Here is a 230,686-nt window from a genome sequence, read left to right as displayed (position 1 = left end):
CCGGGGGCGCGTGACGGCTCGGGCTGCGGGGGCGCGTGACGGAGCTTTGGGCTGCGGGGGCACGTGACGGAGCTTTGGGCTGCGGGGGCGCGTGACGGCTCGGGCTGCTGGGGTGCGCCCGGGTATCCCTTCGCCGTTTTCTGCCTCGGCCACGGGGGGGGGCGCACATCGGGGACCTTCGGCGTTTTCGGCCTCGGCTCCGGCGGGGGGCGCACATCAGTGGCCCTCCGCCGCGTTTTCGCGCTCCCGCGCGCCCCTTCGCTCCGGCCCGGCGGTCGCCGGACGACGTTCCGGGATCCGCGGCGGCCGTTCGCGCGTTGGAGGGGGCGAAGGGGGCGGACGAGCAGGGCCATGGGTCGCGCCCACGCGGTTCGGCTCTATGCAGAAAGCTCGGGGCATAATGGAGTTGTCCAACAGCTTGAAGCTTTCTGTGCATGGCCGATCGGGTTCCGGGTACGTGCACGGTCGAAGGAGCGGCGATGACACCCCCCGTGGACCCCAGTCTGAACCGGCGGAAACTGCGCCTGGCCCTGCGACAGGCGCGTGAGCGGGCCGGTCTGAGCCAGCGTGAGGCGGCCGAGCGGGTCGAGTGGTCGCAGTCGAAGCTGATCCGGGTGGAGACCGGCACGGTCAGCGTGTCCGTCAGCGATCTGCGCGCGCTGCTGGGGCTGTACGAGGTCCGCGACCCCGACCGGGTCCGCGAGCTGGAGGAGGCCGCCCGCGGGAGCAAGGGCCCCAGCTGGTGGTCCAAGTACCACGAGGTGGTCAGCCCGCAGTTCGCGCAGTACCTGGGCTACGAGAGCGCGGCGACGTCCCTGAACACGTACCACCCCATCGTCGTCCCCGGACACCTCCAGACCCGCGGCTACGCCGAGGCGCTCCTCGCCCCGCGCGGTCTGGACCGGGAACGGGCCCGGCGCGTGGTGGACCTGCGGATGGAGCGGCGGGAGCGGATGTTCGACAGCGGGGAGGGGCCCGTCGCCACGCTCGTCCTGGACGAGGCCGCGGTGCGCCGGGAGATCGGCGGGAAGGACGTGCTCGCCGAGCAGTTGGAGCAGCTGCTCGACCTCGGCGCGCGCGACCGGGTGCGGCTCCGCGTCCTGCCCTTCTCGGCCGGCGCGCACTACAGCACACTGGGCAGCTTCGTCCTGCTGGGCTTTCCGGACGACGACGATCTGCTGTACCTGGAGCACGCGGCGGGCAGCATGACCGGCGGCGAGGACATGGAGCTGCTGGCCCGCTATCAGGAGTGCTTCCAAACGATCATGGATCTTGCGCTCGGTGACACCGAGTCCCTCGACCTGATCGGTCGCATCAAGCAGGACCTCGGGACCCGCTAGTACACGCGGAATCCGTGGGCGGCGGAGCCAGGGGGAGGACCGACGTGGTCTTCAGGTCGATATGGCAGGGTCTGCAGAACCTGGGCCTCACCGGTGCACCCGGTGCCGAGGCAGCCGGGATGTCCGATGAGGAGCTCAAGTCTCTGGCCATGCAGAATCCGGAGCACACCCGGAATCTGATAGCGATAGAGAAGGCGCGCCACGCGTGGAAGGTGCAGGTCGCGTTGATCGCGGGCGGGGTGCTCCTCGTGGCCCTGGCGATGACGGCCTGGACGCTCGTGTCGCTGCACGCGGCCGGGCACCTCAAGCTGCCGTGGCCGAAGCCGGCCACCGTGGTGGCAACCCTCATGAGCACCACACTGATCACGGCGGTGACGGCACTGCTGCGCAGGCGGCGCAAGGAGCGCCGGGCCGCCGCTACCGCTCCGGCGAACCAGGCGCAGAACGGTGCGCAAGGCGATCAGAATCAGGTCGGAGCGCCGTAGGGCCGCCCTCCGCCCACCAGATGCCCGCCCCGACGGCCACCGCGACGGCGACGGCGACCCACAGGATCCGCCTCGTCGTCACGCTGTCGACGAGCATCGAGGCGAGTGCCGCGGCCAGCGTGGCCGCCGCGCCCGCACCCACGGAGAGCGCGACCGCACCGGCCACGGCCCGTTTCGGCCTCGGTGCCCCGCCTCCCGCCTGCTGGACCGGAGATGCCTCGGCACGCATAAGTCCCCCTACCTGTTGCCGATGGCTCGATGAGAACGTCACGGGCCGTGCGGATCCTCCTGGACGACGGCACGGAGGAACTCCGTCCAGGCGACAGCGGTGAAGGACAGGGGCGCGTGTCGTGGCTGCTTGGAGTCGCGCGCGAAGACCAGGTGCTCTCGCACGGCGACCTCCAGGCATTCGTTCTCATTGCCACACATGCTGCTCCTGCGCCATAAGGGTTCCCCCCCATGCCCCACCTCAGCCCCTCCTGCTCCCCCGATGTGCCTGGACTGCGGCGCCCGTTCATTTTAGTGGACGGTTGTGCACCGCCGCAGGCGAGTACCCCGAAAAGCGGGACGGATTGCCGGCCGTCCCGCCACCCCGGGCACCCAGAAGACTACTCACCGCTACCGAAACCAAGCGTAGAAGACGGCGGCCCTTCAGTTCCATACCCGAACCGGTCGAAGTGGCCTACGACTTCGGGTGCTCTTCCCTCTCGACGCCGGGAACGCGGAGGGCCGCATCCCCGGCGCCGGGGATGCGGCCCTCGAACGGCCGTGCCGCTGTCGCCTACTTGCGGATCAGGCTGCGCAGCACGTACTGCATGATGCCGCCGTTGCGGTAGTAGTCGGCCTCGCCGGGGGTGTCGATGCGGACGACCGCGTCGAACTCGACACCGGTGTCGGTGGTGACCTTGACCGTGCGCGGGGTGCGGCCCTCGTTCAGCTCGGTGACGCCGGAGATGGAGAAGGTCTCCTCACCGGTCAGGCCGAGGGACTGCGCCGAGGCGCCCTCCGGGAACTGGAGCGGCAGGACGCCCATGCCGATGAGGTTCGAGCGGTGGATGCGCTCGTACGACTCGGCGATGACGGCCTTGACGCCGAGCAGCGCGGTGCCCTTGGCCGCCCAGTCGCGGGAGGAACCGGAGCCGTACTCCTTGCCGGCCAGGACGACCAGCGGGATGCCCTGCTCGATGTAGTTGCGGGAGGCGTCGTAGATGAAGGCGACCGGGCCGCCGTCCTGCGTGAAGTCGCGGGTGTAGCCGCCCTCGGTGCCCGGCGCGATCTGGTTGCGCAGGCGGATGTTGGCGAACGTACCGCGGATCATGACCTCGTGGTTGCCGCGGCGCGAGCCGTAGCTGTTGAAGTCGCGGCGCTCGACGCCGTGCTCCGTGAGGTACTTGCCGGCCGGGGTGTCGGCCTTGATCGCACCGGCCGGGGAGATGTGGTCGGTGGTGACCGAGTCGCCCAGCTTGGCGAGCACGCGGGCGCCGGTGATGTCGGCGACCGGGGCCGGCTCCATCTCCATGCCCTCGAAGTACGGGGGCTTGCGGACGTAGGTCGACTCGGCGTCCCACTCGAAGGTGTTGCCGGTCGGGACCGGGAGCGCCTGCCACTGGGCGTCGCCCGCGAAGACGTCGGAGTAGGACTTGTTGAACATGTCCTCGCCGATGGCGTTGGCCACGACGTCGTTGACCTCGGCCTCGGAGGGCCAGATGTCCTTCAGGTAGACCGGGTTGCCGTCCTGGTCGGTGCCCAGGGCGTCCTTGGTGATGTCCACCTTCATGGAGCCCGCGATGGCGTACGCGACGACCAGCGGCGGGGAGGCCAGGTAGTTCATCTTGACGTCGGGGTTGATCCGGCCCTCGAAGTTCCGGTTGCCGGAGAGGACCGAGGTGACCGCGAGGTCGTGGTCGTTGACGGCCTTGGAGACCTCCTCCGGCAGCGGGCCGGAGTTGCCGATGCAGGTGGTGCAGCCGTAGCCGACGAGGTTGAAGCCGACCTTGTCGAGGTACGGGGTCAGGCCCGCCTTGTCGAAGTAGTCGGTGACGACCTTCGAACCCGGGGCGAGGGTGGTCTTGACCCACGGCTTGCGGGTCAGGCCCTTCTCCACGGCCTTCTTCGCGACGAGCGCCGCGGCGACCATGACGTACGGGTTGGAGGTGTTGGTGCAGGAGGTGATGGCCGCGACCGTCACCGCACCGTGGTCGATCTCGTACGTCGAGCCGTCGGGGGCGGTCACGGTGACCGGGTTGGACGGGACGGCCGCGCCGGTGCCCTCGGCGTGCTGCGGGGCGCCCGCGCCGTTCTCCTGGTGGCCGTAGGCCGGGGCGTCGGAGGCCGGGAAGGACTCGGCGCTCGCCTCGTCCACCGGGGAGGCGGCGGTGCCGGCCTCGGCGGCGGGGACCTCGACGTAGTTGAGGACGTCCTTGGCGAACTGCTCGGCGGCCTCGGCGAGGACGATGCGGTCCTGCGGGCGCTTCGGGCCGGCGATCGACGGGACGACCGTGGACAGGTCCAGCTCGAGCTTCTCGGAGAAGTCCGGCTCGGCCTGCGGGTCCAGCCAGAGGCCCTGCTCCTTGGCGTACGCCTCGACGAGCGCGAGCTGCTGCGCGGAGCGGCCGGTGAGCTTGAGGTAGTTGATCGTCTCGGCGTCGATCGGGAAGATCGCGGCGGTCGAGCCGAACTCCGGCGACATGTTGCCGATGGTGGCGCGGTTGGCGAGCGAGGTGGCGGCCACGCCCTCGCCGTAGAACTCGACGAACTTGCCGACGACACCGTGCTTGCGGAGCATCTCGGTGATGGTCAGCACGAGGTCGGTGGCGGTGGTGCCCGGCTTGAGCTCACCGGTCAGCTTGAAGCCGACGACGCGCGGGATGAGCATGGAGACCGGCTGGCCGAGCATCGCGGCCTCGGCCTCGATGCCGCCGACGCCCCAGCCGAGGACGCCGAGGCCGTTGACCATGGTGGTGTGCGAGTCGGTGCCGACCAGGGTGTCCGGGTAGGCCTGCCCGTTGCGGACCATCACCGTGCGGGCCAGGTGCTCGATGTTCACCTGGTGGACGATGCCGGTGCCGGGCGGGACGACCTTGAACTCGTCGAAGGCGGTCTGGCCCCAGCGCAGGAACTGGTAGCGCTCCTTGTTGCGGCCGTACTCCAGCTCGACGTTCTGCGCGAAGGCGTCGTTGGTGCCGAACTTGTCGGCGATGACGGAGTGGTCGATGACCAGCTCGGCCGGGGCCAGCGGGTTGATCTTGGCGGGGTCGCCGCCCAGCTCCTTCACGGCCTCACGCATCGTGGCGAGGTCCACGACACAGGGAACGCCGGTGAAGTCCTGCATGATCACGCGGGCCGGCGTGAACTGGATCTCCTGGGACGGCTGCGCCTGCGAGTCCCAGTTGCCGAGGGCGCGGATGTGGTCGGCGGTGATGTTCGCGCCGTCCTCCGTGCGGAGCAGGTTCTCCAGCAGGACCTTGAGGCTGTACGGCAGCCGGGCCGAGCCCTCCACCTTGTCCAGCCGGAAGATCTCGTACGACTCGTCGCCCACGCGCAGCGTGCTGCGGGCGTCGAAGCTGTTCGCCGACACGACAGTCTCCTTCATTGATGTGCGCGTACCACCGCATCCTGCCGCCACGCGGGCTTGGCCGATCCGCTAAGGTAAGGCTAAGTTAGGTAACCCTTACCGGAGTGGCCGGCTGCGGTGCGCCTCGGCAGATATCTCGATGTCGAGATAACTCTAGTACATGGGCGGCGACTGGTCATGCCCAACCCGGCCCGACCCGGCCCGGCACGCACTCCAGGACCGGCAGCCGGGCGGGTACCGGTCCAGACCGGCGTCCATCCCGGCGGGCGCCGGCACGGACATGCGGCCGCGGTCGCCGTACACGGCCTTCCGCCGGCGGGCGAGGGCACGGGCGGCGCGGTCGCGCGGTGCGGACCGGCACCCGGCCCCGTGCGCCGCGTACCGCAGGAGACGAGCGCGCAGCAGCCGGCGAGCGGCGCGGCGGCGACATACCGGTACATCTCGCTGTTCTCATGGATCCCCCTTCGGGGACATGGATCCCCCTTCGGGGACTCAGAGGGGTACGCACGCAGCAGGGTTGCCGGGACGACCGAGCGCCGCGCGACATTAGATGATTTGCCCGGTTCTTTCCGGGTATTGTCATACCGTTGGGCCAGGCGCTGTTGACGGACCGTCACCGACACCACCTGAACGGACCCCACAGCGGGCGCCATCTCATATCTGAGATAACCTCAACCTCATGTCAGACGACTACCTCGTACGCATCGGCAAGCTCATTCGTGACGCCCGGCAACACCGGGGCTGGACGCAGGCACAGCTCGCGGAGGCGCTCGGTACCAGCCAGAGCGCGGTCAACCGCATCGAGCGCGGCAACCAGAACATCAGCCTTGAGATGATCGCCCGTATCGGTGAAGCCCTGGACAGCGAGATCGTGTCGCTGGGCTACGCGGGTCCGATGCATCTGCGCGTGGTCGGCGGCCGCCGCCTGTCCGGCGCCATCGACGTGAAGACCAGCAAAAACGCGTGCGTGGCGCTGCTGTGCGCCTCGCTGCTGAACAAGGGGCGCACGGTGCTGCGCCGGGTGGCGCGGATCGAGGAGGTGTACCGCCTGCTGGAGGTGCTCAACTCCATCGGCGTGCGCACCCGCTGGATCAACGACGGCGTCGACCTGGAACTCGTCCCGCCCGCCGAGCTGGAGATGGCCTCGATCGACGCCGAGGCCGCCGTCCGCACCCGCTCCATCATCATGTTCCTCGGCCCGCTGCTGCACCGCGTGGACCACTTCAAGCTGCCGTACGCCGGCGGCTGCGACCTGGGCACGCGGACCATCGAGCCGCACATGATCGCGCTGCGTCGGTTCGGTCTGGACATCGCGGCCACCGAGGGCCAGTACCACGCGCGGGTCGACCGCTCGGTCCGTCCCGACCGGCCCATCGTCCTGACCGAGCGCGGCGACACGGTGACCGAGAACGCGCTGCTGGCCGCCGCCCGGCACGACGGCGTCACGGTCATCCGCAACGCCTCCTCCAACTACATGGTCCAGGACCTGTGCTTCTTCCTGGAGGCGCTGGGCGTCAAGGTGGAGGGCATCGGCACCACCACGCTCACCGTGCACGGTGTGCCGAACATCGACGTCGACGTCGACTACTCCCCCTCCGAGGACCCGGTGGAGGCGATGAGCCTGGTGGCCGCCGCGGTGGTCACCGAGTCCGAGCTGACGGTGCGCCGAGTGCCGATCGAGTTCCTGGAGATCGAGCTGGCGGTCCTGGAGGAGATGGGCCTCGACCACGACCGCAGCCCCGAGTACTTCGCGGACAACGGCCGTACCCGCCTGGTCGACCTGACGGTCCGGCCCTCCAAGCTGGAGGCGCCGATCGACAAGATCCACCCGATGCCGTTCCCCGGCCTGAACATCGACAACGTCCCGTTCTTCGCGGCGATCGCGGCGGCCGCCTCCGGCCAGACCCTCATCCACGACTGGGTCTACGACAACCGGGCGATCTACCTGACCGACCTCAACCGCCTCGGCGGGCGGCTCCAGCTCCTGGACCCGCACCGGGTGCTGGTCGAGGGCCCGACCCGCTGGCGCGCCGCCGAGATGATGTGCCCGCCGGCCCTGCGGCCCGCGGTGGTCGTCCTGCTGGCGATGATGGCGGCCGAGGGCACGTCGGTGCTGCGCAACGTGTACGTCATCAACCGCGGTTACGAGGACCTCGCCGAGCGCCTGAACTCGATCGGGGCGCAGATCGAGATCTTCCGGGACATCTGAGAGCCTTCAGAAAAGGCGCCGACACACCCCTTCCGACGCGCATGAACGTGAGACGAGAAGGGGTGTGGCGGCGCCTCTGGGGCTTCTCTGGGACTTTTAGCCGGGCCGAAGGCTTCCGGTCGCCGCGCGATTCCACGTTACTGGCCGCTTCGAGTGGCTTCGTAAGATCCCGGAGCCTCCCCGGCTTGCTTTTTACCCTCAGCGGATCGGGCCAAGAGCCCTGAGTTGTGACGGCGGCCGGCCGCGAAGCCTGGCCGACCGTACGAGCGGCGGGGCCCCCACTTTCCCAGGACCGCCGTCAGCAGGATGACGGCAGCTCACAGCCCACGCCGACGCGTCCGCCTCGCACATTAGGGAACGGGCGTCATGATCCAATTCGCCGGGCTGCTGGAGAGCAGTGTCGCCGAGATCAGCCCTGTCTACCGTACGTCGACGAAGTCGCCTGGTGCGTTGACGGCCGCGGTGGTGGTGTTGCCTGCGTAGCTGTAGCGCCAGTATCCGTCCCGGCTGGCGGTGACGGTGGTCTTGAGGTAGCCCGTGGAGCTCGACGTTACGGTTTTGACGGTGCTGTAGGCGCCGCTGGGCGTGCGGAACTGCAGGCGTACGGGCTGGTTGGCGTACCCGTGATACCTGGAGTCGGTCCAGTTGACTCGGCTGAGTGCGCCGGTGATGGTGATGGGCTTGCCCTTGACCACGGGCTCGGGCGAGGCGTTGGCCGTCAGCTTCGAGGCGCGCTGGATGTTGACGGACGCTGCGGATTCCTTCCAGTGATAGTCGCCGTCCTTGGCCGTTGCGTTGACGTGGAGCCGCCAGGTTCCGGCATCGGGGTTCTGGAGGAACCCTTCACTTAGCATGAATTGCCAGGTGCAGCGTGTGGTGACGTCGTTGGACACGGTGCATTCCGGTTCACGTACTGCTGCGAGGCCGCCGGTGGGGTCGGTGATGGGCCCCCTGTACAGGAACGAGTCGATGTAGTCGATGCCCTCGGGGTCGCTGGCGGTGACGGTGACGGTGAAGGACGCCCCTGCGGACGTTCCGCTCACGACAGGCTTGCCGCCGTTGATGGAGGCGGAGAGGACCTGCGTGTCCCCCACGCGGGTGTCCGCAGTGGCTGTCGAGGTGCACAGGCATGTGATCGTAAGTGAGGCGACGACAGTCGCGGCGGCACGCTTGGCCATGAAACCCCCAGTGGAACGCCAGTCCCCTGCGCGATCAGGGGTAGTTGAAGCAGCGGGGTGATGCTAATCGCCTCGCATCCGCGCCTCTGTTCTCAGTAGGGCATCTGTCGAGCCTCGCTCCTTGCGTGCTGATGAGTTCGCTCGTTTGCACCGGCTGTAGCCGCCCTGGCTGGAACCGGCTGGCCCTGCTGGCAGGTTGCGGGGACGTTGCGTGGCAGGAGCGGCGAGCAACCACCTGCGAGGCGGTTGGCGAAAGCGCATGCCGTCCACATGTTTGCTGTATGGAAGATTCGCAAAGGTTGTAAGGACGTCATGTGATCGTCTTCACAGTTACTGCATGCATGGTTCGTTGCATCAAGCACCTACTTGGACCGATTTCCGGCACTTGAACGCTTCCTTACGTGATCTTTAATCTGCCGCGACTTGTACTTTTCTGCGGGTAGTTGGGGTTGAGGCATGGGAGTGGGGCATAGTCGGCGTCGATGGCGCCGGCCCGCCGCAAGAGCGGCCGGAGCCGTCGTGTCGGCGGCTGTAATAGCCGGCCTCTTGGGCGGGACTTCCGCCGCAGGCGCGTCCGAGGGGGACGGCGGTGGCGCCGATACGAGCGTTGGTGGGTCTTCCACCGTGCCGGCGAACGACGAGGCGAAGGGCCGCGCGTTCTGGGAGGACGACGGGCTTCCGGCCGAGTCGGCGGAGTTGAAGGCATCCCGCAAGGCCGCGGAGACCGGTCGGCGGGTTCCGGTGCAGGGCTTCACAACGGAGACGAACCAGGTCTTCGCGAACGCGGACGGCACGTTCACTGCGGAGTCCTCCGCGGTGGTGGAGCGTGTCCGAAAAGACGGCGTGTGGACGCCGGTGGACACGACCCTCGTTCAGCAAGCCGACGGCACCCTGGCGCCGAGGGCCGCGCACAACATGACCCTGTCCGGCGGGGGCAGCGAGGAGCCGCTCGTTCGGTTCGAGCGGGATGGCCGCGCGTATGAGGTGTTCTCGCCGTGGTCGCTGCCTGATCCGGTGCTGGACGGCTCGCACGCCGTGTACAAGCAGGTGCGACCGGACGTGGATCTGGTGGTGCAGGTATTGCCGGACGGCTTCACCCAGAATCTCGTGGTGCGCACTCCAGAGGCCGCAGCCTCGCTGGGCAGCATCGACTACCCGGTCCGCACGAAGGGCCTGAAGGTCCGCACTCAGGGCAGCGTGACCGCATTGGTCGACGACGGTGGACGGCCCACTTTCATCAGCGGCTCACCGCTGATGTGGGACGCCGGCACCTCCAGCAAAGAGACCGGTCCCACCACCATGATGGGATCGGCCGAGTCAGCCGGTGACGCCGACGCAGCAGGTGAAGCCGCCGATCCGGTCGATGCAGTCACCCCGGAACCCGACTCCCGCACCGCAGTTGCGGATGCGACGCTGACCACCGACCGGTTGACCGTGGTACCGGACCAGGAGTTCCTCACCGACCCGGACACTTCGTATCCGGTGGTGATCGACCCGCCGACTGTGTCCGCGAAGCTGGTCGGCTGGACATCGTTGTGGTCCAACATGCCCGGTACGTCGTTCTGGAATACCAGTCATGCCCTGGGGGTGGGCTACGACGCGTTCGTGGACAACAAGAAGTCCCGCTCGATCTTCCAGTTCGACACCCGGGCAGTGGCCGGGAAAAAGATCCTGCACGCAGATTTCGCGGGCTACGAGATCTGGTCGGCCAACTGCACGAAGAAGGACATCGAGCTGTGGCGCACGTCCCCGATCAGCTCCGGGAGGACGTGGTCGAGCCCGCCGTCATGGAAGGCCCGGGTGGACACCGTGTCCGCGGCCAAGGGCTTCTCCTCCGATTGTCCGGACGGCTCCGTAGAGTTCGACGCCACCGCCGCCGTGGCCTACACGGCCAAGGCCAAGGACACCACCACCACACTGGGGCTCCGCGCGGACGAGGGCGACCCGCTGGCGTGGAAGCAGTTCATGTCACCCAAGGACGACCGCATCACGGCCGAGCGCAAACCGAAGCTGTCGATTGCCTACGTCAGCGTCCCGAACACCGCACCGTCCTATGTGAAGGTCGCCGATCCGAGCACTGCCTGCTCTGCCTCGACCTCCCCGCCCTACATCCGGGACGAGACTCCGCGGTTCACGGCCACTCCCACATCGGCGGATGGCTCGCAGGCTGTAGTGCGACCGGAGTTCGAGCTGTACACCGGCAGCAGCACGACCCCCACGACCTATCGGCCGTCGGCATGGACGAGCAGCGGCACCGCCGGCACCTGGACACCGACCCTGGACAGCGGCAAGACCTACCACTTCCGCGCCCGGACGCAGTACAAGGCCACTTACGGCGGAGACACCCAATACGTATACGGACCATGGTCTGCATCCTGCTACTTGAAGATCGACGCCGCTGGTCCGCCACAGCCGACGGTGACCTCGGTGAACAACGTCTACCCGGAATGCGCGGGTGAGACTTGTGCTAACTCGCCGGAGACCGGCAGCGTCGGCATGACTGGCCAGTTCAAGATTTCAGCCGGGGCCACAGACGTGCGTCGCTACGTCATCCGGCTGAACGGTGTGATTGTCGAGGACAAGACCTACACCACGAACACGAGCACCCATACAGTCACGATCACACCGAACAAGCGCCTGGTTAACGTGCTCCGAGTCCAGACCTATGACGCGGCTGGCAACCCGGGCACGAGCAAGGACTACTTTTTCAACGTGGCCAAGCCCTCGGCACCGCTAGCCGTGTGGAAGCTGGACGAAAGCACCGGCACCGCCGCCTCCAACGCCCAGGGCACCAGCCACCCGCTCACCCTGGACACCGCGTCGTGGTCACCCAAGGGCCGCAACCAGGCCGCCTGGAAGGGAACGGGCAACAACTACGCGGCCACGAGCAGCAAGGTTGTTGACACCACAGGCAGCTTCTCCGTCTCCGCCTGGGCCAAACTGGCGCGCACCGACACCATCGGAACGGTCGCCAATCAAAACGGCGCCAACATCGGTGCCTTCCAGCTGTACTACTCCGATGCCTACGGCAAGTGGGTCTTCAACCGATACGACCAGGACACCTCGTCCGGGGCCACCGTGGTGCGGGCGATCTCCACGACACCGCCGGTGGCAGGTGCCTGGACCCATCTGCTGGCCGTGTACGACCGGCAGGAACAAGAGCTGAGGCTGTACGTCAACGGCCGCCTCGAGGCAACCACTACCTATACCGCGCCGTGGGCTGCGAACGGACCCTTCGAGATCGGGCGGATGAAGGGATCGGCCGGTCCGTCGTCGTACTTCGATGGTGAGCTGGACCATGTCCAGGCTTACAACCGGGTGGTCTTCCCGGACGAGCTCGCTCCGCTGGTGAACCTGGAAGACCCCGCGACCGGGAATCCTAGAGCCGAACTGCTCGCCCACTGGCAGATGGACGAGACCCTCGGCACCACGGCCTCTGACGCCACAGGCCGCGGCAACACACTCACCCTGCAGCCCGGCGCAAAGTTCGTTACCACCGACGACTACGGGCACGGCAATGCCGTCGAGCTTGACGAGCCGTCCGAGGGACACCTCACCGCACCGGTACGGCTGGACGAGTCCGGCAGCTTCACGGTGGCCGGATGGGTCAACCTTGCAGCCCAAAGCCGCCTGGACGACACCACCCGAGCCCATTCACCCACCGTGTTCGCCCACCCCGGTGACCAGCGAAACTCCTTCCGCCTGTGGTATCGGCAGGAGATCGGCCAGGCGGTTGGCGACTGGAACTTCGGCACCTATGAGTCCGACGTCCTCAACGGCCCTGCTGCCACGACGGCCTCCGACGAGGTCAACCCTCCGGGTAACTGGGTTCACGTCATCGGCGTCTACGACTCGGCGAATCAGTCCGCAAAGCTCTATGTCACCGGTGAGCGACAGGGCGCCGAAGAGGGCGTCCTGGTGGACAAGGTCTTCCAGCCGACCGGACCGCTGATGATGGGCCGCTCCCGACGCCACGACAACGGCACCTGGGGCAATCCGCTCCCGGGCCTTCTTGACGACCTGCGGGTCTACGCCGGCGTGCTGTCTGAACAGGAGATCAGTGAATTGTCGAAGGTCGACGAGCCTCCCGTCGACATCGGCTGAATCTGACAGCGCTGCGCCGACTGAGCCGCAGCCGTGATTTCTGCGGTGTGCCGGGCCGCCCTGACCCGGCACACCGCTTCATTCCGACAGAAGGAACCCACTGTGACAAGGCGCAGATTCGCGCTGTCCTCATGGTCATGGCAGCGGGCGGGAAGGCGCAGGCTGACTGCAATCAGTCTGCCCGTCACCGCCGCTGTGATGGCCACGCTGCTGGGCGCGGCCCCGGCAGAGAAAGCCGGTCGCGACCACACCGCGCTGCCCAAGCCGAAGTACGGCAAGGCCGTCGCCTTCAAGGCCAAGGCGCAAAAGAGGAACGACCCGACTGTCGCGGCCACCGCCAAGGCCCGGAAGCAGGCCGCTACCAAGCCCGTCTGGCCCACACCGGGCTCCGCAGTCGTGGAGCTCCCCACCGGTGCAGGCCATAAGGCTGTCAAGGCGAAGGGGATGCCGGTGACGGTGGCCGCCCCCACCCGCCCCAAGGCCAAGACCAAGGCGAAGGCCGCACAACTGGCGTATGCACCCGGCGGTGCCAAGGTCACCGTTCTGGATCGCAAGCTGGCCAAAAAACTGGGCATCGAGGGCCTGGTGCTGTCTGTACAGCGCACCGACGGCAAGACCAGCGCATCTGGTCTGTCCCTGAGCGTCGATTACAGCGGCTTCGCTCACGCCTATGGCGGTGCCTGGGCCTCCCGCCTGCGCGCCATCGAACTGCCGGCCTGCGCACTGACCACTCCCAACAAGCAGCAGTGCCGCACCACGCACGTACTGCCCACCAGCAACGACGCCGAGCACAGCACCCTCACCACCCAGGTCACCACCCGCCGGGCCACGAGCGCGGCCGGGACAACGATGGTGGTGGCGCTGTCCGCGGCCGCGTCCTCCGACCAGGGCAGTTACCAGGCCACCCCCCTGTCGGTGTCCTCCACCTGGGCAGGCGGCGGCTCCAACGGCGACTTCACCTGGTCCTATCCGATGGATGTGGTACCCGCCCCGGCGGGTACGCCCCCGACGGTGTCGCTGGGCTACTCCGCGCAGAGCATCGACGGACACACCTCCTCCACTTCCGCCCAGCCCTCCTGGGTGGGTGAGGGCTTCGAGGTACCGACGTCCTATATCGAGCGTTCATACGGCTCCTGCGACGACGACGGCCAGGACGGCAAAGCCGACCTGTGCTGGAAAGAAGACAACGCCTCCGTCGTCCTGAACGGGAAGTCCAGCCCACTGATCAAGGACGCCAACGGCTGGCATCTCAAGAGCGACGATGGCGAGAAGGTCACGCGCGGCACCGGCGCCGTCAACGGCGATGACGGCGACGATGGTGACAAGGGCGAGTACTGGACCATCACCGCCACCGACGGCACCCAGTACGTCTTCGGCAAGAACCGTCTGCCCGGCTGGTCCGACAACGGTACCGCCGCCGACGACCCCGTCACCAACTCCACCTGGACCGTGCCCGTCTTCGGCGACGACTCCGGCGAACCCGGCTACTCCGGCGGGACCACCTTCGCGGGTCGGGCCAAGAGCCAGGCATGGCGCTGGAACCTCGACTACGTGGTTGATCCGCACGGCAACGTCACCAGCTACTGGTACTCGAAAGAGACCAACTACTACGCCAAGAACGCCTCCACCGGTAACGGAACCGCCTACAACCGAGGCGGCTATCTGAGCCGTATCGACTACGGTCAGCGCTCGGACACCCTCTTCAGCAAGCCTGCCGCAGCCCGTGTGAAGTTCACGGTCGCCGAGCGGTGCATACCTGTCAGCGGTGGGGAAACCTGCACCTCTCTGACCGCGACGAACAAGGCGGCTTGGCCGGATGTGCCGTTCGACCAGATCTGCGCCGCCAACACCACCTGCACCGATCGCAACGCGCCGTCATTCTTCACCCGCAAGCGGCTCACCGACGTCACCACGCAGGTCTACAAGGGCACCGGCACCGGCGCGGACACCGACTTCCGCGACGTCAACGCCTGGCACATGGAGCACTCCTTCCCCGACCCGGGCGACGGCTCCGCCCCTGGTCTGTGGCTGAAGAGCATCCAGCACACCGGCAAGTCCGGCAGCTCGCCGATCACCTTGCCGGCAGTGACGTTCGAAGGCGTCCAGCTGCACAACCGCGTCGACAAGACCGGTGACGACGTTGTGCCCTACATCAAATGGCGCGTCCGAAGGATCACTTCCGAGACCGGCTCGGTCGTGACCGTCAACTACTCCGACCCCGAGTGCCTGGCGGACGCCAACCTGCCCACGGCACTCGACAAGAACACCAAGCGCTGCTACCCGGTCAAGTGGATCCCGCCCACCAACCCCACCAGTGGGGAGGACCCGCAGCCGCGCACCGACTTCTTCCACAAGTACGTCGTCACCCAGGTCACCGAATCCGACCCGACCGGCGGCGCACCGCTGAAGGAGACCAACTACAGCTACACCGGCGGCGGTGCCTGGGCCTACGACGACGAATCACCCATCTCGCCGGCCAAGTACCGCACCTGGGGCATCTGGCGCGGCTACAACACGGTCACCACCACCGTCGGTGAAGCCTCCGGCACCCGCTCGAAGATCACCGCGCTGTACTACCGCGGCATGGACGGCGACAAACAGACCAGCGGAACCCGCAGTGAGACGATCACCGACTCCCAGGGCGTATCCAAGGCCGACTCCGAGGAGTTCGCCGGCCAGCTCCGCGAGGAGATCACCTACAACGGCACTTCCGGTCAGGAAGTCTCCGCCAAGGTCATCACCCCCTGGTCGCGACAGACTTCGAGCGACGGCCACTCTTACGGCACCGTCCGCGGCTACATGGTCCGCACCGGTACCGAGGTCACCCGCACCCGCCTGAACAGCGGCAGCACGCTCACCTCCACCTCAACCACCACCTACGACCCGACCAGCGGCCTCCCTCTGACCGTGGAGACCGACGCCGGCGGATCGAAGGACTGCACCCGCACCTGGTACGCCACCGACGAAACCAAGTGGATGCTCTCCTACCCCAAGCGGGTGGAGAAGGTCTCCGCCGACTGCTCGGTGACGCCCAACCGCACCAACGATCCCAAGACCACCGACCTGGTCTCCGAGACACGCGTTTCCTACGACAACCAGGCTTACGCAGCCGCCCCGACCAAGGGCGATGCCACCCGCACCGAGCGCCTCGTCGGCTACAACACCGACGGATCCGGCCAATACCAGACCGTCAGCACCGCCGCCTACGACACGCTGGGCCGCCCGACGGACACCTGGAACACCAAGGGCACCCGAACCAAGCACATCGCCTACACCCCGGCCACCGGCGGACCCGTCACCCAGACGGCGACCACCAACGCCGCCGGCCACACAGCAACCGCCGAGCACGCTCCCGACTGGGGAGTGGACCTCTCCCGGACAGACGCCAACGGCAACCGCACCGAACTCGCCTACGACGCTCTCGGCCGCCTCACCGACGTCTGGCTGGCCGACCGCGACCGCGCGGCCGGGCAGACGCCCAGCCAGAAGTACGAGTACAAAGTGCAGTCCGGTGCCGCCTCCTGGGTGGCGACCAAGTCCCTGAACAACGACGGCACCACGTACCTCACCCAGTACGCCATCTACGACGCACTGCTGCGCCCGCGGCAGGTCCAGGTGCCCGCTGCTACCGGCACCGGCCGGGTGATCTCCGAAACCAAGTACGACACCCGCGGTCTCGCAGTCGAAACCGCCGCACAGTACATCGACAGCAAAGCCCCCACCGGCGCCCTCGCCACGCTGATCACTGCTGCACCCGCCGGCACCGAAACCATCTTCGATGGCGCGGGACGCCCCACAGTGCAGAAGAACCTGGTCAACGGGCAGGAGCACTCACGCACCACCACTACCTACGACGGCAACGCGACCACCGTCCTCCCGCCCGACGGCGCCCCGGCCGTCTATGAGGAATACGACGCCCGCGGCCGCCTGGCGGAGAAGCGCGAGTACAACGGCAACACTGTCACCACCGACTACAGCGGTTTCACCTACGCCTACGACCACGCCGACCGCCTGAAGACGGTCAAGGACGACGACGGCAACATCTGGTCCTACGGCTATGACTTCCTCGGCCGGCAGACCAGCGCCTCGGACCCCGACGCCGGCAGTTCCACCACCGAGTACAACGACCTCGACCAGGTCGTCGCCGCGACCGATGCCCGCAACAAAACGATCGGCTACACCTACGACAACCTCGGCCGGCAGACCGCCCGCGTCAACGGCGCCGTGCCCCTCGTCGACGGCGTGCCCACCCCCGACGACGCGAAGATACTGGCTCGCTGGTCCTACGACACCATCGCCAAGGGCCAGCTCACCTCCAGCATCCGCTATGTCGGAGGCAAGACCGGTGACGTCTACGCCATCACCAACGCCTCCTACGACAAGCTCTACCGGGTGCTGAAGGAGCAGTACACGATCAGCACCAAGGAAGGAGCACTCGCCGGCACCGGCGCCTACGCCATCAACAACACCTACAACCTCGACGGCACGCTGCAAAAGCGCACCATCCCCGCCATGGGCGGGCTCGCCGCCGAGACCCTCACCTACGGCTACACCTCCACCCGGCTCCCGGACACCCTCCAGGGCCTGACCGGCATCGTCCAGAACACCGACTACCTCCCGGCCGGCGAACACATACGCACCACCCTGGGCGTCTCCTCCTCCGCCGACTGGACCGACATCAACTACTCCTACGAAGACGGCACCCAGCGCCTGGCCCGCCAGACCGTCGTCTCCGAAACCCACACCGGCACCGACGCCGACGTCTACTACCGCTACGACAAGGCCGGAAACCCCACCGAGATCGACGACCGCTCCACCAGTCCAGGCGACAAGCAGTGCTTCGACTACGACGGCCACCGCCGCCTGAAGACCGCCTGGACCGCCACCACCGACTGCGCCACCACACCCACCGCCAGCACTGTCGGCGGCCGCGCACCGTACTGGCAGAGCTTCACCTACGACTCGACCGGAAACCGCAAGACCGCCACCGACCACCTCGCAACCGGAGGCGCTGCCACCACCACCTACACCTACAAGACCACCGACCAGCCCCGCCCGCACGCCCTGGCCAACACGGTCACCAGCCTGGCCTCCGGCACCCAGACGACGAACAGCTACACCTACTGGGAGAACGGAGCCACCAAGACCCGCAACCTCAACGGCACCACCCAGACCCTCGACTGGGACGTCGAAGGCGAACTGGAAAAGGTCACCGAAGCCAGCGGCGCCACCACCACGTTCCTCAACGACGGCGACGGCAACCGGCTCATCCGCCGCGACGACACCGGCACCACCCTCTACCTGGCCGAGACCGAACTCCGCCTCGACAAAGCAGGCGGAAACGTCACCGCCACCCGCTACTACACGCATGCCGGCAAGACCGTCGCGATGCGCACCCCAAGCAACCTGACCTGGCTGTGCACCGATCACCACGGCACCGCTGCCCTGCAGGTCGACGCCGCCACCCAGGCCCTCACCCGCCGCCCCTCCAAGCCGTTCGGCGAGGACCGCGGCACTGAAAAACCCGCCAACTGGCGCGGCGAAAAGGGATTCGTCGGAGGATCCGAAGACCCGACCGGCCTCACTCACCTCGGATCCCGCGAATACGACACAACAACCGGACGCTTCATCAGCGTCGACCCTGTCGGCGACCTCAAAGATCCCCAACAGATCAACGGCTACGCCTACAGCAACAACAATCCGGTCACCTTCTCCGACCCTGACGGCGAGTTCTTCGACCCGATCTCCGGCGCAATCATGCTGGCAGTCATCGCGGCAGTAGCCGCAGTCGCGGTCGTCTCAAACGGCAGCGGACACGCTGGCGGCGGCGCCTCATCCGGCGGGATACCCATCACGGGCAGCTCAAACTACAGCCAGAGCGGCAGCCCTGGTGCGACGTGCTACAACTTCTCCGGCGGATATACCGTATCCGTTTCGTGCAATGTCGAGCCGTCAGACCCCCAGTCACACGGAGGCTGGAAAGAAGCAGTTGCAGGGGCCGGACACTGGCTAGCAGAGCTCGCCGATATTGGCTCGTCCGCGCTCAGTAAGCCCCTTTGCAAGATCGGGAAATGCAGTGTCGCTGACGCGTACGAAGAATTCGTCGACAGCAAGGGCGTCGACACCGACTCCTCGCTATACCAGGACACACAAACCAGGCTTGACATCTACAGCGTACTCGGCGCTGGCGGAGCCGTCCGGACACTAGGGAAAAAGCTCCTCAAGACCGCTAGCAAGAAGATGGACGTTCCCGTTACCAGTGCGACAGCCGCTGAAGGTTCCGGTGCAGATTTGCCTGGCCGTGCCGGGGTGAAAATACCTGGACGCCTGAGTGGTGACCAAATGGCAGCATTGAGTGAGGAACACGGAGTCGAGTTCGCTCTAATCTACCGAGCTGGAGCTGGACGTAATGGTGGTGGCGGAACCTACTGGCTCTACTCCGGCAAGGCTCGATCTGTGAGCGTCCCTGTCGATGATGATGTGCGCTGGATCGCACACACTCACCCGGGTGGTACCCCATACGCGAGCCGGGGTGACTTGAACGTGTTGGCGGCCCTCCGGAAGGCCGGGTCACCACAGGTATCCAGTCAAGTTGTCCTACCCGATGGTTCCGCCATACGGTATGGAGGACGCTGGATGAGAGATGGGACATTCGCTCCATGAGCTTGAACGACTTTAGTTACCTCTGGGAATCTCCAAAGGGTAGATACATGCTGATCAGTGTCGACGAATCAGCTGACGAGGGCGGACTAGTGATCTACGACCTTTCCAGTCGATCCGTAGAACTTCTCGAGGATGACGACCTCCACGATGAAGTTATTCGACGTATGCGCGCAGCCGGCGTAACCATCATGGATAGTTTCCCGAAGTAAGTGAATGTTAGAAGCCTCCTCCGAAAATGATTGGGAGGAGGCTTCTGCATTTTGATGGAAACGGTGACGGTAACGTCAGCCGACAAGCGCTACACGGGCGGATCATGGGCCTGATCGAAGTGATTGATTGAGTGTCTCAATGACTTGACATGGAAGTGAAGCCGGACTGTTAACGTCGTGATCGCGCCGATGTAGGCGCGGGCGAAGATCTTTCACCTGCTGTTTCCTGCACCCGCTCCGTAGCTAGCGTCGGACTGATCATCAGACCTGTGTTTCTGCAGCCAGGCGCGATATCCCTCTGGCTTGGTTGCCTTCACCAACTTCTGCACTGTTGTGCCCGCGCTGGAGGGCCTCCTACGCAGCCGCCGTCTGCCGTTCTACACGTCGCAGGGCCGATCGGGCGGCGGCCTCGATCGACTCCAGCATTGCGAGCACCCACCGCGCGGCGACATCGCGGCCACCGACGCCCGCCCCCAGCTAACGCACGGTGCGGTCGATCCGCTCGAACAAGGTGGCATCAACGGGGAACTCCCCGGAGGACAGTCGGTGCAAAACAGTGCGGCAGAACGTGACGCCGTCTCGGCCTCCAGGATGAGCTGCAGCTCCGGCGCAGCCGGCGTCGGCAGTCCACCGAACCAGGCATGCCGAACGCCGCGAACGGCGAACCGCCTGGGGGGCGGAGCGGAGGCGAGATGATCAAGCTGCCGGGCCTGCTCCGCGGTCTGTTCCATCAGCCGGCGGACGCTGGCTTCGATCCCCTCCAACTAGGCGTCCGGGATGCGAACCGACTCCAGTTCTCCGTCAGCCGGGGGTTCGATGGATTCGGACATGAGAGAAACGACCTCCTGAGTGCCGCCGAAATGAGGACAGGCAAAGCCCGGTAGCGTACCGGCCGAAGACGGCGGTTACACGAATTCGTGTGTGGCGGGGTGTGGCGTCAGGCGGTGAGGACCACGTTGTCCTGGCCGAGGATCTGACGGATCGTATCCGTCAGCCGGTCGTCGGCGATGGACGCGTAATGTTCGGTCTTCTCCACACCGATGAAGTCCCGGCCTTCGAGCAGGGCGGCCATGCCGGTGGATCCGGAGCCGGCATCCCCAGCTCACATCGCACCTGCACAAGCTGCATAGAGCCGAAAGAGTGGCCGCGGACCGTGGGAGTCCCCTGGGACTTTTCTGGGACTTCCGGCTGCATCAACGGACACGAGCGTGAAACAACCGAAAGACAATTCGTGCAGGTCAGCGACCCGTGACCGTTCATCGATGCTGGTCACGGCGCTGCCTGGTGCCTTCCGGGACATCTGAGGGTTTCCGGGAAAGACGCCGTCATACCCCTTCCGACCTGTGTAAGGGCGAGGCAAGAGGGGGCGTGGCGGCGTCTCCGGAGTCGGGACCGAAGGCGTCGTCTTGCGGGCCGAAGAGAGTCCGAAAAAGGGCCAGATCAGGACCTTCTGTCGGCTCACTGCCCCGCGGGCGGGCACCCAGAGCGTCATGACCGACGGCCCACGCCCGCGCCGGCCTGGAAGCCTGCGGCTGGAAGGTGCACGTGCTGGAGACCGCCCCGCTGTCCGCCCGCTTCACCGCGAAGGACCCGGCCACCGGGCAGGAATGCGAAGTCTGCCCGGGCATACGGCCCGCAGGCGGGTGGCCCAGGCGACCGACTACAGGTGAAGTCCGACGTGGTTCACGATGAAACGCTTCCCATCGGAGTCGAGGGCGAAGTAGATCCGTCCGACCTCGTTGGGCGACACCGCGTCCCGCACCTTGATGTGCGGCAGTCCGTCGCAGCGCTTCCCGTCGAACGTGAAGTAGCGCCTGTCCTTGTCTTTGCTCAGTTTCTCGTCACTGGGCGCGTACTTCAGTCCGTGGTTGTCGTAGAACCACTGGGTCAGCCTGGGTTTACTGCCAGGGTTGGCATAAAGGTCCATCGCGGCCTGCGCAAGGGCGATCAGTTGGTCAGTCATCTCCTGGGGGTACGGATAGCGGGAGTCCTTCCAGGCGCGCCCCGCTCTGGCCGTGAACACGATGTGTGCCTCCGACGCCTTGGTGAGAGCGTTGAAAGTAGGCACGGCGTCCGTGCCCAGGGGCGGGATCTCACTCCAGGCGTCGAGTACGACCGCCTGTCCGCTCCCGCTCTTCGAGAGGTCGAGGTACTGGTTCTTCCAGTAATCCCGGTCCTGGCGCAGCGCCTCGGCGGTGGCGGCGTCGTCTCGCGCCTTGTCGCGTTCCTCCATGCAGCTCTGTGCCATGTCCTCCCAGGACTTGGCATCCTCTTCGAGCTGTCGCACGCGCTTTTGCAGAGCTTCGAGTTCGGCGGTGGTGTCGCCAGCGGCCTGAGCGCGCGACAGATGCTCGGCAGCCCTGCGCGCGCCCGCGCGGTACGACGCCTGCCGTGCCCGCTCCCACGCCGTGTCACTGCCGCGAGCAATGACCGAGAGGTGGGCAAGTGACGGCATCAGCCGCCGTTCCACGAAGAACACCCCGGACACCTCCTCACGCGAGTAGGCGGGATGCTCCAGGCCGAGGTCGGGCCAGACCAGCCGGGCGCCCCCGCTGGGCACGGCCAGCTGCTCGTGAGCCCGGCGGACGGCCTGTGCGGTCACGTAATTCAAAGTCACCACTTGAGCCAGCCCGGCGAGTTGCCCCGAGGCATCGGCCGCCGCACTCCACCCCGCCTGGTCCCTGGGGTGCACCAGGAGAATGGGGAGGCGTGTGCGCAGCGCCAGGGAGTCGAGGAGTACGGCCGCGTGGCTCTCCTCGCGGATCCTCTCGTAGCGCCCCGTGGCGAGCTGGCTCAGCACCCGTACTTCGAGTTTCCGGTCGCCGAGCACCGCCCGCAGGAGGTTGGGACGCTTGAGCGGAGGGTCCTGCACCGGCGCGATCCACCCGTCGGGGATCTCCCGGCCCATGACGATCCTGAGCCCACCACCGCCTTCCTCCGACTGGGAGACGGTGACCCGGGTGACGAACTGGGCCGGACCTGCGGACAATGGCTGGCGGATGGTCATGCGCAGGGCCCGGGTGAGCTCGTCGCCCGCCACCGTCCAGCTCACCGTGCGGTCGCCGTGGCCGGAAATCTTTCCGGCGAGAACTGCATGGCCGTCTTGATCGAATGCGGTCACTGACGGTGCCGGTATCCGTCCGCCGTGGCTGAGCCAGTCTGCGAGATGGTCACGTAGGTGCTTATAGACGTGGCCCTGCTGCTCCTGGGCGGACCGGACGTCGAAACTGACGGCATACAGCGCCTGCACGGCGGCTCCCCTCACCCCAGATGCCCTGCGCAATGGACCGATTGGCCTCGAACGCGGTCAGGGCTCCCCTCGGAGAAACACCGTAATGCCACCGCGCCGAAGTCCGTAATGCCCTGCGCGGGGGCTTGGGCACCACCGTCAGCGCAGCCGAAGGCCGTACGTGCTGGTCCTGAGCAGGCATGTGGCCCGCCTGAGCGGGGCCGTAACCACTTCCTGGAGCGCCCTGTGCTCAGCGTGCCTGTCGACGCTGCGCGTTCCGCGCCACCTGCGGCGCCTCCTCCCCACTCAGCGTGGCGAGCACGAGGCTGCGCTGTCCTCGGAAGCTGCGCATAACCTTCCGGCGGACGAGGTCGGTACCCGTACCGGTGGTGCCGTTCCGGCCCGTCTCCACCAGAGGTGTGAACAGCGTGTTGTCCAGGTAGGCCGGAACGTTCTTGTAGCCGAACCGGACGGCGCCGCCTCGCCCGTCCTTCTATCCGCTGTCGTCACAAAGCGATTCGAACTGCCTACGGGAGAAGTACGTCCCGTGGACCACCTCCGTCGTGTGCGGCAGCACGAAACGCGGATGACGGAGTTTGATCCAGCTCGGACTCGGGTCCATCCGCTGTTCGTCGGCGAGACCGGTGTTTCAGTTCCTTGGCGCGGAAGGTCCGCGGGAACGACACGACGCCGCCCCTCCCGGCTCGCGGAACTCCTGCCGGGAGGGGTGGTGGACCCGCCGTGGGGCGCGGGCGGACGGCCGGTTCGCTCTTTGTCCCTTCGCGTGCGCCCGCGGCGGCTTCGTGGGACTGGCTCGGCGGTGCCGGGTGGCAACCGGTGTGCGGTTGCCGCCTCACGGACAGCCCGCCGGACCGGGCCCCGCGCGGTGTGCGGCGGCTGGGGATCAGGCGAGCTGGTCCTTGTCGGAGGGGAGCCAGACCCGCATCGTCGCCGGGTCGACCGGGATCGAGACGTGTTCGTGTGTGATCGACCACGCGCCGTTCGAACGCCGGAGGCAGACGCTCTCCCGCACCCATATGGACGCCTGGAGCTCTCCCTTGCGCTCTCCGGAGTCGAGGTGGAGCATGTGCGCGAAGGCGGTGTTCTCGCCGGTCGCGAGGGTGAGGTCGTGTGTCTCCAGGCTGATGGGACCGACGTATCCGTCGAACCAGCGCTGGAAGTTCCGGCGGATCTCCTCGGTTCCGGTGAACCGCAGCGGGGGGACGACGTCGTAGTAGACGGCGTCGGCGGCGTAGAAGGACATGAGCCGGTCGATGTCCCTCGACTGCTGGGCGTCTGCGCGGCTCGCCAGAAGCGCCCGGATCTCGGACTCGTGGGTGGTCATCCCTCGCTCCTTCGGTTGTGATGTGGTGTCGCGTTCCGTCGCCGGGTACGACGAGACGGCCCGACGGGATGTGAGGTGGGGTACCGGCCTCACATCCCGGGGCGCTGTCCCGTCGTATGGGCGAGGGATGATCCGACCGAAGGAGCCGCGCGCCATGAAGACCGTTCCGACCACGCCTGAAGACAGCCGGCCGGATGAGGCTTCGCAGGTGGTCGCCGGTGAACGCCGTCGGCTGCTCAACCTCGCCTACCGGATGCTGGGCTCCCTGGCCGAAGCCGAGGACGTCGTACAGGAGACCTATGCCCGCTGGTACGCGATGTCCCGGCGGCAGCGGGAGGCGGTGGCGTCCCCCGGCGGCTGGCTGACCAAGGTCGCCGGCCGTATCTGCCTCGACGTGCTCCGCTCGGCACGGGTCCGGCGGGAGCGTTACGTGGGGGAATGGGTCCCCGAGCCGCTGCCCGCGCGCAGCGAGTGGCCGGCCGGCACGACGGACGACGGTACGGCCGATCCGGCCGACCGCATCACGCTCGACGAGTCGGTCAGCATGGCCTTCCTCGTCGTACTGGAAGCGATGACGCCGGCGGAACGCGTGGCGTTCATCCTCCACGACGTCTTCCGTTACCCCTTCTCCGAAGTGGCCGCCATCGTCGGCCGCACCCCGGCGGCATGCCGCCAGCTGGCGTCCTCGGCCCGCCGCCGCATCGAGACCTCACGGGCTCCCTCGACGCCGACGCCTCAGCGGGCCCGGGTCGTCAGGGAGTTCAAGCAGGCATGGCAGTCTCAGGACATCGACGCCCTCGTCGGCCTTCTCGACCCCGACGCCACCGCCGTCGGTGACGGTGGCGGGCGCGTCACGGCCATGCCTCACCCGGTCGAGGGCGCCGAGCGCATCGCCCGTTTCTTCGTCGACCGCACCCTCCCGGGCCGCCTGACGCTCCGTGAGTACACGGTCAATGGGCAGCCCGGTCTGGTGGCCCGCCTGGACGGGGTCGTGGTGTCGGTGTACGCGTTCGACATCGCCGGCGGCCGGATCCGACGGATCTGGGCCGTGCTCAACCCGGAGAAGCTCCGGCCGTGGAAGACGGGCTGACCGGGAGGTCTTCGGGGAGGAATGCGCCGGCTCACCGAGGCATGCGAGCAGGGTCCCGGCCTCGTCGTGGCCGGGACCCTGTTGGGCGGGGGACGGTGCCGGCCCTCAGGTGGTGCTGAGCATGCCCTCGCGCAGGCGGGCCAGGAGGCGGGTGATCAGGCGGGAGACGTGCATCTGGGAGACGCCGAGGCGTTCTCCGATCTGCGCCTGGGTGAGTTCCTCGACGAAGCGCCAGTGGATGATCTTGCGGTCGCGTTCGTCGAGTTCGGCGATCATCGGGGCGAGGGCGTGGAAGTCCTCGATCAGGCCGAGCGCGGCGTCCTCGTCACCGATGAAGTCCGCCAGCGCGGCCTCGCCGTCCTCGCTGCCGTTGATGGCCGCGTCGAGGGAGGCCGACTTGTAGCCGTTGGAGGCCAGCTGCGCCTCGACGACCTCCTCCGGCGGGAGGCTCATCAGCTCGGAGAGCTCCTCGGTCGTGGGCGCCCGGCCCAGGCGGCTGCGCAGTTCCTCGTTGGCGCGGGCGAGTTGCACGCGGGCCTCCTGGAGGCGGCGCGGAACGTGCACGGCCCAGGAGGTGTCACGGAAGAACCGCTTGATCTCGCCGACGATGTAGGGGACGGCGAAGGAGGTGAACTCCACCTCACGGGTCAGCTCGAACCGGTCGATGGCCTTGATCAGGCCGATCATGCCGACCTGGACGATGTCCTCCATCTCCTCCGGCCCGCGGCTGCGGAACCGGCCGGCCGCGTAGCGGACCAGGGACATGTTCATCTCGATCAGCGTGTTGCGCACGTACTGGTACTCGGGTGTCCCCTCCTCCAGCACCGCGAGCTGGTCGAAGAACGCCTTCGACAACTCCCGCGCGTCCTTGGGCGCGACCTTGGAAGGGTCCGCGATCTCCGGAACGTCCACCGTCTGCGTGGCAGTCTGCTCGGTCGTCGTCGGCATCATGCGCCCCTCCCAGTCGATCGGCCATCTCCTCGCCGGTCCGTGCCCCGGCAGAAGGCGCCTACCCCGCCTTCCGGCCTACATTCTCCCGACATCCACGATGTCGGGATGCGGTGGGGTCCGCCGGACGGCCGAGCCGGTGCCGTGGCCGTCGCTCACCGCCGCTCCTCACCGGTTCGCCGGGGCACCCCGACGACCAGGACCGCGGTGTCGTCGTCCAGGCCGGTGCCGAAGGTGTCGAGCAGCCCGCTCAGCGCCTCGACGGCGGCCGGCGGGGTGGTGGGGGCCAGGGCGCGGGCGAAGTCCAGCAGGGCTTCGTCGCCGTAGCGTTCACCGGGCCGGCCGGTGTGGGCCTCGGTGAGGCCGTCGGTGTACAGCACGAGGGTGTCGCCGGGGGCGAGGTGGACGGTGGCGGTGGCGATGTGGGCGTCGGGCAGGACGCCGATGAGCTGCCCGCCGGGCGTGTGCAGGTAGTCGGCGTCGCCGTCGGCGCGCAGCAGCAGGGCCGGCGGGTGTCCGCCGCCGGCCAGCTCGATCCGGAACCCCTCGGTGCCGCAGGGGGTGAGCAGCCCGAAGAGGACGGTGCAGAAGCGGGGGTCGGTGCCGTTGTACTCGTGGTTGAGGACGGTGTTGAGGTTGGTGAGCACGGCGGCCGGGTCGGGGTCGTACACGGCCGCGGCCCGCAGGGTGTAGCGGACCAGGGAGGTGACGGCCGCCGCGCCGGCCCCCTTGCCGCACACGTCCCCCAGGAACAGTCCCCAGCTGCCCTGGGAGAGCGGGAACAGGTCGTAGAAGTCGCCGCCGACCTCGTCGGCGGAGGCGATGTGGTAGTGCGCGGCCACCTCCAGCCCGGGGACGCTGTCCAGGACGGGCGGCAGCAGAGTCTGCTGCAGCGTGCTCGCCAGGCGCTGGAGGCGTTCACGTTCCCGTTCGGCTTCCTGCCGGGCGCGCAGCAGTTCTCTTTCGTAGGCGCGGCGGTCGCGGGCGTCGAAGACGGTGGTGCGGATCAGCAGCGGCTCGCCCTCGCCGTCGGTCTTGACGGTGGAGGTGACCAGGACCGGCAGCCGGCTGCCGTCCGCCGCCTTCATCTCCAGGGCTATGCCGCTGACTTCGCCCTGCATGCGCAGCAGGGGCGCGTAGTGCGTCTCGTGGTACAGCCTGCCGCCCACGGTGAGCAGATCGGCGAACCGCCGGCGTCCGACCAGGTCGTCACGGCGACGGCCGAGCCAGTTCAGCAGGGTCGCGTTGATCTTGGCGATCCGTCCGTCCATCGAGGTGGAGAGGTAGCCGCAGGGCGCGTTCTCGTAGAGGTCCTCGGCGCTGTCCTCCAGCAGGGCGGAGAGACGGGCCTGCTCGTCGTCCGGCAGGGCGGAGGGACGGGTCCGCTCGTCGTCCGGCTCGCCTCGCGAACCCGGACCCGGATCGTGGCCGTAACCGGTCGCACACATCACCGGCCCGCTTCGGACGCGAACGCGGCGATGGCCGCGGCGGTGGCCTCGGGTGCGCTCAGCTGCGGGCAGTGCCCGGTCGCGGGGAGAGTGACCAGCCGGCTGCCGTGGATGTGCGCGTGGACGTACGCGCCGACCTCCGCGGGGGCGATCGCGTCGCTGGAGCACTGCGCGATCAGGGTCGGTACGGTCACCGAGGCCAGATCGGCGCGGTTGTCGGACAGGAACGTGACGCGGGCGAAGACGCGGGCGATCTCCGGGTCGGTGCGGCAGAAGCTGTTGGTCAGCTCCTGCCCCAGCTCGGGGCGGTCCGGGTTGCCCATGATGACCGGCGCCATCGTCGCCGACCAGCCCAGGTAGTTCGACTCCAGCGAGTCCAGGAGTTCGTCGATGTCCTCCTCGCTGAACCCGCCCCGGTAACCGGCGGCCGGGTCGTCGATGTAGCAGGGCGACGGCGTGAGCAGGACCAGGCCCGCGAAACACTCCGGCTCGGCGGCGGCGGCCAGCACGCCGATCATGGCGCTCACCGAGTGCCCTACGAAGACCACGGGCCCCAGGTCGAGCTCGCGGCAGATCTCCAGTACGTCCTGCACGTAGCCGTCCAGCGTGGCGTACCGTTCCGCGCTCCACGCCGACAGGTCCGACCGGCCGGCGCCGACGTGGTCGAAGAGGACCACCCGGAAGTCCGGCTCCAGTGCCGGGACCACCAGGCGCCACATGTTCTGGTCGCACCCGAACCCGTGCGACAGCACCACCACCGGCCCGTCCTCTCGGCCGGTCACCCGCACGTGGTTCCTGCTTAGCACGTCCATGCGGCCATCCTCGCATCCCTCCTCGCGCGGCTCCTCCCCCAGCGGATCGGTTTCGGTGCGAGCCCGTCCGTGCGCGCCCGCTGCTCAGCGCCGGTCCTCGCCGTCGCGCCCGGCCTCCGTCGCGGGGGCGGTGCGGGTGAGCCGGGTCAGGTCGGCCAGGAGCGCGGCCAGCCAGGAGACGGTCGCGTAGTACGGCAGCGGTGCGCCGGGCGGCTCGGTGGCGAGGCCGGTGAGGGCCGTGAAGGCGCGGGCCGTCACCGGTGCCGCCGCCGGGGTGTCGTCCCCCGGATCCAGTGCCGCGGAGACCAGCAGCATCCGGCCCGCCACCCGTGCCCCGAGCACGTCGACGGACTCGGCCGCGGCCGGGCTCAGCGCGGTGCGCGGCGGCTCCAGCAGCCGGGCGGACCCCCACAGGGTGTGGTGCCCGGCGATCAGGACCGCCTGCCAGTCCACGTCGGGCAGCTCACGCCTGCTCCCCCGGACGGCGAGCGGGGTCGGCTCGCTGAGGAACTGGGCGTACGCCGACTCCGCGAGGACGACGGCGTGCTGGAGCGACCGGTGGCCGGGGCCGGGCACGCCCGGGGTTGCCGCGGCCGCCGCTCCACCGGTCACCGCGGCACTGGTGGCCACCACGATCTCCGCGGCCCGGCGCAGCAGTTCCGCCGCCGCGTGGCGCAGCTCGTCGTGGGCGCCTCGTGGCCAGGCCAGCACCCCGAAGACGGCGCCGATCGCGCTGCCGACGAGCACGTCGAGCATCCGGATCTCCGCCAGCCGCCAGGTCGGGGTCGCCAGCTGGGCGAAGACCAGGGCGACGAGGACGGTGAACAGCCCCTGGGCCCAGCCGACGCCCCGGACCGGGCCCACCGTGAAGCCGAGCAGCATCCATACCGGCAGCACGACGGCGTACACGGTGGTGTCGGCCCCCACGGCGATCAGGAGTGCGGCGGACACCAGGGCCCCGGCGAGGGTGCCGGCGAGCGCCACGCGGATGGTGCGCCAGGTCTGTTCCAGGGTGGTACGGGTCAGGGTGAGCGTCGCCAGCATGGCCCAGAAGCCGTGCGGCAGCGTGTCCACGCCGGCCACCAGCCGTACCGCGGTCAGGGCGAGGGCGATGCGGACCGCGTTCTGGAAGAACACCGAGCGGCGCCCGGCGTGGCCGCGCAGCCGGTGCCACCACAGGAGCGGGGCCGGGACGGTGGCGTACCAGAAGCGGCCGGGCGGCACCCCCGCCGCCACGCGCCGACCACGCACCGCCAGATCCGCCGCCGTGCCCATGGCCAGCGCGGCGTCGGCGATCTCCAGCACGGCGGCATGACGCCGCAGGAGGGCGGGCGGGGGGCAGGGGGCGGGCGCCGGTGCGGGGGCGCTGCCGGGGGTGAGGGTGGGGGCGTCGGGGCTGACGGTGGCGGCGTCGGGGCTGACGGTGGCGGCGTCGGGGTTGAAGGTGAGGGCGTCGGGGGTCTGGGTCCCGTCGGGGGTCAGGGTCCCGTCGGAGGTCGGGGCGGCGCCGTCGAAGGCCAGAGCGGGACCCGCGGAAGGCCGGGCAGGGTCCTCGGGAGGGGCGGGGGTGGGAGCGCTCGCGGAGGTGGCGGACAGGCGGGCGCGGGCCGCGGCCAGCTCCGTCAGGCGGGCCGCGGTGGACGGTCCCGTCCGCAGGCAGGCCGCCGTCGCCGCGGCCAGTCGCGCCACCGCGCGCAGGACGGCGGTCGCCTCCGGGTCCGCGTCCCGCCCCGGCCCGGCCGGCAGCAGGGCCAGCCGGGCCAGCCGGGCGAGCAGGGTCCGCACGGCGAGACCGGTGTGGGTGAGCGCGCGCTCGCGCACCCCCGGCCCCGCCGGGCGTTCCGCCTCCGGCACGGTGAGCGACCGCAGCGCCTGGCCCGCTTCCCGGGCCGCCCGGACGTCCGGGCCGGCCAGGGTGTACGGGGGTGCGGCGAGCCGTGCCGCGCAGCGCTCGGCGGTCAGCGCGCCCCGGGCCGCCCGTTCCCGGTACGGCAGCGGGCGCGGCTCGGCGAACAGGAGCGCCTCGGCGGCGGCCAGCAGGACCGCCCCGCTGGCCGCACCGGTCAGCCGGTCGCCGAGCGAGCCGGGGTCGTACGGCGGGAAGGACGGCAGGATGTACAGGAGCTGCAAGCCCGGTGCCGCCCCCGCGAGGCGCGGTCCGCCCACGGCGGCGAAGGTCAGCGTGAAGCCGACCACCAGCATGCCGGCCACCGCGCTCCACGTCCGCACCGACAGACAGGTCCCCACGGATACGAGCACCCAGCACACCGGCAGCAGGCGCAGCACCATCGCCGAGCGCTGCCGTCCGGTACCGGGGATGTGGGACAGCCCGCCCAGCGCCACGGCGGTGAAGAGCGCGTAGGTCGCCGCCACGGGGCGGTCGAGGCCGTAGCGGAAGAGGTAGAAGCCGGTCGCGGCGGCCAGGGTCACGCGCAGCGCGCGGCGCGCGGAGGCGGCGTAGGCCGCCGGCAGCCGGCCGGCTGGGACACCCCACACGCCTCCAGGATCACCCAGCACCGCACCCCGGGCACGTCCCGCGAGCGGGAGCGGGCCGGCCGGCTGGTGCCGGGGGTCGCCCTCCGGTTCGGCTGGAAGGCGCGCCGACCGACCGGGTCCGGGGAGCCGGACAACCGGTCGGTGGCGGGAAGTGGCGCAGTGGGCCGGAGTCGCCGTCAGCCGACCGCAGCCCGGGGTGCCGGTCAGCCGGCCGGAGCCGCAGTCACCGTCAGCCGGCCGGGGTCGGGGTGTTCGTCAGCCGACCGCAGCCCGGGGTGCCGGTCAGCCGGCCGGAGCCGCAGTCACCGTCAGCCGGCCGGGGTCGGGGCGTTCGTCAGCCAGCCGGGTCGGAGTGTTCGTCAGCCGGTCGGGGTCGGGGTGTCGGGCAGCCGGTCGGGGGCGGGGTGGTGGGGTCGCCAGGGGATGCGGAGGGCGGTCAGGGTGACGATCAGGGCCGAGCCGGCCACCGTGGCCATCCCGGCCGTCAGGTTCGCCGCGCCCGCGACGAAGCCGATCACGGCGGGGCCGCCGAGCAGGCCGGTGGTGCCCATCGCGGCGACCAGCGCCAGCGCGTCCGAGCCGCGTCCGGCCGCCGCCACGTACACGCACGGGGTGACCGCGGCCGCACCGAGGCCGACGCAGGCGAAGCCGAGCAGCGTGGGGATCACCCCGCCGGCGACCAGGGCGAGGGCCAGGCCGCCGGCGGCGACGGCGCTGCCGGTGCGGACCACGCGGCCGTCGCCCCAGCGGGTCCGCCAGCGGTCCGCGCGGAGCCGGGCCAGCAGCATCATCACGGAGACGACGGCTATGCCGAGCGGGGCGACGGTCTCCGACGCCCCGACCACGTCCTCCAGGTACAGCGTGGACCAGTCGTTCATGGCGCCCTCGGTGACCGTGCCGAAGGCCATGGCGCAGCCCATGAGCAGGGTGGTCGCGGTGGGCAGGGCACGGCGGGGGCGCCGCCGCCCGGAACCGTCCGGCGCGCGAGGGCTCGGCTCCCGGTGCGCGAGCAGGCCCGGGCGGGCGCAGCCGAGCAGGAGCAGCAGCAGGGCCCCGGCGAGGGCGAAGTGCGCCGCGACGGATCCGGTCAGGGTGGTGACGCCGGAGGCCAGCAGGGCGGCCGCGAACAGTCCGCCGCTGAAGGCGGCGTGCAGCTGGGACATGACCGTACGCCCGTGGGTGCTCTCCAGGGCGGCGCCCTGCGCGTTCATGGCGACGTTGAGACAGCCGACGGCGACCCCGTCGGCGCACACGACGAGCAGGGCGAGCGGATAGTCCGGTACGGCGGACAGGGCGGCGAGGACCGCGACCAGGCAGCCCGCGGAGACGAGCGCCAGCAGCCGGGAGCCGAGCCGCCGCATCAGCGCGGCGACCAGCGGGAAGGAGGCCGCCGCGCCGGCCCCGCAGGCCATCAGCAGCAGCCCCACCTCGCCGGCGCCCAGGTCCAGCCGGGTCTTCAGCGCGGGCAGACGCGAGACCCAGGTGCCGTACTGGAAGCCGAGGAAGCAGAACAGTGCCGCGATCGACCACTTGGCGCGCCGGAAGGAGGGCCCGGGCATCAGACGGCCTCCCTTCCGTCGCGGAGCCGGGGCGCGGCGGGCACGGAGGGCCCGGGCATCAGACGGCCTCCCTTCCGTCGCGGAGCCGGGGCGCGGCGGGCACCCGGGCCGACATGTAGACCGCGTCGCTGCCGTACTCCGGCGGTACCGGGGCGGCGGGATCGGCCCGGTAGCCGTTGGCCCGCCAGAACGGCTCCTGGCCCGCGACGGCGACCAGCGACATGGTCGTGAAGGCGCGGCCGCGGGCCGCCTCGGTGAGGTGGCGCACCAGCCGGGTGCCGAGGCCCTGGCGCCGCAGGCGCGGGCTGACGACCAGGTCGTGCAGGTGGAGGTTGCCGGTGCGGTGGACGGTCCGCTCCGGGTGGGTCAGGTCGGGGCAGCGGAAGCGTGGGTAGGGCAGGGCGAGGACGTAGCCGGCGAGGCGGCCGTCGAGTTCGAGGACGAAGCAGGTGCCGGCCGAGGTCCGGGCCCGGGAGCGCAGCATCTCCTCGCCCTCGGCGAGGGCGAGGTCCGCGTACACCTCGCTCTCCAGGGCGGCCAGCCGCGGCCAGTCGGCCTCGGTGATCCCCCGTATGCGCATGGGGATGTCCTTTCGGTGTGCAGGGTCGGTGCCGGACCCCGGGGGTCAGTGCACGCACACGTACGGCAGTGGGCGGACTCCGTTGAACCCCTGGGTCGTGTAGCTGGTGGCGTAGGCGCCGGCGGACAGGATCCAGACCGGGTCGCCGGAGGCGACGGACCGGGGCACGGGGACCGGGTACCGGCCGCCGCCGTAGGCGTCGTCGCTGTCGCAGGTGGGACCCGCGACGATGGCGTGGACCTGGTCGGAGGCGTCCGGGTGGCCGGGAAAGACGAGCCGGTGCGTGACCTGGTCCATCTCGTACAGGCCGTTGAACTTGCCGCAGGTCAGGTACAGCCAGTGCGCCTCCCCGCCGTCCGGTTGCCGGCGCCGGGTCAGCCGGGAGACCCGGGCGCGGACGGCGCCGTGGTCGGCGACCAGGTGGCGGCCCGGCTCCATGACGAAGGCGAGCGGGGAGGGGGTGAGGGCGCCGAGGCGTTCCATGCCTTCGCGGATGACGGTGAGGATCTTGTCGAGGGGCGGTTCGAGGGGGTTGCCGTGCCGGTCCAGGTAGCCGAGGGCGGGCAGGCCGCCGCCGAGGTTGACGTGGTCGGGCACGATCTGCCGCCCGGCCAGGGCCGTCAGGGTCCCGGCGAGGGTGTCCAGGGCCTGCCGCCAGCCCTCGGCGGTCATCTGCTGGGAGCCGACGTGCACGGACAGGCCGGCCGGGACCAGGCCGGCCGCGCGGGCGGTGGCCAGGACCCGTACGGCGTCGTCCGGGGTGCAGCCGAACTTGCGGTTCAGGCCCCACAGGGCGCCTTCCCCGCTGGTGGCCAGGCGGCAGAAGACCCGGGCGCCGGGCGCGTGCACGGCGATGGCGGTGACGTCCTCGACGCTGTCGGTGGCGAAGGTGCGGACGCCCAGGCGGTGGGCCGCGGCGATGTCCTGGTCGGACTTGACGGTGTTGCCGTAGTGGATGCGGGCGGGCTCCGCCCCGGCGTGGAGCGCCTGGGTGATCTCGGCGGGGCTCGCCGCGTCGAAGCCGGCGCCGCACTCGGCGAGGCGGTGCAGGACCTCGTCCACCGGGCACGCCTTGAGCGCGAAGCGGACGCGGGTCCCGGGCAGCTCGCCGAGCAGGGCGTCGTACTGGCGCTGGATGCCGGTGAGGTCGTAGACGATGCGGTCGGTGCCGGGTGCGGCGAGTGCGGTGGCGAGGGGTGCGCCGAGGGGGCCGCCGTGTGTACGGCGTGGGCGGTCGCGGCCGCGTGGCGGGCGCGGCGTGCCGGACGGGGCCGTGTGGCCCGCGGGGGCGCTCATGCGCGGGCCGCCTTCACCAGCGCCGGCCAGTTTTCGGTCAGGTGGGCGTGGTCCTCGACGTCCTGTGCGGCCCGGTCGAGCAGTTCGTCGCGCTCCGCGGCGAGCCGGTCCGCGAACGCGGCGTACCGGCCGCCCAGTTTGCGGTAGGCGGTGTCGACCCGGTCCAGGCGCCAGGTGTTCTCGGCGCGGTCGAGGCCGGTGCTCTCGCGCAGCAGGCCGGTGACGGCCTCCGGCCGGATGTGCAGCCGGTCGTCCAGGAGCCGGTCGCCCGCGTCGGCCATCCGGTCGTAGACGTGGTGGAAGTACAGCATCGACAGCAGGAACTTCACGAACCGCCGCTGGTAGGCCGGGAAGCCGGTGTCGGTGCGGCGTTCGGGGGTGTGGAAGTTCTCGATGTGCCGGTTGTGCAGGATGCCGGGCAGGCGCGCGTCGTGGACGAGGTGGAGGAGGAAGTAGTCGCTGCCGATGGTGTCGGTGGCGGGCGGCAGCGGGACGCGCTCGTACACCTCCCGGTCGAAGGCGATGTTGCACATGTCGACGCGCATCGGGTCGACCACGGTGAGCATGGAGTGGTCCCCGGTGAAGGGGGCCGTGCCGGCGCCGGTGAAGGATTCCTCCACCAGTGCGCGTGTGCGGTCCCGCGGCCAGTCGCCGGGTGCCCAGAGGCCGACCACGTCGTGGTAGACGGCCTCGTCCAGCCGTCGTATCTCGCCGATGTCGACGGAGAGTTCACCGATGAAGGAGGCTCCGGCGAGGGAGACCGGGCGGTGGGCCAGGGCGGGGTCGAGGTCGGTGCGGGTGACGGCGGGGGCGGCCTCGGCGGCGGGGTGGCCCAGCCAGGGCAGCTCGTGGTGGACGGGGAAGACCGGCTCGCCGGCGTGGCGCTGGTAGGTGCTGTCGCTGTCCCTGCGGTGCACCGAACGGCAGCCGAGGGCGGCGGCCAGCAGGAAGGCGCGGTTGGTGCAGGCGCCGTAGGAGACGGCGGGCGGGAGCATGAGGCGCAGCGCCCGCTCCGGCTCGGGCAGGCCGGCGCGCGCGATCACGCGGCGCAGCCAGGCGCCTTGCCGTTCCTCGTCGAGATGGTGGACGGTCACGCCCGGCCGCTCGGGCAGGGCGGCGATGGTGCGGGTGTGCGCGGCCCGGGTGCGGTCGTCGGCGGAGTCCAGGACCAGCACGCGGACCTCGGCGCCGAAGCGGTCGGCGGCGTAGCCCGCTTCGGCGTGCAGGGCGGTGATGGTGGCGGAGCAGGCCCGGTTGGTGGGCAGGCAGAGGCAGACGCGGTTCACCGGTCCCCTTCCGCGGCGGTCCAGGAGTCGAGGCCGAGCAGCCTGCGTCCCAGGCCGTTCAGTTCGGCGGGGCCGTAGCGCAGTGCCTCCGGCCGGCGGGCGTCCCCGAGCAGGGTGGCGTTCCAGTCGGGGGTGGCGAGGGTGCGCCAGCTGTGCACGCGGGAGTCGCGCAGCGCCGTGTGCTCTTCGAGTGCGGGCATCATCGACAGGTACTGCACGGCCCGGACAGCGTTGTCAGAGAGGTTCGGTGCCACGCCGTGGGCGAGCAGCCCGTTGAAGATCAGCAGGTCACCGGCCTGGAGGTCGGGGCGGATCACCGGGAATTCGGCGCGGTCGACCGCGGGCCGGAAGGGGTCGCGGCCGGGCGGCCGGGCGACGCGCCACTGCTCGAAGCGGCGGAAGAGTTCCGGCGCGCACTGGAAGCCGCCGAGTTCGGGGCGGGTGTCGGTGAGCGCGACGATGCCCTGGACGCGCTGCGGGAGCACGGCGAGGGTGGTGTCGACGTCCCAGTGCAGTTCGATGTCGAAGCCCTGGTCGGTGGGTGCGATCAGGGAGCGGGAGCGGGTGTGCCGGTTGGGCGGGTTGAGGTTGAGCCGGTCCAGGGTGACCCACAGCTCCGGGCTGTCCCAGACGTCCACGAAGGCGTCGTAGACGCGCTGTGTCTGCCGGGTGTCCCAGAGGAGCTGGTGGTGGTACGCCTCGACGAAGCCGTAGATGTAGAGGTCCCGGTCGAGTTCGGAGCGGAACGCGGGGGCCTCGTACCAGGTGTCGGGGCGGTCGGGGTCGAGTCCCTGGAACCGCCAGGCGAAGTCGAGCAGGTCCTTGGCCTCGCCGGGGGTGATGGCCTCGCGTACGACGACGTAGCCGTAGGTCTGCCAGAAGGCGAAGTCCTCCTCGGAGAGCACGCGCAGCGGCTGGGTCTTGTCGAGGTCGCGCAGGGGGGTCGGGGCGAGGTAGGTCTCGCCGTCGGCGCTGAAGTAGGGGCGGCCGGTCGCCGCTCGGTGGAGGCGGGGAGCGGGCGTGTGCATGCGTTCACTCCGGGGTGGTCGGGAGAGGACACCGTGGGGTCGGACGTGAGACATGTGCCGGTGGCAAGCGCGAGGGCGTGCGGGGCCACCGGGTTCCCTGAGGAGAACCGGGTTTCCTGAGGAGAACCGGGTTCCCTGAGGAGAACCGGGTTCCCTGAGGAGAACCGGGTTCCCTGAGGAGAACCGGGTTCCCTGAGGAGAACCGGGTTTCTGAGGTGAAGAGGGCGGCCGCCCGGGAAGAGGTGTGGGCGGCCTCCCGGGCACAACTGCGGGCGGCCCTGGCGGGACGGGTGCCGGCGGCCTGGTCGGAGAGGTGCGGGCGGCCGCCCGCGGGGAGGTGCGGGCGGCCTGGCGGGGTGGCTCAGCCGGCGAGGACGGCCTCGGCCGCCGCCGTCCCGCAGACGCGGGCGGCGCCGTAGGTGGCGATGTGCAGGGCGCCGCGCGGGGCGGCCTGCGGCAGGCCCATCTCCACGACGACGGTGTCGGGGCGGGCGGCGAGCAGGGTGTCGAGCGCGGAGCGCATCCAGTCGTGCCGGTGGGCGTCGCGGACCACGGCGACGATCCGGCGGTGGCCGGCGGCGGTGAGGGCGGCGGCACCGGCGCCCTCACCGGTGAAGGAGCCGGAGGTGCTGCCGGGCAGCAGCCGTTCCAGCTCGGCGGCGACGCCCCACGGGGTCTGGTCGCCGACGGCGATGTTGGGGGCCGGGTTGAACTGGGCGGTGAACACCGGTCCGCTGACCGGTGCGACGGCACCGGCGCGGGTGACGGTGAGCGCGCGGCGGGCCGCGACCAGGCCGATCTCCGGGTCGGCGGCGGTCTTCTCCGCGTCGCCGCGGGCCGCCCGGGTCCAGGCGGCCAGCGCCCGCACCCGGGCGGCCGCGTCGGCGAGCCGCTCCTCGGGCAGTTCGCCGGAGCGTACGGCGGCCACGAGCGCGTCCCGGAGCCTCAGCACGGTGCCCTCGTCGCACAGTCCGCCGCCCACGCAGATGGCGTCGGCGCCGGCCGCGATCGCGAGGACCACACCGTGTTCCAGGCCGTAGGTGCCGGAGATCGCGCGCATCTCCATGCCGTCGGTGACGATCAGTCCCTGGTAGCCGAGTTCGCCGCGCAGCAGTTCGGTGAGCACGCGCCGGGAGAGGGTGCCGGGGCGGTCGGGGTCCAGGGCCGGGACGAGGATGTGCGCGCTCATGATCGCCCGGGTGCCGGCGGCGATCGCCGCGCGGAACGGGGGCAGTTCGCGCTCGTACAGGGTGTCGGCGTCGACGTCGATGCGGGGTACGGCGTGGTGGGAGTCGACGTTGGTGTCGCCGTGGCCGGGGAAGTGCTTGGTGCAGGCGGCGACGCCGGTGGACTGGAGGCCCTCGACCCAGGCGGCGGTGTGCCGGGCCACCAGGCCGGGGCTGGCGCCGAAGGAGCGGACGCCGATGACGGGGTTGTCGGGGTTGGCGTTGACGTCGGCGGACGGTGCCCAGTCGAAGTTGACGCCGCAGGCGGCCAGGCGCCGGCCCAGTTCACGGGAGACGGCCCGGGTGAGGTCGGGGTCGTCGACGGCGCCGAGGGCGTGGTTGCCGGGGAAGGAGGAGCCGGTGCGTACGTCGAGCCGGGTGACGTCGCCGCTCTCCTCGTCGATGGCGACCAGCAGATCGTCGCGCTCGGCGCGCAACCGGGTGGTCAGGGAGGTGACCTGCTCCTCGCTGACGACGTTGCGGCCGAAGAGGGCGACGGAGGCGAGGCCCTCGCCGAGGCGGCGGCGCACCCAGTCGGGCGCGGTGGTGCCGTCGAAGCCCGGCTGGAGCACCGCGAGCGCGTCCCGGGTGAGGGTGTCGCCCGCGGCGGAGCCGCTGTCGGACGCGGTGGTGGCGGTGGTGGTCATCTCAGGCGTCATCCCTTCACGGCGCCGTCGGTCAGCCCGCTGACAGCCTTGCGTTGCAGGAAGATGAAGAGGATCAGGATGGGCAGCGCGAACAGGGACGAGGCGGCCATGGTGGCGCCCCAGTCGTCGCCGAAGGCGGTCTGGAACTGGGACAGCCACAGCGGCAGGGTCTGCTTCTCGACGTCCTTGTTGAGGATCAGGACGAGCGGGAACTCGTTCCAGGCGGTGATGAATCCGAAGAGCGAGGTCGCCATCAGGCCGGGCGCGAGCAGCGGGAAGATCACCTTGACGAAGGCCTGGGTGCGGGTGCACCCGTCGACCATCGCCGACTCCTCCAGCTCCTTGGGCACCGCGGCGACGTAGCCGCGCAGCGTCAGGATGGTCAGCGGGAGCACCATCATCGTGTAGAAGACGGTGAGCGGCACGAGACTGTCGAGCATGTCGTTGTCGCGGACGATCATGTAGATGGCGATGATCATGACCTCCCAGGGGGCCATCTGCGCCAGCATGAACGTCACGATGAGGCCGCGCCGGCCCCGGAACCGCATCCGGGCGAGCGCGAAGGCCGCGAGCAGGGCGATGACGAGCGAGAACACCACCGACAGGACGGTGACGGTGACGGAGTTGAGGACCAGGGTCCAGAAGTGGTCGGCGTGGACGGCCTTGTCGAAGTGTTCGAGGGTGGCGTCGGTCGGGAACCACACCGGGTCGTCGGAGATGATGTCGCCGGTCGGCTTGAAGGCCGTGGCGAACATCCAGTAGACGGGGAACACGAAGCCGACGAAGAGGACGACGGCGGTCGCGTTGGGCCAGATACGGCCGAAGAGCGAGCGCTTCACAGCTCGTCCTCCTCTTGCTTGAGCACCATGCGCAGGTAGTACGAGGTGATGACGAGCAGGACCAGGATGGTCAGGAAGGAGATCGCCGCGCCGAGGCCGAAGTGCTGGTTGCCGACGCCCTCGACGTAGGCGTAGATCGGCAGGGTCTCGGTGAGGTGGTCGGGGCCGCCCTCGTTCATCGCGAAGATCTGCGCGAACGCCTTGAAGATCCAGATGACCTCCAGGAAGGTCGTGGCGTACAGGAAGGGCCGCAGGAAGGGCAGGGTCACCGAGGTGAAGCTCTTCCAGGCGCCGGCGCCGTCCAGGGAGGCCGCCTCGTACAGCTCCCGGGGGATCGTGGTGGTCGCCGCGTAGAGGTTGATCGCGACGAAGGGTATGGACTGCCAGACGAGGAGCAGGGTGACCACGGCGAAGGTGGAGAACTGGGTCTCCAGCCAGTTGTGCTCGGCCATGGAGTGCCAGCCGAGCTTGTCCAGCACCCAGTTGACGACGCCGAAGCGCTGGGCGAACAGCCACTGGTAGACGGTGGTGGCCGCGATGACCGGCATGGCCCAGGCGAGGACGAGGCCGATCATGAGCAGCAGCCGCATCTTCTTGCCGAGCCGGGCCAGCAGCAGCCCGACCAGGGTGCCGAGCACCATGATCAGCACGACGTTGACCGCGGTGAAGAGGACGGACCGCTCGACGACGCGCCAGAAGTCGCCGCCGGTCAGCACCTCCCGGTAGTTGTCGACGCCGTTCCACTCGGTGAGGTGCTGGATGAGCTGCCGCGGGTTGAGGTTCTGGAACGACAGCATGCCGTTCTTGACCAGGGGCCAGCCGAGGAGGACCACGGTGGCCAGCAGCGCGGGCAGCAGGAGCAGGTAGGGGGCGGTGGCGCCGCGCCGGGACGGGCGGGTGGAGGTGCGGTCGTCACCCGGCGGCCGGACCGGCACCCGGGCCTTGCGGACAGCGGGCTCCCCGGCCGTGTCCGTGCCTTCGGTCTGCACTGACATCAGTTGCCATCTCTTCCGTGGCCGTACGAAACCATGGCCGTGCCTCGGGCACGGCGCGGGTGTGGCGGGGGGCGCCCCCTCGTGGCGCCCCCGGCCGGGTCGTCAGTTCTCCTGGGCCAGGCGCTTGTTGATCTCGTCCTCGACCTGCCCGGCGGCGTCCGCCGGGGACTTACCGTTCAGCACGGCCGTCATGTAGGACTTGATCGGGTTCGGGCTGTTCTCCACGGCGCCCCACTCGGGGATCAGCGGGGTGGTGCCGCCGACGGCCGCACCCGGAGCGGCGGCCTCCGCGACGGCGTTGCCCTCGAGGTTGGTCTCCAGGGACTTCTTGTTCGGGATGACGCCGTTGAGCTTGGCCAGCTCGCCCTCGTACTTGTCGCTCAGGGCGATCTTCAGGAACTCCTTGGCCAGGGCCTGCTTTTCGCTGCCCTGGGCGACGGCGAGGTTGGAGCCGCCGAGGAAGACGCCCTCGGGCTTGTCGGCGGTCTCACCGGGGATGGTGAAGTAGCCGAGGTCCTTCTCGATGGCCTTGTTGGCCTGGACGGCCGTACCGGCTTCCCAGCCCATGCCGATGAAGGCGCCGGTCTTGCCCTTGGCGAAGACCTCGGCCTGCTGCGGGGTGGCCTCGTCCTTGTCCTTGGGGGCCTTGGAGTAGGAGGCGTACTTCTTGTAGATCTCCATGGCCTTGGCGACCTTGGGGTCGGCGAGGTTGGAGACGTACTTGTCGCCGTCCTTCTTCACCAGGTCGGCGCCCTGGCCGATGGTCAGGCCGTCGAAGAAGTACCAGTTCTGGCCGGGCAGGTAGAGCGGCTCGGCGTCGGTCTTCTTGCCGATGGTGTCCAGGTCCTTGAAGAACTCGTCCCGGGTCTTCGGGGTGTCCTTGATGCCGGCCTCGGCCCAGATCTTCTTGTTGTAGATGACCACGCGGTTGGCGAAGTACCAGGGGGCGGCGTACTGCTTGCCCTCGTAGACGGAGGACTGCGAGACCGACGGCGTCCAGTCGGCGCCGATCTCCTTCTTGAGGTCGCCGAGGTCGGCGAGACCGCCGGTGGCCGCGTAGGCCGGGGTCTGGGTGTTGCCGACCTCCAGGACGTCCGGCGGGTTGGACTCGGAGAGGGCGGTGGTGATCTTCTGCTGGATCCCGTCCCACTTCTGCGTCTCGAACTTCAGCTTGGCGCCGGTCTTCTTCTCGAACGCGGCCGTGACGTCCGCGACCCACTGGTCCGGCGTGGAGCCGTCCATCGCCCAGACCGTCAGCGTCTGGCCCTTGAAACCGTCCGGTCCCGCGTTCTTGCCGCTGTCGTCGTCCCCGCCGCACGCCGACACGGAGACCATCATGCCCGCGATCACGATCGCGGCCGCAAGCTTGCGCTTCACGCCACCCTCCTCAGGGATGCCACTAACCCCCCACGCCCTCGGCGGTGACCTGCGTACGACGCTGTTGCACGTAAGGGCTCGGGACCTGGCCACTAATGGTGTAGACCAGTACGGTGGAGCTTGGCCTAGACCTTTTGGAGTGTCAAGGGTGGTTCGGAAAGCCGGTCCCGGCCGTTACGAGAAAGTCACCGGAGTGCGTCCGTCCGGATCCATCCCTTTCGCCCGGGAGCGTTCATTTGGACTAGACCATAGGGCAGTTGATCGCTATAACGGGAGCCCATCGACACAGTCGGGAAGGCAGGCATGACCACCGACGTCAGCAGCGCCCAGCCGCACCGGGGGGCACCCGGCCGCACCGCGCGCGTGCCGAAGTACTACCGGATCAAGCAGCAGCTCCTCGCCATGGCCGAAGCGCTCCAGCCCGGTTCGGCCATGCCCGCGGAACGCCTGCTCGCCGTCCGGTTCGACACCTCCCGCACCACCGTCCGGCAGGCGCTCCAGGAGCTCGTCGGGGAGGGCCGGCTCGACCGGATCCAGGGCAAGGGCACCTTCGTCGCCCAGCCCAAGCTGTACCGCACGCTCCAGCTCACCTCGCACACCGAGGACATGCGCGCCCAGGGCCTGACCCCGGCCTCGCAGACGCTGGACATCGGGGAGGTCCCCGCGGACGAGAAACTGGCGGGCCTGCTCGGCATCGGGATCGGCGAACGGGTGCTGCGCATCGAGCGGCTGCGGCTGGCCAGCGGCGACCCGATGGCGATCGAGACCACCCACCTGTCCGTTCGGCGCTTCCCCGGTCTGCGCCGGTCGTTGGCCGGCTGCCCGTCGCTGTACACGGCGCTCGCCGAGGTGTACGGCGTCCATCTCGCCGAGGCCGACGAGACCATCGAGACCTCGCTGTCGACCCCGCGCGAGGCGCAGCTGCTCGGTACCGACGTGGGGCTGCCGATGCTGCTGCTGTCCCGGCACTCGCGGGACGCGGAGGGCACCCCGGTGGAGTGGGTGCGCTCGGTGTACCGGGGATCCCGCTACAAGTTCGTGGCCGCCCTGCGCCGGCCGGGCCCCCCGGTGGTCCGGCGGAGAACGGCTCCGCCGGACCGGGAAGGGCTCGGCCGCGTCTGAACCAGGGCGTGTCGCGCCGGCGTCCGGGAACGGGCGCCGTCGCCCCGGGTCACTCCCCGGTGAGCGTGACGTCCCGGTTCGTCACCGCGTGGAAGGCCGGTACCAGCAGGATGCCCGAGGGGCGCAGTTCCGTGAGGGTGGCCTCCACCCGCGCCGCCCCCGCCTTCACCTTCTCCGGCGAGACCTTCCCCGAGTTCGTCCAGCGGTGTTCGGCGCCGTCGCACCGGGCGGTGCCGCCGCCGATGCCGTGCTTGAGGCCCTGGTCGCCCTGGCTGAGCGAGGAGCCGACGAGCACCGGTCCGGTGCCGCCGGTGCAGCGGTAGGTGCCGGACAGGGTCACGGTGCCGTCGGACGCGATCCGGCCGACGGGGTCCACGGTGATGCGCTCCGAGGGGTCGGCGCCGGCCGGACCGACGGCGGCGCACAGCAGGGCCGCGGCCCCGAGGGCCGCGGCGAGGACGGGGCGTACGGGCATGGGGTACCTCCCGGTTGCGTGGGGCGAGGGCTTCCACTGGTACCGGGCGGCCGTGCCGGCGGCCGTGACCGTCACCCCATCGGTGGCGCGTCACGGAACCGTCCGGGCCGGTCGCGGCGGTGGCGCCGGGCATCCCCACGGGGTCAGGGCAGTACGGCGAACCCGGGCCGGTCACGGCGGTGGCGCCGCGCGCACCCCCGCGGGGTCAGGGCAGTACGGCGAACCCGGGCCGGTCACGGCGGTGGCGCCGCGCGCACCCCCGCGGGGTCAGGGCAGTACGGCGAACCCGTCCAGCTCCACCAGCGCCCGCTCGTCCCAGAGCCGTACGACCTCCACGACGGCCATCGCGGGATAGTCCCGGCCCGCCGACTCCCGCCAGATGCGGCCGAGCCGGCGCGCGTGCTCCCGGTACGCCGCGACGTCCGTGGCGTAGACGGTGACCCGGGCGAGGTCGGCGGGGGTGCCGCCGGCCGCGCGCAGGGCGGTGAGCAGGTTGCCGAGGGCCTTCTCGAACTGCTCCGGCAGCGTGTCGCCGGTGATCTCGCCGTCCGTGCCCAGGGCGGTCTGGCCCGCGAGGAACACCACGCGGGAGCCGGCCGCGACGACGGCGTGCGAGAAGCCCGTGGGCGGGGACAGCTCGGGCGGGTTGACGCGCTCGGTCGTCACCGGGCCTCCTTCTGCGCCGTGGCGTACAGGTCCTTGGCGATGATGCCCCGCTGGACCTCGCTGGCGCCCTCGTAGATGCGGGGTGCGCGGACCTCGCGGTAGAGGTGTTCCAGGAGGTGGCCGCGGCGCAGGGCGCGGGCGCCGTGCAACTGGACGGCGGCGTCGACGACGTACTGCGCGGTCTCGGTGGCGAGCAGCTTGGCCATCGCGGCGCGCCGCGGCACGTCGGCGGCGCCCGCGTCGTACGCCGAGGCGGCCGCGTACACCATCAGCCGGGCCGCCTCGGTGCGCAGGGCCATCTCGGCGACCTGGTGGGACACGGCCTGAAGGTCCATCAGCCTGCCGTGGAAGGCCTCGCGCCGGCTGGTGTGGCCGACGGTGGCCTCCAGCGCGGCCTGGGCCATGCCGACCGCGAAGGCGCCGACGCTGGGACGGAACAGGTTGAGCGTGCCCATGGCGACGGCGAAGCCGCGGTCGGGCTCGCCGAGCACGTCGGCCGCGGTGACGGGCACGGCGTCGAAGTCGAGGGCGCCGATGGGGTGCGGCGAGATCATCTCCAGCGCGCTGCCGGTGAGTCCGGGCCGGTCGGCGGGGACCAGGAAGGCGGTCACCCCGCGCGCTCCGGCGCCGGGTGTGGTGCGGGCGAAGACGGTGTAGAAGTCGGCCTCGGGGGCGTTGGAGATCCAGCTCTTGGCGCCGGTGAGCCGCCAGCCGTCGCCGTCGGGCTCGGCGGCGAGGGACAGCGCCGCCGCGTCCGATCCGGCTCCCGGCTCGCTCAGCGCGAAGGCGGCGACCGCGCCGCCGTCGGCGACCCGGGGCAGCCAGCGTTCGCGCTGCGCCGGGGTGCCGTGGGCGTGCACCGGGTGGGCGCCCAGGCCCTGGAGGGCGAGCGCGGTCTCGGCCTCGGTGCACGTCTGGGCGAGGGACTCGCGCATCAGGCACAGGTCCAGCGCACCGGAGTCGAACAGCCGCGCCAGCAGGCCCAGCCGGCCGAGTTCGGCGAGGAGCGGCCGGTTGACACGGCCGGGTTCGCCACGGTCGGCGAGCGGGCGCAGCCGCCGGGCGGCCAGCTCGCGCAACTCCGCACTCCAGGCGGTCTGCTCCGGTCCGAGCGAGAATGCGGACACAGCCGGTCCTCCCTCCGGGCGGCCACCAGGGCCGTCCCGTCAGCCCTCCGGGGCGGCCGGGGCCGGCCTCCCCCGTCACCTCGCGCGGCGGGTGCGAGCGCGCCCGCCCTTTCCATCCGTCCCCGCCGACGTTATCGCGCACAGTTGACCGCCGTCACCAACACGATACGCTGGGGTCCCCCTCCGGGGGAGCGCGAGCCCACCAGGAAGCCCGTTCGGGCATCTGTCCCGGACGTCTGTCACGGCAAGGGGGCGGACCGTCATGCATCTCTCGGCCCATGTCGACACCTTCGCGCGCGACCACCTCCCCCCGCCGCACGAGTGGCCCGAACTCCGGTTCGACCTGCCGGAACTGCGCTACCCCGATCGGCTGAACTGCGCGGCGGAACTGCTCGACCACGCCGACCCGTCCCGCCCGGTGTTCCACACCCCGGCCGGCCCCACCTGGACCTACGGCGAGCTGCGCGCGCACGTCGACCGGATGGCGCACGTGCTCACCGACGGCCTGGGCGTGGTGCCGGGCAACCGGGTCCTGCTGCGCGGTCCGACCACGCCTTGGCTCGCCGCCTGCTGGCTTGCGGTGCTGAAGGCCGGCGCGGTCGCCGTGACCGTGCTGGCCCAGCAGCGCCCGCACGAGCTGGCCACCATGTGCGAGATCGCCCGGGTCGGGCACGCGCTGTGCGACGTCCGGGTGGTGGACGACCTGGTGAAGGCCGGCATACCCGGGCTGCGGATCACGACGTACGGCGGTGACACACCCGACGACCTGCTGCACCGCCCGGCGCCCGACACCCCCTACCCGGCGGTGGACACCGCGGCCGACGACGTCGCCCTGATCGCGTTCACCTCGGGCACCACGGGCCGCCCGAAAGGGTGCATGCACTTCCACCGGGACGTGCTGGCGACGGCCGACACGTTCTCCGCGCACGTGCTGCGCCCCCACGAGGACGACGTCTTCACCGGCAGCCCCCCGCTCGGCTTCACCTTCGGCCTCGGCGGGCTGGTGGTCTTCCCGATGCGGGCCGGCGCGAGCGCCCTCCTCCTCGAACAGGCCCGCCCCCGGCAGCTGCTCCCGGCGATCGCCGAACACCGCGTTTCGGTCCTGTTCACCGCGCCGACCGCCTACCGCGCCATGCTGGACCACGTGGACGCCCACGACGTCTCCTCCCTCAGGCGCTGCGTGTCGGCCGGCGAGCACCTGCCCGCTGCCACCTGGCGGGCCTGGCACGAGCGCACCGGCCTGCGCATCATCAACGGCATCGGCGCGACCGAGCTGCTGCACATCTTCATATCCGCCGCCGACGAGCACATCAGACCGGGCAGCACGGGGCTGCCGGTACCGGGCTGGCAGGCGCGCGTCCAGGACGCCGAGGGCAGAGTCGTACCCGACGGCGAGCCGGGCCTGCTGGCCGTGCGCGGGCCGGTCGGCTGCCGTTACCTCTCCGACCCGCGGCAGCGGGAGTACGTCCGGGACGGCTGGAACATCACCGGCGACACCTACGTCCGCGAGGCGGACGGCTACTTCCGCTACGTGGCGCGCGCCGACGACATGATCATCTCGGCCGGGTACAACATCGCGGGCCCGGAGGTGGAGGAGGCGCTGCTGCGCCACCCGGACGTGGTCGAGGCCGCGGTCGTCGGCCGCCCCGACGCGGAGCGCGGACAGGTGGCCGTGGCCTACGCGGTGCTGCGCGAGGGAGCCCGGCGCGACCCCGAGGCGCTGCGCGCCTTCCTCGTCGCGGAGCTCGCTCCCTACAAATGTCCGCGCGTGTTCGTCTTCCTCGACGCCCTGCCCCGCACGGCCACCGGCAAGTTGCAGCGGTTCCGGCTGCGCACCGATGGTGACCAGCAGTGATGCCGACAACCTAAGATGATCAACGTGTCCGAGCAGCACGCCCCCAGGTCCCTCATCGTCACGCTCTACGGCGCGTACGGCCGCTTCATGCCAGGCCCGGTGCCCGTCGCCGAGCTGATCCGGCTCCTGGCCGCGGTCGGCGTGGACGCGCCCTCCGTACGCTCCTCGGTGTCCCGGCTCAAACGGCGCGGCCTGCTGCTGCCGGCCCGCACCGCGTCCGGCGCGGCCGGGTACGAACTCTCCGCCGAGGCCCGCCAGTTGCTGGAGGACGGCGACCGCCGCATCTACGCCGGCGCGCCCGTGGCCGACGAGGGCTGGGTGCTCGCCGTGTTCTCGGTCCCCGAGTCGGAGCGGCAGAAGCGGCACGTGCTGCGCTCCCGGCTGGCCGGCCTGGGCTTCGGCACGGCGGCCCCGGGGGTGTGGATCGCCCCGGCCCGGCTGCACGAGGAGGCGGAGCACACCCTGCGCCGGCTGCACCTGGACCCGTACGTGGACTTCTTCCGCGGCCGGCACCTGGGCTTCGCGCCGACGGCCGAGGCGGTGGCCCGCTGGTGGGACCTGGCCACGATCGCCAAGGAACACGAGCGGTTCCTGGACGCCCACGCGCCCGTGCTCCAGGCCTGGCGGCACCGTGCGGACACCCCGCCCGAGGACGCCTACCGCGACTACCTCCTCGCCCTGGACTCCTGGCGCCACCTGCCCTACACCGACCCCGGCCTGCCGGCCCACCTCCTGCCCGCCGACTGGCCGGGCGCCCGCTCCGCGGAGGTCTTCCGGGCCCTGCACGAGCGACTGCGGGACGCGGGCGCGGACTTCGCGGGGCTCTAGCCGTGCTCTCCGGACAGGTCGGTGACGCGGCCGGCCGGTGTCTGGCCGTCGTTGCCGGTGCGGGGGCGGTGCAGGCGGGGTCCTCGCCTCCGGAAGCGGGCGCGTGGCAGGGCGCCGCGTGCAGAAGAGGAGAGGGCCCTCCACCTGCCCTGCCGTACAGTGGAGGGCATGTCTTCCGCAGCAGTTCTCTCGCCGCCCGTCCTCTGAGGCGGGTCGCCATCGACACCAGCGCGTAGGCCACTGGCCGCGACGCGCCGGCTGGTTGTGCCCGCAGACGCGAGACCACGACCATCTGCTCCGTCTGGAGATCCCTTCCGTGTCGAGAACTGCTGTTGCAATGACCCCTGCCCTGGCGACGGCGCCCCGATCCGTGCGCCGCGGCCTTGCCTGCCTGGCATTCGCCGGCCTCACCTGGGGCACCACCGGGGCCGCCGTGGACATCGTCTACCGGTCCAGCGACTTCGGGCCCATGGCCGTCTCGTTCTGGCGCTTCCTGACCGGCATGGTGCTGCTGCTCGCGGCACGGGCCCTCCGTCCTGCCCGCAGGACGCCGCGGACGCCGCAGCCGTCGGGCCGCCGGGCCCTGCTGTTCGCGGGCACGGGCGCCGGCCTGGCGGTCCTCCAGACCGCCTACTTCGCCGCTGTGCAAGACACCGGCCTGGCGGTGGGCACCATCGTCACGCTGGGGGCCGCCCCGGTGTTCACCGCCGCCGCCGGGCTCCTGTTCCTGGGCGAGCGCATCGGACGCGCCGGGCTGCTCGCGGTCGCCGGCGCGCTGACGGGCCTCGCGATCCTGGTCCTGGGCAACCAGGCCGGTGTCGTCCACCCCGTCGGCGTGGGGATGGCGCTGCTGTCTGCCGCCGGGTACGCCGTCTCCAACATCCTGGGCCGGTGGACCGGCCGGCACGGCGCCGGCGAGGACCCCTACACCCTCACGGTGGGGTCGTTCGCCGTCGGCGCGGCCGTCATGCTGCCCTTCGGCTGGGGCGAGGGGCTCGTGCCGCGCACCGCCCACACGGGCCACGTCGTGCTGCTGATGCTCTACGTCGCCGCCGTCACGACGGCGCTCGCCTACCCGCTGTACTTCGCCGGAGCGGGCGTCGTGCGGGCGGCCACGGCGTCGGTGGTGATGCTCATCGAGCCGGTCAACGCGGCCATACTCGCGGTGCTCTTCCTCGGTGAGCGGCTCACCACGGCCACGGTCATCGGCACGGTGCCGATGCTCGCGGCGATCGCCGGCCTCGCGGTCGCCGAGTCACGCATGGCCGGGACGGGTGACCAGTCATGAGATGACATCTGATTCCACCGGCCGGCCTCGTGCCCGGTCACAGCCGGCGCCCCGGAGCCCCGCACCGCGAGCGGCCGTCAGCCCCTCTTCCGGTGGTCCTCAGCCGCTGAGCGAGAGCCGGGGCTTGGGGGCGTCGGTGCGCCCGGTGCGGGGGCGCCGGCTGCCCGCGCGGTAGGGCGCGGGCCAGAGCGCGCCGGGGCCCGCGTAGTCCTGCTCGGCCGCCGCGTGCAGGGTCCAGTGCGGGTCGTACAGGTGCGGCCGGGCCAGCGCGCACAGGTCCGTACGGCCCGCGAGGATCAGCGAGTTGACGTCGTCCCAGGAGGAGATCGCGCCGACGGCGATCACCGGGATCCGGGCCTCGTTGCGGATCCGGTCGGCGAACGGGGTCTGGTAGGACCGCCCGAACTCGGGTTCCTCCTCGGCCACCACCTGCCCGGTGGAGACGTCGATGGCGTCGGCGCCGTGCGCGGCGAAGGCGCGGGCGATCTCGACGGCGTCCTCGGCGGTCGTCCCGCCCTCCGCCCAGTCGGTGGCCGAGATCCGGACGGTCATCGGCCGCTCGGCGGGCCACACCCCGCGTACGGCGTCGAAGACCTCCAGCGGGAACCGCAGCCGCCGCTCCAGCGAGCCGCCGTAGGCGTCGGTGCGGCGGTTGGTGAGCGGGGAGAGGAAACCGGAGAGCAGGTAACCGTGGGCGCAGTGCAGTTCGAGCAGGTCGAAGCCGGCCCGGGCGGCCCGCCAGCCGGCGGCGGCGAACTGCTCGCGGATGTCGGTGAGCTGCGCGCGGGACAGCTCGCGCGGTATCTGGCCGCCCGGTCTGTACGGCAGCGGGGAGGCGGCCACGACCGGCCAGTTGCCGGCCGGCAACGGCTCGTCCATGCCCTCCCACATCAGCCTCGTGGAGCCCTTGCGGCCGGAGTGCCCGAGCTGCACGCCGATCGCGGTGCCCGGTGCCTGCCGGTGCACGAAGTCGGTGACGCGACGCCACGCCTCGGCCTGCCGGCCGGTGTACAGGCCGGCGCAGCCGGGGGTGATCCGGCCCTCCTCGCTGACGCACACCATCTCGGTCATCACGAGGCCGGCCCCGCCCAGGGCGCGGGCGCCCAGGTGGACGAGGTGGAAGTCGCCGGGGACGCCGTCGGCGGCGGAGTACATGTCCATCGGGGACACGACGACGCGGTTGCGCAGGGTCAGCCCGCGCAGCCGGAAGGGGGTGAACATCGGGGGCGTGCCGGGCGGGCAGCCGAACTCGCGTTCCACGGCCTCGGTGAAGTGCGCGTCGCGCAGCCGGAGGTTGTCGTGGGTGACGCGGCGGCTGCGGGTGAGCAGGTTGAAGGCGAACTGGCGGGGCGGCTGGCGCCGGTACAGCGGCAGGTTCTCGAACCATTCGAGGCTGGCGCGGGCGGCCCGCTGGGTGGAGGCGACGACGGGCTTGCGCTCTTCCTCGTAGGCCGCCAGCGCGCCGCGGACGTCCGGCTGTTCCCGCAGGCAGGCGGCGAGGGCCAGGGCGTCCTCCACGGCGAGTTTGGTGCCGGAGCCGATGGAGAAGTGGGCGGTGTGGGCGGCGTCGCCGAGGAGGACGACGTTGCCGTGCGACCAGCGGTCGTTGACCACCGTGCGGAAGGTGGTCCAGGCGGAGTTGTTGCTGTGCAGCGGGCGTCCGCGCAGCGCGTCGGCGAAGACCTTGGCGCAGCGTTCCAGCGACTCCCGCGCGTCGAGCTCCCCGAATCCGGCCGCGCGCCAGACCTCCTCGCGCATCTCGACGATCACGGTGGAGGCGCCGCCAGGGCTCCGCGGTGCGGAGGGGCCGGTCGCGCGGTGGTGGTCGGGGGCCGGGCGGGCGTAGGGGTAGCCGTGCAGCTGCATCACGCCGTGTTCGGTCTCGGCGATCTCGAAGCGGAAGGCGTCGAAGGCGAAGTCGGCGGCGAGCCAGACATAGCGGCAGCGGTGTGTGGCCACATGGGGGCGGAACACATGGGCGTAGCGGTCGCGGGTGGTGCTGTGCACACCGTCTGCGGCGATGACGAGGTCGTGGTCCGCCGCGAGCCGGCCGGCGTCCGGTGCCTCGGTGGAGAAGCGCAGCTCTACGCCGAGCGCGCGGCAGCGTTCGTGCAGGATGGCCAGGAGCCGGTGCCGGCCCAGCGCGGCGAAACCGTGGCCCCCGGAGCGGTGCCGTACGCCCCGGTGCACGATGTCGATGGCGTCCCAGCGGACGAAGTCGCGCCGCAGGGCCGCGTAGACGACGGGGTCGGCGTGTTCGATGCCGCCGAGGGTCTCGTCGGAGAGGACCACACCGAAGCCGAAGGTCTCGTCGGGGGCGTTGCGCTCCCAGACGGTGATCTCCCGGGTGGGGTCCAGGCGCTTCAGCAGGGCGGCCGCGTAGAGCCCGCCGGGACCGCCGCCTATGATCGCCACGCGCACGAGGACTACCTCCCCCGCCACTTGGGCGGGCGCTTCTCCGTGAAGGCCGCGTGGAACTCCGCGTAGTCCGCGCCGTTCATCAGCAGGGCCTGGGTCGAGGCGTCCAGCTCGACCGACGCCGCCAGCGGCATGTCGAGCTCGGCCGTGAGCAGGGACTTCGTCTGGGCGTGGGCCAGGGCCGGGCCGTCGGCCAGGCGGCGGGCCAGTGCGGCGGCCGCCTCGTCGGCACGGCCCTCCTGCGTCATCTCGCTGATCAGGCCGATGCGTTCGGCCTCGGGGGCCCGCACCTGATCGCCGAGCATGAGCAGCCGGGTGGCGTGGCCGAGGCCGACGACCCGGGGCAGCAGATAGGCCGCGCCCATGTCGCCGCCGGACAGGCCGACCCGGGTGAAGAGGAAGGCGAAGCGGGCCGAGGGGTCGGCGACCCGGAAGTCGGCCGCCAGGGCGAGCACCGCGCCGGCACCGGCCGCCACGCCGTGCAGCGCGGCGATCACCGGGAACGGGCATTCGCGGATCGCCCTCACGACCTGTCCGGTCATCCGGTTGAAGTCGAGCAGCTGGGCGGTGTCCATGGACAGGGTGGCGCCGATGATCTCGTCGACGTCGCCGCCGGAGCAGAAACCGCGCCCCTGGCCGGCCAGCACCAGGGCGCGCACCGAGCGCTCCCGGGACAGTTCGGCGAGCAGGTCGCGCAGGTCGGCGTAGGCACCGAAGGTGAGGGCGTTGAGCTTCTCGGGGCGGGCGAGGGTGACGGTGGCCACCCCGTCGGCGACCCGGACCCGCAGGTGCTCCCAGTCGGCGGTGCGGGCTGCGGAGCCGGTGAAGGGACTCATGACGTGCGGCCTCCTAGGGCGGCGGTGCCGTACGTTGCTCTGTCCCACGAAGTTATCACTTGTTTGTGACTGTCGTCACGGGTACGCGACAGGGTGTCGGCTCCGTCCCTCCGTCCCCCGTCCTCCTGCCGCCGTGACCGGCCCGCTGCGGTCACATCCGTCACCGGTCGGCGACAGCACCGTAACGACGGGCTCGGGACGGCGAGGCGGGCGGCCGGCCTGGGTAGGCCGCCCGTGTACCGGGGCCGCGGGTCCCGGGCGGTGCCCGACGACGGCTCCCGTGGCCGGGCCCCGTACCATTTCTGAGGTTGAAAGCAGGACAGCCTGCTCCATGAACGGACTCGCCTTGCACGAACGCCCCGCCGAATCGGCCTCCTGGCGCATCGCGCTGCCGCACACCACCGCCGCGGTGCCCGTGGCGCGTGCCCTGGTGCGCACGGCGCTCACCGAGGTGCAGCACCCGGCCGATCACGACACGGCGGAGCTGCTCACGGCCGAGCTGGTGGCGAACGCGGTGGAGCACACCGCCGGGCGCGGACCGATCGAGCTGGTGGTGGAGCTGGCGCCGACCGGCTGCCAGGTCGAGGTGCACGACCCCGACCCGGCGCCGCCCGGCCAGCTGACCCGGCCCGTGCTGGAGGAGCCGGACCTGTGGCAGGAGGGCGGGCGCGGCCTGCTGCTGATCCGCGCCCTCAGCTCCTCCTGCGGTCACCGCCCCACCCCGTCGGGCAAGGCGGTGTGGTTCACACTCCCTGCGGTTCCCGCTCAGCGGCGGCCGGCGTGACCTCGGGCCCCGGCTGCGCCAGCGTGGAGTGCCGGCGGCCGTAGGCGCCGTAGACCAGCAGGCCCACCGCGAGGAACACGGCGAACTGGAGCCAGGTCTGCCAGCCGGTCTGGTACATCAGGTACAGGCAGAAGCCGACGCCGAGCAGCGGGGCCACCGGGTAGAGCGGCACCCGGAAGCTGCGGGCGAGGTCCGGTTCGCGGCGGCGCAGGGCGATCACCGCGATGTTGACGACGGCCATGATGGCGAGCGTGCCGATGGTGCACAGGTTCATCACGGAGTCGAGGGAGGCGAAGGCCGCCGGGACCGCGAAGACGACGGCGACGATCAGCGTGCCGGCGACCGGCGTCGACGTCCTCGGGGACACCTTCTCGAAGACGCGCGGGATCAGGCCGTCCCGGGACATCGACATCAGGATGCGGGTCTGGCCGTACATCACGGCGAGGACCACGGAGGCGATGGCGACGACCGCGCCGAAGGCGATGACACCGCCGCCGACGGTGGAGCCGGTGACCTGGTTGACGACGTAGGAGAGGGCGGCGGGACGGCCGGCGACCTGGTCGCCGCCGATGGCGCCGATGGCGGCGAGTGCGACCGCGCAGTAGAGCAGGGTGACCAGGCCCATGCAGACGAGGATCGCCACGGGGACGTCCCGGCGCGGGTTCTTCGCCTCCTCGCCGGCGGTGGTGATGGCGTCGAAGCCGATGTAGGAGAAGAACGCGGCGGTGGTGCCCGCGCCGATGCCGCCGAGGCCGGCCGGGGAGAACGGGGTGAGGTTGCCGTCCTTGAAGGCGCTGTAGCCGATGGCGCAGAAGGCGAGCAGGATCGCGAGCTTGACCGCGGCCATCGCGGCCGTCGCCCGGGCACTCTCCCGCACCCCGCGCACCAGCAGCACGGAGGCCATGGCGATGACGAGCACGGCCGGGAGGTTGACGACGCCGCCGTCGCCGGGGCCCGCGGACAGGGCGGCCGGGAGCTGGACGCCGGTGAGGCTGTGCAGCAGCTCGTTGACGTACTCGCTCCAGCCGACCGCGACGGCCGAGATGGAGATGCCGTACTCCAGCAGCAGGCACCAGCCGACGAGGAAGGCCGTGGACTCGCCGAGGCCGGCGTAGGCGAAGGAGTACGAGGAGCCGGAGACCGGGATGGCGCCGCCCAGCTCCGCGAAGGAGAAGGCGGTGAAGACGCAGGTCAGCGCGGCGAGGATGAAGGAGACGACGACGGCCGGGCCGGCCTGGGCGACGGAGTCGGAGAGACCGACGAAGATGCCGGTGCCGACGATGGCGCCGACGCCGAAGCAGATGAGCTGGAAGAGGCCCATGGTGCGCTTCAGGCCGTGTCCCTCGCGGTCGGCTCCGGATTCGGCGACGAGCAGGTGCGGGGACTTGATGCGGGGAGCGGGCATGCGGGTGGTGCTCGTTTCTGGTGGTGCGGGCGCCTGTCGTAGCGGCGCGGCGACGGCCTCGGAAGGGGTGGCTCCGGGCCGCCGGTCAGGATAAGGCCTGGTGAGGCCGGTCAGGCAAGGGCTACCGGGCGAGTGTGGCGACCAGCACCGCCTTGATGGTGTGGAGGCGGTTCTCGGCCTCGTCGAACACCACCGAGTGGGCGGACTCGAAGACCTCGTCCGTCACCTCCAGCGACGTCAGGCCGTGAGCCTCGTGGATCTGCCGCCCCACCGTGGTGCCGAGGTCGTGGAAGGCCGGCAGGCAGTGCAGGAACTTCACGTCCGGGTTGCCGGTGGCGCGCAGCACGTCCATGGTCACGGCGTACGGCGAGAGGGCCGCGATCCGCTCGTCCCACACCTCCATGGGCTCGCCCATGGAGACCCAGACGTCGGTGGCGACGAAGTCGGCGCCCGCGACACCCTCGGCGACGTCCTCGGTCAGCGTGACGCGCGCACCGCTGGAGGCGGCGAGCGTCTGCGCGCGCTCGACGATCTCCGGGGCCGGCCAGTAGGACTTCGGGGCGACGATCCGTACGTCCATGCCGAGCAGGGCGCCGGTGACCAGGTAGGAGTTGCCCATGTTGAAGCGGGCGTCACCGAGGTAGGCGAAGCCGATCTTCCGCAGCGGCTTGCCGCTGTGCTCGGTCATGGTGAGCACGTCGGCGAGCATCTGGGTGGGGTGCCAGTCGTCGGTGAGCCCGTTGTACACGGGCACGCCGGCGTACGCCGCCAGCTCCTCGACCTTGGCCTGGCTGTCGCCGCGGTACTCGATGCCGTCGTACATCCGGCCCAGCACGCGGGCGGTGTCCTTCACCGACTCCTTGTGTCCGATCTGCGAGCCGGACGGGTCCAGGTAGGTCGTGGAGGCGCCCTGGTCGGCCGCGGCGACCTCGAACGCGCAGCGGGTGCGCGTCGAGGTCTTCTCGAAGACCAGCGCGATGTTGCGCCCCTGGAGGTACCGGGTCTCGGTCCCGGCCTTCTTGGCGGCCTTCAGCTCGGCGGCCAGCTCGACCAGGCCGCGGAACTCCTCCTCGGTGAAGTCCAGCTCCTTGAGGAAGTGGCGGCCGGCGAGGGCGGTCGGGACTGTCGCCATGGGGGCGCTCCAGAGGTATGACTACAGGGACTGCTGGAATTCTATACGAGCATTCACATTTCTATACAGCGTCTCGCTGGACGGGACAGCTCATGCACCGCGGGCCGCCGCGGCCCCGCCCCAGCTCGCTGCCCGGGATCTCGATGACCTCGATGCCCTGCTTGCGCAGATGGGTGTTGGTGGTGACGTTGCGCTCGTAGGCCACGACGACACCGGGCTCGACGGCCAGCACGTTGCAGCCGTCGTCCCACTGCTCGCGCTCGGCCGCGTGGACGTCCTGGGTCGCGGTCAGGACGCGGATCTCGCTCAGCCCGAGCGCGGCGGCGATCGCGCGGTGCATGTGCTCCGGCGGGTGGTCGGTGACCTTCAGCTCCTTGTCGGCGGTGCCCGGCTCGATGGTGTACGAGCGGAGCATGCCAAGGCCCGCGTACTGGGTGAAGACATCGCCGTCGACCATGGTCATCACGGTGTCGAGGTGCATCAGCGCGCGCTTCTTGGGCATGTCGAGCGCGACGATCGTGTGCGCGGACCCGGCGGCGAACAGCTTGTGCGCGAGCATCTCGACGGCCTGCGGGGTGGTGCGTTCGCTCATCCCGATGAGGACCGCGCCGTTGCCGATCACCAGGACGTCGCCGCCCTCGATGGTGGACGGGTAGTCGGCCTGCCCCTCGGACCAGATGTGGAACGCCTCGTCCCGGAAGAGCGGGTGGTGCCGGTAGATCGCCTCGAAGTGCACGGTCTCGCGCTGCCGCGCCGGCCAGCGCATGGCGTTGATGGAGACGCCGTCGTAGATCCAGGCCGAGGTGTCCCGGGTGAAGAGGTGGTTGGGCAGCGGCCGGAGCAGGAAGTCGTCCAGGTCCATGACGTGGAACCGCACGGAGGTCGGCTCCTCGTGCGCCTCCAGGAACTCCCGTTTGGTCATCCCGCCCACGAGGGCCTCGGTCAGCTCGCGCGCGGGCAGGGTCTCGAAGGCGGCCCGGAGGTGGTCGGTGGCCAGCGGGCCGTACTCCTTCTCGTCGAAGACCCGGTCCAGGACCAGCGTCCGCGCGGCGGGCAGCTCCAGCACCTCCGCGAGCAGGTCGCCGAAGAGGTGGACGGCGACCCCCCGATCGCGCAGGACGTCGGCGAACCCGTCGTGCTCGGCGCGCGCCCGGCGCACCCACAGCACGTCGTCGAAGAGCAGCGCGTCCTTGTTGCTGGGGGTGAGCCTTTTGAGCTCGAGGTCGGGCCGGTGCAGGATGACGCGGCGCAGCCGCCCGGCCTCGGAGTCGACGTGGTATGCCATGCCACCATCCTGGCCATTACCGCCCGCCTTCACGCCCTTCTCGGCCGTTTCCGCCCGTTCCTGTTCTCGTTCCTGTTCTCGTTCCTGTTCTCGTCCCGCCGACGAGAAGCGGTGTCGGGCCGACGAGAGCCGTGTCAGATGGCGGTGCACGGCACCGGCCAGCGGCGGATGCGTGGCGGCAGGGTCACCGCCCAGTCCCCGCAGACCAGGGCCAGGCGCTCGGCGACGAGCAGTGCGAGCGCCTCCCGCCCGCCCGCGTCCAGGGCGCCGGCGGGTGTGGGCTCCAGCAGTCGCAGGAAGGCGGCGAGCAGAGCGGGGTGGTCCAGGGTGAGCCGGACGGCCGTGCCGCGTTCCCTGCGGTCCAGGACCGTGACGAAGTCCGGGCCACGCCGGTGGTAGAGGACGCCGTGGGCGTAGGACGCCTGCCAGGCCGCCGACATCCCGTGGTCTTCCAGGGGCTCCGTGGGCGGGGGCAGATGGCTCAGGAGGCGTGGGTCGAAGGAAGGCCGGCCCGTGCCCCGCCAGCCGACGCGCAGGCCGAGCCCCTGGCACTCGCGCAGGAACCGCACGGCCTCCGCCGTCGCACGGCCCGCACCGCTCAGGTCGAGGGGCCCGACGACCTCCACCCGGCGGCCGACGAGCCGGTGCGGCACGGTGCCGGGCAGGCCGCTCGTGCGGGTCCCCTCGGCGGTCCGCCCGGTGTCCGGGTCCGGCACGGTGCCGGGCAGGCCGGTCATGCGGGGCCCTCGGGCAGGCGGACCGGTTCGGCCCAGGTGGGCAGGGACACGTAGGTGGCGCCGTCCCGGAACAGCAGGCCCAGGGCGAGCGCCTGCCGGAGCCAGGCGTCCAGCGCCTCCTCCGGCACCCGGTGGCCGTCGGCGGCCAGCAGGCGGTGCAGCGCCGGGGCCGTCCGGCCGTCCTCCAGGCGGCGCAGGGCCGTGGCGCGCCAGCCGGTGAAACGGTGGGTGGCGGGCGGGCGGCCGTGCCGGCGGTCGTGCACCAGCAGCTCGGGGCCGTCCTCCTCGAACAGCAGCCGGGAGTCGGCGTGGCCGGCCCGCCAGGCGGCCACCGCCTCCGTCAGCCGCCGCTCGACCGGACCGGCGATGCCGGCCGGTTCGGTGTCGAACAGGTAGACCAGGTCGGCGAGTTCGTCCTCGGGCAGGTCGTAGACGTGCTGGTACATCTCGGCCGGGCGGCGCTTGCCGAAGCCGAGGGCCGGGTCGGTGAAGTGCGGGCTGAACCGCTCCAGCTGGATGCGGTGGGCGCCGCTCGGCGGCTGGAGGTGGACCAGCGCGGGGAGCTGCTCGACGACCGGCGTGTAGTCGTCCGCGGTCTCGCCCGGGAACCCGTACAGCAGGTTCCAGGAGCAGGTCAGGTCGTGGTTCTCGCACTCGCGCAGGGTGCGGACGTTGCGGGCGCCGGTGACACCCTTGTCCATGAGGTCCAGGACCCTGCTGCCCAGGCTCTCGATGCCGGGCTGGATGTGCACCGTGCCGGAGGCGCCGAGGAGCCGGAGCTGGGCCGGGGTGAGGTTCGACTTGACCTCGTAGTGCAGCCGCAGGTCCCAGCCGCTCGCGGTCACGCGGGGCAGGAAGTCGCGGAAGTAGGCCATGTCGATGATGTTGTCGACGGTGACCACGTCGAGGATGCGGTGGCGGCGCACCAGCCGTTCGATCTCCGCCCACAGCCGGTCGCCCGGTTTGGCGCGGAAGGCCATCGCGGTGCCGTTCAGCCCGCAGAAAGTGCAGTGGTGCTTCTCGCCCCACCAGCAGCCGCGGGCGCCTTCCACGACCAGCTTCGGGTGGATGTACTCGCGCACCGGGGAGGCGTCGAGTGCGGCCTGCCACTGGTCGTAGTCGGGGGTGGGTATGTCGGCGGGGGCCACGGTCCGCCGGGTTTCGGTGTTGGCCCGGGACACCGCGCCGTCCCACCAGCACAGGCCCGGAACGTCCACGGGCGCGGTGCCCGCGTCCAGGTGGTGCAGCAGGGCCGGGAAGGCGGTCTCCGCCTCGCCGCGGACGACGTGGTCCACGAAGGGGTGGTTGCGGTGCAGGGCGTGGCCCATGGGGCCGTCGCAGTTGCTGCCGCCGAAGACGGTCACCACCGCGGGGCGTCGTCGCTTCAGCTCCCGGGCCAGGGCGAGCGACGGCACGTTCTGCATGAAGGTGGTGGTGAACCCGACCACGTCCGGGTCGGCCGCCAGCACCTCGGTGGCGCAGGCGTCGACGAAGGGGGCCGCGTAGGGGCGCATCGCCAGGGCCGTGTCGATGAAGACGCCCCGGCCGGCCGCGTAGTCGCGCAGCCGGGACGTGCCCCAGCCGGGGTCGTCGTAGAGGGCGCCGGAGAAGACCCAGTCGCCGAGGCCGTGGAAGATCGCGTCGCTGCCGACCTCGACGCAGTCCCCCGGCCGCAGCCGGCCGCCGGAGTGCTCCAGCAGGAACTCGGCCCAGCGCAGCGAGCCGTGGAACTCGGTCACCTCGTCCCCGGGGCGGGCCCGCCGCACGATCCGGTTCAGCAGGCCCAGCTGGAGCGAGGGCAGATCGAGCGGGTGCCACGGCATCGTGACCAGATGGACGCGCATGCTCAGCGGGTCGGCCGCTTCTCCAGGATCGCCGGCCGGCGGACGGTGCTGCGCCGGTCCTCACGGACGACCACCTTTTTGATCTCCACGCCCACCACTCCCCTCACGGCGCGCGAACACCCTTGTGTCGCACGGCTGTTCACCATATGGACAGGTGCGTGTGCGGCACAAGGGCGTGTGGTGGCGGGTGGTTCTACAGGCGCGGGTCCACCGGCTCGGACTCCAGCGCGAGCACTCCGAACACCGCCTCGTGCACCCGCCACAGCGGCTCCCCGTCGGCGAGCCGGTCCAGGGCCTCCAGGCCGAGGGCGTACTCGCGCAGGGCCAGCGACCGCTTGTGGTTCAGGAACCGCTGCCGCAGCCGGGCGAGGTTGTCCGGCCGGGTGTACTCGGGACCGTAGATGATCCGCAGGTACTCGCGGCCCCGGCACTTGATGCCGGGCTGCACCAGGCGGCCCTCCGGGCTCCGGACCAGCGCGCCGAGCGGCTTGACGACCATGCCCTCGCCGCCCCGGCCGGTCATCTCCAGCCACCAGTCGACACCCGCGCGGACCGACTCCGGGTCGCCGGTGTCGACGTGGAGCCGCCGGGTGGTCTGCAGCAGCCCGGTGCCGTCGTGCTCCACCAGCCGGTCGATCAGGGCGAGTTGCTCGTCGTGCGGCAGCGCGGCGAGGCTGCGGCCCTGGGCGGCCAGGAGCTGGAAGGGGGCCAGCCGCACCCCGTCCAGGCCCTCGGTGGTCCAGCAGTAGCGCCGGTAGGCGGTGGTGAACGCGGCAGCGTCGGCGGCGCGTTCACGCTGCCGGGCGAGCAGGCCGGCCACGTCGGCGCCGCGCGCGGCGGCCGCGTCCAGGGCGGCGAGCGCGCCCGGGAACACCGCGCCGGAGGCGGCGCCGACGGCCGCGTACTGTCCGCGCAGCAGTCCGGAGGCCTTCAGCGACCACGGCATCAGCTCGGCGTCCAGCAGCAGCCAGTCCGTGCCGAGTCCGTCCCACAGGCCCGCGTCCCCGATCGCCGAGCGCAGGCGGCCGAGGATCTCCTCGGTCACCGCCCCGTCGTCGAAGAACGGCCGGCCGGTACGGGTGTACAGCGAGCCCGTGGGTCCCTCCACGCCGAAGCGCCGGCGGGCCGCCTCCGCGTCCCGGCACACCAGGGCCACGGCCCGCGAGCCCATGTGCTTCTCCTCGCACACGACCCGCGCGACCCCGTCCCGCGCGTACTGGGCGAACGCCTCCCGCGGGTGCTCCAGGTAGCCCTCCACCGCGGAAGTGGCCGTCGGTGCCATGGTCGGCGGCAGGTACGGCAGCAGGCGCGGGTCGATCGCGAAGCGGCTCATGACCTCCAGGGCCGCCGCAGCGTTCTCCTCGCGGACCGCCACCATGCCGGCGTGCCGCGTCTGGACGGCCCGCCTGCCGTGCACGTCCGCCAGGTCCAGCGGCCGGCCGTCCTGCCCGCCGGGCGCCTCGGTGCGCAGCGGCTTCGCCGGCTCGTACCAGACCCGCTCGGCCGGTACGTCGACCAGCTCGCGCTCCGGCCAGCGCAGCGCGGTCAGCTTGCCGCCGAAGACGGCGCCGGTGTCCAGGCAGATGGTGTTGTTGAGCCAGGTCGCCTCCGGGACCGGGGTGTGGCCGTACACCACGGCCGCCCGTCCCCGGTAGTCCTCCGCCCACGGGTAGCGCACCGGCAGCCCGAACTCGTCGGTCTCGCCGGTGGTGTCGCCGTACAGCGCGTGCGAGCGCACCCGCCCCGACGTACGGCCGTGGTACTTCTCCGGCAGCCCGGCGTGGCAGACCACCAGCCGTCCGCCGTCGAGGACGTAGTGGCTGACGAGTCCGTCGATGAACTCCCGTACCTCCGCGCGGAACTCCTCGCTCTCGGTCTCCATCTGCTCGATGGTCTCGGCGAGTCCGTGCGTGGGCTGGACCTTGCGGCCCTTGAGGTGGCGGCCGTACTTGTTCTCGTGGTTGCCCGGCACGCACAGCGCGTTGCCCGACTTCACCATGGACATCACGCGGCGCAGCACGCCGGGGCTGTCCGGGCCGCGGTCGACGAGGTCGCCGACGAAGACGGCGGTACGGCCGTCCGGGTGCACGCCGTCGACGTACCCCAGCTTGCCGAGCAGCGCCTCCAGTTCGTACGCGCAGCCGTGGACGTCGCCGACGATGTCGAAGGGGCCGGTGAGGTGGGTCAGGTCGTTGAACCGCTTCTCGGTGACGACGGTGGCGTTCTCGGCCTCCTCCGCCCCGCGCAGGACGTGCACCTTGCGGAAGCCCTCGCGCTCCAGGTGGCGCAGCGAACGGCGCAGTTCGCGGATGTGCCGCTGGATGACCCGGCGCGGCATGTCGGCGCGGTCGGTGCGGGCCGCGTTGCGTTCGGCGCAGATCTCCTCGGGCATGTCCAGCACGATGGCGATGGGCAGCACGTCGTGCTTCTTCGCCAGCTCGATCAGCTGACGGCGGGAGTCCTGCTGGACGCTGGTGGCGTCGACGACGGTCCGGCGGCCGGCGGCCAGCCGCTTGCCGGCGATGTAGTGCAGGACGTCGAAGGCGTCCCGGGTCGCGCTCTGGTCGTTCTCGTCGTCGGAGACCAGACCGCGGCAGAAGTCGGAGGAGATCACCTCGGTGGGCTTGAAGTGCCGCCGGGCGAAAGTGGACTTGCCGGAGCCGGAGGCGCCGACGAGGACGACCAGGGAGAGGTCGGTGACGGGGAGGACCCGTGCCTTGTGCGGTGTCTCGGTCATGCTGTCTTCGCCTCCTTCTCGGTGGTGGGTGTGGTGGCCGTGTCCATGTGGAAGACGGCCATCTGGGTGGGTGGCCCGACCTCCGGGTCGTCGGGGCCGACGGGGACGAACTCGACGTCGTACCCGTGCCGTCCGGCCACCGTGGTGGCCCAGGTGCGGAACTCCTCGCGGGTCCACTCGAAGCGGTGGTCGCCGTGCCGGACGTGGCCCGCGGGCAGGCTCTCCCAGCGGACGTTGTACTCGACGTTCGGGGTGGTGACGACGACCGTGCGCGGGCGGGCGTGCCCGAACACGGTGTACTCCAGGGCCGGCAGCCGGGGCAGGTCGAGGTGCTCGATCACCTCGCTGAGCACGGCGGCGTCGTAGCCCTTGAGCCGGTTGTCGGTGTAGGCGAGGGAGCCCTGGACGAGCCTGACGCGGGACGCCTGCCGCTCCCCCATGCGGTCGAGCTTCAGCCGCCGGGCGGCGATGGCCAGCGCCCGTACGGACACGTCGACGCCGACGATGTCGGTGAACCGGGTGTCCTTGAGCAGCGCCTGCACCAACTGGCCCTGGCCGCAGCCGAGGTCGAGGACGCGGGCGGCACCGGACGCGTGCAGTGCGGCCAGGATCGCGGTCCGGCGCTGCTCGGCGAGCGGGGTCGGCTTCTCCTCGTCCTCGGTCTCCTCCGCGACCGCGTTGTCGATCTCCTCCACGGCGCTGTCGTCGGCCTCGGCCAGCCGCACCAGCTCCAGCCGCTCGCGCGCCTGCCGGGTCAGCGACCAGCGCCGGGACAGGTAGCGGCTGGTGATCAGCTGCTGCTCGGGGTGGCCGGCCAGCCAGCCCTCGCCGGCCCGCAGCAGTTTGTCGACCTCGTCGGGGGCGACCCAGTAGTGCTTGGCGTCGTCGAGCACCGGCAGCAGCACGTACAGGTGGCGCAGGGCCTCGGCGAGGGTCAGCCGCTCCGACTCCAGCAGCAGGCGCACGTACCGCGAGTCGCCCCACTCGGGGAACGCGGTGTCGAGCGGTACGGGGTCGGCGGTCACCGTCCAGCCGAGCGGTGCGAACAGCCGCCGTACCAGCTCCGCACCGCCTCGGGCGGGCAGCGCGGGAACCTCGATGCGCAGCGGCAGCGGGGCGGCGGCCCGCTCCGGCCTGGCGTTGCACACCCCGCGCAGGGCACTGGAGAAGACGCCGCTCAGCGCGACGGCGAGCAGTGAGGAGGCCGCGTAGGGGCGGTCGTTGACGTACTGGGCGAGGGCCGCGTCGGGTGCGCCGCCGCGGCCCTTGCCCTTGCCCCGCCGGACCAGGGCGACCGTATCGATCTCCAGCAGCAGGGCGGCCGTGCAACGGTGGGCGTCCGCCTCGGGGTAGAAGACGTGCGCCTTGCCGTACGAGGTGGAGAAGGCCTGCGCCTTGTCGGGGTGCTTGTGCAGCAGGTACCCGAGATCGGTGGCCGGCCCCTCGGCCGTACCGGTGGTGGAGATCGTCACGAACATGCTGTCGAGTCTCCCTTGCCGGCCCCTCCCCGACCACCGCTTTTCCCCCGCCGCCGACCCGGCCGGGGTGCGCCGGGGCGGTCACCGGCCGGTGGGGGTTCGCCGGTACGTCCGTGGGCCGGTTCGGGTGCGCCAGGGCGTCCGCCGACCCGGCCGGGGTGCGCCGGGGCGGCCGTCGCGTTCAGGACTCCGCGTCGACGATCTTCCGGGCGTTCGCCATGGCCCGCCTGTCGGCCGCGAGCCGCTCCTCCAGCTCCTTCTTGTGCCGGGCGATGGCCGACTTCTGCTTGCGGCTCTCGACGGCGTGCACCTTCTGGATGTACTCGGTGTCGAGTTTGCACCGGGCGTCCGCGGCGGCGGTCTTCTTTTCCTTGGCCGACGGCTCGTCGGTGCCGAACCAGTCGGTGTCGATGGACGCCTTGTCCGGGTCCGGGTATCGGAAGCCCTCCTCCTTCATGCACGTCGACCAGGCGCGGTCGGCCTTCTTCCAGGCGGGGTCCTTCCTCGCCTCCTTGTGCGCCTGGTACCAGAGGGTGGCGGCGACCGAGGAGTAGCCGGTGAGCTGCACGCCGCCGATCTTCGTCGGCTTGGGCCGGGGGCCGGCGATCTTCCGGAGCGCCTCGCCCATGCACCCCTTGTCGGGGATGGGGTTGCCGTGCGCCCGGCGGCTCTCGCCGGCCTCGAAGGTGCCGGTCAGGGCGGTGTACTGGTCGGCGGGCCACTCCATGGGCTGGTCGGTGGCCTCGTCCCGCGGCCGGTTGTGGTAGCCGTTCTCGGCCGCCAGGTCGGGGTCGTCCACGCCGTACGGGCTGTCGTCACCGAGCTTGCTGCTGCTCGCGAGGGTGCCCTGCCGTACCGGGTACGTCGAGTCGACCGTCCTGATGTCGAGCGTTTTGAAGCCGGTGAACCCGAGCCGGACCATGCACTTCTTGGCGAGGAGCCACTGCGCCGTGCCGACGGCCTTCCCGTCGGCGGACGCCGGGTCCGCGAGGTAGTCGTTCAGCGGGAGCGCCTTCATCGTGTTGAGGCGGTGTGCCTCGTCGTCGGCGTCGTCGCCGCCGACGAACTGGCATGCCGACACGGCGAGGAGGCCGGTGAGGGCGAGAGGGAGGAGTTTACGCACGCGGTCATACGATCAGCCCGGGATCATGGACGCCGTGATGGAGCCCACAATTCCGGTGCCGGCCGTTCACGGAAACCTCATGTGATCTCCGTTATGGCCGTCCCAGCCCCCGACCTGATGGAGTGAGCCCTCGTCAACTGACCACTGGCAGAAGGGGGAACCATGACGCTCGGCAAGGGTGCCCGGGGACACGGAAGAGCCGCCGTCGTACTGACGGCCGGTGCCGTCCTGGGCGCGGGGGTCCTCGCCTCCGCACCCGCCCAGGCGGCCCCGGTGCCGTCCGCGGCCGGGGCGGCCCGGACCGCCGCGGCGGCACCGCAGGTGCCCGCCCAGGGCGCGTACGCGATGAACGCGGCCACCGGCAAGCAGCTCTACGGCAAGGCCCCGGACGCGCGGCTGCGGACCGGCTCCACCACGAAGATCATGACGGCGCTCGTGGTGCTGTCCCAGAAGAACGTGGACCTGGGGAAGAAGGTGAAGATCAAGAAGGAGTACACCGACTACGTCATCGACCCGCAGACGCACGTCCAGCGCTACTCCAGCGCGAACCTGCTCCTCGGCGACTCGATGTCGGTGGGCGACCTGCTGTACGGCCTGATGCTCCCGTCGGGCTGCGACGCGGCCTACGCGCTCGCGGACACCTACGGCACGGGCTCGACCACGGCCCAGCGCACCAAGTCGTTCATCACCAAGATGAACGGCAAGGCGCGCGAACTCGGCCTGAAGAACACCCACTTCGACTCCTTCGACGGGGTGTCCAACGGCAAGAACTACTCCTCGCCGCGCGACCTGGCCAAGCTGGCGCAGACCGCGTTGAAGAACAAGACGTTCAAGAAGGTCGTCGGCACCCCGGTGTACAAGGACATGAAGTCCTACCGGCCCGGCGGCGGAACGCACGCCATGCAGCCGTGGAACAACTCCAACAAGCTCCTCGGCTCCTACCGGGGCGCGATCGGTGTGAAGACCGGCTCCGGGCCGGAGGCGAAGTTCTGCCTGGTGTTCGCCGCCACCCGCGGCTCCAAGACGGTCGTGGGCACCCTGCTCGCGGACACCTCGCCGGACCAGCGCTTCGCGGACGCCAAGAAGATCCTCGACTACGGCTTCACGCGGTAGCGGCCGAGCACGGCCGGGGGGCACCGGCTCCCCGGCCGCGCGCCGGCCGGACACGGCCCACGGCCGGGAAGGCCGGTGCCTCGCAGCGGGCCGCGCCCCGGGGCTACGACAGCTGCGACTGCACCTGGGCGGAGATCAGCTCCAGGTGGTCCAGGTCGTCGAGATCCAGCAGCTGGAGGTAGATCCGCCGCGAGCCGATCGCGGCGTAGCGGCCGATCTTGTCGACGACCTCGGCCGGGGACCCGGCCAGCCCGTTGGCCTTCAGCTCGTCCACCTCGCGGCCGATCACGGCGGCACGGCGGGCCACCTCCCGGTCGTCCCGGCCGACACAGACCACGAGCGCGTTGGAGTACACCAGCTCGTCGGCACCGCGCCCCGCCTCCGCCGCGGCCGCCCGCACCCGGCCGAACTGCCGCTCGCTGTCCTCGACCGAGGCGAACGGGATGTTGAACTCGTCCGCGTACCGGGCCGCCAGCCGCGGGGTCCGTACCGCGCCGTGACCGCCGATCAGCACGGGAACCTTCCGCTGCGCGGGCTTGGGCAGCGCCGGCGAGTCGGCGAGCTGGTAGTAGGTGCCGTGGAAGTCGAACGTCTTGCCGACCTCGGTCGCCCACAGGCCGGTCACGATCGCGAGCTGCTCCTCCAGCCGCGCGATCCTCTCCTTCGGGAAGGGGATGCCGTACGCCTTGTGCTCCTCCTCGAACCAGCCCGCGCCCAGGCCGAGTTCGACCCGGCCGCCGGACATCTGGTCGACCTGGGCGACCTGGATGGCGAGCACGCCGGGCAGGCGGAAGGTGCCGGCGGTCATCAGGGTGCCGAGCCGGATCCGCTCGGTCTCGCGGGCGAGGCCGGCCAGCGTGATCCAGGCGTCCGTGGGGCCGGGCAGGCCGTCCGCGCCGCCCATGCGCAGGTAGTGGTCGGAGCGGAAGAAGGCGTCGAAGCCGAGGTCCTCGGTGGCTTTCGCCACGGTGAGCAAGGTGTCGTACGTGGCGCCCTGCTGGGGCTCGGTGAAGATTCGAAGGTCCATACACCCATCCTGCACGGCGCCCTCCGCGTCAACCACGACGGTACGGCCCGGCGGGGCCGTCCCCGGTCGGGTGAAAATCGTCCACCTCGTGCGCGGGCGTCGCTCCGGGCCAGTGACCGGCCTCGGCGATGATCGTTGGGCCGTCGGAGCCGGACCGTCCGGCACCCGCGCCGGACGGTGGCCGCCGTCGCGCGTCACCGCGCCGGCCCTGCCGGGCCGGGGGCCGAGGAGGCCGTCATGTCCGAAGAGACCATTCCCCAGCAGACAGGCCCCGGCGATCCGTCCGCCGACGCCACGGGCCGGCCGAAGGGCCTGCTGGAGCAGATGGAGGAACTGATGGCGGCCCTCAACGCGGACCTGTCGGCCCTGGCGGACCTCCAGTCCGGAGGACCCGGACGCGACTCGACGGACGAGCAGGGCTGAACCGGGGGGCGCGGGGCACGTCGGTGCGGCCGCGCTGGTGCACGGGCCGATGCGGGGCTGCGTGGGGTGCGCCGGTGGGAGCCTCGCGCATGAACCGGCCGAGGCGGCGCCTAGGCGGGGGTGTACGGGGAGCGTCGGCGGGGCCGTGCTCTGGTCTGGCGGGGTGATGCGGGGGTGCGCCGGGGTGCGCGGGCGCGTCCAGGCGGCCGCGCTGTCGGACGGCCCTGGCGGGGCCGGTGCGGGTGCGCGGGGGTGTTGCGGGGTGCGTCGACGGGGCGGTGTTTCGTGCTCGGGCCGGGTCGGCGGCCCTCGTTCGCGCCGTGGTCGTTCACACGCCGGACGGGCTGTCCTGGGCGTCCTCGGGTAACACCTCCTCCCGTGCCGCCAGCTTGCGCAGCATCTCCAGGACGCGGTCACGGGACTCGTCGGCCGCGTCGATGGCCTCCATGCACTGCCAGTACGTCGTCTCGTCCGCCGCGGCGCTGGCCATGCCGACCAGGGCTATCCCGACCTCGCCGAGCAGGCCGCCGAGGCACAGCAGGGTCTCGCGGGCGTCGGCCAGTTCGGTGAGCTGGGCCGCGCGCAGCTCGCCTGGGTCCACTTCGGGTGGGTCCAGCACTCCGCAGCCCCGGCCCGCCAGTTCGGTCAGCCCCAGCGCTTCCCCGCGCAGTTCCGGCGGGCCGGAGACCGCGAGGCGGCTCCCGATCGCCTGCGCCAGGGCCTGCGCCTGCCAGACCTCCGCCATCATCTCCACGGCGTCGGCGCCGCCCGCCAGGGCGCGCCTGCTCGTGAGGATGAGCCGTATCGCATCCATACCGTGCCCCCGTCCGTCCGACGTGCGACCTCGCACATCTGCCTGAACTTCCTTGTTCACTACCCAGAGTGAAGGTCCCTGGGACGAAAAGCTAGAGGAAGACGGAAATTAGCGGACAACAATTCGGATTCGACACCTCTGTTGACTCCGGAGCGTAATAACGGAATTTAAGAGTCCGCTTGTTGTCCCTCCCCGCCGGCGTCCTGCCCGCCCTGCGCGCCCGGCACCGGGAAGCGCCGCTCGTTGCGCTCGATCTTCGCGGCCAGGGCCGCCAGCGGGTCGATGCCGAGGACTTCGCAGAGCTGGAGCAGATAGGCCAGGACGTCCGCGACCTCGTCCGTGACGCGGTGGGCCGTGGCGGGGTCGGCCATCACCCGGGCGGACTCCTCCGGGGTCAGCCACTGGAAGATCTCGACCAGTTCGGAGGCCTCCACCGAGAGGGCGGCGACGAGGCTCTTGGGCGTGTGGTAGGGCTGCCAGTTCCGCGCGGCGGCGAACTCGGCCAGCCTGCGCTGGAGTCGGTCCAGGTCGGGGTGTTCCGTCACGGGTCCAGGTGTACCACCGTGACGTCCGGCGTCCCCGCGGCCCACGAGGGGTCGTGCACCGCGGCCACACAGCGGATGTGCCCGCGCTCCCCCATCCGGGACGCCAGCCCCAGCAGTTCCCGGCGCTGGCTCGGATCCAGGCCCCGGTCGAAGCCGTCGGCGAGGACGGTGAGGGTCCGCAGGGCGTCCGGCACCTCACCCGGCGGGTCCATGTCCAGCACCCCCGGCCCGGTCAACAGCACCAGGGTCAGCGCGAGATAGCGCAGCTCGCCGTCGCCGAGCCGGGCGATGTCGGTGCGGCAGCCGTCGCCGCGGTCGAGCAGCGCCCGTACCGTGCCGTCGGCCAGCGGCTCGGCGACCAGGTCGGCCACCCGGCCGGCGCAGCCCGCGTGCAGCGCCTCGACCAGCCGGCCGTGCCGGCGGCCGCACTCCGCGCGGGTGCGCCACAGCACGTCGGCGAGGTTGTCGCAGCCGGGCAGCAGCCGGCCGGAACCGGTGGGGACCGGGGCACGCATGTGCTCGGGGCGGGGGTCGCAGGGGAAGACCGAGCGCAGGGCGACGACCATCTGCTCGGCCGCGGCCAGCACACGGCGCTGTCCGTCCGTTTTGCCGGCCACACGTAGCGGCAGCAGCGCGGTGCCGAGGCGGTCGTCGGGCAGCGGGGCACGGGTCACCGGGGCGGAACCCGCGGTGTGCCAGGCGGCCTGGACGGTCCGGCGCCCGGGGTCGCGCAGGGCGGTCTCCAGCAGGACGACCCCGTGCGCGGTGAGCCGCTCCCCCACGATCCGCAGGTCCGGTTCGGCCTGGACGGCGATGTCGAGCCGGACCGGGCCCTCCGCCCCGTCGGCCGTACACCCGATCCGGAAGCCGCGCCGGCCCTGGGCGTCGGGGCGCGCCCGCTCCGGTACGCGGGCGACCGGGTCCGGGAACGCCTCGGCGAGCGGGGCTCCGCCGCCGAGCCGTGCCAGCGCCTCGTACGCGGCGAGCGCGGTCGTCTTGCCGGCCCCGCTGGGCCCCGCGAACAGGGTGACCGGTCCCAGCGGGAACACGGCCCGCCGGTGACCCGCGAACGCCGACAGCCGCAGCTCGGTGATCCGGGCCCGGACGTCGAGGGCCGCCCGGGACCGCACGGGGCCGGTCCCGGCGGACACGCCGGCCGGCGACGACTCGGCCTGCACGGAGGTCGCGTCGGCCGCCGGTGCCTCGGCGTACACGGGGTTCGCTGACGGCACGGCGGGCACGGCTGACGTGAAGGGCCCACAGGGCGCGGTGGACACAGTGGGCGCGGTGGACGCGGTGGGCGCGGTGGACACGGTGGGCGCGGTGGACACGGAGGGCACGGCCATGGGTGGACCGTAGGGCCCCGTCCACCGACGAAGCGTTTCGCCGTCGGCGCCTTCCTACGATCGGGGGACGCCGCCCACACGACGGGCACCGCCCGGCGCGACGACGCGACGACGCGACGACGCGACGGCCACAGACACAGACACAGCCACAGCCACAGCCACAGCCACAGCCGGACGGAACGCGGCGCCAGGTGCCTCACGTACCCCGCCCGGCTCAGCCCTGCCCGGCGCGGCCGGGCCGGTGGCCCGGTGTCACGTGCCCGACATGCCCGCGCCCTCCATCAGACCGCTGACCTCCGTGCCGGGCGGCGTGAGGAGGAAGACGTTGCGGTCCACCCGGTGCATCCCGCTGCCCAGGCCGAAGACGACGCCGGTGCTGAAGTCGAGGACGCGCTTGGCGACGTCCCCCTCCGCGCCGGACAGGTCGAGCAGGACCGGCACCCCGGCCATCAGGGTCTCGGCGACCTCGCGGGCGTCCGCGAAGACGTTGACGCGCAGGACCACGAACCGGCGCCGTGTCTCGGTCTCGGCGTCGGGCAGCGAGCGGTGGCTCACCGCGGACGGCCAGGCGTCCCGGCCCCGCAGCGGCACGACCTGGGCGAGCCCTTCCCACTGTTCATCGGTGACGTCGTAACGGCTCACCGGCTCCCCCCGACCTGACTCGCACTCATTGCCTGCACCAGCCAATTCTTACGCCAAGTCACCCGTTCGGCCCAACAACGACACGGTCCGCGACCGACCGGGCACGCCCCTCTCGCCACGACCCTCTTGGTATTCACCCATTCGTCCGTATCTTACGCGGCTCACCCCCGACTCCTCACCGGCCTCCGTGCCCCGCTCACCGGGCACCGCTAGCGTCCGGTGCCGTGCACGTGGCAGAGACGAAACAGGTGACGGCCGGCCGGTGGACCCCGTGGGCGGTGTCCGCCGGACCGGGGGCGCCCGAGGCGGCCCCGGACTGTCCGGCGCAGTGGCACCGCGTACTGACCCTGCTCGCCGCCGTGAGCCTGTTCATCGGCACGCGCGCGCTGTGGAAACAGGCGGTCGCCCACCAGCTGGTCCTCGCCGGGGTCGTCTCGGTCTGCTACGCCTCCATCCTGGTGACCGGCGTACTGGTCCTGACGGTCCGCCGGACCCGCTCGCTGGCCCGCCTGGACCTGCTGGCGCTGGCGACCGCGGTGACCCTGGCCCTGTGCGCCTGGACGCTCGGTCACGACGGCGGCGACGAGGCCGTCCTCACCGCCCAGGCCGCGCGGGAGCTCGTCGCCGGGCACGCGGTGTACGGGCAGCCGTGGCCCTGGCTGTTCGAAGGCAAGGGCGTGCCACTGACGGCGACCATGGACGGCGGGTACGACTTCACGTACGGCTACCCCCCGCTGGCCCCGCTGCTCACCGCGCCGCTGCTGTGGGTGGGCCCCGGCGGCGCCCCGGCGACGGCGGCGTCGACGCTGGCGCTGATCGCGGGCGCGATCGGGCTGTGGCGGCTGCTGCCGGTGCCGTGGCGCTCGGCGGCCACGATGGTCTGCCTGGGCTTCGGGTTCCTGCCGATGTACGCCCGTCACGGCTATCCGGCGATCATCGGCCTGGCCCTGCTGGTGCCGGTGGTGGTGCGCTGGCCCCGGCTCGGCGCGCGCGGCCGGCTGGGCGCGGCCGGGATCGCCCGGGCCGCGTGTCTCGGGGCCGCGTGCGCGGCCCAGCAACTGCCCTGGTTCGTCACGCCGTTCCTGCTGGCCGGGATCTACGCCGTGCGCCGCGGCGAGCTGGGCGGGCGGGCGGCGGCGCGGGTGATGCTGCGGATCACGGGGACCGCGGTGCTCACCTGGCTGCTGATCAACGCGTACTTCGTCGTGCGCGAGCCGGTCGGGTGGCTCGGGGGCATCGCCCTGCCGCTGACCCAGGGCGCGGTGCTGCACGGCCAGGGCCTGGTGAGCGTCTCGCTGTACTTCACCGACGGCAGCGACCGGCTCGACTGGTACGGCCGCGCGAGCGTGCTGCTCCTCGCGGCCCTGCTGGCGGTGTTCGTACTGTTCGTGCGGCGGCTGGGGCCGGCCGCGACCGTGCTGCCGTGGTGTGCCTTCTACGTGGCGACCCGCTCCCAGGACGGCTACTACCTGATGATGACCCCGCTGTGGGTGGCCGCGGCGGTCACCGTGCCGCCGGCGGAGTTCGCCCGTGCCTGGCAGCCGCGGCCCCGCCCGCTGACCGGGCCGCACCGCCGGACGGCCCTGGCCTGGGCCGTCGCGGCACTGGTGGCGCCCGCGCTGGTGAGCGCGGCCCTGGCGGCGACGGGGTCCGCACCGCTGCGACTGAAGGTCGCGTCGGCCCGGCACACCTCCGGGGAGACGCTGTCCGGGCTCACCCTGCGGGTCACCAACACCGGCGGCACCCCGCTCACCCCGCACTACATGCTCACCACCGGCCAGGGCATGAGCCGGTACTGGACCCGGGTGGGCGGCCCGGCACGCCTTCCCGCGCACGCCACGGCGACCGTCGAACTCCGGCCGCCGGCGGACGGGTTCCGGGTGCCGTCGAAGCGGGGCACCCGGCTGCGGCTGCGGGTCTTCACGGACGGCCCGCAGACGCTGTCCACGCGGGAGGTGCGGCGGGCCGACCTGGGGCTCGGCCGGCCGCCCGGGTGAAGTGAGCGCGGCCCCGGCCGCGGGCGGACCGCGCGCCCCGCCCAGCCGGTTCCAGCCCGTGCCGGACCCCTCCCGGCCCACGGTGACCGGGCCCCAGGGCAGCCCTGTGCGCGCTCGCACCGGAGCCGGGGGACCAGCCGCGCCGAGCCGCGCGACACACCGCCGCGGGCCGAAGCGGCCCTGGTCACAACCGCAAGGGGAGAAACCTCACAGCCCGCACTTCACCCCGCGTTCGGCGGCCTGCCCTAGCATCCGAGCCATGACGGTCCTGCCTGACGACGGGCTCTCACTGGCCGCCGAGTTCCCCGACGCGACACATGAGCAGTGGCAACGCCTGGTCGAGGGCGTACTGCGCAAGTCGGGCAAGGAGCTTTCCGGCGCGGCAGCAGAGGACGCCCTGTCCACGACGCTGGAGGACGGGCTGCGCACCCGGCCCCTGTACACCGCGCGCGACGGCGCGCCCGACCCCGGCCTGCCGGGCTTCGCCCCCTTCGTGCGGGGCAGCCGCCCGGAGGGCGGCATCACGAACGGCTGGGACGTACGGCAGCGGCACACGGCACTGGCCGACGGCACGGAGAACGCCGTGCTCGCCGACCTGGAGAACGGCGGCACCTCCCTCTGGCTGGTCCTCGGCGAGGGCGGCATCCCGGTCTCCGAGCTGGGCCGCGCCCTCGACGGCGTCTACCTCGACCTGGCGCCGGTCGTCCTGGACGCGGGCCCCGACACCGAGCAGGCCGCCGAGGCCCTGCTACGGCTTTTCGCGGACAAGGGTGTGGACGCAACGGCCGTACGAGGCAATCTGGGCGCCGACCCGCTGGGGTACGAAGCCCGTACCGGCACCGCACTGGACTTCGCGCCGTACGCCGCCCTCGCCGCGCGCTGCGCCGCGCGGTACCCGGGCCTGCGCGCGCTGACCGTGGACGCGCTGCCGTACCACGAGGCGGGCGGCTCGGCCGCACAGGAGCTCGGTGCCTCGCTGGCCACCGGTGTGGCCTACCTGCGGGAGCTGACCGGGGCCGGGCTCGGCGTCGAACAGGCCGCCGCACAGCTGGAGTTCCGCTACGCGGCCACCGCCGACCAGTTCCTGACCATCGCCAAGCTGCGCGCGGCCCGCCGGCTGTGGGCGCGGGTCGCCGAGGTGTGCGGGGCGCCGGACGCGGGCGCGCAGGTGCAGCACGTGGTCACCTCGCCGGTGATGATGAGCCGCCGCGACCCGTGGGTGAACATGCTCCGCACGACGGTCGCGACCCTCGCCGCGGGGGTGGGCGGCGCCGACTCCGTGACCGTCCTGCCGTTCGACCACGCGCTGGGCCTGCCCGACGCGTTCGCCCGGCGGATCGCCCGCAACACCTCCGCCATCCTGATCGAGGAGTCGCACCTGGCCCGGGTCATCGACCCGGCGGGCGGCTCCTGGTACGTCGAGCGGCTGACGGACGAACTCGCCGGGGCCGCCTGGCAGTACTTCCGGACCATCGAGCGCGACGGCGGCCAGGCGGCCGTGCTGCGCTCCGGCCGGCTCCGCACCGACCTGGCCACGACCTGGGCGGAGCGCTCCAAGAAGCTCGCCAAGCGGCGCGAGCCCATCACCGGGGTCAGCGAGTTCCCGCTGCTGTCCGAGAAGCCGGTGGAGCGCACGCCCGCGCCCGAGCCTCCCTCCGGCGGTCTGCCGCGGGTACGCCGCGACGAGGCGTACGAGGAGTTGCGCGCCCGCTCCGACGCCCATCTGGCGGCGACCGGCGCCCGGCCCCGGATCTTCCTCGCCACCATCGGCTCCGCCGCCGAGTACACCGCGCGCTCGACCTTCGCCGCCAACCTCTTCCAGGCGGGCGGCATCGAGCCGGTCGCCGAGGGCCGTTTCGAGGACAGCGGCGCGACGGAGGCCGTGGTGTGCTCCAGCGACGCGCGCTACGCCGAAGAGGCCGAGCGGACGGCCGGGGCGCTGCGCGCGGCCGGGGCCCGGCATGTGTTCCTGGCAGGCCGGGGAGACTACCCCGGCATCGACTCGTACGTCTTCGCGGGCTGCGACGCCGTGGACGTGCTGTCCGCGACCCTCGACCGCATGGGAGTGTCCTGATGGGAATCCCCGACTTCTCCGGCATCGAGCTGGGCACCCCGGTCGCCGACGCCACCGACGGCGAGTGGCGTGCGGCCGTCAAGGCGGCCACCGGGGGCCCCGAGCCGCTCTGGGAGACCCCGGAGGGCATCGGGGTCAAGCCGCTGTACACCGGCCGTGACCTGGAGGGCCTGGACTTCCTGGGCACCTACCCGGGCATCGCGCCGTACCTGCGGGGCCCGTACCCGACGATGTACGTCAACCAGCCCTGGACCATCCGCCAGTACGCGGGCTTCTCCACCGCGGAGGAGTCCAACGCCTTCTACCGGCGCAACCTGGCGGCCGGCCAGAAGGGCCTGTCGGTCGCCTTCGACCTGCCCACGCACCGCGGCTACGACAGCGACCACCCGCGGGTCACCGGTGACGTCGGCATGGCGGGCGTGGCCATCGACTCCATCTACGACATGCGCCAGCTGTTCGACGGCATCCCGCTGGACAAAATGACGGTGTCGATGACGATGAACGGCGCCGTGCTGCCGGTGCTGGCGCTGTACATCGTGGCGGCCGAGGAACAGGGCGTGCCGCCCGAGAAGCTCGCCGGGACCATCCAGAACGACATCCTCAAGGAGTTCATGGTCCGCAACACCTACATCTATCCGCCGAAACCGTCGATGCGGATCATCTCCGACATCTTCGCGTACACCTCGCAGCGGATGCCCCGCTACAACTCCATCTCCATCTCCGGTTACCACATCCAGGAAGCCGGCGCGACGGCCGACCTGGAACTGGCGTACACGCTCGCGGACGGCGTGGAGTACCTCCGCGCGGGCCGGGAGGCGGGCCTGGACGTGGACGCGTTCGCCCCTCGCCTCTCCTTCTTCTGGGCGATCGGCATGAACTTCTTCATGGAGGTCGCGAAGCTGCGGGCCGCGCGGCTGCTGTGGGCCAAGCTGGTCTCGCAGTTCGAGCCCAAGAACACCAAGTCCCTGTCGCTGCGCACCCATTCGCAGACCTCGGGCTGGTCGCTGACCGCGCAGGACGTCTTCAACAACGTCACGCGCACGTGCGTGGAGGCGATGGCGGCGACCCAGGGGCACACCCAGTCGCTGCACACCAACGCCCTGGACGAGGCCCTGGCGCTGCCGACCGACTTCTCGGCGCGCATCGCCCGCAACACCCAGCTGCTCATCCAGCAGGAGTCCGGCACCACGCGGGTCATCGACCCGTGGGGCGGCAGCGCCTACGTCGAGCGGCTGACCTACGACCTCGCGCGCAAGGCCTGGCAGCACATCCAGGAGGTCGAGCGGGCGGGCGGCATGGCGCAGGCCATCGACGCCGGCATCCCGAAGCTGCGCGTGGAGGAGGCGGCCGCGCGGACGCAGGCCCGCATCGACTCCGGGCGGCAGCCGGTGATCGGCGTGAACAAGTACCGGGTGGACAGCGACGAGGCGATCGAGGTCCTCAAGGTCGACAACTCCTCCGTGCGCGCCCAGCAGATCGAGAAGCTGCGGCGGCTGCGCGCGGAACGGGACGAGACCGCGTGCCGGGACGCGCTGGACGCGCTCACCCGGGCGGCCGACGGTGACGGCAACCTGCTGGAGCTGGCCGTGCGGGCGGCCCGCGCCAAGGCGACGGTCGGCGAGATCTCCGACGCACTGGAGAAGGTGTACGGGCGGCACGCGAGCCAGATCCGTACGATTTCCGGCGTGTACCGTAACGAAGCAGGCCAGTCCCCGTCCGTGGACCGCACCCGGGCCCTGGTGGACGCGTTCGAGGAGGCCGAGGGGCGCCGGCCGCGCATCCTGGTCGCCAAGATGGGCCAGGACGGTCACGACCGCGGCCAGAAGGTGATCGCCACCGCCTTCGCCGACCTCGGTTTCGACGTCGACGTCGGCCCGCTGTTCCAGACGCCGGAGGAGGTCGCCCGGCAGGCGGTCGAGGCGGACGTGCACGTGGTCGGCGTGTCCTCGCTGGCCGCCGGCCACCTGACCCTCGTTCCGGCGCTGCGCGAGAAGCTGGCGGAGGAGGGCCGCGAGGACATCATGATCGTGGTCGGCGGGGTGATCCCGCCGCAGGACGTGCCGGCCCTGCTGGAGATGGGCGCCACGGCCGTGTTCCCGCCCGGGACGGTGATCCCGGACGCGGCCCGCGACCTGGTCGAGCAGTTGTCGGCCGACCTCGGCCACGAGCTGTAGCGGCGATGGCAGCGATCGATCTCGACACGTATGTGAAGGGTGTGCTCGACGGCAAGCGGGCCCTGGTGGCCCGCGCCATCACGCTCGTCGAGTCCACCCGGCCACAGCACCGGGCGCTGGCGCAGCAGCTGCTCACCGAGCTGCTGCCGCACAGCGGCCGGGCGCGGCGGATCGGCATCAGCGGAGTGCCGGGTGTCGGCAAGTCGACCTTCATCGACGCGTTCGGCACGATGCTGACCTCGCTGGGCCACCGGGTGGCCGTGCTCGCCGTCGATCCCTCCTCCACCCGCACGGGCGGCTCCATCCTGGGTGACAAGACGCGGATGGAGCGGCTGGCGGTCGACCCGGCGGCCTTCGTCAGGCCCTCCCCCAGCGCGGGCACGCTGGGTGGGGTCGCCAAGGCCACCCGGGAGTCGATGGTGGTCATGGAGGCGGCCGGCTACGACGTGGTCCTCGTGGAGACCGTCGGGGTGGGCCAGTCGGAGACGACGGTCGCGGAGATGGTCGACTCCTTCCTGCTGCTGACCCTGGCCCGCACCGGTGACCAGCTCCAGGGCATCAAGAAGGGCGTCCTGGAGCTGGCCGACGTGATCGCGGTCAACAAGGCGGACGGTCCGCACGAGCGGGACGCGCGGGCCGCGGCACGGGAGTTGTCCGGCGCGCTGCGGCTGATGCACGGCAAGGACGCGTTCTGGACGCCGCCGGTGCTGCACTGCAGCGCCCGGGAGTCCACCGGTCTGGACACGGTGTGGGAACGCCTGGAGCAGCACCGCACCCTGCTGGACTCCACCGGCAGGCTGGCCGCCAAGCGCCGGGACCAGCAGGTCGGCTGGACCTGGGCGATGGTCCGCGACGAACTCCTCGGCCGGCTGCACGCCGACCCGGCGGTACGCGCGACCGCACCGGAGCTGGAAGAGCAGGTCAGGGAGGGCCGCTTGACGGCGACTCTGGCGGCGGAACGCATCCTGGCGGCGTTCGGGACCGGTACGCGACAGCCCTGAGCCGCGGGGCCCGCGTGCGCGGGGACCCGGGCCTGCGGCGGGTGCCTGCCGGCGTCAGGTCATCCCGCCGCGTTCGCAGACGCGGCGGGCCACCTCGCGGAGCTTGACGTTGTGTTCCTGGGAGTAGCGCCGCAGCACGTCGAAGGCCTGGTCCTCGGTGAGGTTGTGGCTGCCCATGAGGATGCCCATGGCCTCGCCGATGACGTGCCGGGTGGCGACGGCCTGCTCCAGCTGGGCGTGCGTACGGGCACTGGCGAAGGCGACGGACGCGTGCGAGGCCAGCAGCCAGCCGGCCGTCTCGCCGGCCTCGGTGAACGCGCCGGGGCTGCGGGAGTAGAGGTTCAGCGCGCCGAGGTCCTCGTCCTCGGTGAAGAGCAGGAAACCCATCATGCTGCCGAGGCCGAGCCGGCGGGCCTCGGCCACATAGGCGGGCCACCGCGGATGCTCGTCCCGGAAGTCGGCGATCCTGAAGACCCGCTCGCCCTTCTGGCTGCGCGCCGCGTCGTAGCAGGGGCCCTCGCGCAGCCGGCCCTGGAGCAGGTCGCTGTCGACCACGAACTCGCTGGTCGGGGCCAGGCTCCGGACGCCCTTCGGATCCACGATGAGGATGCCGGCGGCGTCACAGCCGGGAACGATCGCGGTGGCGGAGGCGGTGATCCGCTCCAGGGTGCCGGGCAGCGTGTCCTGCGCGAGCAGGCCGCGCGCCATGTCCGCGAGCTGCTCGGCGAGATGACGCCAGTCCATACCCCTGCCTCCGTCCGCCGCCCTCCTACCCCACCACCATGGCACCATGCCGACCCCGCGGGCCGCCTGCGCGCGCCCCGGACGGACCGCGCCGGCGGATCCGTACCGCCCGGACGGCCGTCGCAGGGCCCGCGCGGCTCACCCCGGCCGGCCGCGAACCGGCTGCTGCCGAAGCGATCGGTCGCGGCGCTGTCCACCTTCGTCGCCCCGGTGCCCCCGGTGCCCCCGGTGCCCCCTGCGGCTACGCGACCGCCCTCTCGGCCGGCGCAGCCGGCGCGGCGGCCGTCCGGCGCCGACGGCCGGGCAGGCCGAAGGTCGGGTGGGAGACGGCCCACAACGACATCGCGAGGATGCCCGCCTTGACCCGCGCGGCCTTCCGCCCGCCCAGGTACGCCGGCTTCGCCCGCGCCGCGTCGTCGACCGCCTGCAGGATGCCGTCCCGCCGCCCGAGGCTGATGTGGTTGCCCAGGTAGACCTGCTTGATGTGCGCGGCTCCCCGGCCGGTGAGGTGTCCGACGATCGCGTCCGCGGCCTGCCGGCCGGTGGAGCCCGCCGTGGCGCAGGACATCGGCAGCGGCCGGCCGTTGTCGCCGATGGCGTGGGCGCTGTCACCGGCGGCGTAGACGTCGGTGTGGGAGACCGACCGCATGGTGCGGTCGACGACGATCCGGCCGTCCTCGGTGACCTCCAGCCCGCCGGCGGCGGCGATGGGGGCGACCGCGAACCCGGCCGTCCACACGGTCGCGTCGGACGCCAGGGCGGTGCCGTCGGCGCACAGCACCCGCGTCGCGTCGACGGCTGCGACGGTGCCGTGTTCCAGGACGGTGATGCCCAGCCGGTCGCAGGCCCGGCGCAGGTGGCCGCGGGCTCCGGCGGAGAGCCGGGCGCCCAGCTCGCCGCGCGCGATCAGCGCCACCGACAGGCCGGGCCGGGATTCGGCGATCTCGGTGGCGGTCTCGATCCCGGTCAGCCCGTCGCCGACCACCACCACCCTGCCGCCCCCACCCCGCCGGCCCAGGCCGTCCAGGCGCTCGCGCAGGCGCAGCGCCGCGGGCCGGCCGGTGACGTCGTAGGCGTGCTCGGCCACTCCGGGGACGCCGTGGTCGGCGACGTGGCTGCCGAGCGCGTACAGGAGCGTGTCGTAGCCGAGTTCGCCGCCGCCGCCGTCGGCGTCGGCCACGGCGACGACCCGGCGCTCGGGGTCGACGGCGGTGACCCGGGCCAGGCGCAGCCGTATCCCCGTGCCCGCGAAGACGTCGGCGAGCCCGGGGGACTCGATCTCCTGGCCGGCCGCGAACTGGTGGAGCCGTAGGCGCTGGACGAAGTCCGGCTCGGCGTTGACCACGGTGATCTCGGTGTCCGCCGGGGACAGGCGGCGGGCCAGGTTCCCGGCCGCGAAGGCCCCGGCGTAGCCGGCGCCGAGGACGACGATGCGGTGCTTCATGTGGTGCTCCTCTCGGTTCGCTCGCTCCGGTGACTTGAGCGGAACAGCGCCCCGATTCCTGACGGATACCGCGTGTGGCGTGCGTCACGTGGCACCGGGGGTGGCGTCCGGACACCGCCGGCCCGGCCGTGGACGACAATGAGTTCCGCAAGAGGGCGGGTGAGCGGGCGGGGCGGCCGGACGGGAGCCGCCGGACGCCTCCGTCGGCGACGCCGTGGTGGTGACCGCTGCCGCCCATCGAGAGTCCCCCGGCGCTTGCCGCGCCGTGGAGTTCGGAGTGTCGGCCGTGCTTTTCGACGTCACCCGCGGCGACATCGCCGGCGTCTTCGGCGAGGACCGGATCGCGACCCTGCCCGCGTCCGCCTTCCCGCCCTCCGTCGCGGACACCGGGGGCGCCCGCCTCCTGCGGACCGTCGGTGCCCCCACCGGAACGCTCTGGCTGCGTGAGCCCGACGAGGACTCCGGCACGCTGCCCCTCGTCCGGGACGTCGTCCACACCGAGGACTTCGAGGACGCTTCGGAGGACGCGGGCGCGTGGCCCGTCATCGGCTGGCTGCTCAACGCCCACCTCGCCCTCGACCCGGTGTCCGGTGCGGTGCACGCCTTCGACGCCGACGAGACGACCGTGCGGGAACTCCACACCGACGTCTCCTCCCTCCTCCACGTCACCCTCCGGTTCCAGCGCCTGCTGGAGGAGTTCACCTTCGGCGGCGACGAGGAAGCGGACTTCGCCCGCCTGGATCGCGAGGTCGAGCGGATCCGTCAGGAGACGAGCGGCGTCGATCCCCTGCCCTTCCAGGACGAGGAGACCGTCTGGTCGGTGGTCGGCGACGAGATCGCCGCGGGCCAGCGGTTCCGGGGCGACAGCCCGGGAGCCCGCTCGCTGTACGGGTGAGTGCCGGTCCGGCCGCGGACCGATCGGGGGCTCGGGGTCCCCGCCGTACGGGCGTTCGTCCTCCGGGCACCTCCGCCAGGAGAGCTGTGGTGCCCCGGACGCGGGGAGGCGGGCCGGGGCTCGCCGTCGAGGCTATGCCCGTAGGCGTCCCGGTCGCGGCCCCTCCTGACGGAACGCTGACGGCGACCGGGGCGGCATTGACGGAACGCTGACGGCGACCGGGGCGGCATCGACGGGATGCCGGCGTGCCGGGGGCGGTGGCGGCAGGGCCGCCGCAGGAGCACCGCGGACGGGCCCGCGGCAGCCCGAGCGTTCAGGTGGCCGTCGCCGCCAGGTCCGGCTGCTCGTCGCTCCGCCGCGGTGCCGTCCGGAGGGCGAGCACCATGGTCAGGCCGCCGCCGGGGGTGTCCTCGGCGTCGAGCGTGCCGCCGATGGCCTCGGCGAAACCGCGTGCGACCGCCAGACCGAGGCCGACGCCGGCACCGCGGGGGGCGTCGCCGTACCGCTGGAACGGCTCGAAGATCCGGCTCTTGGCCTCGTCCGGGACGCCGGGGCCGCGGTCCACGACCCGGACCTCGACCCGGTCGGCCATGGCACTCGCGGAGACCAGGACGCGCTCCCCCGGCGGGCTGTACTTCACCGCGTTCTCCACGACGTTGGCGACCGACCGTTCCAGCAGGCCACGGTCGACGTCCACCATGGGCAGGGTCTCGGGGACGTCCAGGTCCACGCTGTCCTCGGGGACGCCGCCCAGCGCCATCGGGATGACCTCGTCCAGGTCGGTCTCGCGGATGATCGGGGTGACCGTGCCGGTCTGGAGGCGGGACATGTCGAGGAGGTTGCCGACGAGGTGGTCGAGGCGGTCGGCGCCGTCCTCGATGGCCTCCAGCAGCTCCGCCCGGTCCTCCTCGGACCACTCGACGTCGTCGGAGCGCAGGGAGGTGACCGCCGCCTTGATCCCGGCGAGCGGGGTGCGCAGGTCGTGGCTGACGGCGGCGAGCAGGGCGGTGCGGATGCGGTTGCTCTCGGCGAGCTCCTTCGCCTGGTCCGCCTCCTGCCGGAGGCGGCGGCGGTCCACGACCACCGCCGCCTGGGCGGCGAAGGCGGCCAGCACCCGGCGGTCCTCGGCCGGCAGGACCCGGCCGGACAGGGCCAGCGCCATGTGGTCACCGACCGGGACGTCGACGTCCGCCTCGTCGGGTGCCGCGCAGGGACGCGGGCCGACGCTGCCGGCACAGGTCCAGGGCGCCACGTCGCTCTCCCGCTCCAGCAGCGCCACCGACTCCATCCCGAAGGTCTCACGGACCCGCTCCAGGAGGGCGTCCAGGCTCGTCTCGCCGCGCAGGACGTTGCCGGCCAGGAAGGAGAGGATCTCCGACTCGGCCCGCAGCCGCGCCGCCTGCTGGGTGCGGCGGGCCGCGACGTCCACCACCGAGGCGACGGCCACGCCGACCCCGACGAAGATCGCGATGGCGACGATGTTCTCCGGGTCGGCGATGGTCAGTGTGTGGACGGGAGCGCTGAAGAACCAGTTGAGCAGCAGCGATCCCACCACCGCTGAGGCCAGCGCCGGGAAGAGCCCGCCCAGCATGGCCGCCGCCACCGTCAGCGTCAGGAACAGCAGCATGTCGTTGGCCAGACCGACGTCCGGGACGACGCTCGTCAGCAGCCAGGTGAACAGGGCGGGGCCCAGCACACCCACGAGCCAGCCCCCGGCGACCCGGGACCGTCCGAGGCGTGCCCCGCGCGCCACCGGCAGTCCGCGGCCCTTGCCCACCTGGCCGTGCGTGATGAGGTGGACGTCGAGGTCGGGCCCGGAATCGCGAGCCACCGTGGCGCCGACGCCGGGTCCGAGGACGTACTGCCAGCTCCTGCGGCGGGAGACGCCCAGCACGATCTGTGTGGCGTTCACCCCGCGGGCGAAGTCGAGCAGGGCCGCCGGTATGTCGTCGCCGACGACGTGGTGGAAGGTCCCGCCGAGGTCCTCGACCAGGGTGCGCTGGACCGCGAGTTCCTTCGGGGAGGCCGACGTCAGCCCGTCGCTGCGGGATATGTACACGGCCAGCACCTCGCCGCCGGCGCCCTTCTCCGCGAGCCGGGCGGCGCGCCGGATGAGCGTGCGCCCCTCCGGGCCGCCGGTCAGCCCGACCACGATCCGCTCCCGCGAACCCCATATCGTCGACACCCGGTGCTCGCTGCGGTACTCGTTCAGGTACGCGTCGACCCGGTCGGCCACCCACAGCAGCGCCAGCTCGCGCAGGGCGGTGAGGTTGCCCGGGCGGAAGTAGTGGGACAGCGCCGCGTCGACCTTGTCCGGTTGGTAGATGTTCCCGTGCGCCATACGGCGGCGCAGCGCCTCCGGCTCCATGTCGACCAGCTCGATCTGGTCGGCGCGGCGTACGACCTCGTCGGGGACGGTCTCGCGCTGCCGCACCCCGGTGATCGACTCGACCACGTCACCGAGCGACTCCAGGTGCTGGATGTTGACCGTCGAGACCACGTCGATGCCCGCGGCGAGCAGTGTCTCCACGTCCTGCCAGCGCTTGGCGTTGCGCGAGCCCGGCACGTTCGTGTGGGCCAGCTCGTCGACCAGGGCGACGGCCGGGGCGCGCCGCAGGACGGCGTCCACGTCCATCTCGGTGAAGGCCGCGTCCCGGTACCGCAGTTCCCGGCGGGGCACCTGTTCCAGGCCGTGCAGCATCACCTCGGTGCGCGGCCGGTCGTGGTGCTCGACGACGGCGACGACGCAGTCGGTGCCGCGCTCGACGCGGCGGTGCGCCTCCGACAGCATCGCGTAGGTCTTGCCGACGCCGGGAGCCGCGCCGAGGTAGATCCGGAGCTTGCCGCGTGCCATGTCTTTCCCCGGTCAGGCTTCGAAGCGGTAGCCCATGCCGGGCTCGGTGATCAGATAGCGGGGGTGGGCGGGGTCCTTCTCCAGTTTGCGCCGCAGCTGGGCCATGTAGACGCGCAGGTAGTTGCTCTTGTTGCGCTGGGTGATGCCCCAGACCTCCTGGAGCAGCTGCTTCTGGCTGATCAGCTGGCCGGGACGGGTGACCAGGATCTCCAGCAGGTGCCACTCGGTGGGGGTGAGCCGCACGTCCCGCCCGTCCCGGACGACCTTCTTGGCCAGCAGGTCGATGGTGAAGCCGTCGGTCTCGACCAGTGAGGTCTCGGGGGTGAGCGGGATGTCCTCGGTACGGCGGACGGCGGCCCGCAGCCGGGCCAGCAGCTCGTCCATGCTGAACGGCTTGGTGATGTAGTCGTCCGCGCCGGCGTCCAGCGCGGACACCTTCTCGGCGGACGACTCCCGGGCCGACAGGACCAGGATCGGCATACGGCTCCAGCCGCGCAGGGCCTTGATGACGTCGACGCCGTCCATGTCGGGCAGACCGAGGTCGAGCAGGACGACGTCGGGCTGGCGTGCGGCGGCGAGCCGCAGGGCCGTGGCCCCGTCGGGGGCGGCGTCCACGCCGTAGTGACGTGCCTGCAAGTTGATCACGAGGGCCCGCACGAGCTGCGGGTTGTCCTCCACCACCAGCACCCGGGTCATGGGTGTGTGCCTCTCCTGTCGTACGCCGGCCCCGAGGGGACGCGATCACCTGTGCGCCACGAGTTCCTTCAGGGCGATGCCGGGCCCCGGGGCGTTCACCCGCGGCGCGCCGATGAAGCCGAGCGTACGGCCCTCGGTGTGCTCGTCGACGAGCCGCCGTACCCCGGCCGGATCGGCCGTCGCCGGCTCCCGGAGCCGGCCCCGGGGGGAACGGACCGGTACTCGACCAGTAGAGGAAAACGCCTCCGTGCCCGGATCGGAGCCTTCCTTGACGGGTCTCTTACGGCAGCGCGGAGCGTCTTGACGGTTTCCATACGCCGGGGTGTCCGGTGGACGGTGGGGTCAGCCGCCGACGTGGATGCCGGGGCGGCGGTCGGGGTCGGGCTCGTGCTTGCGGATGATCTCCCGGGTGACGGGCGCGGTGTCGCCGCGGCCGAGGAGGAAGTAGCGGAACATGTGGACCAGCGGACTGCCCTCGGCCCAGGCGAAGTGGCAGTGCGGCTGGACGCCGGTGGCATCGCGCATGGCCAGGAGGATCGCGGCGATGGCGTTCGGGGCGGCCGGGGCGTCGGCGCGCAGGATGCGGTACCCGTCGACTTCGACGCCGCGGACGGTGAGGGTGTCGCTGAAGTCGGAGGGGTCGACGACGTCGATCTCGAGGAAGAGGACGTCGGCCCGGCCGGGGACGGGGTTGGTGTGGCGCTGTTCGTGCTCCTTGGCGGAGTACTCGGCGGCGTCCCCCGCCTGGCGGCGGTTGGCGATGACGTTTATCGCCTGGTCGTAGACGAGGGTGTCGCTGATGAACCGGCGGGCGGCCTCGTCGAAGACGATGCGGTCGGCGCGCAGTTCGGTGGTGCGCGACACCCGGGAGATGAGCGAGACGGCGATGATGCCGGCGATGAACACCCCGGAGATGGCGATGCCGTCGGGCTTGTCGACGATGTTGGCCACCAGCGCGTAGAACAGGACCGCGGTCAGTGCCGCGAAGCCGGTGCCCGCCAGGCGCTTTCGGTGGCGGAACACCGAGACGGTGACGGCGAAGGCGCCGGAGACCATCATCGCCAGGATGCCGGTGGCGTAGGCGCCGGCCTGCTTGTCGACGTCGGCGTCGAAGGCGATGGTGATGCCGATGGACACGGCGGTGTAGACGATCACGACGGGGCGGACCGCCCGTCCCCATTCGGGGGCCATGCCGTAGTCGGGCAGGTAGCGGGGCACGATGTTGACCAGTCCGGCCATCGCGGAGGCGCCGGCGAACCACAGGATGAGGATGGTGCTGATGTCGTAGACCGTGCCGAACGCCTCGCCGACGTGTTCGTGGGCCAGCCAGGCGAGGGCCCGGCCGTTGGCGGCCCCGCCCGGTTCGAACTCCTTCTCGGGGATGAGCACGGTGGTGACGAAGCTCGCGGCGAGCAGGTACACGCTCATGATGAGGGCGGCGGTGGTCAGCAGCTTGCGGGTGTTGCGGATCCGGTTCTCCAGCCGCTTCCCGGGGTCGGCGCCGTCGGCGGCGACCAGCGGCATCATGCTCACACCGGTCTCGAATCCCGACAGGCCGAGGACGAGCAGCGGGAACGCCAGCAGCGCCGGCCCCGCCAGGTCTCCGAAGCCGCCGCTGCCACCAAGGGCGTCGGTCCAGGCGGAGAAGGCCTCCGGGGTGCTGATCACGTGGGCCAGGCCGACGGCGATGATGACGGCGTTGAGGACAAGGAACACCGCCACCAGGGGGATGGCCACCTTGACGGCCTCGCTGAACCCGAGGAGGAACACCCCGCCGAGGATCAGCAGCAGGACCACGGTGAGGGCCACCTCGTGGCCGTGCAGGGCCTCGGGGAAGAAGGGGTTCTCGACCACGTGCACGGAGGCGTCGGCCGTCGAGAGGGTGATGGTGATGATCCACGAGGTGGCGACGAAGCCGAGCAGGACGAGCACGAACAGCTTGCCCCACCAGAACGGCAGCAGGTCCTCCAGCATCGCCACCGAGCCCGCACCGTGCGGGCTCTCCCTCGCCACCCGCCGGTACATCGGCAGCATTCCGAGCAGGGTCAGCGCGACGATCAGCAGGGTCGCCAGCGGGGAGACCGCCCCGGCGGCGAGCGCGGCGATCGCCGGGACGTAGGCCAGGCTGGAGAAGTAGTCGACACCGGTCAGGCACATCACCTGCCACCAGGAGTGCGACTCGGCGTGGGCCTCTCCGGCGGCCGGCCCCACCGGCTGCACCTGGTGGCGCAGCAGCCACCGCGCGAATCCTCCGCTGGGCTGGGCCCGCAGAGCCGGACTGTCCACGACCTCCGGTACGGCCGGGCCTTCCGCGTCCTTCGACATCCCCCATCGCTTTCTCTCACGGCCCCGAGGACCATCCTTCACCGGCGGCAGCCCAGCGGCCGCCACGGCACGATCATCGGCCATGTGCCCGGCAGGAACCACAACCGCCCCTCACGCGGACGTGGGACATATGGGGCGGCGATGCCGGGGAGCAACGACGAAGCCGGGTGCCGCGCGCCCTTGGGGGCACCGGCGGACCCGGCTCGGGAGGACTTTCCGCTCGGCGAGGGAGCGGGTACGCGACCGTCTCAGCTTCCGTGCAGTGCCGTCCTCAGGAAGTCGACGGCGATCCTGCGGGCGACGTTCGCGGCGCGCGTGTCGCGCAGACTGTCCAGGAGGAGGAAGTCGTGGACCATGCCGCCCACCCTGACCGAGGTGACGTCCACGCCCGCCTCGCGCAGCCTGCCCGCGTACTGCTCACCCTCGTCGCGCAGGACGTCGGCCTCGTCGGTGACGACCAGGGCGGGCGGCAGGCCCCGCAGCTCCTCCAGGGACGCCTGGAGCGGGGAGGCGTACACCTGGGCGCGCTGGGCGGGGTCGGTGGTGTAGGCGTCCCAGAACCACTTCATGCCGTCGCGGGTGAGGTAGTAACCCTCGGCGAACTGGAGGTAGGAGGGGGTGTCGAAGTCGGCGTTGGTCACCGGGTAGAGCAGGCACTGGGCCTTGAGGTCGAGCCCGCCACGCTCCTTGTTCATCAGTGCGAAGACCGCCGACATGCAGCCGCCGACCGAATCGCCGGCCACGGCGACGCGTGAGGCGTCCAGACCGTGCTCCGCACCCTCTTTCACGAGCCACTGGCCCACGGCGTGGTTCTGCTCCACCTGGGTGGGGTACTTCGCCTCCGGCGCGCGGTCGTAGACGGGGAAGACACCCGCCGCGTTCGCACCGACGGCCAGTTCGCGGAAGAGGCGGTCGTGGGTCTTGTCGTCACCGAAGACCCAGCCGGCGCCGTGGATGTAGAACACCACCGGCAGCGGCCCGGTCGCTCCCTTGGGCCGGATGACGCGGGTGCGGACCGTACCCCACTCGCCGGCATCGACGTCGGCCCATTCCTCGTCGACGTCCGGGCGGGGCACCCCGGGGTCGCTCTGCAGGTCGAGCAGGATCCGACGGCCCTGCTCGGGAGGGACCTCGTAGATCCGGGGGTGCGGATCGGTCGCCTCCACCAGCTCCTGGGCGGCGGGTTCGAGGTACGGGGTGATCGGCGGCGGAAGATCGGTCACACTCACTCACTCCACGTCTCGGGCACGCGAGTGCCCCGTCGTGCGGCCCGGCGAACCGGCCGCGGCGGATGACGACCCCCGGCCGAACTTCCCCCGCCCCATCGTCGGCACCCCCGCCCCTCCTCGCAACAGGGACGGGCGGACCCCGCCGGGAGTCACGTCTCGGGACGGAGGACGGTTCGGTGACGTCGACGCCGTCCATGCCGGGCGGACCGAGGCGGAGCGGGACGGCGGCGGGCCGTCGCGCGGTGGCGGGCCGCAGCGGCGGGAGCCGGCGGATCCGGGCGCCGCCGCCGGCCGCCGGCTCGCGCCGCAAGGCCGTGACGCCGTCAGCCCTTCGCCATCAGTTCCCTCAGGGCGATGTTGAGTTCGAGCACGTTCACCCGGGGCTCGCCGATGAAGCCGAGGGTGCGGCCCTCGGTGTGCGCCTCGACCAGTTCCCGGACCTCCGCGACGGGCAGGCCGTTCTTCTCGGCGACCCGGTGGGCCTGGATCCGCGCGTACTGCGGGGAGATGTCCGGGTCGAGGCCGGAGCCGGAGGACGTGACCGCGTCGGCGGGCACCTCGGACGGCTCGACCGTGTAGCCGGGCACCGAGTTGTCCTTGACGACGGCGGCCTTGGCGTCCTTCACCCACCGGATCAGCTGTGCGTCGTCACCGGCCCGGTTGGTCGCGCCGGACAGGAGGATCGAGTACCGGGTGTTGACGCTGTTGGTGCCGAGGCCGTTGCGCGGACGGCCCTGGAACCACCTCAGGTCGGCGGCCGGGGTCCGCTCGCCCTTCTCGAGCGGCAGGTCGTACGCCTGGCCGATCAGGGAGGACCCGGCGACCTCGCCCTCCGACCTGATCTCCGAACCGTTCGCCTGGTCGGGGAACAGCCCCTGGGCGGCGCCCGTGACGACGAGCGGGTAGCCGACGCCCGTCACCAGGGTCAGCACCAGGAGGGCGCGCAGGGCCGCCCCGAGCAGCCGGGCGGTGTTGGTCACTGAGTTCATGGCGATCAGCCGATTCCGGGGAGGAGGGAGATGAGCATGTCGATGAGCTTGATGCCGGCGAAGGGCGCGACCAGGCCGCCGAGGCCGTAGATCCCGAGGTTGCGCCGGAGCATCCTGTCGGCGCTGACCGGCCGGTACCGCACGCCCTTCAGGGACAGCGGCACCAGCGCGATGATGATCAGCGCGTTGAAGACCACCGCGGAGAGGATCGCGGAGTCCGGCGAGGACAGGCCCATGATGTTGAGCCTGTCCAGGCCGGGATGGACCGCCGAGAACAGCGCCGGGATGATCGCGAAGTACTTCGCGACGTCGTTGGCGATGGAGAACGTGGTCAGCGCGCCGCGCGTGATCAGCAGCTGCTTGCCGATCTCGACTATCTCGATCAGCTTGGTCGGGTCGGAGTCGAGGTCGACCATGTTGCCGGCCTCCTTGGCGGCCGACGTACCGGTGTTCATCGCCACGCCGACGTCCGCCTGGGCCAGCGCGGGGGCGTCGTTGGTGCCGTCGCCGGTCATCGCGACCAGCTTGCCGCCCGCCTGCTCCCGCTTGATGAGGGCCATCTTGTCCTCGGGGGTGGCCTCGGCGAGGAAGTCGTCGACGCCCGCCTCCTCGGCGATCGCCTTCGCCGTCAGCGGGTTGTCACCCGTGATCATGATCGTCCTGATGCCCATGCGGCGCAGTTCCCCGAACCGCTCGCGCATGCCGTCCTTGACGACGTCCTTGAGGTGGACGACGCCCAGGACCCGGGCGCCGTCGGAGTCCTCGACGGCCACCAGCAGCGGCGTACCTCCCGCCTCGGCGATCCGGTCGGCCAGCTCCCGGGCGTCCTCGGCGACTTCGCCGCCCTGCTCGGCCACCCAGGCGACGACCGAGCCCGCCGCACCCTTGCGGATCTTCCGGCCGTCGACGTCCACACCGGACATGCGCGTCTGCGCGGTGAACCCGATCCACTCCGCGCCCGCCAGCTCGCCCTGGTGCCGCTCGCGCAACCCGTACCTCTCCTTCGCCAGTACGACGACGGAGCGGCCTTCGGGCGTCTCGTCGGCCAGCGAGGAGAGCTGGGCGGCGTCGGCGACCTCGGCCTCGGTCACACCGCGCACCGGCAGGAACTCGGCGGCCCTGCGGTTGCCGAGCGTGATGGTGCCGGTCTTGTCGAGCAGCAGCGTGGAGACGTCGCCGGCGGCCTCGACCGCGCGGCCGGACATCGCCAGCACGTTCCGCTGGACCAGGCGGTCCATGCCCGCGATGCCGATCGCGGAGAGCAGGGCGCCGATGGTGGTCGGGATCAGGCAGACCAGCAGGGCGACCAGCACGACCATGCCGAGCTCGGAGCCCGCGTAGTGCGCGAACGGCGGCAGCGTCGCCACCGCCAGCAGGAAGGCGATGGTCAGCGAGGCGAGCAGGATGTTCAGCGCGATCTCGTTGGGCGTCTTCTGCCGGGCCGCGCCCTCGACCAGGCTGATCATCCGGTCGATGAAGGTCTCCCCCGGCTTCGTCGTGATCTTGATGACGATCCGGTCGGAGAGGACCCTCGTACCGCCGGTGACCGCGGACCGGTCACCGCCGGACTCCCGGATGACCGGCGCCGACTCACCGGTGATGGCCGACTCGTCCACGCTCGCGACGCCCTCGACGACGTCACCGTCGCCGGGGATGACGTCACCGGCCTCGCAGACGACCAGGTCGCCGATCCTCAGCTCGGTGCCCGGGACCACGGTCCCGTCGACCTTGCGCGCCACGGAGTCCGTCTTCGCCTTGCGCAAGGTGTCCGCCTGCGCCTTGCCGCGGCCCTCGGCGACCGCCTCCGCGAGGTTCGCGAAGATCACGGTGAGCCACAGCCAGGCGCTGATCGTCCAGCCGAACCAGTCGCCGGGGTCCTTGACGGAGAAGACCGTCGTCAGGACGGATCCCACGAGGACCACGAACATCACGGGTGACGTGATCATCCGCCGCGGGTGGAGCTTGCGGAACGCGTCCGGCAGCGACTTCACCAGCTGCCCGGGGTCGAACAGACCCGCACCGACACGGCCCTCGGGGGCCTTGTGACCCGTGGGCGCGTCCTGGTGGGGCGCCAGGGTGGGAGTGGACATGGAGTCCTCGTGCTTCTGTGTACGGGTGGTCGTCACGCCAGCCCCTCGGCGAGCGGGCCCAGGGCGAGGGCGGGGAAGTACGTGAGACCGGTGATGATCAGGATCGCGCCCACCAGCAGACCGGTGAACAGCGGCTTCTCGGTGCGCAAGGTGCCCGCGGTCGCCGGGACCGGCGTCTGCCGGGCCAGCGAGCCGGCGAGCGCCAGCACGAACACCATCGGCACGAAGCGGCCGAACAGCATGGCCAGGCCCAGCGTGCTGTTGAACCACTGGGTGTCCGCGTTCAGACCGGCGAAGGCCGAACCGTTGTTGTTCGAGGCGGAGGTGTAGGCGTACAGGATCTCGGAGAAGCCGTGCGCCCCGCTGTTGGTCGTGGAGTGCGCCGGGGTCGGCAGGGCCAGCGCGAACGCGGTGAGGACCAGCACGAGCGCCGGGGTCACCAGGATGTACAGGGCCGCCAGCTTGATCTCGCGGGTGCCGATCTTCTTGCCCAGGTACTCGGGCGTACGGCCGACCATCAGGCCGGCGATGAACACCGCGATGACCGCCATGACCAGCATGCCGTAGAGCCCGGAGCCCACACCGCCGGGCGCGATCTCGCCCAGCATCATGCCGAGCAGGGTGATGCCGCCGCCGAGGCCGGTGAAGGAGGAGTGGAAGGAGTCCACCGCGCCGGTGGAGGTGAGCGTGGTCGACGTCGCGAAGATCGACGAGCCGCCGATGCCGAACCGGACCTCCTTGCCCTCCATCGCCCCGTTCGCCAGCTCGAAGGCCGGGCCGTGGTGGGAGAACTCGGTCCACATCATCAGCGAGACGAAGCCGAGCCAGATGGTGCCCATCGTGGCGAGGATCGCGTAGCCCTGCCTGACCGAGCCCACCATGATGCCGAAGGTGCGGGTCAGGGAGAACGGGACGACGAGGATCAGGAAGATCTCGAACAGGTTGGAGAACGGGGTGGGGTTCTCGAAGGGGTGCGCGGAGTTGGCGTTGAAGTAGCCGCCGCCATTGGTGCCCAGCTCCTTGATGGCCTCCTGCGAGGCCACCGCGCCGCCGTTCCACTCCTGCGAGCCGCCCGTGAACCGGCCGACCTCGTGGATGCCGGAAAAGTTCTGGATGACGCCGCAGGCGACCAGCACGACCGCCGCGACGCACGCCAGCGGCACCAGGACGCGTACGACACCGCGCACCAGGTCCGACCAGAAGTTGCCCAGCTCACCGGAGCGGGAACGCGCGAAACCGCGCACCAGTGCCACCGCGACGGCCATGCCGACGGCCGCGGAGACGAAGTTCTGCACGGCCAGACCGGCGGTCTGCACGACGTGGCCCATGGCCTGCTCGCCGGAGTACGACTGCCAGTTGGTGTTCGTCACGAAGGAGACGGCCGTGTTGAACGCCTGGTCCGGGTCGATCGACGCGAAGCCGAGCGAGCCGGGCAGGACGCCCTGGAGCCGCTGGAGGCCGTAGAGGAACAGGACACCGACCGCCGAGAAGGCGAGGACCGCGCGCAGGTACGCGGTCCAGGTCATCTCGGTGTCGGGGTCCGCACCGATGCCCTGGTAGATCCACCTCTCGACCCTCAGGTGCCGCTGCGAGGAGTAGACCCCGGCCATGTGGTTGCCGAGGGGGATGTGGACGAGCGCCAGCGCCGCGATCAGCGCGAGCAGCTGGAGCGCGCCGGCGAGTACGGGACCCATGTCGCTGCTCAGAACCTCTCCGGGAAGATCAGGGCGAGGACGAGATAGCCCAGCAGGGAGACGGCCACGACCAGGCCGACGACGTTCTCGGCGGTCACAGCTTCGTCACCCCCTTGGCGATGAAGGCCACCAGCGCGAAGGCCGCGAGCGTGGTGACGACGAAGGCCAGGTCGGCCATCGCGAACTCCTGGAGTTCGGGGGAAACGGACCAGTAGAGGAAAACGCCTGCGTGGCCGGATCGGGACGTCCCTTGACGGCTCCCTTACGGCATCGCGGAGCGTCTTGACGGACCTCTTACGCAGCCTGTCCATGCCCGTGAGCAGGGCACCGAGTCGCAGGTGAGGCGACTCACGGCAGCCGGAACCGGAGCCGGCAGATCACCGCGTCCGTGTCCCGTCGTACGGCGTGCGCGACGACCGCACCCCGCTGGTTCTGGAGCAGCCGTTGCCACAGCCGCTCCGGCTCCGTCTCCGGTATGAGTACGGTGACCCGCGTGCCCGGCTCGGCGGCGGCCACCTCGCGGACGTACGCGGCGATCGGACGGCCGAGCGTGCGGCGCTCGCAGTCCAGCCGGACCAGCGGTACGCCGGGGTCCCACCCGGCCCAGGCGCGCTCCAGCGCATGTGTCCGTGCCCGGTCCTCGGGGTCGGGGTGGCAGACGGTGACCGCACGCACCTCGTCGCCGAGGGAGACCGCGGCGGTCAGGGCCTCGGAGGTCAGCCGGGACAGGGCGGAGACGGGCACGACCACCAGCGAACGGTCGCGGTGCGGTGCCTCGGGGACGCGGCCCAGGCCGAGGCGCTCGCCGATCCGGGAGTACGCGCGGTGCACGGTCTCGAAGGCGAGGACCAGCAGCGGCAGGGCGACGACGAGGTGGTTGTCCCGGGCCAGGAGCTTCAGCAGCACCGGCAGCCCGCCGAAGGAGGTGTTGGCGGACAGCGCCAGGAGGGTCATCGTCGTGGACTGGATGACGTAGAAGGCCCAGTTGTGGCCGAGGGAGGCGTCCGCGAGCTGGGCGAGGACGGTGACACCCTCGACCGGCTGGAGGTGGAAGCGGGAGATCAGCAGCGACAGGCCGATCAGCATCACGCCGAGCACGGCCCCGAGGGCGGCCTCCGCGCGCTGGGCGCGCCGGGTGCGGGGGACGCGGAAGGAGGGCACGGCGTTCGCGATGGCCTCGACGCCGGTCAGGGCACTGCACCCGGAGGCGAAAGCCTTCAGCAGCAACAGCGCGCCCACGGTGGTGGCGTTGCCGGCGAGGACCGGGGCGTGGCCCGCCGCGGTCGCCGTACTCACCGGCGCGGACCGGAACAGACCGACCGCGATCAGGACCAGGACCGAGCCGACGAACACGACGGTGGGCACGATGAACGCCTTCGCCGACTCCACGATGCCGCGCAGGTTCACCGCGGTGATCAGCACCAGCACGGCCAGGCACAGCCACAGCCGGTCGGCGTACAGCCCGGGGAGGGCCGACGTCAGGGCGGCCACACCGGCGGTGACCGCGACGGCCACGTTCAGGACGTAGTCCAGGACCAGCGAGGCGGCGGCCACCAGGCCGGTGCGGGCGCCGAGGTGCCGCCGGGCGACGGCGTAGGAGCCGCCGCCGTCCGGGAAGGCGGCGATCACCTGCCGGTACGACGCCACCAGGACCGCCAGCAGGGCCGCGATCGCCAGCGTCACCGGCAGCGTGAAGCCCAGGCCGTGCGCGCCGGCCGCGGCCAGCACGAGCACGATCGCCTCCGGCCCGTACGCCACCGACGCCATGGCGTCCAGCGACAGGGCGGCCAGGCCCGTGACGGCGGTCAGGCGGTGCCGTTCACCGGTATCGGGCGGCTCCTCGCCGGTGGGGACGGCATCCTGCTCGGTGGCCGGGACGGACATGGGTGCGGGCTCCTTCTGCCTATTGCTGCCGACGGCTTGGTGCTGTCGGCCGCGCACGGGGTCGGGGCCGTGCGCGAACGCACTCATGTTCCGGCCGCTTCCCGTGGGTTCCGGCCGTTCCTTGCGGCTTCCTGGCGCCGAAGCGCCGGCCCTTGACGGGGTCTTGACGCCGGTGGGAGGCAGGGGCGCCGCCGCGCCGCGGCCATGGGGCAAGGAACCGCTCGAGCTCCGTCAGAGCCGTGTCAAGGTGCTCCGAGCCGGCTCTCCCGGGCCATTACCGTTCGGTGCCATGGGATGCCGTGACGATGTGAGCGGAGGGCCCCTCGGCACAGCGGGAGGCGGTCCGGACGGAACCGGTGAGGCGGCGAACGACCTCGAACGGACACGGGAGCTGCGGAGTGCCGTCCGCTGCGCCGTCGTCCTGCTCGCGCTTCTCCTCCTGGCCGACTGGGGCTCCGGCCGGGCCACGCTGTGGCGTACCGCGCTGTGGTCCGCCCTCGCCGGTCTGCTCTTCGCCGTGCTGTTTCCCGCCAGGGTGTCCGCGGGCGGGAACTGGATCGCGTCGCGTGGGCTCCTCCGCGAGCACCGGGTGCGGACGGATCTGCTGGTCTCGGTGCGCTGCCTGGACGGCGTGTCCCGGCGGCTCGTGCTGCGGGACCGTCTCGGGGGCCGGGTGGAGATCGACCCCGAGGTGCTGGTCCGTCACCCGCAGCTGTGGGCCCGCCTGGACGAAGGCGCGCGGAAGGCCGACGGCGACGGCCTGTTGCTGTGCGGCGGGACCGCGTTGCGGCACATCGCACGACGCGTGGACCGGGAGATCGTCCGGGCCGTCTTCGCCGCCTCCGGCCTGGAGTGAGCGCCGTGCACGCTCCAGCCGGAAGTCCCCCCGCCCGCGGTCCCCGTCCGTCAGGACAGCCGGTCCAGGATCGCCCCCACTTCGGCGAGGATCGCCGCGCCGACCGGCTCCGGTCGTGCCCGCGCGTTCAGCAGGGCCCAGGCGGCCCGCACGATCTCGGTGCGCTGTGCGAGGTAGCCGCGGATGTCGGTGGTGGGCACCTCGGGAACACCCTTGTCGATCAGCAGGGCGGTCAGGTGGATCTCCCGGGCGAAGGAGTAGCAGCCGTGGAAGACCGCGGTCAGCGGCCGGTCGGCGTCGACGACGGGGCTGATGGCGCGGTCGTCGGGGTTGGCGCACAGGGGCATCAGGTCGATGAGGGTGCTCATCCGGTTGTGACCGGTCTCGTGGACCAGGGTCTGCGCCGCCATCAGGGTCGGGCGGGGGCTGCTGACGATCTGGCCGCGGAAGGCGTGGATGCTGTAGTTGTGCGGCCGCAGACCGGCCCACGGCATCGGCAGCAGACGTTCGACACACACCCGGGTCTCGTCCCAGGCTTCGGGCCACACCGCGCGCAGCAGTTCCGCGGCCTCGGTGAACTCGTCGTGGAAGCGTGCCACGTCGGCCGGTTCCACGGAGGGCAGCACCTCGGTCGGCGGCAGATGCCGGTCCAGCCACCGCGAGGGGCTGGGCACGATCCACGGGCCGTCGAGGACGCGTTCCAACGTCCTGGTGCCCGGCCCGCTCTCGCAGAGGGCGACGGTGGTGGCGCCGTCGCGGGCGAGGACGGCGCCGTCCTCCGCGACGCTGAGCGACCAGGTGCCGGTCGCCGAGCGCACGCCGATCGCGCGGCCCAGCCGGGGCACCGCCAGTCCCCCGTCACGGTCGGCGGGGACACGGATCTCCGCGACGGGCACCGTGCCGGCGGACGCCGCCAGTTCGGGCAGCAGGAAGAAGGCGAGCCAGTGGGCGAGCGGGTCCTCCTGCCGGGCGACGGGCAGTTGCCCCGGCCCTTGCTTGGCCACGGCGATCCACGAGGTGACGTCGGGGCCGGTGAGCAGCGCCTCCAGCGCGGTGGCGGGCGCGGTGGTGAGGGCCGCCACCGCGGCCTGGTACAGCTCGCGTTCCGTCTCGCCGGAGGTCTGGGCGAACCGTCGTAGCACCAGCTTCAACAGGTCGCGCAGGTTCTTGCGGGCGAGCAGCGCGTTGAGCGGGGCGGCGGTGTCCGGGTCCGTGCCGGGCAGGACGAAGCCGTCCGCCGGGGGTGCGGGCGCCGTGGCGACGAACCCCTTCACCGCCGCCATGTCGATGTCGAGCCTGTCGACCGGTCCTCGTGCCGCGCGCATCGCCACTTCCCGCTCCGCCTTCCTCCTGGTCCGTTCCAGTGCGCCGCTGCCGGTGAGCTCCGTGACGGCCTCGGTGAGCCGGGCCCTTCTCGCTGCGCCGGTTCCGGGCCCGACGGGCAGCGGCCGTCGCCAGGTCTCCTCGTGGCGCAGCTCGGCGCCGAGGGTGCGGTGGAGGGCCTGCCAGACGGTCCTGGCGTTCACCACCAGGCTGGCGCTGAGGCTGTCGCCGGCCGAGACACCCCAGTGCAGCCACAGCAGCGGGATGTACAGCACGTCCCCCGGGTGGAGGGTGAACTCCCGCGCGTCCCCGGTCATCGGGGCGTCGCCCACGCCGGGTTCGCCGAGCATGCGCAGCCGTCGCTGCTCAGGGTCCAGGGTGGTGGGCGGAGCCAGTCGCCAGCGTTTGCTGCCTTCGAGCTGGATGGTGAAGTTGTCGCTGTTGTCGATGTGCGAACCGATCGAGGAGCTGCCCTCGGTGAGGAACACGTCGCACCACAGGTCGTCCCAGTCGAGCTTCTCCCGGGCCGCCGCGCACAGCCCGGCCACGCCGGGCAGTCCCTCGCGCAGCGCTTCGAGGAACCAGATGGAGCGGCCGTCCGTCTGTACCGTGGTGGTGGCGGTGGCAGCCAGGGCCCTCACCTCCTCGCGTCCCGGTGCCGGGTCGAGGAAGGCTCCGGCCGCGCCGCGCAGGACGACGGGTTCGCGGCGCCAGTGGGCGTCGAAGAACTTCTCGTCGAGCACGGCCAGCGGTTCCGGCCGTCGCGCCGTGGTGGGGCTCATGCTGCCGCTCCGTTCGCCAGTATCCGTTCCTGTGCGTCGATCCGCCGCGACAGCCACGGCTGCCGCTCGATTCCCAGACGGTCGCCGAGTCCGGCCGCGAGCCGGGCCGCGTCGGCGTGGAGCGGATAGCGTCGGGCGAAGTCGAGCAGGGTGCGGTACGCCTCCTCGAACGCGCCGGTCCGCAGTGTGCACAGTGCCGCGAGGAACGCGGACTTGACCTCTATGGTGTCCGTGCGTTCGCCGGTGGCGCGGCGGAACCACTCCCCTGCCTCCGTGAAGGCTTGCCTTCCGTAGTGGGACAGGCCGATGCCGTACGCCAGCCAGGAGGAGCGGCAGCCCGCCTGGGCCGCCTCGTGCCAGCACCGGCCGGCCCGGTCGGTGTCGCCCGCGGTGCGCAGGTGCAGCAGGCCCAGCAGGGCGGTGCCGACCGCGCCGAGTGGGCCCAGTTCGGCCTCGTACCGCTCCGGCGGTACGGGGTCTGCCGCGCCGCGCAGGGCGGTGAAGGTGGCCTGCGGCAGGGGAAGGGCGTCCCGCTCGCGCTGCCGTGTGCCGCGTCCCAGTTCACCGGCGAGCAGCGGGGCGAGGTCGCGCCGGTCTTCGGGCAGGAAGCCGCTGCGTACCGAGTACGTCATGGAGTCGACGTTGCCGAGGAGGCCGTGCCGCTCCAGCAGGTGGAGGAGTTCGCCCGGCTGGTGGTCCTGGCCGGTGGTCACGTCGGCGAACCAGTCCAGGTCGACATCGACCCGGCTGGCGGGGTCCTGGGGCGTGGCTCCGAAGGTGTCCGGGGTGTGGATCGCCAGGTCGAGACCGCAGACGCGGGTGTGCAGGGCGCCGCGTTCGTCGAAGCGGGTGGTGTCGAGGACGTCGGGTTCCGCGGCGATCACGCTGAGCGCGGCGAGCAGTCTGCGCCGGGCGGCCGGTGAGTCCGCCTCCCGCGTGGCCCGGACCCAGGTCAGACTGGACACCAGGCCGAGGGTGGCGCCGGCCGCGTAGAAGTCGTCCAGGCCGTAGCTGCCGTCCACTTCTCTGATGGGCAGCTTGCGGTTCTCGGCCTCGATGGGGTGCTCACCGGTGAGACGGGTCAGCCGGGCGGCCGCCGCGCGGGTGAGCGGTTTGAGGTCGAGGTGCCGGTCGAAGCAGACGACCGACTCCGCTCGGTAGCCCAGCCGCAGCCAGCTCGCCACGACCTCGCCGTGTTCCTCGTGCAGCGCGATCACGGGATCAGTCCCTTCCTCCGGAGCGCCTCGCGGGCGCGGCCGACGGCGTCGGCGCGTTCGCCGGTGGCCCAGGCGCGCACCCAGCCCGGCCGGGGTGCCGCCCCCCACAGCAGGGCGCAGGTCAGGGGGGTGCTCAGGCCGCCCGCGAAGTACCGGCCGCCGCAGGCGACGAAGACGGCCGGTGCCACGGGCGCGCGGTCCGCGTCGCGCAGCAGCCGGGTGCCGTCCGTCCAGGCGGCCCAGGCCCCTTCCCCGGTGCGGCGCAGGTGCGGGTGGCGGATCAGATAGCCCGGCTCGGGGTGCCGGGCCAGGGTCTTGACCAGGGCGGCCAGCAGTTCACGCTCGATCAGGAGCGCGGTGTCCGTGCCGCGTCCGGCCTTGTCGAGCAGGAACTCCCCGAACGCCTCGGTCACCGACCGGCCGCGGCACAGCCCGAGCATGTCGACGTCGTCGCAGTGGGGTCCGCGCAGGAACTCCGCCACCGCGCGCTGCCCCGCGTTGTGCCGGTCCGGGTACAGCGCGCGCAGGCTGTCCGCGAAGTGTTCGCGCAGGGGTACCCCGCCGATGGCGCCCTGGGAGATGCCCTGGGTGAGTTCGTGCGCGACCCTGGCGAGCTGTTCGACGTCCACCGCGCGCAGCGCGGCCGGGGCGGCCGGTTCCACGGCGGCGACGCCGTCGACGCCGCCGGTGCGCCGGGGGCTCGGGTAGGTGAGGCGGTGCTTGAACGCGCGGTTGAGTTCGTTCAGTTCGCCGCTGCCCACCGGTTCACCGCCTTCCGCAGGCGTTCGAGATTGGGGAGGCTCTTGGGCACCATCCGGCCGGTCTGGTCGTAGTTGGGGTCTTCGTAGGTGACCGCTTCCAGCCGGGGGCACAGCTCCAGCAGCCGTTCGGCCAGGATCAGCTGTTCGTCCAGCAGGACCCCGTGGTGGAGGTCGAGGAAGCGGTCACGGCTGATCGCGGAGCCGGAGAGGTGGAGTTCGGTGCACTGGTCCAGCGGCAGCCGGTCCAGGTCGGCGTAGAGACCGGCGCCCCGTTCGCCTCGCCACCACCGCCAGCTGATCAGGTGCCCGACGTCCAGGGTGACGTCGGCACCGCTGAGTTCGGCGACCCGGCGGAAGAAATCGTAGGCGTCCATGTCGCCCACGACCACGGTGACGCCGTCGGTGAAGCCCGGGAACTCCACCCGCAGCACCGGGTCGAGTTCCCGCATCGCCTCGCGGATGGTCCCGGCGACGTGGGCGACGTTCTCCTCCACCAGGTAGGGCGGCAGGGGGTAGGGCATCGGGATGCCGCCCAGGGACCACATGCCGAGGTCCTCGACGACCCACTGCCAGTCGAAGTGGCGGTGCAGTTCGTTGGTGAACGCGTAGACCTGACCGCGGTCGTAGGGTTCCACGGTGCCCAGGTTCAGCATGGTCTGGTGCAGGGCGACCGGGGTGCCGGCGGGGAGCTGGGCCATCAGGCGCCGGTAGGGCTCCACGTAGTGTGCGGCGTGCAGCGGCACCGGTCCGCGGGGCTGGAAGGCGAAGGCGTAGTAGGCGTAGTCGCCGCCGTGGCGGGCGAGGAAGTTGCGGACGCGTTCGTTGGGTCCGGGGTCGTCGGGGTCGAAGCCGATCGGGGCTCCCCAGGGCAGGTCCATCCCGGCGCCCAGTCCCCGGCGTGCGGGGCGGCCCGTGCGGCCGGGGCGGGGCAGGGGTTCAGCTGTGGTCACCGACATCCGCCTCCTTCAGCAGGCCCAGCAGTGTGCGGCCGAGATCGGTACGGGCCGTCAGGCGGCGTACGGCACCGGACGCGCGGAGGGTGACGTGCCCGGGCCCGATGCCGTACCGCATGCGCCAGCGCAGGTCGATCAGGCGCCCCTCCAGCGGCACGACCCAGGGGTGCAGGACCAGTTCGTCCGTGGGTCTCGCGCCGCCGGCCTTCTTCCACCTCGGGTGTTTCTCGTCGTTCTTGCCGGGGAGCACCACGCGGACGGTCTCGCGGAGCCAGTCGGCCCGTTCCTCGCGGGAGGTGCCCTCGTAGGCGATGGTCCTGCCGTGCCGTCCGGCCAGGTAGCTGAAGCCGCTGTTGGACTGGAGCGCGTCGCCGTCGGCCAGGGTGAGGCCGATGCGGTGGCGGGGCTCGGAGGCGAGCAGCGAGGTCGGTTCGGCGATCATCATCTGGGCGGCGTCGATGCCGAGCCGGGCCGAGTTGCGCACGAGGAACTCGCGGCTCGCCCGGGCCTCGTCGGCCGTCTCGCCGGGCAGCCCGCCCATGACACTGAGCCGCAGCACGATGCCCACCTCGTCGAGCACCTCGACGATCCGCTGGTACAGGTCGGCCCGCACCCCCTTGTCGACGAGGTCGAGCAGCCGCTGGGAGTTGGTCTCGTAACCGACGCTCATCAGCCGGCAGCCCGCGTCGTACATGCGCTGCACGAAGGCCCGGTCGGCGAGCAGGGGCTCCAGCCGGTTGCGGGTCGACCAGGTGAAGGTGTGGCCGCGGGCGCGCACCAGTTCGGCGGCGCCGAGGACGAGCCGCAGATTGCAGTTCTCGTCGACGAACGCCACGAAGCGCGCGCCCGTGCGGCGCAGGCCGTGCTCCACGTGGTCGGCGAGCTGCTCCTGCGTGAGCTGCTGGTAGCGGCCGCGGCTGCGGTTGCCGTAGGAGCAGAACGTGCAGCGGCCCCAGTAGCAGCCCACGCAGGAGATGAGGGGGAGCTGCGGCTCGGGGCTGAGATACGAGGAGAAGGGCAGGCCGTCGAAGTCGGGCGGCGGGTTGTCCGCGAGGTGGTGCTCCGGCGCGGGGGTGCCGCCGCCGTGTGCGGTGATCAGCCCGGGCACACCGTCGACGGGACGGCCCGCCTCGACCGCTTCGGCGAGCCGGTGCAGCACCGCTTCGCCCTGGGTGGTGACGAGTGCGTCGACGTGGCGGAACGTCTCGGGCCGGGCGGCCAGTTCCGTGCCACGCATCATCAGCTGCTGTCCGCCGAGGACGACGATCGTCCCGGGGGCCTGCTGTTTCACCAGCCTCGCCACGCGGAAGGCGGGCGCGAGCTGGCTGAAGTACGCGACGGAGAGGCCGAGGACGCGGGCCGGGCGGTCGGCGAGCGCGGCGAGGGTCAGGTCGTCGTGCCGGCGGGCGGCGAGGTCGTCGGCCTTCGGCTGCTGCTCGGCGAGGCGGAAGACCTCGGGCAGGCTGGTCACGGTCCGGGTGAGCGCACTGCCCCGCAGCATGATGTCGAGGACGTTGTTGACCAGCCGGAATCCCACGTCCCAGGGCAACGAGGTGTCCTCCTTGCGGACGACGGTCCGGTGCAGCAGGTCGTGCTGGTGTTCCGCGAAGGACAGCAGGGTCTCGTCGAACTCGTCCAGTCCGCCCAGCCGCAGCCGCTCCCCCAGCGCCGCGGGCTCCAGGAGCCGGTGCGTCAGCGCGATGTTGAGGTCGCTCTGGTCCGCCGTGACCCCGTGCCGGCGCAGGTAGGCGACGAGCATGGGGAGGCTGAGATAGGGGAACAGGCGCGCCTCGGTCACCCCGGGGAAGACCAGATGCACCGCTGCCTGAGGTGTCCGGTGAGGCACCGCTTCTCCTCGTCGGGCCGGCGGGGTTCGGTTCGGGCGCCGAGGCCGGCGAGACGGTCCCGGGCGGGGATCCGCTCGCCGGCCACGGCCGTGCGTCAGACCGCGAAGCGGAAGGCGTGGAACGCCGCGCCGTCCTGGAGCTCGGCGGCCTCGACGACCTCCAGGCCGTCCAGCTCGGTCAGCAGGTCCTCGTTCACGTCCTTCTGGATCTGCTCTTCGTTCATGGCAATTCCTTTCTCGACAGGCGAGGAACAGCGTGCGGACACACCACACCCCACAACGGAGTTTTTCTTCTCCCCGGCGGAACTCCGGCGGATATTCACATCCGGAGAAACCCGAAGAGGCACAGGGCGCCATCGGCCTGCCGATGCCACGGGTGTTTCCACTTCCGGGCGGGCTGCGGCCTGGCGAATCTCACCGAGAGGTGCGATCGGGGCAATCCTTACCGCGTCGGCACACCGGCGGACGGGAAGAGGCGAAATGGACCGGAAAGAAGCAGGAAGAACTGGAAGGAGCGCCTCATCAGAGTCCGGCGCGAACGGAATAAGTCACAGTAAAGCCCCCGTTGTCCGGCATCGCCGCGTCCGCGATGCCTTCGTGAAGCCCGGCGGCCGGGCTCCTGACACGAAGAGGCTAGGTAGGTATTCCCGAGCCTGTCAATGACCGGCTCTCCGCCACCGTATCAGGATTCAACAATTCCGGAAACGGCCTGCGCCGCAATGAGCCGCAATCCAGCCGTGAGGGCCCGCCGTGAGGTCCCGCCGGAAAACGGAAAGCGCCGTGACAGATGCACGTACCGCCACGTAAGCTCGGTCGGTACGAGCGTGAGCGACTGTCCTGAATACCTCGACCGAAAACAGTCCTGACGCGGCTGGGAATTCCGGCGCGACGCGAGCCTGCCGACCGCCTGGGCGATCCGTCACTAGGGGGGAATCGTGGGGCGTGGGCCCTTCTCGCATCCTGGTTACCGCTGGCTGTGGTCCGGTCAGCTGGTCAGCATCATCGGTGATCAGCTGTTCCCCATGGCCGTCGTCGCCCTGGCGCTGGACCGGGAGGAGTCCGCCTTCTCGCTCGGTGTCGTCTTCGGCTCCCGCTTCGGCGCGCTCGCCCTGCTCATCCTGGTGGGCGGCGTGCTCGCCGACCGGATGGACAAGCTCCGCCTGATGATGTCCAGCGATGTGGTCCGGCTCGCCGCCGTCCTGCTGCTCATCGCGCTGGGGAACGGAGCGCCGCTGTGGGCGCTGGCCCTCATCACCTTCCTGATGGGCGCGGGCGAGTCGATCTTCCAGCCGGCCCACGACTCCGTCGTGCCGTCCCTCGTGCCGGAACAGACGCTGGAACAGGCCAACGCCGCCACGAACATGCTGAAGAACATCGGCCAGGTCGTCGGCCCGGCCGGGGCCGGTCTGCTGGTGGCGGCGGTCGGCCCGCGCAGCGCGCTGTGGGTCGATGCCGCGACCTTCGCCGTCTCCTCGCTCACCCTGCTGGTGGTCGGGCGGCAGCTCGGCGAGCGGCGCCGGCCCGCCGCCCGGCAAGAGGAGTCGATGTTCGCCGAGGCCGTCGCCGGGATCCGGGTGGTGGTGCGGATGCGGTGGCTGATGGCGCTGGAGGCGATGGCCGTCATCCATGTGCTGCTCGCCGTGGGCCCCTGGTTCGTCCTGGTTCCGCTGATCGCCGAGGACCGTCTCGGCGGCCCGGCCGGATACGGGCTCGTCCTGTCCGCGTTCGCCCTCGGCGGCATCGGCGGTGCGGCCGCCGCGGGCCTGACGCAGAAGCTGTTCCGGCGGCCGGGCCTGTGGGCGCTGGCCGCGATCAGTCTGTTCGGCGTGGCCTGCCTCGCCTTCGCGGTGACCTCGTCCCTGCCCGTGCTGGTCGCACTGTTCGCGCTCGGTGGCGCGGGCGTGCAGTTCTTCGACGTGCTGAAGACGAGCGCCATCCAGCGGCACGTCCCCCGCACGCTGCTCGGCCGCGTCTTCGCCCTCGACTTCTTCGCCTCCTTCGTCGGGATGCCGGCCGGGCAGATGCTGGCCGGTCTGCTGGTCGCGGGCGCCGGGCAGGCCGTCACCGCGATGGCCGTGGCCGGTGCCGTCGTCTTCGTCACCACCCTGCTGCCGCTGGCCGTACGGGACGTGGCGACCCTCGGCGCCGTCGCCGCCGAACCGCCCCTGCCCGACGCCGCCGAACAGACCGCTGCCGCTGCCGGGGGCGGCACGCCTGAATGAGTACGGCACTGACGACACGGTCGGTGACCGCCGAACTGGCGGCGCTGTGCGAGCGGTTGCCCGGCATGCGGGTCGCCGTGGAGGCGGACGCCACGGGCTGGGCCGTACTGGTGACGCACGAGGGCAGGGGTCTCGTCCAGTGGGGCGCCCGCGCGCCGGACCCGGCCGGTCTCCGGACGGCGCTGCTGTCGGAGGGGCTGGCCTCGCTCCGCACCGACCTGGACGCCGTCCGGGCCGCCCGCCCGCTGCCGGCCCGGACCGCCGCGCCCGTGGTCATGACGCCGCTGATGGCCGCCATCGCCGTGCACGAGTGCATCGGGCACACCAGCGAGGCCGACAACCACGGCGACTACGGGCACCGACTGGGCATCGGCCTCGGGGACCGCTGGACCCGGGTCCCGCTCACGGTGACCGACGACCCGACCCGGCCCGGCCACTGCGGGTCCTACGTCCGCGACGACGAGGGCACGGCGGCGGCCCCCGTCCGGCTGGTCGAGGACGGCCGCTGGAGCGGGCTGCTGACCAGCCGGTCCCACCCGGGCCCGACCGGCAGCAACGGTCACGGCCGCCGCGCCCCCACGGCTCGCGAGGCACTCCCCCGGATGGGCGTGCTGAGCGTGGGGCCGGGCGAGCACCGCGCCGAGGACCTCGTCGCGTCGGTCACGGACGGGTTCCTGCTCGGCGCGCCGCGCGAGGGCGGATCCGTACGGGAGTACGTCCTGCTCAAACCGGCCTGGGCCCGGCGCGTCCGCGACGGCCGGATCACCGACGAGGTGTACGGCGACCTGGTGCTGCGCGGCCACAAGGTCCAGCTCATGCGGAGGCTGCGCGGCGTCGGCGACAGCGTGGTGATGCACGACCCGTACCACCGCTGCGACAAGAAGGGCCAGGAGGTCCCCGTCTCCCTGGAAGCCCCGTACCTGCTCTTCGACGACCTGCTGCTGTATCCGGACGGAGGATCACCATGACGGAGTTCGTGAGGGGCCTGACCTACGAACGGTTCCTGGCCGAGTACTGGCGCCGGAAGCCGCTGTTCGTCAAGGGCGGCGCACACGATCTCCTGGAGCGGACACTGAGCTACGAGGAGGCGGACGCGATCGTCGCGCGGGTCCGTGAGCAGGCACCCGACCGGCTCGCCTGCGACCCGGGACGCATCGAGTTCGTCAAGGGCGCCGACGCGGTGAGCCCTCGACTGGCACGGCGTGCCAGGGAACTCCAGCGGAAACTGGGATGGCCGAGAGTCACCTTCGACGTGTCGCGTACCCACGCGCCCGGCAGCATCGGCTGCCACTTCGACTACGACGACAACTTCACCCTCCAGCAGGATGGCAGCAAGATCTGGCGCATCGGCTCCCCCGCGGCCGTACCGGAGACGGACCGGCGCCGACGTGTCCTGGAGGATCCGACGATCTCGGGTCAGTTCTATCTCACCGACGAATACGAGGAGTTCGTGGTCGAGGCGGGAGACCTGCTGTACATCCCGCTCTTCCACCCGCACTGGGGCACTTCCGGCGGCCGCTCCCTCTCCCTCACCATGACCTGCAATCTGGTCACCCCGCTCACCGAACTCTGGCCGGTGCTCCACGAGGAGTTGTCCGGGCTGCGGCAGTGGTGGCATCCCTCGCCACTGCCGGCCGCTCCCGACGAGCAGGCCCTCGACGAACTCCTCGGTCTGCTCGCTGACCCCGCGATACGACGGCGCGTCCTGGAGCGGTGGCAGGAGACCCGTCGCACCGCCATCGCCCGGCACCGCCCCGAACGGGCCCCCGCGCGAGGGGAACCCGTCCGGGTCGCCCCGGTGACCGTCGACGTCACCCCGATCAAGCCGCTGTTCACGCGCGCCGCGCCCGCGGTCGACCTCGCGGAGGCGGTGCTGCCCGGCGAGACGACCGCCCGGCTCGGTGACCTGGTCGCCAGGCGTTGTCTCAAACGGCTGCTGGTCCTCGCACGGGACCGGGCCGGAACCTGCGGCGACGCCCGTCTCGCGGGCTCGGTGCAGGCGGTGGTGGACGGACTCACGCGGCTGCCGCACCCCGTTCTGCTGGCCTGGTGCCGCGGCCCCGAGGTGACGTCCTGGGTGCGGCAGGCCGAGCGCGAGCGCGAGGCCGGTTACCGGCGGGCACCGGACACCCTGCTCGCCCACCTCACGTCGTTCTGCCTGCCCGAACTGGTCCGGTACGAGGTGCTCGAACCGGGGGTGCCGCTGGTGGCCGCCCTCAGCGCCCCGGCGGAGCTGGCTCTTCCATCGGCGGGCCGGGTGATCGAGCTGCCGGACGCGGCGGACGAGACGGTGACGGTCGAGGTGCACACGCTGCACGCCGAAGTGGGCGGCGTGCGACTGCCGTTGACCGACCTGACCGGCGATACGGCGGGCCCGCGCGTGACCGTGCTCCCGGCCCTCACCGCGGGCGGCCTCTGCGTGCTGCCGGCACATTCCTGGTACACCGCCTTCCATCCGGCGGGCCGCCGCTTCCCGCATCCGCCGAGCGGGGCGCACGCGGAGGAGTTCCTGGAGACGGTGGGGCAGGCACTGTCCCTGATCGAGAAGGTGTGGCCACCGGCCGCGGACGACATCCGCGCCTGGCTGAGCCGGCTCGCCCCCGCGCCGGCGCCGCCCGGGCCGGAGACGGTGCCCGCGTTCCGCGGCGCGGCCGTCATCGCCGGGACCGACCTTCTGGAGACCGCCCGGCAGCTTTGCCGGGCCGCCGCCCGGACTCGCTACGACGCGATCAGCGATCTGTACCCGCTGAGCGAGGAGCCGGGGGCCGTCGTACGCCCGTCGTCGGCCGAGACCGGCCTGCCGGTCGCCACACTGCTGCGGGACACGTACGCGATGGTCAACGAAGGGGAGTTCCTGCGCCGTCACGACGACGTGCCGGACTCCGCCCCGGACCCGTCCGGACGAGTCCGCGACTCCCTGGACACACTGCGACGCGAGGGACGCCTGACCGCACAGGGCCGCGCGCTGTGGGCCGGGTTGTCGGCGCAGATCTGAGCGAAGCCGAGGCGAAGCCCCTGCACGCCCGCGCCCCGCTGCGCGAAGCCGAGGCGAGGCCCCTGCACGCCCGCGCGCCGCTACGCAAAGCCACCCACACCCGGCGGGAGCCTGCGGCACGCTCCGCCGACTTCGGGAGGCACACCCGGCCACGCTCGGGCGGCCCAGAGACTCCGCAGGTCGGAGCCCCTTCGCAGCGCACCAACGATGGGCCCGAGGTCATTCCCCTGTGGCCGGAGGGCCGGCCACAGGGACGTTCACCCCCAGTGTTCCTCCTGGTAGTGCAGGAGGTCATCGCCGTGGAGTTGCTTGGTGGCATTGCCGACCCGGACCCAGAAATCGGTGGCTCCGTTGCCTCCCTTGGCGGGTTTGGCGAACACCGGCTTTCCTGCCGCGGCAACACTGATCTGGCAGACGACATTGCCGGAGATCTCGGGGAAGCGTACGCGGACGGTGGTCGCTGTCGGGGCCGACAGGCTGTCGTCGAGGAGTTGGCGTACGAAGAGCTCATACCCGTCGACGCTGGCCTGCGACTCCAAAGTGGTGAGGTCGTTCTCGATACCGAGGACGGTTCCGTCGTCGGCGACACCGATGAACAGGTTTCCGCCCTCGCCGTTCAGGAAGCCGCAGACGGCCTTCACGATATTGTGCCGTAGGGATTTGTCGGCCTGCCGGGTGTGGACGTTCCAGCGGGCGCTGGCCTTGAACTCGGTGCCCTGGGACTCGCCGGCGGCGATCATGTCGGCCGGGGTGGTGGGGACGTACGCGGGGCGTTCCCCCGTGAGGGTTTCGAACGCTTCCCTCACCACCTTGGCGATCAGCTGGCGCCGCCGTTCCAGGAAGGTGAAATAGTCGAGCTGTTCCCAGCCGACCGGGAGCGCGTGCCACCGTACCTGCCGCTCGAGCACCTCCGGGTCCATGGCGTCCGTGATTCTCGGCCAGTACTCATGTGGTGCGTCGGTGTTGGACCGCCCGTCCGCCGGCCATGTCACATAGGCCATGTTGGCGATGGCATTGACTTGGCGCCGGTCGGTGATACCCAGTCCGGCGAGCGCCTTGCGGTGGAACAGGTTGTCCCGGTCGACAGCCTTGGCGGGTTGGACCGAAGGGTCCATCAGATCACGGATTCGCTGGTCCCCGAAGAGCATTTCGGCGTCGAGGATGTTGAGCGCGGCCTGGTAGGCGAACAGCACCGGGGAACGCGACGAGGACGTGTCCAGCCGGTTCGGCAGGGAGATGTCCCAGTAGTCGCCGGTGAAGTTGGCTGCGATGATCCGGTTGAGTTCCGCGATGAAGGCTCGGCCGTCACCTGGCGGCAGACTGCCGATCCGTCCCAGGTCGAACTCCATCTGCGACTCGGGCGAGTTGGAGTACCGACCGGTGGTGTGCGCCATGAAAAACCACCGTCCGATCACGGGACGGAGTTCATCGACCGGCAGTCCGAAGTCGTGGTGTCCGATCAACCAGATCGTGTAGCTGTACAGCAGGGCGTTGTCCGAGGTGATCATCTTGCGGCTGCGGAAGCCGGCCGCCGTGACGCACTGGAAGAACTCGTGCCAGCTGGTCAGGTCCAGGACCTTGGTGTGTGCCTGGGCGAGCCGGTCGAACTGCGCCTGCCGTCGAGCGGCGGTGACCTTGCCGGTTTCGAGGTCCTTTCCTCGGAGGACGCTGTAGACGTGCTGCAGCCGGGCGCGCCGGAAGGCGACAGCGACGGCTACGCGCAGTAGTTGGTCCGGGCTGGGGTCCAGGAAAGCGTTTCGAGGGCTCGGACCGGGGAGTCCTGCGACCACCGCGCCGCGGCTGAAGTCTTCGAGCTGGCGGCGGCCCTTCTCCCAGTGCACTGACATGAGGGTGAGGATGAAGTCGGACTGGTTGAGCTTCACGCCTTCGGAGTTGATGCGCACGAAGATGTCGGCGACCTGCTCCTCGTTGGCCGAGGCACCCAGCTCCACCACCTGGAAGCGGAACTCGTGCAGGTCCCGGACCCTGTCTATGCGTTCTTCGAGTTCATCCTTGGCAGAGTCCGACAGGGGCTGGCCGCCGGCCTGTTCGAGCCGCTGGAAGAACCGCCGGACGGTGGGCTTGTAACCACCCTGGGCCCAGAGCGCGGTGATGTCCGGGATGAAGTGGGGGTCACGCTCGATCGCCGCGTCCGTGACCTCGAACGTCTGGTCCTCCGGGTGGAACGCGATGCGCACGTTGATCTCGTCGAAAGACTTGGTGACGATCTTGCGCCCGGTGAGTACGGCGAACAGGGCGGTGAGCCGCTGCTGCCCGTCGACCACCAGCAGCTGAGGTGCCCGGTCACCGGCTTCCGTTCCGATCTGCCGCGTCCCCACCTCAGCGCCGGTCTCCCAGAACATCAGGGTGCCGATCGGGTAGCCCCGGTACATCGAGTCGAAGAGATCGCGGGTCTTCGCCGCAGACCAGACGAACGGGCGCTGAATGTCCGGTAATCCGATACGGCCGCCTTCGATGTTCTCGATCAGGTGCCGGAGCGTGTAACCAGTGTCGCGATACAAAGTGGGTGGCACAGCCGAGGGTTCCTAACGTCCGAGGGCGACTGGTCGGCGGAAGCGGTCATGGCGTGGGAACGGCATCAGGTTTCTACCACGCGGACAGCTCGCACCGCAGGGCCAACGGCTCCCACGAGGAGGACGCGGGCGGCCCTGCAACACTCCCTCCAGGAGGCCGAGTTGCCCCGCGACACCGTCGCCCGGAAACGTCGGGACACCACGCCCCGGCCCCGGCGCTCCCGGCCCCTACCGCAGCCGAGGCTCGCCGGTTCCCCGACACCGTCCACTGTCACCTGATCGGGTCTGGGACCAATCCCCCCGGCGGGCAGAACCGGATTCCCCCTGTGAGGGACGAAGAGAAGGATCAGCGAGTACGGCCGGGCCGGCTCCGTGCGGCGCTGGGTGCGCTCAGCGGGGTGCTGGCCGGTTTCGCCGCGCTGGCGGTGGCCGAACCGGTCGCGGCGGCGGTGCGGCCGCAGTCCAGTCCGGTCATCGCGGTGGGCGGCGCGTCCATCGACGCGGCGCCCGCTGCGGTCAAGGACTGGGCGATCCGCCACTTCGGCACCAACGACAAACTCGTACTGCAGCTCGGCATCCTCGCCGTGCTGACCGTGCTGGCTCTGGCGTTGGGTGTGCTGGCGGTGCGGTTCCGGCGGGCCGCAGCCGCCGGGGTCCTTCTCTTCGGAGCCGTCGGCGCGGCGGCAGCCGTCGGCCGGCCCGACTCGGCCGGCTTCACGGACGCAGTCCCGTCCGTGCTGGGGGCCATCGCCGGAGCGCTGCTTCTGTACGTGCTGGTGGGCCGCCTGATTACAGTGAGGCGGTCGCCCGGGTCCGCGACCGGGCAAGCGGGGAAAAGTCTGCCTGCATCCGCGGGCTGGGACCGGCGGGGATTCGTCCTCGCGGCCGCGTCCGCGGCAGCGGCCTCCGCCGCTGTGGGCGCGGTCGGCCGGTCCCTGAACGCCTCGCGCGGCCGGGACGCGATCGCCTCCCGGGAGAAGGTCGTGCTGCCGTCCCCCGGGTCCCCGGCGCGCCCGGTCCCCAGGAGGGCCGGGCTGCGCGTCCCCGGCATCAGTCCCTTCCTCACCCCCGACTCGGATTTCTACCGGGTGGACACCGCGCTGGTGGTGCCCAAGGTGGACGCCACTGCCTGGCGGCTGCGGATCCACGGCAAGGGCGTACGCCGCCCGGCCACCTACTCCTTCGACGACCTGCTGCGCAGGGAGCTGATCGAGCGGGACATCACCCTGACCTGTGTCTCCAACGAGGTCGGTGGCCCGTATGTGGGCAACGCCCGCTGGACCGGTGTACGGCTGGCCGACCTGCTTGCCGAGTGCGGGGTCAGGCCTCCGTCCCGGGGAGGCCCGGCGGATCAGCTGGTGTCCCGGTCGGTGGACGGCATGACGATCGGCAGTCCGGTCGAGGAGGTCATGGACGGCCGTGACGCGATGCTGGCCATCGGCATGAACGGTCGGCCGCTGCCCTTCGAACACGGCTTCCCGGTCCGGATGGTGGTGCCGGGCCTGTACGGATTCGTGTCCGCGTGCAAGTGGATCGAGGACATCGAACTCACCACCTTCGCCTCCTACGATCCCTACTGGGTCAAGCGCGGCTGGGCCCGCCGGGCCCCGATCAGGACCGAGTCGCGGATCGACACCCCCAAGCCCTTCGCCCGGCCCAAGTCCGGCACGGTGATGGTGGCCGGGGTCGCCTGGGCCCAGCACCGGGGCATCGACAAGGTCGAGGTCCGCGTCGACGACGGCCCCTGGCAAGAAGCCGACCTGGCCGCCGAGGCCACCCGCGACACCTGGCGCCAGTGGTCGCTGCCCTGGCAGGCCACCAAGGGCGGCCACACCCTCACCGTCCGCGCCACCGACCGCACCGGCGCGGTGCAGACCGGCACACGCACCCGCACGATCCCCGACGGCGCCAGCGGATGGCACTCCGTCGTCGTGACCGTCGAGTGATCACCCGCCCCACGACAAGGGCCCCGTGCCCTTCCTGAACCACCGTTCCGCACCACCACACACGCAGCCGCATCACGCTGCACCTTCCGACAGGAGAACACGATGAACACCCGTATCCGCCGTACCGCCGGTCTCTTCGCGGCGGCCGCCGTGCTGCCCCTGGCCCTGACCGCCTGTTCCAACGACAGCAGCGACTCGGGCAAGTCCGACTCCTCGAACAGGGCATCGGCTCCGGCCACGAAGAACAGCGACGGCATGGGCGGCTCGACAGCGTCCGCGAGCTCCAGCGACCAGCCGTTCGGCCCGGCCTGTTCCACCGTGCCGAAGAACGGCGCCGGCTCCTTCGACGGCATGGCCAAGGACCCGGTCGCCACAGCCGCCTCCAACAACCCGGCGCTGTCCACGCTGGTTTCGGCGGTGCGGAAAGCCGGCCTGGTCGACACCCTCAACAACGCGCAGGGCATCACCGTGTTCGCGCCGGCCAACGACGCCTTCAAGAAGATCCCGAAGGCCACCCTGGACAAGGTCCTCGACGACAAGGCGACGCTGACGAAGATCCTCACCTACCACGTCGTCGGCCAGAAGCTCACGCCGAAGGACTTGGAGAACGGCTCCTTCGACACGCTGGAGAAGTCGAAGGTCACGACCTCCGGCTCGGGTGAGTCCTACACCGTCGGCGACTCCGCCAAGGTCGTCTGCGGCAACGTCAAGACCGCCAACGCCAACGTCTACATCATCGACACCGTCCTGATGCCCAAGAGCTGACACCACGAGCTGACACCACAGCGAGCCGAGGACGCACGCCCTGCCCGGCCGTCTTGACGGGAGCGAGTCGGGCGGCGCGCGTCCTCCTACCGGGGCATCCGCCGGGCCCTGCCGGTCGGGTGGCCGGCAGGGCCCGGCGGGTGCCCCGCGTCAGAGGGCTGGTCCGCAGACCCCAGTGGCTGCCGACCAGCCCTCCGAGCTTGCCGTTCACCCGTCCCGCGAGAAAGACACCTGCCACCGCGCCGGCACGATCAGCCGCGTGGGGAGCCCGCCCGCCGGCGGGTTCCCCACGCGCACCCTCAGGCCGGCACGCCGAGCAGGGCGACCGGCGTCGAGGTCGGCTGCTTCGATCCGCCGGTCGGCTCCACCGTGATGCCGACGCCCGAGGCCCCGTCGACCGCCCCCTGCATGAGGACCGCCTGACTGCTGCGGTCGGGGTCCAACAGACCGGCCGAGCGCATCTTCCCGCCGTCGGCGAACCACAGCTGGTACACCTTGCCTCGCGGAGGTGCGGCCATCCCTGAGGCCACGAACACGGCCTGGTCCCGGCCGGCGGAGACCACCAGCGTGCCCGCGCCGCCCGCCACCTTCACCGAACGCGACCGGGCGTCGGGCGCGGCCAGCACTCCCGCCAGGTTTTCGACGTGTCGCTGCGCCTGTGCGGCCTGGTGCTGGGCCTTCTGGGCGCGCTCGTACTGCCACACGGCGGCGCCGCCGAAGGCGGCCGCGGCGGCCACACTCGCGGCCAGTGCCCACCGGGCCGGGCCCCGTCCTCGCCGGGTGCCGCGGCGTACTCCCTCCAGCGGCACCGCACCGGGCGGAACCTGCCGCACGGTGGTGATGCGCTCCAGGACCTGCTCCCGCATGGCGGGGCGCGTGCGCACCGTGGTGGCCAGCGCCAGGCGTCCGGTGGTGGCCGTGAACTCGGCGACCTCCTGCTTGCAGGCGTCGCACTCGGCCAGGTGACGCTCGAAGGCGGCACGCTCCTCACCGTGCAGCGCGTGCACGGCGTAGGCGCCGGTCAGAGCGTGCGGATCGGTCGTGGTCATGCGGTCACCCCCAGGCAGTCGCGGAGCCGGATGAGCCCGTCGCGCAACCGGGTCTTGACCGTGCCCAGCGGCAGCGACAGTGCTTCGGCGACCTCCCGGTAGGTCAGGCCACGGTAGTAGGCGAGAGTGACCGACTGACGCTGCAGTTCGGTCAGGGTGCGCAGACAGCGCCTCACCTGCTCCCGCTCCAGCCGGGTCTCCACCTGCTCGGTCACCTCGTCATAGGCCGGCTGATGCTCCAGCAGCGCGGCCTTGGTGTCACGGGCCGCCGCGGCCTCCACGGAGCGGACCCGGTCCACGGCCCGCCGGTGGGCCAGGGTGAGGATCCAGTTGATGGCCGTGCCCCGCTCGGGCCGGTAGCGCGGGGCGGTGCGCCACACCTCCACCAGCACCTCCTGTGCCACCTCTTCCGACTGGGCCTGATCACGCAACACGGCGCGGGCGACCCCGAGGACGGAGCCGGCCACGGCGTCGTAGACCGCGGCGAAAGCCTCCTGGTCACCCAGCGCCACCTCATGGACCAGCTGTTGCAGATCAGGGCCGGCAGTCGGATTACTGCCGATGTATACAGGTTCCTTCACAATGGCTCTCCCGTGGGGACGGCAGGGGCGGAACGCCCCGTGTAATCCGAGGCCGTGCGACCTGGGGATTGGTCCCCTGCGCCGTCAAGCCTGCCGCACACCACCCTCGCGGACACCGGGGGCAACGCTCGCCATCCTCCGCGTCACAGGTCACGCCGTGCAGCAGGACCACGATCGCGGGGTGGCTCGGGTCGTCCACCGTGCGCCGGATCCGCTGTCCCGGCGCCACGACCACCCGGACCTCTGTGCTCATGCTCATGACTACTCGTAGTAGATCAATGCAGGAGCCGACCCTGCTCGTCCTCACCGCCCTGGCCGACAGGCCCCGTCACGGCTGCGCGCTGGCGCAGGAGTTGCTGACGATCTCTCAGGGCCGGGTAAGGCTGCGTACCGGGACGCTCTACGGATCTCTCGAACGTCTCCAGGAGGAAGGCATGATCGAGGTCTTCTCCGAGGAGCGCGTCGAGGGGCGGCTTCGGCGCACCTACACGCTCAGCCCCACCGGACGTGACGCCCTCGCTGCCGAGGTCCGGAAGATCACCGCCACCGCGCGCGAGGCCACCCGACGCCTCAAGCAAGCCGCCGTCGAACCTGCCGGAGCACGCGCATGACTGACGCCCAGCACTCCCCCCGTGTCCTGTCTCTCTACCCACGCCGCTATCGGGCGAGCCACGGTGCCGAGATCCTTCAGACGTACCTGGACCCCACCGAGGGAGCCTCGGCATCGGCCCGGCTGCGGGAGCAACTGGATGTCGCGGCGCACGCGGTGCGTGTCAGGACGGGCACCGGCGGCAGTCGCCCGGCCGGCCGTTTCCTGCTGACCGCGGCACCGTACGCCCTGGCGTCCGCAGGATCGATCGCCGCCACCGGACTGACTGAGGCCGTGGCACACGCCGTGCGCAGCGAGAGCACGACCGGTTTCCCTCTTCTGGGCGCAGCGGTTTCCGTGCTCGTGCTGGCGGCGGCGGCCCTGGCCTGCACGGGGCGCTGGGCGTCGGCCCGAGGGCTGGGGGCGGTGTCCCTCGTGGCCCTGCTCGGTGCGCAGCTCCGAGACCGTCGTGGCGAGCGAGGGGATGAGCCGGTCGACGCCCGAGACATCCAGCCCGATGGTGCGAGCCACCCCTTGGGCGAGCAGAAGTCGTTCTGCATGTCGACGACGATCAGTGCGGTGCGTGCGAGATCGAGGGTCGCAAACCGCGGACAACACCCGTGGACAGGCACGCAAATCGGGTCATAGCCTTCGTCCGCACCGCCGCTCCGGATGTCCGGACGAAAGGAATTCGGTGCGGCAGGGTGAAGGGCGCGGTGCCCGGTCCGGGGACGGATCCGCCTCGTCGCGGTCCGACGGCCACGACGGGCGCACGGTGTCACCACCGTGCGCCCGGGCCGTTCACCGATCAGTCGATGGCGGACACGACCTTGCCGAGATCGACGAACTTGAAGCCGGTGGCCTCGCGGTCGCCGTCACGGGGGGTCTCCTCACCGTCCTGGACGACGAGCAGGCCGTTGGGGTAGCGCGCGCCGAGCGGGGCGTTGAGAGCGGCGGCGCCGTCGCAGACCTCGGAGCCGTCGAGGGTGGTGGAGGCCGCGGCGATGCGGAAGGCGTCCTCGTACTCGTTGTCCTCGTCGCGCTCGCGGTCGTACGCGACGAAGGTGTTGTCACCCTGGCTGGAGGCGAGCAGGTAGCCGTCGCCGTCCGCCTCGGTGACCAGGGTCAGGCCCTCGACGTCGGCGCTGAGGTGGGTGCCGCCGAAGCCGGGGTCGGCGCCGGGCGCGCACTCCTCGGTCTCCTCGTCGTACGTGCCCGGGACGCCGTACTCACGGACCTTGTCGATCAGGGTCGGCGTACCGGTCAGACCCGCCTCGATGCGCCAGATGCCCACGTCCTCCTGCCCCGCGTACAGGGTGCCGTCCACGGGGTCGACGACCATGCCCTCCACCTGCGGCAGTTCGCCCGGCTCGGCGCAGGGCGTCCAGGAGGCGCCGTTGGGCAGCCGGAACGAGGAGGGCAGGTCCAGGACTCGGACCTGACGGTAGTCGACGGTGCCGGCCGGGGTGGCGATCAGCTCCAGCAGGGCGATCCGGGTGCGGTTGCGCTGGCTGACGAGGGCGTAGGAGCGGCCGGTTGCGCGGTCGGTCCAGGTGGCCAGGCCGTACGCGGTCTGCTGCTTGTTGATCTCGGCCTGGTCGGCGGAGAACACGGGCCGCACGCCCGGGTCGGTGACGTCGGTGAGCGGGCCGCCGGGCTTGTCCCGGTCGATGCGGTAGATCCGCAGGCGGTCGTTGCCGCGGTCGCTGACCACCGCGACGTCCGCACGCGCGCCGCCCAGGCGGAGCCCCTGCACCAGGTCGACGTTGTTGAAGCGACCGGGCTTGTCGTCGGCGCTCGGCCCGGCCGGCGCGGGGATCGACTGCACCTGGCGCGCATCCAGGCCGTAGACCCGCAGACCGCCCTGCTTGGCGGTCGCGATCACCAGACTGCGGCCCGGGTCGGCGGCGTTGCGCCAGATCGCCGGGTCGTCCGCGTTGGCGTTGCCGCCGGCTTCGTCGTCGAACAACGGCGCGGTCTCGGCCGCCGGCAGGACGGTGTCGATCCCGGAGGCCTGCGCCGGGAGGGCGAACGAGGTCGCCAGCGCCGTGCAGAGGACGAGCGCCGAGGCGCGGGATGCCAGATGTATTCTCACGAATATTCCTTGTATGAGCGGGTTTGCCCTGACAGGGAAGAGACTCGGGATCGCGCTTGTCATGCTCACGACTAGAAGGTGACCGGTAGGCGAACGCGGCGCGAAACCCTCGGCGCCGGGCCGGAACGCTGATCGCCGCAGTCGCCTTCGACGAGTCCACGCGCACCCGACGGCTCCCGTGGCCGGGCCACCCGAGGAGGTCCGGCCACAGGAGCACGGGAGGACGAGAGGGCCGGTCAGCCGATGGCGATGTCGTCGATCAGGAAGATCGTCGCCAGGTAGGCGTCTTCGGTACCGGCGAACTGCAGCTGCACCGTCTGGCCCTTGTAGGCGGACAGGTCGACGGTCCTCTGGACGTACCCGGAGCTCGCATGGGCGTTGGAATAGGCGGCCAGCGTGGTGCCGTTGACCTTGACCTTGAGAGTGTCGTAGGCGATGGAGCCGGACTCCTGGGTGGAGACCTTCAGCCAGAAGGTGAGCTTCGGGGTTCCGGTGGAGGGCACGGCGATGTCCGACTGGGACAGGGACTCGATGGCGGCGGTGCCGTAGCCCATCATCCAGGCGTACGAGGACCCGCCGCGCGCGGTCTGCAGAGCCGAGTTGGTGATGATGTTGTCGCTCTGGGTCCAGCCGCTGGTGCCCTGCTCGAAGCCGCCGTTGGTCAGTGCGTTGCCGCTGGGGGGCGTGGTGGACGGCGAGGGGGTGGGAGGGGTGGAGGTGGACGGCGAGGGGGCGGGGATGCCGGTGCCGGGGTCGGGCAGCGCGGTGCCGACGCCGACGGCCGCCCACGCCTTGGAGACGAGGTACCGCTCCTGGGAGTTGGTGCCGTACAGGTCGGCGGCGGCCTGCAGGGTGGCGGTGCGGGCTCCGGCGTAGCTGGTGGTGGAGGTCATGTAGGCGCTGAGCGCCCGGTACCAGACGGCGGCGGCCTTGTCCTTGCCGATGCCCGCGAAGGTGTCGTTGTTGCAGGTGGTGCCGTTGTGCGCGCGTCCGCCGATGGTCTTCGCCCCGGTGCCCTCGGCCGCCAGGTAGAAGAAGTGGTTGCCGATGCCGGAGGAGTAGTGGACGTCCACCGAGCCGGCACCGGAGGTCCAGCAGGACAGGGAGTTCCCGTCGGCGGCGGGGTTGTCCATCCGGCGCATGTAACCGCCCGGCATGTTGAGCTTCTCGCCGATGAGGTAGTCGCCTGGGTCGCCGGCGTTGTCGGCGTGGAACTCGACCATGGTGCCGAAGATGTCGCTGGTGGCCTCGTTGAGGCCGCCGGACTCGCCGGAGTAGTTGAGGCCGGCGGTGGCGGCGGTGACGCCGTGGCTCATCTCGTGGCCGGCCACGTCGATCGCGGTGACCGGGGTGTTGCCGTTCTGCGAGGAACCGTCGCCGAAGAACATGCAGAAGCAGTCGTCGTCGTAGAAGGCGTTCAGCAGGCTGGTGTCGACGTGCACGTAGGCGGGGGCGCCGCGGCCGTCGTTGCGGATGCCGGAGCGGTTGAAGGAGTCCTTGTAGTAGTCCCAGGTCTTCGCCAGGCCGTAGGAGGCGTCCGCGGCGGCGCTCTCGCGGCTGGACGTGGTGCCGTTGCCCCAGGAGTTGGTGGTCTTGGAGAAGGTCCGGGCGTTCTGCTTCGGGGCCGACTGCGGGCTGTTGTACGAGTCGTAGACGATCGTGCCGCCGTGTGCGGCGTCGGTGAGGGTGTAGCCGCTGCCGGACTGGGTGGTCTCGATGGAGACCTGGCCGACGGTGATGCCGTTGCCGGTGCCCGTGACGCTCTGGTGCAGCTCGTACTGGTCCAGCGGCGCGCCACTGGTCGCGTCGACGATCACCGCCTCCCGCGAGGCCGGACCGGTCTCGCCCTCGCCGGTGACGGTCGAGCGGTAGGCGAGGACGGGCACCTTGCCGACCGCGTACACCACCAGGGTGCTGTCCTTGCTGCCGGCCTTCGGGTTCTTCACGTGCTTGGCGTGTCTCACGGCCGCGGAAGAGGCGGCGGCCGCCGTCAGCTTCGGCGAGATGCCGGCGACCCGGATCGCGCCCTGGTGTGCCAGGTCCGAGCCGGTGATCTTGCCGTCCCTGGCGAGGTGCACCACCAGGTCACCGCCGATCACGGACAGACCGCTGTAGGTGCGGTCGTAGCGCACGTGCCGGGTGCCGTCGGCGTCGACCAGCACGTCCTTGGCCGCCAGGCGCTCGGCAGAGCCCAGGCCGAGCTCGCGGGCGGTGGCGGCCGCGTTCCGGTCGGCCGTGCGTATCGCCTCGCCGCGTGCCTCGGCCGTCATCGCCTTGAAGCCGGCACCGGGGCGGGCGGCGGAGGTGCCGGTGGCCGCGGTGGACTGGGTGGCCGCGGTGGACTGGGTGGCCGCGGTGGACTGGGTGGCCACCACGGTCACGGAGCCCAGGGCAAGGGCTGCCGCGACCGCGGCTGCCAGGGCGTTCTTGCGGTTCATCGTGGTCCTTCCGCCGAGCCGTGTCGGGGAGGTGCCGCAGGACGTCATCTGGGGTGCGGGGGGCGTTCGGCAGCAGTTGGCTCGGCTGTGGCCTTGAGGCTAGGGACGAGGGGGGCGGCCGACATCAGGGAAACCCCTTGACCTGGACCGGGCAGACCCGGCGGACGCACCATGGCCCGATGCAAGACTCTGCGATGGGGGTGAGCGCGCCTCAGGAGACGGCCGGTGCCCTGCTGCCGGGCGTGCCGGATGCCGTGGACGGAACCCGGCGGGTGGTGCTGTTCGGGCCGCCCGGAATCGGCAAGACCACAGCAGCGGGTGTCCTGGGGCGGCGGTTGGGCCTGCCGGTTCTCCGGGTGGCCCCGGGTCCGCGGGACGCCCAGGTCCCTTACACCGGCCTCCTCGAACTCGCGCTGGCTCTCCCGTCGCCACCGGCGCGGGAACTGGCGGCGGAGCTGGACGAGGCCACCGGTGAGCCGAGTTCCTCGGAGCATGCCGGGACGGCCCTGCGCCTGCGCGGTCTGACCGCTGCCCTGCTGCGGGACGCACCGCCCATGACGCTGGTGGTGGACAACGCCCAGTGGCTGGACCCGGCCAGCACGGCGGTCCTGAGCTGGGCCCTGCGCCTGGTCCCGGACCTTCCCGTCATCGTGGCCGAGCGCACCTGGCGGCCGGAGTCCGGGGTCCACTGGTGCGGGGAGGACGCGCACCCGGTGTGCATACCGGCTCTGACGCCCAGTCAGGTCGCGGCCCTGCTCGCACGGTTTCCGCTGCGCCCCCACGAGGTCGCCCGGATCCACGCGTGCAGCGGCGGTAATCCTGCCCTGGCCCTGGCGCTCGCCGACGCCGCGCCCCCTGCCGCGGACCGAGCCGGTGGAAGCGAGCCGTTCCTGCCGCCGACGGCCCGGCGGCTGGTGGGCGAGTGGCTGAACGAGGTACCGGCCCGGGTACAGGAACTGCTGACGTTCGCCGCGCTGGACGACCGGCCGGACCTCGAACTACTCGTCCGCCTCACCGGCCCGGCAGCCGAGACCCTCCTGGCACAGGCCGAGACGGCAGGACTGCTCGACGTCAGGCGGGCGGACGGGAGCATGCGGTTCACCGCCTCCGCGATCGGCACGGAACTCACGACCCGGCTGCCGGCCACCGCGCGCCGCCTTCTGCACACGCGCCTGGCCGAGGCCAGCCACGACACCCTCCGCCGCGACCGGCACACCGCGCTGGCGGCCGCCGGCACCACCGACTCCCGTACGGCCCGGCACACCGCCCGCGCCGCCGGCCACGCGAGGCTGCGCGGGGAGCACCCGTTGGCCGCCGAGCTCTCCCTCCTCGCCGCCGAACTCACCCCGCGCGAGGACACCGGACTGCTCACCGAGCGGGCCCTGACCGCCATCCGGGACGCCGCGCACTGTGGCGACCTCTCCCGCAGCCGGGCCGCGACCCGCCTCGTTCTGGAGCACGAGAAGAGGCCCGCCCCACGTGTCAACGCTCTGCTGGCCCTGCTCGACGCAAGCGGGCAGCGCCTGAACGGCGCGGACGAACTGTTCGCCGGGGCAGTTCACGAGGCCGCCGGGCGGCCGGACCTGACCGCCCGGATCCTGCTCCGCCAAGCCATCCGCGCCAACCTCAACGAAGGCGCCCCCGAACAGGCTGATGCCCTGGCCGCCCAAGCCGCCGCTCTCGCCCGGGCCGCCGGCGACACCACCACCACCGCCCTCGCTCTGACCATGCAGGCGCGCGTCCAGCGCGTCCTCGGCAGCCCCGGGGCCGATGCCACACTCGACCGCGCCCTGTGCACGCCCCGCACCACACTCGTCGCCGTCAACGCCACCCCTGAACACCTCGCCGCCCGCCACGCCCTCTTCGACGACCGCCTGCCCGACGCCCGGACGCTCCTGCTGCCCCTGCTCGTCCAGGCCCAGCGGGCCGGGGACGCCGAGGGCACCGTGGACATCCTGCGCAGCCTCGCCGAGGTGGAGATCCGAGCCGGACGCTGCGCCCAAGCCCTCGACTACGCGGCCCGCGCCCGAGCGCTGACCGACAGCTCCGGCCTGCCGTCCGGACCTGCCTGCTACACCTCCGCCCTCGTCGAGGGCACCGCCTCACGCACCGACCACGCCCTCGCCCTCGCCCGCCGCGGAGTCGACGCGTCCCGGCAGGAGGACAACCGGGTCTTCCTCTCCCGCAACCTGTTCGCCCTCGGCCACCTCCTCCTGGTCACCGGCCGCCCGAAGGAAGCCCTGCAGGCACTGGAGGAGGTACGCGCCCTGGAGGCGCTCCAGCAGGTGCGCGACCCGTCCGTCCTGCGCTGGCACGCCGAGATGGCCGAATCCCTCGTCACGCTGGGACACCTCGAACAGGCCCACGAACTGCTGACCAGCACTCGCCGGACCGCGACCGATCTCGGCAGACACTCCGTCCTCCCGTCCCTCGAACGCGTCCAGGCCCTCCTGGACGCCGCACACGGCGACTACGACACGGCCGCCCGCCGACTCACCGACGCAGCCGACCGCCTGGGCCACCTCCCGATCGAACGGGGCCGCACCCTGCTGGCGCTCAGCCACACCGAACGACGCGGACGCCGACGCGCGAGCGCCCGTGCGGCAGCACAGAGCGCCGCCGACCTCTTCACCGCCCACGAGGCGCACCCCTGGGCCGAAGCCGCCGCGGACAGCCTCAACCGGTTGGAGCGCAACCCCCCGCACGACAGCGCCCGTCCACGTCTGACCCGGGCCGAACAGCGCTGCGCCCAGCTCGCTGCCGGAGGAGCGAGCAACCGTGACATCGCCGCGGCCCTCAGCGTGAGCGTCAAGACGGTCGAGGCGACCCTCACCCGCGTCTACCGGAAACTCGGCCTGCACTCACGCGTCCAGCTCGCGCACACCGTCGGCCCCGCACGCGAGTGACCTGCGGGGGCCCCTCACGCAGCCCCTTCACCCACCACGAGGGACTGCGCGACGACCTGCCCCGCTACCTGAACCAGGACCTGCTCCTCCGGTTGCGGCCGGTGCTGCGCGCCTTAGTCGGCCCGGTTCCGCGTCTCTGACGCAACGTCAGGGGCGTGAGCCAGCCGAAACCCGCAAGTAGCCAAGTCTTCCGTGTCGCGAGACTAGACAGGAGCAACGTCCGTATCCCTTAATCCATCCCATGTATCACTCGGGAGGGCTGATCGAACCGAGATCCCAACGGATGAGCACGTGACGCGTCGGGCCCGACCGACCGCCCGACCCGTGAGTGAACGCGCCGAAGACCAAGCAGTCACCTTCCCCCACCGAGAGGTGCGAGATGTCTTCCTCCGTCAGCAGACGGCGTCTTCTGCAAGTAGTCGGGGCCACGGCCGCCGCCTCCGTCACCGGTTCGTTCGTCGACGCATCGCCCGCCCGAGCGGCCGTCCCTCCCGCAAGGGCCGACATCGGGGTGTCCGCGCATCCCTTCGCGCTCGGCCAGGTCCGGCTCACCGCGAGCCGCTGGCTGGACAACCAGGACCGTACGCGGAACTACCTGCGGTTCGTCGACGTCGACCGGCTGCTGTACAACTTCCGCGCCAACCACCGGCTGTCCACCAACGGGGCGGCAGCGAACGGCGGTTGGGACGCGCCGACGTTCCCCTTCCGCACCCACGCCCAAGGACACTTCCTCACGGCATGGGCACAGCTCTACGCCGTCACCGGGGACACCGTCTGCCGGGACAAGGCAACCCATATGGTTGCGGAGCTGGCCAAATGCCAGGCCAACAACAGTGCCGCCGGTTTCGGCGCCGGGTATCTCTCCGGTTACCCCGAGTCCGACTTCACCGCTCTCGAGCAGCGGACACTGAGCAACGGCAACGTGCCGTACTACACCATCCACAAGACCCTGGCCGGCCTGCTGGACGTGTGGCGCCACATCGGCAGCACACAAGCCCGTGACGTCCTGTTCTCCTTGGCAGGGTGGGTCGACCGGCGTACCGGCCGGCTGAGCGGCCAGCAGATGCAGGCCATGCTGCAGACGGAGTTCGGCGGCATGAACGCCGTGCTGACCGACCTCTACCAGCAGACAGGCGACGCGCGGTGGCTCACCGTCGCCCAACGGTTCGATCACGCTGCGGTGTTCGACCCGCTGGCGTCCAACCAGGACCAGCTCAGCGGACTGCACGCCAACACGCAGGTGCCCAAATGGATCGGGGCCGCACGGGAGTTCAAGGCCACCGGCACCACTCGGTACCGGGACATCGCCACCCATGCCTGGAACTTCTGTGTCGACAACCACACATATGCCATCGGCGGCAACAGCCAGGCGGAGCACTTCCGGGCCCCGAACGCCATCGCCGGCTACCTGAACAAGGACACGTGCGAAAGCTGCAACACCTTCAACATGCTCACCCTCACCCGGGAGCTGTTCGCGCTGGACCCGAATCGGGCCGCCTTGTTCGACTACTACGAGCAGGCGTGGCTGAACCAGATGATCGGCCAGCAGAACCCGGCGGACGACCACGGCCACGTCACCTACTTCACCCCGCTCAACCCCGGAGGCCGACGAGGTGTGGGCCCGGCGTGGGGCGGCGGCACGTGGAGCACCGACTACGGCACCTTCTGGTGCTGCCAGGGCACAGGCCTGGAGATGCACACCAGGTTGATGGACTCCCTCTACTACCGCAGTGACACCACGCTGATCGTGAACATGTTCGTGCCCTCGGTGCTCGACTGGTCGGAGCGCGGCATCACCGTCACCCAGACGACGACCTATCCCGTGAGCGACACCACGACCCTGCGGGTCACCGGGAGCGTCAGCGGAACCTGGTCGATGCGCATCCGCATCCCGAGCTGGACCTCCGGGGCCACCGTCAGCGTCAACGGCGCGGCGCAGAACATCACCACCACGCCCGGCAGCTACGCCACCTTGACCCGCTCCTGGACCTCCGGCGACACGGTCACCGTCCGCCTGCCCATGCGGGTCGTCATGCGAGCGGCCAACGACGACGCGAACGTCGCCGCGATCACCTACGGCCCGGTGATCCTGTCCGGCAACTACGGCGACTCCGCACTCGACTCCCTGCCGGCACTGGACACGTCCTCGATCAGACGGGCCGGCAACACGTCGCTCGCCTTCACCGCCACCGCCAACGGCTCCACCGTCAACCTCGGCCCCTTCCACGACGCACACGGCCACAACTACACCGTCTACTGGAACACCAGCAGCACCGTCCGTCTCGCCAACGCGGGCAGCGGACTCGTGCTGGGCATCCAGAACATGTCCACGGCCGACGGCGGCCGCGCTCTGCAGTGGAACGACTCGGGCACCGCCGACCACGACTGGCACATGATCCCGGACGGAAACGGGTTCCGCTTCCGCAACGCCCACAGCGGCAAGGTGCTCGGTGTCCAGGACATGTCCACGGCAGACGGCGCGACCGTCCTGCAGTGGGCGGACAACGGCACCGCCGACCACCGTTGGACGCTGCTCGACCAGGGAGACGGGACCTACAAGATCCGCAACGTGCACAGCGGCAAGTTGCTCGCGATCGCGAACAACTCCACCGCTGTCGGCGCCTTCGCGGTCCAGGACCCGGACGACGGCACCGCCGACAACCGCTGGCGTCTCGTGCGGAACTGACGCCCCCCGCAAACGGATTGTGATCACTTTCCCCACTCCCGCATGCGCGACGCTTCGACCATCGTTCGAGATAACGAACGCCAGACGTCCGCTATGGCGAACGCCGAGGTCGGGTCACAGCGCGTCAACAGTCCGGACAGCCTCGGACGGGGCCGACCGGAACCGCTCACTCGAGGAATGAGACCCCCATGCGCAGACGTGGTTCCAGCTCCAGGCATCTGTCCGTGGTGCTCGCGGCCCTGGTCGCTTCGGCGGCGGCACTCGTCGCCGACCCGGCTCAGGCGGCCACCAGCGGGGCGTTGCGCGGCGCCGGTTCCGGCCGGTGTCTCGATGTACCGAACGCCGGCCGGACGGACGGCACGAACCTGCAGATCTGGGACTGCACGGGCGGGACCAACCAGCAGTGGACGGGGCTGTCCGCGCCACCGGGCGACACGTGTGCTCTTCCGTCGGCGTACCGCTGGTCGTCGACCGGCCCGTTGGCGCAGCCGTCGAACGGCTGGGTCGCGCTGAAGGACTTCACCACCGTGCCGTACAACGGCAAGCAGCTGGTCTACGCGACCACCTCTGACGGATCGTCGTGGGGCACGATGGCGTTCCGTCCCTTCACGAACTGGTCGGACATGGCGACGGCCACGCAGACCGGGATGGGCCCGGGCTCGGCGGTGGCACCCAAACTGTTCTACTTCGCGCCCAAGAACATCTGGGTGCTGACCTCCAACGGGTGGGGTACCGCCTGGCCCTTCACCTATCGCACGTCCAGCGACCCCACCAACCCCAACGGCTGGTCCGCCCCGCAGCCGCTGTTCACCGGCAGCCTCCCCGAAGGCGGCCCGATCGACCCGACCATGATCGCCGACGACCAGAACATGTACATGTTCTTCGCCGATGACAACGGCAAGATCTACAAGTCGACCATGCCGATCGGGAACTTCCCGGGCAGCTTCGGCTCGTCGTACACGACGGTCATGAGCGACACGAAGGAGAAGCTGTTCGAGGCGCCGGAGGTCTACAAGATCAAGGGCCGGAACCAGTACCTCATGATCGTCGAGGCGATGGGTGCGAACGGCCGCTATTTCCGCTCCTTCACCGCCTCCGGCCTGAACGGTCCGTGGACACCGCAGGCCGGCAGCGAGAGCAGCCCCTTCGCCGGCAAGGCCAACAGCGGTGCCACCTGGACCAACGACATCAGCCACGGTGACCTGGTCCGCACCAACCCCGACCAGACCATGACCGTCGACCCCTGCAACCTGCAGTTCCTCTACCAGGGCAGGACCCCCGCATCGGACGGCACCGACTACCTGAAACTGCCGTACCGGCCGGGTCTCCTCACCCTGCGACGCTGACCCGCGCGCACGTGATCACACACTCCCGACCCGCCGATCAGGCCCGCGAAGCGGCTACCGCTTCGCGGGCCGGGAAGGAACCCCCATGGTTCCCCTGCACAGACGACTGCTGCGGCTCCTCACGGCGACCGCACTGACGCTGAGCGCCTGCGCCACGGCCTCCCTCGGCACGACCGCCCAGGCCGCGCCGGGCAGCCCCGCGCTCACCCCGCCGCTCGGCTGGAACAGCTGGAACAGCTTCGGATGCGGGATCACCGAGGCCCAGGTCCGCCAGGCCGCCGACGCGATGGTGTCCTCGGGCATGAAGGCCGCGGGCTACCAGTACGTCGTCGTCGACGACTGCTGGTTCGACCCCCAGCGCGACGCCGCGGGCAACCTGCGGTCCAACCCGACCAAGTTCCCCAGCGGCATGAAGGCGCTCGGGGACTACATCCACGACAAGGGCCTGAAGTTCGGCATCTACCAGGCGCCCAACGAGAAGACGTGCGCCCAGGGCGTGGGCACCTACCCCGGCTCCACCGGCAGCAAGGGTCACGAGGCCCAGGACGCGGCCACGTTCGCCTCCTGGGGCGTGGACTACCTGAAGTACGACTGGTGCTCCGGCAGCGGCACCCTCAGCGAACAGATCGCGCAGTTCACGACCATGCGCAACGCCCTGCGTGCCACCGGCCGTCCGATCGTCTACAGCATCAACCCGAACAGCTTCCACTCCCCCACCGGCGCCACCTACGACTGGGGACAGGTCGCCGACCTGTGGCGGACGACCGAGGACCTGCTCGACATCTGGCAGAACGGCAACACCAACAGCTACCCCATGGGCGTCGGCAACGTCCTGGACGTCACCGCGCCACTGGCGGCACAGTCGGGCCCGGGGCACTGGAACGACCCCGACATGCTCGTCGTCGGCCGCCCCGGTCTGTCACTGACCGAGTCCCGTTCCCACTTCGCGCTGTGGGCACTGATGGGCGCCCCGCTCATCGCGGGCAACGACATCCGCACCATGTCCGGTGACGTGAGCGCCATCCTGCGCAATGCGCGCCTACTGGCGGTGAACCAGGACTCGCTGGGCGCGGGCGGTCGCCGGGTGCGCGACGACGGCGACACCGAGGTGTTCGCCAAGCGCCTGTCCGACGGCTCGGTCGCCGTGGGCCTGTTCAACCGAGGGAGCGGCACCGCGACCATCACGGCCACGGCCGCGCAGGTCGGCCTGACCGGGGGGCCGTTCACCCTCACCGACCTGTGGACCGGCGGCACGTCGAGCACCTCCGGGCAGATCTCCGCGAGCGTCCCGGCACACGGTGTCGCCGTGTACAAGATGACCGGCGGCAGCCCGCTGGCCTCCACCACCGGGCGCCTGCGCGGTGGCGGGTCCGGCCGCTGCCTGGACGTGGACGGCGCCGCCACCGCGGCCGGGTCGAAGACGCTGCTGTGGGACTGCCACACCGCCGCCAACCAGCTCTGGACCAGCTGGGCCGGAGGCGAGATCCGCGTCTACGGCGACAAGTGCCTGGACGCCTCCGGCGGGGGTACCACCAACGGCACGCCGGTCGTCATCTGGCCGTGCAACGGCCAGGACAACCAGAAGTGGACGGTCGGCTCCGACGGGTCGGTCCGCAACGTCCGCGCCGGGCTGTGCCTCGACGCCAAGGAGGCCGGCTCCGCCAACGGGACCCCGGTCATCCTGTGGACCTGCAACGGCCAGAGCAACCAGAAGTGGACCACGCTCCCGTAACCCGTAACCACTGACACCAGCCATGGCGGGGCCGCAGGCGGTAGTGCCTGCGGCCCCGCTCGGGTGCCGAGGTCAGGACGGGTCGCCGTACTGCAGGCCGCGTCCGTTGGTGCCGACGTAGACGCGGCCGTAGGTGTCGGGGTCGCCGGTGATGACACCGACGCCGCCGATGGCGCCCCACTGGTGTGCCTTGTCGTTGACGCGGAGCCAGGTGGCGCCCTTGTCGGTGGAGCGGAAGACTCCGGTGACGTCCTTGACGGTGCCGATCAGGTACAGGGCCTGGTAGCGGGCGCCCGGCTCGGCCTTGCCGAAGCCGAGGGCGGAGGCGGCCCGCACCGTCTTCAGCGTGGTGAAGGTGCGGCCGCCGTCGGTGGAGTGCAGCAGCCCCTCGGTGCCACCGGCGATCCACAGGTCTCCGGCGATGCCGGGCACCGCTGTGAGCCGGCCGGAGGGCAGACCGGTGGCGCGAGCGGTGAAGGTCGCGCCGCCGTCGGTGCTGGCGTGGAGGGTGCCGCCGGACAGTGAATAGAAGGTCCTGGCCGAGGAGCGGTCGGCGACGACCACGGCGTCGTCGCCCAGTCCCCCGACCCTCGACCAGCTGGCCCCCCTGTCGGTCGAGCGGTACGGGGCCTGGCCGGCCTGGGTCCAGACGATGGTGGAGCCGTCCGCCGCGAGCGCGACACGGCCGTCCTGGGCACCGGCCACCGGCTCTGCCTTGAAGCCGTTCCAGCTGCTGCCGCCGTCGGTGGAGTAGGCGCCGTCCTGCGCGCCGCCCCGGCCGACGCGGACCATGACCGAGGGCTTGGACTGGGCGAAGTCGATATCGGTGCTGTTGGTCATCAGCGGGTTCTTCAGCCGCCCGGAGGGCACCTTGGTCAGGTCGTCGTGCCGGAAGCCGCCCTGGTCGCCCATGGAGGTGATGACGGTGGCGCCGCCGGGCGGGGCGATCGCGTCCAGCAGCGCGGTCTCCTCCAGTCCTCGGGCACCCATGCTCCAGTGACTGGTGCCACCGCTGTCGGAGGCGCCCGCGTCCTTGCTGCGCAGGATGCCGTTGCCGGTGCCGTACAGCACGTGCCCGGAGTCGAAGGGGTCGATGGCCAGGGCGGTCATCCAGTGCCCGGTGTGGGTGCCGACGTAAGGCGCGGCGGAGGCGTCGCGCTTCGACTTGTCCGCCAGTGCCTTCCAGGTCGTGCCGCCGTCGGTGCTGCGGTAGATCTCGTCCTGGGGGTACCAGCGGCCGAGGGTGGTGACCATGACCGTGGAGGGCTTGCGCGGGTCGACGGCCAGACCGGAGAACCCGTAGTCGCCACTGGACGGGGAGATGTTCTTCCACGCGCCGCGGGCCGGCGTGTACTTCCACACCGAGCCCCCCGTCACGCCGTTGGGTCCGAGGGCGTTGGTGTACGTCAGGTACAGCGAGCCGTCACCGGAGAGCACGCCGTGTTGGGGCAGCCGGCCGGTGGGCTGCCCGGGGACGGCCTGCCAGGTGCTGCCACCGTCGGTGGAGCGGTACAGGGAGGTGGACTTGTCGCCGACACCGACGTAGATCGTCTTGCTGCCGGCCGGGCCGTACGTCACGAAGGAGACGCCCCCGCCGCTGCTCGCCCCGTCCTTGACGGGGAACGAGGAGACCTGACGCCATGTCACGCCGAAGTCGGTGCTGCGCCACAGGCCGTTCTTGCGGGTGCCCAGCAGCAGGGTGCCATGGTCGGCCGGGTCGACCACGAGCCGCTCGCCCGCCCCGCGGCCGTCCTCGTTGCCGCCCACCTTGAACGGCAGATCGGTCCGCTTGAAGGTGCGGCCCCGGTCCGTGGAGCGCAGGATCGCGCCGTTGCCCGCCCACTCGTTGGTGTAGGTGCCCGCCATGAGGTACAGCCGCTTGGGTTCGACGGGGTCGGTGGCCACCGAGTCGATGCCCAGCAGATTCCAGTCCTTCTCGCCGATCCAGTCGGTCAGCGGGATCCACTGCTCGGCCCCGGTGTCCCAGCGGTAGGCGCCGCCCATGTCGGTGCGCGCGTACAGCAGCCCCTTCTCCCGCTGGTTGAACACCAGCCCGGTGACGTAACCGCCGCCCACCACCTGGGCGTTCCTCCACACATACGGTCCTGCCGCGGCCGTGGTCCGCGCGGTGCCGGATCCCGACGCCAAGGTCCGGTCCGCCTTCACCAGCTTCCACTGCTGACGGGCGCCGCCCCGGCCCGGATACTGGACGACCGCCGCGCCCTGGGCCGTGGAGCCCCCCGAGACGCCCAGGACCTGCCCGCTCCTGCGGGAGGTGAGGATGACCGCGTCGGAACCGCTCACCTCGCTGATCCGCCACTCCTGGGACGGGGCGGAGCTGTCGGTCTGCTGCTCGGCGGCGGCCCCCTGAGCTCTGGAATCGCCCGCTATACCCAGCACCTTGCCGCTGTTGCGGTTCACCAGCTCGTAGTAGCCGTCGCCCGTGGGCCGCAGCCTCCACTGCTGGTTGGCGCTGTTCTCGTCGGTCCACTGCCGGATGCGGGTGCCGTCGGCGGTGGAGAAGCCGTCGACGTCCAGCACCTTGCCGCTGCGCACGGAAACCAGCCGGTAGTAGGCATCGCCGTCGACCGTCGCGGCCTGCGAGTCCTCCTGCGCGAACAGGAGGTACGGCACGAGGACGGCGGGCACACCGAGCACCAGACCAGTGGCGGTCCAGCGGCGGCGGTGACGCCCGCGGCGCCCGCCGTTCGTGGGGCGGTTCATGGGGAGGCGTTCTCCTTGCATGCTGTACACGTGGGAATCCGGATCCCAGCCACCGAACTGGCCGGATCCGATTCCTTGTCGTCACAGGCTGTGCAAAGGGTTGCCGTGATCAGGGCGTGGATCCCGGGGCGGGGTCATCCGGCGGTCAGAGTGGTCCACTTCTGGTTGGAGCCGCCGTTGCAGTCCCACAGTTGGAGCTGCGTGCCGTCGGCCGTGGAGGAGCCCGGAACGTCGAGGCAGCGGCCCGATGCGGGGTTGCGGTAGCCGCCGTTGTAGGGCTGCCATACCTGGTTGGCGCCGCCGTGACAGGACCAGAGCTGCACCTTGGTTCCGTTCGCGGTGCCCCAGCCGGCGGCGTCGAGGCACTTGCCCAGGGAGCGCAGCGTGCCGTCGGTGTAGGCGGACCACACCTGGTTGGCACCGCCGCCACAGCTCCACGTCTGGACGGCGGTCCCGTCGGCTGTGGCGGCGCCTTTGACGTCCATGCACTTGCCGGCGATGCCGGACTGTACGCGGGCGGGGGCGGGTGCGGGGTTCTTCAGCCATCCGGCGCTGTCCGCGGCCCGGACGCCGCGGTGGAAGGCGTCGGCCATCTTCTGGTAGCCCGAGTCGTTGGGGTGCAGGGAGTCGGCCAGGTCTGCCGTGGTGAGGCTGCTCATGTCGACGTGGGCGACGTGTTTGCCCGCGGCCTGTGCCTCGCTGACGATTTGGCGGGTGGCCTGGTTGTACGCGCCCCGCAACCGCTCCTCCGAGCTGCTGGTGGACACGACCAGGGAGGCGACGAGGACGGTTGCGTCCGGGACGTCGGCGGTGATCTGGTTGACCAGCGACTTCAGCCGGGCGGTGGCGGTGTTGACTTCGGAGGCCCCTTGGAGGTCGTTGGTGCCGATGTGCAGCGTGACGACATTGGGCCGGTAGCGGGTGAGTGAGGCGTCGACGAGTGTGGCGATCTGGTCGATGCGGTAGCCCGAGTGGCCCTCGTTGTCGGGATCGGACATCGAACCGGCCCGCCCGGTGCCCACGAAGTCCAGCGGGTGGCCGTCCGCCGCGAGTCTGTCCCACAACGGTGCCCGGTAGCCGTTGCCCGTACTGCTTCCCACACCCCAGGTTATCGAGTCGCCCAACGGCATGACCCGTAAAGGCGTGTCGGAGGCGGCGGAGGCAGGGGTCACACCTGTCGCCGTCAGCCCGAGCAGGGCGGAGACAAGCGTGGCCAGGGGCAGGAGCCGAGACTTTTTCATGGAGTTCCTTCTCTTTTGCGGGTGATTGCTGTTCAGCGGGGCTGACCGTCGAAGACGAGGGCGCTGTGCCGGTCGTTGCCGCTGAGGGAGGCGGTCTCCCGGCGGGTGGCCGGGTGCGGCGTCGGGTGCGGTGGACGGTGAGGACGGCGCCGGTGCCGCTGTGGCGCGTCAGACGGGCTCTCCGTACTGCACGCCGCGTCCGTTGGTGGCGATGTAGACCCGTCCGTACACACGCGGGTCACCGGTGATGGCGGCTCCGGTCCAGCCCCACTGGTGACGGTCGTCGTTGATCCGTGTCCAGGTCTTCGCCTCGTCGTCGGAGCGGTACACGGCGGTGATGGTGCCGATGGCGCCGACCATGTACATCGCCGGGTAGGAGGCGCCCCTGGCGGCCTTGCCGAAGCCCAGGGTGTGTGAGGCGTGGCAGCTGGTGATCTTGGTGAAGGTGGTGCCGCCGTCGGTCGAGCGGTGGAGCCCGTTGCCCTTGAGGCTGAGCCACAGCTCGCCGGTGCGGCCGGGTGCCGCGACCAGCTGGAACTCGGGGTCGCCCGTGCTCAGGCCGGAGGCCCGCGCGGTGAAGGTCCGGCCGCTGTCGGTGCTGGCGAAGAGTGTGCCGGTGGTGGTGTCGAAGGCGTAGCAGCGGGCGGGGTCGAGGGGGTCGGCGACGGGTGCGGCTCCCTTGGGGCAGGTGGGGATCTCGGTCCAGGTGGCGCCGTTGTCGGTTGAGCGGTGGGTGGGGTTGGCGGTGCCGAAGGACCACAGCAGCACACTGCCGTCGGCGTTGGTGGCGATCGGGCCGGGTGCGCTCTTGGCAGGGGCCGGCTGGGTTGTGAAGGGGGTCCAGGTCTTGCCGCCGTCGTTCGAGTAGGCGCCGTTGCCGTGGTCGCCCCAGCCGGCCCGGACCACGTAGGAGGGTGTGGCGGTGGCGAGGGACAGACCGGTGCTGGTGCCGAAGACGGGGTTGGACGCCATGCCGCGCGAGGGCGAGGCCGTGAGCCGCTCGTGGTACATCACGCCGATGTCCCCGGAGCCGCTGAGCAGGTGGGCCTGCCCGGTGGGAGGCGAGATCAGCTGGCGTACGGACGCCTCTTCCACCCCGCGGACCTGCGGGGCGAAGTGCTTGAGGTCGCGGGTGCCGTAAAGGGTGGCGCCGGTGCCGTAGACGACGTGCCGGGAGTCGAACGGGTCCAGTGCGACGGCCTGGATCCACCAGCCGAACTTCGGCTTGTCCGCACCCCACGTGAGGTAGGGCGTCTCGGAGACGTCGAGGACGGCACTGTCCTTCAGGGACGTCCAGGTGCGGCCGCCGTTGACGGAGCGGAAGATGGTGTCGACGTCGGACCAGCGGTTGTTGGTGGAGACGACGAGCGTGCCCGGGCGGCGGGCGTCCACGGCGACACCGCCGTAGCCGAACGAGTCGGCGGAGCCGTCGGCCCTCGTGCCGCCCGGCTTCACCGGGGTGACCTCACTCCACTTCCCGCTGCTGGTCCGCAGCTTGTGCACACTGCCGTCGGACTGCCCGTTCGGGCCCGGGGCGTTGGCGTACGTCACGTACAGCTCACGCGTGTGCCGGTCGTAGGCGGCCCGGATCGGGACCTTGGCGGCGGTGCCGGACGGCTGCCCCGGGACGGCCTCCCAGGTGACGCCGTCGGACGTGCGGTACAGGTTGGGCTTGTCGGCGCTGCCGTCGGAGTCGCCCCAGCCGGCGTAGACCGTACGGCCCGCGGCGACGAGGAAGGTGATGCCCTGGCCGCTGGCGCCGGGGGCGGCCGGGAAGCTCGCGGCCTTCCACGTGGCGCCCCGGTCCGCCGACTTGAGCAGCCCGTCGTGCCGGGTGCCCAGCCACAGGGTGTCGCTGTCGCGCGGATCGACGAGGAGGCGCTCCCCGCAGCCCCGGCCGTCCTCGTTGGCCCCGAGCTTCACGTTCAGATCGGTACGCTTCCAGGTCGCACCGCGGTCATCCGAGCGCAGCACGGCCCCGTTTCCGGCCCAGACCTGCGTGTACGCGCCCAGAGACAGATACACGCGGTTCGGATGCGCCGGGTCGACGGCCACGGCCTCCACGCCCAGCAGATTCCAGTCGTCCCAGCCCAGGTGGTCGGTCAGCGGGATCCACCGGCCGGCCCGGTCGTCCCACCGGTAGGCACCGCCGATGTCGGTCCGCAGGTAGGCCAGCCCGCGCACGGAGGGATGGAACAGCACCCCGGTGATGAACCCGGTACCGCCCTGGACCACGTTGCGCCAGCGGTATCCACTCTTCGCGGGAGTGGCGGCGGCTTGCGCGCGCCTCTGGGCCAGCGGCAGGGAGACGGCCGCGGCTGCGACAGCCGTCCCAGCGAGTACGGCTCTTCTGCTGATGTAGGGCGTGCGCATGACATACCTCTTCCTCGTGCGAAGCAGACGGAGGGAGCGACGCCCCTACGGGCGCGGGGACCTTGCCGGGCAGTCGGCCGCCGAGCCGTTCTCCGACGGAAGGTCCGGCTGTGCCGCATCGCCGGCCATGCGCGTCGAAAGCAGCTTGTCGGCGGACACGGCCTAGGTGGCGCCCTCGCGCGCCCCGCTGTCCGGCCTGCCCCAGGCGGTGAGCGGCGGCATCCCACCGGCCACCGCTGCGGTGGCGGACGCCGTGGAGGGGAGGAAGCCTCTCCCGCCGGGTCCGGAACAGGCGGAGGCGGCGTTCGGCGTCATCGCGTCAACCCTTCATGGCGCACCGGGACACCCGGCGAGGTCCGTCGGTTGCGGTGTCGTGACTCGCATTGGCTGAGCTGAGAGCAGACATCCCATTACTGCGACGTGATGCACAATCGAAGCGCTTCGATGCTGCTGCGAGGTTAGGTGAAGGCATGAGGGTGCACAAGGGCCGCTCCCGAGATTACTTCGGGGTACGACGAAGGGGTCAGCGCGCTCTGTTCAACGCGTCGAGGCCGATCTCCTGACACGCTCCTGGAGCTCTGACGAGCATCGAAGCGCTTCACTTCCTTCTGCCCACTTGCCGCACGGCACCACGGTCGTTGCGCGGTCGCAACGACCGTTCGCGAACCGCATCGACACCCCTCCGTCACGGCTCACCCTCGGCGAGAAGAGGGGCCCCCGCACCAGCTCACGCCCGCCGTCGAGCGCCCGGCCGTCGACTGGATTCCGCACCGGGCCAGGAGCCCTGCACGGCTCGCCTGGAGGCGCAGGCAACCGTCTCGCCCAGGCGGTCGGGGCGGTGAGGCAGTATCCAAGCCAATGGGGCAGACAGCGCGTTCACTTCACTGTCACCGCCTGGACCGACACACCGCCGAACCATTCCGAGCCCGCGGGCCGGCATCCAGCCGAAGCCGTTCACCGCAGCACGGACGCCCTTTGATGCGCTTCACCTAATGAGTGGAGTCCATGAGGATCCTCTGACGATCACGTCGATTCGACAGCCGCCACAGGAACGCCGGTCGGACAGCCTTCGCGAGCCAAGAAGGTGCCCCACACCGTGCGCTCGGGGAAACAGGTCGAGTCAACCCGGCCGCACAGGAGGTGTCTATGAGAGCCGCAGGTCAGAGGCCCTTCGCTGCGGGCTCAAGAATCGCCACGCACTCACGTGATGCGTCAGCGGAAGCATGTCACCCGGGCCAAGGTATATGAAGCAATCCGCTGAACGAACAGACCCCAAGTCTGCGGAATCGGTCTGTCCGGCGGACTCCATGGAGCCAGCAATACTTACGGAACCTCATCCCGTCCCCACCGCACGACGTCGAACGTCAGGAGATGGGGAACCAGGCCGACAGGCGCTTGGCAATAGCCGGTACATCGATGTTGTCCTGCGCGACTTCCTCGACGAACGGGCCAGCCACGGAGACGGGTGGCGGGGCGGTACTGGCGCTGACGCCGTTGAACCGCAGGAAGACACGCATGGCAAGCCAGGCGGTGCGCTTGTTGCCGTCGATCAGCGCGTGATTGCGAGCGACGGAGTGCAGCAGTGCCGCCGCCTTCTCGTGCAGCGTGGGATACAGCTCGGCCCCGAACACGTTCGTTCGGGGCCGTTCGATCGCTGACACCAAAAGTCCCATGTCACGCACGCTGTGCTCGGTATCGTTGACCGTGCGAGCGATGGCCAGGATCTCGTCGATATGGATGTAGCGCACTTGGGTCACTTCAGGTAGTCCAGGATCTCCGCATCGCTGTCCATCAGCTCGGCCAGGACGTCATCGACCTTCAGCTCGGCCCGGTGCTGGGCGTCACGGATGGCCTCGATGGCAAGTTCCTGCTTGCTGCGACCCTCCCGACGAGCCCGCTCGGTGAGCTTCGCGTCAAGGTCTTCGGGGAGTCGGAGTGTCATCGCCATACAGGAATGATACCGGACTGGTATCTGAGTGGCGAGGTGATACCAGCCACTCAAGACCTCGGACCACGACGCCGTCCTTGGTGGCCCGGTCGGGCCGCGGTCTCGGTTCGGAGGCGCGTGCGACGAGGTAGCAGCACCCGCCGCCGCTGGCGAGGTGCAGTCGCCCCCCCCGAACCGGAGTCCTTGCCCCGCGCCGACGGCCCCGGTCTGCGGCCCAGGGCCGGAGAGCTCCGAGGTTGAGGCTTCCGATATTCGAGCGTCAAAAATTCTGCATTGCGCATCGCCACGTCGCCGCGAGACCCACGCCGGCCGTTGAATCTGCAGCTCAGAGCGTTCTGCACAAGCGAACCTAAGTCGACGCATTCCGCGAGCGAAAAAGATCGAGCTGACCCCCTGAAATGCAAACGGCAGGTCAGAGGCCCTTCTCGGCAGGCTCCAAAATCGCCACGCACTCCACGTGGTGCGTCATAGGAAACAGATCGAACGCCCGCAGCGTCCGCACCCGGTACCCGCCCTCCCGGAAGTAGCCCAGGTCCCGGGCGAGCGCGGCGGGGTCGCAGGCGACGTAGGCGATGCGGCGGGCGCCCAGGGACGTGAGGTGGGTGACCGTGTTGCGGCCGGCGCCGGCGCGGGGCGGGTCCAGGACGATGAGGTCGACCTCCGTGATGCCCGTGCGCGGCAGCACCGACTCGACCTTGCCCTGCTCGATGCGGACCCGCGGGAAGTCGGCCAGGTTGTGCCGCGCGTCCTCCACCGCCCGCTTGCCGGACTCGATGCCGAGGACCGCGCCCTTCTCACCGAGGCGGTCGGCGAGGGCACCGGCGAAGAGGCCGACGCCGCAGTACAGGTCGAGGGCCGTCTCACCCTTGCGTGGCAGGAGTCCCTGCATCACCGCCGTGACGAGCGTGTCCGCCGCCTTCGGGTGGACCTGCCAGAACCCGCCGCCGCCCACCCGGTGGGTACGGCCGTCGGCGCGTTCGCGGACGAAGGGCCGGCCGTGGACGCGGTGCACACCGCCGGACTTCTCGTCGACCCGGAGGACCGACACCGGCTTGTCCAGCTCGACCAGGGGGAGGCGGCCACCGGGGCGCGGGGTGAGGATCACCTGGCGGTCCTGGGAGCCGGTCGCCGCGATCGCCTCGACCGTCTCCATGCCGGGCCAGTCCCGCTTCTCGATGCCGAGCTCGCTCACGCCCTCGGCCGCGATCATGCAGTGGTCGATGGGCTCCACCTCGTGCGAGCGGTGCTTGCGCAGGCCCGCCTTGCCCGTCGAGGCGTCGACGGCGTACTGCACCCGGGTGCGCCACTGCGGGACCTGGCCGGCGGGCAGCTTGTCGCCCTCGGCCGGGACCACCGTGCCGTCCCAGCCCGCCTCCTCGGCGGTGAGGCCGGCGAGCCGCTGGAGCTGTTCGGCGATGACCTCGGCCTTCAGCCGGCGCTGTGCGCCCGGCTTGGCGTGCTGCCAGTCGCAGCCGCCGCAGCGGCCGGGGCCGGCGAAGGGGCAGGGCGCCTCGATGCGGTCCTTGGACGCCTCCAGGATGCGCACGGCGTCCGCGCGCAGGAAGCGGGCGCCCTCCTCGCCCTCGGTCACCCGGGCCACGACCCGCTCGCCCGGCAGCGCGTGCCGGACGAACAGCACCTGCCCCTCGGACGTACGGGCGATGCAGTGACCGCCGTGGGCGACGGGGCCGATCTCGACCTCGTACTCCTCCCCCACCAGCGACTTCTTCGGTTCTGCGGGCATGGTGGGGGTGACTCCAGATCGAGAGGGGGGCGGCCCCGCGCGGGGGCCCGACAACAGCCCACCAGTCTACGGCCTCCGCGCCCCGCCCGGTCCCCGGCGGACGGCTCGTCGGGCCTCCCCGCGTTACCCAAAGGCGGACGGCTCCTCGGCCCCCGCGCCAGTCCCCGCCGACGGCTCCTCGGCCCCCGCACCGGTCCCCGGCCAACGGCTCCCGGGACCCCGCGCCGGTCCTCTGCGCACGGCCACCGGGGCCCCGCGCCGGCCCTCTGCGGACGGCTACCGGGACCCCCGCCCCGCCTCAGTCCCGCCTCAGTCCTTGACGGACGGCTCCTTGGGGCGTTCCACGGCCGGGCCGCGCCGGACCGCGCCCGGTGCGTTCCACTCCTGCCGCTTGCGGGCGCGCAGCTTGGCGGCCTCGGAGGAGGCCAGCTGGTAGGGCACGGAGGTGACCATCACGCCGGGTGTGAACAGCAGCCGGCCCTTCAGGCGCAGTGCGCTCTGGTTGTGCAGCAGGTGCTCGTACCAGTGGCCGACCACGTACTCGGGGATGATCACGGAGACCGCGTCGCGCGGCGACTCCTTGCGCAGGCTCTTGACGTACTCGATGATCGGCCGCGTGATCTCGCGGTACGGCGAGTCCAGCACCTTCAGCGGCACGTCGATCCCGCGCCGCTCCCACTCCTCGCGCAGCGCCTTGGTCTCGGCCGGGTCGACGTTGACCGTCAGCGCCTCCAGGGTGTCGGAGCGCATCAGCTTGGCGTAGGCCAGGGCGCGCAGCGTCGGGCGGTGGATCTTGGAGATCAGCACGACCGAGTGGACGCGGGAGGGGCGGACCATGTCGTCGCTCGGGCCGTCGGGGGCGGCGATCTCGTCGGCGACCCGGTCGTAGTGCTTCCGGATCGCGGTCATCGTCGCGTAGAAGATGACCATGCCGAGCAGGGCCACCCAGGCGCCGTGCGTGAACTTGGTGACCAGGACGACGACGAGCACGAGGCCGGTGAAGAAGGCGCCGAACGTGTTGATCGCGCGGGAGCGGATCATCAGCCGGCGCTTGGCCGGGTCCTTCTCGACCGCCAGGTGGCGGTTCCAGTGCCGGACCATGCCGGTCTGGCTGAGCGTGAAGGACACGAACACGCCGACGATGTACAGCTGGATCAGGCGGGTGGAGTCCGCGCCGTAGATGAACACGAGCAGCATCGCCGCGCCGGCCAGCAGCACGATGCCGTTGGAGAAGGCGAGGCGGTCACCGCGGGTGTGCAGCTGGCGCGGGAGGTAGCGGTCCTGGGCGAGGATCGAGCCGAGCAGCGGGAAGCCGTTGTAGGCGGTGTTGGCGGCCAGGAACAGGACCAGGGCGGTGGCGGCGGCGAGCAGGATGAACAGGAAGCTGCCCTTGCCGAAGACCGCCTCGGCGACCTGGGAGATCACCGGGTTCTGGACATAGTCGGAACCGACCGGGACGCCGTTGTGCAGCAGGTCGGTGGCCGGCTTCTCGGCCATGCGGACCTTGGTCACCATCGCCAGCGCGATGATGCCGCAGAACATGGTGACGGCCAGCAGGCCCATCAGGGCGAGCGTGGTCGCGGCGTTCTTCGACTTCGGCTTGCGGAAGGCCGGTACGCCGTTGGAGATCGCCTCGACGCCGGTGAGGGCCGCACAGCCGGAGGAGAAGGCACGCAGCAGCAGGAAGACGAGGGCGAAACCCGCGAGGCCCTGGTGCTCGGCCTTGATGTGGAAGTCGGCCGTCGGGGCCCGCATGGTGTCGCCGAGGAGCAGACCGCGGGCGGCGCCCCACGCGATCATGATGAAGACGCCGCCGACGAAGACGTAGGTCGGGATGGCGAAGAGCTTGCCCGACTCTTTCACGCCACGCAGGTTCATCAGCGTCAGCAGCACGATCACGGCGACCGCGCAAAGCACCTTGTGCTCGACCACGAAGGGGATCGCCGAGCCCAGGTTCTCGATGCCGGAGGAGATGGAGACGGCGACGGTCAGGACGTAGTCGACGAGCAGGGCGCTGGCGACGGTGAGCCCGGCCTTGGGGCCGAGGTTGGTGGTGGCGACCTCGTAGTCGCCGCCGCCGCTCGGATAGGCGTGGACGTTCTGCCGGTAGGAGGCGACGACGGTGAACATCAGCACGACGACCGCGACCGCGATCCAGGGGCTGAAGTGGTACGCCGACACGCCCGCGATGGACAGGACCAGCAGGACCTCCCCCGGCGCGTAGGCGACGGAGGACAGCGGGTCGGAGGCGAAGACGGGGAGTGCGATGCGCTTCGGCAGGAGCGTTTCGCCCAGCCGGTCACTGCGCAGTGCGCGCCCGATCAGGATCCGTTTGGGCACGTCGGTCAGTTTGGACACGAGAGAGGATCGTAAGCCTTCGAACTGGCACCCGCCCACCCGGCGTGCTGTATCTGCCTCACGAGTGAAATCGGGGGCGCGCGGAACTACGGAATCCGTGCTCTGTGTGCCCCGCGTGCCTAGATGGCAAACCCCGCTTGTCGTCGCCCTTCGGAGGTTCCATGCCCGCGACCGCGGAGCTGATCGGGGCACTGTCGGCCCTCTTCGGCCTCGGAATCCTGACCCTGTGCAGCGTGCGCAGCATCACTCGCCGGCGGTCGCCGCCGCCCCCCGCCGCACAGGGGTGCCCCCCGCGCGGCGCCCGTGTGTAGCTTTGGGCGTCGGTCTGAGACCCTGATCCAGAGCAGTAACTTTTGGACACCGGAAGGACGGTCGTGCACATCGTCATCATGGGCTGCGGACGAGTAGGTTCCGCTCTCGCCCAGACCCTGGAGCAACAGGGACACACGGTCGCCGTGATCGACCAGGACCCCACCGCCTTCCGTCGGCTGGGCCCGGGATTCGGGGGCCGCAGGGTCACCGGGGTCGGCTTCGACCAGGACACCCTGCGCGAGGCGGGCATCGAGGAGGCCGGCGCCTTCGCGGCCGTCTCCAGCGGTGACAACTCCAACATCATCTCGGCGCGCGTGGCCCGCGAGATGTTCGGCGTGGAGAACGTGGCCGCCCGCATCTACGACCCGCGCCGCGCCGAGGTCTACCAGCGCCTGGGCATCCCCACGGTGGCCACCGTCCGCTGGACCGCCGACCAGATGCTGCGCCGTCTGCTGCCGTCCGGCGCCGAGCCGCTGTGGCGTGATCCCACCGGTGGGGTCCAGCTCGCCGAGGTGCACGCCTCCGCCAAGTGGGTCGGCCACAAGATCAGCAAGCTGCAGGAGGAGACGGGCGTCCGGGTGGCGTTCCTGACCCGTCTGGGCGAAGCCATCCTGCCCACCTCGCAGACGGTGCTCCAGGAGGGCGACCTCGTGCACGTGATGATGCGGACGGACGACGTCGAGAAGGTCGAGGCGGCGTTCGCCGGGGGCCCGGAAGAGGAGGGCGGTCACTGATGAGGGTCGCCATTGCCGGAGCCGGCGCCGTCGGCCGCTCGATCGCGGGCGAGCTGCTGGAGAACGGCCACGAGGTCCTGCTGATCGACAAGGCGCCCACGGCCATCTCGGTCGAGCGCGTCCCACAGGCGGAGTGGCTGCTCGCCGACGCCTGCGAGATCACCTCCCTGGACGAGGCGGCGCTCCAGCGCTGCAACGTCGTGATCGCCGCGACCGGCGACGACAAGGTCAACCTGGTCGTGTCGCTGCTCGCGAAGACGGAGTACGGCGTCCCGCGCGTCGTCGCCCGGGTCAACAACCCGAAGAACGAGTGGCTCTTCAACGAGTCCTGGGGCGTCGATGTCGCCGTCTCCACGCCGCGTCTGATGTCCGCCCTGGTCGAGGAGGCGGTCAGCGTCGGCGACCTGGTCCGGCTGCTCCGCTTCAGCCACGGCGACGCCAACCTCGTCGAGCTGACCCTGCCCGAGGAGTCGGCCCTGGCCGGCACGCAGGTCGGCGACGTCCACTGGCCGGAGGACACCTCCCTGGTCACGATCATCCGTGGCACCCGGGTGCTGACCCCCTCCAAGGAGGACTCCCTGGAGGCGGGTGACGAGCTGCTCTTCGTGGCCGCCCAGGCCCGGGAGGAACAGCTGGAGGAACTGCTGTCGGTGCGCCGCGAGGAAGCCTGACGCACACGCGGATCCGCCCCCTTCCGACGCGTGAGCCGGGAGGGGGCGGACGTGTTCCGGGGGCCGGGGTACGGGGGCGGGCCCCGGCCGGTCAGCCGTCCCGGCGGTGCCTGCCGCCGGCCGACTCGGCAGCGGCCTTCTCCGCGGCGGCTTTCTCCTCGGCCGCTTTCTCCTCGGCCGCCTTCTCCGCCGCCTCCATCTCCGCGAAGACGTCGATGGGCGCGGGAGCCTTGGCCAGGAAGACCCAGGTCAGCCATACCGCGAGCAGGAACGGCGGGATCTTCAGGGCGACCAGCACCCAGCCGAGCTGCGTGGTGTCGGCCCACCAGTACAGCGGGAAGAGGATCGCGCACTTGGCCAGCAGGATCAGGCCCCAGGCCCAGCTGGCCTTGGCGTACGCCTTCTTCCGGCCGGGGTTGCGGGTGCGCCAGGAGAGGTTCTCCTTGAAGACCGGGCCCAGGATGAGGCCGATCAGCGGCACGCCGGCGAGGGTCGTGATGATGTACGCCAGCCCCAGACCCAGCGTGTAGAGCATGCCGGGCAGGTAGAAGTCCTTGGCGTTGCCGGTGAACATCGCGAACACGACGCCGAAGGCCACGCCGAAGACACCGCTGAAGGCGTGCTTGACGGTGTCCTTGCGCACCAGCCGCACCGCGACCAGGATCAGGGAGACGGCCAGGGCGGCGATCGCCGAGACGTGCAGGTCCTTGTCGATCGTGAAGATCGACACGAAGAGCAGGCCCGGCAGGACCGTCTCGACCATGCCGCGGACACCGCCGAACGCCTCGAACAGCGCGGCCTCGGTGACCGCGCGGGCGTTGTCGGGCTGAGTCTGGTCGGTGTCTTCGGTCGGCTTGTCGAGGGACGTCACCGGCTACTCCCGTCCGAGGGGTCGCAGTTCGTACTTGGGGTTGAACAGCACCCGGCGGCCCCGGCTCATCGAGATCCGGCCCGATGCGATCAGCTTGCGCCCCGGTTCTATGCCCACGATGGAGCGCCTGCCGAGCCACACCACGTCCAGCGCGGCGGAGCCGTCGAACAGTTCGGCCTCCAGGGCCGGGACTCCGGCACGCGGACGCAGGGTGACCGTGCGCAAGGTACCAGTTACGGTGACGATCTGCCGGTCCCGGCAGTCGCCGATCTTCGTACAGCCCGCCGTCTCGGCGTCCTCGCGCAGCTCCTCGGACTCCAGGTCCTCCTGCGACGAGGAGAGCCGGTCGAGCATGCGCCGGAACCGGCCGGCCGGCTTTTCGGAACGAGGAACAGCACTCATACCTGAAGCGTACCGGGGGCCGCCGACACCGCCGTAGCGCAGCTCACTTCCCGGCCCGCCACCCCGTCCCGGCCCCCTCGGACCCGTACCCCGCCCAGGCTCGGTGAGGAACGGTGGGCAGCGGCTCGGGCGCTGGGTGATCCCCCCGTCGCGCGGTCCCGGGACCCGGTCGGCGAGGTCGAGCGGGGCGGCGTCGTGCGGGGCGGCGTCGTGCGCGGTGGCGTCGTACGCGGTGGCGTCGTGTGGGGCGGCGTCGTGTGGGGCGGCGTCGTGTGGGGCGGCGTCGTGTGGGGCGGCGTCGTGTGGGGCGGCGGCGTGCGCGACGGCCAGGGCGGTGACCGAGCCCCCGCACGACAGCGGGCCGCACCCCGTAAGGCGCCCCCGCACGACAGCGGGCCGCACCCCGTAGGGCACGGCCCGCTCACGACGACGGCCTGAACCGGCGGAGCGCCTAGCGCACCTCGGTGATCTCCGGTCCCCGCTGGAGCTGGCCCATTCCACCGGAGAAGCGCGAGCCCTCCTCCTGCTGGACGCCCTCGGGAACCATCTGGGCGTCGTTCGGCAGCTTGAGGACGATCGGGTCGCGGGGCGCCATCGGGCCCTCGCCGCGGACCACGACGGTGTCCCGGAAGATCTGCTCCAGCAGCCCGGCGGCCTGCGGCTGCACCGCGCCCTGGCCGGAGATCACGCCGCGCAGGAACCAGCGCGGACCGTCCACGCCGACAAACCGGACGACCTGGAAGCCGCCGGTGCCGTCCGGCAGCTGCACCGGGACCTGGGCGCGCAGTTCCCAGCCGAGCGGGCCCTCGACCTCGTCGACGATGCCACCCTGCTGGGTGATGCCCGAAGCGATCTCCTCGCGGACCTCGCCCCAGATGCCCTCGCGCTTGGGCGCGGCGAACGCCTGGAGCTGGATGGCGCTGTCGCGCAGCACGACGGTCGCGGCCACGATGGCGTCACCGGCGACCTCGACGCGCAGCTCCATGCCGTCCACGCCCGGCACGAACAGACCGCCGAGGTCCACCCGGCCCTCGGCCGCGTCCCGCACCTCGGTGCTGTCCCACGGCCCGTCGGGCCGGGGCCCCGGCTCCAGCCGGACGCGCTCGCGCTCGGCCTCTTCCTCGTCCGCCTCGGTGTCGACGCTGTCGACGACCTGCTCGGCCTCGCCGGCCGCGTCCTCGGCGGCACCCTTCTTCTTGCGACGTCCGAACACGTCACTGTCCTTCCCGGTCGGATACGACCGAAGCGTATCGATTCCCACCCGTCGGACCGCCCTCGGCGGCCTGACCGCTTGTGCCGCTCTCGCCGCCCACCGCGGCATGGCCGCCGGTGGACCCGAAGCCCCCTTCGGCCCGCGCCGAGCCGGGAAGCTCCGCGACCTCCTGGAAGCGGACCCTCTCGACCTGCTGGACGACCAGTTGGGCAATCCGGTCGAAGCGCTCGAACCGCACGCTCTCGCGCGGGTCGAGATTCACCACGATCACCTTGATCTCCCCACGGTACCCGGCATCAACCGTCCCCGGGGCATTCACGAGGGCGACACCGCAGCGGGCGGCGAGGCCGGAACGCGGATGCACGAAGGCCGCGTACCCCTCGGGCAGGGCGATCGACACCCCCGTGGGCAGAACGGCCCGTTCCCCGGGGGCCAGTTCGCACGCCTCGGTGGTGCGCAGATCGGCGCCGGCGTCCCCGGGGTGCTCGTACGCCGGAAGCGGGACGTCCGGGTCGACGCGCCGGATGAGTACGTCCAGGGGGCCGCGGCCGCCGGGGCCCGCCGGGATCACGGGTTCACCTCGAAGGCGCGGGCGCGCCGGATCTGGTCCGGGTCGCTCATGGCCGCCTGGATCTCCTCCGTCCGGCCGTGGTCGATGAAGTGGTCCACTTTCACCTCGATGAAGAGGGCGTCGGCGCGGACGGCCAGCGGCCCGTCGGGGCCGCCGATGCGCCCGGCGGCGGTGCAGTAGATCTTCCGTCCGGCGACGGCGGTGACCTCGGCCTGGAGGTGCAGGGTGGTGCCCACGGGCACGGGCCGCACGAAGTCCGTCTCCAGCCGTCCGGTGACGGCGATGGTGCGCAGCAGCCAGTTCAGCGAGCCGAGGGTCTCGTCCAGGGCCGTGGCGAGCACGCCGCCGTGCGCGAGGCCGGGGGCGCCCTGGTGGGCGGGCTGCACGGTGAACTCGGCGGTCAGCGAGACGCCCTCGCCGGCGCGGGCCTCCAGGTGCAGTCCGTGCGGCTGGCCGGGACCGCACCCGAAGCAGTGTCCGTAATGGGCACCGAGGAGTTCCCCGGGCGCGGGCGCGTCGGGGTGCCGTACGGGTTTCACCGCGTCGGCGGGGGGCTGAAGAGCTGCGGAACTACCACTCACAGCCGCAGACCTTACCCGTCCGTCCGGCCCCCGCCACCGCCCTGCCCGACAGCGCTTCGCGCCGGGCGCCCCGGCTCCGGCGGTATCCGGATACCGTGCCAAGCTTGGCTCCATGCAGCTCTCCGCCACCCCTTACGAAGAACGCCTCACCGCCCCCCGCTCGTGGTGGCTGATCAGCTTTCTCGTGGGCGTCTCGTTCGCCCTGATCCTGCTGCCGTTCGGCACCCTGCCGCTGCTCGGCGGCCTGGTGGGCGGCACGGCCGCGTCCGCGGTGGTGGCCAGCGCGTACGGCTCGCCGCGCATCCGGGTCGTGGGCGGCTTCCTGATCGCCGGCGAGGCGCGGATCCCGGTGTCGGCGCTGGGCGCGACGGAGGTGCTGGACGCGGAGGGGGCGCGCGCCTGGCGGACGTACAAGGCCGACACCCGTGCCTTCCTGCTGCTGCGCGCCTACATCCCGACCGCGCTGCGCGTGGAGGTCACCGACCCCGAGGACCCGACGCCGTACCTGTACCTGTCGACGCGGGAGCCGGAGCAGCTGGCGGCGGCGATCGAGGCGGCGCGCACGGCGCACGCCTGAGGCACCCGGGCGGCCAGGCGGCTAGCGGTCGTCGGGGAGTCCGCGCAGCTCGATCGGGTGTTCCGGTTCCTCCAGCGGCGGGAGCTCCGGCAGTTCGTCCCAGGGCACCTGCGTCCTGCGCAGGTCGTCGCGGATCCGGCCGGCGAGTCTCCTGGTGTCCCGGCGGTTCATGACGGCCCCGACCGCGGCGCCGATCATGAACGGCATCAGGTTGGGCAGGTCGCGGACCATCCGCTTCATGATCTGCCGGCGCAGTTCGCGTTTCATCCGGCCGCCGAGGGCCGTGTCGTACGTCGACGGTTTCATCACGTCGATCCCGCGCTCCTCCGACCAGGAGGACAGATACGCGGCGCTGCGGGCCGTGAGGTTGCCCGGCGGGCGGGCGCCGTAGACCTCGTGCAGTTCGGCGATCAGCTTGATCTCGATCGCGGCGACCCCGGTGATCTCCGCGGCCAGTTCGGTCGGCAGGGCCGGCGGCACCGGCAGCATCGCGACCGCTCCGATCCCGGCCCCGACGGCCGAGGTGCCGGCCGCGGCGCCGGCCACCAGCTTGTCGGCGAGCTCCTCCGGACCGAGGCCGGGGAACTGCCTGCGCAGGGACGCGAGGTCGCGTACGGGGATGCGTGGGGCGATCTCGATGATCCGGTCGGCCAGGTACGCCAGGCCCGCGCGGGCCCGGCTGCCGCCCCTGCGGGCGCCTTCCCGGGCCATCTCCCGGGCTTTGCCACCGATCACCGTCGCCCGGCTCCGGGCGACGGGTGCAGGCTGCCGCGCCGACGCCGACAGGTCCTGCCGGTCGGCCGCCGGTCCGAGCGGGGCTCCCGCTCCGGGTGAGCCCCGCTCGTCGTCACGCGCGCCGTGCGGGCCGTCGATCGGCCCTTGGTCCGCTTTCCGCAGGGAGAAGCGGCGCTTCCGCGGAGGGGTCGAGCCAGTCACGGCCGACCCCTGCTCAGTCGCAGTCGCGGCAGATCGGCTGGCCGTTCTTCTCCCTGGCCAGCTGGCTGCGGTGGTGCACCAGGAAGCAGCTCATGCAGGTGAACTCGTCCTGCTGCTTGGGCAGCACCCGGACGGCCAGCTCCTCGTTCGAGAGGTCGGCGCCGGGCAGTTCGAGGCCCTCGGCGGCCTCGAACTCGTCGACGTCCACCGCCGAGGTGGACTTGTCGTTCCGCCGGGCCTTCAGCTCTTCAAGGCTGTCCGAGTCGACGTCGTCGTCGGTCTTGCGTGGAGTGTCGTAATCGGTTGCCATATCGCTCTCCCCCTCTGGGTGTCTGCGGTGTCTCCAGCGCACGTAACGCGTGAGAGGCCGGACTTGTGCCCGACCTGAGGCGGAGATTTTGCCTCACATCAAGGTCTGTTACTCAATCGACACCCAACCCGACCCCTCAAGAGTGATCGGCTTGGATGGCGGTGAGGACCGTACACGGTTCGAATGCCGCACCTCAAAGGCGCCTCACCGTGTACTTCCCGTGATCAAGAGCCCTGAAAACCAGGACTTTCCCGGCTTTCCACCTTCTGTCATGATCACTGTGCGTACATGGCCGGAATTCCGTCCATGTGATCGATCACACAGAAAGAAGCCCGTCCGGCGGTCCAAATATTCCGCGTACAGCGAACATGGCCGCGTGTGTCGGTCTGAATCACAAAGGCAGGGTGACACGCATCACCAGCCCGCCGCCCTCGCGGGGCCGGGCCAGGATGTGACCGCCGTGCGCGCGGGTCACGGACCGGACGATGGAGAGTCCGAGACCCACCCCCTTGTCGCTGCCCGTGCGCTCCGTACGGAGCCGCCGGAACGGCTCGAAGAGGTTGTCGATCTCGTACGCCGGCACCACCGGTCCGGTGTTCGTCACGGTCAGCACCGCCTGCCCGTGCTCGACCTCGGTGTTCACCTCCACCCAGCCGCCGTCCGCAAGGTTGTACCGTACGGCGTTCTGGACGAGGTTGAGCGCAATGCGTTCCAGGAGCACCCCGTTGCCCTGCACCACGGCGGGCTTGCGCTCGCCACGGACGGCCACGCCCTTGGCCTCGGCCTCGGCGTGCACCTGGTCGACGGCCTGCGTGGCCACCTCGGCCAGGTCGACCGGTTTGCGTTCGACGATCTGGTTGTCACTGCGGGCGAGCAGCAGCAACCCCTCGACCAGCTGTTCGCTGCGCTCGTTGGTGGCCAGCAGCGTCTTGCCGAGCTGCTGGAGCTCCACCGGCGCGTTCGGGTCGGACAGGTGCACCTCCAGGAGCGTGCGGTTGATCGCGAGCGGGGTGCGCAGCTCGTGCGAGGCGTTGCCGACGAAGCGCTGCTGGGCGGTGAAGGCCCGCTGGAGGCGCTCCAGCATGTCGTCGAAGGTGTCCGCCAGCTCCTTCAGCTCGTCGTCCGGGCCGTCCAGCTCGATCCGGCGGGACAGGTCCGAGCCGGCCACCTGGCGGGCGGTGCGGGTGATCCGGCCGAGCGGGGACAGGACGCGGCCCGCCATCGCGTAGCCGAACGCGAAGGCGATCACGGCGAGGCCCAGCAGGGCCAGCAGGGAGCGGCTGAGCAGGTTGTCCAGGGCCCCCTGGCGCTGCTGGTCCACGCAGTGGGCGATCGCCTCGTTGAAGTCGGGCAGCGGCAGCGTGCTGGAGTTGATCGCGGTGATCGCCGGGCAGTTGTCGCTGGAGACCCGGATGTCCGTACCGCTGACGATCTTGAAGAGCGGCTGGTTGCCGGTGCTGATCGCCTGGGCGGCGAGCAGGTAGATGATCGACAGCAGCAGGATCCCGGCGATCAGGAACATGCCGCCGTACAGCAGGGTCAGCCGTATGCGGATGGTCGGGCGCAGCCACGGGAAGGGGGGCTGCGGCCGCCTCGGGTCCCAGGTGGGCTTCGGGGGCGCCTGGGGCGGCGCGGGTGTCGTGGCCACGGGGATCAGATCCGGTAGCCGGAGCCGGGGACGGTGACGATGACGGGCGGCTCGCCCAGCTTGCGGCGCAGGGTCATCACCGTCACCCGCACCACGTTGGTGAACGGGTCGGTGTTCTCGTCCCAGGCCTTCTCCAGCAGCTGCTCCGCCGAGACGACCGCGCCCTCGCTGCGCATGAGCACCTCCAGGACCGCGAACTCCTTGGGCGCCAGCTGCACCTCCTTGCCGTCGCGGAAGACCTCGCGGCGGTTCGGGTCGAGCTTGATGCCGGCGCGCTCCAGGACCGGCGGCAGCGGCACGCTGGTGCGGCGGCCGAGGGCGCGCACGCGCGCGATCAGCTCGCTGAACGCGAAGGGCTTCGGCAGGTAGTCGTCGGCGCCGATCTCCAGGCCCTCGACGCGGTCGCTGACGTCGCCGGAGGCGGTCAGCATCAGCACGCGGGTGGGCATGCCCAGCTCGACGATCCGGCGGCAGACGTCGTCGCCGTGCACCAGCGGGAGGTCGCGGTCGAGGACGACCACGTCGTAGTCGTTGACGCCGATGCGCTCCAGGGCGGCCGCACCGTCGTACACGACGTCGACGGCCATGGCCTCCCGGCGCAGTCCGGTGGCCACCGCATCGGCGAGCAGCTGCTCGTCCTCGACGACGAGTACGCGCACGTCGCTAGTCCTTCCTGTGTCCACCCGCGGAGCGCGCCGGGGCGCGTGCGGGCAGGGGTGTCCGTGGGTGTGCCCCCCATCCTGCCCTTTTCGGCCATAAGTCGGCTGTAAGGCGGGGTGGGGCCGCAGGGACGGGGGTGGCGGGCCGGGAATACAAGAATTTCTCCGCCCGTTGAGGTTTCCCCGGAAGGGGACGGGGGGAGGACGGCTTTACACCCCGCGATCACGCTCTGCATGTGCCGCAGCACCATGCGGTACCTCGCCATCCGCTTCGCAGAACGGGCGCGGGTGTCCGGCACCGTCGCCGCCCAGCAGGGCAGTGCTGGGCACTTGCGAGAGACGTGATCGCCCCTTCCCTACGGCACACCCCCGTGCCACCGACCCACGACCCTGGACGAGGGGGCGCAGCATGGACGCTTTCACCGCAGGACTTCTGCAGCGCATAAGGGCGACCGAGTCCGACCTGTCGCGGGCTCGTGACGAGGGCGACGACTTCCTCGTCGAGGTGGAGCAGGCAGAGCTCGACGACCTGCGACGCCTCGCCGCCGAACACGGTGTGGAAGTCGGCGCGTCACGCGTCTGACCGGCCCGGCAGCACGACGAGGGACCCCGGCGAATCCAGCGCCGGGGTCCCTTCGTGTGCACGGTACGACGCGCGCGCGGCGGGGCCGAGCCGACGCGCGGCGGGGCCGGCGCGGGCGCGCACGGGCCGGCTCCGCACCGGCGGGCCGGGGGCGCGGAACCGTCCGCGGCCACGCCTCAGTCGTGCCAGGCTCCGAAGTCCTCCAGCAGCCGCTGGAGGGGTTCGAACACGCCCGGCGTCCCCGCGACCGTCAGGGCGGCCGACGGGCGCTCTCCCGGCCGTCCACCGGTCAGCGCGCCCGCCTCCCGGGCGATCAGGTCCCCCGCCGCGAAGTCCCACGGGTGCAGACCCCGCTCGTAGTAGCCGTCGAGCCGGCCGCAGGCCACGTCGCACAGGTCGACCGCCGCCGAGCCGCTGCGCCGGATGTCCCGCAGCAGCGGGACGAGCCGGCCGGCGATCTCGGCCTGGTGGGCGCGGACCTCGGTGACGTAGTTGAACCCGGTGGACACCAGCGCCTGCTCCAGCGGGGGCGCGGGACGGCAGGCGAGCGCCCGCTCGCCCTCCCAGGCGCCCGTGGCCCACGCACCGCCGCCGCGGACGGCGTGGTAGGTCTCGCCGCGCATCGGGGCCGCGACGACCCCGACGACGACCTCGCCGTCCTGCTCGGCCGCGATGGACACCGCCCAGGTCGGCAGGCCGTACAGGTAGTTGACGGTGCCGTCGAGCGGATCGATCACCCAGCGGATGCCGCTCGTGCCCTCGGCACAGGCGCCCTCCTCGCCGAGGAAGCCGTCGCCGGGGCGCCGCCCGGAGATCAGGTCGGTGATCAGCTTCTCGGCCGCGATGTCCATCTCGGTGACGACGTCGATGGGGCTGGACTTGGTCTTCGCCACGGCCAGGCCGGCCGGGCGGCCGTCCCGCAGCAGCGCGCCGGCGCGGCGGGCGGCCTCCCGGGCCAGTTCCAGCAGGTCCCGGTGGAGGGAGTCGGTCACGGGTCTCCTCACGCGTAGGGGCTGTCGGCGCCCGCCGCGGCGGGGCGGGGGGCCCGGGCCGGGCAGCAGCCGACCGGGCAGAGGTGGTGGCTGGGGCCGAGCGCGCCGAGGGCGCAGGGGGTGACCTCCTGGCCGCGCTCCACGGCGGCCCGCTCCAGGATCAGCTCCCGCACGGCCGCGGCGAACCGCGGGTCGGCACCCACGGTGGCCGAGCGGCGCACCGGCAGGCCCAGCTCCTCGGCCTTGGCCTTCGCCTCGGTGTCGAGGTCGTAGAGGACCTCCATGTGGTCGGAGACGAAGCCGATCGGGGCCATGACCACGGCCGGGACGCCGGCTTCGTGCCGCTCCTCCAGGTGGTCGCAGATGTCGGGCTCCAGCCAGGGGATGTGCGGGGCGCCGGAGCGGGACTGGTAGACGAGCCGCCAGGGGTGGTCGGCCCCGGTCCGTTCGCGCACGGCGTCGGCGATCAGCCGGGCGACGTCCAGGTGCTGCTCGACGTAGGCACCGCCCTCGCCGTGGGCCTGCGCGGGGCCGGAGGTGTCGGCGGCGGAGGTGGGGATGGAGTGCGTGGTGAAGGCGATGTGGGCGCCCGCGCGGACGTCCTCGGGCAGGTCCGCGAGGGAACGCAGCACTCCGTCGATCATGGGCTCGACGAAGCCGGGGTGGTTGAAGTAGTGCCGCAGTTTGTCGACCCTCGGCGGCTCCAGGCCCTCGGCCTCCAGGGCGGCCAGCGCGTCGGCGAGGTTCTCCCGGTACTGGCGGCAGCCCGAGTAGGAGGCGTAGGCGCTGGTGGCGAGGACGAGGATGCGGCGGCGGCCGTCGGCGGCCATCTCGCGCAGGGTGTCCGTCAGGTACGGCGCCCAGTTGCGGTTGCCCCAGTAGACCGGCAGGTGCAGGCCGTGCTCGGCGAAGTCCTTGCGCAGGGCGTCCAGCAGGGCCCGGTTCTGGGCGTTGATGGGGCTGACCCCGCCGAAGAGGAAGTAGTGCTGCCCGACTTCCTTGAGGCGTTCCTTCGGGATGCCGCGCCCGCGCGTGACGTTCTCCAGGAAGGGGACCACGTCGTCCGGGCCTTCGGGGCCGCCGAAGGAGAGCAGGAGCAGGGCGTCGTACGGGGTGGCATCGAGCGCGTCTGGCATGACTCGATCCTGCCACCCGGCACCGACAGCGGGGAAACAGCGGGGTGGTAAGTCGGGTTGAAGATGGTTGGGTACGGTTTTCCGGCCGGCCCGCGAGGTGCGGTCCGGGCCGCACGCGGGGTGTAATTAGGGTGCCCTAACTCGTAAGCTGTCTCAGCCGCATTCGCGCCTTACTGATCCGTTTCGGAGACCACGTGCCCAGCCCTTACAGAGCCCTGTTCGCCGAGCCCGGCACCAAGGCGTTCTCCGCCGCCGGATTCCTCGGCCGGATGCCGCTGTCGATGATGGGCATCGGCGTCGTCACGATGGTCTCCCAGCTCACCGGGCGGTACGGCCTCGCGGGCGCCCTGTCTGCCGCCATCGCGCTGTCCGCCGCGGCGATCGGACCGCAGATCTCCCGGATGGTGGACCAGTACGGGCAGCGCCGGGTGCTGCGCCCGGCGACCCTGGTGGCCCTGGCCGCGGCGGCCGGGCTGCTGCTCGCGGCGCACTTCCGGTGGCCGGACTGGGTGCTGTTCGTGTGCGCGGCGGGCATCGGCTCCGTACCGAGCCTCGGCGCGATGATCCGGGCCCGCTGGGCGGCGCTGTACCGGGGCACGCCCAAGCTGCACACCGCCTACTCGTTCGAGTCGGTCGTCGACGAGGTCTGCTTCGTCTTCGGGCCGATCATCTCCATCGGCCTGTCCACGGCGTGGTTCCCCGAGGCGGGCCCCCTGCTGGCCGCCTGCTTCCTGGCGGCCGGTGTCTTCTGGCTGACCGTCCAGCGCGCCACCGAACCGGCGCCCCATCCCCGCGAACGGCAGGGCGGGGGCAGCGCCCTGCGCTCGGCGGGGCTCCAGGTGCTGGTGGCCACCTTCGTGGCGACCGGCGCGATCTTCGGCTCGGTGGACGTCGTCACCGTCGCCTTCGCCGACGAGCGCGGCCACAAGGGCGCCGCGAGCGTGGTCCTGGCGCTGTACGCGGCCGGCTCCGCCGTCGCGGGCGTGGCCTTCGGGCTGCTGCGCTTCAGCGGGGCACCGGAACGCCGCTGGCTCCTGGGCGTGGCGGCGATGGCCGTGAGTATGATCCCCCTCCTACTGGTCGGAAACCTGCCGCTTCTGGCCGTGGCGCTGTTCGTTGCGGGGCTGTCCATCGCGCCGACGATGATCACGACGATGTCCCTCATCGAAGAGCACGTACCTCGCGCGCAGCTCACCGAGGGCATGACCTGGGTGAGCACCGGCCTCGCGGTCGGTGTCGCGCTCGGCTCGTCCGCGGCCGGCTGGGTGATCGACGCGGCCGGGGCGCGCGCCGGATACGGGGTCCCGGTGGTGTCCGGGGCCGTCGCGGTCGTGGTCGGTTTCCTCGGGTACCGCCGGCTGCGCAGGCCGGCCGCGGGTCGGGGAGGCACCGTTGAGCAGCACAGCGAGCGGGAAGAACGGCACCTGGCGTAACTGGGGCGGCAACGTCTCCGCCCGGCCCGCCCGGCAGGTCGCACCGGCCTCGGTGGAGGAGCTCGCCGCGGCGGTGCGCCGGGCCCGGGAGGACGGCCTGCGGGTAAAGGCGGTCGGGACGGGGCACTCCTTCACGTCGATCGCCGCCACGGACGGCATGCTGATACGCCCTCACCTGTTGACCGGTATACGCGGGATCGACCGGGCCTCCATGACGGTGACGGTGGAGGCGGGCACTCCGCTCAAGAGACTCAACGCCGCGCTCGCCCGCGAGGGTCTCTCGCTCACCAACATGGGCGACATCATGGAGCAGACCGTCTCCGGAGCCACCAGCACCGGCACGCACGGCACCGGCCGCGAGTCCGGCTCGATCGCCGCCCAGATCAGGGGACTGGAGCTCGTCACGGCCGACGGCTCGGTGCTCACCTGCTCCGAGAAGGAGAACCCGGAGGTCTTCGCGGCGGCCCGCATCGGCCTCGGCGCCCTGGGTGTCGTCACCGCGATCACCTTCGCCGTGGAGCCGCTGTTCCTGCTCACCGCGCGCGAGGAACCGATGCCCCTGGACCGGGTCCTCGCCGAGTTCGACCAACTGTGGGCCGAGAACGAGCACTTCGAGTTCTACTGGTTTCCGCACACCGGCAGCACCAACACCAAGCGGAACAACCGCAGCGCCGGGCCCGAGCAGCCGGTGGGGCGGCTGGCCGGCTGGTTCGAGGACGAGTTCCTCTCCAACGGGGTCTTCCAGGTGGCCCAGTGGGCGGGCCGCGCCGTGCCCGCCACCGTCCCCGCGATCGCGCGGATCTCCAGCAAGGCCCTGTCCGCGCGGACGTACACCGACATCCCGTACGAGGTCTTCACCTCGCCGCGCCGGGTGCGGTTCGTGGAGATGGAGTACGCCGTGCCGCGCGCGGCCCTGGTGGACACCCTGCGCGAGCTGCGGGCGATGGTGGACCGCTCGGGCCTGCGGGTCGGCTTCCCGGTCGAGGTGCGCACCGCCCCGGCCGACGACATCACCCTGTCCACCGCCTCCGGCCGGGACAGCGCCTACATCGCCGTCCACATGTTCCGCGGCACGCCCTACCAGGCGTACTTCACCGCCGCCGAGCGCATCTTCACCGCGCACGAGGGGCGTCCGCACTGGGGCAAGGTGCACACGCGGGACGCCAAGTACTTCGCCCGGGTCTACCCGCGCTTCGGCGAGTTCACGGCGCTGCGGGACCGCCTCGACCCGGACCGGCTGTTCCAGAACGACTACCTGCGCAGGGTTCTGGGGGCGTAGGCGCCGTGGGCGGACCCCGCCCGCGGCCCGCACCGGTGTGACCCGCGCGTACCCGCAACTCGCCCCGGTATTCGGCCGACACGGCCCGGCTTCGCGTACGGGAGGAGGACGTACGGACGAAACCATTAGTTCCGTTTCTGCGGATTGCGTGAAGTTCGCCACGTCGATGATCTGCAAAACCGGTTGCGGACGGCCAAGTCGCACCTCTTGCGAGAAGTTGGGCGGCGCGCCAATCCACGCACGTGGTCCGAATGGAGTACTGTTGCGAGCCCTGGGTCCGGGCTCCCACCTGGGTGCCCGCGGCCCTGCCGGACCGCCGGGAGGGGGCTAGTTGCACAGGGTGACGGAGTTGGTCACTTAGCGTTGCGAACAGGTAACCGTGCCATAACGGCGGCCCCGGGCCCGTGCCCGACACGCCGGGCAACTCGGCAAGGTTGTGGCAGGCTGCACCCGGGCAGGCCACACTCGACTAGCGGAAGCAGCGACGCACGTGACGTCGGCAGGCACCACCCGGGAGGTCCCCATGCCCGAACTGCGTGTCGTGGCCGTCTCGAATGACGGCACACGGCTGGTGCTGAAGGCTGCCGACTCTACGGAGTACACGCTTCCGATCGACGAACGGCTGCGCGCCGCCGTGCGCGGCGACCGGCCGCGCCTCGGCCAGATCGAGATCGAAGTCGAGAGCCATCTGCGCCCGCGCGACATCCAGGCGCGGATACGTGCCGGTGCCACCGCGGAAGAGGTCGCACAGCTGGCCGGCATCCCCGTCGACCGGGTACGGCGCTTCGAGGGGCCGGTGCTGGCCGAGCGGGCCTTCATGGCCGAGCGCGCCCGCAAGACACCGGTCCGCCGCCCCGGCGAGAACTCCGGCCCGCTGCTCGGCGAGGCCGTGCAGGAGCGCCTGCTGCTGCGCGGCGCCGACAAGGACACGGTGCAGTGGGACTCCTGGCGCCGCGACGACGGCACCTGGGAAGTGCTCCTCGTCTATCAAGTCGCGGGTGAACCCCACTCGGCGAGCTGGACGTACGACCCGCCCCGGCGGCTCGTCCAGGCCGTGGACGACGAGGCGCGCTCGCTGATCGGCGAGTCCGACGACCTCGCCGTACCGGAGCCGAGTTTCCCGTTCGTCCCGCGGATCGCCCGCCTGCCGCGCGAGCGTTCGATGGACCGCGCCCTCGACCGGAGCGACCGGGAGCGGCCCGGCCTGCCCGCGCCGTCCCCGGAACCGGCCGAGGAGGGCACGGGCGAGCGCGACTCGCTGACCAGCCTGCTGGAGGCCGTGCCGAGCTTCCGGGGCGACCTGGTGGTCCCGGAGCGGGCCGCGGAGGCCTCGGAGGAGGACACCGACGAGCCCTCGGCCGAGGAACCGCCGGCGCCCGCCGCCTCGGCCGGGTCCGCCTACGCGGACGTCCTCATGCCGCGCTCGGTCGGCAGCCACCGCGACCGGCTCGTCGGCGCGACCGACCGCCAGGCCGAGGCCGACGGCGTCCGCCCCGGCCGCCGCGCCGCGGTGCCGAGCTGGGACGAGATCGTGTTCGGCACCCGCCGCAAGAAGCAGGAGTAGGCCGCCCTATCGGCGGCAGGAGGGGGCACGCGCGCGTGCCCCCTCCTGCCGCTGTCCGCTACTGCGGATCCGCCCCCACCGCCACCGGCCGGGACGGGTCCGCGGACCACTCGGACCAGGAACCGACGTACAGGGCCGCCGGAATGCCCGCCACCGCCAGCGCGAGGACCTCGTGCGCCCCGGAGACGCCCGAACCGCAGTACACGCCGACCTCGGTGTCCTCCGACACGCCCAGGGCCTTGAAGCGGTCCCTCAGCTCCGCCGCGGGCAGGAAACGGCCGTCGGGGCCCACGTTCTCCGTCGTCGGCGCCGACACCGCGCCCGGGATGTGCCCGCCGACCCGGTCGATCGGCTCCACCTCGCCGCGGTACCGCTCCCCCGCACGCGCGTCCAGCAGCACGCCGGTCCGGGCCAGGGACGCCGCCGCGTCCGCGTCCAGCAGCCCCGCCCCCCGCGGCTCCGGCCGGAAGTCGCCCTCCGCCGGAGCCGGTGTCCCGGTGGACAACTCGCCCTCCCAGGACGGCAACCCGCCGTCGAGAACCCGCACGTCCGGGTGACCCGTCCAGTGCAGCAGCCACCACGCGCGCGCGGCCGCCCAGCCCTGCCCGCCGTCGTACACGACGACCGGCCGGGTTGCCGACACGCCCGCGCGGCGCATCGCCGCACCGAACTCCGCGAGGTCGGGCAGCGGATGCCGGCCGTGCGCGCCGGGCGCGGAGGCCAGCTCCCGGTCCAGGTCGACGAAGACGGCGCCGGGCAGGTGGCCGGCCGCGTACTCGGCCCGGCCGTCGAAGGCCGGCGCGCCCGCCGCCTTCGCCACGCTCAGCTGCCAGCGCACGTCCAGCAGTACCGGCGGGTCGCCCCCGGTCAGCTCCTGTGCGAGTTCGGATGCGGTGATGATGACTGTCATGGCGTCCATCCATACGCCAGGGGTGGCCGCGGCGTCCAGGTCCGGCTACTCTGCTCGGCCGGACACGCTCGATCACCAGGCGTACGGGATCGAGCACGGGCTGTACAGCCGGCGGACACCCGCCGGCGCTCGTCAGGAAGCGGCGAAAGACGGCAGAGCGGGCATCCTCCCCGGGTATCGGCGAGCGGCGGCGCAGGCAGGCCCCGTGGCACCGCGGAGGATGCGGGCACCGGCACGGGCGTGCGCGCCAGCGGCGTGGACACCCCTTCCGGGGAGCGGAAGCGACACGGCCACCGCGAGGGGCCGGGGAGAGAGTGATCGATGACCGAGGCACGGGAGTCGGCCGGTCCGCACGCACGGCGCGTGCCCGGCACACCCTGCTGGGTGAGCCTGATGGTGCACGGGCTGGACGCCACCGAGGAGTTCTACGGCGAGCTGTTCGGCTGGGAGTTCCGGCCGGGCCCGCAGCAGCTCGGCCCGTACGTGCGGGCACTGCTGGACGGGCGGGAGGTGGCGGGGATGGGACAGCTGCCCCCGGACCGCCGGCTGCCGGTCGCCTGGACGCCGTACCTCGCCTCGCACGACGTGGACCGGAGCGCCGACACCGTACGGCTGTGCGGCGGCACCGTCGCCGTCGGACCGCTGGACGCCGCCGAGGCCGGGCGGATGGTGATCGCCTCCGACCCGTCCGGTGCGGTGTTCGGGATCTGGCAGGGCGCCTCGCACCTCGGCGCGGCGGTCACCGGCGGGCCCGGCACGCCGGTCTGGAACGAGCTGGTCACCTTCGAGACGGAGAGCGTCGCCAAGTTCTACAAGAGCGTGTTCGGTTACGAGGAGGAGCCGGTGGTCTCCGCCGACTTCGACTACGTGACCCTGCGCCTCGGCGGCCGTCCGGTGGCCGGGCTGCACGGCGTGGGCCACGGTCTGCCCCGGGACCGGGGGCCGTACTGGCAGACGTACTTCGAGGTCGCCGACATCGGCGAAACGCTGCGGCAGGTCACCGGCCTGGGCGGCCGGATCCTGCGGCCGGCCCACGACGGCGCGCACGGGCGGGTGGCGTCGGTGGCCGACCCGGAGGGTGCCGAGTTCTCGGTGGTCGAGAACCCGCGCTGAGCCCTCTGGCGTACGGGCGCGGTGGCCGGCCCGGACGGTACCGCGTTCCCGGTACCGGCGCCGAGCCCTCAGGCGTGCGGGACGGGCAGGACGTCCGGGGACAGGGCCGCCGCGCGGGCGGACGCGGCGGTCATCCGGCGCCGGTGGTGGCGCCGGCACAGCACCTCGTAGCCGACCTCGTCCGCGGACTGGTTGACGTCGCCGACGACCACCTGGGCGCCCTCGACCACCATCTCGCCGCCGATCGTGCGGGCGTTGTGCGTGGCCCGGGCGCCGCACCAGCACAGCGCCTCCACCTGGAGCACCTCGATGCGGTCGGCCAGCTCCACCAGCCGCTGCGAGCCGGGGAAGAGCTTGGAGCGGAAGTCGGTGGTGATCCCGAAGGCGAACACGTCGAGCCCGAGGTCGTCCACCACGCGCGCGAGCTGGTCGATCTGCTCGGGCGCGAGGAACTGCGCCTCGTCCGCGATCACATAGTCGGCCCGGCGGCCCTGCGAGAGGTGGTCCACGAGGTAGGCGTACAGGTCCTGGTCGGCGGCGACCTCCACCGCGTCGGTGACCAGGCCGAGCCGGGAGGACAGCTTGCCCTCGCCCGCGCGGTCGTTCCGGGTGAAGATCATGCCGGCCAGGCCGCGCGCGGAGCGGTTGTGCTCGATCTGGAGAGCCAGCGTCGACTTCCCGCAGTCCATCGTTCCGGAGAAGAACACCAGCTCGGGCATGAGGGGTTGAGCACCTTTCGGCAGGTCGTGAGCGTCGCGCGCGGGGGCGCGCGCAGGTCGGTGGGGGCGCTTCGGGGCGTACGGCGGGAGCTCCAGGAGGGTACGTGAGGCCCGTCAGGAGCGCACTTCGAGGAGCGGGACCAGCTGTTCGGCCGGGGTCATCGAACCGTGGTTGCCGACCAGCGCGGACTCCTTCGGCTCCCGCTCGGAGGCGATGAGCAGGACGTCGTCGTGCGCGGCGGCGACCACGTCCCCGATCCGCGGGTACACCCGCTCGTCCACCCGCGGCCCGAACCAGCCCGCCGCGATCGCCTCGTCCCGCGAGGCGACCCAGAACTGCTCGCCGAGCACCTCGCGCCAGACGGTCAGGACGTCGTTCCGGGCGCCCGGCACCGCGTACACGTGCCGGGCCCGGCCCTCGCCGCCGAGCAGGGCGACGCCGGCGCGCAGCTCCCAGTCCTCGTCGAAGTCGATGCGGTGCTGCTCGTCGAAGGGCACGTCGACCATGCCGTGGTCGGCGGTGACGTAGAGGGCGCTGCGCGGCGGCAGCTGCTCCGCGAGCCGCTGGGCCAGCCGGTCGACGTACATGAGCTGGCCGCGCCAGGTGTCGGAGGCGATGCCGTAGCGGTGTCCGGAGCCGTCGAGTTCGGCGTAGTACGTGTAGACCAGGGCGCGGTCGGCGGCGGCCAGTTGCGCCGCGGCGAGGTCCATGCGCTCCTCGCCGCTCAGCCGGCCGTGGAAGCGGCCGCCGCTGAGCGCGACCTTGGTCAGCGGGGTGTGCTCGAAGGCCGGCGAGGACACCTGGGCTGCGTGCACCCCCGCCTCGTGGGCCAGCTGGAAGACGGTGGGGTACGGCTGCCAGGGGCGCGGCTCGGTGTACGGCTGCCAGCGCAGCTGGTTCATCAGCGCGCCGGTGTCCGGGTTGCGCACGCTGTACCCGGGCAGGCCGTGGGCGCCCGGGGGCAGGCCGGTGCCGACGGAGGCGAGGGAGGTCGCGGTGGTCGCCGGGTAGCCCGCGGTGAGCGGGCGGCCGGTGCCGCCGCGCGAGCTGCCGAGCAGCGAGGTCAGGAAGGGCGCCTCGTCGGGATGGGCCCGCAGCTGCTCCCAGCCGAGCCCGTCGATGAGGAAGACGCAGACCCGGTCGGCCGGGGCCAGCTCCTCGATCGTGGCGGTCAGGCCGGGCACGCCCATGCCCGCGGCCACCGTGGGCAGCAGGTCGGCGAGGGAGCCGGTGCCGTACTCGGGCAGCGGCGCGGATTCCAGGGCGAGCGGTTCCGGGTGGTCCCAGGCGGAGAGCTGGGACATCAGCGCGTGAGGTCCGCGGTCGCCTCCGAGATGGCCTGCGCGAAGGCGAGCGCCTGGCGCACCGTCTCCGGGCCGTCCCCGGCCTCGCTGACGCGCAGGCTGAGGTCGTCCGCCGTGGAGTTGCCCGTGTAGCCGTGGTCGGCGTCGCAGTTGGGGTCGCCGCAGGCGGCGGGCTCCAGGTCGATGCGGTTGACCGCGCCCCAGCCGATGGTCAGCACGACCTCGCGCGGCAGCGTGCCGGGGGCGTACTGCTCGGGATTCGCGACCACGCGGCTCACCACGACGGAGGAGATCCGGTCGAGCTTCACGGACTCGGTGGAGGTGGTGGCGTACGGCGTCGGGGAGGTGCTGTCGGCGGCCTGCTCGTCGGTGTGGCTGACGATGAAGCGGTTGCCGGTGAGGACCAGCACGGTGACGTGCCGGCGGACCTCGTTCTGGTCGAACGTCGTCTCCTGGTGGACCAGGTACGACCGGATCGGCTCGCCGCCCACGGCGGCCTCCACCGCGTCGGCCACGAGGGCCGGGTAGTAGCCGCTGCGCTCGATCGCCGCGCGCAGCCCCTGGGTCGTCGTACTGGTCTTGGCCATGGCGTCCATCCTAATCCGTGGGCAAGGGCGGTCCGGGCCAGTCACCGGGACCGGGAACGGCCGGCGCGCACGCGCGCGCAGTCTGTGTGACGGGTGCGGGTGGCGGGTGCGCGGGTGCGGGTGCGCGGGTGTGTGGCTCCGCCGGGGTGTGGAGGGGGTGGGGCTGGAGGGGGCGGGGGCCCGGCGGCTCGGGGGGCGGCCGGAGCGTCGGGCGGTCGGCGGTCGGTGGTGTTCACGGGGTCCCCCTGCCCCGCTCAGTAGGCCGGCAGCGTCCGCGGGCCGAGGTCGTCGCGGGCGGGCGGGGGCGCGAGCCGTACGGTGGCGCCGAGGACACTCACCCCGTGCGGGGCGACGACGACCGGCTCCAGGGTGACCGCGACCACCTCGGGATGGTCGTCGACCAGCCGGGACACGCGCAGCAGCAGCTCCTCCAGCGCGGGCGTGTCGACGGGTGTGGAGCCGCGCCAGCCGAAGAGCAGCGGCGCCGTGCGGATGGCCCGCACCAGCGAGGTGGCCTCCCGGTCGGTGACGGGGATCAGCCGGTGCGCCATGTCCCCGAGCAGCTGGGAGGCGGCCCCGGCCAGGCCGAAGGAGAGCACGGCCCCGGCCGCCGGGTCGATCACCGCGCGGACGACGGTGTCGACCCCCCTGGGCGCCATGGCCTGCACCACCGGCCGGAGCTCCTCCGGTGGCCCGAACAGCTCGGTCAACTCGGCGTAGGCACGCAGCAGTTGCTCTTCGTCCGCGAGGTCGAGGCGTACGCCGCCCAGGTCGGCGCGGTGCCTGAGGTGCGGGGCGGTGGCCTTGAGGGCCACCGGGTAGCCGAGCGCGCGGGCGGCCTCGGCGGCGGTGTTCGGGGTGGGCGCGGGCAGGGCGCGGCGCACGGGGATGCCGTACCTGCCCAGCAGCTCGCAGGTCTGCGCGTCCGGGATGGTGAGCCCCTCCCCGCGCGCGAGCAGCTCACCGATCAGCCGGGCGGCGCCCTTCTCGTCGATGTCGTCGTACTCGGGCACCTTGCCGGGGTCGGCCGCCTCCCGCCGCCACTGTCCGTACCGGACGGCCTCGGCGAGCGCCCGCACGGCGCGCTCGGCGGCCGGGTAGGCGGGGATGAGGTGGGCGCCCTCGGGAGGCGCGGCCGCCACCGCGGCGGGCGGCCGTTCCACGGGGCGCCGGGGGTCTTCCCGCCCGGGCGGGGCGCCCCCCGCCGCGGACGAGCCGTTCCCCACTCCGGGCGAGGCGTCCTGCCGCCCGGACCAAGCGTCCCGCCGCCCGAGCGAGCCGCCCTCCCACCGGGACGAAGCGTCCTCCCGCCCGGACCAAGCGTCCCGCCGCCCGAGGGGTTCCGGGGGCGCGGGGGTCCGGGGACCGTCATCCGTGCCAGGGGTCTTCGCCACGGCCGCCGGCGCGGTGCTCGCCGCAGCCGACAGCGCCTCGGCGAGTCCTCCGAGCTCCACGTGCACCACGAGCACCGGCTTGCCCGGGACCGTGGCGGCGGCCGACCGCAACGCCTCGGCGAGCTCCGCTTCCTCCGGCGACGCCTCCCCGATCGCGGGGATCGCCGTCACGACCACGGCGTCGTTCGTGTCGTCGGCCAGCGCCCGCGTCAGCGCCCGGTGGAAGTCCTCCGCCGACGCCCCCGTGGTCAGGTCCACCGGCCGCGCCGGCCGCAGTCCTTCGGCGAGACACCGGTCGTACGTCAGCACGCCCAGCGACTCGGAGTTGCCGAGGATGGCCACGCGCGGCCCGGCGGGCAGCGGCTGCCGGGCGAGCAGCAGCCCGGCGTCGACCAGCTCGGTGATGGTGTCGACCCGGATCACGCCGGCCTGCCGGAGCAGCGCGGAGACCGTCGCGTACGGCAGCCGGGTGGCCCGTACCGCGTGTCCCGGCGGTGCCGTGCCGGTCCCCTGCACCACCACCAGCGGCTTCGCCGCCGCCGTGCGCCGGGCGAGACGGGTGAACTTGCGGGGGTTGCCGATGGACTCCAGGTACATGAGCACGACGTCGGTCTCCGGGTCGTCGTACCAGTACTGCAGGACGTCGTTGCCGGAGACGTCCGCGCGGTTGCCTGCGGAGACGAAGGTGGACACGCCGGTGGTCCCGGTCACGCCTCCGCCGCGCCGGTGCAGCCGGGACAGCAGGGCGATGCCGATGGCGCCGGACTGGGCGAACAGCCCGATCCGGCCGGGCCGGGGAGGCTCCGGGGCGAGCGAGGCGTTCAGCCGGACGTCCGGGGCGGTGTTGATGATCCCGAAGGCGTTCGGCCCGATGATCCGCATGCCGTACGCGCGAGCGGCCCGGACCAGGGCCCGCTGCCGTTCGCGCCCCTCGGGGCCGCTCTCCGCGTATCCGGCGGAGAGCACGACGAGCCCCTGGACCCCGTGCTCCCCGCACTCGGCGACCACGGCCGGCACGTGCTCGGCCGGTACGGCGACGACGGCGAGGTCCACCGGCCCCCCGATGTCCCGCACCGAGCGGTGCGCGGGCACCCCGTCGACCTCCTTGAAGTCCTCGGGGAACGCCTTGTTCACGGCGTGCAGGCGGCCGGGGTATCCGGCGTCGCGGATGTTGCCGAGGACGCTGCGGCCCACCCCGCCGGGGGCGCGGCCGACGCCGACGACCGCGACGGAGCCGGGGGCGAGCAGCCGCCGTACCGATCGGGCCTCGGCGCGCTGCTCCCGGGCACGCTGGACGGCGAGGGAGCGGTCGGTGGGTTCGAGGTCGAACTCCAGGCGGACGACGCCGTCCTCGAAGCTGCGCTTCTGGGTGTAGCCGGCGTCCGTGAACACCTTGATCATCTTGTTGTTGGCGGGCAGCACCTCGGCGGCGAAACGGCGGATGCCCCGCTCGCGCGCGACGGCCGCGATGTGCTCCAGCAGGGCGGAGGCGACGCCCCGGCCCTGGTGGGCGTCCTGCACGAGGAAGGCGACCTCGGCCTCGTCCGCGGGCGCGGAGGCGGGCAGTCCGTCGGCGCCGATGCGGTCATAGCGTACGGTGGCGATGAACTCGCCGCCGATGGTGGCGGCGAGCCCCACCCGGTCCACGAAGTCGTGGTGCGTGAAGCGGTGGACGTCCTTGGCGGAGAGCCGTGGGTACGGCGCGAAGAAGCGGTAGTACTTCGACTCGTCCGAGACCTGCTCGTAGAAGCTGACCAGGCGATCGGCGTCATCAACGGTGATGGGCCGGATGCGCGCGGTGCCACCGTCGCGCAGCACCACGTCCGCCTCCCAGTGGGCGGGGTACTGGTGCCGGTCCTGCCGGTCCGCCGAGGTCTGCATGGGCCCCAGAGTACGGCTCGCGTCCGACAAGGGCGCGAGGCAGTCTGTGGAGGACGGGAAGCCGGACCGAGGCCGCGGTCCGGCGCCGCACCGGAGGGGACGGAGGTCCCTTCCGGGCACCCTTCACGATGTGGGAAACTGGTCTAGACAACCCTGAACACCGAAGGGCAGCAACACATGGCTGAGCGCCGCGTCAACGTCGGCTGGGCCGAGGGCCTCCACGCCCGCCCCGCCTCCATCTTCGTCCGAGCCGCCACGGCCGCAGGCGTCCCGGTGACGATCGCCAAGGCCGGGGGCAACCCCGTCAACGCGGCCTCCATGCTGGCCGTCCTGGGCCTGGGCGCCCAGGGTGGCGAGGAGATCGTCCTCGCGTCCGACGCCGAGGGTGCGGACGCCGCCCTCGACCGTCTGGCCAAGCTGGTCTCCGAGGGCCTGGAAGAGCTGCCCGAGACCGTCTGAGCGACCTCGCACAGAGCGCCGGAGCCGCGTTCGCCCCACGGGGCGGCGCGGCTTCGCCGTGTGCGGGCGCCCCGCGCCATGGGCACCCGATGCGTCCGCGTGCCGCGGGCTTTCCACCGTCCGTCCGCGGCCCGCGCCGCGGCTCCCGCCCGCCCAGGCCGGACGCCCTCGCCCGCCCGGGCCGTACGCGCCCCGTCGGTCCACTCCGTACGCGCCCGTCGGTCCGCGCCGTACGCCCTCGCCGGTCCGCGCCGTACGCCCTCGCCGGTCCACGCCGTACGCCCTCGCCGGTCCGCGCCGTACGCCCTCGCCGGTCCACTCTGTACGCCCTCGCCGGCTCGCGCTTTTTCCGGCGGGCGGTCCGGCGGATTCATCCCTGTTTCACTTCGGGTGTGCGCCGGTCGCATCGCCGTAATTCCGGGCGCCCTTGAATTCGGGCAGGCGAAAACACCCCGCCACCGAATTACTCTCTTTGTATACGGCGCCCGTGTTAATGTCGCTGGCCCGATGTGTTTACGGCATGTTGCGAAGTCCTCACACGCTCCGCGGCACCGGAAAAGCGGAGCCGGTGCGCGCCCGCCGCACGCTCGGCGTGCAGCGTCGTGAGCGCCCGCGCGCGCTCGCCGTCCCCGCGCGCCACCGCGTCGACGATCGCCCCGTGCTCCGTCCAGGAGTCGACGGGGCTCGACGGCGCCTCCACCGCGTACATCCAGGCGATCTTGTGCCGCAGCTGGGTGAGCATCGAGGTCAGCGACGGGCTGCCGGAGGCCTGCGCGAGGGTCTCGTGGAACCAGCCGCCCAGCGAGCGCAGATCCTCGCTGTGCCCCCGCCGGGCCCGCTCCTGACCGAGCCGTACCAGCCCGCGCAGCACCTTCAGATGGGCCTCGGTGCGCCGCTGGGCGGCCCGCGCTGCGCCCAGCGGCTCCAGCAGCATCCGCATCTCCAGCAGGTCGGCGGCCTCCTGCTCGGTCGGCTCGGCCACGCACGCGCCCGCGTGCCGGCGCGTCACCACGAAGCCCTCCGCCTCCAGCGTGCGCAGCGCCTCCCGCACGGGGACGCGCGAGACGCCGTAGCGGCGGGCCAGTACTTCCTCGGTGAGGCGGCTGCCGCGCTCGTAGACACCGGCGACGATGTCGTCCCGGATCGCCGTGCACACCGAGTGCGCCGGAATACGCATGACCGACCTCCGCATTAATCCCCGTGAAACGCCGTCGCCGACGCGTGTTCCGTGACTCTATTCCAGTGAGCGGTAATTGCCGACGGCGGGTCGTAATCCATGGATATTTTTTGGTCAGCACATCCGGCGGAAGCCGTGAAAAACGACGAAAGCCCCGGCTCGGTGAGCCGGGGCTTCGGAGGGGCGTGCGGTGCGCGTCAGACGTTCACGCCGTGCTTGCGGAGGTAGGCCACGGGGTCGATGTCCGAGCCGTAGTCGGGGGTCGTGCGCGCCTCGAAGTGGAGGTGCGGGCCCGTGACGTTGCCGGTGGCGCCGGACAGGCCGATCTGCTGGCCCGGGACGACCTTCTGGCCCACGGTGACGCCGATGGAGGACAGGTGCCCGTACTGGGTGTACATGCCGTCGGCCATCCGGATCACGATCTCGTTGCCGTACGCGCCGCCCCAGCCGGTGGAGACGACCGTGCCGGAGCCCACAGCGTGGACGGCGGTGCCGCTGGCGGCGTGGAAGTCGATGCCGGTGTGCGAACCGGAGGACCACAGGCCGCTGCTCGCCTGGTAGGCCGTGGAGACGTAGGAGTGCGCGATGGGGCTGACGAAGGCGTTCAGCCGCTTGCGCTCGGCCTCGCGGGCGGCGCGGGCCCTGGCCTCGCGCACCTCCTCGGCCCTCTCGGCGGCCAGCTTCGCCGCGGCTGCCTCGACCGCCCGCTCGTCGGCGGCCTGCTGCTGGGCGGCGGCCTGCGCGTCGATCTGCTCGGCGACGTCGTCGCTCACGGTGAGGACCGGGGTGAGGCCGGTCTGCTCGGTGGAGTTCTCCGCGGCGAGCGCCGGGGAGGCGGCGAGGGTGCCGATCACACCGGTGGTGGTCAGGGCCGCGACGCCGGCCGCCTGGGCGGTGGTCCGCTTGACCCGGCCGGGCTTGCGGTGCTTCCCGGTGGCGCACATGAACGCCATGAAGTGGCTGGTCCTTTCCTTCCCTCTCGCCTACCGGGTTAGCTGACGGGTTCGGAGCAGGAAGGTCTCCTACGGGCCCCCTGGCGGGCGCCCGATTCACCCCAGGGACTGCATGGGTCCCCGGCTCCCCTGGCTCGCGCCGTACGGGGACTCGGCGATGGCTGTCCGGTGCCGCGGTTGCGGCGCACTGCCTGACGAACAGCCCGGACGACGCTACGGCGGCCCGCTTTCAATCCTCAAACGAATCCCTCGGTTTGTAGCGCATCCCACAGGGCAGACAGGCAACCTCCGCCCCAAAACGGGCATCTGAGGGAGCGAGTGGAACAGCGTGGGGCCCCGGCGGTCCGTCGACCGGTCGCCGGGGCCCCACGCGCGTGCCGCCGCTCGGCTACTCGGCCGCCACGACGGTCACTTCACCGATGCCGAGCGCCTCGACCGGCGCCTTGATCCGTGCCGCGTCGCCGACGAGGACCGTCACCAGACGGTCCACCGGGAAGGCGTTCACGACGGCCGCGGTGGCCTCCACCGTGCCCGTGGCGGCCAGCTGCTGGTACAGCGTCGCCTGGAAGTCGTCGGGCAGGTGCTGCTCGACCTGGTCGGCCAGGGTGCTCGCGACGGCCGCCGCGGTCTCGTACTTGAGCGGCGCCACGCCGACCAGGTTCTGCACGGCGACGTCCCGCTCGGCGTCGGTCAGGCCCTCGCTCGCGAGGGTGCGCAGCACCTTCCAGAGGTCCTCCAGCGCCGGGCCGGTGTTCGGCGTGTCCACGGAGCCGCTGATGGCGAGCATCGCGGCGCCCGTGCCGTCCGGCGCGGAGCGCAGGACCTGCCCGAAGGAGCGCACGCCGTACGTGTAGCCCTTCTCCTCGCGCAGGACGCGGTCCAGGCGGGAGGTGAGGGTGCCGCCGAGGCAGTACGTGCCGAGCACCTGGGCCGGCCACACCCGGTCGTGCCGGTCGGGGCCGACCCGGCCGATGAGCAGCTGGGTCTGCACGGCGCCGGGCCGGTCCACGATGACCACGCGCCCGGTGTCGTCGGCGGTCACCGGCGGCACGGGCCGGGGCTCGCCCGGGGTGCCGGTCCAGGCGCCCAGGGTGTCGCCGAGCAGTGCGTCGAGGTCGGCGCCGGTCAGGTCGCCGACGACGACCACGGTGGCCGTCGCGGGCCGCACATGGCGGTCGTAGAAGGCGCGTACGGCCGCGGCGTCGATCTTCTCGACCGTCTCCTCGGTGCCCTGGCGCGGGCGGGACATGCGCGAGGACGCCGGGAACAGCTCCCTGGACAGCTCCTTGGCGGCCCGGCGGGCGGGGTTGGCCAGCTCGTGCGGGATCTCGTCCAGGCGGTTGCGGACCAGCCGCTCGACCTCGCTCTCGGCGAAGGCCGGCGCGCGCAGGGCGTCGGCGAGCAGGCCGAGGCCCTTGGCCAGCCGGGAGGCGGGTACCTCCAGGCTGAGCCGGACGCCGGGGTGGTCGGCGTGCGCGTCGAGAGTGGCGCCCGCGCGCTCCAGCTCGGCGGCGAACTCCTCGGCGGAGTGCCGGTCGGTGCCCTCCGAGAAGGCCCGCGCCATGATCGTGGCGACGCCGTCCAGGCCGGCCGGCTCGGCGTCCAGGGGCGCGTCCAGCAGCACCTCCACGGCCACGACCTGCTGGCCGGGGCGGTGGCAGCGCAGCACGGTCAGGCCGTTGTCCAGCGTGCCGCGCTCGGGGGCCGGGAACGCCCAGGGCCTGGCCTCACCGGGCTGCGGCTGAGGGTGGAACTCCATCGTGGCGAGCTCGGTCACTTGGCCGTCTCCTCGTTCTCGGTGTCGTCGCGGCCCGCCTCCACGGTCGCTTCCTGCTCCGGGTCCTCCGGGATCTGGGCGTCCTCGACGGTCTCGGGGGACTTGGGCTCGTAGACGAGGACCGCTCGGTTGTCGGGGCGCAGACGGGCCTTGGCGACCTCCTGGACCTCCTCCGGGGTCACCTCCAGGACCCGCTTGACGGCGGTCAGGGCGAGCTGCGGGTCGCCGAACAGGACGGCGTACCGGCACAGTTCGTCGGCGCGGCCGGCGACCGTGCCGAGCCGGTCCAGCCACTCGCGCTCCAGCTGGGCCTGGGCGCGCTCCATCTCCTCGGGGGTGGGGCCCTCCGCGGCGAAGCGGGCCAGCTCCTCGTCGATGGCGGTCTCGATGACCGGCACCTCGACGTCACCGGAGGTCTTCACGTCCAGCCAGCCCATGGAGGGCGCGCCGGCCAGCCGCAGCAGCCCGAAGCCGGCCGCGACGGCCGTGCGGTCGCGGCGCACCAGCCGGTTGTACAGGCGGGAGGACTCGCCGCCGCCGAGGATCGTCAGGGCGAGGTCGGCCGCGTCGCACGCGCGCGTGCCGTCGTGCGGGAGCCGGTAGGCGGCCATCAGGGCGCGCGCGGGGACCTCCTCCACGACGACCTCGCGCAGCTGCTCGCCGATGACGTCCGGCAGGGAGCCGTCGCGGGGGGCGGGCTTGCCGTCGTGGGACGGGATCGACCCGAAGTACTTCTCGATCCAGGCCAGGGTCTGCGCGGGGTCGATGTCGCCGACCACGGAGAGCACCGCGTTGTTCGGCGCGTAGTAGGTGCGGAAGAACTGGCGGGCGTCCTCCAGGGTGGCCGCGTCCAGGTCCGCCATCGAGCCGATCGGCGTGTGGTGGTAGGGGTGGCCCTCCGGGTAGGAGAGGGCGGTCAGCTTCTCGAAGGCGGTGCCGTACGGGACGTTGTCGTAGCGCTGGCGGCGCTCGTTCTTGACGACGTCCCGCTGGTTCTCCATCGACTCGTCGTCCAGGGCGGCCAGCAGCGAGCCCATGCGGTCGGCCTCCAGCCAGAGGGCGAGCTCCAGCTGGTGGGCGGGCATGGTCTCGAAGTAGTTGGTGCGCTCGAAGCTGGTCGTGCCGTTCAGGGAGCCGCCGGCGCCCTGCACCAGCTCGAAGTGGCCGTTGCCCTTCACCTGCCCGGAGCCCTGGAACATCAGGTGCTCGAAAAGGTGAGCCAGGCCGGTGCGTCCCTTGACTTCGTGCCGGGAACCGACGTCGTACCAGAGGCAGACCGCCGCCACCGGGGTCAGGTGGTCCTCGGAGAGCACCACGCGCAGACCGTTGGCCAGGCGGTGCTCGGTCGCTGTCAGGCCCCCGGAGCCTGCCTCGGCTGTGGTCGTGTGACCCATGGGCATGTACGTCCCTTCGCGAGCGGAGGCGGTTGATGGAAACCGCGGTTTTCCTGCCGTTCCTGCCACTGTATGCAAAGCGTGCGAGGGCCCGGCGAAGTTCCCGCGGGACGTACGCCCAGAGCGGATCGCGTAGCCTGCGTCAGGCGTGCCGTGGACGGCTCTCCGGCACCGGGCGCACACCCTCCCGGTGCGGGGGCAGGCACCCGGCACGGTCCGGCGGCGGCACGGGCACCGGCACGGTCCGGCTGCCCGGCACCGGCCGCACCGGCGCCCCGGCGGCGGCCGGGCGCCGGAGTGGACCGGGTCGCGGCCGGGGCTGTCAGTGCCGCGGTCCACAATGGTCCGCGTCAGACCCGTCAATCGCTTCAGTAGCAAGGAGCCGGCAGCGATGGCCCGCCGCAGCACGAAGACCCCGCCGCCCGACGATTCGTTCGAGGAGAGAATCCTCGACATCGACGTCGTGGACGAGATGCGTGGCTCCTACCTGGAGTACGCGTACTCGGTCATCTACTCGCGCGCCCTGCCGGACGCCCGTGACGGCCTCAAGCCGGTGCACCGCCGCATCGTCTACCAGATGAACGAGATGGGCCTGCGCCCCGAACGCGCGTACGTGAAGTGCGCGCGTGTCGTCGGCGAGGTCATGGGCAAGCTGCACCCGCACGGCGACTCGTCGATCTACGACGCGCTGGTGCGCATGGCGCAGCCGTTCTCCATGCGCATGCCGCTGGTCGACGGCCACGGCAACTTCGGCTCGCTGGGCAACGACGACCCGCCGGCCGCCATGCGGTACACCGAGTGCCGGATGGCCGAGGCGACGAGCCTGATGACCGAGTCCATCGACGAGGACACGGTCGATTTCACGCCGAACTACGACGGCCAGGAGCGGGAGCCGGTCGCGCTGCCCGCCGCCTTCCCGAACCTGCTGGTCAACGGCTCCTCGGGCATCGCGGTCGGCATGGCGACGAACATGCCGCCGCACAACCTGCGCGAGGTCATCGCCGCCGCCCGCCACCTGATCCGGTACCCGAACGCCGACCTGGACGCGCTCATGAAGTTCGTCCCGGGCCCGGACCTGCCCACCGGCGGCCGGATCGTCGGTCTGGGCGGCATCCGGGACGCGTACGCGACCGGCCGCGGCACCTTCAAGATGCGCGCCACGGTCTCGGTCGAGCCCGTCACCGCCCGCCGCAAGGGCCTGGTGGTCACCGAACTGCCGTTCGCGGTCGGACCCGAGAAGGTCATCGCGAAGATCAAGGACCTGGTCAACGCGAAGAAGGTCCAGGGCATCGCCGACGTCAAGGACCTCACCGACCGCGAGCACGGCCTGCGCCTGGTCATCGAGATCAAGAACGGTTTCGTGCCGGAGGCGATCCTGGAGCAGCTGTACAAGCTGACCCCGATGGAGGAGTCCTTCGGCATCAACAACGTCGCCCTGGTCGACGGCCAGCCGCTCACCCTGGGCCTGAAGGAGCTGCTGGAGGTCTACCTGGACCACCGGTTCGACGTGGTCCGGCGCCGCAGCGAGTTCCGCCGCGGCAAGAAGCGCGACCGGCTGCACCTGGTCGAGGGCCTGCTGACCGCGCTGGTCGACATCGACGAGGTCATCCGGATCATCCGGTCCAGCGAGAACTCCGCGCAGGCGAAGGAGCGCCTGATGGAGCGCTTCTCGCTGAGCGAGGTGCAGACGCAGTACATCCTCGACACACCGCTGCGCCGGCTCACCAAGTACGACCGGATCGAGCTGGAGGCGGAGAAGGACAAGCTCACCGCGGAGATCGAGGAGCTGACCCGGATCCTGGAGTCGGACGCGGAGCTGCGCAAGCTGGTCTCGGCCGAACTGGCCGCGGTGGCGAAGAAGTTCGGCACCGACCGGCGTACGGCCCTGCTGGAGTCCACGGGCGCCACGGCGACCGCCGTGCCGCTCCAGGTGGCCGACGACCCGTGCCGCGTGCTGCTGTCCTCGACGGGGCTGCTGGCCCGCACGGCGACCGCCGAGCCGTTCGCGGAGGCGGCCGGTGCCAAGCGCGTCAAGCACGACGTGATCGTCTCGGCGGTGCCGGCGACCGCGCGCGGGGTGATCGGCGCGGTGACCTCGGCGGGCCGGCTGCTGCGGATCAACGTGGTCGACCTGCCCCAGCTGCCCGAGTCGGCGACCGCGCCGAACCTCTCCGGTGGGGCTCCGCTGGCCGAGTTCCTCTCCCTGGAGGACGACGAGACGGTGGTCTGCCTGACCACGCTGGACGAGTCGTCCCCGGGTCTCGCGCTCGGCACCGAGCAGGGCGTCGTCAAGCGCGTGGTGCCCGACTACCCGTCCAACAAGGACGAGTTGGAGGTCATCACCCTCAAGGAGGGCGACCGGATCGTCGGCGCGGTGGAGCTGCGCACCGGGGAGGAGGACCTGGTGTTCATCACGGACGACGCGCAGTTGCTGCGCTTCCAGGCCTCCGTCGTGCGCCCGCAGGGCCGGCCGGCGGGCGGCATGGCGGGCATCAAGCTCGCCGAGGGCGCGAAGGTGATCGCCTTCACGGCGATCGACCCGGCCGCCGACGCGGTGGTCTTCACGGTGGCGGGCTCGCGCGGCACGCTGGACGACTCCGTGCAGACGACGGCCAAGCTGACGCCGTTCGACCAGTACCCGCGCAAGGGCCGGGCCACGGGTGGCGTGCGCTGCCAGCGGTTCCTGAAGGGCGAGGACTGTCTGGCGCTGGCCTGGGCGGGTCCGGCTCCCGCGCGCGCCGCGCAGAAGAACGGCGTCCCGGCGCAGCTGCCGGAGCCGGACCCGCGCCGGGACGGCTCGGGCACGTCGCTGCCGAAGACGGTGGCGGTGGTGTCGGGACCGGTGTTCTAGACCGGCGGGTCTTCCAGGTCCGCCTCGTCCGGACCCTGGACGTAGCGCAGTACGCCCCACATGCCGTGCTCGTCGGCGTGTGGGGCGTCGTGCTCGCACCCCTTGAGCTCCTTGCCGAGGCCCTCGGTGTCGATGCCGGAACCGATCAGCACGAGCTGGGTGCGGCGGTCCTCGCCGGCCGGCCACGGCTCGGGATAGAAGCGCAGGAACCGGCCGACGGCGTGCACGGCGTACCGGTTGAGGGTGTCGTACGGTCCGAAGTCGACGTACCCCTTGATCCGGTACAGCCCCTCGGGCCGGCTGTCCAGGAACCGCATCAGCCGGCGGGGGTCCAGGGGCTGCTCGGCGGTGAAGGACAGGCTGTCGTAGCCGGTGTGCAGGTGGCCGGGGTGCTCCTCGCCGTCCTCGGCGTGCTCGTGCAGATCGTCGAAGGACAGCTGCCCGACGCGCTCCTCGCTCGGCCGGCAGTCGAAGAGGAACGCGGGGTCGATCCGGCCGTAGGTGGCGGGGACGACGGCGGCGCCGCCGGCCAGGGACCGCACGAGGCCGAGCACCCGCTCGCCGTCCGCGGCCCGGTCGAGCTTGTTGACCACGATCAGGTCGCCGAGGGCGAGATGCCGGTCGATCTCGGGGTGCCGCGCGCGCGTGTCGTCGAATTCGGCGGCGTCGACGACCTCGACCAGGCCGCCGTAGACGACCCGGGGGTGTTCGCTGGCCAGCACCATGCGGACGAGTTCCTGCGGCTCGGCCAGCCCGCTGGCCTCGATGACGATCACGTCGATGCCGGCGGCGGGCGCGGCGAGACGGTCCAGGTACAGGTCGAGTTCGCTCGCGTCGACGGCACAGCACAGGCAGCCGTTGCCGAGGGAGACGGTCGAGTCGCCCAGGGCGCCGGCGACGGCCATCGCGTCGATCTCGATGGCCCCGAAGTCGTTGACGATCGCCCCGATGCGGCTGCCTCCGCTGCGGTGCAGCAGGTGGTTGAGGAGCGTGGTCTTGCCGGAGCCCAGGAAACCGGCGAGTACGACCACCGGGATCTGCTGCGGACTGCCGTTGTCTCCCCAGCTGTTCCTCAACGGGCGACCTCTCTGACACACAGCGCACACCGGCTCGCGGCCCGGCGCGCGGACGGACATGGACCGGGCGTCCAGGATACGAGCGGCACGCGGGCCGGCCGGCACCCCGACCGGCCCGGCGGTGGTCGCGGCCGCCCCGCGACGGGCCCGCGCCTGCGCCGCCGGGCCGCCTGCGCCGCCGGGCCGCCTGCGCCGCCGGGCCGCCTGCGCCGCCGGGCCGCGTGCGCCGTCGGCCCCCGGCCGGCGCGGGGTACGGCCGCACGGTCACCCGGCGGCCGCGGCGACCCTCACGGGTTCGGGTCCCACGTACCGGGCCACCGGACGGATGATCTTGGGGTCGGCCGCCTGCTCCAGGATGTTGGCGCTCCAGCCCACCACCCGTGCCGCGGCGAAGGTGGGGGTGAACATCTCCCGGGGCAGGCCGCACAGTTCCATGACCACGCCGGCGTAGAACTCGACGTTCGTGTGGAGTTCCCGGCCCGGCTTGAGCTCGGCGAGGATCGCCTCCACCCGGCGTTCGACCTCCACCGCGAAGTGCACCCGGGGGCCGCCGAAGCCGAGGGCGATCTCGCGCAGCATCCGCGACCTCGGGTCCTCCGTGCGGTACACGGCGTGCCCGAAACCCATGATCCGTTCGCCGGCGCGCACCCGCTCGCGGATCCAGGCGTCGATGCGGTCGGGGGTGCCGATCGCGTCCAGCGTGTCCAGGGCCCGGCTGGGCGCGCCTCCGTGCAGCGGCCCGGACAGCGCGCCGACGGCTCCGGTCAGACAGGCCGCCACATCGGCGCCGGTGGACGCGATGACGCGCGCGGTGAAGGTGGACGCGTTGAATCCGTGGTCAATGGTTGAGATGAGGTATTGCTCGACCGCACGGGCCCGGCGCGGATCCGGTTCGGAGCCCGTCACCATGTACAGGTAGTTCGCCGCGTACGACAGATCCTCGCGCGGTTCGACCGGGTCGAGTCCCCGGCCGAGCCGGTGGAGCGCGGTGAGCAGGGTGGGTACGGCCGCGCAGGCGGCCAGGGCGTCGGCGCGCCGGCGGTCCGGGGTGATGTCGTACACCGGCCGGAAGTCCTGCGCGGCGCCCAGCAGTGACAGTGCCGTGCGCAGCCCGGCCAGCGGTCCGGAGCGGCGGCCGGCGGCGGCGATCGCGGGCAGGGCGGCACGGACCTCCTCGGGCAGGCTCCGCAGCGCGGCGGTCTCGGCGGCGAAGGCGGCGGCGCGCCGGGCGTCCGGGAGTGTGCCGTGGACCAGGAGGTGCCAGACGTCCTCGAAGCGGCGGGTGCGGGCCAGGTCGACGGCCGAGTACTGGCGGTAGTGGTAGAAGCCCTCACGCCCCCGGACGTCGCCGATCTCGGTGTCGGTGACGACGACGCCGGCGAGGCCGCGCGGCGCGGTGATGAGCGGGGTTGCGGACTTGTTGACGGCCATGGTGTTCCTCCCTGAACTTGATTCGACTGTCCATGCATGACTAATTTCTTGTCAATATTGATTGCATCAATGTATGGCCATCAAGATGTGCAGAGACGACTACGGTGACCCCATGCGCGATCACGACACCGCCGCCCGCCATCCGGGGCGCCGGCTGACCACCAAGGAGACCGCCGAACTGCTCGGTGTGAAGCCCGAGACGGTCTACGCGTACGTGAGCCGCGGACTGCTCAGCAGCAGACGCGAACCCGGCGCCCGGGCCAGCACCTTCGAGGCCCGGGAAGTGGAGGCGCTGGCCCGCCGCAACCGGCGGGAGGCGGCCGGGACTCCGGGCTCCGGCGGGGATCTGTCCGTCCGAACCCGCATCACCCTCATCGAGGAGGACCGGTACTACTTCCGCGGCGCGGACGCCGTCGAGCTGGCCGGCCGCCACTCCTACGAGGAGGTCGCCGAGTGGCTGTGGACGGGCCGGCTGACCCCGGGGGCGACCTTCACCGCGCCCGAGGCGACCGTCGCGGTCGCCCGCCGCGCGGTGGACGCCCTCTCCGAGCACGCCTCCCCCGTCGACCGGCTGCGGGTCGCGGCGATCGCCGCGGCGGCCGAGGACCCGCTGCGCTTCGACCTGTCGGAGGACGCCGTGCTCAGCACGGCGCGCATCCTCATCCCCACCCTCGTCGCCGCGCTGCCGCCGGTCCTGCACAGCCACGAGGACGACGGTCCGCTGGCCCACCGGCTGTGGGGCCGGCTCACCGGCCGGCCGGCCGACGAGGCGTCCCTGCGCGTCCTGGACACCGCGCTCGCCCTGCTCGCCGACCACGACCTCGCCGCCTCCACACTCGCGGTCCGGGTCGCCGCCTCGGCGCGGGCGCACGCCTACGCGGCCGTGTCGGCCGGCCTGGGCGTCCTGGAGGGCCCGCTGCACGGCGCGGCCAGCGGTCTGGCCCACCGGATGCTCCTGGACGTGCTCGACCAGGGCACGGCGGTCCCGGTGATCGCCGACGAACTGCGCGCGGGCCGCCGCGTCCCCGGTCTCGGCCACCGCCTGTACACGGGCGAGGATCCCCGCGCGCGCGTGCTGTTCGGCCTCCTGGAACAGGTCCCGCGCGCGGAGTCCGCACTGCTCGCGGCCCGCGACGTCGTCGCCACGACCGCCCGGCACACCCCGCTGCACGCCAACGTGGACCTGGCCCTGGCGGTGTTCACCGCGTCCTCCGGCATGCCGGCCACCGCGGGCGAGACGATCTTCGCCGTCGCGCGGACGGCGGGCTGGATCGCCCACGCCCTGGAGGAGTACGGGGAGCGCCCGCTGCGCATGCGCCCCAGCGGCCACTACGTCGGCCCGCGCCCGCCGCGGCCCCTTCCGGAGCAGGACACGGCGGGGCCGTAAGTCGCGCCGCGGGAAGTCAGGTTAGGCTCACCTCTGTGAGTAGGTGTGCGACCGTCTCCCGAAGTCTGGACGAGCCGGTTTCCGGCACGGCTGCCACGGCGACGACGTGGCTGCTGCTGGAACAGCCCGGCCCGTGGGGCGCCAAGGCGCTCACGTCGAGTCACCTGGACCCCGCGCTGGGCCGGGCACTGGAGGCCGCCGCCGGCGAAACCGGCGTACGCGTCGCGCTCATCCGGCGCCCGGGCCGCCATGCCGACCCCGGCACGCCCCCGGTCCGTCAGGTGTACGCGGCCCACACCGTTCCCGGACGCGGGTGGCTGCACGGTGCCGTCACCCATGATCCGCAGCGCCTCCTCGACCTCGACTTCGCCGCCCTCGGGGCGGGCGACCACCGTTCCTTCGGCGGCGTGCTCGGCGGGCGGCCGCACCGGGGCGACCCGCTCGCGCTCGTGTGCACCAACGGCAAGCGCGACCGCTGCTGCGCCCTCCTGGGCCGTCCGCTCGCCACCGAGCTGGCCGACTCCGGGGTGCGCGGCGTCTGGGAGGTCACCCATCTGGGTGGACATCGCTTCTCGCCCACGGTGCTCGTCCTGCCGTACGGCTACGCCTACGGCCGCGCCGAGGCCCGCACGGTCAGGGAGGCCCTGCGCGGTGCGCGGGAGGGGCGCGTGGTCCTCGACGGGTGCCGGGGGTGCTCCGCGTGGGAGCGGCCCGGCCAGGCGGCCGAGCTGGCCGTACGGTCGGCCGCGCGCGAGTGCCGGGCAGGGGTGCTCACGGTCGTGCGGACCGAGGGTGCCGCCCCGCGCTGGGAGGTCACCGTGGCCCACGCCGACAGCCGCCGGTGGCGGGTCAGTGTGGCCCAGGGGGCGTCGCTGCCGCCCCGGCCGGAGAGCTGTGGCGCGGACGTGCTCGGTGCGCCGGCGCGGATGGACGTGGTCGCGGTGCGTGAGCTGAGGCCGACGGCGCTGGCGAGCTAGCCGACGCGGGTGCGGCCGGCTCAGGGGACTGCGACGGGTGGCCGGCGCATGCGGTCGACTCTCGCTCGGCGACCCGGCGGGTCGATCATGTGGTCAACATTGCCGCCCCCGGTCAGCGAACGGGTGCCGCTGTCCGCCCGGTCAATGATTGATCGGCGGGTCAATACATGATCGAGGGATCAAGAGATCCACACCCCACCCCCCTGGGGCGCTTCCGGCCACCCACGTACCGTCGAGGGTATGAGCCCCACTCCCCCCGCACGCCGCCTGCGCCTCGGGCTGCCACGGCGGATGTTCTCCCAGGTGCTGCTGATGCAGGTGGCGATCGCCGCGGGAGTCGCGGTGCTCGCGACCGGGCTCTTCCTCGCACCGCTGAGCGATCAGCTGGACCAGGAGGCCATGCGCCGCGCGCTGGCCATCGCCGAGACCACGGCCCAGGACCCGCAGATCGCCGAGGGCGTCCGCACCACCCCGCCGACCGCGAACGGCCCGGTGCAGCAGGAGGCCGAGCGGATCCGGAAGGCCACGCACGCCGAGTACATCGTGGTCCTGGACCGCGACTGGGTGCGCTGGTCGCACCCCACACCGTCGGAGGTCGGCCGGCCCGTCTCCACCGACCCCAGTGACGCCCTGGCCGGCAAGGAGGTCATGGAGATCGACAAGGGCACCCTGGGACGCTCGGCGCGCGGCAAGGTACCGCTGTACGACGCCGGCCACCGCATCGTGGGGGCCGTCTCGGTCGGCATCGCCTACGACAGCGTGCGAGCGCGGCTGCTCAGCGCGATCCCGGGTCTGTTCGCGTACGCCGGGGGCGCGCTGGCGGTGGGCACGCTGGCCGCCTGGCTGATCTCGCGCCGGGTCCAGCGGCAGACCCGGGACCTGGCCTTCTCCGACATCTCGGCGCTCCTCGCGGAGCGCGAGGCGATGCTGCACGGCATCCGGGAAGGCGTGGTCGCACTGGACCGCGGCGGCCGGATCCGCCTGCTCAACGACGAGGCGCGCCGACTGCTCGGCATCGGCGACGAGGCCGTCGGGCGGACCCCGGACGAGGCGATCGGCGTTGGCCGTACGACGGACGTGCTGGCCGGCCGGGTGACCGGCACCGATCTGCTCACCGTGCGCGGTCAGCGCGTCCTGGTCGCCAACCGCATGCCCACCGGCGACGGCGGCGCCGTGGCCACCCTGCGCGACCGCACCGAGCTGGAGCAGCTGGGGCGCGAACTGGACTCCACGCGCGGGCTGATCGACGCCCTGCGCGCCCAGGACCACGAACACGCCAACCGCATGCACACCCTGCTGGGGCTGCTGGAACTGGAGATGTACGACGACGCCGTCGAGTTCGTCGGTGAGGTGGTCGGGGACCACCGGGCCACCGCCGAGCAGGTCACCGAGAAGATCCAGGACCCGCTGCTGGCCGCCCTGCTGGTCGGCAAGGCGACCGTGGCCGCCGAGCGCGGCGTCGCGCTGGGGGTGTCGGAGCACACGCGGCTCCCGGACCGGTTGATCGATCCCAGGGGGCTGGTGACCATTGTCGGCAACCTGGTGGACAACGCGCTCGACGCGGCCGGGGGCACACCGCACGCGCGCGTGGAGGTCGAGCTGCGCACCGAGGGCCGTACGGTCGTCCTGGGAGTGCGCGACACCGGCCCCGGGATCCCCGAGGAGCAGCGGGAGCTGATCTTCACGGCGGGGTGGTCGACCAAGACGCCGCCCGCGCACGGCAAGCGGGGCATAGGACTCTCCCTGGTGCGCCGGCTCGCCGAACGGCAGGGCGGCAGCGCCACGGTGGGCACGGCGGCCGGTGGCGGCGCGGCGTTCACGGTGGTGCTGCCCGAGGCGCTGACCGAGCCGGAACCGGAACCGGCGCTCACCGGGTCCCCGGGGCCCGCCGAGGCGACGACGGACGTCCCGGCCACCGCCGAGGAGGAGGCGTGATGATCGAGGTGCTGGTGGTGGACGACGACATCCGGGTGGCCCGGGTCAACGCCGCCTACGTCGAGAAAGTCCCCGGTTTCCACGTCGCCGGCGAGGCGCACAACGCGGCCGAGGCGCTGCGTCGGGTGGAGACCCTGCCGCGGCTCGATCTGGTCCTGATGGACCATTACCTGCCCGACGGCACGGGTCTCGCGGTCGTCCAGGAGATGCGCCGGCGCGGCCACGAGACAGACGTGATCATGGTGACGGCGGCGCGGGACGTGTCGACCGTCCAGGCCGCCATGCGGCACGGGGCGCTGCAGTACCTGGTGAAGCCGTTCGCCTTCGCCGGTCTGCGCGCCAAGCTGGAGGCGTACGCCGAGCTGCGGCGCACCCTGGACGGCGGGGGTGAGGCCGAGCAGGCGGAGGTGGACCGCATCTTCGGCGCGCTGTCCGCCCCGTCGGAGCCCGGCCTGCCCAAGGGGCACTCCCCCACGACGGCCGAGTTGGTGCGCCAGGCGCTGCTGAGCGCCGAAGGTCCGCTGTCGGCCCAGGAGATCGCCGAGCGGACGGGAGTGAGCCGGCAGACCGCCCAGCGGTACCTGAAGCTGCTGGAACGCACCGGCCGGGCCCGGCTGACCCTCAAGTACGGCGACGCGGGCCGTCCGGAACACCGGTACGAGTGGGCGACCCGCGCCTGATCGCCCCGTTGGTGCAGGCGGGTCCGCTGCTTCCACTGCAGCCGTGCGGTCACGGCGCCGGCGCCGGCTGTGCCCGGTCGGCGCACTAGACGGCCCCGGCCCCGGTCAGCGAGCGCACCTCCGTCTCCGCGTACCCGGCCTCGTCCCCGACCTCGTCCGAGGTGACCGTGCCCAGCCAGCCGGCGAGGAAGCCGAGCGGGATGGAGACGATGCCCGGGTTCTCCAGCGGGAAGTACTGGAAGTCGACGGCCGGGAAGAGCGAGCCCGGGCTGCCGGACACCACCGGGGACAGCAGCACGAGCCCGATCGCCGGAAGCAGCCCGCCGTACACCGCCCAGACCGCGCCCCGCGTGGTGAAGCCGCGCCAGAACAGCGAGTAGAGCAGGACCGGAAGGTTCGCCGACGCCGCGACCGCGAAGGCGAGGCCGACGAGGAAGGCGACGTTGAGATCGCGGGCCAGCAGACCGAGCGCGATCGCCACGACGCCCACGCCGACCGCGGCCCACCGCGCCACCGCCACCTCGCTGCGCGGGTCCCCGCCGCGCGGCCGTCGCAGCGACGCGTACAGGTCGTGGGCCACCGAAGCGGAGGAGGCGAGCGTGATGCCCGCGACCACCGCCAGGATCGTGGCGAAGGCCACGGCGGCGACCACCGCGAACAGCACCGTTCCGCCGGTGGAGCCCGCCCCGCCGCCGAGGTCCAGGGCGAGGAGGGGCACCGCCGTGTTCCCGGCCGCGTTCGACCCGCGTACGGCCGCCGGCCCCACCACCGCCGCCGCGCCGAACCCGAGGACGATCGTCATCAGGTAGAAACTGCCGATCAGGCCGATGGACCACACGACGGAACGGCGGGCGGCCCGCGCGGTCGGCACGGTGTAGAAGCGGGACAGGATGTGCGGCAGGCCCGCCGTGCCCAGCACCAGCGCGAGCCCGAGGCTGATGAAGTCGAGCCGGGCCGTCCAGTCCCCGCCGTACTTCAGGCCCGGCGCCAGGAACGCCCTGCCGTGACCGCTCCTCTCCGCGGCCGTGAGCAGCAGCCGGTCGACGTCGCCGTGGAAGCGGAGCAGGACCAGCACGGTGAGCACGACCGTGCCGCTGAGCAGGAGGACCGCCTTCACGATCTGGATCCACGTGGTGGCCCGCATCCCGCCCAACGACACGTAGATCACCATGAGCGCCCCGACGCCGATCACCGCCCAGGCCTGGGCCGCACCGCTGGTACGCCCCAGCAGCAGCGCCACCAGACTGCCCGCGCCGACCATCTGCGCCACCAGATAGAGAACGGACACCGTGACCGAAGAGGTTCCCGCGGCGATCCGCACCGGCCGCTCGCTCATCCGCGCGGCCACCACGTCGGCCAGGGTGAACCGCCCGCAGTTGCGGACCAGTTCGGCGACCAGGAACAGCACGACCAGCCACGCGACGAGGAAGCCCACGCTGTACAGCAGCCCGTCGTAGCCGTACAGCGCGATGATCCCGGTGATGCCGAGGAAGGAGGCAGCCGACATGTAGTCACCCGCGATGGCAAAACCATTCTCCAGGGGGGAGAACAACCGTCCGCCGGCGTAGAACTCGTCCGCCGAACCCTGCCGCCTGCGGCTCACCCAGGTCGTGATCCCCAGCGTGACCGCCACGAATCCGCTGAACAGCAGCAACGCCAGCGTCTGATGGTCACCGGTCACAGGGCACCTCCCCGCACGCCTCGGGCCAGCTCCTGCGTGTCCCAGCGCAGTTCCAGCGCCGCCCGGTCCCGGCGCAGCCGCGCGTGCCGGGCGTACGCCCACGTGAGCAGGAACGTGCTGAGGAACTGTCCGAGCCCCGCGAGCATCCCGACGTTCACCGCGCCCAGCACGGGCCGGGCCATCAGTCCGGGTGCGGTCGTGGCGGCGACCACGTACCCGACGTACCAGACGAGGAAGGCGGCGGCCCCCGGCACCACGAACCGCCGGTACCTGCCCCGCACCTCCTGGAACGCCTCGCTGCGCTGCACCTCGACGTACACCTCGCGGGCGCGGGCCGGCGTGGTACCGCGCTCCCCGCGCGCGTGCGGTACGGACGGAGCGGGGACGCCGGCCCCGTCCCGCTCTCCCCAGCCGGAGGCCAGGGCGTCGTACCAGGGGTCCTCGTAGGTCATGTCGCCGGACGGCCCGCCGTGGTCCGCCCGGCTCCCGGCGGATCTCTCGGGGCCGTCCCCGGCTTCGCGGGGGCAACCGTTGCTTGACTGCATGCCCAAGGATGGACAGAACGGGAAGAGTCCTGACTCTTCTTCCTCCGGCTCTTCACCCCATCAGGTGATTTCCCCGGTGGGCGGCCGGACCGGCCACTTGCTGCGGGGAGCCCGCCCGGCCCGGCCCCGTCGGCCGAGGCCGGGCGACGGCGGCTACGCGTCGATGCGGGACCGGTCCAGCGTCGCCGCCGAGCTGGAGATGAACTCCTTGCGGGGCGCCACGTCGTTGCCCATCAGCAGGTCGAAGACCTGTTCGGCGGCCTCCAGGTCGGAGAGGTTGATGCGGCGCAGGGTGCGGTGGCGCGGGTCCATCGTGGTCTCGGCCAGCTGGTCGGCGTCCATCTCGCCCAGGCCCTTGTAGCGCTGGATGGAGTCCTTGTACCGGACGCCCTTGCTCTGGAACTCCATGAGCTTGTCGCGCAGCTCACGGTCCGAGTACGTGTAGACGTACTTGTCCTGCCCCTTCTTCGGCTGGACCAGCTCGATGCGGTGCAGCGGCGGCACGGCGGCGAAGACCCGGCCGGCCTCGACCATCGGCCGCATGTACCGCTGGAACAGGGTGAGCAGCAGGCAGCGGATGTGCGAGCCGTCCACATCGGCGTCGGTCATCATGATGATCTTGCCGTAGCGGGCCTGGTCGATGTCGAAGGTGCGGCCCGAGCCGGCCCCTATGACCTGGATGATCGCGCCGCACTCGGCGTTCTTGAGCATGTCGGTCACGGACGAGCGCTGCACGTTGAGGATCTTGCCCCGGATCGGCAGCAGCGCCTGGAACTCGGAGTTCCGCGCCAGCTTGGCCGTGCCGAGCGCGGAGTCGCCCTCGACGATGAACAGCTCGCTGCGGTCGACGTCGTCGCTGCGGCAGTCCGCGAGCTTCGCCGGCAGGGACGAGGACTCCAGAGCCGTCTTCCGGCGCTGAGCGTCCTTGTGCTGGCGGGCCGCGACACGGGTACGGGCGGCCGCGACCACCTTCTCCATGACGACCCGGGCCTGCGCGGCGGCGTCACGCTTGGAGGCGGTCAGGAACGCCTTCAGTTCCTTGGTCACCACGTTGTTCACGATGCGGCGGGCCGCCGAGGTGCCGAGGACCTCCTTGGTCTGCCCCTCGAACTGCGGCTCGGCCAGGCGCACGGTGACGACGGCGGTGAGGCCCTCCAGGGCGTCGTCCTTGACGATGTTGTCCTCGGCCACCCGCAGCATCTTCTTGGCACGCAGCACATCGTTCAGCGTCTGCGTGAGGGCCTGCTCGAAGCCGGCGACATGGGTGCCGCCCTTCGGCGTGGCGATGATGTTGACGAAGGACCGGACCGTGCTGTCGTAGCCGGTGCCCCAGCGCAGCGCGACGTCGACGCCCAGTTCGCGGGTGACCTCGGTGGGCGTCATCTGCCCGTGGTCGTCCAGGACGGGAACGGTCTCCTTGAAGGTGCCGTGGCCCGAGAAGCGCAGCACGTCGCACACCGGCTTGTCACCGGCCAGGTACTCGCAGAACTCGCTGATGCCGCCGTCGAAGCGGAAGGACTCCTCGCCCTTGCTGCCGCCCTCGCCGAGGCCGAACTCGTCGCGGACGACGATGGTCAGGCCGGGTACCAGGAAGGCGGTCTGCCGGGCGCGCTGGTGCAGGTTGTCCAGGGAGAGCTTGGCGTCCTTGAGGAAGATCTGCCGGTCCGCCCAGTAACGCACGCGCGTGCCGGTGCGCGTCTTGGGGATCTTCTTGGCCTTGCGCAGTCCGCTCCTGGCCTCGAACTTCGCCTCGGCGCCGGCCCCCGCGAAGCCGCCCGGCACGCCGCGCCGGAAGCTGATCGCGTGCGTGTGACCGCCACGGTCCACTTCGACGTCGAGACGGGCGGAGAGGGCGTTCACCACGGAGGCACCGACGCCGTGCAGACCGCCGGAGGCGGCGTAGGAGCCGCCGCCGAACTTGCCGCCCGCGTGGAGCTTGGTCATGACGACCTCGACGCCGGACAGGCCCGTCTTCGGCTCGACGTCGACGGGGATGCCGCGGCCGTTGTCCCGGACCTCCACGGAGCCGTCGTCGTGGAGGACGACCTCGATGTGGTCGCAGTAGCCGCCGAGGGCCTCGTCCACGGAGTTGTCGATGATCTCCCACAGGCAGTGCATCAGACCGCGGCTGTCGGTCGAGCCGATGTACATGCCCGGTCGCTTGCGTACGGCCTCGAGGCCCTCGAGGACGAGCAGGTGCCGCGCGGTGTAGTTGGAACCGTCCCGGTCTGCTCCTGCCAGCAGCGCTGTGGACGGCACGGACGTATCGGCGGTCACGCGGTTCGCTCCTCGCTGAATTTCAGGTTGCCCCCTGGTGGGTAAGGGGGCGGCTTCGGTCGCCGCTCAGAGGGTACCGAGCCCTGGTAGAGCCGGTGTAACGCCACCCTCGTCGGGAACTCACACTAGTCCAGGTTCGGATACACGTTCGATACCTCGATGGAGTGAAGTACACATCACGTTCCCTTGGAGGCATGAACCATTTAGGCTCCGGGCACGTCCTCATGAACAACCGGCAACCCCGCCGGGAGGACCGAGACAGCAAGACAGCGCGAACCCGTAAGCACACAAGAGACGCAATACGGCACATTCGCCGCCAACCGGCAGCAGACAGCCGCCCCGGAGAGATTTTTTCGAGGAAAAGCCACGAGCGGGAACGTTTTCGGGCTGGTTGGATGTTGACCCTGGTACGACAGCTCGTCGAGCTAGAGAAGAGGCGACGTGACTACTGTTCTGACCCCCGCGAGCCCGCTGACGGCCGCCGATCGCTGCGACCGCTGCGGCGCCCAGGCATACCTGCGCGTCGTCCTGCTCAGCGGCGGAGAGCTGCTCTTCTGCGCCCATCACGGTCGCAAGTTCGAGCCGGAACTCAAGAAGATCGCCGCTGAGATACAGGACGAGACGGAGCGGCTGACGTCCGTTCCCAACACCGCTTCCGAGCAAGAGCGCTGAATCTCGCACACCCGACGAGCCAGCCCCGGCACAGGCCGGTGAACGGGCGGCCTCTCCTCACCGGGAGAGGCCGCCCGTGCTCATGCCCGCAGCCCGCTCAGGAGCGGGTGACGGGCTGTTTCCGGGCCGCTGCGGCCGGCTCCAGCGCCCGCACGATCTCGGAGACGCGCGTGTAGACGCCGGGGTATCCCGGTCGCCCGCACCCGCTCCCCCAGGACACCACGCCGATCAGCCGGCCCCCGGCCACCAGCGGCCCTCCGCTGTCCCCCTGGCAGCCGTCACGGCCCCCGGCGGGCTCGCCCGCGCACAGCATCGTGGCGGCCCGGTAGGTGCCGTCGGGGCCGCCCGGATAGGCGCGGGCGCAGGTGTCGTCGGGCAGTACGCGCACGCGTGCGGCGCGGAGCCGGCGCGCGTAGGCTCCGCCGCCGGTCGTGTCGCCCCACCCGGACACCAGGGCCTCGGTGCCCGGCGCGTAGGCCGGGTCGCCCGCCCGCGCCATGGCCACGACCGCGTTCTGCGGCAGCGGCTTGGCGAGGGTGGCGACCGCGAAGTCACCGGAGCTCGTCGCGACGTCGTACGCCGGATTGATCGCGATGCCCCGTACGGCGATCTCCTCGCCTTGCGCCGACAGCAGGTCCGTGCGGCCCGCGATGACCCTGAGGTCGGGCACACGGTCCGGCGGTGCGCCGAGGACGTCCGCGGACAGACAGTGGGCGGCGGTGAGCACCATGGTGCGGTCGATGGCCACCGCGCCGCAGAATTGCCCCGCCCGCATACCGCCGAACCGGTCACGGCTGGCCAGTGCCACCGTCCAGGGAGCCTCGGAGACGTCGATCGGGAACCCCCCGACGACCACGCTGCCGGCGACGGCGGGGGCCGCGCCGACCAGGGGTACCGCGGTGCCGGCGGCCGCCAGGGCCAGCGGCCCGATCAGTGCCCGGGCAACGGTACGGCGCATACGGGCTCCTCACTCACGAGCGCTCCTGGGACACCCAGAGTCAGGCACGCGGCCGAAGTGCGCAGCACGAAGGCCCGGCCCCCGCGGGGGAACCGGGCCTTCGTGCGACGTGCGACCGCGACCTAGTCGAGGTAGTCGCGCAGCACCTGGGAACGGGACGGGTGGCGCAGCTTCGACATGGTCTTGGACTCGATCTGGCGGATGCGCTCACGCGTCACGCCGTAGACCTTGCCGATCTCGTCGAGGGTCTTGGGCTGACCGTCGGTGAGACCGAAGCGCATGGAGACGACGCCGGCCTCGCGCTCGGACAGGGTGTCCAGGACGGAGTGCAGCTGCTCCTGGAGGAGCGTGAAGCTGACCGCGTCGGCGGGGACGACGGCCTCGGAGTCCTCGATGAGGTCACCGAACTCGCTGTCGCCGTCCTCGCCCAGCGGGGTGTGCAGCGAGATGGGCTCACGGCCGTACTTCTGGACCTCGATGACCTTCTCCGGGGTCATGTCGAGCTCCTTGGCCAGCTCCTCCGGGGTGGGCTCGCGGCCCAGGTCCTGGAGCATCTGGCGCTGCACGCGCGCGAGCTTGTTGATGACCTCGACCATGTGCACCGGGATACGGATGGTGCGGGCCTGGTCGGCCATGGCGCGGGTGATCGCCTGACGGATCCACCAGGTGGCGTACGTGGAGAACTTGTAGCCCTTGGTGTAGTCGAACTTCTCGACCGCGCGGATCAGACCGAGGTTGCCCTCCTGGATGAGGTCCAGGAAGAGCATGCCGCGGCCGGTGTAGCGCTTGGCCAGGGAGACCACCAGACGGAGGTTGGCCTCCAGGAGGTGGTTCTTGGCGCGGCGGCCGTCCTCGGCGATGATCTCCAGCTCGCGCTTGAGCTTCGGGGCGAGCTTGTCGGAGTTCGCCAGCTTGTCCTCGGCGAACAGGCCCGCCTCGATGCGCTTGGCGAGCTCGACCTCCTGCTCGGCGTTGAGGAGGGGGACCTTGCCGATCTGCTTCAGGTAGTCCTTGACCGGGTCGGCGGTGGCGCCGGCCGCGGCGACCTGCTGCGCGGGCGCGTCGTCCTCGTCCTCGTCGGACAGGACGAAGCCGGCGCTCTCGGCGCCCTCGGGCTCGTCGGCGACCTTGGTGTCCTCGAGAACCTCGTCCTCGAGAAGCTCGACGTCGTCCTTCTTGGCGGTCGTCTTCTTCGCGGCCGTCTTCTTCGCGACGGTCTTCTTGGCGACGGCCTTCTTGGCGGTCGTCTTCTTGGCAGCGGCCTTCTTGGCGGGTCCGGCTTCCTCGGCGGAATCGGCGGCGGCCGGCGCGGCGGGGGCCGCGGGGGCGGCCGGCGCGGTGGCCTTCCTGGTGGTCACCGTCTTCGCCGGGACCGTCTTGGTGGCGGTGCGCTTGGCCGGGCTCTTCGCTGCGACGCTCTTGCGGGTGCGCTTGGGCTCTGCGGCACTGACCATCAGCGTCACACCCTCTTCCTCAAGAATCTGGTTGAGGCTGCGCAGTACGTTCTTCCACTGAGTGGCCGGAATCTGGTCAGCTTCGAAGGCCCGACGCACATCGTCGCCGGCGATCTGCCCCTCAGCCTTTCCCCGCTCAATGAGCGCCATGACAGAGACGGACTCGGCGATCTCCGGCGGGAGCGTACGGGATGTGCTGGCCGACACGAACAACCTCTCGGAACGTTGGAAAACGGCTTCCGGCACCGTCCACTGCGGACAGGAGCCGACCACCGGCCTGGGGATGGGCCGACGGCGCGGGCGGGGGCCGGGAAGATGCACAGCGCCTCGTATGGCGTCCGTATTCCCTCCGCGGCTGTCACCTCTTAGGTCATCGCGCTGTCTCCACGAGCGTTACGCCCAATCTGCGTGGCCCGAGTCACACCCCGTAAGCGGTCAAAAGCGATCAGAAGTGGGCAGACCGGTGCACCACTCGACTCCGTGCCACACGTGCCCGACCACGGCTCCCGTCCCACCGCCGGAACCGACCACGGCTGCCGCCCCACCGCCGGAACCGACCACGGCTGTCGTCCCACCGCCGGAACCGACCACGGCTCCCGTCCCACCGCCGGGCCCCGCCGGACTCCACACAGTCCGGCGGGGGCCGGCGGCGGCCGGACCGGGGGTCCGGCGCCGCCCCGAGCACCACGAGGACGCCGCACACCGGCGACCGCACCGCGCCCTTCGCGGGGTCAGTGCTCACGCGGCGCGGGCACCACGCGCTCCACCTCGGGGTGGACCGTGAGCAGCTGGCGCATGGCCGTCTCCGCCGCCGTTCCGTCGCCGGTGCCGAGCGCGTCGACGATCCGGGCGTGCTGCGCGAGGGCCGCCTCGTTCGGCCGGTCACAGCCGGTGACCGGACCGCCGGAGACCTGGAGAGCCGCCGAGACGATGCCGGACAGGTGCTCCAGCATCCGGTTGCCCGCGATCTGGATGAGGAGGGTGTGGAACTCCGTGTCGGCGCGGGAGTAGGTGAGGGCGTCTCCCTGGGCCATGGCGTGGCTCATGATCTCGACCATGTCGCAGAGGCGCTGCTGGACGTCCTCGCGCCCGTGCCCCGCGGCGAGCCGGGCCGCGAGCGGCTCGATCGTCCAGCGCAGCTCGCTGAGCTCGCGCCGCTGGTCGTCGCGCTGGGGCCCGAAGGCCCGCCACTCGATGATGTCCGGATCGAGGAGGTTCCAGTCACTGACGGGACGCACCCGCGTGCCGACGTTCGGCCGGGCGCTGACCAGGCCCTTGGCCTCGAGGACGCGGAGGGACTCGCGGACGACGGTGCGGGAGACCTCGAAACGCTGGCCGATCTCCTCGGGCACCAGCGGACGGTCCGCGCCCAGATCGCCGGAGACGATCATCTGTCCCAGCTGCTGAACGAGTTGGCCGTGCAGGCCACGGCCACGGCTGCCCGTGGCCCGGCGGCCGACCCGGCCCAGCTCGGGGTCCCCTCCGTCCCAGACGGGCGCGCCGACGCGGTCGGCCATGGGGGCCTCGGCGTAGGGGTAGCGGTCGAGTTCGCCCGGGCCGGCCAGACCTGAGTCTGCGGCGCGGGCGGCGGTCATCATGGTGTGCGCAAGGGTACTCACGGATCCTTTGTCGGCGCGCCTTCCAACTCCCTTGAGGTCTTTGGTGAAAAGCACACGAAAGGGTGATCGCTCACCCCGTCGCAATTGACGCCTTATCGGAAAGAAACGGGCTCTTTGCGGGGAGTTGCCGACACGGCGGGACCGGAACCGTAAACACGGTGGTCACCGGAACCTGGTGCGCAGCGCCGTGACCACGTACGCGCACAGCAGTCCCGCCAGTGACAACGCCAGTGCCTCGCCGACGGGTTGGGCGACGACCCGCGCCGCCGCCAGCAGGTAGCGTTCACCGCCGAAGGGCCATTGCAGCAGGTGGACCTCCCGCAGACGCACCGGGAAGTCGGCCGCCAACCGCACGGCCGGACCCTGGAGCGCCTTGTGCACGAGGGGTACGACGAGCACGGGTACGGCGAGGACGGCGGCCAGTCCGGCCGTGGTGGACCGGAACACGCCGGCCGCCAGCACCCCCGCCCAGGCACAGCCGAGGACCAGTCCGAACCAACTCGCGGTGAGTGCGAGCCAGTCCCCGGGAACTTCCGTCAGCTCCCGTCCGTAGACGATGTAGAGCACCTCGGCGTCGCAGCCCAGGGTCAGGAAGGCCAGCAGCGTTGCCGTGGCTCCGGAGACGAGCAGTTTCGCGGTGAGCAGCCCCAGTCGGCGGGGGACGGTGCCGCGGTCCGCCGCCAGGGCGGGGTGGCGGAACTCGTCCCCGAAGGCCAGCGCGCCGAGCAGACCCGCCGCGAGCGCCGCGGGCGGCAGCGGCATCTCCCGCGGCCATGCCGCGAACAGCCGCGCCTGTGGCGTGTGCCCGATCCGCGCCAGGAGTACGGCGGTGAGCGCGGACACCGCGAGCGCGGCACCGCAGGTGAGGAAGCCGGTGCCGATTCCGGTGGCGCGCCGGATCTCGTAACGCAGTGGGCGCAGCGGGGTGGTGGCGGGACGGACGGAGATCGGGGGCGGGAGGGGCGAGAGGGCGGCGGGCGTGCGGACGCCCTCGGGACGGGCCGCGCGGGCGGCCTGCGACTGCCGGGTGGCGGGGTTCCTGGCCCCGGGGAGCAGGGGGCGGGTACCGACGATGGTCGTGGTGGCGGTGTTCTCGCCGCCGGTCTGCGGGCCGGAGCTCGCCGCATTTCCCCCGGCGCCGTTGCCCGCAGCGGTCGCCGCGTCGGCGGACCGGCCGCCGACGGCGCCTTCGGGCGTCTCGTCGCCACCACCGCCGGACCCCGGTCCCGGCGGCCGGTCCAGTCCGGCCTCCGCACCGGATGCGGTTCCGTCGTGCACCGGCCCAGGGTGTCCGGGCTCGCGGGGTCCCGCGCCGAGAGGTTCCCCGCCGTGGGCCTTCGCGCCATGAGGGTCAGTGCGGTGAGGTTCCGTGCCGCCGTGGACGTTCGCGTCATGAGGGTCAGTGCCGTGAGGTTCCGTGCCGTCGTGCGCCTCGCCGTGGTGCTCGGACGGCGCGCCCCGCTCCTCGTCGGCCGAAGAAGGTCCGGCCGTCGCCCGCTCCGCCTCCGGTGCCGACGGGTCGGCCGGGATGCGCCCGCGCGGGCCGGACCCGTGGCCGGAAACCGTGGGGTACGCCGATGAGGGTCCCGGCGCCGTGCCCGGCCCGGGCGCGGAGAAGTCGCGGTCCGCGCCCGTCCCGGTCGCTGCCGGGTCGGGTGCCGTGACCCCCGCTTCCGTCGCCGCCGCAGCGGTGCGCGGCTGCGGCGACGGCAGACCAGACGCGGCGTCCCCCCGCGGCAGGGCCGGGCGCGCACGGCCCGGTCCCGCGGGTCCTTGCATCGCCTGTGTCTCGTCCATGGCTCGGCCCGAGTCGTCGGGCGAGCTGCCGGACGCGGCTGCCGGGCTGGACTCCGGCGTGGACGACGGGGCGGACTCCGGCGTCGCGAAGTCGTTCACGGCACTTGCGCGAGCCGCCGCCCGGGAACGGCCGCCCGAGTCGTGCTCCCGCTCCTCGGCGACGACGGGGGCCCCGGTGTCCCGCTCCGCCGGCCGGGCCTCCCGCTCCCCCGACGGCGAGCCGGAAACCGCCTGCCGGGACTTGGCGGAGCCCGCCGGGCCATCACCAGCGCCGTCGACCGAGGGCCCCAAGTCTCCCACTTCGTCGGCCAGTTGGTGCACCAGGATGCCGTGCCGGAAGGCGATCTCGCCGACGTCGGCGGTCGTGGTGCCGTACACCGAGAGGCGGTTGCCGCCCTCGCGTACGACTTCGACGGAGCGGCGGGCGGTGCGGGCCTCCTTGCCGAGCAGAGCCGCGAGACGGGCGGCGTGGGGGCTGCGGACGGCCACACGAGGGCGCAGCCGGGTGCGGGCGAACTCCTTGGCCTCCTGGTCGGCGACGAGTTTGCCGCCGTCGAGCGTGACGACCCGGTCGGCGGTGCGCGCGGCCTCTTTGGTGTCGGCCGTGGTGAACAGCACCGTGCCGCCCTGGGTGGCGTGCGCCCGCAGCATGCCGTGCATCCACTGGGCCTCGCGGGCGGAGAGGCCCTCGGCGGGTTCGTCCAGGACGAGCGTGTGCGGATCGGGGAGCAGGGCGCAGGCGAGGCCGAGTCTGCGGTCCATGCCCCGCGACAGGGTGCCGAGGCGCTCCTCGCGGAGGCTGACGAGGCCGACCACTTCGAGGACTTCGTCGGCGCGCCGTGCGGGCACCCCGGAGGCCGCGCAGAGCATGCGCAGATGGCCGCGGACGGTGCGGGACGGGTGGCCCGGTACGTCACCGAGGAGTACGCCGACTTCCCGTGACGGGTGGGCGATCCGGTGCAGGGGCCGCCCCCTGAAGTAGGTGATGCCGCGCCCCGGTTGCAGCTCGAGCATGAGTCTGAGCGTCGTCGTCTTGCCCGCGCCGGAGCCGCCGAGGAGCGCGGTGACACGGCCGGCGCGCGCTTCGAAGGAAAGGTCGTCGACGGCGGGCGGGTGCGCCTTGCGGGGAATGCTGGTCAGTCCGAAGGCCTGGATCACCTGAAGCAAGATAGCGCCCCATGTCCGGTTTTTCGGGTATGAGGCGACTTGTGAGTACATGGCGTGCACACCAAGCCTGTTCCTGTCCTCCGTTCGACGGAGGCGGGGGCTCGGTACGGGCGGTCGGCGCGGCAGCCGTGCGACGGCCCGCCGCCCCGCGTCTCAGACCTCGGGACGCAGCATCGGGGGGTTGAGCAGCGTGGCGCCGCCGGCCCGGAAGAGCTGGGCCGGCCTCCCGCCCTGGCGGGTGGTCGTCCCTCCCGTGGGGACGAGGAAGCCGGGGGTTCCGGTGACCTTGCGGTGGAAGTTGCGCGGGTCGAGGGCCACGCCCCACACGGCCTCGTACACCCGGCGCAGCTCCCCGACGGTGAACTCCGGCGGGCAGAAGGCCGTGGCCAGCGACGAGTACTCGATCTTGGAGCGGGCGCGCTCCACTCCGTCGGCGAGGATCTGGGCGTGGTCGAAGGCGAGCGGTGCCACGGGCTCCCCGTCGCGGCCGTAACCGCCCTGCTGGAGCAGTTCCTCGACCGGGGCCCAGCGCGCGTTGCTGGCGTCACCCCCGGCGCGCGGCGCGGGCAGGTCGGGTGCGAGCGCGAGGTGCGCGACGCTGACCACGCGCATGCGCGGATCCCGCTTGGGGTCGCCGTAGGTCGCGAGCTGCTCCAGGTGGGCTCCGTTGTCCTGAGCCGGCGCCGAGGGCTCGTGGGCACACAGCCCGGTCTCCTCCGCCAGCTCGCGCGCCGCCGCCTGGGACAGGTCCTCATCCGCCCGTACGAACCCACCGGGCAGCGCCCAGCGCCCCTGGAAGGGCGGCTCGCCCCTGCGTACCGCCAGCGCGCACAGGGCATGGCGGCGCACGGTCAGCACGACCAGGTCCACGGTGACGGCGAAAGGCGGAAATGCTGACGGGTCGTAGGGCATGCCGCGATCATAGTCGTCTGCCTGACGATAAACACTCCCATCCCGGGCAGCGTCCGTGCCGGTTCCGCTTCGTCCCCCCACGGGGCGCGGCGGCCGGCTCCCGGCCGCCGGTCCGATGGTGTTCTACGAGGTCACGCTCCCCTTCCCGGTCGTCACACTCCGAGTTGCAGTCCCTGCGCCGCCTCTTCCACCATGGCGAGTCCAAGCCGGCTGATCCGTACGGCGAAGGGGGCGCCCGCGATGCTCAGTCCGCTGAGGCCCAGTTCGCCGAGGGGGGCGCTCCGCACGGGGCGCAGGGTGACCGTGCGGGCCGGGGCGTCGGGGCGGATGCCCGCGAGCGCGGTGAGCAGCAGGACCACGGACGCCGCCGCGGTGGCCGCCGGCCTGCAGGCCGCGGGGTGCGGCAGCGGGGCGGTACCGGCGGAGCGCTGTTCGCCGGCGTACATCTCGGGCAGCCGGTGGCCGAAGTGCTCCGCCGCGTCCAGCAGCCCTCTCAGCAGGCCGGAGGCTTCCTTCTCGTAGCCCGCCGCGATCAGTCCGGTGACCGCGAGCGCGGTCTCATGGGTGCGCACGGCGCCGGTCCGGTGGCCGAACGGGTTGTGTCCCGCCTCCTTGGCACCGAGGCCGCGCAGTCCCCAGCCGGCGTCCATGGCGGGGGTGCCGAGCAGCCGGGCGAGGTGTTCGGTGTGCACCTTGTCGAGCAGGCCGGGGGCGAGGCGGCCGGCACCGAGCAGCCCGGTGTCGAGGAGGTGGACGGCGGTGGCGGCCAGGTGGGGCAGGGGGCGGCCGTCCGGCGCCAGGGCCGCGGCCGGGCGTCCGCCACCACGGTCCTCCAGCCAGAAGTCGGCCCGGAACGCCGCCCGCAGGGTCTGCGCCCATTGCCGCAGCTCCGTGGCGCCCGGTCTGTCATGGGCGTCGAGCAGGTCGGCTCCGAGCAGGGCCGCGCGGTGCGCGTGCGCCTGGATCTCGCAGCGGGCCGGTCCCGAGGGGTGCGGGTCGCAGAGGTAGGTGCCGTCGCCGACGGTGCTCCGCAGCCAGGTCAGGCAGCGCTCGGCCGCGGGCAGGAGTTCCTGTGTCTCCTGTTCGGGCATTCCCCAACGGCGGGCCTCGGCGAGCAGGACGGGGAAGAGCAGTGTGGCCTCCGTTCCCGTGCAGCTCGGCGGGAGGTGGGGCCCGGCGTCGCGTCGGGGGCCGGGGATCATGCCGGCCCCGGGGCCGGCGCCCGGGAGCTGGGTGCGGGCCAGAGCACGCAGCGTTCCCGCGGCGAGCCGGGTGCCCAGCGGCAGCGTCATACGGGCGGCGGCGAGGGCTTCGGCGGGGGCCATTCCGCAGCGCCAGGGCGCGCCGGCCGCGAGGTAGGTGTCGGAGGGATGTGCCGGGTCGCGCAGGAGCAGGGCCTGGAGGTCGGCGACGGCCGTGTGCAGCAGCAGGTCCACCCGGGGGTCGTCGCCCGTCGCCCGGGCGGGGGCGAGAGGACTGGTCGCGGCGTGCCCCACGGCCCGCAGGGGGCCCGCGCCTTCCGGTCGCACCCGCAGTTCCACGGTTGCCGTCCCACCCGGTGGCAGCTCCAGTTCCCAGCCGAGCAGTCCGGCGGACGCCAGCGCGTCGGAGGGCGGCGGGTCGGCGGTGACGCAGGCGGCGGCGCCGGCCGTGGCCCAGCGCAGACCCGAGTCGTGGACACTGGCCGGCAGTTCGGGCCCCGCCGCACCGGCGGCGATGGCGCCGAGCTCCGCCAGGTCGGTGCCGAGGGCCACCTCGACGGGCAGGCGCAGCGGGCGCAGTGCGGCGCTGCGGAGGGTGATCCGTTCGGTCCCGTCGGCGTGACGGGTTCGTTCGACGACGACGTCCGGGTCGGGACCGGCAGCCGGGGAAGCACGCAGTGTCCCCACGAAGCGTGCGCTGTCGGCTCCGGTCATCCTGGCCTGCACCGGCAGGGGTTCCCGGCCCGCCACCCGGACCTGGCACCGGGAGAGCAGCCGCCTGCCGCCTCGGTAGAAGCCGTCCAGTCCCCGGCCTGCCAGCTGTCCCGGCTCGCCGGAGATGACGAGGCCGGGCAGGGCCACACAGATCAGCGCGGTGTGCGTGGACGGCAGCTCGGCCGCCGGCCTCCCGGCCGAGACGGTGCGTGGGGGCGGGGCGGTGCGCGGAGGTGCGGCGCGCGGAGGTGGAGGGGTGTGGGGTGGTGGTGCGGCGCTCGGCGGCGGGGCGGTGCGCGCAGGTGGAGGGGTGCGCGGTGGCGGTGCGGCGCTCGGCGGCGAAGCGGTGGCGGGTCGGTGCGGACGGGCGGGGGCTGGGGCTGGGTCTGGAGAAGGGGAAGGGCGTCCGCCCTGGGTGGCCGGCGGCTGCGGCTGGGAGCGGGGAGCCGCGGACGACGGCGGTGGCGGGTCGGAGCTCTTCGGCGTGCGCGGGACGGACTGGTCGTCCGGGAACGGCTCGATCCTGCTCCGGGGCGGACGCAGGCCCGCGGCGGAGGGCTGAGTCGGCTGTTGGTGCATGGGGTGGCTTCTTCTGCTCTCGGTGCGCCTCGGGCGTGCCGGGTGGCCGGTGGACCGCCCCGGGGGACGGGGGAAGTACGGCGGCACGGCCGGTGCGGGCGTTCCGCCACTCAGGTGAACGGAAGGGGACGAGTCCGGGTCACGGCCTGCCCCGGTGAAGCCGACCGAATGGCGGTGCGAGCGGCCCCCTCGGACAGCGCGTGGAGCGGTCTTCGGCCGACGCCACCACCGGAGGTACGGTGCGCCGGCGTACAGCCCTCGAAGGCACCGGCGGGGCGTCCGACGGGCTGGGCCGGCCACGGCGACCGGACCACGCGGGCCAAGCGGACCGACAGGCTCGGATGGGGCGACCGGGTCAGGCGGGCCGACCGGACCAGGCCGGCCGACCGGGCCAGGCGGGGGCTCGGTGTCATCCAGTCGGCTCCGGTACCGCCCTGGTGGCGCGTTCCGTCCTCGTGCGGCCACGCCCAGGATGCCCTGTGGCGCATCTCCGGCCGCCCCGCCGAGGGGTGCTGGCCGACCGGTCCCACGGCGGCCGGCGGTGCTCATTCGTCGGCCCCGGGCTGCCGGTCCCCGCCGTCCGACCCGGCGGCACCGGTCGTGGCGTCGCCCCGGCCCGCCGCAGGCGTGCGTGTGGCGCTCGGGCCGCGGGTGCCGGGCCGGGCGGCCTCGGCGGCGGACGGTCGTGGCCGGGAGTCGGCCGGCCTCCGCCGGTCTCCCCGTGCCGTGGCGGTGTGACGGCCGTCGGTGCTGTCCGCGGATCGCACCCGGCGCCGGCGTCGCGTGCGTGTCCGCGAGCCGGGTTCGGTGTCCCGGCCGTCGGTCAGGGCGTCGGCTCCGGAGGCCGGCCACAGGGGATCCGGGCTCCCGGGGAGAGTGGTCGGCGGTGTCCGGTCGGCCTGCTCCGTGGTGGCGGTCGGCGTTCGGCCCGCCCTCTCCCCGCGCAGGCAGCGGCGGACGGCCTCGGGGTCGAGTCCCTCGTTGCACGCCTGGTGCAGCAGCCGGGCAAAGAGATAGTCGGGGTCCGCGCCCAGTGCCATGGCCAGTGCCTCCCGCGCCTCCAGTTCGTCCCCCATGGACCAGGCGACCCAACCCGCGAGCGTCAGAGGTGCGGCGGCGTGCTCGCCGTAGGGGCCGACACAGCGGCGGGCCAGGGCTCGCCAGAGGCGGAGTGCCGAGGCCGCCTCGTCCCCCTCCATCCAGGCGGCGGCCCGGTCACGGGTCGTGCGGTCCTGCAGCCCGAGGATGAGCGCCGCCGCCTCGTCGTCTGCGAGGAGGTCGTCGTCGCGGACGTCGGCCGGATGCGTGCCGGAGACGGGTGCCGCCGCGGCATAGCGGCGGATGATCCGCTCGGCGAGGCCGATGGTCTCCCTCGCCACCTCCTCGCGGGCCGACTCGTCCAGGATGCGCGGCACCAGGCTCATGCCGGCCGCGTCCAGTGCGATCTCCTGTTCCAGCGCCGCGCTCGTCTCCCAGGGCTGCAACCTGGCGCGCAGCTCCCGCAGGGTGCCGCGTACCTGGATGCCGGCGTAGGTGGCCGCCGCGGCCAGGACGGAGGTGCCGGGAATGCCCATCGGCGAGCCGTCCTCGGGGCAGCAGCCCTTGACCGGGCAGCAGTACGACCAGAAGCGGCCGTCCGAGATGCACAGGGCCTCGATGACGGGTACGTCGAGGTTGCCGCACTCGGTGCGCATCAGGTGGGCGAGCCTCTCCAGCCGCTGCTTGACGTCCCGGCCGGACTCTCCGGGGGCCGGCTCCTGGCACACGTAGGCCACCATCCGCTCGGGCCGGGCGCCGCGTCGCTCGCTGCCGGTCACCAGCCCGCGGGCCAGCTGCCGGGCGGCTGCCTCCCAGTCCTCCTCGTTCGCCGGGATGCCGAGGCGGGCGCGCCCGCCGAACCTGCCGCGGCCTCGGCGGTCGTCCAGGGCGACGAGCACCATGCTGTCCTCCGGGCGGTAGCCGAGCAGATAGGGCAGTGCGTCGGCGAGCTCGGCCGGGGTGCGCAGGGTGACCTGTGCCGCGTGCTCGGTGGGTCCGGTCGACGGCTCCCGGCCCGTGAGGTCGTTGTCGTCGAAGGGTCCGGTGGTTTCGCTGTGGTTCGTCATGCGCCGACGATCTCGCGGATCGTGAGAGTCCGGTTGGGCCTGTGGATAACTCGAATCAGGGACACGACAAGGCCTCCCGGTCGTCCACAGCCCCGGGCCGGGCCCGCCCGATTGTCGGTCGCGTCCTGTTGTATGGGACGCATGGAGCACACGAGCAACGCGGATCTGCGCGCACAGGCCGACGCCGTCCTCGCCCGGCTGGTCGGGGATGCCACGGGCGCCGCCCGGCTGCGCGAGGACCAGTGGCGGGCCATCGAGGCCCTGGTCGCTGACCGGCGCCGGGCCCTGGTCGTCCAGCGCACGGGATGGGGCAAGTCCGCGGTGTACTTCGTGGCCACTTCGCTCCTGCGGGCCGCAGGGAGCGGGCCGACGGTGATCGTCTCGCCGCTGCTCGCGCTCATGCGCAACCAGGTGGAGGCCGCGGCCCGGGCCGGCATCCACGCCCGGACCATCAACTCCGCCAACACCGAGGAGTGGGAGACCGTACAGGCCGAGATCGCGGCGGGCGACGTGGACGTGCTGCTCGTCTCGCCGGAGCGGCTGAACAACCCCGACTTCCGCGACCAGGTCCTGCCCAAGCTGTCCGCGGCCACCGGCCTGCTGGTCGTGGACGAGGCGCACTGCATCTCCGACTGGGGCCACGACTTCCGCCCCGACTACCGCCGGCTGCGCACCATGCTCGGCGACCTCCCGCCCGGCGTCCCCGTGCTCGCCACCACCGCCACGGCCAACGCCCGGGTGACCGCGGACGTCGCCGAGCAGCTCGGCACGGGCGCTGCGTCCGACGCGCTGGTGCTGCGCGGACCGCTGGACCGGGAGAGTCTGAGCCTCGGCGTGCTGCGGCTCCCCGACGCCGCGCACCGGATGGCCTGGCTCGCCGACCACCTCGACGAGCTGCCCGGCTCCGGCATCGTCTACACGCTCACCGTCGCCGCCGCCGAGGAGGTCACCGCGTTCCTGCGGCAGCGCGGGCACGCCGTCGCCTCGTACACGGGCAAGACGGAGAACGCCGAACGGCAGCAGGCCGAGGATGATCTGCTCGCCAACCGCGTCAAGGCCCTGGTGGCCACCTCCGCGCTCGGCATGGGCTTCGACAAGCCGGACCTCGGTTTCGTGGTCCATCTCGGCTCGCCCTCCTCCCCCATCGCCTACTACCAGCAGGTCGGCCGGGCCGGCCGCGGCGTCGCGCACGCCGAGGTCCTGCTGCTCCCCGGTAAGGAGGACGAGGCGATCTGGGAGTACTTCGCGTCGCTGGCCTTCCCTCCCGAGGACCTGGTCCGGCGCACCCTCGACGTCCTCGCCCAGGCGGACGGGCCCCTGTCGCTGCCCGCCCTGGAGCCGCTGGTCGAGCTGCGCCGCTCACGCCTGGAGACGATGCTGAAGGTCCTCGACGTGGACGGAGCCGTGCGCCGGGTCAAGGGCGGCTGGATCGCGACCGGGCAGCCGTGGTCGTACGACGCCGAGCGCTACGCGTGGGTGGCCCGCCAGCGTGCCGCCGAGCAGCAGGCGATGCGTGAGTACGCGACCACCACCGAGTGCCGGATGGAGTTCCTCCAACGCCAGCTGGACGACGAGGGCGCCAAGCCCTGTGGCCGGTGCGACAACTGCGCGGGACCGCGTTTCGCCGCCGGGCTGTCCCCGGCGGCCCTGGACGCCGCGCGGAGCGACCTGGGCCGTGCCGGGGTGGAAGTGGAGCCCCGCCGGATGTGGCCGACCGGCCTCCCGGCCATCGGCATCGACCGCAAGGGACGCATCCCGGCCGCGGAACAGGCCGCATCGGGCCGGGCGCTGGGGCGGCTGTCCGACATCGGCTGGGGCAACCGGCTGCGTCCGCTGCTCGCACCCCAGGCGCCGGACGCCGCCGTGCCGGACGACGTGGCGCGAGCCGTCGTCGACGTGCTGGCCGACTGGGCCCGGGGCCCCGGCGGCTGGGCCTCCGGCGCGTCCGACGCCCCGCCCCGGCCGGTGGGCGTGGTGACCGTCGCCTCGCGCAGCCGGCCCCTGCTGATCCATTCTCTGGGCGCCCGGATCGCCGAGGTCGGCAGACTGCCCCTGCTCGGCTCCGTGGAGTACGCCGGGGACGCGCCCCGGCTGCCGCGGAGCAACAGCGCGCAGCGGCTGAAGGCCCTCGACGGCATGCTGACCGTGCCGCCCGCCCTGGCGTCGGCACTCGCCGAGTCGTACGGTCCAGTGCTGCTGGTCGACGACTTCACGGAGACGGGCTGGACCCTGGCGATCGCGGCCCGCCTGCTCAGGAAGTCCGGCGCACAGGCCGTGTTGCCGCTGGTCCTCGCCGTTCAGGGATGACCGGAGCGCGGCTGCCGGTGACCGTCCGGGGAAGGTGCGGACCCCGCTGCCGGTGACCGTCCGGGAACAGCCCGAACCCGGCGGCTGGTGACCGTCCTTGGGTGATCGGGCGTCCGCTCACTGCGGCCCGCCGTACGGTGAGCGGACGTCCCAGGCATCACCAGCCCAACCTTTGGGTAGGGATATAAGCCACGCACCACCAGATTGCAGGCGGTGGCCCCAATTGCTCGTTGCCGCATCCAAGTTCGACAGGAAGAATTGAGGTCCGCTACCCGCACGGCTCGTCCGTGATCCAGCTGGGCTCCGCTGCGGTGCGCGCTCCCCCGAATCCGACCTCGCCCGCAGTATGGGCGCGTAGCCGAAGGGAGGAACGTGACCTTCGGATTCGCCTCGTCCTCGGCGGCCTCGTTGTCGACGTCCGCGTCCGCCGCTTCCGCCAGTCGCCTGCTAGAGCCGGCGGAGTGGGCCTCCGCCGGAATTCCACTGCTGCGCAACCCCCGTGAGGTCGTCAGCGGGCTGCACGCCCGCCATCAGCCGAAGCCGACCACGGCGATCGTCGCGGTGCTCGACCCGGACGAGCGGCTGCGGGCCAGTGCCTCCTTCACGCGCCGCCCGGCCCCGGCCGACGGCTGGATGTTCCGCAACGCGCTGCTGTCCCAGCTCCGCCGGGTGATACCGCACGACCTGCGCCGCCGCACCCCAGTGCGCACGGCCGTCCTGCTGTACTGCCGTGAGGGCGACGCGCGTTGGACCGAGGAGGACGGCGCCTGGATGTGGGGGCTGCGCGACGCCTGCACGCTGCACGGGCTGCGCTGCGGGGCGTACATCACGCTGACGCACGACGGCTGGCAGGTGCTGGGCGAGGGACGCGGCGGACGCCGGCCCAACGCGCAATCCCCGCCCGAGCCCTTCGCGACGTCGGAGGCCACGCCACTCGTGCCCCGCACCGGCGGGCCGGTCTCCGAGGTGCTGCGCCGGGCGGCCGCTCGCTGAACGGCGACGGCACGGGCGCACCGGCGCCGGTGCCGCCGACCGGGCAGCGCGGGCACCGACACCTGCCCGTGTGAACGAGGAGCCGAGCCGCGCCGGCGTGCCCCGTCGGCGGGAGACGTGCCCCGTCGGCGGGAGACGGGGCGCGGGCGAGCCCGGACGTCGCGGCCCGGGTGTCCGGCATCCGCCGGGTGTTCCGCCCTGCGCGGCCTGCAGCGCGCGCTCGGCATCACGCCCGCGCAGACATGGTGTTCGGCGACTACCTCAACGACCTAGAGATGCTCGACGCCGCCGAGTGGTCCTTCGCGATGGCCGGCGCCTACCCTTGCCCGACGGTCGCCCCGGCCCTGGCCGGGGCGGGTGGGACGACATCGTCCGGCCGGATGTGCGCCGCGCCGCCGCGACCAACCGCCGCGCCCTCGGCACCGGTGGGCTGTGGCGACCGGCCGGGACAGGCCCCGCCGGCCGGCCTCCGTCCCGCTCCCCGGGGGTCCGGGGTGAGCCGGCCGGGCCGCGGTCGCGTCGCGGCCCGTCGTCCGGGCATGCCGGAAGCCGCGCCGTGCGGATCGCGCCGGAGCGGCTCGTTCGGCGCCCCGGTGTTCCCGAGGTGCCGGCCGAGACTCAGACGCCGGCGCCCAGCACCGAGTTGATCTGCTGCGGGTCGCCGCAGACGATCAGCAGGGCACCGGCCCGCTCGTGGGCCAGCGGGAGGGCGGTGGCAGCGACGGAGGCGGCGCCCCCGTTGACGGCCACGACGACCACCGGACGGGACGCGGCACGGGAGGCGATGGCGGCGTCCGTGTAGAAGACGTCGTCACCGGCGTCGTGCTGTGCCCAGTAGGCGGCTTCGCCGAAGGACAGTTCGTGCTCGGCCCACGGGTGCTGGGCACCCGTGGTGATCACGAGTACGTCACCGGGGGCGCGGCCCGATTCCAGGAGCAGGTCCACCGCTTCCTCGGCTGCGTCGAGCGCACCCTCGGCCGAGGCCGGGATCAGCTGGATCTGCGGGGCCGCCGCGGTGGCGACGGGGACGGCCGGGCCGGAGGGGCCTGGCTTGGCCGGAGCCACGTCACGCGGCGTGCGCTGCACCGGCGGCGTGGGCCGCAGAGGGCCGGGACGACCGGGGCGGGACGGAGCCGCGGGGCGGGGGCCGGGTACGGGGCGGGGGGTCGGCGCGGTACGGCCGCTGGCCGGAGTGGCGCGGGGACCCTGGGCACTCTCGTGAATCTGAGGCTCCTCGGGAATGAGAGGCATGAGCTGATATTTATCAAACGTTGGTGCGGGGCGGATGACCGGGTGGCACATCAGTGCGAGCGGAACCGTCAGAAATCGAAGCCGAGCTGACCCGCAATTTCCGGAACGCTTCCGTCCGCCCAGCTGCGGACCTTCTTGAGGTGCCGCCACTGAGGCAACGCATCAAGATACGCCCACGACAACCGGTGGTGCGGGGTGGGTCCCCGCTCCGCCAGTGCGGCCTTGTGCACGGGCGACGGATACCCGGCGTTGTCCGCAAATCCGAAGTCTGCATGGTCGATACCCAGTTCGGCCATCATTTTGTCGCGCTGAACCTTGGCGATCACCGACGCCGCCGCCACGGCCACGCACGAGCGATCGCCCTTGATCACCGTGCGCACCTTCCAGGGGGCGCCGAGGTAGTCGTGCTTCCCGTCGAGGATCACGGCGTCCGGGCGGACCGGCAGGGCGTCCAGGGCGCGGACCGCGGCGAGCCGCAGCGCGGCCGTCATCCCCAGGTCGTCGATCTCCTCGGGGGAAGCATGCCCCAGCGCGTAGGCCGTCACCCACGTCCGGAGGGTGTCGGCGAGTTCCGTGCGCCGCTTGATCGTCAGCAGCTTGGAGTCGGTCAGCCCCTCGGGCGGACGGCGCAGTCCGGTGATCGCCGCGCAGACGGTGACGGGCCCGGCCCAGGCGCCGCGCCCCACCTCGTCGACACCGGCAATGACCTTCGCTCCGGTCGTGGCCCGCAGGGAGCGCTCGACGGTGTGAGTAGGTGGTTCGTACGGCATGGCGCCCTTAGCGTACGCCGCCGCGATCGCCGCGCGACACCCCGGTCGCCCGACCCGCACCGGCGGCGTCCGCGCGGCGGCTCAGGCGCCGTAGGGCCGCAGCAGCGGGAGCATCAGCCGGTCGATCATCTCTTCGAGATCTTTGTCGTGCCATTCGCTTGCGCACATCTTCGACCGGTACATCATCATGGCCGGGATCGCGTCGAATACGTACCCGTCGGCCGCGTCCGAGCGCACCTCTCCTCGCTCTATGCCACGGGTGATGACCTCACGAAGCAGATTGACGGTCGGCTCCACCACGCTTCCGAGGATCAGCCCCTCGAAACGCCGCACTTGCACGTGATCGCACTCGTGAATCACTGAGCGCAGTGCCGCACCAGGCCGCGAGTACATGATCCGGCGCACCTGCCGGCACAGGTCGAGCAGGTCCTCGCGGACGCTGCCGTGATCCGGGGCCTTCTCCACCCGGGGCAGCCCGGTGACGAGGGCGTCCGCAACCAGGTCCTCCTTGGAGGGCCAGCGGCGGTAGACCGCGGCCTTGCCGGTCTGGGCGCCGGCCGCGACGCCTTCCATGGTCAGCCCCTTCCAGCCGACCGTGCTGAGCTGCTCCAGAGCGGCGTCCAGGATCGCGCGCTCCAGCACCGCACCGCGCCGACGAGGGGAAGCCGGCCGGGCAGGCGCGGCCGTCCAGCGCGAGGTAACCATCTGTCGTTCTCCAGCATGAAAGGGAAGCGGGGATTCCGGGGCGGTGGCGCCATGCCGCAGCAGAAAAAGGGGGACGCGGGCAGCGGCGCACGATTAAGTGAACGCTTGCGTTCACTGTTGGGGATTCACTACTTTGGACGCGACAGTGAACGCCATCGTTCACTAATGTCCGTATGGGGGACCCATAGTGACGACCTCTCAGTTGCTCAAGGACGACCAGAAACCGGGCGTGGCCCGCCGGGAAGGGCATCCCGGCATCGCACTCACCGTCATCGCGGCTTGCCAACTCATGGTGGTACTCGACGCGACGATTGTGAACATCGCGCTCCCGCACATTCAAGACGCGCTCGCGTTCAGCACCACCGACCTGACGTGGGTGGTCAGCGCCTACACGCTGACCTTCGGCGGTCTGCTGCTGCTCGGTGCGCGGGCCGGTGACATCCTCGGCCGCCGCCGGGTGTTCATGGCCGGCATCCTGCTGTTCACCTTCGCCTCCCTGCTGGGCGGTCTGGCTCAGGAACCCTGGCAACTGCTGGCCGCGCGGGCCCTCCAGGGCGTGGGTGGCGCGATCGCGTCGCCCACGTCGCTCGCCCTGATCACGACGACCTTCCCGGAAGGCCCCGAACGCAACCGCGCCTTCGGGGTGTTCGCCGCCGTGTCCGCGGGCGGTGGCGCCATCGGCCTGCTGGCGGGCGGCATGCTCACCGACTGGCTCGACTGGCGCTGGGTGCTGTTCGTCAACGTGCCCATCGGCGTGCTGATCGCCTCGCTCGCGCCGCTGTACATCAACGAGTCCGAGCGGCATCCGGGACGCTTCGACATCGCCGGTGCGCTGACCTCCACGCTCGGGATGGCCTCGCTCGTGTACGGGTTCATCCGCGCGGCGGAGGACGGCTGGCGGGACGGTCTCACCCTCGGCTCGTTCGGCGCGGCCGTGGTGCTGCTGGCCGCCTTCGTCGTCACCGAGAGGCGCGCGAAGGAACCGATCACCCCGCTGCGGATGTTCGCCGACCGCAACCGCTGGGGCACGTACGTGATCATGCTGAGCCTGGCCGCGGCGATGTTCGGCATGTTCTTCTACATCGTGCTGTTCGTGCAGAACGTGCTCGGCTACAGCGCGATCAAGGCGGGTCTCGCCTTCCTCCCCGTGACCGCGGCCATCGCGGTCGGTGCGGGTCTGTCCCAGCGCTTCCTGCCGGCCCTCGGCCCCAAGCCGTTCATGATGGCCGGTTCGGCGCTCGTGGTGATCGGTCTGGTCTGGCAGACCTTCATACGGCCCGACAGCACCTACGTGAGCGGAGTGCTCGGTCCCATGCTCGTGTTCGGCTTCGGCATGGGCCTGAACTTCGTCACCGCCACCGTCACGGCCGTCTCCGGTGTCGCCCCGAACGAGGCGGGAGCGGCTTCCGGCCTGCTCAACGCCATGCAGCAGGTCGGCGGTTCGCTCGGGCTGTCCATCCTGACCACCGTCTTCGGATCGGCCAGCACGGACGAGGCGAACAAGCAGCTGCCGAAGTTCCTCGCCGACGCCTCGCCGGAGCAGAAGGCGCAGTTCGCGAAGACCCACCAGATGCCCGCGCCCTGGGGGCACGACGTGCTCGCCCACGGCATCTCCACCGCCTTCGTGCCGGCCGCCGCCATGGCCGGGCTCGCCTTCCTCACGGCGTGGCTGGTGCTCAAGGTCCGCAAGGACGATCTCGCCTCCCTCGCGGGCACGGCGGGCCCGCACCTGGGCTGATCCGGGCCGCGCCGCGTGAGGTCGCGGCCGGCCGGATCGCCGCCACGAGCCGGACGGCACAGGCGGCGATGCGGTCGGCCGCATCCCGGCCGGCGCGCACGTCAAACGCGCCGTCGGAGTCGCGACCGCCGCCAGAGCCGCAGCGGCATGCAGAACCGCGGCGGCCGGCAGAACCGCGACCAGCTCCGGCACCGGCACCGGCATCAAGCGGACGGGCATCGCCCCACACCCCCTCCACCCCTCGCGTCGGCTTCCGTCTCCCGCTCCGCCGCCCCGGACGCCCGCGGACGCGGTGTACGGCGGATACAGGGAGAACGAGGGTTGGTCACGGAGAGTTCCCGACCGCGACGCTGAGTTTAGGGGACGGCTGGAGGCCCCGGTCAGAGTCCCGTCGGAACCCAGTCGGGCAGTACCTCGGTGCGCTCGACCCACTCCGCGGGCGGCGCCCCCGCCTTGCCGGCGGCGAGCACACCACCCATGATCGCGCAAGTCGTGTCGACGTCCCCGCCGACCTGGGCGGTGGTCCAGAACCCCGACTCGTAGTCCCCGAGGGCCCGCGCGGCGGACCAGAGGGCGAAGGGGACGGTGTCATGGGCGCTCGTACGCCGTCCGCAGCCCAGGACGGCCGCGACGGTGGCCGCGTCGCCGTAGTCGAGCATGTCACGGGCGCGGCGAAGCCCCTGGCCGACCGCGCTCTTCGGGACGAGCGCGACGACGCCGTCCAGGAGGGCCTCGGGCGTGGGCGGCCCGTCGGGCGAGCCGACCAGTGCCGCCGCTGCGGCCACGGCCATGGCGCCGACGACGGCCTCGCGGTGCTGGTGGGTGGGATAGGCGGAGATCTCCGCCTGGTGGGTCGCCTGCTCGGGATCGTCCGCGTACCAGGCGCCCAGGGGCGCGATCCGCATCGCCGCGCCGTTGCCCCAGGACCCCTGGCCCTTGAAGAGCCCTGCGGCCAGCTCACGCCAGTCCTCACCCTCCCGGACGAGGCGCAGCAGCCGGTTGACCGCGGGGCCGTAGCCGCGGTCGAAGTCGTGGTGCTCGGCGAAGGAGCGGGCGAGCGCGTCCTGGTCGATGCGGTGGTGGGCGGCGAGGACGGCGACCACGGAGCAGGCCATCTCCGTGTCGTCCGTCCACTGCCACGGGCCGGCGGGCAGCTCGCGGCGCTTCAGCAGCGGGTAGTTGGCGGGGACGAAGAACTGGGAACCCAGTGCGTCCCCCACGGCCAGTCCACGCAGGCTGGCCAGGGCGCGCTCCAGGCGCCCGAGGAAAGAGGAGTCAGCGGTCATCGCTCTGCCACTCTATCCGGAGACCCAGTACGGCACCGGTTCTCGCCAGCGTTCGAAGGGCCGGTCGAGTGCGTACCGGCCGTCCGCCCCCAGAACGAGCATCCGCATCTCGGCGTTCCCGGGATTGGACAGGGACTCGAATTCCGCGACCGTCCAGTGGAACCAGCGCATGCAGAAGAGCCGCATCGCGAGGCCGTGGGTCACCAGCAGCACGTTCGGGGGGTGGTCGGGGGCCTCGAAGCTGCGGAAGAGGCTCTCCAGGAAGCCACCGACCCGGTCGTACACATCGGCGCCGGACTCCCCCTGCGGGAACCTGAAGAAGAAGTGGCCGTACGCGTCGCGGTACGCCTTCTGGAGACGCACGTCGTCGCGGTCCTGCCAGTTGCCCCAGTCCTGCTCGCGCAGCCTGGGCTCCTCCCGGACGCGTATGAGGTCGGGGTCGAGCCGGAAGGCGGCGAGGGTCTCCAGGGTGCGTCGGTACGGCGAGACGTACACGCTCACCCGTTCGCCGCCGAAGAGTGCCCGGAGCCGTTCGCCGGTCTGCTCGGCCTGCCGCCGGCCGCGCTCGGTCAGCGCGAGGGCGTGGTCGGGCTCGCGTTCGTACACGGAGTCGTCGACGTTGCCCGTTGACTCGCCGTGCCGGACAAGGACGATGCGCCGTGGTCGTGCCATGCCGAAACCCTAGATCGAACGACGCGCGGTCGAGCACTCGTACGGGCTCCATACGGCGTAGGTCACATGAATTCCGCGTCCGGTGCCGCTCCGGTGCACCTCCCGCGGCACCGCCGAAGAGTGCGTTTGCTTGTCAAACTCGGCGGTCAGACCGTCCAGGACGGTTCCAGTTCCACGATGTCACCGGAGAGCGCCGCGATGTCCGCCTCGGTCTGGGCGCGCAGGGCGAGACGTTCCACCCGTTCCGTACGGTACTTGCCGTGCTCGGCCGCCGAGCGCCACATCGATAGGATCATGAACTCCTGCGCGGAGGCCTCGGCGAACATCCCGCGGATCATGCCGGGCGAGCCGGCCATCGCGGGGTTCCAGACCTTCTCCTGCATGAGGGTGAAGTGCTCGACGCGCTCCTCGTGGACGCGGCACAGGGCCACCCGCACCAGATCGGCGTCGGTGAACCGTGGCTCGAAGCCCGTCTTCACATCGAAGCGGTACTCGAACAACTTGACCTGGGCGTCCTTGAACGTGCCGGACTGGGCGGCGGCCAGGCGGTCGTGGGAGCGGGCCATGAAGGAGTCGTAGAAGGCGCGGCTCTCCCAGAAGGCGAAGATGTGCACCACCCCTGGCCGCTGCCGGCTCCAGCCCCCGCCCTGTCCGCGAAATCCCGGCTCCCCCAGAAGCCCCGCCCATTTCCGCTGCCCCCGCTCGAAGCCGCGGCGGTCCACCACGGTGCAGCGAATCCACTTGACCAGCACCGCGCCATCGTAAGGCCACCGGGCGTGGCGCCGGTCACGCTCCGGTGGAGATCGCCCGCACGTACGCCCCGGCGCGCGTGGCACGATGGACAAGGAACCCCGACCGAAAGGGAGTTGGGGCAGACGCAGACGCAGGGGGGAGGGGAAGCCTGTGACCGGCTTCAGCAAGGGAATTCGCAAGGTCGAGGTCGCGCTCAAGTGGGACCCCAGTCCGGCGGGTCGGCCGCCGACCGACCTCGACATCGTGGCCGCGACCTTCGGGTCCGGCGACCCGCACGGAACGCCGGCCTATGTCGTGCATTTCGACAGCCGCTCGCCCGACGGCACGATCCTGCTCAACCGGGACAGCACGGACGGCAAGGGCTTCGGCTGGGACGAGGTCATGACGATCGAGCTGGAGCGGCTCGACGGTCGGTACGCGCGCGTGGTGGTCGGTGTCGTCATCCAGCAGCGCTCGGGGCGCAAGACGTTCGGCGATGTGCTGAGTCCGGCCGTGCGGGTCCGGGAGGGTTACACGGTGCTCACCGAGGACGCGTTCGGCTCGGTGCCCGGGGCGACGGCCGCCACCGTCGCCGAGTTCGTGCGGGACGACGCCGGGGAGTGGATGCTCCGGCCCGGCGTGCACGGCTTCGACGAGGACCCGGCGACCTTCACCCGGGTCATGGGCAGGGCGCACCAGCCCTGATGCCTCGTGCGAATGGGTAAGGGGCGTCGGCCCGGGCCGGCGCCCCTTGCTTCACTTCACGAACGGGAGGTGGTTCCGGCCGAGATCACTCGTTCCTGGCGTGTCGTACTTCTCGCCGCAGCCGTGCTTCATGCTCGACGTCGGGGACCTGGCCAGGGGTAGCCGAGCTGATCGGCGAACTCCTTCGAGCCGCCGCTGACCTCGGCGACTTCGCGGGGGTCTTCGGCCGTGAGACACGTCTCAAGGCGCATCGCCTGGTCACCCGGGTCGTCTCCGGAGACCGGAAGGGTCATCCTGAACTGAAGCCAGGGATGGCCTTCTCTGATCGCGGAACGGCCGGGATGGAACAGGAAGACGTTGATCTGGTCGGGTTCCCAGGGCCAGGCTGAGACGGCTGCCAGTTCGCATTCCCAGGTGGTCAGCCAGTCGACACGCTGTCGGAGCCGTTCCTCAAGAAGCCTGGCGACTGTTCGGGCCGGCCACTCCCAGCTCTGGTCGGTCGAGGCCCGGCGGATCTCCGCGTCGTACTGATCGGCGTCGAATCGAAGCTCTGGGAGGTCGATATCGTCGTCATCCGGGTTGCGCCAGCCGCTCCAGATCACGTGTTGTCCCTCGCGCTTGATGGTCACGTAGACAGCGCCGCAGCATCCTTCGGTGCACTCGGCCTCGGCAAGCCGAACCTCGCGGGGGGTTTCTGTCGCGTGAAGCGGCGCATTCGGCCCCAACAGATGCCGGGGGTCGTCTGCCGGCCCCTCGTCGAACACGTCGGCCAGGATGTCGCGTCCGTCGATGATCGGCCGGCATTCCACGGTGCCGTGTCGGCTTCCCAGCGGTGGCACGACGATGCGGAGGGACAGCAGATGCGGTTCTGTGGTCATTGGCTGATGGTCTCGGAGTCAGCGGCAGTTGTCGCGGGGCCCACAGCCACGAGGAAGGGGACCGGCCTCCGGCCGGTCCCCTTCGTGAGCTGCTGGTCAGCTACCTGTGCGAACCGCGCCGGATGTCGCATCCGACGCGGTTCCGCCCGGTATCAGCTGCAACCGCTGGTCGAGCCGCAGCCCTCGCAGATGTAGCAGGAGCCGGCCCGCTGCATCTTCGTACCGCAGGAGAAGCAGAGCGGAGCGTCCGCCTGGATGCCCAGCTGCATCTCCACCAGCTCGGCGCTGGTGTGGGCCTGCTTCGGGGCGGGCTTGGCCGCCTCGCTCTCGGCCTTCGGCGTGGCGACCGCCTTCAGCTCCTGGGCGCGCGGTGCCGACTGGGCCAGGCCCTCGACGTCGACCTCGTCATCGTCGATGGACTGCTCGTAGGAACCCGTCTCCAGGTGCCGCTGGCGCTCCTCGGCGGAGTGGATGCCGAGGGCGGAGCGGGTCTCGAAGGGCAGGAAGTCGAGCGCCAGGCGGCGGAAGATGTAGTCGACGATCGACTGCGCCATCCGCACGTCCGGGTCGTCCGTCATACCGGCCGGCTCGAAGCGCATGTTGGTGAACTTCGAGACGTACGTCTCCAGCGGCACGCCGTACTGGAGGCCGACGGAGACGGCGATGGAGAAGGCGTCCATCATGCCCGCGAGGGTGGAGCCCTGCTTGGACATCTTCAGGAAGACCTCGCCGAGACCGTCGTCCGGGTAGGAGTTGGCGGTCATGTAGCCCTCGGCGCCGCCGACCGTGAAGGACGTGGTGATCCCCGGGCGGCCCTTGGGGAGGCGCTTGCGGACCGGGCGGTACTCGACGACCTTCTCGACCTTGGTCTCGACGGCGGCGGGCTCCTCGGCCTTCTTCTCCTCCTTCTTCTTGGCGGAGAGCGGCTGGCCGACCTTGCAGTTGTCGCGGTAGATCGCGAGCGCCTTGACGCCCAGCTTCCAGGCCTCGAAGTAGATCTCCTCGACCTCCTCGACGGTCGCCGTCTCCGGCATGTTGACCGTCTTGGAGATGGCGCCGGAGATCCACGGCTGGATCGCGGCCATCATGCGGACGTGGCCCATCGGGGAGATGGCGCGCTCGCCCATGGCGCAGTCGAACACCTCGTAGTGCTCGAGCTTGAGGCCGGGGGCGTCGATCACGTTGCCGTTCTCGGCGATGTGGGCGACGATCGCCTCGATCTGCTCCTCCTGGTAGCCCAGGCGGCGCAGGGCCTGCGGGACGGTGCCGTTGACGATCTGCATCGAGCCGCCGCCGACCAGCTTCTTGAACTTCACCAGCGCCAAATCCGGCTCGACACCGGTGGTGTCGCAGGACATGGCGAGGCCGATGGTGCCGGTCGGCGCGAGGACCGACGCCTGGGAGTTGCGGAAGCCGTTCTTCTCGCCGAGGCGCAGCACGTCCTGCCAGGCCTCGGTGGCGGCGGCCCACACCGGGGTGTCCAGGTCGTCCATGCGGACGGCCTTGTCGTTGGCGTCGGCGTGCTGCTTCATGACGCGGTTGTGGGCGTCGGCGTTGCGGGCGTAGCCGTCGTAGGTGCCGACGACCGAGGCCAGCTCGGCGGAGCGGCGGTAGGCCGTGCCGGTCATCAGGGAGGTGATGGCGCCGGCGAGGGCGCGGCCGCCGTCGGAGTCGTAGGCGTGGCCGGTGGCCATCAGCAGGGCGCCGAGGTTGGCGTAGCCGATGCCGAGCTGGCGGAACGCGCGCGTGTTCTCGCCGATCTTCTGGGTCGGGAAGTCCGCGAAGCAGATCGAGATGTCCATCGCGGTGATGACCAGCTCGACGACCTTCTGGAAGCGCTCGGCCTCGAAGGACTGGCTGCCCTTGCCGTCGTCCTTCAGGAACTTCATCAGGTTCAGCGAGGCCAGGTTGCAGGACGTGTTGTCCAGGTGCATGTACTCGCTGCACGGGTTCGACGCGGTGATCCGGCCGGACTCGGGGCAGGTGTGCCAGTTGTTGATGGTGTCGTCGTACTGGATGCCCGGGTCGGCGCAGGCCCAGGCGGCCTGGGCGATCTTGCGGAAGAGGGACTTGGCGTCGACCTCTTCGATGACCTCGCCGGTCATGCGGGCGCGCAGGCCGAAGTTGCCGCCGCTCTCGACCGCCTTCATGAACTCGTCGTTCACGCGGACCGAGTTGTTGGCGTTCTGGTACTGGACGGACGTGATGTCGTCGCCGCCCAGGTCCATGTCGAAGCCCGCGTCGCGCAGGACGCGGATCTTCTCCTCTTCCTTGACCTTGGTCTCGATGAAGTCCTCGATGTCGGGGTGGTCGACGTCGAGGACGACCATCTTGGCGGCGCGGCGGGTGGCCCCGCCGGACTTGATGGTGCCGGCGGAGGCGTCGGCGCCGCGCATGAAGGAGACCGGGCCGGAGGCGTTGCCGCCGGAGGAGAGCAGCTCCTTGGAGGAGCGGATGCGGGAGAGGTTCAGGCCGGCGCCGGAGCCGCCCTTGAAGATCATGCCCTCTTCCTTGTACCAGTCGAGGATCGACTCCATGGAGTCGTCGACGGACAGGATGAAGCAGGCGGAGACCTGCTGGGGCTGCGGGGTGCCGACGTTGAACCAGACGGGGCTGTTGAAGCTGAAGATCTGGTGCAGGAGGGCGTACGCCAGCTCGTGCTCGAAGATCTCCGCGTCGGCGGGCGAGGCGAAGTACTTGTAGTCCTCGCCTGCCTTCCGGTACGTCTTCACGATGCGGTCGATCAGCTGCTTGAGGCTGACCTCGCGCTGCGGGGTGCCGACGGCACCGCGGAAGTACTTGCTGGTGACGATGTTGACCGCGTTCACCGACCAGAAGTCGGGGAACTCGACGCCACGCTGCTCGAAGTTGACCGAGCCGTCGCGCCAGTTGGTCATGACGACGTCACGGCGCTCCCAGGTCACCTCGTCGTACGGGTGCACGCCGGGGGTGGTGTGGATGCGCTCGATGCGCAGTCCCTTGGTGGCCTTGGCGCCCTTGGCTCGGGAACCTCGTGCCGGACCGCTCGCCGTCTCTGTCATGCCGCCTCCCTGTACGGGCAAAACGCCCTGAAGTGCCCCAGTGTTCCCAAGGGCACGTGTTTCTGTCTTGCGTCGCGGGCACCCTCGGCTGTCGCCCGCAACAGGTCTTTGGTTTGCCGCCTTCCGGCCGGAACCCGGTCCTCCTCCCGGTTCCAGCCCACCGGTCAGTCGGCGGCGCTCGCGGGCACGGGCACCTGAGTGGTCCCACCGGGCCCGCGCCGGTCTTCCTGGCTCCCCGCCTCCGCGTCTCCGTCGTCCACGGCGGGGCCTCCCGTCGCCTGCCTCAGCTCCGCGATGGCGGCCTCGAAGTCGTCGAGCGAGTCGAACGCCCGGTAGACGGAGGCGAACCGCAGATAGGCGACGAGGTCGAGCTCCTGCAACGGGCCGAGTATGGCCAGGCCCACGTCGTGGGTGGTCAGCTCGGCGCTCCCGGTCGCGCGCACCGCCTCCTCGACCCGCTGGCCGAGCTGGGCGAGCGCGTCTTCCGTGACAGGCCGTCCCTGGCACGCCTTGCGCACGCCGTTGATGACCTTGGTACGACTGAAAGGCTCGGTGACCCCGGACCGCTTGACCACCATGAGCGAGCACGTCTCCACGGTCGTGAAACGACGGGAGCAGTCGGGGCACTGGCGGCGCCGGCGGATGGACGTGCCGTCGTCGGTCGTCCGACTGTCGACCACACGGCTGTCGGGGTGCCTGCAGAAGGGGCAGTGCATGATCTCCAACCCTCCTCACAGCAGACTCATCGGCCTCACGAGACACACAGGCCCCGCGAAGCAGCCCTAAGCATAGGCGATCGCCGAACCTTCTCCGACCCGGGGGACCACAACTTGTGGGCTGCTGTAGCCATCCAACCACTAGATGTGGGGATTGGCGCATTCACCGAGGCAGGGAGGCGTGTCGCGGCGGAACGGCCGAACGCGGACCTGGCGACGGCTCTCGGGACACGCGCGCGCGAAGCCGCGTCACCCGGTCACCCGGGGGGATAGCGTGGGTGCCGAGCGGAGAACGCGTGCCACTCCCATGCAGAAGCGCCCCGGGTCCCGGACCGCGGGATTCCGGATGGCAGACTGGGGGCGCAGCCCACGAGGCGAGCAACCCCGGCGGTGAAGAGTACAACAATGGCCGCTTTTGTCCGCCAAGTGTCACGTGAGCCCATACACCCAGACACATGATCACGTCCGGCGAAACGCACTTTTTCACTCGAACGTGTGTTTGGCGCAACCTTTCGAAAGCAACTACCGTTGTCCAGCAGGGAGACCATCGAGAGGGGCCGACGTGACCACCACCGCAGACAGTGCCACCATGACCGCCCAGGACCGCTCCCAGGGCCGAGTCGAGCCGGTGCACGCGATGAACGAAGCCACGAATCCCGAGGGACACAAGCGCTCCCTGCCTGGCCGACCTCCAGGCATCCGGGCGGACAGCTCCGGCCTCACCGACCGGCAGCGCCGAGTGATCGAGGTCATCAGGGATTCCGTGCAGCGACGCGGTTACCCGCCGTCGATGCGGGAGATCGGCCAGGCCGTCGGCCTCTCCAGCACCTCCTCCGTCGCGCATCAGCTGATGGCACTGGAGCGCAAGGGCTTCCTGCGCCGCGACCCGCACCGCCCGCGCGCGTACGAGGTGCGCGGCTCCGACCAGGCCGTGACCGTGCAGCCCACGGACACCGCCGGCAAGCCCGCGGCGTCGTACGTCCCGCTGGTCGGCCGTATCGCCGCCGGTGGTCCGATCCTCGCGGAGGAGTCCGTCGAGGACGTCTTCCCCCTCCCCCGCCAGCTCGTCGGTGACGGTGAACTCTTCGTCCTCAAGGTCGTCGGCGACTCCATGATCGAGGCCGCGATCTGCGACGGCGACTGGGTGACCGTGCGGCGCCAGCCGGTCGCCGAGAACGGCGACATCGTGGCCGCCATGCTCGACGGCGAGGCGACCGTCAAGCGCTTCAAGCGCGAGGACGGTCACGTGTGGCTTCTCCCTCACAACGCGGCCTACGAGCCCATCCCCGGCGACGACGCGACCATCCTCGGCAAGGTCGTCGCCGTGCTGCGGCGCGTGTGACGCCTGCGGTCGGCGGGCCCCGGCTCGCTCCCTGACCGGGCCCCGGAACCCCTGCGCCGGTTCCGGGGCCCTGCGTATGCCCTGAGGCGGCCGCGCGCGTACCGGGGCGCCGCGGGTGGCCCAGGAAGGTGGCCCGGCCGGCGCGGTCGGGCCACCCCACGGTTACGCGGACGCCGCCTGCTGCGTCTCCGACTGCTTCGCGGCCGCGTCGATCGCCGCGAGCGACTTGCGCACCTGGTTGCGGTCCGTGGTGTACCAGAAGTCCGGCAGCGACGCCTTGAGGTAACCGCCGTAGCGCGCGGTGGCCAGCCGCTGGTCCAGTACGGCCACCACTCCCCGGTCGCCGGACGCCCGCACCAGACGGCCCGCCCCCTGCGCCATCAGCAGGGCCGCGTGGGTGGCGGCCACCGCCATGAAGCCGTTGCCGCCCGCGTCCTCCACCGCCTTCTGGCGCGCGCTCATCAGCGGATCGTCGGGACGCGGGAACGGGATCTTGTCCATGACGACCAGCTGGCAGCTCGGGCCGGGGACGTCGACGCCCTGCCACAGCGACAGCGTGCCGAACAGGCACGTCTTCGGGTCTGCCGCGAAATTCTTGATCAGTTCGCCGAGCGTCTCCTCGCCCTGGAGCAGGATCGGGAACTCGGGAATCCGGGACCGCAGCTCCTCGGCGGCGAGCTGGGCGGCCCGCATGGACGAGAACAGGCCGAGGGTGCGGCCGCCGGCCGCCTGGATCAGTTCGGTCAGCTCGTCCAGCATGTCGGCGCGCTCGCCGTCGCGCGCCGGGCGCGCCAAGTGCTTGGCGACGTACAGGATGCCCTGCTTGCGGTAGTCGAAGGGCGAGCCGACGTCGACGCCCTTCCACTTCGGCAGGTCGTCGCCCTCCACCCCCTCCGGGCCGAGGCCCAGCGAGGCGCCGACCCCGTTGAAATCGCCGCCCAGCTTGAGGGTGGCGGAGGTGAGGACGACGCTGCGGTCGGCGAAGAGCTTCTCCCGGAGCAGTCCGGAGACGGACATGGGCGCCACCCTGAGGGAGGCGCCGAACCGGTCGTGCCGCTCGTACCAGACGACGTCCCATTCCGAGCCGTTCAGGACGCGCTCGGCCACGTCGTGGACCGTCTCGACGGAGGCCAGCGCCTGCTTGCGGACCGCGTCCTCGTCCTGGACGGACTTGTCGCGCGTGGCGCCGATCGCCGAGATGACCGTACGCGCGGCGTCGCGCAGCGCCATGAGGGCGTAGCCGAGGTCTTCCGGGATCTCCTCCAGGCGGCCCGGGAGCGCCAGCTCCATGAGCCTCTCGAAGCCCTCGGCGGCGGTCTGGAGCTGGTCGGCGGCCTTCTCGTTCACGAGCTTGGCTGCCCGGCGTACGGCTCGGTTGACCTGGCCGGGCGTGAGCTCGCCGGTGGCGACTCCGGTGACCCGGGAGACGAGCTCGTGCGCCTCGTCGACGATCAGCACCTCGTGCTGCGGCAGGACCGGGGCGCCCTCGATGGCGTCGATGGCCAGCAGGGCGTGGTTGGTGACCACGACCTCGGCGAGCTTGGCCCGCTCGCGGGCCATCTCCGCGAAGCACTCGGCGCCGTACGCGCACTTCGAAGCGCCCAGGCACTCCCGCGAGGACACCGACACCTGCGCCCAGGCACGGTCGGAGACGCCCGGGGTGAGATCGTCCCGGTCACCGCTCTCCGTCTCGTCCGCCCAGTCCCGCAGCCTCAGCAGGTCCTGGCCCAGCTTGCTGGTCGGCGCGGCCGCCTCGAACTGGTCGAAGAGGCCCTCCTCCTCGTCCTGCGGCATGCCCTCGTGCAGCCGGTGCAGGCACAGGTAGTTCGACCGGCCCTTGAGCATCGCGAACTCCGGGCGGCGGCGCAGCAGCGGGTGCAGCGCGTCGACCGTGCGCGGCAGGTCCCGCTCCACGAGCTGGCGCTGGAGCGCGAGCGTGGCCGTCGCGACGACCACCCGTTCTCCCTGCGCGAGCGCGGGCACGAGATAGCCCAGCGACTTTCCGGTGCCGGTTCCGGCTTGGACCAGCAGGTGGGACGCGTCGTCGATCGCCTCGGCGACCGATTCGGCCATGGTCACCTGGCCGGGGCGCTCCGTGCCGCCGACGGCTGCGACGGCGGCATGCAGGAGTTCGGAGAGGGAGGGCTTCGTCATAGCCTGACCACCCTACGGCCCTGCACTGACAAACGGGGGGTCGCTCCGATGGCGAGGGGCGGGATCACGACGGGCTCCGGGGCGGTGGACTCGGGTGGGGGCGTGGTGGGGGGCATGGTGGGGGCGGGAGTGACGGCGGGGTGCGGGCGCCGGAGAGGCCCGGGGCGGGCCAGGACTGCGCTGGGCGGGCCGGTGAAATTTTTTCCGGGGCCGGGAACACCCGGGATTCGCCGTTCGTATCTCATGGTGAGCGGATGGTCACGTAGGGCTACAGCGCTGCACGCAGGGTCCGGTCCCGGATCAGGAGGGCGGCCCGCTTGCCGGGCAGGTCGATCTCGGCGGCGAACCGGAAGCCGGCGCTCAGGAACGCGGCGACGGAGGGGGTGTTATGGAGATCGGGTTCGGCCACGACCCGGGCGCACGCGGGGCGCCGGTCGAGGATCAGGTCGGCCACGGCCCGGAGCAGTGTGGAGCCCAGTCCGCGCCCCCGGTCGGCTGTGTCACCGACCAGGAGATGGATCCCGGTGTCGTGCGGCCGGGCCGGGTAGTGCCGGGCCAGCGGATCCAGGTCCGCCCGGTAGATCTCCCAATAGCTCATCGGGGTGCCGTCGAGTACGCCGAGACACGGCACGCTGCGCCCGTCTCCGTGCAACTGGGCCCGCAGGTGCTCCGCCGTGCGGTCAGGGGGCCCGGCCAGCTCCCAGAACTCCGCGACGGCGGGGTCGTTCATCCAGCCATGGACGAGCGACAGGTCCTGGTCGATGCGTACGGGCAGCAGTTGGAAGGAACCCGCGGGGGTCGGCACCTGCCCCCACGAAGGGAGGCGGCCGAGGAGGTCCGCCGTCGTCCCGGCGCGCAGGGCGATGAACTCGGCCGGCAGCCGCAGGTCCAGCGTGTCCTCGCTGTCCGGATCCTCGTCCACGACGGTGAACTCGCGGAAGAGGGGGTCCCGGGGACCCGCGCTGTCAGCTCGCGGACCGGAGCGGCCCGGCCGGGCAGAGGCGGGGCCGGTTCCGGCACTCGCGTCGGTGGGAGGCATGGGTGCGCTCCTCTCAGGAGACGAGGTGGGTCATGTTCCTCGGATGTGCGGGAGGTCGGGGCGGCCCACTGAGGGCGCCGTCCGCTCGGGTGGTGCGCTCGGGCATCGGCTCAGGAGTGGAGGGGGTTGGCGATGGTGACGTAGACGGACTGGGTGTCGACCGGACCGACGAGTTCGTCGAGGCCGTGCACCCGGGTCAGCAGGTTGGCCTTGCACCGCAGGACGGGTGAGTCGAGCAGGCGGCCGGGGAGGGAGGTGCGCAGCCTGGCGGGCCCCGAGGCGAGGTCGGTGAGGAACCGGCGGAAGGCCGCGAGGAGGAGACGCTCGTCGGCGAGGCGCTGGGAGCCGAACGCGCCGATCAGACCGAGGACGTTGTTGACGGCGAGGTAGTAGGCGAAGCGTTCGTCGGTGACCTCGTCCGGGACGAAGGTGTCGCTGCGCTCACCGATGCCGGGCAGCCGGGCGTCCAGTTCGGCTCGCCGGGACTCGCGGAAGTAGTAGCCCTGGTTGTCGCGGTAGCGTCCGCCGGCGGGCCAGCCGGTGCCGTCCAGCAGGAGCAGTGTGTTCTGCTGGTGGGCTTCGAGGGCGATGCCGGCTTCGCTGTCCAGCCAGAGCACGGGCCGGACGACATGCTCCAGGTAGCGCAGGAACCACTCGGCGGCGACGGCGCCGACGGGCCGTCCGGTGCGCGTGGCGAGGCGGGCGACGAGCTGGGCCAGCCGGGATCGCATCGGCCGGAGCGCCTGGCCGGGCGGGGTGTCGGTGGACGGCTCGGCGAGCGGGCGCGGTGAGAGGAGTCCGGCGACGCAGCCGACGGCGTCGGCCGGGGTGAAGGGGTTGTGCCGGATCACGACGTCGAGCCCCGGTACGGGCAGGCCGTCCGCGTCGTCGACGGCGATCCAGGCCGGGTCGCGCACGATGTCGAAGCCGGGGTGCGCGGCCTGCCATTCCTTGGCGAGGCCGGTGCGCAGCAGCCGGTGCACCTCGACTCCGCGGTGGAGTTCCTTGCGGAGGTTCTCCCTGCGGGAGTTGGTGATGCGCAGGCCCAGAGACAGCTTGAGCATCGCCGGGGCGCCGGACCGGTAGGCCGTACGGACGGAGGAGGTGGGGTGCCAGGGGGTGCCGAGGGGACCGAGGTCACGCAGCAGCCCGGAGTCGAGCAGTGCGGCGACACCGGCGCGGTGCCGCACTTCGCGCGCCTGCCAGGGGTGCAGTGGCAGGGCGGTGTAGCCGTCGGGCAGCGGAAGTCCGGTGCCGGCGAGCCGTCGGACGAGGTGGTCGGCGGGTACGGGACGGCCACGTTCGGTCCAGGCCGAGTCGGTCGCGAGGAGAGAGGGGGCGACGGCAAACCAGTGCAGGGGGAAGGAGCCGCGCAGCTCCGGCGAGTACAGGTCGGCTTCGGCCTCGGTGAGGCCCTCCCGGCTCTTCGGGGTGGGGTGCAGTGGGTGGCCGAGGAGGAGGGCCTGTTCGGCACCGAGGAAGAGGTCGGGTGTGTCGGCGGGGTGGTCGCGCCGGTGGCGGATGAACGTCGCGGTACGTCGGACCGAGTCGGCCACCCTGGCCACGAGTTCACCGTTCGCACCGCTCGGGCCGGGCCCGGGGCTGGCGGTGGCGGTGGCGGTGCCGGTGCCGGTGGGGATCGTGGCGCGGCTGGTGCTGCCGGCCTCACCGGCCGATTCCCTGACGAGCAGGGCGGCGAGCGTGACGGCGTCTACGTGGGGCGCGGTGGCGGGGACGTCGGGGAAACGCGGCGGGCCGAAACGGTGCCAGCCCGTCGGGGACCAGTAGCGGACGGGGGCGATCAGCGCGGTGCCGCTGGCGGGCAGCGGGATGTGCAGGCTGCCGGTGGTGGGGGCGGCGAGGCCGGTCTCGCGGGCCCAGCAGCGCAGCAGGTTCTCAACGGCGGCCGCGTCGGCCGCCGTGCGGGGATCGGGGTCCTCCAGCAAGTCCGCGCCGGGCTCCGTACGTCGCGCGGGGTCCGCCTCCCGCCTCTTCTGCGGGGGGACCGACTCGGTGAGCGGTACGCGCGAGGGTGAGGCGCCGGAGCCTCCCGGTTCGTCGGGGGCGCCGGAGCGGCCGTCGGGGTCGGGGGTGGCGTTCATGACGGCTCCTTGGGGGCTGGGGAGGCGGTGCGGCTCGTTCCGTCGTCCGCTCGGTCGCCGTGGCCTTGTGGCCGGTGCCGAGGGGGGATACCGGCGGGCGGTGTCGGGAAGGGGTGGCGGGGGTAACCGGGGTGGCGCTGTCGGTGGATCGGGTTCGGCGGGACGCCTCGGGGGCGGATGGGTGAGGGGGTGGATGGGTGAGAGGGGATGGGTGAGGGGACGGGGGTGGGCGAGGTGGCTGTGTGTGGGGGGGCCGACGATCGGCGTCGGTCCGGATGCCCGGAGGGGGCGGGTCGGGGTGGGACGGGGTGTCGGTCTGAGGGACGGGGACGGCCGCGGGGGGCGGGTGGGAGGGCGACGGGGGTCAGCCCGCGCGCTGGGCTGGGCCGTCGCCGCGTGGGTGGTGTGGGCCCTGGGCCGGGTGGGGGCGAGCCGGGCTCTGGGTCGGGTGGAGGCGGGCCGCGGCTGCCAGCGCGTCGGCCAGGCGATCGAGGACGGCCGTGGCCTGTTCGTCGCTGATCGTCAGCGGAGGAAGCAGCCGGACCACGGACGCGTGACGACCGCCGAGTTCCACGATGAGGCCGCGCTTGAGGCACTCCCGCTGTACGGCGGCGGCGAGTTCGGGAGCGGCGGGGCGCGGAACGCGGGTGGGCTTCCATCCCGTCGGGGCGGCGAGGTGATCGCCGGAGGCCGGCCCGAGGCCGTAAGCAGGTCCATGGCCGTGAGCAGGCCCATGACCAGAAGCAGGTGCAGGCCTGTTGCCGTACGCAGACCCGTTGCCGTAGGCAGACCCGTTGCCGTAGGCAGACCCGTGGCCGCACCCGGTGTCGGAGGCTGCTCCCTCGGTCTCCGGGTCGACCAGCTCCAGTCCGAGCATCAGTCCGCGCCCCCGGACGTCACCCAGGCACGGGAACTCGTCGGCGAGAGAGACCAGTTGGGACAGCATGTGGTGGCCGAGCGTGGCGGCTCGGTCGGCCAGGCCGTTCTCGCGGACGTAGGCGAGGGTCGCGGTGCCCGCGGCCATGGCGAGTTGGTTGCCGCGGAAGGTGCCGGCGTGGGCGCCGGGTTGCCAGACGTCCATGTCGTCGCGGTAGACGATCAGGGCGAGCGGGAGGCTGCCGCCGATGGCCTTGGACAGGACCATGACGTCGGGGGTGATGCCGCTGTGGCCGACGGCCCAGAAGGCGCCGGTGCGGCCGACCCCGGTCTGGATCTCGTCGGCGATCAGCGGGATGGACCGGTCCGCCGTGAGCCGCCGCATGCGGCGCAGCCAGTCGTCCGGCGCGGGGACGACTCCGCCCTCCCCCTGGACGGGCTCCAGGATCATTCCGGCGGCCACGGGTACACCGGACTTGGGATCGTCGAGGAGGGACTCGGTGAGGCGGGCGGCGAGTTCGGCGCCGGGTGCGCCGCCGACGCCGAAGGGGCAGCGGTAGTCCTGGGGGTAGGGCAGCCGGGCGACCTGGACGTCGGGGGCGCCGCCGGACGCAGCCAGGGCGCCGGCGGTCATCCCGTGGTAGGCACCGGTGAAGGCGAGGATGCCGGAGCGGCCGGTCGCGGCCCGGACGAGTTTGAGGGCGGCCTCGACGGCGTCGGTGCCGGCCGGTCCGCAGAACTGGACGCGGGCGCGGTCGGCGAGGCCGGGCGGGAGCGTGCGGAACAGTTCGGTGGTGAACGCGTCCTTCACGGGCGTCGCGAGGTCGAGGACGGAGAGGGGCGCACCGGAGTCGAGGACCTTGCGGATGGCTTCCAGGACAACCGGGTGATTGTGGCCGAGGGCGAGGGTGCCGGCCCCGGAGAGGCAGTCCAGGTAGCGGCGGCCGTCGGCGCCCTCGATGGTGAGGCCGCGGGCCCGGACGGGCACGATGGGCAGGGCGCGGGCGTAGGTGCGGGCCGCGGACTCACGCGCCGACTGGCGTCTCAGGATGCCCTCGTGCACGGCCCGCGCTTCCCCGGCTGTGCCTCCTGCCATCGACTCCGTAACGGCCACGGCGCGCTGTCCTTCCCGCTGTTCAGTTGCGAGTTGATCCGCGGGGACCGGATACAGGCAGCAGGCCCCCCACCGCCTACAACCGCGCACCGTTCAACGGGTTACGGGTTGTGCCGAGATCCTTGCCATGACATTGCAGGCGGTCGCCGTGGATGTGCGGAAGCTCGGCGTCGGGTCGCGCGAGAGCGGTGCGTTCCGGCCGGCGTCCGACACCGCGGCCTCCTCTTCCGGATACAGGGTGGCCGGGTCGCCGTCGTCGAGGCTCCCGCCCAGGCCGCGGAGGCGGGCAGGAGGTCGCCCTGGCCGCCGATGCCGCCGCCCGCGACGACCAGTCTCACGTGCCGTCCCCCGCCCGGTCGCGGGGCGCGGCCGTCATGCGCGGGCCCACGCTTCCTCGGCCACCGGGCTGCGGCCGCGCAGCGGCTCCCACCACGCGCGGTTGTCGGCGTACCAGCGGATGGTGTCGGTCAGACCGGTGCCGAAGTCGACCAGCGGGGCCCAGCCCAGTTCGGTGCGGATCTTGCCGGAGTCCAGCAGGTAGCGCCGGTCGTGTCCGGGGCGGTCGGGGACGGTCATCTTGCGCTGCCGGGGCAGGCCGAGTTCCGCGAGGACCAGGTCGGCCATCTCGTCCACGCTCACCTCGACGCCGGTGCCGACGTGGTACGTCTCGCCGATCCGGCCGTCCTTGAGCACGGCCTCGATGGCCCGGCAGTGGTCAAGGACGTGGATCCACTCCCGGCGGTTGTCCTTGGAGGCGTAGACCGGTATGCGCTCTCCGTCCAGGGAGCGGGTGATGAACAGCGGGAGCACCTTCTCCGGGAACTGGTGCGAGCCGTAGTTGTTGGCGCAGTTGGTGATGGTGACGGGTAGTCCGAATGTCTCGTGCCAGGCGCGGACCGCGTGGTCGGCCGCGGCCTTGCCGGCGCTGTACGGCGTGCGCGGCCGGTACGGGCTCTGCTCGGTGAAGGCCCGGTCGTCGTCGAGTGCCAGATCCCCGTAGACCTCGCAGGTGGAGATGTGGTGGAAGCGGGTGACGCCTGCCCGGTGGCAGGAGTCGAGCAGGGCCTGGGTGCCCATGGTGTTGGTCCGGAAGAAGCGCCGCGGGTCGAGGACCGCGAGGCTGTTGTGCGACTCGGCGGCGAAGTTGACCACCGTGTGGACGCCGTGCTCGGCCAGCACCCGGTCGACCAGGGCGGAGTCGCCGATGTCACCGTGCACGAAGGTCACCCGGTCGCGCACGTCGGCGAGATTCTCCTCGACCCCGGCATAGGTGAGCGCGTCGAGGGCCACCACGGAATCCTGCGCATTACCGCGGACCCAGTGCCGGACGAAATGGGAACCGATGAAACCGGCGGCGCCGGTCACCAGAATGGAACTCATGCCGGGGGACGCTACTACCGCCCCGTCGTCGAATGCCCACGCTTGACCACGTGGTCTTCTGCTGCTGTATGCGGATGTCGGCCCGGACGACGCGCCGACCCGAACTCGCGTCGGTTCCCACCTGGATGTGCCGCTCGTGCTGCCCCGCACGGCGAGAAAGGCCGCGGCCTGTTCCGTGACGACGGCATCGACAAGGCGACGGAGCACCGCCCGGAGGTGGCGGCCGCCGATGGGGCCGATGACGGGCAGTACAGCCCGGTGGAACGGGCCGTCAGGACGGGGCTGGGACCGACCTGACGGCCGCAGCGCGTGCCTCCCCCGACGACGACCAGGTCAGGCGCCTTGTAGCCGAACCGTTGCCGTACCGTCGGAACTCCCCCACGGCGAGCGCATAGGGTGTGTTGCCGTTCCAGAAGGTTTGTGGGACCGGCCTGAACTCCCGTGGAGGTGCGGGCCGGTGACACGGACCCAGCGCCGAGTTCCTTCACAGCAGGGGGAGTCACAAGCATGCGATCCATACGGCCGTCGTTCACCGTTCGGCGAGGGAGGGGCGCACGCCGCGCCTCGCACGCGCTGACGGCGGTCGCCCTCGTCTCGGCGCTGGCGATGACCGCCACCGCCTGCGGCGACGACGGTGACGACAACGCCGGCGGTACGTCGGCCGCCGGCGCCACAGCGGGCGGCTCCGGCGACGGAAAGATCACGATCCCGGACGACCTCAAGCGCAGGCTCAAGCAGCACGGGATCGACCTCGACAAGTGGAAGAACGGCGCCTGGAAGAACTGGAACAAGGAAGACTGGCTGCGCGAGGCCAACGACTTCGTCAACCCGATCATCAAGGGCCTGTGGGACCCGGACCGGATGCGCGACGCCGACGACCCGGACCGGGGCGTCGACGACACCGACATCTCCGGTGACCAGGGCGTGACGGACCCGACGCCGCAGCCGGTGAAGGCGCAGGCGGTCACGCCGCCGTACCACACCGCCGCGGCCACCGCGGGCAAGCTGCTCTTCGACGCCCCCGACGGCACCATGGTCTGCTCGGCGACGGTCGTTCAGGACCCGGCGCACCCGGGCAAGTCCAACCTGGTCTGGACGGCGGGTCACTGTGTGCACGCCGGCAAGAAGGGCGGCTGGTACCGCAACATCGCCTTCGTGCCGTCGTACAACGACCAGGGCAGGTCGGCGGCCGAACTGGAGAACGCCGGCCGCGCCGAGGTGGCTCCGTACGGCGTGTGGTGGGCCGACGCGGCGAAGACCTCCCAGCAGTGGATCAGCGAGGGCGGCGAGACGGGCGGCGACGGCGCCTCGTACGACTTCGCCGTCATCCATGTGACGCCCGAGCAGGGCAGCGGCGGCAAGTCGCTGGAGGAGACGGTCGGCGGAGCGCTGCCGGTCGACTTCGAGGCACCCGCGGTGGCGAACGTCCAGAGCATCACGGCGTCCGGCTACCCGGCGGCGGCTCCCTACGACGGGCAGCTGCTGTACCAGTGCCAGGACAAGCCGGGCCGGCTCTCCATCGAGCAGTCCGACCCGACGATGTACCGGATCGGCTGCACGATGACCGGTGGCTCCTCCGGCGGCGGCTGGGTGGCGGCCGGCGCGGACGGCAAGCCGGCGCTGGTGTCCAACACGTCCATCGGCCCGGTGAACGCGGGCTGGCTGGCCGGTCCCCGGCTGGGTGACGTGGCCAAGAGCCTCTACGAGTCGGTGAGCGAGCAGTTCGCCGGACGGTGAGCACGGCGAAGGCCCGCCACCCCAGGGGGTGGCGGGCCTTCGCGCTGCCGTGGGTCAGGAGGCCGAGACCGGTGCGTACGGCGCCAGGTCGGCCGCCAGTTCCTCGTGCACCCGGACCTTGAGCAGGGTGCCCTCCGCGGTGTGCTCCTCGGAGATCACCTCGCCCTCGGCGTGGGCGCGGGCGACCAGCTTGCCGTGGGTGTACGGCACCAGCGCCTCGATCTCGACCGAGGGGCGGGGCAGGTCGTTGTCGATGAGCCCGAGCAGTTCCTCGATGCCCTGACCGGTGCGGGCCGAGACCGCGATGGAACGCTTCTCGACGCGCAGCAGGCGCTGGAGGACCAGCGGGTCGGCCGCGTCCGCCTTGTTGATCACGACGATCTCGGGGACGGCGGTGGCGCCGACGTCCCGGATCACCTCGCGGACGGCGGCGAGCTGCTCCTCCGGGTTCGGGTGGGAGCCGTCCACCACGTGCAGGATCAGGTCGGAGTCACCGACCTCCTCCATGGTGGAGCGGAACGCCTCGACCAGGTGGTGCGGCAGGTGCCGGACGAAGCCGACGGTGTCCGCCAGCGTGTACAGCCGGCCGCTCGGGGTCTCCGCCCGGCGGACGGTCGGGTCCAGGGTCGCGAACAGCGCGTTCTCGACCAGGACGCCGGCGCCCGTGAGGCGGTTGAGCAGGGAGGACTTGCCGGCGTTGGTGTAGCCCGCGATGGCGACGGACGGCACCTTGTTGCGCCGGCGCTCCTGGCGCTTGATCTCGCGGCCGGTCTTCATGTCCGCGATCTCCCGGCGCATCTTCGCCATCTTCTCGCGGATCCGTCGCCGGTCCGTCTCGATCTTGGTCTCACCGGGTCCACGCGTGGCGAGGCCGCCGCGACCGCCACCCATCTGCCGGGACAGCGACTGGCCCCAGCCGCGCAGCCTGGGCAGCATGTACTGCATCTGCGCGAGCGCGACCTGCGCCTTGCCCTCCCGGGACTTGGCGTGCTGGGCGAAGATGTCCAGGATCAGGGCCGTTCGGTCGATGACCTTGACCTTGACCACGTCCTCCAGCTGGATCAGCTGGCCCGGGCTCAGCTCACCGTCGCAGATGACGGTGTCCGCGCCCGTCTCGAGGACGACGTCCCGCAGCTCCTGGGCCTTGCCGGAGCCGATGTAGGTGGCCGCGTCGGGCTTGTCGCGGCGCTGGATGACGCCGTCGAGCACGAGCGCGCCCGCGGTCTCCGCGAGGGCGGCCAGCTCCGCGAGGGAGTTGTCGGCGTCCTGCGCGGTGCCGGTGGTCCACACGCCGACGAGCACGACCCGCTCCAGGCGGAGCTGGCGGTACTCGACCTCGGTGACGTCCTCCAGCTCGGTGGAGAGGCCGGCGACGCGGCGCAGGGCCGCGCGCTCGGATCGGTCGAACTGGTCGCCGTCCCGCTCGCCGTCGATCTCGTGGCTCCAGGCGACGTCCTCTTCCATCAGGGCATCGGCCCGAAGACCCTCGGGATAGGCGTGCGCGAGGCGCTGGGTGTCCTGGGAAGGGGAAGAAGAGGAGGTCATTGGATCCTTAACGTCGATGAGAGTGCCGTTGCGGCGTCGGTGGGGCGGTCGGGCCGCTCCTGTCTGTCCAACGCACGAGTACCCCGGGAGATTCCCGTGTCCCCTCGTGCGCCGACAGGGAGATGGTCGCACGGAACGGCACGTCTCGTCACCGGGTTATCGCGCGATGCGCGGCTGGGCCGGCGCGGGCTGTGCCGTCGGCTTCCAGTCCGGGTGGCCGGGCATCGGCGGGGTCTTCTCGCCGTAGAGCCAGGCCCGGAAGAAGTCGCCCAGATCGCGGCCGGCGACGGCTCCGGCCAGCCGGACGAAGTCGGAGGTGGTGGCGGTGGCGTCGCGGTGTTCCTGGACCCACAGCCGCTCCAGCCGCTCGAAGGCCGGCCGGCCGATCTCCTGCCGCAGGGCGTACAGCACCAGGGCGGCGCCGTCGTAGATGTTGGGCCGGAAGATGCCGATCTTCTGGCCGGGCGCGGGCGGCTTGGGCCGGCCGGGCGGGCCGCCCGCCTCCCGCCAGCGGTCGGAGGCGCCGTAGGCGGCCTTCATCCGCTCCTCCATCGGCCGCTTCGCCGTCTCCTCCGCGTACAGCTCCTCGTACCAGGTGGCATGTCCCTCGTTCAGCCACACGTCGGACCAGCTGCGCGGGGTGACACTGTCGCCGAACCACTGGTGCGACAGCTCGTGCACCATGACCGACTCGATGTACCACTTCGGGTACGCCGGCTCGGTGAACAGCTGTTTCTCGAAGAGCGAGAGGGTCTGGGTCTCCAGCTCGAAGCCGGTGGCGGCCTGTGCCATGAGCACGCCGTAGGTCTCGAACGGGTACCGGCCGACCTTGCTCTCCATCCAGGCGATCTGGTCGGGCGTCTTGGCGAGCCACGGTTCCAGGGCCTCGCGCTCACCCGCGGGCACGACGTCACGCAGGCGCAGCCCGTGCGGACCCGCGCGGTGCACCACCTCGGAGCGGCCGATGGACACCTGGGCGAGCTCGGTGGCCATGGGGTGCTGGGTGCGGTACGTCCAGGTGGTGGTGCGGCCGACCCGCTCGGCCCCGGCGGGCAGGCCGTTGGCCACGACGGTGTAGCCGTTCGGCGCGGTGACCCGGAAGGTGAACATCGCCTTGTCGGACGGGTGGTCGTTGCACGGGAAGACCAGGTGCGCGGCGTCGGCCTGGTTCGCCATCGCGAGACCGTCCGAGGTCCGCACCCAGCCGCCCTGCTGGTTCGCGGCGGGGACGGGGTCACTGGTGTGCCGCACGGTGATCCGGGTCCAGCTGCCCTCGGGCAGCGGCCGCGCGGGGGTGACGACCAGGTCCTCGCCGGCGCTGGTGAAGGCCGCGGGACGCCCGTCGACCTCGACGGACCTCACGGTGCCGTGGGCGAAGTCGAGGTTGAGCCGCTCCAGGTCGGCGGTGGTCCAGGCGTCGATGGTGGTCACCGCCTGGAGCGGCTTGTCGTTGCCGCCGGGATAGCCGAGGGACAGGTCGTACGAGGCGACGTCGTAGCCGGGGTTGCCCAGGTGCGGGTAGAGCCGGTCGCCGACGCCGAGCGGCTCGGCCGGAGCCGCGGCGGCGAGCAGGCAGACGGACACCGCGGAGGCGAGCAGGGCCACCTTCCGGTGCCGGGAGGGCGTGGGCCTGGGCTGGAGGCGCGGGATCTGCGACATGCACCACCGCTACCAGCGCCTGCCCGCGCCGCGGCGGCGACGCGCACCCGGCCCACCCGAACGAGTAGCTCCGGCAGCGCCGTCTTCAGGAGGCCGGCGCCTGGTGCTGCGCCCGGCTCACGTCGTACACCCCCGGCACGTCCCGCATGGCCCGCATCAGGGCCGGCAGGTGGGCCGCGTCGGGCAGCTGGAGGGTGTAGGTGTGGCGCACCCGCTGCTGGCTGGGCGGCTCCACGGTGGCGGAGACGATTTCGGCGCCCGCCTGGGCGATCGCCTCGGTGAGGTCGGCCAGCAGATGCGGTCGGCCGAACGATTCAGCGACCAGCGTGACCCGGCACTCCGCGGTGTCCCCCCAGCGCACACCGATCTCTGCGCGCCCCCTGCTCTTCATGTGCTCCACCGCCGCGCACTCCACGCGGTGCACGGTCACCACTCCCCCGCGCACCGCGAACCCGGTGATCTCGTCCGGTGGTACGGGCGTACAGCACCCGGCGAGCCGGACGGCGGCGCCCGGCCGCTCCGCGAGGACGTCGGCACGCCGGGGGCGCTGGGCGGGACCGCCGGCCACGGGGCGCCCGGGGGCGGCGGCGGAAGGGGCCGCGGGGCGGTCCGGGGAGGCGCCCGGCGCGGCCCCGGCTCCGGACGGCGCTGCCGGTTCGGCGGGGTGGCCG

General features: G+C 71.7%; 165 protein-coding genes, 3 pseudogenes and 1 riboswitch (1 of these 169 cut by a window edge). Of the genes and pseudogenes, 52 read left to right on the top strand and 116 right to left on the bottom strand.

The features are described from left to right. The first annotated feature begins 479 nt into the window (after positions 1-479). Together ABZ576_RS07765 and ABZ576_RS07760 are read left to right on the top strand one after the other, a co-directional pair. Positions 480-1,340 (top strand): helix-turn-helix transcriptional regulator, encoded by an 861-nt coding sequence (locus ABZ576_RS07765; RefSeq protein WP_360737173.1) that lies wholly within the window; start codon positions 480-482, stop codon positions 1,338-1,340. 44 nt (positions 1,341-1,384) lie between these two features. Continuing rightward, positions 1,385-1,825 (top strand): hypothetical protein, encoded by a 441-nt coding sequence (locus tag ABZ576_RS07760; protein ID WP_360737171.1) that lies wholly within the window; start codon positions 1,385-1,387, stop codon positions 1,823-1,825. Positions 1,826-2,092: 267 nt separating this feature from the next. Here the strand turns inward: ABZ576_RS07760 and ABZ576_RS07755 are convergent, their stop codons facing one another. Both ABZ576_RS07755 and ABZ576_RS07750 read right to left on the bottom strand, forming a co-directional pair. Next, positions 2,093-2,293: a DUF397 domain-containing protein gene (locus ABZ576_RS07755; RefSeq protein WP_360737169.1), complete on the bottom strand. Its 201-nt coding sequence runs from the start codon at positions 2,291-2,293 to the stop codon at positions 2,093-2,095. 313 nt (positions 2,294-2,606) lie between these two features. Then, the gene (locus ABZ576_RS07750) at positions 2,607-5,402 is read right to left on the bottom strand and encodes an aconitate hydratase (protein ID WP_360737628.1); all 2,796 of its coding nucleotides are present in this window, start codon (positions 5,400-5,402) and stop codon (positions 2,607-2,609) included. A gap of 676 nt (positions 5,403-6,078) precedes the next feature. Here ABZ576_RS07750 and ABZ576_RS07745 point away from each other — a divergent pair. Beyond that, positions 6,079-7,608 carry a UDP-N-acetylglucosamine 1-carboxyvinyltransferase gene (locus ABZ576_RS07745; protein WP_360737166.1) on the top strand — a complete coding sequence of 510 codons (1,530 nt, stop codon included), beginning with the start codon at positions 6,079-6,081 and terminating at the stop codon, positions 7,606-7,608. 419 nt (positions 7,609-8,027) lie between these two features. On the opposite strand, the gene ABZ576_RS07740 is transcribed toward ABZ576_RS07745, so the two are convergent. Further along, positions 8,028-8,786 carry a calcium-binding protein gene (locus ABZ576_RS07740; RefSeq protein WP_360737163.1) on the bottom strand — a complete coding sequence of 253 codons (759 nt, stop codon included), beginning with the start codon at positions 8,784-8,786 and terminating at the stop codon, positions 8,028-8,030. A 624-nt stretch (positions 8,787-9,410) separates the two neighbouring features. On the opposite strand from ABZ576_RS07740, the gene ABZ576_RS07735 reads away from it, so the two are divergent. After that, positions 9,411-12,890, top strand: a complete 3,480-nt coding sequence (locus ABZ576_RS07735; protein WP_360737161.1) for a LamG-like jellyroll fold domain-containing protein — start codon at positions 9,411-9,413, stop codon at positions 12,888-12,890. A gap of 198 nt (positions 12,891-13,088) precedes the next feature. Further along, entirely contained in the window at positions 13,089-19,553 is a 6,465-nt protein-coding gene (locus tag ABZ576_RS07730) for an RHS repeat-associated core domain-containing protein (RefSeq protein WP_360737159.1), read from the top strand. Positions 19,554-20,699: 1,146 nt separating this feature from the next. Here the strand turns inward: ABZ576_RS07730 and ABZ576_RS07725 are convergent. The 3 genes and pseudogenes from ABZ576_RS07725 to ABZ576_RS07715 all read right to left on the bottom strand — a co-directional run. Next, a pseudogene (locus ABZ576_RS07725) lies at positions 20,700-20,855 on the bottom strand (DNA methyltransferase); the annotation flags it as partial. Positions 20,856-21,422: 567 nt separating this feature from the next. Then, a complete protein-coding gene (locus ABZ576_RS07720) occupies positions 21,423-23,012 on the bottom strand; it encodes a hypothetical protein (protein WP_360737157.1) in 1,590 nt (529 codons plus the stop codon). An 883-nt stretch (positions 23,013-23,895) separates the two neighbouring features. Beyond that, the gene (locus ABZ576_RS07715) at positions 23,896-24,336 is read right to left on the bottom strand and encodes a nuclear transport factor 2 family protein (RefSeq protein ID WP_360737154.1); all 441 of its coding nucleotides are present in this window, start codon (positions 24,334-24,336) and stop codon (positions 23,896-23,898) included. Between the two features lie 154 nt (positions 24,337-24,490). On the opposite strand from ABZ576_RS07715, the gene sigJ reads away from it, so the two are divergent. Further along, entirely contained in the window at positions 24,491-25,426 is a 936-nt protein-coding gene (gene sigJ / locus ABZ576_RS07710) for an RNA polymerase sigma factor SigJ (RefSeq protein WP_360737151.1), read from the top strand. Positions 25,427-25,531: 105 nt separating this feature from the next. On the opposite strand, the gene ABZ576_RS07705 is transcribed toward sigJ, so the two are convergent. The 13 genes from ABZ576_RS07705 to ABZ576_RS07645 all read right to left on the bottom strand — a co-directional run bounded on the left by ABZ576_RS07705 (position 25,532) and on the right by ABZ576_RS07645 (position 41,963). Next, positions 25,532-26,377 carry an RNA polymerase sigma factor SigF gene (locus ABZ576_RS07705; protein ID WP_360737149.1) on the bottom strand — a complete coding sequence of 282 codons (846 nt, stop codon included), beginning with the start codon at positions 26,375-26,377 and terminating at the stop codon, positions 25,532-25,534. Between the two features lie 152 nt (positions 26,378-26,529). Then, on the bottom strand, positions 26,530-27,822 hold the full coding sequence (locus ABZ576_RS07700) for a SpoIIE family protein phosphatase (protein WP_360737146.1): 1,293 nt from the start codon (positions 27,820-27,822) through the stop codon (positions 26,530-26,532). Beyond that, positions 27,822-28,634 carry an alpha/beta hydrolase gene (locus tag ABZ576_RS07695; protein WP_360737144.1) on the bottom strand — a complete coding sequence of 271 codons (813 nt, stop codon included), beginning with the start codon at positions 28,632-28,634 and terminating at the stop codon, positions 27,822-27,824. Before ABZ576_RS07695 ends, ABZ576_RS07700 begins: the two co-directional genes overlap by 1 nt. Before the next feature lie 84 nt (positions 28,635-28,718). After that, positions 28,719-31,130, bottom strand: coding sequence for an FUSC family protein (locus tag ABZ576_RS07690; RefSeq protein WP_360737141.1), 2,412 nt, complete (start codon positions 31,128-31,130; stop codon positions 28,719-28,721). 359 nt (positions 31,131-31,489) lie between these two features. Next, the gene (locus ABZ576_RS07685) at positions 31,490-32,689 is read right to left on the bottom strand and encodes an MFS transporter (RefSeq protein ID WP_360737138.1); all 1,200 of its coding nucleotides are present in this window, start codon (positions 32,687-32,689) and stop codon (positions 31,490-31,492) included. 58 nt (positions 32,690-32,747) lie between these two features. Further along, a complete protein-coding gene (locus ABZ576_RS07680) occupies positions 32,748-33,269 on the bottom strand; it encodes a GNAT family N-acetyltransferase (protein ID WP_360737136.1) in 522 nt (173 codons plus the stop codon). Positions 33,270-33,314: 45 nt separating this feature from the next. Next, entirely contained in the window at positions 33,315-34,565 is a 1,251-nt protein-coding gene (locus ABZ576_RS07675; RefSeq protein ID WP_360737134.1) for a type III PLP-dependent enzyme, read from the bottom strand. Then, the gene (locus ABZ576_RS07670) at positions 34,562-35,851 is read right to left on the bottom strand and encodes a DUF6271 family protein (protein WP_360737132.1); all 1,290 of its coding nucleotides are present in this window, start codon (positions 35,849-35,851) and stop codon (positions 34,562-34,564) included. Before ABZ576_RS07670 ends, ABZ576_RS07675 begins: the two co-directional genes overlap by 4 nt. Next, positions 35,848-36,879 (bottom strand): phytanoyl-CoA dioxygenase family protein, encoded by a 1,032-nt coding sequence (locus ABZ576_RS07665; protein ID WP_360737130.1) that lies wholly within the window; start codon positions 36,877-36,879, stop codon positions 35,848-35,850. The genes ABZ576_RS07670 and ABZ576_RS07665 overlap by 4 nt, the downstream gene beginning before the upstream one ends. A 361-nt stretch (positions 36,880-37,240) precedes the next feature. Then, the gene (locus tag ABZ576_RS07660; RefSeq protein ID WP_360737127.1) at positions 37,241-38,752 is read right to left on the bottom strand and encodes a glycoside hydrolase family 3 N-terminal domain-containing protein; all 1,512 of its coding nucleotides are present in this window, start codon (positions 38,750-38,752) and stop codon (positions 37,241-37,243) included. An 8-nt stretch (positions 38,753-38,760) separates the two neighbouring features. Further along, complete coding sequence (locus ABZ576_RS07655; protein ID WP_360737124.1) at positions 38,761-39,591, bottom strand: carbohydrate ABC transporter permease; 831 nt, start codon at positions 39,589-39,591, stop codon at positions 38,761-38,763. Continuing rightward, on the bottom strand, positions 39,588-40,586 hold the full coding sequence (locus tag ABZ576_RS07650) for a sugar ABC transporter permease (protein WP_360737122.1): 999 nt from the start codon (positions 40,584-40,586) through the stop codon (positions 39,588-39,590). The genes ABZ576_RS07655 and ABZ576_RS07650 overlap by 4 nt, the downstream gene beginning before the upstream one ends. A gap of 102 nt (positions 40,587-40,688) precedes the next feature. After that, positions 40,689-41,963 (bottom strand): extracellular solute-binding protein, encoded by a 1,275-nt coding sequence (locus ABZ576_RS07645; protein WP_360737120.1) that lies wholly within the window; start codon positions 41,961-41,963, stop codon positions 40,689-40,691. A 303-nt stretch (positions 41,964-42,266) separates the two neighbouring features. On the opposite strand from ABZ576_RS07645, the gene ABZ576_RS07640 reads away from it, so the two are divergent. Next, positions 42,267-43,085 carry a GntR family transcriptional regulator gene (locus tag ABZ576_RS07640; RefSeq protein ID WP_360737118.1) on the top strand — a complete coding sequence of 273 codons (819 nt, stop codon included), beginning with the start codon at positions 42,267-42,269 and terminating at the stop codon, positions 43,083-43,085. Between the two features lie 49 nt (positions 43,086-43,134). Here the strand turns inward: ABZ576_RS07640 and ABZ576_RS07635 are convergent, their stop codons facing one another. From ABZ576_RS07635 to ABZ576_RS07625, 3 genes are all read right to left on the bottom strand, one after another. Next, entirely contained in the window at positions 43,135-43,560 is a 426-nt protein-coding gene (locus ABZ576_RS07635; protein ID WP_360737115.1) for a DUF6299 family protein, read from the bottom strand. Between the two features lie 267 nt (positions 43,561-43,827). Then, complete coding sequence (locus ABZ576_RS07630; RefSeq protein ID WP_360737113.1) at positions 43,828-44,226, bottom strand: RidA family protein; 399 nt, start codon at positions 44,224-44,226, stop codon at positions 43,828-43,830. Beyond that, positions 44,223-45,353 carry an acyl-CoA dehydrogenase family protein gene (locus ABZ576_RS07625; RefSeq protein WP_360737111.1) on the bottom strand — a complete coding sequence of 377 codons (1,131 nt, stop codon included), beginning with the start codon at positions 45,351-45,353 and terminating at the stop codon, positions 44,223-44,225. Before ABZ576_RS07625 ends, ABZ576_RS07630 begins: the two co-directional genes overlap by 4 nt. Before the next feature lie 262 nt (positions 45,354-45,615). On the opposite strand from ABZ576_RS07625, the gene ABZ576_RS07620 reads away from it, so the two are divergent. The 3 genes from ABZ576_RS07620 to ABZ576_RS07610 all read left to right on the top strand — a co-directional run bounded on the left by ABZ576_RS07620 (position 45,616) and on the right by ABZ576_RS07610 (position 49,324). Continuing rightward, entirely contained in the window at positions 45,616-47,208 is a 1,593-nt protein-coding gene (locus ABZ576_RS07620; protein ID WP_360737108.1) for an AMP-binding protein, read from the top strand. 15 nt (positions 47,209-47,223) lie between these two features. Then, positions 47,224-48,036 (top strand): PaaX family transcriptional regulator C-terminal domain-containing protein, encoded by an 813-nt coding sequence (locus ABZ576_RS07615; RefSeq protein WP_360737105.1) that lies wholly within the window; start codon positions 47,224-47,226, stop codon positions 48,034-48,036. A 337-nt stretch (positions 48,037-48,373) separates the two neighbouring features. Continuing rightward, the gene (locus tag ABZ576_RS07610; protein ID WP_360737102.1) at positions 48,374-49,324 is read left to right on the top strand and encodes an EamA family transporter; all 951 of its coding nucleotides are present in this window, start codon (positions 48,374-48,376) and stop codon (positions 49,322-49,324) included. Positions 49,325-49,423: 99 nt separating this feature from the next. Here ABZ576_RS07610 and ABZ576_RS07605 read toward each other — a convergent pair whose 3' ends face one another. Together ABZ576_RS07605 and ABZ576_RS07600 are read right to left on the bottom strand one after the other, a co-directional pair. Next, the gene (locus tag ABZ576_RS07605; RefSeq protein ID WP_360737100.1) at positions 49,424-51,745 is read right to left on the bottom strand and encodes a bifunctional salicylyl-CoA 5-hydroxylase/oxidoreductase; all 2,322 of its coding nucleotides are present in this window, start codon (positions 51,743-51,745) and stop codon (positions 49,424-49,426) included. A 5-nt stretch (positions 51,746-51,750) separates the two neighbouring features. Continuing rightward, the gene (locus ABZ576_RS07600) at positions 51,751-52,578 is read right to left on the bottom strand and encodes an enoyl-CoA hydratase family protein (protein ID WP_360737097.1); all 828 of its coding nucleotides are present in this window, start codon (positions 52,576-52,578) and stop codon (positions 51,751-51,753) included. Between the two features lie 331 nt (positions 52,579-52,909). On the opposite strand from ABZ576_RS07600, the gene ABZ576_RS07595 reads away from it, so the two are divergent. Then, the gene (locus tag ABZ576_RS07595; RefSeq protein ID WP_360737095.1) at positions 52,910-53,362 is read left to right on the top strand and encodes an ATP-binding protein; all 453 of its coding nucleotides are present in this window, start codon (positions 52,910-52,912) and stop codon (positions 53,360-53,362) included. On the opposite strand, the gene ABZ576_RS07590 is transcribed toward ABZ576_RS07595, so the two are convergent. The 8 genes from ABZ576_RS07590 to ABZ576_RS07555 form a co-directional block, all read right to left on the bottom strand. Further along, entirely contained in the window at positions 53,322-54,767 is a 1,446-nt protein-coding gene (locus ABZ576_RS07590; protein WP_360737093.1) for an amino acid permease, read from the bottom strand. The two genes, ABZ576_RS07595 and ABZ576_RS07590, sit on opposite strands and share 41 nt — an antisense overlap. A 121-nt stretch (positions 54,768-54,888) precedes the next feature. Beyond that, positions 54,889-55,899: an ornithine carbamoyltransferase gene (argF, locus tag ABZ576_RS07585; RefSeq protein ID WP_360737090.1), complete on the bottom strand. Its 1,011-nt coding sequence runs from the start codon at positions 55,897-55,899 to the stop codon at positions 54,889-54,891. A gap of 61 nt (positions 55,900-55,960) precedes the next feature. Then, the gene (locus ABZ576_RS07580; protein ID WP_360737088.1) at positions 55,961-57,184 is read right to left on the bottom strand and encodes an arginine deiminase; all 1,224 of its coding nucleotides are present in this window, start codon (positions 57,182-57,184) and stop codon (positions 55,961-55,963) included. A 134-nt stretch (positions 57,185-57,318) separates the two neighbouring features. Further along, a complete protein-coding gene (locus ABZ576_RS07575; protein ID WP_360737085.1) occupies positions 57,319-57,921 on the bottom strand; it encodes a DUF5825 family protein in 603 nt (200 codons plus the stop codon). Continuing rightward, entirely contained in the window at positions 57,918-59,765 is a 1,848-nt protein-coding gene (locus ABZ576_RS07570; RefSeq protein WP_360737083.1) for a RiPP maturation radical SAM C-methyltransferase, read from the bottom strand. The genes ABZ576_RS07575 and ABZ576_RS07570 overlap by 4 nt, the downstream gene beginning before the upstream one ends. 193 nt (positions 59,766-59,958) lie before the next feature. Then, on the bottom strand, positions 59,959-62,502 hold the full coding sequence (locus tag ABZ576_RS07565) for a polynucleotide kinase-phosphatase (RefSeq protein WP_360737081.1): 2,544 nt from the start codon (positions 62,500-62,502) through the stop codon (positions 59,959-59,961). After that, a complete protein-coding gene (locus ABZ576_RS07560) occupies positions 62,499-63,980 on the bottom strand; it encodes a 3' terminal RNA ribose 2'-O-methyltransferase Hen1 (protein WP_360737079.1) in 1,482 nt (493 codons plus the stop codon). The genes ABZ576_RS07565 and ABZ576_RS07560 overlap by 4 nt, the downstream gene beginning before the upstream one ends. A gap of 181 nt (positions 63,981-64,161) precedes the next feature. After that, positions 64,162-65,103: a hypothetical protein gene (locus tag ABZ576_RS07555; RefSeq protein ID WP_360737076.1), complete on the bottom strand. Its 942-nt coding sequence runs from the start codon at positions 65,101-65,103 to the stop codon at positions 64,162-64,164. A 162-nt stretch (positions 65,104-65,265) separates the two neighbouring features. On the opposite strand from ABZ576_RS07555, the gene ABZ576_RS07550 reads away from it, so the two are divergent. Continuing rightward, positions 65,266-66,216: a serine hydrolase gene (locus ABZ576_RS07550; protein ID WP_360737073.1), complete on the top strand. Its 951-nt coding sequence runs from the start codon at positions 65,266-65,268 to the stop codon at positions 66,214-66,216. A gap of 103 nt (positions 66,217-66,319) precedes the next feature. Here the strand turns inward: ABZ576_RS07550 and ABZ576_RS07545 are convergent, their stop codons facing one another. Beyond that, positions 66,320-67,243, bottom strand: coding sequence for an LLM class F420-dependent oxidoreductase (locus ABZ576_RS07545; RefSeq protein WP_360737070.1), 924 nt, complete (start codon positions 67,241-67,243; stop codon positions 66,320-66,322). 237 nt (positions 67,244-67,480) lie between these two features. Between ABZ576_RS07545 and ABZ576_RS07540 the strand changes: the two genes are divergently transcribed. Continuing rightward, positions 67,481-67,666 carry a hypothetical protein gene (locus ABZ576_RS07540; RefSeq protein WP_360737068.1) on the top strand — a complete coding sequence of 62 codons (186 nt, stop codon included), beginning with the start codon at positions 67,481-67,483 and terminating at the stop codon, positions 67,664-67,666. A gap of 328 nt (positions 67,667-67,994) precedes the next feature. Here the strand turns inward: ABZ576_RS07540 and ABZ576_RS07535 are convergent, their stop codons facing one another. From ABZ576_RS07535 to ABZ576_RS07520, 4 genes are all read right to left on the bottom strand, one after another. Continuing rightward, positions 67,995-68,480 (bottom strand): DUF6099 family protein, encoded by a 486-nt coding sequence (locus ABZ576_RS07535; RefSeq protein WP_360737065.1) that lies wholly within the window; start codon positions 68,478-68,480, stop codon positions 67,995-67,997. A 167-nt stretch (positions 68,481-68,647) separates the two neighbouring features. Continuing rightward, positions 68,648-69,025 carry a nucleotide pyrophosphohydrolase gene (locus ABZ576_RS07530; RefSeq protein ID WP_360737063.1) on the bottom strand — a complete coding sequence of 126 codons (378 nt, stop codon included), beginning with the start codon at positions 69,023-69,025 and terminating at the stop codon, positions 68,648-68,650. Next, positions 69,022-70,371, bottom strand: coding sequence for an ATP-binding protein (locus ABZ576_RS07525; protein WP_360737060.1), 1,350 nt, complete (start codon positions 70,369-70,371; stop codon positions 69,022-69,024). Before ABZ576_RS07525 ends, ABZ576_RS07530 begins: the two co-directional genes overlap by 4 nt. Before the next feature lie 252 nt (positions 70,372-70,623). Continuing rightward, positions 70,624-71,013, bottom strand: coding sequence for a cell division protein SepF (locus ABZ576_RS07520; protein ID WP_360737057.1), 390 nt, complete (start codon positions 71,011-71,013; stop codon positions 70,624-70,626). A gap of 278 nt (positions 71,014-71,291) precedes the next feature. Here ABZ576_RS07520 and ABZ576_RS07515 point away from each other — a divergent pair, with 278 nt between their 5' ends. The 4 genes from ABZ576_RS07515 to meaB all read left to right on the top strand — a co-directional run bounded on the left by ABZ576_RS07515 (position 71,292) and on the right by meaB (position 78,259). Then, positions 71,292-73,010, top strand: coding sequence for a hypothetical protein (locus ABZ576_RS07515; protein WP_360737625.1), 1,719 nt, complete (start codon positions 71,292-71,294; stop codon positions 73,008-73,010). A gap of 259 nt (positions 73,011-73,269) precedes the next feature. Next, on the top strand, positions 73,270-75,084 hold the full coding sequence (locus tag ABZ576_RS07510) for a methylmalonyl-CoA mutase family protein (RefSeq protein ID WP_360737055.1): 1,815 nt from the start codon (positions 73,270-73,272) through the stop codon (positions 75,082-75,084). Then, a complete protein-coding gene (scpA, locus tag ABZ576_RS07505; RefSeq protein WP_360737052.1) occupies positions 75,084-77,258 on the top strand; it encodes a methylmalonyl-CoA mutase in 2,175 nt (724 codons plus the stop codon). Before ABZ576_RS07510 ends, scpA begins: the two co-directional genes overlap by 1 nt. A gap of 5 nt (positions 77,259-77,263) precedes the next feature. After that, positions 77,264-78,259 carry a methylmalonyl Co-A mutase-associated GTPase MeaB gene (meaB, locus tag ABZ576_RS07500; protein WP_360737049.1) on the top strand — a complete coding sequence of 332 codons (996 nt, stop codon included), beginning with the start codon at positions 77,264-77,266 and terminating at the stop codon, positions 78,257-78,259. 54 nt (positions 78,260-78,313) lie between these two features. On the opposite strand, the gene ABZ576_RS07495 is transcribed toward meaB, so the two are convergent. Beyond that, complete coding sequence (locus ABZ576_RS07495) at positions 78,314-79,003, bottom strand: GAF and ANTAR domain-containing protein (RefSeq protein ID WP_360737047.1); 690 nt, start codon at positions 79,001-79,003, stop codon at positions 78,314-78,316. 241 nt (positions 79,004-79,244) lie between these two features. Then, on the bottom strand, positions 79,245-80,447 hold the full coding sequence (locus tag ABZ576_RS07490) for an FAD-dependent oxidoreductase (RefSeq protein ID WP_360737044.1): 1,203 nt from the start codon (positions 80,445-80,447) through the stop codon (positions 79,245-79,247). Between the two features lie 286 nt (positions 80,448-80,733). Between ABZ576_RS07490 and ABZ576_RS07485 the strand changes: the two genes are divergently transcribed. After that, the gene (locus ABZ576_RS07485) at positions 80,734-81,342 is read left to right on the top strand and encodes an SUKH-4 family immunity protein (protein WP_360737623.1); all 609 of its coding nucleotides are present in this window, start codon (positions 80,734-80,736) and stop codon (positions 81,340-81,342) included. Between the two features lie 313 nt (positions 81,343-81,655). Here ABZ576_RS07485 and ABZ576_RS07480 read toward each other — a convergent pair whose 3' ends face one another. From ABZ576_RS07480 to ABZ576_RS07435, 10 genes and pseudogenes are all read right to left on the bottom strand, one after another. Further along, entirely contained in the window at positions 81,656-84,196 is a 2,541-nt protein-coding gene (locus ABZ576_RS07480) for a sensor histidine kinase KdpD (RefSeq protein ID WP_360737041.1), read from the bottom strand. Between the two features lie 12 nt (positions 84,197-84,208). Beyond that, on the bottom strand, positions 84,209-84,892 hold the full coding sequence (locus ABZ576_RS07475; RefSeq protein ID WP_360737039.1) for a response regulator transcription factor: 684 nt from the start codon (positions 84,890-84,892) through the stop codon (positions 84,209-84,211). 45 nt (positions 84,893-84,937) lie between these two features. Further along, positions 84,938-85,060: pseudogene (locus tag ABZ576_RS07470) on the bottom strand (potassium-transporting ATPase subunit C); the annotation flags it as partial. Between the two features lie 174 nt (positions 85,061-85,234). After that, positions 85,235-87,217, bottom strand: coding sequence for an amino acid transporter (locus ABZ576_RS07465; RefSeq protein WP_360737037.1), 1,983 nt, complete (start codon positions 87,215-87,217; stop codon positions 85,235-85,237). Between the two features lie 248 nt (positions 87,218-87,465). Beyond that, a complete protein-coding gene (locus ABZ576_RS07460) occupies positions 87,466-88,440 on the bottom strand; it encodes an alpha/beta hydrolase (RefSeq protein ID WP_360737034.1) in 975 nt (324 codons plus the stop codon). A gap of 329 nt (positions 88,441-88,769) precedes the next feature. Next, positions 88,770-89,435, bottom strand: coding sequence for a potassium-transporting ATPase subunit C (locus ABZ576_RS07455; RefSeq protein ID WP_360737032.1), 666 nt, complete (start codon positions 89,433-89,435; stop codon positions 88,770-88,772). 5 nt (positions 89,436-89,440) lie between these two features. After that, on the bottom strand, positions 89,441-91,525 hold the full coding sequence (gene kdpB / locus ABZ576_RS07450) for a potassium-transporting ATPase subunit KdpB (protein WP_360737621.1): 2,085 nt from the start codon (positions 91,523-91,525) through the stop codon (positions 89,441-89,443). Positions 91,526-91,557: 32 nt separating this feature from the next. After that, positions 91,558-93,219 (bottom strand): potassium-transporting ATPase subunit KdpA, encoded by a 1,662-nt coding sequence (gene kdpA, locus ABZ576_RS07445; protein ID WP_360737030.1) that lies wholly within the window; start codon positions 93,217-93,219, stop codon positions 91,558-91,560. An 8-nt stretch (positions 93,220-93,227) separates the two neighbouring features. Beyond that, positions 93,228-93,317 (bottom strand): K(+)-transporting ATPase subunit F, encoded by a 90-nt coding sequence (gene kdpF / locus ABZ576_RS07440; RefSeq protein WP_037672136.1) that lies wholly within the window; start codon positions 93,315-93,317, stop codon positions 93,228-93,230. 250 nt (positions 93,318-93,567) lie between these two features. Beyond that, positions 93,568-95,103 carry an APC family permease gene (locus tag ABZ576_RS07435; RefSeq protein ID WP_360737028.1) on the bottom strand — a complete coding sequence of 512 codons (1,536 nt, stop codon included), beginning with the start codon at positions 95,101-95,103 and terminating at the stop codon, positions 93,568-93,570. Positions 95,104-95,410: 307 nt separating this feature from the next. On the opposite strand from ABZ576_RS07435, the gene ABZ576_RS07430 reads away from it, so the two are divergent. Next, positions 95,411-95,959: a hypothetical protein gene (locus ABZ576_RS07430; RefSeq protein WP_360737025.1), complete on the top strand. Its 549-nt coding sequence runs from the start codon at positions 95,411-95,413 to the stop codon at positions 95,957-95,959. Between the two features lie 50 nt (positions 95,960-96,009). On the opposite strand, the gene ABZ576_RS07425 is transcribed toward ABZ576_RS07430, so the two are convergent. The 6 genes from ABZ576_RS07425 to ABZ576_RS07400 form a co-directional block, all read right to left on the bottom strand. Further along, positions 96,010-98,064 carry a cupin domain-containing protein gene (locus tag ABZ576_RS07425; protein WP_360737022.1) on the bottom strand — a complete coding sequence of 685 codons (2,055 nt, stop codon included), beginning with the start codon at positions 98,062-98,064 and terminating at the stop codon, positions 96,010-96,012. After that, on the bottom strand, positions 98,061-99,281 hold the full coding sequence (locus ABZ576_RS07420; protein ID WP_360737019.1) for a hypothetical protein: 1,221 nt from the start codon (positions 99,279-99,281) through the stop codon (positions 98,061-98,063). Before ABZ576_RS07420 ends, ABZ576_RS07425 begins: the two co-directional genes overlap by 4 nt. Further along, entirely contained in the window at positions 99,278-100,042 is a 765-nt protein-coding gene (locus tag ABZ576_RS07415; protein WP_360737017.1) for a hypothetical protein, read from the bottom strand. The genes ABZ576_RS07420 and ABZ576_RS07415 overlap by 4 nt, the downstream gene beginning before the upstream one ends. Next, complete coding sequence (locus ABZ576_RS07410; protein WP_360737015.1) at positions 100,024-100,992, bottom strand: DUF692 family multinuclear iron-containing protein; 969 nt, start codon at positions 100,990-100,992, stop codon at positions 100,024-100,026. Before ABZ576_RS07410 ends, ABZ576_RS07415 begins: the two co-directional genes overlap by 19 nt. Continuing rightward, a complete protein-coding gene (locus ABZ576_RS07405; protein WP_360737012.1) occupies positions 100,979-102,841 on the bottom strand; it encodes a radical SAM protein in 1,863 nt (620 codons plus the stop codon). The genes ABZ576_RS07410 and ABZ576_RS07405 overlap by 14 nt, the downstream gene beginning before the upstream one ends. 95 nt (positions 102,842-102,936) lie before the next feature. Then, positions 102,937-103,065: a hypothetical protein gene (locus tag ABZ576_RS07400; protein WP_360737009.1), complete on the bottom strand. Its 129-nt coding sequence runs from the start codon at positions 103,063-103,065 to the stop codon at positions 102,937-102,939. 711 nt (positions 103,066-103,776) lie between these two features. On the opposite strand from ABZ576_RS07400, the gene ABZ576_RS07395 reads away from it, so the two are divergent. From ABZ576_RS07395 to ABZ576_RS07385, 3 genes are read left to right on the top strand one after another with little or no spacing between them, the layout of a single operon-like run. Next, positions 103,777-105,063, top strand: coding sequence for an MFS transporter (locus ABZ576_RS07395; protein WP_360737007.1), 1,287 nt, complete (start codon positions 103,777-103,779; stop codon positions 105,061-105,063). After that, entirely contained in the window at positions 105,060-106,031 is a 972-nt protein-coding gene (locus ABZ576_RS07390) for a metallopeptidase TldD-related protein (RefSeq protein WP_360737005.1), read from the top strand. Before ABZ576_RS07395 ends, ABZ576_RS07390 begins: the two co-directional genes overlap by 4 nt. Beyond that, positions 106,028-108,058: a cupin domain-containing protein gene (locus tag ABZ576_RS07385; protein ID WP_360737003.1), complete on the top strand. Its 2,031-nt coding sequence runs from the start codon at positions 106,028-106,030 to the stop codon at positions 108,056-108,058. Before ABZ576_RS07390 ends, ABZ576_RS07385 begins: the two co-directional genes overlap by 4 nt. Positions 108,059-108,315: 257 nt before the next feature. On the opposite strand, the gene ABZ576_RS07380 is transcribed toward ABZ576_RS07385, so the two are convergent. Then, positions 108,316-110,592: a DUF262 domain-containing protein gene (locus ABZ576_RS07380; protein WP_360737000.1), complete on the bottom strand. Its 2,277-nt coding sequence runs from the start codon at positions 110,590-110,592 to the stop codon at positions 108,316-108,318. A gap of 326 nt (positions 110,593-110,918) precedes the next feature. Here ABZ576_RS07380 and ABZ576_RS07375 point away from each other — a divergent pair, with 326 nt between their 5' ends. Beyond that, positions 110,919-112,538, top strand: a complete 1,620-nt coding sequence (locus ABZ576_RS07375) for a molybdopterin-dependent oxidoreductase (protein ID WP_360736997.1) — start codon at positions 110,919-110,921, stop codon at positions 112,536-112,538. 102 nt (positions 112,539-112,640) lie between these two features. After that, a complete protein-coding gene (locus tag ABZ576_RS07370) occupies positions 112,641-113,303 on the top strand; it encodes a fasciclin domain-containing protein (protein WP_360736994.1) in 663 nt (220 codons plus the stop codon). A gap of 299 nt (positions 113,304-113,602) precedes the next feature. Here ABZ576_RS07370 and ABZ576_RS07365 read toward each other — a convergent pair whose 3' ends face one another. Together ABZ576_RS07365 and ABZ576_RS07360 are read right to left on the bottom strand one after the other, a co-directional pair. Beyond that, positions 113,603-114,352, bottom strand: coding sequence for an anti-sigma factor (locus tag ABZ576_RS07365; RefSeq protein WP_360736991.1), 750 nt, complete (start codon positions 114,350-114,352; stop codon positions 113,603-113,605). After that, on the bottom strand, positions 114,349-114,933 hold the full coding sequence (locus tag ABZ576_RS07360) for a sigma-70 family RNA polymerase sigma factor (protein WP_360736988.1): 585 nt from the start codon (positions 114,931-114,933) through the stop codon (positions 114,349-114,351). The genes ABZ576_RS07365 and ABZ576_RS07360 overlap by 4 nt, the downstream gene beginning before the upstream one ends. Positions 114,934-115,190: 257 nt before the next feature. Here ABZ576_RS07360 and ABZ576_RS07355 point away from each other — a divergent pair, with 257 nt between their 5' ends. Further along, a complete protein-coding gene (locus tag ABZ576_RS07355; RefSeq protein WP_360736985.1) occupies positions 115,191-115,544 on the top strand; it encodes a PadR family transcriptional regulator in 354 nt (117 codons plus the stop codon). Further along, complete coding sequence (locus tag ABZ576_RS07350; protein WP_360736982.1) at positions 115,541-116,170, top strand: hypothetical protein; 630 nt, start codon at positions 115,541-115,543, stop codon at positions 116,168-116,170. Before ABZ576_RS07355 ends, ABZ576_RS07350 begins: the two co-directional genes overlap by 4 nt. A 160-nt stretch (positions 116,171-116,330) precedes the next feature. Here ABZ576_RS07350 and ABZ576_RS07345 read toward each other — a convergent pair whose 3' ends face one another. Together ABZ576_RS07345 and ABZ576_RS07340 are read right to left on the bottom strand one after the other, a co-directional pair. Then, the gene (locus tag ABZ576_RS07345; protein ID WP_360736979.1) at positions 116,331-117,617 is read right to left on the bottom strand and encodes a phytase; all 1,287 of its coding nucleotides are present in this window, start codon (positions 117,615-117,617) and stop codon (positions 116,331-116,333) included. Positions 117,618-117,853: 236 nt separating this feature from the next. Beyond that, positions 117,854-120,055, bottom strand: a complete 2,202-nt coding sequence (locus ABZ576_RS07340) for a M4 family metallopeptidase (RefSeq protein WP_360736976.1) — start codon at positions 120,053-120,055, stop codon at positions 117,854-117,856. Between the two features lie 179 nt (positions 120,056-120,234). Between ABZ576_RS07340 and ABZ576_RS07335 the strand changes: the two genes are divergently transcribed. From ABZ576_RS07335 to ABZ576_RS07320, 4 genes are all read left to right on the top strand, one after another. Next, positions 120,235-122,961, top strand: a complete 2,727-nt coding sequence (locus ABZ576_RS07335; RefSeq protein ID WP_360736973.1) for an AAA family ATPase — start codon at positions 120,235-120,237, stop codon at positions 122,959-122,961. Between the two features lie 379 nt (positions 122,962-123,340). Then, entirely contained in the window at positions 123,341-125,647 is a 2,307-nt protein-coding gene (locus ABZ576_RS07330) for a beta-L-arabinofuranosidase domain-containing protein (RefSeq protein ID WP_360736970.1), read from the top strand. A gap of 188 nt (positions 125,648-125,835) precedes the next feature. Continuing rightward, positions 125,836-126,993, top strand: coding sequence for a non-reducing end alpha-L-arabinofuranosidase family hydrolase (locus tag ABZ576_RS07325; protein ID WP_360736967.1), 1,158 nt, complete (start codon positions 125,836-125,838; stop codon positions 126,991-126,993). 85 nt (positions 126,994-127,078) lie between these two features. Next, positions 127,079-128,725 (top strand): ricin-type beta-trefoil lectin domain protein, encoded by a 1,647-nt coding sequence (locus ABZ576_RS07320; protein ID WP_360736964.1) that lies wholly within the window; start codon positions 127,079-127,081, stop codon positions 128,723-128,725. A 72-nt stretch (positions 128,726-128,797) separates the two neighbouring features. Here the strand turns inward: ABZ576_RS07320 and ABZ576_RS07315 are convergent, their stop codons facing one another. The 7 genes from ABZ576_RS07315 to ABZ576_RS07285 all read right to left on the bottom strand — a co-directional run bounded on the left by ABZ576_RS07315 (position 128,798) and on the right by ABZ576_RS07285 (position 141,113). After that, a complete protein-coding gene (locus ABZ576_RS07315; RefSeq protein ID WP_360736962.1) occupies positions 128,798-131,449 on the bottom strand; it encodes an RICIN domain-containing protein in 2,652 nt (883 codons plus the stop codon). A gap of 134 nt (positions 131,450-131,583) precedes the next feature. Continuing rightward, positions 131,584-132,690, bottom strand: coding sequence for a ricin-type beta-trefoil lectin domain protein (locus tag ABZ576_RS07310; protein WP_360736959.1), 1,107 nt, complete (start codon positions 132,688-132,690; stop codon positions 131,584-131,586). A gap of 168 nt (positions 132,691-132,858) precedes the next feature. Further along, positions 132,859-135,063, bottom strand: a complete 2,205-nt coding sequence (locus ABZ576_RS07305) for a 1,4-beta-glucanase (protein ID WP_360736956.1) — start codon at positions 135,061-135,063, stop codon at positions 132,859-132,861. Positions 135,064-136,427: 1,364 nt separating this feature from the next. Beyond that, positions 136,428-136,820, bottom strand: coding sequence for a type II toxin-antitoxin system death-on-curing family toxin (locus tag ABZ576_RS07300; protein WP_360736953.1), 393 nt, complete (start codon positions 136,818-136,820; stop codon positions 136,428-136,430). Continuing rightward, positions 136,817-137,011, bottom strand: a complete 195-nt coding sequence (locus ABZ576_RS07295; RefSeq protein ID WP_030566796.1) for a ribbon-helix-helix protein, CopG family — start codon at positions 137,009-137,011, stop codon at positions 136,817-136,819. The genes ABZ576_RS07300 and ABZ576_RS07295 overlap by 4 nt, the downstream gene beginning before the upstream one ends. A gap of 412 nt (positions 137,012-137,423) precedes the next feature. Then, positions 137,424-138,755 carry a TRAM domain-containing protein gene (locus ABZ576_RS07290; protein ID WP_360736950.1) on the bottom strand — a complete coding sequence of 444 codons (1,332 nt, stop codon included), beginning with the start codon at positions 138,753-138,755 and terminating at the stop codon, positions 137,424-137,426. Between the two features lie 309 nt (positions 138,756-139,064). Then, entirely contained in the window at positions 139,065-141,113 is a 2,049-nt protein-coding gene (locus tag ABZ576_RS07285) for an APC family permease (RefSeq protein ID WP_360736948.1), read from the bottom strand. Positions 141,114-141,487: 374 nt separating this feature from the next. On the opposite strand from ABZ576_RS07285, the gene ABZ576_RS07280 reads away from it, so the two are divergent. Both ABZ576_RS07280 and ABZ576_RS07275 read left to right on the top strand, forming a co-directional pair. Further along, the gene (locus tag ABZ576_RS07280) at positions 141,488-142,159 is read left to right on the top strand and encodes a TrkA family potassium uptake protein (protein ID WP_189305041.1); all 672 of its coding nucleotides are present in this window, start codon (positions 141,488-141,490) and stop codon (positions 142,157-142,159) included. Further along, positions 142,159-142,830 carry a TrkA family potassium uptake protein gene (locus tag ABZ576_RS07275; RefSeq protein ID WP_360736946.1) on the top strand — a complete coding sequence of 224 codons (672 nt, stop codon included), beginning with the start codon at positions 142,159-142,161 and terminating at the stop codon, positions 142,828-142,830. The genes ABZ576_RS07280 and ABZ576_RS07275 overlap by 1 nt, the downstream gene beginning before the upstream one ends. Positions 142,831-142,921: 91 nt before the next feature. On the opposite strand, the gene ABZ576_RS07270 is transcribed toward ABZ576_RS07275, so the two are convergent. The 5 genes from ABZ576_RS07270 to ABZ576_RS07250 form a co-directional block, all read right to left on the bottom strand. Further along, on the bottom strand, positions 142,922-143,701 hold the full coding sequence (locus ABZ576_RS07270; RefSeq protein ID WP_360736944.1) for a DUF3159 domain-containing protein: 780 nt from the start codon (positions 143,699-143,701) through the stop codon (positions 142,922-142,924). Positions 143,702-143,704: 3 nt separating this feature from the next. Further along, a complete protein-coding gene (locus ABZ576_RS07265) occupies positions 143,705-144,103 on the bottom strand; it encodes an OB-fold nucleic acid binding domain-containing protein (protein WP_093474051.1) in 399 nt (132 codons plus the stop codon). A gap of 451 nt (positions 144,104-144,554) precedes the next feature. Beyond that, a complete protein-coding gene (locus tag ABZ576_RS07260) occupies positions 144,555-145,316 on the bottom strand; it encodes a DUF3710 domain-containing protein (RefSeq protein WP_360736942.1) in 762 nt (253 codons plus the stop codon). A gap of 1 nt (position 145,317) precedes the next feature. Then, complete coding sequence (gene dut, locus ABZ576_RS07255) at positions 145,318-145,887, bottom strand: dUTP diphosphatase (RefSeq protein WP_360736940.1); 570 nt, start codon at positions 145,885-145,887, stop codon at positions 145,318-145,320. Next, positions 145,884-146,468 (bottom strand): PaaI family thioesterase, encoded by a 585-nt coding sequence (locus ABZ576_RS07250; RefSeq protein WP_360736937.1) that lies wholly within the window; start codon positions 146,466-146,468, stop codon positions 145,884-145,886. Before ABZ576_RS07250 ends, dut begins: the two co-directional genes overlap by 4 nt. 112 nt (positions 146,469-146,580) lie before the next feature. Here ABZ576_RS07250 and ABZ576_RS07245 point away from each other — a divergent pair, with 112 nt between their 5' ends. After that, positions 146,581-147,045, top strand: coding sequence for a DUF3093 domain-containing protein (locus ABZ576_RS07245; RefSeq protein WP_360736935.1), 465 nt, complete (start codon positions 146,581-146,583; stop codon positions 147,043-147,045). A 21-nt stretch (positions 147,046-147,066) separates the two neighbouring features. Here ABZ576_RS07245 and ABZ576_RS07240 read toward each other — a convergent pair whose 3' ends face one another. The 4 genes from ABZ576_RS07240 to ABZ576_RS07225 all read right to left on the bottom strand — a co-directional run bounded on the left by ABZ576_RS07240 (position 147,067) and on the right by ABZ576_RS07225 (position 150,598). Beyond that, on the bottom strand, positions 147,067-147,981 hold the full coding sequence (locus tag ABZ576_RS07240; RefSeq protein WP_360736933.1) for a hypothetical protein: 915 nt from the start codon (positions 147,979-147,981) through the stop codon (positions 147,067-147,069). A 13-nt stretch (positions 147,982-147,994) separates the two neighbouring features. Further along, positions 147,995-148,291, bottom strand: a complete 297-nt coding sequence (locus ABZ576_RS07235) for a DUF4193 domain-containing protein (protein ID WP_005481602.1) — start codon at positions 148,289-148,291, stop codon at positions 147,995-147,997. 391 nt (positions 148,292-148,682) lie between these two features. Next, entirely contained in the window at positions 148,683-149,939 is a 1,257-nt protein-coding gene (locus tag ABZ576_RS07230; RefSeq protein ID WP_360736931.1) for a HAMP domain-containing sensor histidine kinase, read from the bottom strand. A 5-nt stretch (positions 149,940-149,944) separates the two neighbouring features. Continuing rightward, positions 149,945-150,598 (bottom strand): response regulator transcription factor, encoded by a 654-nt coding sequence (locus ABZ576_RS07225; RefSeq protein WP_007387794.1) that lies wholly within the window; start codon positions 150,596-150,598, stop codon positions 149,945-149,947. A 409-nt stretch (positions 150,599-151,007) separates the two neighbouring features. Here ABZ576_RS07225 and ABZ576_RS07220 point away from each other — a divergent pair, with 409 nt between their 5' ends. Beyond that, on the top strand, positions 151,008-151,181 hold the full coding sequence (locus tag ABZ576_RS07220; RefSeq protein ID WP_023546087.1) for a hypothetical protein: 174 nt from the start codon (positions 151,008-151,010) through the stop codon (positions 151,179-151,181). A gap of 176 nt (positions 151,182-151,357) precedes the next feature. On the opposite strand, the gene ABZ576_RS07215 is transcribed toward ABZ576_RS07220, so the two are convergent. Then, complete coding sequence (locus tag ABZ576_RS07215) at positions 151,358-152,173, bottom strand: inositol monophosphatase family protein (RefSeq protein WP_360736928.1); 816 nt, start codon at positions 152,171-152,173, stop codon at positions 151,358-151,360. 8 nt (positions 152,174-152,181) lie between these two features. Further along, positions 152,182-153,309: a ferrochelatase gene (locus tag ABZ576_RS07210; RefSeq protein WP_360736926.1), complete on the bottom strand. Its 1,128-nt coding sequence runs from the start codon at positions 153,307-153,309 to the stop codon at positions 152,182-152,184. 194 nt (positions 153,310-153,503) lie between these two features. On the opposite strand from ABZ576_RS07210, the gene ABZ576_RS07205 reads away from it, so the two are divergent. The 3 genes from ABZ576_RS07205 to sepH all read left to right on the top strand — a co-directional run bounded on the left by ABZ576_RS07205 (position 153,504) and on the right by sepH (position 157,585). Beyond that, positions 153,504-154,742 carry an MFS transporter gene (locus tag ABZ576_RS07205; RefSeq protein WP_360736923.1) on the top strand — a complete coding sequence of 413 codons (1,239 nt, stop codon included), beginning with the start codon at positions 153,504-153,506 and terminating at the stop codon, positions 154,740-154,742. After that, complete coding sequence (locus tag ABZ576_RS07200) at positions 154,702-156,021, top strand: D-arabinono-1,4-lactone oxidase (protein ID WP_360736920.1); 1,320 nt, start codon at positions 154,702-154,704, stop codon at positions 156,019-156,021. Before ABZ576_RS07205 ends, ABZ576_RS07200 begins: the two co-directional genes overlap by 41 nt. Positions 156,022-156,544: 523 nt before the next feature. After that, positions 156,545-157,585: a septation protein SepH gene (gene sepH / locus ABZ576_RS07195; RefSeq protein WP_360736918.1), complete on the top strand. Its 1,041-nt coding sequence runs from the start codon at positions 156,545-156,547 to the stop codon at positions 157,583-157,585. 58 nt (positions 157,586-157,643) lie between these two features. On the opposite strand, the gene ABZ576_RS07190 is transcribed toward sepH, so the two are convergent. Beyond that, the gene (locus tag ABZ576_RS07190) at positions 157,644-158,495 is read right to left on the bottom strand and encodes a sulfurtransferase (RefSeq protein WP_360736915.1); all 852 of its coding nucleotides are present in this window, start codon (positions 158,493-158,495) and stop codon (positions 157,644-157,646) included. Positions 158,496-158,816: 321 nt separating this feature from the next. Here ABZ576_RS07190 and ABZ576_RS07185 point away from each other — a divergent pair, with 321 nt between their 5' ends. Continuing rightward, on the top strand, positions 158,817-159,608 hold the full coding sequence (locus tag ABZ576_RS07185) for a VOC family protein (RefSeq protein ID WP_360736913.1): 792 nt from the start codon (positions 158,817-158,819) through the stop codon (positions 159,606-159,608). Positions 159,609-159,676: 68 nt separating this feature from the next. On the opposite strand, the gene ABZ576_RS07180 is transcribed toward ABZ576_RS07185, so the two are convergent. From ABZ576_RS07180 to ABZ576_RS07165, 4 genes are all read right to left on the bottom strand, one after another. Further along, positions 159,677-160,327: a thymidine kinase gene (locus tag ABZ576_RS07180; RefSeq protein ID WP_360736911.1), complete on the bottom strand. Its 651-nt coding sequence runs from the start codon at positions 160,325-160,327 to the stop codon at positions 159,677-159,679. 114 nt (positions 160,328-160,441) lie between these two features. Continuing rightward, the gene (locus ABZ576_RS07175) at positions 160,442-161,632 is read right to left on the bottom strand and encodes a nucleotide pyrophosphatase/phosphodiesterase family protein (RefSeq protein ID WP_360736908.1); all 1,191 of its coding nucleotides are present in this window, start codon (positions 161,630-161,632) and stop codon (positions 160,442-160,444) included. Next, on the bottom strand, positions 161,632-162,228 hold the full coding sequence (locus tag ABZ576_RS07170) for a DUF5998 family protein (RefSeq protein WP_360736906.1): 597 nt from the start codon (positions 162,226-162,228) through the stop codon (positions 161,632-161,634). Before ABZ576_RS07170 ends, ABZ576_RS07175 begins: the two co-directional genes overlap by 1 nt. 245 nt (positions 162,229-162,473) lie before the next feature. After that, entirely contained in the window at positions 162,474-165,494 is a 3,021-nt protein-coding gene (locus ABZ576_RS07165) for a GNAT family N-acetyltransferase (RefSeq protein WP_360736903.1), read from the bottom strand. A 177-nt stretch (positions 165,495-165,671) separates the two neighbouring features. Here ABZ576_RS07165 and ABZ576_RS07160 point away from each other — a divergent pair, with 177 nt between their 5' ends. Next, positions 165,672-165,953, top strand: a complete 282-nt coding sequence (locus ABZ576_RS07160; protein WP_014675499.1) for an HPr family phosphocarrier protein — start codon at positions 165,672-165,674, stop codon at positions 165,951-165,953. Positions 165,954-166,443: 490 nt separating this feature from the next. Here the strand turns inward: ABZ576_RS07160 and ABZ576_RS07155 are convergent, their stop codons facing one another. The 4 genes from ABZ576_RS07155 to ABZ576_RS07140 form a co-directional block, all read right to left on the bottom strand. Continuing rightward, entirely contained in the window at positions 166,444-167,130 is a 687-nt protein-coding gene (locus tag ABZ576_RS07155; protein WP_360736900.1) for a GntR family transcriptional regulator, read from the bottom strand. Between the two features lie 197 nt (positions 167,131-167,327). Continuing rightward, positions 167,328-168,083: a M23 family metallopeptidase gene (locus tag ABZ576_RS07150; protein WP_360736897.1), complete on the bottom strand. Its 756-nt coding sequence runs from the start codon at positions 168,081-168,083 to the stop codon at positions 167,328-167,330. Between the two features lie 12 nt (positions 168,084-168,095). Continuing rightward, a riboswitch (cyclic di-AMP (ydaO/yuaA leader) is annotated at positions 168,096-168,250 on the bottom strand. A gap of 221 nt (positions 168,251-168,471) precedes the next feature. Beyond that, positions 168,472-169,860, bottom strand: a complete 1,389-nt coding sequence (locus tag ABZ576_RS07145) for a pitrilysin family protein (protein WP_360736895.1) — start codon at positions 169,858-169,860, stop codon at positions 168,472-168,474. Further along, positions 169,857-171,260 (bottom strand): pitrilysin family protein, encoded by a 1,404-nt coding sequence (locus tag ABZ576_RS07140; protein WP_360736893.1) that lies wholly within the window; start codon positions 171,258-171,260, stop codon positions 169,857-169,859. Before ABZ576_RS07140 ends, ABZ576_RS07145 begins: the two co-directional genes overlap by 4 nt. Positions 171,261-171,645: 385 nt before the next feature. Here ABZ576_RS07140 and ABZ576_RS07135 point away from each other — a divergent pair, with 385 nt between their 5' ends. Continuing rightward, positions 171,646-174,105, top strand: coding sequence for a DNA topoisomerase IV subunit A (locus tag ABZ576_RS07135; protein ID WP_360736891.1), 2,460 nt, complete (start codon positions 171,646-171,648; stop codon positions 174,103-174,105). On the opposite strand, the gene ABZ576_RS07130 is transcribed toward ABZ576_RS07135, so the two are convergent. Further along, positions 174,102-175,181, bottom strand: a complete 1,080-nt coding sequence (locus ABZ576_RS07130) for a GTP-binding protein (RefSeq protein WP_360736887.1) — start codon at positions 175,179-175,181, stop codon at positions 174,102-174,104. The two genes, ABZ576_RS07135 and ABZ576_RS07130, sit on opposite strands and share 4 nt — an antisense overlap. A gap of 264 nt (positions 175,182-175,445) precedes the next feature. Continuing rightward, complete coding sequence (locus tag ABZ576_RS07125) at positions 175,446-176,612, bottom strand: citrate synthase (RefSeq protein WP_360736885.1); 1,167 nt, start codon at positions 176,610-176,612, stop codon at positions 175,446-175,448. Between the two features lie 112 nt (positions 176,613-176,724). Here ABZ576_RS07125 and ABZ576_RS07120 point away from each other — a divergent pair, with 112 nt between their 5' ends. The 4 genes from ABZ576_RS07120 (at position 176,725) to ABZ576_RS07105 (ending at position 181,591) form a co-directional block, all read left to right on the top strand. Next, positions 176,725-177,999 (top strand): citrate synthase, encoded by a 1,275-nt coding sequence (locus ABZ576_RS07120; RefSeq protein WP_360736883.1) that lies wholly within the window; start codon positions 176,725-176,727, stop codon positions 177,997-177,999. A 35-nt stretch (positions 178,000-178,034) separates the two neighbouring features. Continuing rightward, a complete protein-coding gene (locus ABZ576_RS07115; RefSeq protein WP_360736881.1) occupies positions 178,035-178,976 on the top strand; it encodes a sucrase ferredoxin in 942 nt (313 codons plus the stop codon). Positions 178,977-179,216: 240 nt separating this feature from the next. Next, a complete protein-coding gene (locus tag ABZ576_RS07110; protein ID WP_360736879.1) occupies positions 179,217-180,911 on the top strand; it encodes a sensor histidine kinase in 1,695 nt (564 codons plus the stop codon). Continuing rightward, a complete protein-coding gene (locus ABZ576_RS07105; protein WP_360736877.1) occupies positions 180,911-181,591 on the top strand; it encodes a response regulator in 681 nt (226 codons plus the stop codon). The genes ABZ576_RS07110 and ABZ576_RS07105 overlap by 1 nt, the downstream gene beginning before the upstream one ends. An 85-nt stretch (positions 181,592-181,676) precedes the next feature. On the opposite strand, the gene ABZ576_RS07100 is transcribed toward ABZ576_RS07105, so the two are convergent. The 3 genes from ABZ576_RS07100 to ABZ576_RS07090 all read right to left on the bottom strand — a co-directional run bounded on the left by ABZ576_RS07100 (position 181,677) and on the right by ABZ576_RS07090 (position 186,094). Beyond that, positions 181,677-183,272: a cation acetate symporter gene (locus ABZ576_RS07100; RefSeq protein WP_360736875.1), complete on the bottom strand. Its 1,596-nt coding sequence runs from the start codon at positions 183,270-183,272 to the stop codon at positions 181,677-181,679. Next, entirely contained in the window at positions 183,269-183,724 is a 456-nt protein-coding gene (locus ABZ576_RS07095; RefSeq protein ID WP_360736873.1) for a DUF485 domain-containing protein, read from the bottom strand. The genes ABZ576_RS07100 and ABZ576_RS07095 overlap by 4 nt, the downstream gene beginning before the upstream one ends. A gap of 246 nt (positions 183,725-183,970) precedes the next feature. Then, positions 183,971-186,094 (bottom strand): DNA topoisomerase IV subunit B, encoded by a 2,124-nt coding sequence (locus ABZ576_RS07090; protein ID WP_360736870.1) that lies wholly within the window; start codon positions 186,092-186,094, stop codon positions 183,971-183,973. Positions 186,095-186,535: 441 nt separating this feature from the next. On the opposite strand from ABZ576_RS07090, the gene ABZ576_RS07085 reads away from it, so the two are divergent. Beyond that, positions 186,536-186,766: a hypothetical protein gene (locus ABZ576_RS07085; RefSeq protein WP_360736867.1), complete on the top strand. Its 231-nt coding sequence runs from the start codon at positions 186,536-186,538 to the stop codon at positions 186,764-186,766. A gap of 97 nt (positions 186,767-186,863) precedes the next feature. On the opposite strand, the gene ABZ576_RS07080 is transcribed toward ABZ576_RS07085, so the two are convergent. From ABZ576_RS07080 to ABZ576_RS07050, 7 genes are all read right to left on the bottom strand, one after another. Further along, positions 186,864-187,724: a serine protease gene (locus ABZ576_RS07080; RefSeq protein WP_360736864.1), complete on the bottom strand. Its 861-nt coding sequence runs from the start codon at positions 187,722-187,724 to the stop codon at positions 186,864-186,866. A 122-nt stretch (positions 187,725-187,846) separates the two neighbouring features. After that, entirely contained in the window at positions 187,847-189,385 is a 1,539-nt protein-coding gene (locus ABZ576_RS07075) for an RNA polymerase sigma factor (protein ID WP_360736862.1), read from the bottom strand. Positions 189,386-189,909: 524 nt separating this feature from the next. Then, on the bottom strand, positions 189,910-190,797 hold the full coding sequence (locus ABZ576_RS07070; protein ID WP_360736858.1) for a FadR/GntR family transcriptional regulator: 888 nt from the start codon (positions 190,795-190,797) through the stop codon (positions 189,910-189,912). Positions 190,798-190,959: 162 nt separating this feature from the next. Next, a complete protein-coding gene (locus ABZ576_RS07065) occupies positions 190,960-193,752 on the bottom strand; it encodes an ATP-binding cassette domain-containing protein (RefSeq protein ID WP_360736855.1) in 2,793 nt (930 codons plus the stop codon). A gap of 162 nt (positions 193,753-193,914) precedes the next feature. Beyond that, a complete protein-coding gene (locus tag ABZ576_RS07060) occupies positions 193,915-194,673 on the bottom strand; it encodes an NUDIX hydrolase (RefSeq protein WP_360736853.1) in 759 nt (252 codons plus the stop codon). A gap of 152 nt (positions 194,674-194,825) precedes the next feature. Continuing rightward, positions 194,826-196,736 (bottom strand): glycogen debranching N-terminal domain-containing protein, encoded by a 1,911-nt coding sequence (locus tag ABZ576_RS07055; RefSeq protein WP_360736850.1) that lies wholly within the window; start codon positions 196,734-196,736, stop codon positions 194,826-194,828. A 977-nt stretch (positions 196,737-197,713) separates the two neighbouring features. Continuing rightward, positions 197,714-199,273 (bottom strand): DUF4192 family protein, encoded by a 1,560-nt coding sequence (locus ABZ576_RS07050; RefSeq protein ID WP_360736847.1) that lies wholly within the window; start codon positions 199,271-199,273, stop codon positions 197,714-197,716. A 141-nt stretch (positions 199,274-199,414) separates the two neighbouring features. Here ABZ576_RS07050 and ABZ576_RS07045 point away from each other — a divergent pair, with 141 nt between their 5' ends. The 3 genes and pseudogenes from ABZ576_RS07045 to ABZ576_RS07035 all read left to right on the top strand — a co-directional run. Further along, positions 199,415-201,580: a RecQ family ATP-dependent DNA helicase gene (locus ABZ576_RS07045; RefSeq protein ID WP_360736845.1), complete on the top strand. Its 2,166-nt coding sequence runs from the start codon at positions 199,415-199,417 to the stop codon at positions 201,578-201,580. A 372-nt stretch (positions 201,581-201,952) separates the two neighbouring features. Then, entirely contained in the window at positions 201,953-202,573 is a 621-nt protein-coding gene (locus tag ABZ576_RS07040; RefSeq protein WP_360736843.1) for a hypothetical protein, read from the top strand. A 186-nt stretch (positions 202,574-202,759) separates the two neighbouring features. Then, a pseudogene (locus ABZ576_RS07035) lies at positions 202,760-202,896 on the top strand (HAD hydrolase family protein); the annotation flags it as partial. Positions 202,897-203,191: 295 nt separating this feature from the next. Here the strand turns inward: ABZ576_RS07035 and ABZ576_RS07030 are convergent. The 3 genes from ABZ576_RS07030 to ABZ576_RS07020 all read right to left on the bottom strand — a co-directional run bounded on the left by ABZ576_RS07030 (position 203,192) and on the right by ABZ576_RS07020 (position 205,299). Further along, complete coding sequence (locus ABZ576_RS07030) at positions 203,192-203,824, bottom strand: hypothetical protein (protein WP_360736841.1); 633 nt, start codon at positions 203,822-203,824, stop codon at positions 203,192-203,194. Positions 203,825-203,892: 68 nt separating this feature from the next. After that, positions 203,893-204,594 carry a ribonuclease HII gene (locus tag ABZ576_RS07025; protein ID WP_360736839.1) on the bottom strand — a complete coding sequence of 234 codons (702 nt, stop codon included), beginning with the start codon at positions 204,592-204,594 and terminating at the stop codon, positions 203,893-203,895. An 81-nt stretch (positions 204,595-204,675) separates the two neighbouring features. Then, positions 204,676-205,299: a TetR/AcrR family transcriptional regulator gene (locus ABZ576_RS07020; RefSeq protein ID WP_360736836.1), complete on the bottom strand. Its 624-nt coding sequence runs from the start codon at positions 205,297-205,299 to the stop codon at positions 204,676-204,678. 187 nt (positions 205,300-205,486) lie between these two features. On the opposite strand from ABZ576_RS07020, the gene ABZ576_RS07015 reads away from it, so the two are divergent. Next, the gene (locus tag ABZ576_RS07015) at positions 205,487-207,037 is read left to right on the top strand and encodes an MFS transporter (protein ID WP_360736833.1); all 1,551 of its coding nucleotides are present in this window, start codon (positions 205,487-205,489) and stop codon (positions 207,035-207,037) included. A gap of 380 nt (positions 207,038-207,417) precedes the next feature. Here ABZ576_RS07015 and ABZ576_RS07010 read toward each other — a convergent pair whose 3' ends face one another. The 3 genes from ABZ576_RS07010 to ABZ576_RS07000 form a co-directional block, all read right to left on the bottom strand. Continuing rightward, complete coding sequence (locus tag ABZ576_RS07010; protein WP_360736831.1) at positions 207,418-208,323, bottom strand: ADP-ribosylglycohydrolase family protein; 906 nt, start codon at positions 208,321-208,323, stop codon at positions 207,418-207,420. A gap of 12 nt (positions 208,324-208,335) precedes the next feature. Then, entirely contained in the window at positions 208,336-208,995 is a 660-nt protein-coding gene (locus ABZ576_RS07005) for a histidine phosphatase family protein (protein ID WP_360736829.1), read from the bottom strand. Between the two features lie 146 nt (positions 208,996-209,141). After that, entirely contained in the window at positions 209,142-209,747 is a 606-nt protein-coding gene (locus ABZ576_RS07000) for a YdbC family protein (protein WP_360736827.1), read from the bottom strand. Positions 209,748-209,898: 151 nt separating this feature from the next. Here ABZ576_RS07000 and ABZ576_RS06995 point away from each other — a divergent pair, with 151 nt between their 5' ends. After that, entirely contained in the window at positions 209,899-210,432 is a 534-nt protein-coding gene (locus ABZ576_RS06995; protein ID WP_360736824.1) for a TerD family protein, read from the top strand. 128 nt (positions 210,433-210,560) lie between these two features. On the opposite strand, the gene ABZ576_RS06990 is transcribed toward ABZ576_RS06995, so the two are convergent. From ABZ576_RS06990 to nrdR, 3 genes are all read right to left on the bottom strand, one after another. Continuing rightward, positions 210,561-211,310, bottom strand: coding sequence for a hypothetical protein (locus tag ABZ576_RS06990; RefSeq protein WP_360736822.1), 750 nt, complete (start codon positions 211,308-211,310; stop codon positions 210,561-210,563). A 152-nt stretch (positions 211,311-211,462) separates the two neighbouring features. Next, entirely contained in the window at positions 211,463-214,351 is a 2,889-nt protein-coding gene (locus ABZ576_RS06985) for a vitamin B12-dependent ribonucleotide reductase (RefSeq protein ID WP_360736819.1), read from the bottom strand. A 164-nt stretch (positions 214,352-214,515) separates the two neighbouring features. Beyond that, positions 214,516-215,067: a transcriptional regulator NrdR gene (nrdR, locus tag ABZ576_RS06980; RefSeq protein WP_360736817.1), complete on the bottom strand. Its 552-nt coding sequence runs from the start codon at positions 215,065-215,067 to the stop codon at positions 214,516-214,518. Positions 215,068-215,629: 562 nt separating this feature from the next. Here nrdR and lexA point away from each other — a divergent pair. Next, positions 215,630-216,409: a transcriptional repressor LexA gene (gene lexA / locus ABZ576_RS06975; protein ID WP_360736815.1), complete on the top strand. Its 780-nt coding sequence runs from the start codon at positions 215,630-215,632 to the stop codon at positions 216,407-216,409. 162 nt (positions 216,410-216,571) lie between these two features. Here lexA and ABZ576_RS06970 read toward each other — a convergent pair whose 3' ends face one another. The 5 genes from ABZ576_RS06970 to rfbB form a co-directional block, all read right to left on the bottom strand. Then, positions 216,572-218,563, bottom strand: coding sequence for an ATP-dependent DNA helicase (locus ABZ576_RS06970; RefSeq protein ID WP_360736813.1), 1,992 nt, complete (start codon positions 218,561-218,563; stop codon positions 216,572-216,574). Between the two features lie 268 nt (positions 218,564-218,831). Continuing rightward, positions 218,832-219,602 (bottom strand): GNAT family N-acetyltransferase, encoded by a 771-nt coding sequence (locus ABZ576_RS06965; RefSeq protein ID WP_360736810.1) that lies wholly within the window; start codon positions 219,600-219,602, stop codon positions 218,832-218,834. 110 nt (positions 219,603-219,712) lie between these two features. Next, positions 219,713-221,704, bottom strand: coding sequence for an IucA/IucC family protein (locus ABZ576_RS06960; RefSeq protein ID WP_360736807.1), 1,992 nt, complete (start codon positions 221,702-221,704; stop codon positions 219,713-219,715). Positions 221,705-222,068: 364 nt separating this feature from the next. Beyond that, entirely contained in the window at positions 222,069-223,676 is a 1,608-nt protein-coding gene (locus ABZ576_RS06955) for a diaminobutyrate--2-oxoglutarate transaminase family protein (RefSeq protein ID WP_360736805.1), read from the bottom strand. A gap of 390 nt (positions 223,677-224,066) precedes the next feature. Beyond that, entirely contained in the window at positions 224,067-225,074 is a 1,008-nt protein-coding gene (gene rfbB, locus ABZ576_RS06950; protein WP_360736803.1) for a dTDP-glucose 4,6-dehydratase, read from the bottom strand. A gap of 507 nt (positions 225,075-225,581) precedes the next feature. Between rfbB and ABZ576_RS06945 the strand changes: the two genes are divergently transcribed. Beyond that, a complete protein-coding gene (locus tag ABZ576_RS06945; protein ID WP_360736800.1) occupies positions 225,582-226,811 on the top strand; it encodes a hypothetical protein in 1,230 nt (409 codons plus the stop codon). Positions 226,812-226,865: 54 nt separating this feature from the next. On the opposite strand, the gene hflX is transcribed toward ABZ576_RS06945, so the two are convergent. The 3 genes from hflX to ABZ576_RS06930 form a co-directional block, all read right to left on the bottom strand. Continuing rightward, a complete protein-coding gene (hflX, locus tag ABZ576_RS06940; RefSeq protein WP_360736797.1) occupies positions 226,866-228,356 on the bottom strand; it encodes a GTPase HflX in 1,491 nt (496 codons plus the stop codon). 156 nt (positions 228,357-228,512) lie between these two features. Beyond that, positions 228,513-230,015, bottom strand: coding sequence for a M1 family metallopeptidase (locus ABZ576_RS06935; protein ID WP_360736794.1), 1,503 nt, complete (start codon positions 230,013-230,015; stop codon positions 228,513-228,515). 85 nt (positions 230,016-230,100) lie between these two features. Continuing rightward, positions 230,101-230,686: the end of an HD domain-containing protein gene (locus ABZ576_RS06930; RefSeq protein WP_360736791.1), read on the bottom strand. 1,664 nt of this gene lie beyond the right edge of the window; 586 of the gene's 2,250 nt are visible here — the last part of the coding sequence; its start codon lies beyond the right edge, outside the window — the gene reads right to left on this strand; its stop codon occupies positions 230,101-230,103.

The sequence above is a fragment of the Streptomyces sp. NPDC013455 genome (assembly GCF_040632975.1).
Taxonomy (GTDB): domain Bacteria; phylum Actinomycetota; class Actinomycetes; order Streptomycetales; family Streptomycetaceae; genus Streptomyces.
The sequence above is the reverse complement of the archived record's forward strand: the minus strand, read 5'-3'. Positions and strand labels throughout refer to the sequence as shown.

Bases quoted from the DNA above. Each gene is read 5' to 3' on its own strand.
- ABZ576_RS07765 (WP_360737173.1), top strand. From the start codon at position 480: ATGACACCCCCCGTGGACCCCAGTCTGAACCGGCGGAAACTGCGCCTG.
- ABZ576_RS07745 (WP_360737166.1), top strand. From the start codon at position 6,079: ATGTCAGACGACTACCTCGTACGCATCGGCAAGCTCATTCGTGACGCC.
- ABZ576_RS07740 (WP_360737163.1), bottom strand. From the start codon at position 8,786: ATGGCCAAGCGTGCCGCCGCGACTGTCGTCGCCTCACTTACGATCACA.
- ABZ576_RS07730 (WP_360737159.1), top strand. From the start codon at position 13,089: ATGGCCACGCTGCTGGGCGCGGCCCCGGCAGAGAAAGCCGGTCGCGAC.
- ABZ576_RS07715 (WP_360737154.1), bottom strand. From the start codon at position 24,336: ATGACCACCCACGAGTCCGAGATCCGGGCGCTTCTGGCGAGCCGCGCA.
- sigJ (WP_360737151.1), top strand. From the start codon at position 24,491: ATGAAGACCGTTCCGACCACGCCTGAAGACAGCCGGCCGGATGAGGCT.
- ABZ576_RS07705 (WP_360737149.1), bottom strand. From the start codon at position 26,377: ATGATGCCGACGACGACCGAGCAGACTGCCACGCAGACGGTGGACGTT.
- ABZ576_RS07700 (WP_360737146.1), bottom strand. From the start codon at position 27,822: ATGTGTGCGACCGGTTACGGCCACGATCCGGGTCCGGGTTCGCGAGGC.
- ABZ576_RS07695 (WP_360737144.1), bottom strand. From the start codon at position 28,634: ATGGACGTGCTAAGCAGGAACCACGTGCGGGTGACCGGCCGAGAGGAC.
- ABZ576_RS07685 (WP_360737138.1), bottom strand. From the start codon at position 32,689: ATGCCCGGGCCCTCCTTCCGGCGCGCCAAGTGGTCGATCGCGGCACTG.
- ABZ576_RS07680 (WP_360737136.1), bottom strand. From the start codon at position 33,269: ATGCGCATACGGGGGATCACCGAGGCCGACTGGCCGCGGCTGGCCGCC.
- ABZ576_RS07675 (WP_360737134.1), bottom strand. From the start codon at position 34,565: ATGAGCGCCCCCGCGGGCCACACGGCCCCGTCCGGCACGCCGCGCCCG.
- ABZ576_RS07665 (WP_360737130.1), bottom strand. From the start codon at position 36,879: ATGCACACGCCCGCTCCCCGCCTCCACCGAGCGGCGACCGGCCGCCCC.
- ABZ576_RS07660 (WP_360737127.1), bottom strand. From the start codon at position 38,752: ATGACCACCACCGCCACCACCGCGTCCGACAGCGGCTCCGCCGCGGGC.
- ABZ576_RS07650 (WP_360737122.1), bottom strand. From the start codon at position 40,586: ATGTCAGTGCAGACCGAAGGCACGGACACGGCCGGGGAGCCCGCTGTC.
- ABZ576_RS07640 (WP_360737118.1), top strand. From the start codon at position 42,267: ATGACCACCGACGTCAGCAGCGCCCAGCCGCACCGGGGGGCACCCGGC.
- ABZ576_RS07635 (WP_360737115.1), bottom strand. From the start codon at position 43,560: ATGCCCGTACGCCCCGTCCTCGCCGCGGCCCTCGGGGCCGCGGCCCTG.
- ABZ576_RS07620 (WP_360737108.1), top strand. From the start codon at position 45,616: ATGCATCTCTCGGCCCATGTCGACACCTTCGCGCGCGACCACCTCCCC.
- ABZ576_RS07615 (WP_360737105.1), top strand. From the start codon at position 47,224: ATGATCAACGTGTCCGAGCAGCACGCCCCCAGGTCCCTCATCGTCACG.
- ABZ576_RS07610 (WP_360737102.1), top strand. From the start codon at position 48,374: ATGACCCCTGCCCTGGCGACGGCGCCCCGATCCGTGCGCCGCGGCCTT.
- ABZ576_RS07600 (WP_360737097.1), bottom strand. From the start codon at position 52,578: ATGAGTCCCTTCACCGGCTCCGCAGCCCGCACCGCCGACTGGGAGCAC.
- ABZ576_RS07595 (WP_360737095.1), top strand. From the start codon at position 52,910: ATGAACGGACTCGCCTTGCACGAACGCCCCGCCGAATCGGCCTCCTGG.
- ABZ576_RS07590 (WP_360737093.1), bottom strand. From the start codon at position 54,767: ATGCCCGCTCCCCGCATCAAGTCCCCGCACCTGCTCGTCGCCGAATCC.
- argF (WP_360737090.1), bottom strand. From the start codon at position 55,899: ATGGCGACAGTCCCGACCGCCCTCGCCGGCCGCCACTTCCTCAAGGAG.
- ABZ576_RS07580 (WP_360737088.1), bottom strand. From the start codon at position 57,184: ATGGCATACCACGTCGACTCCGAGGCCGGGCGGCTGCGCCGCGTCATC.
- ABZ576_RS07575 (WP_360737085.1), bottom strand. From the start codon at position 57,921: ATGACCGGCCTGCCCGGCACCGTGCCGGACCCGGACACCGGGCGGACC.
- ABZ576_RS07570 (WP_360737083.1), bottom strand. From the start codon at position 59,765: ATGCGCGTCCATCTGGTCACGATGCCGTGGCACCCGCTCGATCTGCCC.
- ABZ576_RS07565 (WP_360737081.1), bottom strand. From the start codon at position 62,502: ATGACCGAGACACCGCACAAGGCACGGGTCCTCCCCGTCACCGACCTC.
- ABZ576_RS07560 (WP_360737079.1), bottom strand. From the start codon at position 63,980: ATGTTCGTGACGATCTCCACCACCGGTACGGCCGAGGGGCCGGCCACC.
- ABZ576_RS07550 (WP_360737073.1), top strand. From the start codon at position 65,266: ATGACGCTCGGCAAGGGTGCCCGGGGACACGGAAGAGCCGCCGTCGTA.
- ABZ576_RS07545 (WP_360737070.1), bottom strand. From the start codon at position 67,243: ATGGACCTTCGAATCTTCACCGAGCCCCAGCAGGGCGCCACGTACGAC.
- ABZ576_RS07540 (WP_360737068.1), top strand. From the start codon at position 67,481: ATGTCCGAAGAGACCATTCCCCAGCAGACAGGCCCCGGCGATCCGTCC.
- ABZ576_RS07535 (WP_360737065.1), bottom strand. From the start codon at position 68,480: ATGGATGCGATACGGCTCATCCTCACGAGCAGGCGCGCCCTGGCGGGC.
- ABZ576_RS07525 (WP_360737060.1), bottom strand. From the start codon at position 70,371: ATGGCCGTGCCCTCCGTGTCCACCGCGCCCACCGTGTCCACCGCGCCC.
- ABZ576_RS07510 (WP_360737055.1), top strand. From the start codon at position 73,270: ATGACGGTCCTGCCTGACGACGGGCTCTCACTGGCCGCCGAGTTCCCC.
- scpA (WP_360737052.1), top strand. From the start codon at position 75,084: ATGGGAATCCCCGACTTCTCCGGCATCGAGCTGGGCACCCCGGTCGCC.
- meaB (WP_360737049.1), top strand. From the start codon at position 77,264: ATGGCAGCGATCGATCTCGACACGTATGTGAAGGGTGTGCTCGACGGC.
- ABZ576_RS07495 (WP_360737047.1), bottom strand. From the start codon at position 79,003: ATGGACTGGCGTCATCTCGCCGAGCAGCTCGCGGACATGGCGCGCGGC.
- ABZ576_RS07490 (WP_360737044.1), bottom strand. From the start codon at position 80,447: ATGAAGCACCGCATCGTCGTCCTCGGCGCCGGCTACGCCGGGGCCTTC.
- ABZ576_RS07480 (WP_360737041.1), bottom strand. From the start codon at position 84,196: ATGGCACGCGGCAAGCTCCGGATCTACCTCGGCGCGGCTCCCGGCGTC.
- ABZ576_RS07475 (WP_360737039.1), bottom strand. From the start codon at position 84,892: ATGACCCGGGTGCTGGTGGTGGAGGACAACCCGCAGCTCGTGCGGGCC.
- ABZ576_RS07465 (WP_360737037.1), bottom strand. From the start codon at position 87,217: ATGTCGAAGGACGCGGAAGGCCCGGCCGTACCGGAGGTCGTGGACAGT.
- ABZ576_RS07455 (WP_360737032.1), bottom strand. From the start codon at position 89,435: ATGAACTCAGTGACCAACACCGCCCGGCTGCTCGGGGCGGCCCTGCGC.
- kdpB (WP_360737621.1), bottom strand. From the start codon at position 91,525: ATGTCCACTCCCACCCTGGCGCCCCACCAGGACGCGCCCACGGGTCAC.
- kdpA (WP_360737030.1), bottom strand. From the start codon at position 93,219: ATGGGTCCCGTACTCGCCGGCGCGCTCCAGCTGCTCGCGCTGATCGCG.
- ABZ576_RS07435 (WP_360737028.1), bottom strand. From the start codon at position 95,103: ATGTCCGTCCCGGCCACCGAGCAGGATGCCGTCCCCACCGGCGAGGAG.
- ABZ576_RS07425 (WP_360737022.1), bottom strand. From the start codon at position 98,064: ATGAGCCCCACCACGGCGCGACGGCCGGAACCGCTGGCCGTGCTCGAC.
- ABZ576_RS07400 (WP_360737009.1), bottom strand. From the start codon at position 103,065: ATGAACGAAGAGCAGATCCAGAAGGACGTGAACGAGGACCTGCTGACC.
- ABZ576_RS07390 (WP_360737005.1), top strand. From the start codon at position 105,060: ATGAGTACGGCACTGACGACACGGTCGGTGACCGCCGAACTGGCGGCG.
- ABZ576_RS07385 (WP_360737003.1), top strand. From the start codon at position 106,028: ATGACGGAGTTCGTGAGGGGCCTGACCTACGAACGGTTCCTGGCCGAG.
- ABZ576_RS07370 (WP_360736994.1), top strand. From the start codon at position 112,641: ATGAACACCCGTATCCGCCGTACCGCCGGTCTCTTCGCGGCGGCCGCC.
- ABZ576_RS07365 (WP_360736991.1), bottom strand. From the start codon at position 114,352: ATGACCACGACCGATCCGCACGCTCTGACCGGCGCCTACGCCGTGCAC.
- ABZ576_RS07355 (WP_360736985.1), top strand. From the start codon at position 115,191: ATGACTACTCGTAGTAGATCAATGCAGGAGCCGACCCTGCTCGTCCTC.
- ABZ576_RS07350 (WP_360736982.1), top strand. From the start codon at position 115,541: ATGACTGACGCCCAGCACTCCCCCCGTGTCCTGTCTCTCTACCCACGC.
- ABZ576_RS07340 (WP_360736976.1), bottom strand. From the start codon at position 120,055: ATGAACCGCAAGAACGCCCTGGCAGCCGCGGTCGCGGCAGCCCTTGCC.
- ABZ576_RS07335 (WP_360736973.1), top strand. From the start codon at position 120,235: ATGCAAGACTCTGCGATGGGGGTGAGCGCGCCTCAGGAGACGGCCGGT.
- ABZ576_RS07330 (WP_360736970.1), top strand. From the start codon at position 123,341: ATGTCTTCCTCCGTCAGCAGACGGCGTCTTCTGCAAGTAGTCGGGGCC.
- ABZ576_RS07325 (WP_360736967.1), top strand. From the start codon at position 125,836: ATGCGCAGACGTGGTTCCAGCTCCAGGCATCTGTCCGTGGTGCTCGCG.
- ABZ576_RS07320 (WP_360736964.1), top strand. From the start codon at position 127,079: ATGGTTCCCCTGCACAGACGACTGCTGCGGCTCCTCACGGCGACCGCA.
- ABZ576_RS07315 (WP_360736962.1), bottom strand. From the start codon at position 131,449: ATGAACCGCCCCACGAACGGCGGGCGCCGCGGGCGTCACCGCCGCCGC.
- ABZ576_RS07310 (WP_360736959.1), bottom strand. From the start codon at position 132,690: ATGAAAAAGTCTCGGCTCCTGCCCCTGGCCACGCTTGTCTCCGCCCTG.
- ABZ576_RS07305 (WP_360736956.1), bottom strand. From the start codon at position 135,063: ATGCGCACGCCCTACATCAGCAGAAGAGCCGTACTCGCTGGGACGGCT.
- ABZ576_RS07295 (WP_030566796.1), bottom strand. From the start codon at position 137,011: ATGGCGATGACACTCCGACTCCCCGAAGACCTTGACGCGAAGCTCACC.
- ABZ576_RS07290 (WP_360736950.1), bottom strand. From the start codon at position 138,755: ATGCCCGCAGAACCGAAGAAGTCGCTGGTGGGGGAGGAGTACGAGGTC.
- ABZ576_RS07275 (WP_360736946.1), top strand. From the start codon at position 142,159: ATGAGGGTCGCCATTGCCGGAGCCGGCGCCGTCGGCCGCTCGATCGCG.
- ABZ576_RS07265 (WP_093474051.1), bottom strand. From the start codon at position 144,103: ATGAGTGCTGTTCCTCGTTCCGAAAAGCCGGCCGGCCGGTTCCGGCGC.
- ABZ576_RS07245 (WP_360736935.1), top strand. From the start codon at position 146,581: ATGCAGCTCTCCGCCACCCCTTACGAAGAACGCCTCACCGCCCCCCGC.
- ABZ576_RS07235 (WP_005481602.1), bottom strand. From the start codon at position 148,291: ATGGCAACCGATTACGACACTCCACGCAAGACCGACGACGACGTCGAC.
- ABZ576_RS07220 (WP_023546087.1), top strand. From the start codon at position 151,008: ATGGACGCTTTCACCGCAGGACTTCTGCAGCGCATAAGGGCGACCGAG.
- ABZ576_RS07210 (WP_360736926.1), bottom strand. From the start codon at position 153,309: ATGCCAGACGCGCTCGATGCCACCCCGTACGACGCCCTGCTCCTGCTC.
- sepH (WP_360736918.1), top strand. From the start codon at position 156,545: ATGCCCGAACTGCGTGTCGTGGCCGTCTCGAATGACGGCACACGGCTG.
- ABZ576_RS07190 (WP_360736915.1), bottom strand. From the start codon at position 158,495: ATGACAGTCATCATCACCGCATCCGAACTCGCACAGGAGCTGACCGGG.
- ABZ576_RS07185 (WP_360736913.1), top strand. From the start codon at position 158,817: ATGACCGAGGCACGGGAGTCGGCCGGTCCGCACGCACGGCGCGTGCCC.
- ABZ576_RS07180 (WP_360736911.1), bottom strand. From the start codon at position 160,327: ATGCCCGAGCTGGTGTTCTTCTCCGGAACGATGGACTGCGGGAAGTCG.
- ABZ576_RS07175 (WP_360736908.1), bottom strand. From the start codon at position 161,632: ATGTCCCAGCTCTCCGCCTGGGACCACCCGGAACCGCTCGCCCTGGAA.
- ABZ576_RS07170 (WP_360736906.1), bottom strand. From the start codon at position 162,228: ATGGACGCCATGGCCAAGACCAGTACGACGACCCAGGGGCTGCGCGCG.
- ABZ576_RS07165 (WP_360736903.1), bottom strand. From the start codon at position 165,494: ATGCAGACCTCGGCGGACCGGCAGGACCGGCACCAGTACCCCGCCCAC.
- ABZ576_RS07160 (WP_014675499.1), top strand. From the start codon at position 165,672: ATGGCTGAGCGCCGCGTCAACGTCGGCTGGGCCGAGGGCCTCCACGCC.
- ABZ576_RS07155 (WP_360736900.1), bottom strand. From the start codon at position 167,130: ATGCGTATTCCGGCGCACTCGGTGTGCACGGCGATCCGGGACGACATC.
- ABZ576_RS07150 (WP_360736897.1), bottom strand. From the start codon at position 168,083: ATGGCGTTCATGTGCGCCACCGGGAAGCACCGCAAGCCCGGCCGGGTC.
- ABZ576_RS07140 (WP_360736893.1), bottom strand. From the start codon at position 171,260: ATGCCCATGGGTCACACGACCACAGCCGAGGCAGGCTCCGGGGGCCTG.
- ABZ576_RS07135 (WP_360736891.1), top strand. From the start codon at position 171,646: ATGGCCCGCCGCAGCACGAAGACCCCGCCGCCCGACGATTCGTTCGAG.
- ABZ576_RS07125 (WP_360736885.1), bottom strand. From the start codon at position 176,612: ATGGCCGTCAACAAGTCCGCAACCCCGCTCATCACCGCGCCGCGCGGC.
- ABZ576_RS07120 (WP_360736883.1), top strand. From the start codon at position 176,725: ATGCGCGATCACGACACCGCCGCCCGCCATCCGGGGCGCCGGCTGACC.
- ABZ576_RS07110 (WP_360736879.1), top strand. From the start codon at position 179,217: ATGAGCCCCACTCCCCCCGCACGCCGCCTGCGCCTCGGGCTGCCACGG.
- ABZ576_RS07105 (WP_360736877.1), top strand. From the start codon at position 180,911: ATGATCGAGGTGCTGGTGGTGGACGACGACATCCGGGTGGCCCGGGTC.
- ABZ576_RS07095 (WP_360736873.1), bottom strand. From the start codon at position 183,724: ATGACCTACGAGGACCCCTGGTACGACGCCCTGGCCTCCGGCTGGGGA.
- ABZ576_RS07080 (WP_360736864.1), bottom strand. From the start codon at position 187,724: ATGCGCCGTACCGTTGCCCGGGCACTGATCGGGCCGCTGGCCCTGGCG.
- ABZ576_RS07060 (WP_360736853.1), bottom strand. From the start codon at position 194,673: ATGCCCTACGACCCGTCAGCATTTCCGCCTTTCGCCGTCACCGTGGAC.
- ABZ576_RS07050 (WP_360736847.1), bottom strand. From the start codon at position 199,273: ATGACGAACCACAGCGAAACCACCGGACCCTTCGACGACAACGACCTC.
- ABZ576_RS07045 (WP_360736845.1), top strand. From the start codon at position 199,415: ATGGAGCACACGAGCAACGCGGATCTGCGCGCACAGGCCGACGCCGTC.
- ABZ576_RS07030 (WP_360736841.1), bottom strand. From the start codon at position 203,824: ATGCCTCTCATTCCCGAGGAGCCTCAGATTCACGAGAGTGCCCAGGGT.
- ABZ576_RS07025 (WP_360736839.1), bottom strand. From the start codon at position 204,594: ATGCCGTACGAACCACCTACTCACACCGTCGAGCGCTCCCTGCGGGCC.
- ABZ576_RS07020 (WP_360736836.1), bottom strand. From the start codon at position 205,299: ATGGTTACCTCGCGCTGGACGGCCGCGCCTGCCCGGCCGGCTTCCCCT.
- ABZ576_RS07010 (WP_360736831.1), bottom strand. From the start codon at position 208,323: ATGACCGCTGACTCCTCTTTCCTCGGGCGCCTGGAGCGCGCCCTGGCC.
- ABZ576_RS07005 (WP_360736829.1), bottom strand. From the start codon at position 208,995: ATGGCACGACCACGGCGCATCGTCCTTGTCCGGCACGGCGAGTCAACG.
- ABZ576_RS06990 (WP_360736822.1), bottom strand. From the start codon at position 211,310: ATGACCACAGAACCGCATCTGCTGTCCCTCCGCATCGTCGTGCCACCG.
- ABZ576_RS06985 (WP_360736819.1), bottom strand. From the start codon at position 214,351: ATGACAGAGACGGCGAGCGGTCCGGCACGAGGTTCCCGAGCCAAGGGC.
- nrdR (WP_360736817.1), bottom strand. From the start codon at position 215,067: ATGCACTGCCCCTTCTGCAGGCACCCCGACAGCCGTGTGGTCGACAGT.
- ABZ576_RS06970 (WP_360736813.1), bottom strand. From the start codon at position 218,563: ATGACGAAGCCCTCCCTCTCCGAACTCCTGCATGCCGCCGTCGCAGCC.
- ABZ576_RS06965 (WP_360736810.1), bottom strand. From the start codon at position 219,602: ATGCCTCCCACCGACGCGAGTGCCGGAACCGGCCCCGCCTCTGCCCGG.
- ABZ576_RS06960 (WP_360736807.1), bottom strand. From the start codon at position 221,704: ATGAACGCCACCCCCGACCCCGACGGCCGCTCCGGCGCCCCCGACGAA.
- ABZ576_RS06955 (WP_360736805.1), bottom strand. From the start codon at position 223,676: ATGGCAGGAGGCACAGCCGGGGAAGCGCGGGCCGTGCACGAGGGCATC.
- rfbB (WP_360736803.1), bottom strand. From the start codon at position 225,074: ATGAGTTCCATTCTGGTGACCGGCGCCGCCGGTTTCATCGGTTCCCAT.
- ABZ576_RS06945 (WP_360736800.1), top strand. From the start codon at position 225,582: ATGCGATCCATACGGCCGTCGTTCACCGTTCGGCGAGGGAGGGGCGCA.
- hflX (WP_360736797.1), bottom strand. From the start codon at position 228,356: ATGACCTCCTCTTCTTCCCCTTCCCAGGACACCCAGCGCCTCGCGCAC.
- ABZ576_RS06935 (WP_360736794.1), bottom strand. From the start codon at position 230,015: ATGTCGCAGATCCCGCGCCTCCAGCCCAGGCCCACGCCCTCCCGGCAC.